Below are 222,422 nucleotides of genomic sequence, written 5' to 3' on the forward strand. Positions count from 1 at the left end.
CTGTGCGCTGTTCAACGGATTCGATAGCGAAACTTGACCGATAAGCCGACCCCGATGCGCTTGTTTGTCACCCCAGCGCACCTTGCATCGAACCTCACGGAGGTCCGCTGCGGGGCAATGTCGAAGGCGGCATCCGCGACAAGGGTGAGGCCCTACTGCGGGACGCGAAGACCTTGCAGGCGGGGGCAACCGGGATGGCCGGCTCCGGGAGCGTCTGCTTCTAGCCGCAGGTCGAAGGTCTGTTCCTGGTGCCACGCGAACGGAACCGCGATCTACCGCCGTGATTGGCAAGCTCAGCGAGCTGCAAGCCAGTCGGCGAGCTCCTTCCGCTGAAGCGCGGCGTACTCGAGGTCGCGCTGTCGGACGTCTTCGTCTGAGATCCAATGCATCAATTGGTGCAAGGCGATTTGATCATCGGGTGGCGCGACGTCCATTTGGGCCGCGATCTCCGCGCTGGTTAGGATCTCGCCGTCCAACGCGCGCCGAACCAGTGCAGCTGTAACTTCATCCATAAGCAGGCTCACGAGAGGACCAGGACTTCACTCCGAAGCGACTGGCTCGGAACGACCGGAGGATGTCTGCTATGCGGATCGAGGCCAACGTCAGTTGGTGGCGCGAAAGCGACCTCCGTGGGCTACGGTGCTTCCGGTGGCCCTCCGTCCATCGCCGAATGAGCCGCACGTATAGCTATGAGGTGTGTCGCAAGCGGTGCTGCCAGATCTCGGGTCAATCTGATGCGCCGCTGACGATCCTTGATCTGTCGAATGTCCGCGCTTCCTCTTCGAAGGATGTCAGCCGCGATGCGGAGCCTGTTCTCGACGATAGTTGCTGCACGAGCGTTGTACGCCGGAAGCAAGAGCTCAATGGGGATCCGTGCGAGAGCGTCAGCGGCTGATTGAAGAGCGATCACTTCGATCTCTCTCAGGACGTCCTGATTGTCGGCACTTCCCATCGCGCAGTTGACGAGCTCGGTTAGGCGCTTATCGCCACTCGCCACCAACTCGCGAGCGAGAATCACCGCCTCGGCGTGATGTTGAGAGCGCCGCCGGTCCGCCTCGCGGGACTGTCCTCTCGCAATCCATATGGCTGCGACGATGGCGACTACAGATCCGACGGCCTGAAGCCATGCCGCACTTACTGTCGCCGCGGTCGGCCAATCGATGTTCTGCCATGTCATCCCCAGAGCTTAGCAGTAGCTTCTTCGTGTCGCGAAGAGGGCGAGCCGGGTTCAACCGTTGAACATCCGCATCTTGCGCGAAACTCAGCTTCCCTCTTGGCGCCCAACCGGACACGGACGCCCCGAGCCAGACGTTTCACCAAAGAAAAACGCCCGGCTTTCGGCCGGGCGTCTTTGTCTCGCAGGGCTGGCGCCAGCCTTACTTGATCTTGCCTTCGCGGAACTCGACGTGCTTGCGCGCGACGGGGTCGTACTTCTTCATCACCAGCTTCTCGGTCTTGGTGCGCGCGTTCTTCTTGGTCACGTAGAAGTAGCCGGTGTCCGCGGTGGAGTTCAGGCGGATCTTGATGGAGGCGGGCTTCGCCATGGTCGGTCCTCGCGGGGCCGGTCTCACCGGCAGGTGTTCGAAAGAGCCGCGGACAATACGAATCCGCGCCCCAAAGTCAATGCCGGGCGCGTTCCGCAAATGTGGGGCCCGGTTTTGCGATCAGAACGCGCCCCACGCCCTGCTCTAGAGGTGGGAGAGGCGGGCGCCCTTCGCGCGGAAACGCATGAAGGGCTGGGGCCGGTCGGGCTCCTCCAGGCGGCGGACCGCCTCGGCGATCACCGTGCGGGTGACCGAGGGCAGGGGGAGGGCGGCGGCCTCGTCGAAGTCGACCCAGGCGATCTCCTCCAGCTCGCCGCAGTCGGGCTGGCGCTCCAGGCTGACCAGGTGCTCGGCCTCGGCCATCAGGAACCAGGTGTCGAACCGCTTGGCGAGCTCCGGCGGGGTCACGGCGCGGGCGACGATGCGCAGGGCGGCGAGGTCGGGGGCTGCGCCCTGGGCCAGGAACTCGCGCCAGGGGCCGACGGCCGGCCGGGCCGGGGCGGGCTTCGCCAGCAGCAGGCCGGCTTCCTCGAAGGTCTCGCGGATGGCGGCCAGGCCCAGCGCCCGGCCGCGGGCGAGCGGGATGTGGGCCTCGAACTTGCCGGCCACCTCGGGCGCAAGGTCGGTGGCGTAGGGCGCGCGGAAGTCGCTGCGGTCGATGCGGCCGCCGGGAAAGACCCACAGATTGGGCATGAAGTCGTGGCCGCCGTGGCGGCGGCCCATCAGCACCTGCGGCTTCGTGCGGTCCCGGCGCACCAGGATCAGGGTCGCGGCGTTGCGCGGCTTCACCGCACGGACGCCTGGAGCGCGCATGCGGCCGCCTTCGGGCGCGCGCGGAGCTTGGATACTCGTCATTAAAAGAGTGTAGAGGCCGAGCTTGGGCGAGGGGAAGGGGCGCCCTTGCGTCAACTGGGCGTCAACCGGGCGTCAACCGCGTGCGGCGAACCGAAGCGGGGCTTTGGCGTTCCTCCGCCATGCCTGGGCGCTTCGCCACCCGTCCGCTGATCGCCCGTGCGCGCGTGCTCGCCGCCCGCCAGGAAAGCCGCGCCCTGGCGGTGCTGCTGGCGGGGGCGGGGTCCCTCTGGGCCTTCCTGACCCTGGCCGACGAGGTGACGGAGGGCGAGACCGACGCCGCCGACCGCTGGCTGCTGCTCGCCCTGCGCAATCCCGCCGACCCGGCCGACCCGCTGGGCCCCCGCTGGTTCGAGGAGGCGATGCGCGACGTCACCGCCCTGGGCGGTTTCACCCTGCTCACCTTCACCGTGGTGGTGGCGACCCTGCTCTTGATCTTCCACGACCGGCGGCGCGAGGCCCTGGTCTTCGCGGCCACCGTGATCCTGGCCCAGGTTTCCAGCGAACTCACCAAGGCCCTGTTCGACCGCGACCGGCCGGCCCTCGTCGCCCACGGCGGCTACGTCTATTCCCAGAGCTTCCCCAGCGGCCATTCGACCATGGCGGCGGTCACCTTCTTCACCCTGGCGACGGTGGTGGCGAGCGTCGAGGCGCGCAAGCGGACCAAGGCCCTGATCTACGGCCTGGCGGTGGTGTTCGTGGTGCTGGTGGGCGTCAGCCGCGTCTATCTGGGCGTCCACTGGCCGACGGACGTGGCGGGGGGCTGGGCGCTCGGCGCGGCCTGGGCGATGGCGGCCTGGCTGGTCCTCGGCTTCATCCGCGTGCGACCGCGCCGCTGACGCAAAGTTCAAGGGCGCCGAGCGTCGCAGTTGTTGATTTCCCCGGAGACGACCCGCAATTGCAGGGGACGATCTCTCGAACCTCCGGAGGACCATGCCCCATCACACGCCGCTGATCGCCACCATCGTCGCGGGCCTCGTCGGCGCCTTCCTGCTCGGCGCGCTGGCCCAGCGGTTCCGGATCTCGCCGCTGGTCGGATATCTGCTGGCGGGCGTCGTGGTCGGGCCGTTCACGCCGGGCTATGTGGCCGACCAGGGGCTCGCCAACCAGCTGGCCGAGATCGGCGTGATCCTGCTGATGTTCGGGGTGGGCCTGCATTTCTCCTTGAAGGACCTGCTGGCGGTGCGGCTGATCGCCGTGCCGGGCGCCTTGGGTCAGATGGCGGCGGCGACCCTGCTCGGCATGGGCATGGGCTATCTGATGGGCTGGCCGCCGATCTCAGGCTTCGTCTTCGGCCTGGCGCTCTCGGTCGCCTCCACCGTCGTGCTGCTGCGCGCGCTCCAGCAGCACCGGCTCGTCCAGTCCGACCGCGGCAAGATCGCCGTGGGCTGGCTGATCGTCGAAGACCTGGCCATGGTGCTGGCCCTGGTGCTGCTGCCGGCGCTGGCCGACGCCCTGCGGGTGGACCCGGCGACGGTCGACTGGGTCGGTCCCTTGAGCGCGACGGCCCTGAAGGTCGGCGGCTTCGTCGCCTTCATGCTGATCGTCGGGCGCAGGATCATTCCCTGGGCCCTGCACTGGGTGGCCCACACCGGCTCGCGCGAGCTGTTCCGCCTGGCGGTGCTGGCCATCGCGCTCGGCGTCGCCTTCGGGGCGGCGAGCCTGTTCGGGGTGTCCTTCGCGCTCGGGGCCTTCTTCGCCGGCATGATCCTGGCCGAGTCCGAGCTCAGCCAGCGCGCGGCCGAGGAGACCCTGCCGCTGCGCGACGCCTTCGCCGTGCTGTTCTTCGTCTCGGTGGGGATGCTGTTCAATCCGGCTGTCCTGCTGGAGCAGCCGCTGGCGGTCGCCGGCGTCCTGGGGATCATCGTGGTCGGCAAGTCGCTGGCCGCCTGGGCGATCATCCGGGCGTTCCGACGCACGAACGCCACGGCCGTGACCGTGGCCGCCAGCCTCGCCCAGATCGGCGAGTTCTCGTTCATCCTCGCCGGCCTGAGCGTGGAGCTCGCCCTGCTGCCCGCGGAGGGGCGCGACCTGATCCTGGCCGGCGCGATCCTTTCGATCATGCTCAACCCGCTGATCTTCGGCCTTGCGGTGCGGACGCCGCGTCCCACGCCGGCCCCAGCCGCGCCGACGCCCGATCTGGAACCGGAGGCCGCCGTTCCGCCCTCCGGGCAGACGGCCTTCGCCGGACACACGGTGCTGGTGGGTTATGGCCGCGTCGGCCAGGCCCTGGCCGCCGGCATGGCCGTCGATCGGGTCCCGTTCGTGCTGGTGGAGGCCGAGGCCGAGCCGGCCGCCGCCGCCCAGCGGCTGGGCTACGAAGTCGTCGTGGGCAACGCCGCCGACCCGGAGGTGATGCGGGCGGCCGGCCTCGGCCAGGCTCGACGGCTGTTCGTGGCGGTGTCCGACGGCTTCGAGGCCGGCGGCATCGTCGAGAAGGTCCGCAAGGCCAATCCGGCCGTGGAGATCGTCGCCCGCGCCCATATGGACGCCGAGGCCACGCATCTTCTGACCCATGGCGCGAACCGTGTCGTGATGGGGGAATCGGAAATCGCCCGGGGGATGCTGGAAGGGGAGTCGAAGCCGCTGGAATCGCGCGCCGAGTTGCGCCCTCTGGCGCCGCACCTGATGATCCTCGACGCCGCCGAGCGGGCCCTGCTGAAGGCCTTGCGCGGCTACGACATATGGCCGGGCGAGGCGTTTTCGGCCGAGTCGGCCCTGGCGGCGGCGGTTGAGAGCGGCGCTGCGCCGGACACGCTGGAGCGCGCTTTGGCGAGCCTGAAGGACAAGGCCTGCGTCCAGGACCTGGGCGACGGCCGAATAACCTTCACGAAGCAGGGTTTCCTCGCCGCCCTGCAACCCGGCTGAGCGACTTGGCGGGATCGAGCGCCAGGGTCACGATCACCGGATAGTGGTCGGAGCCCAGGCGCGGGCCGCGCTCCACGCTCACCGTCTTCCAATCCGGGCCGGCATAGACGTGATCGATGGGCAGGAACGGGAAGGGGGCGGGAATCCGCCGCCGGGTGAACTCCGCCGCCGGCCAGGAGAAGAAGGCGCGGGTGCGTCGCTCCAGGCCGAAGCGGGCGTCTTCGGCGCGCCGGCTGAACGACCAGGGCGTGGAGTTGAAGTCGCCGCTCAGGATCAGGCGCGACTTCGGCAGCCGGTCCAGGATGCGCGCCAGGCGCTCGCCCTGTCTCTGCTGGGCGTCGCCATAGGTCGGCCAGATATAATGCGTGGCCACCACCGTATGGCCGCCGTCGGCCTCGGCGAAGGTGGCCCGCGCCGTCGGCGCGCGGGGACCCGGCGCGCGGTCGACCGGGGTGTCGGTGACCACCGGCTTCGCGCGGCTCAGGATCACCACCGAACAGTCGCCGCAGGCGGTATGGAAGCCGGCCTTGCGCAGCCGCGCCACGATGGGGCCGGTGGATTCCTGCAGCACCACCAGGTCGGGATCCTGCTCGAGTATCCAGCGGGCGGCGCCCTGCGGATCGACGTTGCGGCCCCAGGTGTTGAACTGGATCAGCTTCAGCTGGCGCGGCGCGTCGGCGGGCGCCCGCGGGCTCTCCGGCCGGGTGACTTCCGGCAGGATCAGGGCGCCGGCGGCCACGACGGCGAGGAGGCCGGCGAAGCCGCCCAGGGTCCGGCCGAACCCGTGAGGGCTGGCCAAGGCGAAGGCCAGGGCCAGCGCCCCGCCGGCGAACCAGATGGGGGCGAAGTGGGTCAGGACGTCCAGGCGCACGCTCCACCGGCCGCCGTGCGCGGCGAGCGACGCCGCCGCGCAGAGCGCGCCGAAGGCGTAGACGAAGCTTCCCGCCAGGGCCTGGAGGAACCCCATGGTCAGGGCTGCTCCGCCGGCGCCAGGACGGCGACGATGGGATAGTGGTCCGAGCCCAGCCGCGGACCACGTCGCACTTCCACCGTCCGCCAGCCGGGGCCGGCATAGACGTGGTCGATAGGCAGGAACGGGAAGCCCGGCAGGCCGCGCGCGGGCCACGAGAAGAGCGCCCGCGTCCGGCGGGTCAGGCCCAGCTCCGCATCCTCCCGCCGCCGTTCGAAGGACCAGGGGGTGGAGTTGAAGTCGCCGGCCAGGATCAGCCGCTCCCGGTCGTAGTCCTTCAGGATCTGCATCAGCCGGCGGCTGTTCTCGGCATGGGTGCGGGTCTGGGTCGGCCAGACATAGTGGACCCCCGCCACGACGACCGGCTGTTCGGCGGGCCCGTAACGGCCGATGGTGATGGCCGGCCCCAGGCCGTAGCGGCCGCGCCGGGGCGCGTCGACGGCGCTCGGCGGCTCGCGGCTGAGGATGGCGACGAAGCAGGTCTGGCCGCAGGCGACATGGCGGTTCAGCCGGCTGGCGAGACCGTTCCGCACCTGCGGCGTCGATTCCTCGATCACCAGGAAGTCCGGCTCCTCGGCGGCGAGCCATCGCACCGCCTCGTCCAGGCGAAGGCCATGGTCGGAAACGTTGAACTGGACGACCTTGACCTCGCCGGCGCCTCCGGCCGCGGCGGCGGGGGGGACCGGCCGCGTCAGCTCCGGCAGGATCAGAACCAGGCTGGCGATGACCGCAACGCCGCCAAGCACGGCCATGGCGATGACCGCGCCGCTGCGGCGGAGGACGGCGGCAAGGATCAGCGCCGCCACGCCGGCGGCCAGCCAGGCTGGAGCCAGGTGGCTCAGGACGTCCAGGGTCGTGTTCCAGCGCCCCGCCTGCGCCGCCAGAGCGCCCGCCGCCGCGGGGCAAGCCAGGGCGAGACCCAGGACCATGAGGACGATTCGCGCGCGCGGCATGGGGCGACCTAACACGGCCCGTGGCTTGACGGGCAGCCCCGCCCATGCGCTTCAAGCCCGCCCATGCAGCTTTCCGACTTCGACTTCCATCTGCCCGAGGATCGCATCGCCCTGCGACCGGCCCAACCGCGGGACGCCGCCCGGCTGCTGGTGGTGCATCCCGGGGCGCCTTTCGCCGATCGCACCGTGCGGGACCTGCCGGACGAGCTGCGCGCCGGCGACGTGCTGGTCTTCAACGACACCCGGGTGATCCCGGCGCGCCTGAAGGGGCGGAGAGTGCGCGAGGGCTCGAACGTCGCGGTCGAGGCGACCCTGCACCGCCGGCTCTCGCCTTCCCGGTGGACGGCCTTCATGAAGCCGGGAAAGAAGTTGGCGCCCGGCGATCGCGTGATCTTCGGCGCCATGGAGGACCGCGCCTGCCTGCTGGGCGCCCTCGACGCCACCGTCGCCGAAAAAGGTGAGGGTGGCGAGGTGACGCTGGCCTTCGATCTCGCGGGGCCTGACCTGGACGCCGCCATCGCCGAGCGAGGGGCCATGCCCCTGCCGCCCTACATCGCCGCCAAGCGGCCGGAAGACGCCCAGGACCGCGCCGACTACCAGACGGTCTATGCGCAGGAAGAGGGCTCGGTCGCGGCCCCGACGGCCGGCCTTCATTTCACGCCGCAACTGATGGAACAGCTTCGCGAAAAAGGGGTGATCCTGAAGTTCGTCACCCTGCACGTGGGCGCCGGCACCTTCCTGCCGGTGAAGACCGAGAACCTTTCCGAACACCGCATGCATGCGGAGTATGGCGAGGTGGACGCCGAGACCGCCGAGGCGGTCAACCGGGCCAAGGCGGCTGGCGGGCGGATCGTCTGTGTCGGCACCACCTCCCTGCGCCTTCTGGAAAGCGCCACGGACGAGGACGGCGTGGTCCGCCCCTTCGCCGCCGAGACCGCCATCTTCATCACGCCGGGCTACCGTTTCCGGGCCGCCGACGGCCTGATGACCAACTTCCACCTGCCGAAGTCGACCCTGTTCATGCTGGTCTCCGCCTTTGCGGGGCTCGAAGCCATGCAGAAGGCCTATGCCCACGCCATCGCAGCAGGCTACCGCTTCTATTCCTACGGCGACGCCAGTCTCCTCTGGAGAACGGAGCGATGACGGCCTTTCCGTTCGAGATCGCGGCGACGGACGGCGCCGCCCGCACGGGCGTGCTCAAGACCTCGCGCGGGGACATCCGCACGCCGGCCTTCATGCCGGTGGGCACGGCCGCGACCGTGAAGGCCCTGACGGTGGATCAGGTGGCGCAGACCGGCGCCGACATCATCCTGGGCAACACCTATCACCTGATGCTGCGGCCCACGGCCGAGCGGGTGGCGCGCCTTGGCGGCCTGCACCGTTTCATGCGTTGGGACCAGCCGATCCTCACCGATTCCGGCGGCTTCCAGGTGATGAGCCTGTCGAAGATCGCCAAGGTCACCGAGGAGGCGGTCGCCTTCCAGAGCCACATCGATGGGTCCAAGCACGTCTTGAGCCCCGAACGCTCCATCGAGATCCAGGCCGACCTCCTGGGCTCCGACATCGTCATGCAGCTGGACGAATGCGTCGCCTGGCCGGCGGAGGAGGCGCGCGCCGCCGAGGCCATGCGCCTGTCGGCCCGCTGGGGCGCGCGCTCGAAGGCGGCGTTCGGATCGCGCGAGAGCCAGGCCCTGTTCGGCATCCAGCAGGGCTCGACCTTCGAACATCTGCGCCGGGAATCGGCCGAGCGGCTGATCGAAACCGGCTATGACGGCTACGCCATCGGCGGCCTGGCGGTGGGCGAGGGGCATGCGGCCATGTGCGAGGTGCTGGACTATGCGCCGGCCATGCTGCCGGCCGACCGCCCTCGCTACCTGATGGGCGTGGGCAAGCCGGTCGACCTGGTGGAGGCGGTGGCGCGCGGAGTGGACATGTTCGACTGCGTCCTACCCACCCGCTCGGGCCGGCACGGCCAGGCCTGGACGCGGGAAGGGCCGATCAACCTCAAGAATGCGCGCTTCGCCGAGGACGACACGCCGCTGGACGCCTCGATCCCCGTTCCGGCCTCCAGCCTCTATTCCAAGGCCTATCTGCACCACCTGGTGAAGGCCGAGGAGATCCTGGGCCAGGTGCTGCTCTCCTGGCACAACATCGCCTATTTCCAGAGCCTGATGGCGGAGATGCGGGCGGCCATCGCCGAGGGGCGGTTCGAGGCCTTCCGGCGCGAGTTCCACGCCGCTCAGCGGATCGGGTAACGGGGCCGAAGCTCCTGCTGGATCGGTTCGCGGCCGGCTTTCACGTGACTGGGCGTGGCCGGCGGATTGCAGCCGCGCGCCTCGCCCAGGCCCTTCAGATAGGCGCGCCGGACGCCGCCGGCGGTGATGGCCTCGGCCACCAGCCGGTCGTGCTGCTCCGCGCCGGTCAGCTTCCGGACCCAGCCGCGGAACGGGATGATGTCGGAGGCGAGCCCTGCCATGGCCCCGAGCGCGGTGTCCCGGCTGCGCATCATCAGGCTTTCCTCGTTGTCGTCCGGCTCGTCGAGATCGGGGCCGAGCGCGGCGTTCAGCGTCATGACCAGGTAGCGGATGTTCTCGCAACTGGCCGGGGCTGGGCGTTCATAGGGATGGGGGATCGCGTCCAGCAGCACCGGCGGGATCTTGTTGCGCAGGAGGTTGACGTCGCGCAGCGGCGAGGTGAGCGCGCCTTCGACGCTCTCACGCTTGGCCTCGCTGGTGGTCTGCACCTGGGGCGAGCCGTCCGCCCGCGTGGTGGTGCAGGCGCCGGCCAGCGCCAGGACCGGCAATACGAGCAGAACCTTCCGCATGGGGCGTTCCCTAAAAGCTCATCGCGGTCGCCGAACGGCGCCGCTCCAGGACAATGAAACGAGTCGCGGAAACTACGGCTCCACGCCAGGTGCATGCGCGAAGGCGAGGGAGTTTGGTAGGCCGGCTGGGACTCGAACCCAGGACCATTCGATTAAAAGTCGAATGCTCTACCACTGAGCTACCGGCCCTTGGCGCGGCGCGCGGGCGCGCCGGGCGAAGCGGCGCGGACCATAGGCGGGCGGTTCGGCGGGGGCAAGTCATGTCGGAACAGGCGGCGCTGTGAACATCCCGGCACGCGCGGCGTTTGCCCCTCGAGGAAACGCCGGAAAGACCCTCCATGGGAGACGTGATCTATCTGGAGCAACGCCGACGCAGGCCGCCGCCGCCGCGGCCGCGCCGCCGCGGGCCGGCGCCCGCTTGGATGGTGGGCGTTCTGGTGGGGCTGATCTCTCTGCCCCTGATCGCCACCGGGGTGGCCGCCGTCGCCGGCTATGGCTGATCGATGCGCCCTGCGCCTATAGTCTCCCCATGACCTGGCGCGTTCCGGCCCTTTCGGCCGCTGTTCTGCTCACCCTCACGTTTCCGGCCCAGGCGCAGGTTCCGCCGCCGGCCGAGCCGCTGAACGAAGAAAACGTCGCCGCCTGGATCGAGGCCCATATCGACACTGACGGCTGGGGCCTCTTGGCCGCCGACACGGTCGCCGCCTCTTTCGGATCGGCCGATGGCGTGGTGCTCGGCCCCGACGGCTACCGGATGGCCGAAATCCGGCGGGAATATTACGGCGGCATGCGGCTGGGGCCGAACGGCACGCGCTCGGGCCGCCAGACCTGGATCGTCGATTGCCCGATGCGCCGGGTCTGGGTGCGCCGGATCACCATCTACGCCGAAAACAACCTCAAGGGCGAAAGTCGGACCCGCCAGGCCGAACAGCCGAACTGGACGGAAGTCTCGGCGGGCTCGGCCAACGAGAAGCTGATGAGCGCGATCTGCGCGGCGGACATCCGGGGCGTGGGCCTCTAGAGCGCGTTCCGCAAAAGTGGAACCCGGTTTTGCGATAAGAACGCGCTCAACTTTTTGAATCTCGAGCACGATGCGGTCAGTCGATTCTGTCTGACCGCATCGTGCTCTGGCCCGGGCCGGACGGCTGTGCTCCCTTAAGCCCGATAGGAGAGGGAGCCGCGATGGAGTTCGCCGAATACCGCAAGCACGACGCCGTGGGGCTGGCGGCCCTGGTCGCCCGCGGCGAGGTCTCGCCGGCCGAACTGCTGGAGACCGCCATCGCCCGGATGCAGACGGTGAACCCGCAGGTGAACGCCGTCACCATGGACCTGAGCGAATGGGGCCGGGCGGCGGTGGCCCAGGGCCTGCCGGTCGGGCCGCTGACCGGCGTGCCGTTCCTGCTGAAGGACCTGGGCGCGCAGCTGGCGGGATCGCCCACCACCGCCGGATCGGCCCTGTTCCGCGATCTGCACGCGACCGCCGACAGCGCGCTGGTCAGCCTCTACCGCCAGGCGGGCCTGGTCTTCTTCGGCAAGACCAACACGCCCGAGTTCGGCCTGATGCCGGTGACGGAGCCGGCCCTGTTCGGCCCCAGCCGCAATCCGTGGGACCTGTCGCGCACGCCGGGCGGCTCCTCCGGCGGGGCCTCGGCGGCGGTTGCGGCGGGCATCGTGCCTGCCGCCCACGCCAGCGACGGCGGCGGCTCGATCCGCACGCCGGCCTCGGCCTGCGGCCTCTTCGGCATGAAGCCGTCGCGCGGCCGTGTCTCCTTCGCCCCGCTGGGCGAAGGCTGGGGCGGCGCTTCGATCCAGCACGCCGTCACCCGCTCGGTGCGCGACTCCGCCGTGCTGCTGGATGTCGCCTGCGAACCGCAGCCGGGCGACCCCTATTACCTGCCGCGCCCGGAGACCCCCTTCGCCGAGGAGGCGCGGCGCGAGCCCGGGAAGCTCGCCATCGGCTTCACCACCGCGGCCCTGGTCTCCGAAGCCCTGGATCCCGAATGCGCCGCGGCGGTGCGCGACGCCGCCCGGCTCTGCGAATCCCTCGGCCACATCGTCGACGAGGTGACTTTGCCCGGCGACCTCGCCGCCATGCAGCAGGCGGCGGGCGACATCATCGGAGCCAGCCTCGTGGCCACCTTCGAGGCCGAGGGCGAGCGCCGCGGCCGACCGGTGGAGGCCGGCGAGGTCGAGCCGCTCACCTGGGCCATGCATCAGCGCGGCAAGTCGGTCGGGGGCGGCGCCTACATCCGGGCGCTGGCGACCATCCACGCCTATGGCCGGGCGGTGGCGGGGCTCTTCCAGCGCTACGACGTGCTGTTGCTTTCCACCCTGGGAAGCCCGGCCATTCCGGTCGGCCATCTGACGGAGGACTTCGGCCAGTACGCCCAGCGGCTCTTCGCCTTCATGCCCAACACCCAGGCCTTCAACAACACCGGTCAGCCGGCGATGACCGTACCGCTGGCCTGGAGCGCGTCGGGGCTGCCGATCGGCCTGCAGTTCGTGGGGCGGATGAGCGAGGAGGCGCTGCTGTTCCGCCTGGCTGGCCAGCTGGAGCAGGCCAGGCCCTGGTTCGACCGCACCGCGCCCCTATGACCGGACCGGCGCCCGACGCCGAGCGGTGATCAGGTAGGCCGCGACCACTCCGGTCGCTACGAGACCGATCAGCAGGGTGGAGATCGCGTTGATCTCCGGGCTGACCCCTAGCCGAACCTGGCTGTAGATCCGCATGGGCAGGGTGGTGGCGCCGGGCCCCGAGGTGAAGCTGGCGATCACCAGGTCGTCCAGCGACAGGGTGAAGGCCAGCATCCAGGCCGCCGCCACGGCGGGTGCTATATTGGGGAGGGTGACGGCGAAGAAGGCGCGCCAGGGCGAGCAGCCGAGATCCTGGGCGGCCTCCTCCAGACTGCGATCGAAGCTGGCCAGCCGGGCCTGCACCACCACCGTGGCGTAGCACATGGTGACCGTCGCGTGGCTGAGCGTCACCGTCCAGAAGCCGCGGGGCAGGGCGAGAGAGACGAACAGCAGGAGCAGGGAGAGGCCGAGGATCACCTCCGGCATGACCAGGGGCGCATAGACCATGCCGGAGAAGAGGGTGCGGCCGCGGAACCGCCCGCCGCGGGTGAGCGCCACCGCCGCCAGCACGCCGAGAGCCGTGGCGAGGGTCGCCGAGATCAGCCCGACCCGGAACGTCACCCAGACCGCGTCCAGCAGCTGCTCGTTTCGGAAGAGCGCCCCGTACCACCGGGTGGAGAAGCCGCCCCAGACCGTCACCAACCGGCTGGCGTTGAAGGAATAGACGACCAGCAGGGCGATCGGCAGGTAGAGGAAGCCGAAGCCGAGAGCCAGGGCGGCGATGTTGAAGGCGGTCAGCCGGCGCTTCATCGCCCGCCCTCCACCAGCCGCGCCTGCTGGCGCTGGTAGAGCCAGATCGGCAGGACCAGCGTGGCCAGTAGGGCGACGGCCACGGCGCTGGCCGCCGGCCAGTCGCGGTTGGCGAAGAACTCGTTCCAGATGGTCTTGCCCAGCATCAGCACGCCCGAGCCGCCCAGGAGGTCGGGGATCACGAACTCGCCGACCATGGGGATGAAGCAGAGCAGGGTTCCGGCCGCCACGCCCGGCAGGGAAAGCGGGAAGGTCACCCGCCAGAAGGCCTCGACCGGCGTGCAGCCGAGATCAGCGGCGGCCTCCAGCAGGTCGTGGCGCTGGCGCTCCAGCACCGCGTAGAGCGGCAGGACCATGAAGGGCAGGTAGGCGTAGACGAGGCCGATATAGACCGCCGTCTCGGTGTTCATGATCGCCACCGGCGGCAGGCCGACGCCACGCAGCGCCACGTTCAGCAGGCCCTCGGGCTTCAGTATGCCGATCAGCGCGTAGACGCGGATCAGGAAGCTCGTCCAGAAGGGCAGGATCACCGCCATCAGCAGTGCGGGTCGCACCGTATCCGGCGCGCGCGCCATGGCGTAGGCCATGGGATAGCCGATCAGCAGCAGGATCGCCGTGGCGACGGCGGCGAACTTCAAGCTCGAGAGATAGGCCGCTAGGTAGAGCCGATCCTCCACCACACGGCTGTAGGTCTCGAAATCAAGCCCGGCGAGGAAGGCGCGGAGCCCCTCGATCCCCTGCGACCAGTCCAGGCGCGGCGTATAGGGCGGAATGGCGAGCGCCACGTCCGACAGCGAGAGCTTCGCCACCAGCAGGAAGGGCGCGAGGAAGAACAGGCAAAGCCAAAGGAACGGCGCCGCCGCCGCCAAGGCGGACCGATCGCGACGCGGCTTCACCGCGTCAGCACCACGGCGGCGTCGGGCGCGAAGCTCAGCCACACCGGATCGTCCCAGTCGACCGGCCGCTCGACGATGCGGGCGGCGTTCGCCCGGGCGGCGCGAACCGTCCGCCCGCCGGGCAGCTCCACCAGATAGGTGGTCCAGTCGCCCAGATAGCCGATGTCGGCGACCTTTCCGGCCAGGACGTTGCGGCCCGCGGGCGGCGCGGTCTGGTGGACGGCGATCTTCTCAGGCCGCACGGCCAGCCAGGCCGAGGCGCCGGGCGCGATGTCCTCGTCTTCCAGGGCCTCGAAGCCGCGGGGCGCGTCGGCGCTGGCCAGGCGGACGACCGCGCCGTCGGCGCTCTCCACTCGGCCTTCGAACAGGTTCACGTCGCCGATGAAGTCGGCCACGTAGCGGGAGTTGGGGGCCTCATAGACCTCGGCCGGGCGGCCGATCTGGACGATCTCGCCGGCGCGCATGACGGCGATCCGGTCGGCGGTGACCATGGCCTCCTCCTGGTCGTGGGTGACGATCAGGAAGGTCATGCCGAGGCGCTGCTGCAGCGCCATCAGTTCGAACTGGGTTTCTTCGCGGAGCTTCTTGTCCAGCGCAGCCAGGGGTTCGTCCAGCAGCAGCATCCGCGGCCGCGGCGCGATGGCGCGGGCGAGGGCCACGCGCTGGCGCTGGCCTCCCGAGAGCTCATGCGGCTTGCGGCGGGCCAACCCCTCCAGTCGGACGAGCGCCAGCATCTCGGTCACGCGGTCGGCGACTTCGGCCTTGGACAGGCCTTTCCGGCGCAGGCCGAAGGCGATGTTCCGCTCGACCGACAGGTGCGGGAAGAGGGCGTAGGACTGGAACATCATGTTCACCGGCCGGCGGTGCGGCGGCTGGCTGGTCAGATCCTGGCCGCCCAGGGTGATGCGTCCGGCGTCCGGCGTCTCGAAGCCGGCCAGGAGGCGCATGAGCGTGGTCTTGCCGCAGCCGGAGGGGCCCAGCAGGGCGAAGAACTCGCGCTCGTAGATGTCCAGCGAGACGCCATTGACGGCGGTCTCTTCCCCGAAGCGCTTCACGACGTTCTCGAAGCGCACGAGCGGCTGGGCCGCCGGGTCCGCCCAGGGCGCGAAGGTCGAGCGGACGGCTCCGATATTGAGCCGCGGGCGCCGCTCGTTCATCGGCCCGTCTGGACGCGGGTCCACTGGCGGGTGACGTCGCGCAGCAGGGCCTGGTCCTTGTCGGTGGTGACGAACAGGCGCTGGAACACCTCGGCGGTCGGATAGATGTTCGGATTGTCGCGGACCTCGGCGTCCAGCAGCGGCGTCGCGCCCTGATTGGCGTTGGCGTACTGAGTGTAGTTGGAGGCCCTGGCGATCACCTCCGGCCGCAGCATGAAGTCGAGGAAGCGATAGGCCGCAGCCCTGTTCGGCGCGTCCACGGGAATGGTGAAGACGTCGAACCAGACCTGGCTGCCTTCCTTGGGGATGACGTACTCGACCTTGACGCCGTTGCCGGCTTCCTCAGCCCGGGCCTGGGCCTGCAGCACGTCGCCGGAATAGCCGATGGCCACGCAGATATCGCCGTTGGCCAAAGCCTCCACATATTCGGAGGAGTGGAACTTGCGCACGTGCGGCCGCGCCACGGATCATCATGTCCGTGGCCGCCTGATAGTCGGCGAGGTTGGTCGAATTGGGGTTCTTCCCCTGGTAGTTCAGGGCCACGGCGTACATGTCCTCGGCCGCGTCCAGCCAATAGACGCCGCAGTCGGCGAGCTTGGCGAGATTGGCCGGATCAAACACCACCGCCCAGGAGTCGACGGCGACTCCAGGCAGGCGCTTCGCCACCTCCTCGGCGTTATAGCCGATGCCGATGGTGCCCCACATGTAGGGGACCGAATAGCGCGCGCCCGGATCGAACGGCTCCATATGCGCCATGATCTGCGGCCACAGGTGGCGGGCGTTGGGCAGGCGCGACCTGTCCAGTTCGGCGATCGCCCCGGCCTTGATGTAGCGCGGCACGTTGTGGTTCGACGGCGTGACGATGTCGTAGCCCGTATTGCCCTGCAGGACCTTGGTCTCGAGGATTTCGTTGGAATCAAAGGTGTCGTAGACCACCTTGATCCCGGTCTCCTGGGTGAACTCGGTCAGGAGCTCCGGGTCGATATAGTCCGACCAATTGTAGATCTTCAGAGTCTGGCCGCCGCCTTGGCCGCACGCCGCCAGAGCCAGCGCCGCCGTCAGGCCGAGCGCCTTCATCCACCCCTTCATGTCCGGCTCTCCCCTCGATGACCCCGGGCAGTTATAGGGCGCACGGCGCGCAGGTTAAGCGCAGATTTGCGCCGCGCCCCCGGGGGACTTTGGACCATGCCGAACATGACGGCCTTCCTGGCGCCGATCCTGATGCTTCTTGCGTCGAACGTGTTCATGACCTTCGCCTGGTACGGGCATTTCAAGGTCGAGCACCGGCCGCTCTGGCTGATCGTGATCGCCAGTTGGGGAATCGCCTTTTTCGAATATTGCCTGGCCGTGCCGGCCAACCGCATGGGACGGGCGGTCTATTCCGCGGCGGAGCTGAAGACCATGCAGGAGGTGATCACCCTGGTGGTGTTCGCCGTTTTCTCCGTGACCTATCTGGGCGAGCGGTTCACGCTGAACCATGCGGTCGGCTTCGCGCTGATCGCCGCCGGCGCGCTCTTCGTCTTCAAGGGGCCGCTTTAGGAGCGAAGCTGCAGGACCGCCTCGTCGCCATCCATGTGCACGATGACGACGCCGAAGGTCGGACCCTCGGCGATATCCAGCACCAGAGGGCGGCCGTAGAGATGGCCGAATCCGCCACCGGCCGGAGCGCGGACGACGCAGGAGAAGTCGTGCACCCCATCGTCGTCGTGCTCCAGCACGACCTGGAAATAGACCGGTTCCCCGGCTGCGGCGTCTTCCGCGCCCAGCATGGCAAGGCCGCTGCGGGTCAGTTTCGGCATGGGGGCGGGGGCTCGTGTCGCAGCATGGCGCTGCATGACACGAGCCCGCGCCCGCGTCGAGCCGTCAGGCGGTAGCCGTGGCCGCCGCAGCCCCCCTCGGCTTCATCATGCCGATCACCGCGCCGGAGAGCAGATAGGCGACCAGCTGGTAGCCCATATTGATCCCGACGAAGGCGGCGTTCTGGCCGACATAGAGATAGTCCACCGCCATGGTGGTGAAGTTGAAGAAGAACCAGGCGGCGAAGGCGGTGGTGAGGCCGCCGATGAGCGTCGCCGCGCCAAGGCGGCCGATTAGCCAGGCGAGGCCCACGGCGATGATGACCGAAACCACCACCCCGAGGCTCATATTCACCGCCACGTTCGACATGTCGGGCTCGTGCCCGAGCAGCGCCGTCCACTGAGCCCCGAACAGCGGGCCGTACCAGAGATAGCCCAGCGCCTGCTGCAGCACGACGGCGACCAGCACGGCGATCCAGTTGATGCCTTTGAACATTGACGTCTTCTCCCTCGATGCCGGAGGCGGCGTCTGAAGGCCGCCTTCCGCTAGGGAAGTGTTACGCCCAAGCTTGGAAAAGGCGAGGCTTTTCCGCAGGGGTGGCGCGGGCGGCCTTGGCGGGCCATATGGGCGCCCTATAAGCCGCCTCCGGCTTTTCCATTCTCTTCGAGCGCACGATGTCCCGCATCCTCATCACCTCGGCCTTGCCCTACATCAACGGGATCAAGCACCTGGGGACCCTGGCGGGCTCCATGCTGCCGGCGGACGTCTATGCCCGCTTCCAGCGTTCGCGCGGCCGCGAGACGCTCTACATATGCGCCACGGACGAGCACGGCACGCCGACGGAGCTCGCCGCCGCCGAGGCCGGACAGGATCCGGCCAGCTTCTGCGCCGAACAGCACGCGGTGCAGCACGATCTGGGCCGCCGCTTCGGCCTCTCCTGGGACCACTTCGGCCGCTCGTCCTCGCCGCAGAACCACAGGCTGACCCAGCGCTTTGCCCGAGAGCTGTGGGAGGCCGGCTTCATCGAGGAGCGGATCACCCAGCAGGTCTATTCCAACGCCGACAACCGGTTCCTGCCGGACCGCTACGTCATCGGCACCTGCCCGCACTGCGGCTACACGGCCGCGCGCGGCGACCAGTGCGAGAACTGCACGCGGGTGCTGGACCCCGCCGACCTGATCAATCCGCGCTCGGCGGTCTCGGGCTCGGAGGACATCGAGATCCGCGGCTCCAAGCACCTGTTCCTGCGCCAGAGCCTGTTCTCCGACAAGCTGCGCGCCTGGATCGACGGGAAGAAGGGCCAGTGGCCGCTGCTGGTCACGTCCATCGCCCTCAAGTGGCTGGACGAGGGCCTGCAGGACCGCGGCATCACCCGCGACCTCGAATGGGGCGTGCCGGTCAACGCCTGGGAGTGGGGGCCCAATCCGGACGGCGCGACGCCGGACGTCGAAGGCCTGGCCGGCAAGGTGTTCTACGTCTGGTTCGACGCGCCCATCGAATATATCGGCGCCACCTGGGAATGGGCGGACGCGCGGGCCGCGGAGGCTGGGCGCGGCCCGGCGGACGAGGCCGAGTGGGAGCGCTGGTGGCGCCTGCCGGACGCCGCGGACGTCACCTATGTGGAGTTCATGGGCAAGGACAACGTGCCCTTCCACACCGTGGGCTTTCCCTGCACCCTGATCGGGGTGAACGAGCGCCTGGAGAACGGCGCCTGGCGGGCGCAGGGCAATGCGCCGTGGAAGCTGGTGGACCAGCTCAAAGGCTTCAACTGGCTGGACTACTACGGGGGCAAGTTCTCCACCTCGCTCAAGCGCGGGGTGTTCATGGACCACGCCCTGGAGCTGCTGGCGCCCGACTACTGGCGCTGGTGGATCACCGCCAATACGCCCGAGACCTCGGACGCGACCTTCACCTGGGAGCAATTCCAGGCGCAGGTGAACGCCGACCTCGCCGACGTGCTGGGCAACTTCGTCAACCGCATCCTGAAGTTCACCGAGAGCCGGTTCGACGGTGTCGTTCCTGAGGGCGGGTCCGACGGCGAACTGGAAACCAGGCTGCGTGCCGACGTCGCCGCCAAGCTCGCCGAGCTGACCGGTCATCTGGAGGACCGGGAGTTCCGCAAGTCGGCCACGGCCCTGCGCCAGCTCTGGGTGCTGGGCAACCAGTACCTGACCGAGGCCGCGCCCTGGACGGCGATCAAGACCGACCGCGACCGCGCGGCCGTGGCGGTGCGCACCGGCCTCAACCTCGTCGCCCTCTTCGCCAAGGTCTCCGAACCGTTCATCCCGTTCACGGCGGAGAAGATCGCCCTGGCGGTCGGCGAGGACTTCCCGGGTCGCTGGCCGGAGCCGGCGGGCGCGCTCGACCTCCTGCCGACCGGCCGTCAGGTCGCGGCGCCGGACGTACTCTTCCGCAAGATCGAGGACGCCCAGGTCGCGGAGTGGCTGGAGCGGTTCGGCGGGCCGGAGGCGGCCTAAGAGGCGGGCCGCAGCCGCGGAGGCTGCGGCCCATCCCCTCAGACGGGATTGCCGTCGGCGTCGATCACCCGGATCTCGCCGAGGTTGAGCTCGCGCAGGCCCTTTTCGATCTTCGCCCGGTCGCCGACCACGATCCAGACCGGGTTCGGGTCGGCGAGCAGGGGCGCGCCGGCCTCCGTCGCCGCCTCGGGATCCAACGCCCGGATCTTCTCCGCATAGGTCGAGAAGTAGTCGTCCGGCAGCTCGAAGGTCACCAGCTCCGACAGCGACTCCGTCACCGCCGCGGCGGCTTCCCAACGGCCGGAGAGGCCGAGCGTCAGGTCGCTCTGGGCGGCGGCCAGTTCGGCCGGCGTGATCCGGCGGTCCTTCAGGATCTCGCGCATCTCCTTGGCCAGCTCGACCATGGATTCCTTGGTCTTGTCGGTCTGGACCGGCGCCTGGGCGCGGAAGGTGCGCGGGCCGCGCTGGGCCGACAGCATCGATCGCGCGCCATAGGACCAGTGCTTGTCCTCGCGCAGGTTCATGTTGATGCGGCTGGTGAAGGAGCCGCCGAACACGTTGTTGAAGGCGTCCAACCCGATCTGGCTTTCGGCCGTGCGCGGCGGGGCCGTCGTCGCCGCGACGATCACCGACTGCACCGAATCCGGCCGGTCGACCAGATAGATCACCGGCCGCGACCGCGTGGTCGGATCCGGGATCGCAATGCGGCCGGTTTCGCCCGGCGCCCAGCCGGCGAGCGCCGTCTCAAGCTTCGGCGTCAGCTCGGCCAGCGTCACGTCGCCGACGACGATCAGGGTCGCATTGTTCGGCCGGAACCAGCGCCGATGGAATTCCGCCACCGCGTTGCGGTCGACGGCGGCCAGGGATTCTTCGGTGGCCAGTCGGCCGTAGGGATGGTCCGGCCCATACAGCAGCGGTCCGACCACGCGGTTGGCGATCTGCTGCGGATCGCGCTTGGCCCGCTGGATGGCGGCGATCTGCAGGGCCTTCTGGCGCTCGAAGTCCGCCGGGCGGAAGGCGGGATTGCGGATCACGTCGCCGAAGATGTCGAGGCCGGCGTCGAGCGTCGGCTTCAGCAGGCTCATCTGCACGCCGGACGTCTCGCCCCCGCCGAAGGCGTTGAGGGTGGCGCCCAGGCGCGAGAGCTCGTCCGACAGCGCCAAGGCGTCGCGCTTCGTCGTGCCTTCGTCGAGCAGGCTGACCGCAAGGCTCCCGACGCCCGCCGGCTCGCCGGCGAAATCCGGCCCATAGCCGGTGTCCACCATGAGGCGCAGGTTGACCATCGGTAAATCGCGGCGCTCCACCAGCATCACCCGCAGGCCGTTGGACAGCGTCGCCCGCTGCACCGCCGGGAACACCGCCGGCGCCACCTCGCCCGCCGCCGGCACGGCGGAGCGGTCGGCCTTTGCGGAGGAGGCCGCATAGGCCGGGAAGGGCAGGGTTGTGAGGGTGTAGGATCCGTCGCTCAGCCAGCGCTGGCCGGCGGCCCGCACCTCGGCGGAGGTCGCGGCGCGAACCTGGGCCAGCACCGTCTTCCAGGCGTCGGGGTCTCCGAGGAAGGTCTGGTGGCGGGCCAGGATGTCGGACTTGCCGCCGAAGCCGCCGACCCGCTCCAGGCCCCGCACCGTGGCGGCGATCCGGCGGGTGCGGGCCTTTTCGACCTCCGAGGCGGTGGGACCCTGCGCCAGCATCTTGCCCAGTTCCTCTTCGACGATCGCTTCGATCCGGGCGATGTCGGCGTCGGGCTTGCCGGTCACCTGGATCCAGAATCGCCCGGCGATCTCGTTCAACTCCGGCCCGGCGCTGACGTCGGTGGCGATCTGTTCGTCGAAGACCAGCCGCTTGTAGAGCCTTGACGTCTTGTCGCCGGCCAGGGCGTCGCCCAGCACCTCCAGCATCGTGCCGTCACGATCGCCGTACTGTGGGATATTCCACACCTTCACGAGGCGCGGAGCGGCCACGCGGTCGTAGGCGACCTCCCGCTGGGCCCCCGAGCGCTTGGCGATCCAGACCTTCGGGTGCGCCACGGGCGGCCCCGGGGGGATCTCGCCGAAGTACTTCTCGACCTTCGCCTTGGCTTCCTCCGGCGAGATATCGCCGGCCAGGACGATCACCGCGTTGGAGGCGCCGTAATAGGTGCGGAACCATTCCCGCGCGTCTTCCAGGGTGGCGGCGTCGAGGTCCTCCATCGAGCCGATCACCGTATGGCCGTAGGGGTGCTCCTCGGGATAGGTCGCCTTGGTGACCAGGTTGAAGGTCTGGCCGTAGGGCTGGTTCTCGCCCTGACGCTTCTCGTTCTGCACCACGCCGCGCTGCTCTGTGAGCTTGGCCTCGTCCACCGCGCCCAGCAAATGACCCATCCGATCGCTCTCCAGCCACAGGATGGTGTCCAGCGCCTCCTTCGGCACGTTCTGGAAATAGTTGGTGCGGTCGAGGTTGGTGGTGCCGTTGAGGTTGGTGGCGCCGATCTTCTGGGTCGCCTTGAAGTAGTCGTCGTTGAAGTTCTCCGAGCCGTTGAACATCAGGTGCTCGAAGAGGTGCGCGAAGCCCGAGCGTCCGCGCGGCTCGTTCTTGGAGCCCACGTGATACCAGATGTTTACCGCCACGATCGGGGCCTTGCGGTCCTCGTGGACGATCAGGGTCAAGCCGTTGTTCAGCACGTAGCGGGTGTAGGAAATGTCGAGCGGCAGCTCGGCCACCGCCTTGCTGGCGGCCTTCACCTGGGCGGGCTGGGCCTGGGCGTAGGCGGGCGCTGCGAGCGCCACGGCCGCCGCGGCGGAGGCGGCAAGCAGGGTCTTGAACATCATCGGGCGTATTCCCCCTGGATAGCGGACGGCGAGGGCGCGAAGCCCTAGCGCATTGGTTGGATTGTCGGCGGCGCGCATCCGCGCCCCTCCCATGGGGAATGTGTCGCACACCCGCGCAGGTGGTGGAAGCGCAGGCCGGTTCAGCCGGTCAGGCCGAGCATGATGATCGCGGTGACGAAGAACGAAAGCGCGATGGAGGAGAAGATCAGGAGCAGCACCGTTCGCCAAAGGGTGGAGAAGACCGAGAGGCTGTAGGCGCCCTTCACCTGGGCGAACATGTGGACGGGCACGATGAAGGGGATCGCGGTGAGCAATAGGCCGAAGGTCAGGTCGCTGACCCGGCTGGCGATCGCGCTGGCCATCATCAGCAAGGCCACGAAGGTCAGCGAATAGAGGACGAAGACCCCGTGGTCGTAGAGGGTGAAGCCTCGCTTCCACAGGAACAGGATCGCCACGAAGGGGATCGAGATCGGGATCAGCAGGAAGGAGAATTTGTAGAAGGTCTGCTGGATCTTGTAGAGCGCCAGTTCGGGGTTCTCGAGCTTCTTCTTGAGCTTCTTGTCGAGATCGGGATTGCCCGTGTTCACCTTGAGTTGGCCGGAGATCGCCGCCTCTCGTAGTTCCTGCGCCCAGCCCGAGGTCACCAGGCGCATGTCCGGCGCCGTGGGGTTGGCCTGCATGGCGGCGTTCGCTTGTTCCAGCTCCTTGCGCGCGGCCCTGACTTCCGCCTCCAGCTCACGCCGCCGGGCGGCCGATTCTGTGTCGTCGCCCTTTGGGGCGTTCCCCAGCGCCACTTCCGCCTGGGTCACGGCGTTGGCGGCGCGGAACAGCATCGTGCCGGACGCCGCCTGGCGTTCGGCGGGGGTCGCCTGCGTCTCCGGCGCCACCGGCATGAAGCTCAGCAGCATGAACATGACGAAGACGGTGAACAGGAACATCGCCAGCGGCGAGACGTAGCGGGTCCGCTTGCCCAGCACCCACTCCCGCGTCAGCTTGCCGGGATTGAGGAACAGCAGGGGCAGGGTGCGCCACATCCGGCTGTCGAAGTGCATCACCCCGTGCAGGATCTCCTCGAACAGGTGCAGCAGGGTGCGGTGCACGTGGGTGGGCTGGCCGCACTCGTGGCAGAACCGGCCGTGGGTCTGCGCCCCGCAGTCGCTGCAGGCATGATGCGCTTCGCCTGCCTGACCGGCCGGCTTCTCGATCGCCGCCCCTACCAGCCCGCCCGTGACGGCCACGCCCGCCGCGTCGATGTCCATGCCGCCTCGCGCCCCTGAGGTGTGTGTGACGCGAGTGTTACCCCCGTTCGGGGCGCGGGCAAATGGCGGCTAGAGCCACCTGGAGCGCTTGAACCGCATGTAGAGATAGCCGCACAGCACGCCGATGGCGGTCAGCACCGCGAAATAGCCGTAGCGCCAGCGCAGCTCCGGCATGACGTCGAAGTTCATGCCGTAGATCCCGGCGACGGCGGTCGGCACCGCCAGGATGGCGGCCCAGGCCGCGAGCTTGCGGGTGATGGCGCTCTGGCGCTGCTGCTCCAGAAGGTTGCTGACTTCGAAGACCGAAGCCAAGGTCTCGCGAAGGCCGTCGACCCGACTGATCACCCGGCGGACGTGATCTGAGACATTGCGGAAATAGGGCCGGGTCTCGGCGTCGATGCAGGGCAGCTCCAGGCGTTCGAGCCGGCTCGCGACCTCCTCCATCGGGCCAAGGATGCGCCGGAACCGGATGAGCTGGCGGCGCAGGTTGAAGATGCGCGCCACTTCCGCGCGGGAGAGGAATGTGTCGAGCGCGCGCTGCTCCATCTCCAGCACCGCTTCCTCGATGGACTCCACGATGGGCTGATAGCCGTCCACCACGAAGTCGAGGATGGCGTGCAGCACATAGTCGGCGCCGTGTCGCAGCAGGGCCGGCGAGGCTTCGAGCTGAGCGCGAAGCTGGGTGTGGGCCCGAGCCGAGCCGTGCCGGACCGTGACGACGTACTTGCGGCCGACGAAGACGTGGGTCTCGCCATAGACGATCCGCTCCTCGGCCAGGTCGGCTGTGCGCGCCACGGCGAACAGTTCCGAGCCATAGATCTCGACCTTCGGCATCTGATGGGCGGAAAGGGCGTCCTCAACCGCCAGCGGATGCAGGCCGAACCGCTCCTCAAGCGTCCGAAGCTCCGCCTCGTCCGGCTCGAACAGCCCGATCCAGACGAACTCGTCAGGTCCCAGCTCGAGACCTCCGGGATCGAGGGAGGCTTCGCGCACCCGAACGCCGTCTCTGTACACGTAGGCGGCAACGACGCTCATGCCATCTCCGACTGGTCTGCGATCCGAGTGGGACTGTTAACGGGGTCCAGGATGAAGGCAACGACGCGGACGGAGCGGGCGACGCATCTGCGCGTTGGGAGCGCCGGAGGCTAGTTTGCCAAGTCTGCTGTTCCGATTGCTGCAACTCTCCCGGCGCCTTTGGGTCACGGCGGCGCTGTACAGCGCCCTGGGCCTGGCCGCGGCCTTGGCGGCAGCCCAGTTCGGTCACTTGGTTCCAAGCGACTTCCCGCTCAAGCTCGGCTCCGACGCCGTCGACGACATCCTGACGATCCTGGCGAGCAGCATGCTCGCCGTCGCCACCTTCTCCTTGACCACGCTCGTCACCGCCTACACGGCGGTGGTGAGCAACATCTCGCCCAGGGCGGGGCCGTTGATCGTGGCTGATGGACCGGTGCGCAGTTCGCTCGCCACGTTCGTGGGAGCCTTCATCTACAGCATCGTCGGGATCATCGCTCTCCACACGGAATATTACGGCTCCGAGGGCCGTGTGATTCTATTCTTCGTCACGCTGCTGGTCCTCTGCCTGGTCATCGCCGCCATGTTGAGGTGGATCGGCCAACTCTCCAGCCTCGGCCAGGCCAGAGACATCATATCCCGGGTCGCCGCCGCGGCTTCGCATGCGCTGGCCAGCCGACCGATCATGCTGGCCCATTGCGCAAAGGACGAGTCGCCGCCCAAGGACGCAAGGGTGCTCGTGGCCGAGCGGGTGGGCTACGTTCAGAACATCGATCTGAAAGGCTTGGATGGGATCGCTCAGAAGGAAGGGTTCACGGTGCGCCTGGCCGTGCTCCCTGGCTCCTTCGTCAACGCGGCGACGCCGCTCCTATGGCTTGAGGGTCCGGAGCTCAGCACGCGATGCGCGGCGGCCCTCCGCGGCAAGATCACCGTCGGGTCGCACCGGACTTTCGAGCAGGATCCTCGTTATGGCCTCACCGTCCTTGGCGAGATCGCCGCGCGCGGTTTGTCCAGCGGCGTAAACGACGCCGGCCTCGCGCGGGAGGTCGCGTCGCAAGCCGCCGCCCTGTTCGCCGAATACGGCGAGGCGGCGACTGCAAAAGCGCAGCCCTGTCAGAACGTGGTTCTCCCGCAGCTCGATCCATACGGCCTGCTGTGCGACGTCTTCGAGCCGATTGCCCGCTTTGGAGCGGGCGACCCGACGCTGCACGGACAATTGCAGGAAGCGCTGCTTGCGCTTTCAGTCTCGCGGGATCCCCGACTGTCTACGGCCGCAGGGCGGCTCTCGGACCTCGCGCTAAGCTATGCGAAGGATCGGCTCGCCCGCCGCGAGGACATCCGAGCCGCCGTCGAGGCCGCGCAGCCGGTGCGTCGGCGCGCGTCTCAAGTCCGGCGCAGATCCTTCCGCAGCGCCTCGACTTCCTGACGCAGCGCTTCTACGTCGTCGCGGGTGGCGTGCCGGCTTTCCTGGTCCCGGCCGACGAAGAAACTGGCCAAGGCTGCGGCGACGTAGCCGAAAACGGCGAAGGCGTAGATCGAGAGGATCAGGGCCAAGAGGCGCCCCTCCGGCGTCGCAGGCCAGGATTGGGATCCCATGGTGGTGAGGATCATGGCGGTCCACCACAGGGCGTCGCCAAAGGTCGAGAAGGCTTCGCCGTTGGGGCCTCCCGCCTCGAACGTGCGCATGCCCAAGGCGCCGAGCACGCAGACGACCATGGTAAGCGCCGCCACGTATCCGAACCCGCGCTGTTCCATAGACCGTCGCAGGGCGTTCATACTGCGGTTCGCGCCGGCGACGACCCGCAGCAGAGTGGCTCCACGGGCGAACCGGAGCACGCGCGCGATCCGGAACAGGCGCATGGCCGGCAGAACGAGAGCGGCCATGGTGAGCAGGTTCTGCGCTATGAAGCTCAGCTTGTGCGGCGCCAAGGCCAGGCGCAGCCCGAATTCGAGAATGAAGACGCCCCAGATGACCAGGCTAAGGGTCTGAAGGATCCGGGGCAGACCCCAGGCGAGTTCCACCACAAGCAGCGCCAGCCAAAGGGCGCTCAGCGCCAACATCGGCTTCTCGATCCAGGCTTCCAGATCGCGGAGCAGCTTCAGGCGGAGCACGTCGCGACGCATTTCCAAGTAACCGCCACGGCCGCCTTGCGTTCAGTCCTGAGGGTGGATGAGCGGGTGAGAGGCCATGGATCCGCAGATGTTCTTCGACGGCTGGAGCGGTCCGCTCCGGATCCTCATTGTGGGCGTCGCGGCCTATGTCGCCTTGATTCTCATGCTGCGGATTTCCGGCAAGAGGACGCTCTCGAAGCTGAACGCCTTCGACTTCGTGGTCACCGTCGCCCTCGGTTCGACCCTCGCTAGCGTCATCACCTCCGACGACCTGCCGCTGACCCAGGGCGTCACGGCGTTGGGCCTGCTGGTGGCCCTCCAGTTCGTGGTCACCTGGAGTTCCGTGCGGTGGAAGGCTCTCAATCGGCTGGTCAAATCGGAGCCGCGCCTGTTGCTTCGGGCAGGAGAGCCGCTCTCGCAGGCGCTGCGGCATGAGCGCGTCACGGAAGACGAACTGCTGGCGGCCGTCCGCGACCGCGGCGGCCGGGATCTCTCCGACGCGGAGGCGATCGTACTGGAGTCGGACGGAAGCCTGACCGCCCTACTCAAGCGGTAGACAGCTCCTCCTCCACCTGACCCAGGCGCTCCTTGCCGAAGAACATCTCCTCGCCGACGAAGAAGGTCGGGATGCCGAAGGCGCCCCTGGCGGCGGCGGCTTCCGTGTTGGCCATCAGTTCGGCCTTCACTTCGGGGTCCTGAGTCTTCTCGAGGATCGCTTTGGCATCGAGGCCGGCCTGGGTCAGCACCTCGGCGACGATCTCCGGATCGTCCATCTTGCGCCCGTCTTCCCACATGGCGGCGAGCACCGCCTGCAGGTAGGGCGTTTCCACCCCTAGCCGGCGCGCGGCGACGAGGCCGCGCATGATCAGCAGGGTGTTGACCGGGAAGTGCGGGTTGAACTGGAATTTCGACAGGCCGTGGCGCGCGATGAAGCGCTGGGTCTCCTTGGCCTCATAGGCCATTTTGCCCTGGATTCCGCCGAAGGCCACCATCGGGGCCTGGTTGCCGGTGATCTTGAAGAGACCGCCCAGCAGGCAGGGGACCAGCTCCACCTCGGCGCCCGTGCGCCGGGCGATCTCCGGCAGGACCTGCCAGGCCAGATAGGCGTTCGGGCTGCCGAAATCGAAGATGAACTCGACGGTCTTGGTCATGGGCTCTCCTCCCTCACCAGGCTTCGGACCAGGGGCGCAGGTCCAGTTCGTGCGTCCAGGCCGAGCGATGCTGGCGATGCAGCCAGACATAGTTCTGGGCGATCTCCTCCGGCTTCAGGATGGCGTCGCGGGCCAGGCGCTCTTCCCGGTCGGGGATGTTCTCGCGGGCGAAGACGCCATCGATGGCGCCGTCCACCACCACGTGGGCGACGTGGATCCCTTGCGGGCCCACTTCCTTGGCCAGAGCCTGGGCCACCGCGCGCAGGCCTTGCTTGGCGGCGGAAAAGGCCGAGAACCCCTGGCGTCCGCGTAAGGACGCCGAGGCGCCAGTGAACAGGATGGCGCCGCGGCCGCGCGGCAGCATGGCTTTGGCCGCCTCCCGTCCGGTGAGGAAGCCGGCGAAGCAGGCCATTTCCCAGACCTTGGTGAAGACGCGGCTGGTGGTCTCGACCGTCTCGAAGCGCACGTTCGCCCCGATGTTGAAGACGACGACCTCCAGCGGCCCCACCTCACGCTCGATCTTTCCGAAGAGGGCGGTCATCTCCTCCTCCGAGCGGGCGTCGACGCCGAAGGCCCGGGCCTTGCCGTCGGCCTCCCGGATCGAGGCGGCGAGGGCCTCCAGCTGTTCCAGGTGACGCGCGCGCCGGGTGACGCAGACCTCCAGGCCCTCGGCTGCGAACGCTCTCGCAATGGCGCCGCCGACGCCGTCTCCCGCCCCGATCACCAGACAGACGCCCGACATGGCCCGCTCCTGTAAGTTTATTTTCTAAACGGACTATGGTATAGAATCTGGACGCACGTCAATCTGCCTTCCGACACCCAGGAGACGGCGCATGAAGTGGGAAGATCTGGCCGCCCAGCCCTGTTCGATGGCGCGATCCACCGCCGTGATCGGGGATCGCTGGACCCTGATGATCCTGCGCGACTGCTTCCTGGGGGTGCGCCGGTTCGAAGCCTTCCAGCAGCGGCTCGGCATCTCGCGCACCATCATCGCCGACCGGCTGAAGCTCCTGGTCGAGGAGGGGGTGCTGAGGCGCGTCCCCTATCAGGAGAGCCCGACGCGTCACGAATACCGGCTGACCGAGAAGGGGCTGGAGCTGCATCCGGCGATGATGGCCCTCGTCGCCTGGGGCGACCGCCACTACGCCGACGAGCGAGGTCCGCCCATGCTCCACCGCCACAAGGCCTGCGGCTGCGACTTCCGTCCCATGCAGGTGTGCTCCGAATGCGGCGAGCCGGTCACCGCGCGGGAGGTGGAGACGCGGCCGGGGTTTTGAATCCTAGGATGTCGCCTCCTCCGGCAGCGCTATTGTATCCGCCATCTTCCTCTCCCGCCTGCGGGAGAGGACAGGCCGAAGGCCAGGTGAGGCCTCGCGGCCGAAGGCCGCGAGGGCGGCGGAGCCGCTGGCGCCGACAGGCGCCAACATCAGGCGCTGCAGCTTTTCGCGCCGCCTCGCGCCGCCCGCCTGACGGCGGCCCCGGCTGCGCCTCGCCCTCACCCGTCCTTCGGACACCCTCTCCCGCCTAGCGGGAGAGGGAATAGGCGCGGCTGGCGCCACGTGCGACAGTTGTCTCCCGGTGGCGGGATCGGCGCTTGAATCAATCCATCAGCCGCTGGGTCAGGTAGGTGAATTCCAGGGCTTGGCGCTTTGCGGTTTCGTTGAGGTTGGCCGCCGCCGCGTGGCCGCCGTCGATGTTCTCATAGTAGAGGTAGTCGTAGCCGAGTTCCTTCAGGCGCGCGGCGGCCTTGCGGGCGTGGGCGGGATGCACCCGGTCGTCCTTGGTCGAGGTTTCCAGGAACACCAGCGGATAGTCCTTGCCCGCCGCCAGCTTCTGGTAGGGCGAGTAGGTGTCGATCACCTTGCGCTCTTCCGGATTGGCCGGATCGCCATATTCGCCGACCCAGGAGGCGCCCGCGCCGATGTGGGTGTAGCCGATCATGTCGAACAGCGGCACCTGAATGACCACGGCGTTGTAGAGCTCCGGGCGCTGGGTGAGGGCCACGCCCATCAGCAGGCCGCCGTTGGAGCCCCCCATGATCCCCAGCTTCTTGGGGCTGGTGATCTTTCGCGAGATCAGGTCCTCGGAGACGGCGAAGAAGTCGTCATAGACCCGCTGCCGGTTCAGCTTCAGGCCTTGCTCGTGCCAGCGCGGGCCGAACTCCCCGCCGCCGCGGATGTTGGCCACCACATAGACCCCGCCGCGCTCCAGCCAGAGCTTGCCCACCGCGCCGGAATAGGCCGGCGTCATCGACACCTGGAAGCCGCCATAGGCGTAGAGCAGGGTGGGGGCGGTTCCGTCGAACTTCAGGTCCTTCGGCCGCACGACGAAATAGGGCACCCCGGTTCCGTCCTTCGAGGTGGCCCAGAACTGCTCCACCACATGCCGGGAAGCGTCGAACCGCTCAGGCATGGTGCGCAGCACCTCGCTCGCGCCCGTGCCGGCGTCCGCCAGCACCTGGGTCGAAGGCGTCAGATAGCCGGTTACGGTCAGCATCAGCCGGTCGTCGCGGTCCGACGCCGAGGCCACGCCCACCGAAACCTCGCCGGGCAGGTCGAGCTTCTTCGAGCGCCAGCCTTGCGGGCCGTGCTCGAAGGCCAGAACCTGGCCCTTCACGTCCTCGTAGAGCGCCACGACCAGCCGGTTGCGGGTGGTGGCCACCTGTTCGATCGACTGCCGTTCGGTGGGCCGCAGGACCAGCGTCGCTGTCGCCTTGGCCGCATCGGCCTTCACCGCGGCGAGATCGAAGGCGACGAGGTCGCCGGACTTCAGGCCGCGCTCGGCCCAGTCCTGTTCCAGGCTCAGCAGCATCTGGCCGTCGATCAGGCCCTGCACCGAAGACTTCAGCGGGAAGGGCAGCTTCACCGGCCCGGCGTCGGTCAGCAGGTAGGTCTCGGCGTTGAAGGTGTCGAGCGGGCGATGGATCAGCACCGCCTGCAGCCGCCCGTCGGCGTCGCGCAAGGTGTAGGGCGACACGCCATAGCCGCCGTCGTCGCGCCGCCCGCGGAAGACTTCCTGCGCATCGGCCAGGGCCTGGCCGCGCTTGAGCAGCTTCACCACGAACGGATAGCCCGACGTGGTCATCTCCCCCGGCGCCCACTCGGTGGCGACGGCCAGCGTGTCGGCGTCGATCCATGTCACGCGGTGCTTGCCCTCGGGCAGCTTGAACCCGCCGACGAACTTGCCCGCCTGGGTGTCGAACTCGCGGACCTCGACGGCGTCCTTGCCGCCATTGGAGAGGGAGACGAGGCAGAGCCGGTCGTCAGGCGCCAGGCAGTCGACGCCCTTCCAGACCCAGTTGGCGTTCTCGGCCTTGGCGAGCGCGTCGAGATCCAGGATCGTGCGCCATTCCGGCGCGCCCGCCCGATAGCTCTCCAGGCTCGTGGCGCGCCAGATCCCCCGCACGTGGTCGGCGTCCTGCCAGTAGTTGCGCAAGGTACCGTCGCCGGCGAAGCCCACCATCGGGATGCGGTCCTTGGCCGTGGCGATGGCCAGGGCCTGGGCGTGCAGCTCCGCATAGCGCGGATCGTTCTGCAGGCGCGGAAGGGAGCGCTCGTTCTCCGCCCGGGCGAAGGCCAGGGCGCGCTCCCCTTCGATCTCCTCGAGATGGACGTAGGGATCGGTCGGGTCGGGCAGGGCGGCGGCGGGGAGGGCGGTGGAGGCGGTGATGGCGATACTCGCAAGCAGACTGGCGCTGAAACGCATGGACTAGGGATCTCGATGTGGTGTGTGCTTGGCGGCAAGTCACCATGGGCCGCAGCGTGAGGGCAAGATGGCCGATCGCCATTTGATCGAATGGACCCTGGAGCGGGTCGCCGAACGCTGGGGCGATCCCACCGGCAAGGTCTATGAGCGCCTGTTCGCCCAGAGCCCGGACATGGAGCGCCTGTTCGTGATGGACGACCAGGGCTCGGCGCGAGGCAACATGCTGGCCAACGTCTTCGAAGTGCTGCTCGACCTGGCCGGCCCCAGGGCCTACGGCGCCAACATGGTGCGGGCGGAGGTGGTCAATCACGAGGGCCTGGGCGTGCCGCCGCGGGTCTTCGCCTCTTTCTTCGGCACGGTGCGCGACGTGCTGCGCGACCTGCTCGCCGAGGAGTGGTCTGCGGAGGTCGACGGCGCCTGGCGCGAGGTGCTGGCGGAGCTGGAAGGGCTGGTCGGCGAGAACGCCGCGGCCTGAAGCCCAGTCCCAAAGGCCAAGCTCCTCGCCTGGCGGGCGGGAATCCGGCATGGTCCGCGCCGCCATGACAAACGAACCTTTTTTCAGACGCGACGGGGATCATTACATCCCCAACCCATCCAGCCGCGGCCCGTGGAATCCGCAGTCCCTGCACGGGCGGGTGATCATCGGCCTGCTGGGCTACGAGCTGGAGCGCAAGCACGGCGATCCGGACTTCATCCCGGCCCGGCTGACCGTCGACATGTACCGGCTTCCAGGCTTCGACCCGATCGAGGTGAGGACGCAGGTGGTCCGCGAGGGCGGCCGCATCCGCGTCGTGGACGCCGAGTTCATCTCAGGCGGGGTCAGCATGGGCCGGGCGACGAGCCAGTTCCTGCGCCGCACCGAAACCCCGCCAGGCGACGTGTGGAAGCCGCCTCTCTGGACCGCGCCCAAGCCCGCCGACATCCCCGAGCCGCAGGACCCGCGGGCCGGCATGGGGGGCATGTGGAAGACCAAGCCGATCACCGGCGGCTTCGGAACCCCCGGCCAGCGCCGAATCTGGATGGCCGAGGTGCGCGAGCTGGTCGAAGGCTCGCCGCTGACGCCCTTCACGCGCGTCGCCGTGGCCTGCGACTTCGCCAGCCCCTTCGCCAACGCCTCCAGCGAAGGCCTCGCCTACATCAATTCCGATGTGACGCTTTACCTGCACCGCCTGCCTGAGACGGAGTGGATCGGGTTCGAGACCATCAACCACCAGGCCACCGACGGCGTCGCCATCGGCGAATGCTTCCTCTACGACGAGCAGGGTTCCATCGGTTCGGCGGCGGTGGCGGCCCTCGCCCAGCGGCGGCCCAATCGCTGACACACTCGACATCGGCGGGCGGCGGAGCGTTATAAGCCCTATGTCGCCGCCCGCCCTGGTCCTCCGTTCGCTCGCCAAGACCGTGCCGGGCGGGCGGGTGCTCTTCGACGGACTGGATTTCGAGCTGCGGCCTGGCGAGTTCGTGGCGGTGATGGGCGAGTCCGGGGTCGGCAAGTCGACCCTGCTCAACCTCATCGCCGGCCTCGACGAACCGGACGCCGGCGAGGTGATCGTCGGCGGCTCGACGCTGGGCGGGCTGGACGACGACGCCCGCACCCGGCTGCGGCGCGATCGCATCGGCTTCGTCTTCCAGGCTTTCCACATCCTGCCGCACCTGACGCTCGTCCAGAACGTCGCCCTCCCGCTCGTGCTGCAGGGCCGGGGCGGGGCGGCGGCCCTGGCCCGCGCGCGGGACATGCTGGCGGCCGTCGGGCTGGAGGGCCGCGACGCCGACTTCCCCCAAGCGCTTTCGGGCGGCGAGATGCAGCGCGTGGCGATCGCGCGCGCGCTCGTGCATGGGCCCAGCCTGATCCTGGCCGACGAACCGACGGGCAATCTCGACCCGGAAACCGCCGACCGCGTGCTCTCGCTCTTTTCCGAACAGGTGCGCGGGTCCGGCGCCGCCGCGCTCCTGGTCACGCACTCGGAGGTCGCGGCGGCCGCGGCCGACCGGACGCTGGCCCTGTCGCGCAGTGGGCTGGCGCCGCGTCATGGCGGTTGAGGCGCCCGCCCTGCCGGGCCAGGCTGCCCGGTGGATGATCCTCGGTGAATGGCGCGCCCATCCGGCGCGCGTGGCGCTCGCCGCCGTCGCCATCGCCGTGGGCGTGGCCCTGGGCTTGGCCGTCCATCTGGTCAACGCCTCGGCCCTGGCTGAATTCTCCCGCGCCGTGGCCGCGGTGAACGGCGAGGCGGAGCTGCAGGTCCGCTCCGCCACGCCCGCCGGGTTCGACGAGAGCCTCTATCCGGTCCTGGCGCGCACACCGGGCGTAGCGGCGGCGAGCCCGGTCGTGGAGCTGGAGGCGCGCGCGGGCGCCGAGCGGCTGACCCTGCTCGGCCTCGACATCTTCCGTGCGGCCGCGGTGACGCCCAGCCTGATCGGCCGCCCCGCGGCGGAGGGCGCGCGCGGGCCGACGGACGAAGCCTTTATCGACGAGGACGCCCTCTTCCTGTCGAACGCGGCCCTCGACCGCTTGGGCGTGCGGCCTGGCGAACGGGTGACGTTGAGAGCCGCCGGTCATGAGGCCGATTTCCGCGTCGCCGGGAGCCTTCCGGGGGCGGAGGAGGGGCGGCTGCTCGCCGTGGCCGACATCGCGACGGTCCAGTGGCGGTTCGGCCAACTGGGCCGGCTGCAGCGGCTCGACCTGAAACCCCGCCAGGGCGTGGCCGAAACCCGTCTGCGCGCCGCCGTCGCCGAGCGGCTGCCGGCCGAGGCCCAGCTGGTCGACGCCGAGAGCGAGGGCCGGCGCAGCGACGCCATGAGCCGCGCCTATCGTGTGAACCTGAACATGCTGGCCCTGATGGCCCTGCTGACCGGCGGCTTCCTGGTCTATTCGGCCCAGCAGCTCTCCGTCGCCCGGCGACGCGCACAGTTCGCGCTGCTGCGCGTGCTGGGCGCGCGCCGGCGCGACCTGATCGCCCAGGTGCTGGGGGAGGGGATCGTGGTGGGGATCGTCGGAGGACTGGCGGGGCTGTCCCTCGGCGTCGGTCTGGCCTCGGCGGCCTTGCGGATCCTGGGCGGCGATCTGGGCGGCGGCTATTTCGAGGGCGCGCGGCCGGAACTCGCCTTCGCGCCCCGCGCGGCCATCGTCTTCTTCGGCCTTGGGCTCGCCGCCGCCGCATTCGGCAGCATGCTTCCGGCGCGAGAGGCGGCCCGGGCGCGCCCGGCCGTAGCGCTGAAGAACGCCGGGGAAGCGCTCGATCCGCGCCGCCGTCCCTCGCCTGGGCCGGCCGTCGGGCTCCTGCTCGCGGGCGCCGTCGCGGCCCTGGCGCCCGCGATCGGCGGCGTCCCCGTGCTCGGCTACGCCGCCATGGCCCTGCTGCTGGCCGGCGGCGTCGCCGGCATGCCGTGGCTGGCGCGGGTGCTGCTGGCGCCGGTTCGAAGCCGGACCTTCCGCGCCCCACCCGTCGACCTCGCCTTCAAGCGGCTGTGGGGCGCGCCCTCCCAGGCGGCGGTGGCGCTCTGCGGCATGGTCGCCTCCGCCAGCCTGGTGGTGGCGATGGCGGTGATGGTGACGAGCTTCCGCGCCTCGGTGGAGGACTGGCTGGTCCAGGTGCTGCCGGCCGATCTCTATATGCGCGTGGAGACGGCGGCGTCGGGCGGCGGCTTCGATCCCCAGACCCAGGCGGCGCTGGCCGCCGCGCCGGGCATCGCCGGGGCGCACTTCGCCAAGGCCGTGCCGCTGCGGATCGCACCTGACCGGCCTCCGGTGGCCCTCGTCGTGCGGCCGATGGGCCCTGGGACCCCGCCGATGATCCCCGTAGGACGGATGCATGAGCCCCGAGCCGGGCTCACGCCCGTTTGGATTTCCGAGCCGGCCGCCCGGCTCTATGGTTGGCGGGCAGGCCAGGAGATCGACCTGCCGGTCGGCCGCCAGGGGGCGCGGGTTCTTGTCGCCGGCGTTTGGCGCGACTACGCCCGCCAGCACGGGGCGATCGCCATCGCGAGCGAGGACTACACCCGTCTGACCGGCGATCCACGGCGGGACGAAGCCTCGTTCGACCTGGAGCCGGGAACCACCGCCCGCGAAGGCGAGGCGGCGTTGCGGGCGGCCCTGCCGCCAGCCCTCGCCGACCGGATCGACGTGGCCGAACCGCGGACCTTGCGCGCCTTCGCGCTACGCCTCTTCGACCGCAGCTTCGCGGTGACCTATGGGCTCGAAGCCATCGCCATGTTCGTGGGGCTGGCAGGCGTCGCCGCCACCATCTCAGCCCAGACCCTCGCACGGGCCAAGGAGTTCGGGATGCTGCGGCACCTGGGCGTCTCCCGTCGCCAGATCGTCGCCATGCTGGCGACGGAAGGCGCGCTGCTGGGGGCGGTGGGTGTGGTGGCCGGGATCGGCCTGGGGCTCGCCATGAGCCAGGTGCTGATCCACGTGGTGAACCCGCAGTCCTTTCACTGGACCATGCAGACCCATCTGCCCTGGCGGCTGCTCGCCGGCGTCGCGGCGGGGCTGGTGACGGCCGCCGCGGTCACGGCCCTGCTCGCCGGGCGCCGGGCGCTCTCGGCCGATGCGGTGCGCGCCGTGCGGGAGGACTGGTGATGCGGAGCCTTGCTGCCTTCCTCCTCGCCTTCCTGCTGGCGGCCGCGCCTGCAGCCACCCAGCCGGGGCCGGAGCGGCCGACCTATCCGGAGGTGCGCCCCGGTGTCCCGCTGCGCTTCCCGGCCGACCACGGCGCCCATCCGCAGTTCCGCACCGAGTGGTGGTACGTCACCGGCTGGCTGAAGACGCGGGATGGGGAGACCCTGGGGTTCCAGGTGACCTTCTTCCGCTCGCGCCCGCCGGTCGACCAGCGCAATCCCAGCGCGTTTGCGCCCAAGCAGATCCTCTTCGCCCACGCCGCCCTGTCCGATCCGAAGGTCGGGCGGCTGTCGCACGACCAGCGCGCCGCGCGGGCGGGCTTCGGCCTGGCCGAGGCCTCGACCAGCGACATGGACATCGTCATCGACGACTGGCGGATGCGGCGCGCGCCCGACGACGAGATCGCCGTCCGCATACCAGGCGCCGAGTTCGCCTTCGACTTCGTCTTCCGCCCGACCCAGCCGATCCTGGTGCAGGGGGAGGGGGGCTACAGCCGCAAGGGGCCGCTGGCCTCACAGGCGAGCCATTACTACAGCCTGCCGCACCTTGCGGTCGCCGGAACCCTGACCCGCAACGGGCGGCCCGAACCGGTCACCGGGACAGCCTGGCTCGACCGCGAATGGTCCTCGACCCTGCTCGATCCCCAAGCGGTGGGATGGGATTGGGTGGGGCTCAATCTCGACGATGGGGCCGCGCTCATGGCCTTCCAGGTCCGCGATTCAGAGGGTCAGGCGCTCTGGGCCGGCGGATCGCTGCGCCGGCCGAACGGCGAGGTTACGGTCTTTGCGCCTGGCGACGTCGCCTTCTCCACCCTGCGGACCTGGCGCTCGCCGCGAACCGACGCCGTCTATCCTGTGGAGCGCGGCCTGACCCTCCGGTTGCCGGAGGGCGAGCGGCGCTGGACCCTCCGCCCGCTATTCGACGACCAGGAACTGGACAGCCGGGCCGCCGGCGGCCCGATCTATTGGGAAGGCGCGGTCGCCGCCGAAGGCGGCCGCGGCTATCTGGAGCTCACCGGCTATGCGGCTCCGATGAGCCTCTAGAGCGCGTTCCGCAAAAGTGGACCCCGGTTTTGCGATCAGAACGCGCTCAAGCTCTTGAATCTAGAGCACGATTCAACGATCAGACCATTCCGTCTGATCACATCGTGCTCTAGGCCAACCCGGGCTCGACCAGGATCTTCACGTGCGCCTCGGGATCGCCCAGGGCTTCGAACGCGCCGGCCACGCCCGCCAGGCCGACCTTGCCGGTGACCAGCCCCGACACGTCGATCACCCCCTCGGCGATGTGGTGCAGGGTCTCGGCGAACTCCTCGGGCGTGTAGCCGAACACGAAGGTGAGCTCGATCTCCTTGGTGATGGCGATGGCCGGCTCGATCCGGTCGGTCTCCATACAGACCCCGGCCACCACGATCTGGGCGCCGGCCGGCGCCGCTTCGACCAGGCTCTGCAGCACGCCGGGCGAACCGACGCATTCGAAGACCACTGGCCGGCCGAAGCTTCCGCCCATCATCCGGATCATGTTCTGCGCCGCCCGGGTGGTGGGCACTCCGAAGCCTTCCCAGCGGCCGTGCGGGCTCTCCTGGGCCGGATCGATCACCACGTCGGCGCCCAGCATCTCGGCGGCCGCGCGGCGCCGGGGCGAGAAATCGGCCGCGATCACCGGCCCATGCCCCTTCGCCTTCAGCCCGGCGATCACCGCCAGCCCCACGGGCCCGCAGCCCACCACCAGGGCCACGGAGTTCGGGTCCAGCCTGGCTTTCGCCACCGCGTGCGCGCCCACGGCGAAAGGCTCCGTCATCGCCGCCTGGTCGGTGGGCAGGCCATTGGGGACCGGCAGCAGCAGCGCCTCCGACAGGATCATCCGCTCGGCGAAGCCGCCGGGCAGGGCGTTGGAGAAGCCCAACATCTCCGCCCCGCCGGCGGGCGTCAGGGTCACCGGCATGGAGACGACGCGCGTCCCCGCCTTCAGCGCGCCGCTGGTGTCCGGCCCGTGGTCCAGGATCTCCGCGCAGAACTCGTGGCCGAAGACCGTGTCCTTGGTCGGATCGAAGCCGTTGGTCATGCCGCCGTTGGCGCGGCTCGTCAGTTCGATCATGTGCTCCATGTGATGCAGGGCGTGCAGGTCCGAGCCGCAGATCCCGCAGGCCAGCGTCTTCACCAGCACCTGGCCGGCCTGGGGCGCCAGATCTTCGATCTCGTCGCAGACCAGCGCCTTGTTGCGGCGGATGACGGCGCGCATGGAGCCCTCCCTGGCTTCTTCTCGATGTCAGCTTGCGGCCGGTTGCGGCGGATATCCAGGCTGTCCTTGCGGAAGGCGCAGCCTTGCCGGGCCCGGCCTGATCGCCTAACCCTCCCGGCTCGGAATCGTCGAAGCGCGCACGGACGCGCCGGCCAATCGGGAGACGCCGCATGAGCCTCGCCTTCATCTTCCCCGGCCAGGGCAGCCAGGCGGTCGGCATGGGCGCCGACCTCGCCGAGGCCTTCGCGCCCGCCCGCGAGGTCTTCCAGGAGGTGGACGACGCGCTCGGCCAGAACCTCTCCAAGCTGATGCGGGAAGGCCCGGAAGGCGACCTGACCCTCACCGAGAACGCCCAGCCCGCCTTGATGGCGGTCAGCCTGGCCGTGATGCGGACGCTGGAGCGCGAGTTCGGCGTGCCGGTGGAGAAGGCGGGCTTCGTGGCGGGCCACAGCCTGGGCGAATACTCCGCGCTCGCCGCCGCCGGCGCGATCTCCCTGGCCGACACCGCGCGGCTCCTGAAGCTGCGCGGCCAGGCGATGCAGCGCGCCGTTCCGGTGGGGGCTGGGGCCATGGCCTCGCTGATCGGCCCCAAGACCGACGTGGCCCTCGCCGAGCAGGCGGCCGAGGCGGGCGCCGCGGCCGGCGTCTGCGTCGTCGCCAACGACAACAATCAGGGCAATGTGGTGATCTCCGGCGCCAAGGCGGCGGTCGACCTGGCCATCGAGAAGGCCAAGGAACTGGGCGCGCGCGCCATCCCGCTGAACGTCTCGGCGCCCTTCCATTGCCCGCTGATGCAGCCCGCCGCCGACGAAATGGCCCAGGCGCTGGCCGGCGCGGCGATTTCCGCGCCGCGCGCGCCGCTGGTGGCCAACGTCACCGCCCGGCCGACGCTCGATCCCGAGGAGATCCGCCGCCTGCTGGTGGAGCAGGTGACCGGCCGCGTGCGTTGGCGCGAAAGCATGATCTGGCTGGCCGGCGAGGGCGGGGTCACCCGGTTCGCCGAGGCCGGCGCCGGCAAGGTGCTGTCGGGCATGGCCAAGCGCATTGCCCCCGACGCCGAGGCCACGCCGCTGAACGCCCCGGCCGATCTCGAAGCCTTCGCCAAGAGCCTCTAGGGAGCACGCGATGTTCGACCTGACCGGCAAGACCGCCCTCGTCACCGGCGCCACGGGCGGTATCGGCGGCGCCATCGCCCGCGCTCTGCACGGCGCCGGCGCCCACGTCGTGCTCTCCGGCACCCGCGAGGCGGTGCTGGCGGACCTCGCCAAGGACCTGGGCGAGCGCGCCTCGGTGGCTGCGGCCAACCTTTCGGATCCGGAGTCCGTCGACGGCCTGGTCGGCCGGGCCGAAGAGGCCGCCGGCGCGCCGCTCGACGTCCTGGTGGCCAACGCCGGCATCACCCGCGACGGCCTGCTGATGCGGATGAAGGACGAGGACTGGAACGAGGTCCTGAAGGTCAATCTGGAGAGCTATTTCCGCCTCTCCCGCGCCGTGCTGCGCGGGATGATGAAGCGCCGCGCCGGCCGAATCGTCGGAATCACCTCGGTGGTCGGCGTCATGGGCAACCCCGGCCAGACCAACTACGCCGCCTCCAAGGCCGGAATGATCGGCTTTTCCAAGGCCTTGGCCCAGGAGGTCGCCAGCCGCGGAATCACCGTCAACTGCATCGCGCCGGGCTTCATCGAGAGCCCGATGACCGATGCCCTGAACGAAAGCCAGAAGACGCAGATTCTCTCGACCATTCCGGCCGGCCGGCTGGGTTCGGGCGACGAGGTCGCCGCCGCCTGCGTCTATCTGGCCAGCGACGAGGCGGCCTATATGACGGGCCAGACCCTGCACGTGAACGGCGGCATGGCCATGATCTGACCCGCTGGCGCGGCCGTGGCGAACATGCTACGGCCAGCGCCGAACGGGCGAGGCGAGCGTCCTCAAACCGAAGTTCTGCAACGGTTGACAAGCTGTCGGCCATTGCGGATGGATTTTAGAAACAGAGGGACTACAGCATGTCCGACATTCTCGAGCGCGTGCGGAAGATCGTTATCGAGCATCTCGACGCCGACCCGGAGAAGGTCACCGAAAAGGCCAGCTTCATCGACGATCTGGGCGCCGACAGCCTCGACAACGTTGAGCTGGTCATGGCCTTCGAAGAAGAGTTCGACATCGAGATCCCCGACGACGCGGCGGAGCACATCCAGACCGTCGGCGACGCGGTGAAGTTCATCGGTGAGCGCCTGGGCGGCTAAAGCCCCGGAATTCATTGAGGTTTTGACCGCCGCGTCGGCTTGCGCCCCGCGGCGGTCTGCGTATCGGAGGCCTGAATGCGTCGCGTCGTCGTCACCGGCATCGGACTTCTCACCCCCCTCGGCCAGGGCGCCGAGATCAGCTGGAAGGCGATCCTGGCCGGGCGCTCGGGCGCGGGCCGGATCACCACCTTCGATCCCAGCGACTATGCCTGCCAGGTCGCCTGCGAGGTGCCGCGGGTCGACGGCCGCGGCGGCGGCGGGCCGGACACGCCTGGCGCCTTCGATCCCGACCAGACCATGGCGCCCAAGGACCAGCGCCGGGTCGACGACTTCATCCTCTACGCCATGGCGGCCGCCGACGAGGCGGTGAAGGATTCCGGCTGGGAGCCGCAGACCGACGAGGATCGCGAGCGCACCGGCGTCATCATCGGTTCCGGCATCGGTGGTCTCGCCACCATCGAGAAGACCTCGGTCGAGTTGCACGAGAAGGGCCCGCGCCGCGTCAGCCCGTTCTTCATCCCGTCCTCGCTGATCAATCTCGCCTCGGGCCAAGTCTCGATCCGTTACGGCTTCAAGGGGCCGAACCACTCGGTGGTGACGGCCTGCGCCACCGGCGCCCACGCCGTCGGCGACGCGGCGCGGCTGATCAAGTACGGCGACGCCGACGTGATGATCGCCGGCGGGGCGGAGGCGGCCATCTGCCCGGTGGGCATCGCCGGTTTCATCGCCTGCCGCGCCATGTCGACCAATTTCAACGACGATCCGACCCGCGCCAGCCGCCCCTACGACAAGGATCGCGACGGCTTCGTCATGGGCGAGGGCGCCGGCGTCCTGGTGCTGGAGGAGTACGAGCACGCCAAGGCCCGCGGAGCCAAGATCTACGCCGAGGTGGCCGGTTACGGGCTTGCGGGCGACGCCTATCACATCACCGCCCCGGCCGAGGACGGCGATGGCGGCTTCCGCGCCATGAAGGCGGCGATCAAGGACGCCGGGATCGAGCCGGCCGACATCGACTACATCAACGCCCATGGCACCTCGACGCCGCTCGGCGACGAGATCGAATTGGGCGCCGTCGAGCGCCTGCTGGGCAACGCCGCCAGCAAGGTGGCGATGAGCTCCACCAAGTCGGCGACGGGCCACCTGCTGGGCGCGGCCGGGGCCATCGAGGCGGCCTTCACCGTCCTGGCGATCCGCGACCAGATCGCGCCGCCGACGATCAATCTCGAGAACCCGTCGGTCGAGACGGCCCTCGACCTCGTGCCCAACCAGGCCAAGCCGATGCCCATCGAGGTCGCCCTCTCCAACAGCTTCGGCTTCGGGGGCACCAACGCCTCGGTGGTGTTCAAGAAGGTCTCGTGAGCCGCAGGAACCGCGCCCGAGGGGGCGGGGGCTTGAGCCCCGCCCGCCGCCTGGCCATCGCCCTGGGCTCGGCCGCCGCCACCCTGGCGGCGGTGGCGGCCCTGATCCTAGGTTGGGCGCTCTGGAGCTACTACGGGCCGGGGCCGGCCGCCCGGTCCGGTGAAGCCACCGTTGTGATCCTACGCCGAGGCGCCGGCGTGACCGAGATCGCCTCGACCCTGGAGCGCGCCGGCGCCATCGGCTCATCCGCCATCTTCGTGGCCGCCGCCCAGCTGACCGGGGCGGGCAAGAGCCTGAAGGCCGGCGAATACGAGGTGCCAAGCCGAGCCTCCATGGCCCGGGTGCTGGACGACATCCGCGCCGGCCGAGTGGTGCGCCACCAGATCACGGTGCCGGAGGGCATGACCTCGCGGGCGGTGGTGGAGGCCCTGGCCGCCATTCCGATCCTGACCGGCGTCGCGCCGGAGCCGCCGGAAGGCACGCTGCTGCCGGAAACCTATCAGTATCAGCGGGGCGAGGACCGGGCCGCCGTGCTCAAGCGGATGATGGACGCCCAGGACGAGCTGATGGCCACGCTCTGGCCGGCGCGCCAGCCGGGCCTGCCGTTCTCCACGCCGGAGGAGGCGCTGATCCTGGCCTCCATCGTCGAGAAGGAGACGGGTGTGGCCGAGGAGCGGCCGCGGGTGGCTGCGGTCTTCGTCAACCGGTTGCGGCGGAGCATGCGCCTCGACAGCGACCCGACGGTGATCTACGGCCTGACGCAAGGCCGGCCGCTGGGGCGGGGCCTACGCGCGTCCGAACTCGTCGCGCCGAGCCCCTACAATACCTATCAGATCGCAGGCTTGCCGCCGGGGCCGATCGCCAATCCCGGACGGGCCGCCATCGCCGCCGTGCTGGATCCGCCCGAGACGGAGGACCTCTTCTTCGTCGCCGACGGGACCGGCGGGCATGTCTTCGCCCCCACCTACGAAGAGCATCAGAAGAACGTCGCCCGCTGGCGCCAGATCGAGCGCGAGCGCCTGGAGGCGGCCGGCGCGGCGCCCAAGACGGCTGCGGCGAAGGGCGGCCGATGAACGGAGGCCGGTCGCCATGCCGCTGAGCGGAATGACGGGTTTCGGCCGGGCTGAGGGCGCGGCGGCGGGCTGGACCTGGTCGGTCGAGGCCCGCTCGGTGAACGGCCGCAACCTGGAGGTCCGGTTCCGCGGGCCGCCGGGTTTCGAGACGCTGGAACGCGCCGCCCGCGACGGCGCCCAGAGCCGCTTCGCCCGCGGCCAGCTCACCGTCGGCCTGCAGGCCAAGCGCGCCGAGGCCGGCGGCCAGGTGCGGATCAATCTCGACCAGATGGAGCGTTATCTGGCCGCCGGCGCGCCTTATGTGGCCGACGGCAGGGCCGCCCCACCAAGACTGGATGGGCTACTGGCCCTGCGCGGCGTGGCCGAGACCGCCGAGACCCTGGACGATCCGGAAACCCAGGCCGCCGTCGAGGCCGCCATGGCCGCCTCCATCGCCGTGGCGCTGGACGCGCTCGCCGCCGCACGACGGGAGGAGGGCGGCCAGCTCCTGGAGGTCCTGATCGGCCTGGTCGATCGGATCGAGGCGCTGACGGGCGACGCCTTCGACATCGCCGCCGAACAGCCTGCGACCATCAAGGCCCGCTTCGCCCGCCGCATGGCCGAACTCCTGGGCGAGGGCGTCGGCGAGGAGAAGATCGTGGTCGAGGCCGCCACCATGGCGGTGAAGGCCGACGTGCGCGAGGAGCTCGACCGCCTGAAGGGCCATGTGGCGGCCGCCCGCGGCCTCGTCGCCGGCGAGGGACCAAGCGGCCGGCGCCTGGACTTCCTGACCCAGGAATTCATGCGCGAGGCCAACACCCTCTGTTCGAAGTCCGCCCTTCCGGCCCTGACGGCGACGGGTCTGGAGCTGAAGGCGACCATCGAGCAGTTCCGCGAGCAGGTGCAGAATGTGGAGTAGGGGCTTCCATCTGACCCAGGCGCAGTCCCTCTCCCGCCATGCGGGACAGGGGGAGATCAAATACGATAGCCCTGCGGGCTGAATTGTAACCGGAAAGCAGCGAACCATCATGACCGACGGCGATCATCCGCGTCCCTGGGAGACCCAGCGCCGGGGCCTGCTGCTGCTGGTCTCAAGCCCTGCCGGAGCCGGCAAGACCTCGCTGTCGCGGCGCCTGGTGGCCGACCACTCGGACCTGACGCTCTCGATCTCCTGCACCACGCGCAGCCCGCGCCCGGGCGAGGAGGAGGGGCGGGAGTATTTCTTCCTCGACCGCGCCCTGTTCGAAGAGCGGATCGACGCCGGCCACTTCCTGGAATGGGCCGAGGTGAACGGCAACCTTTACGGCACCCCGGCGGAGCCGGTGGAAGCCGCGCTGTCGGCGGGCAAGGACGTGCTGTTCGACATCGACTGGCAGGGCGCCAAGCAGATTGCGGAAGCCATGCCCGACGACAGCGTGCGGGTGTTCATCCTGCCGCCCGCCTGGGACGACCTCTCCCGCCGGCTGCACGCCCGCGCCCAGGATTCCGAGGAGGTGATCCGCCAGCGGCTGGCGCTGGGCAAGGAGGAGATCGCCCATTGGGGGCTCTACGACTACGTCATCGTCAACAAGAACTTCGACCGCGCCTACGCCGACCTCGCCCACATCTACCGCGCCGAGCGCCTGAAGCCGGGCCGCAATGTGTGGCTTCCGGAATTCGTCGAGGGGCTGCTTGCAGAGTAGGGGCGGTAACGCCGCAACGAGCTCCGCAATATTGTTTATTTTCAATAGTATAGGTGGAACGTCCCGAGATCCGCGGAGTTGATCCCGCACATCGGAAAGGACGTGCATCCATGGCGGGCGAGACGAGGCGCGACGACGTAGGGAACCAGGCGCCGGGCGAGCGCAATTCCCACGACGCCAAGCCGCGGCCGGGCGGGCCGCCGACGGCCGACGAGGCCGGCGTCGGGCCCGGCGGCCGGCTGAAAGGTCCAGATCCCGCCTCGGAGCGCGGCGCCGACCGGCGCGGAGCCTTCCACTGACCCGAAGGCGGCCCCTATCTCCTCCCGGCGGGGCCGCCGAGGACCGGCGAGCCTTGTTCCCTCCTGGGCTCGCCGGAGCATCCGGGAAAAGGGGCGTCGAGGAGGCGCCGGGCGGTCCCGGCGCCTCCTCGGCCACGATCGGGCGGCTGCGGCGTATAAGCGCCCTTTCGGGTGGCTTCGACCCAATGTCCGTAAGGAGCCGGGATTGGCGCGCCAATGGGCCGTCGTAGACACGCCGCAGCCGATCCAAGGGTGGGGTGTCGCAGGCAGGTTCGCAACCTGGCGCCCGCCCGATCTGGGCCGCTGAGGGTCCGGCCCCGCCCTGAAACGCGAGCGAGGCCGGAGAATGCGCAGCGCTGTCTACGGGACGCCGCGCGGCGGCATTGACCCTCAGGCTGGTAAATCTTTCGCGTCAAATCGCAGTGGGAGCGGGAATTTTTCCGGCAAGGCGCCTGGTTTCTCGGCGACGGAAATCAGGCAGGCCCCGTCCGGCGAGCGGGCGGGGCCTGACGAAGGCGGCGGTGTCTACGGGAACGCCGCCTTCTGTGGCGAGAATGCGGCAGCTGAGCCATGGTTCCGCCCCGGCCGAAATTGTTGCGGCCGCCCGCCCGTGCCAGGATCGGCTCATGCACCTGATCCGCACCGAAAGCTTCATCGACGCCCCGCCCGATCGGGTGTGGGAGGTGCTGGCGGACTTTTCACGCTATCACGAATGGAATCCGTTGAACGTGAAGGCGAAAGGTGAGGCGCGGCCGGGGGCGCGGCTCGACCTGACCTTTCTGAACCTCGCCGGCAAGCCCGGCGCCACGATCCGGCAGCCGGCGCGGCTGGTCGCCTGCGAACCCGGGCGCGAGATCGCTTGGCAGGGCGTGGTCCCGCTGATCTTCCATGGCCGCCACGGCTTCCACCTCACGCCGGAAGGGCAGGGAACGCGCGTGATCCAGACCGAATCCCTGCGCGGCCTGCTGCCGGCCGTGTGGAGCGCCGAACGGATCGCCCGCGATTTCACCCCGCATTACGAGGCCGTGGACCGGGCGCTCGCTGCGCGCGTGGCCGCGCTGGGCTGATGGCGATCCTGCGCGAGATCGTCTTCGATTGCGACCATCCGGCCGCGCTCGCCAGGTTCTGGGCGGCCGTTCTCACCGGATACGCCGTGCGCGCCTACGATGCGGCCGAGATCGCCCGGCTCGCCGCTCTGGGGTTCACGCCGGAGACCGACCCCGTCGTGATGGTCGACGGTCCCGGCGCTTGCCTCTGCTTCCAGAAACGTCCGGCGGCGGCGCGCAAGGGGCCGATCCATCTCGATCTGGTCGGCGGGCCGCTGGCGAACGAGGTGGCGCGCATCCAGGCGCTCGGGGGAAGGCTGGCGGAGCAGCGCGGCGGCTATGCGGTCATGACGGATCCGGAAGGCAATCGATTCTGCGTTCAGGCCCCGCGGTGAGCGGCCGACATCGGAATCGGCCTAGGCGGGCGGCATGATCGGCGATCCAGCCTTTTACGCCTTTGCGATCCCGGCGGTGATCCTGCTGGGTCTGGCCAAGGGCGGCTTCTCCGGCGTCGGCGTGATCGCCGTGCCGCTGATGGCGCTATCCGTTTCACCTGTCCTCGCGGCCTCCATCACCCTGCCGATCCTGATCGTCCAGGACGTGGTCAGCGTCTGGGCCTTCCGGCGCACCTGGGACCGCGGCGTGCTCGCCCTGATGCTGCCCACGGCGGCCGCGGGCATAGCCTTGGGCTGGAGCCTCGCCGCCTTCGTCACCGCCGAAGCCGTGGAGCTGGCGGTGGGCGCCATCGCCGTGGTTTTCGGCCTGCAGCGACTATGGGCGGGCCGGGGCGGGATCCAGCCCGCGCCGCCCGTGGAGCGCGGCCTTCCCTGGCGCGGCGTCCTGGCGGGCGTGGCGGCGGGCTTCACCAGCCAGATCGCCCATGCCGGCGGGCCGCCCTTCCAGATGTACGTCATGCCCAAGAACCTGCCGCGCGACGTCTTCGTGGGCACCAGCGCCATCTTCTTCGCCGTGGTGAACTGGATGAAGGTTCCGGCCTATTGGGCGCTTGGCCAGTTCACCGCCGAGAGCCTTTCCACCGCCGCGGTCCTGCTACCGCTCGCCATCGCCTCGACGGCCGCTGGGGTCTGGCTGGTGCGGCGCGTGCCGGCGGCCAGCTTCTACCGCATCGTCTACGCCCTGATGGTGGCGGTCGGCGGCAAGCTCTGCTGGGACGGGGTGGCGGGGCTCTTGGCCTAGAGACGACCCTCCCGCGCCCGCCAGGCGTCGGCCAGCGCCAGGAAGCCTGAGAGCGGGACGGTCTCCGCCCGCGCCTCGGGCGCGACGCCTGCAGCCTCGCACAGGACTTCGCCGCCGAGCGCTTTGAGGCTCGATCTCAGCATCTTGCGCCGCTGGCCGAAGGCGGCCGCCGTCACCGCTTGCAAGGCCTGCAGCCGGGCAGGTTCCGGCCGGTCGGAGCGGGGAACCAGCCGCACCACGGCGGAGTCCACCTTCGGCGGCGGCGTGAACGCCCGGGCGGGCGCATCCATCACCAGCCGCGCGTCGGCCGTCGCCTGGGCGATCACCGCCAGCCGGCCATAGGCCGCAGCGCCGGCCTGGGCGGTCACCCGCTCGGCCACTTCCTTCTGGAACATCAAGGTCATGGAGGCAGGCCTGAAAGCGCCGGTCAGCCACTTGATCAAGAGGGGCGTGCCGACGTTGTAGGGCAGGTTGGAGACGATATGCGCCGGCCGGCCGCCGGCGATCGCCGCCTCGTCGGCGGTCAGCGCATCCTCCACCCGCACCGTCAGCGCGCCGGCCGAGGCCGCCGCAAGTTCCTCCAACAAGGGCTCGAACCGGCTGTCCTTTTCGATGGCGACGACCTGCGCGCCGGTTTCCAGAAGGGCGCGGGTCAGGCCGCCGGGGCCGGGCCCGACCTCGATCACCATGTCGCCTTCGCCGACCTGCGCCAGGCGGGCGATCTTGCGGGTGATGTTGAGGTCGAGCAGGAAGTGCTGCCCGAAGCTCTTCTTGGCCATCAGGCCATGGGCGGCGAGGGTCTCGCGAAGCGGTGGAAGCTGGTCGAGGGCGGTCACGGTCCCAGCACTAGCCCGGGTCGCCGCCGGCGTCACCGGTCCTCGAGAACCTGGCGAGAGCCGCTGAAACCCTTAACAACCCCTTCACTTCCGAAGTCCAGGATAAGCCTCGGACAAGAGGACGAATCCTCGTGGCGACGGTCACGCCTATCACGGGCGTTGCGCAGCCCATGATCACCGTGCCGGTGGAAGCCATCCGGCCCGCGGGCGCGATCGTGCGGCCCGTCGAGCCCACCCCGACGTCCGCCGCCTCCCAGAACAACGTCCAGCCCGAGGCCCGCCGTCTGGCCCAGCAGGCGCAGACCGCCGCCGCCCGGCAGGGAGCGCTGGCGCCGCTGATCGCTGATCTCGCCAAGGCTCTGGACATCCCCGGCCTGCCGGCCGGCGTGCGCGCGGCGGCCACACGGCTGCTGGCCCAGGCCGGCCCGCTGTCGGCCAATGTGACGGGCGCGGACATCGCCAAGGCCTTCGCCCAGTCGGGCCTGTTCCTGGAGGCGCGGCTCGCCGCCGAACCGCGCCGCTCGCCGGTGGGGCGCGACCTGAAGGCCGGCCTTCTCACCCTGAAGGGCGCCCTCGACGGTTTTCTCGCCACCCAGCCGCAGGCCCAGACCTCTCGCGCCCCGGGGCCGCCGCCGCCGCCGCCGCATCGGGACGGCGCGACCAGCGCCCAACCGTCGGCCCGCGCCAGCTTGCCGGCCGACGCCACGCCGGTGCAGGTGGTTCAGCGCCTGGCCGGCGAAGCTGAGGGGGCGCTGGCCCGCGCCCAGCTGCATCAGCTGGCCTCCCTGCCGCAGGCCGGGGCCGAGGAGGGCGGCGCGCGCTGGATGTTCGAGGTTCCGTTCACCACCCCGGGCGGGGCCGCGGTCGCCCAGTTCGAGATTCAGCGCGACGGCGGAGGCGAAGCCGCATCCGGCGACCGGCCGCCGGTCTGGCGCGCAGGGTTCTCCATCGACCTCGACAGCCTGGGGCCGGTGCATGCGAAAGCCACGCTGTTGGGCGACGAGGTGGGCGTGCATCTCTGGGGCGAGCGGCCGGAAGCCGCCGAACGCCTGAAGGCGCTGCAGCCCGAGCTCGCCATGGCGCTCGCCCGCGCCCGGCTGCGGCCCGAGGTCGCCGTGCATCTGGGCGCGCCGCCGCGGCGGTCCCCCGGCGCCGGCCAGTTCGTGGACCAGGTGTCGTGAGCAATCCCTACCGCGACCGGCTGGCCGTGGCCCTGCGCTACGACGCGCCCAATGCCCCTCGTGTGGTGGCAAGCGGCCGAGGGGTGATCGGCGAGCGGATCATTCAGGCCGCCCAGGCCCACGGCGTGCCGCTGGAGGTCAATCCGGCGCTCGCCCAGGCGCTCTCCACGATCGAACTCGACGAGCAGATCCCCGAGCGGCTCTACACCGCCGTGGCCGAGATCCTCGCCTTCGTGCTCCGCGCCGACGGGCCGCAAGAGAGGGGCTGAGCAAGGGAGCTTTCCACCTTGCCGACCTCCCGCGCCGCCAGGGGCTGCTGAGGCTGAAGCGCAGCCGTTGAGGTCAAGCTTGTTGGGTGTGAACAACGGCCTGAAATGACTGGATTTCGAGCTTCGCCGGACCGTTCGGCCGAGGAGACGCAGATTTTGGCCTTTCCCTAATATACTTTAATTGTCGATATCTTGCTCTCATGCACTCATGGTTGAAGAACCGTCTGAGGAGGCGCGTCTTTCGCCCGTCGATCAGAGTAATTTTGCCGGCCGGATAAAGTAGAGCTTCCTCGCCAAACCAAACCTAAACTGAGTCCGCCAGACACGTTGGCGGCGCGCGGCGGCTTCCGATCCTCCGCGCCCGCTGGCCTGCGCCCGGTCGCTGCGGCGGGACGAAGGGAGATGAGGCATGTCGAAGCCCGACGCCAATGTCTATGCGCTGAAGCTGGAAACCGGCTTCCGGCAGGAATCCGAACTTAACGCCAACGCCTCGGCCGATCCGGACGCCGGCGGCGTGGCCCGCGACCTGCCGATCCAGACGGTCGAGTGGATCGCCGAACACCTCAATCGCAGCGGCTTCACCTGGAGCGCCAAGGATCTCGCCGACGGCGTCCTCACCTATGGCTTCTATTCGGGTCCGGTGACCACGGGCCTCTACAATCATCCCGGGTTCCCGGAAAGCTACGGCTACGCGCCGATGACCGCGGAGCAGCAGGCGGCCACCCGCCTGGCCCTGGCCTATTGGGACGACGTCATCGCCATCAGCTTCAAGGAAGCGTCGAACGGCCAGGGGAACTGGGACCTGGCCTTCGCCACCACCGTCACAGGCCCCGGCCAGGCCTGGGCCTACCTGCCGCACGGCAAGGCCTACGGCGCGCAGTACCAGCACATCCAGGGGGACGTGTGGATCAATCCGGCGCCGGTCAGCGGCGTTCAGCTGCTGAACGGCTTCTACGGTCTGCAGACCCTGACGCACGAGATCGGCCATGCGCTGGGCCTCTCGCACCCCGGCGACTACGACGCCGGCGACGACGTCGAACTGAGCTACGCCCTGGCCGACTACTACCAGGACTCGCTGCAGTACACGGTGATGTCCTATTGGGACGCCTACGAGACCGGGGCCCAGCACATCGACTGGAGCCTGATGCGGTTCGTCTATTCGGCGACGCCCGGCGTGCACGACATCGCCGCCGTCCAGCGCCTCTTCGGCGCCGACACCACCACCCGGACGGGCGACACCACCTACGGCTTCAACTGGAGCGCCGACCTCGACGATCGGCCGGCTTTCCAGCTCGGTCCCAACCAGCTGGCGCCGGTCTTCACCATCTGGGACGCGGGCGGCAACGACACCCTTGACCTCTCGGGCTATTCGACCCCGTCCTATATCGACCTGAACCCGGGGGCCTTCTCCAGCGCGGGCGGTACGGAGACCTTCCTCTCCCTCGAGGAGATCAACGCCAACAACCTGGCCGCCGGGCTGCCGGCGCGGTCGCAACTGCTCTACGAGGTCTACAACAACGGCGTGGAGGGCATAAACGGCGGGGTGAGCTGGGTCTCCCTGTCCGGCGGGCCGCTGATGAAGGACAATATCAGCATCGCCTACGGAACCTGGATCGAGAACGCCGTCGGCGGCTCCGGGAACGACACCATCGTCGGCAATGCGCGCGACAACGTGCTGACCGGCGGCGCGGGCGAGGACCGCTTCGTGTTCCAGGAAAACGCCGGGGCCGACCGGGTCACCGACTTCTCGTCCGGCGACCTCATCGACCTGACGGCCGTCGCCGGGCTGGAGACCTGGGCCGACGTCCAGGCCCGGCTCACCGCCAACGACGACGGCGACGCGGTCATTCTCCTGGGAACCGGCCAGGTGGTGCTGGAAGGCGTCTCGGTCGCCAGTCTGACGGCGTCCGACTTCGTGTTCTGACCGGCAGGGTCCCACGAAGCTCCCCCTCTGGGGTAGGGCGATCGCACGTGGCGCGAGCGCGCTGTTCACTCCTCTCCCGCTTGGCGGGAGAGGAGGTTTTCATGTGCGATTGCCCGGCCCTCGGGGGGCGGGCGCTGAGCAGGCGCTGAGCCCACTCCTTCTGCGTCGGAAGCGGACGTGGTGCGTTTGCGTCCTGCGGGACTCCCGCTGCAGCTTGAGATACAACCATCGGTGCGCAGCGTGGTTGGGCGCGGGTGCGGGTTGCGTTTCATTCAGCAGGGAGGGGCGACCATGCCCATCGTGTTCGTTCACGGCGTGCGCGTGCGTTCCGACGGCGCGTTCCGGGAGGTGGAGCCGCAACTCCGCCGCTATGTCGCGCCCCGGCTCAATCCCGCCGATCCCAAGGCGGTGAAGATCGTCCACTGCTTCTGGGGCGACGTCGGCGTGGAGTGGGCCTGGGACAAGGCCTCCCGGCCAAAGAGTTCGATCCTCTCGCAGGGTGCAGGGGTGCAGGCCGTCTCGCCGCTGGACCTCGCGGCGGGCGCCGCAGCGCCGACGGCCCTTGCGACTCCGATGGGGGGCGGCGGCAACCTCCTCGGCATGGGGCCCGGCGGGGCCGGGGTGGCGACAGTCGAGCTGAAGGATCTGTCGTCCGAAGAACTGGCCGATACCGTCATCGCCTTCCTGGAGGCCGCGGCCGTCCGCCCCGACGAGGCGGCCGAGCCAGGGTCGGCCGAAGCGGTGGACGGCTATGTCACCCTGGCGGCGCTGGAGGTCTGTAGCGACGGGGCCGGGGTCGCGGCGCTCGCCGCCCAACCGCCCGCCGACCAGATGAAGGTCCTCGCCGACCGGACGCTCGTCCGCGCCGGCCAGCTTCGCGCCGCCGACCAGGTCGGGCTGGTGGCCGCCGGCCCTAGCGACTGGGCCGAACGGGCGGGCGAGTTCTTCAAACGCGCCGTTTCCGCACCGGGCTTCCTGGCCTCCCGCCTGCTGGGCGAGCTTCGGCCCCTGATCCACGAGTTCGTCGCCGACTTCCTGGGCGACGTGCTGATCTACCAGACCCGCCGCGGGACGCCCGGCGCGCCCGGGCCCATCGTCCAGCGTCTGCTGGATGCGCTCGCCGCCGCCAGGACGCCGGAACGGCCCAACGAGAAGCTGGTCGTCCTCACCCACTCGATGGGCGGACAGGTCGCCTACGACGTCTTCACCGCCTTCGCGCCGGCGGCGGCGCGTCCCGACGTCGCCTTCTGGGCCAGCGCCGGCGCCCAGGTCGCCTTCTTCGAAGAGGCCAAGCTGTTCCACGCCAGCGACCCCTCGGTGCGCAAGAACGCCGCCCCGCCCAAGGACCGCCAGCCGGTCCCCGACTGCGTCCAGGCCTGGTGGAACGTCTGGGACGTCAACGACTTCGTGGCCTTCACCGCCAAGGACATCTTCGTCAGCAGCGCCCGCTTCCAGCCGGGGAAGAACGCCGCCATGGTCGACGAGTCCTATGTGAATGGGGCGGGGCTCGCCCTGGCCCACGTTTCCTATTTCAAGCGCCCGAGCTTCTGGCGGCGCTTCGAGGACCGGCTTTCGGAAGCCGGGATTTGAGGTCATGAGCCTGGTGCGCGGCCGAGAGCCGGGCCTGTGGGTGAACGACGCCTGGTCGCCCGGGCTTCCCGGCCTGTTCGCCGTGGTGATCGGCGTCTCGTTCTACGACCACCTGCCGGGAGGCGTTCCCGGCAAGGCTGCCCGCAACGGCACCACCGTCGGTGGCCAACTGGTCTGCTCGGCCCTGACCGGAGCGGCCCTGTTCCACTGGCTGAAGGAGCGATGCGACATCGATGGCTGCCCGATCGCCGAGGTGCGTCTGCTGCTGTCGCCTACGGCTGAAGAACAGGCCGATCCGCGCTGGAAGCTGGCCCCCGGGGACTACGAAGCGCCCGTCTTCACCGCCTGCGAGCGGGCGATCCGCCGCTGGGCCAAGGTGATGGGCGACCAGCCGGCCGAGGCGCGCCGGGCCTCCCGCGGCCTGTTCCTGTTCTCCGGTCACGGCCTGAACAACCTCGAAAAGCCGATCCTGCTGCCGTCCGACTATCTCGACCCAGACGTGGGCGAACCGGCCGACGATGCGATCTCGGTGGAAGGGCTGCGCGCCATCGCCCGCCAGACCGGAACGGGCGAGGTCTATCTGATGCTCGACGCCTGCCAGAATCCGGCGACCCTGCTGGGCGGGGTTGCGCCGGAAGGGCGTGCGCCCTTGCCGACGCGCAACGCCACCGCCGCCGGCCAGCCCAACTTCGCCGCCAAGTTCATGGCCAGCCTGGCCGGCCGCCAGGCCTTCCAATGGAACCAGTTGCGGTACGACCCCGCCGCGCCGCGAGTGGGACTGAGCTTCTTCGGGCAGGCGCTGATGGAGGCCCTGGACGAAGACCTCGTCGATCTCTTTCCGCCGGGCGACACCCATGTGGTGGTCAAGCCGCGCCCCCTGGACTCCTATCTGACCCGGCGGGTCGAGGAGCTCGTGCATGCGGCCGGCGGCTCGCCGGGGCTGTTTGCGCGCATGGAGCCCCTGGGCGGCAACCTCGACGCCGCCGAGGTCGCCATCGTGGCTGCGCGCCGCGTGGCGCCCGCTCCGCCCGGGCTGAACGTCCAGGCGGAGCCCGCCGCATTCTCCGTGGCGGCCGCGCCCATGGCCGGTGCCGACCAGGCGCGCGAGGCCGGCCTGCCGAAGACGGAGCTGGACGCCGCCATCGTCGAGGCGGCGAAGATGCGGGAGGACCAGTTCACCGATCTGGGCCCGCCGCCGCCTCCGGTCGGTCTGGCGACGCCCGCCGACCTGCACGGCTTCTTCCGGCACGAATACGCCACCGAGCTGTGGTCGAAGGGGCGGGTGATGCTGCGCGGCGCCAATTCGGCGCGGCCGGTGGCGCCTTCGGACATCGAGTTCCTCGGCGGCGCCGTCAGCGACAACGGCCGAGTCTACCGCATCGACGTTCGGCTGCACGCGCGCCTGGCGCGGGGCGCCTGGTTGGAGATCGGCTATCCCGGTGCGGGCGGCGCCGGGCTTGACGCCTTCGGCATGATCCTGCCCAACGACATGGGTACACCGGCGCCCGTCCGGCTCGCCGTGCGGTTTTCCGAGGATCTGGCCCAGGTCGAGCACCTGGCCGGACGCCTGGCCCCCTACAGCGACGCGGGCGACGAGGCGGCCCGGCTCTACCGGCTGGCCGAGATCGATCGCGAGCGCCTGGCCGGTCAGGTGGCGGCGGAGGCCGGGGCGCTGGAGCGGATGCTGGCGGCCAAGGCCGAGCGCCCGATCGCGGCGATGACCGCGGCGGCCCTGCTGCTGGAGGCCGACCGGCTGGCGCCCCTGGACGACTACGCCCTGCGGCTGGCCGAACAGTTCGACGACCTTTCCGACGGCGCGGTGCTGTGGGCCGACCAGCTGCGGCGGCTCTACGAGCCGCAGGACGAGGCCGGCCTCGACAAGGCCGAACGCGCCGCGCGCCGGGCCTTGCGCGGTCGGATCGGCCCGGCGGCGGCGGCGCGCCGCCTGCAGGCCCGCGCCCTGGCGGAGATCCCCCTGCGGGGAACGCCCGTTCTGCAGCCGCTCGTCCTCGTCGCCCAGCGCCTGCTGGCGGGCGCGGAGGATCTGGCCGCCGAAGTCGGTCAGGCCGAGCCCGAAATCGCGGTCGCCCTGCTGCACGCCAGGCGCCTGATCGACGGGGCGACGGCCAGCCTGTGGTTCAAGCAGCCGTGGGTCGGCGGATTGATGGCGGTCTATTACGGCCTGCCGTTCGGCGGAGACTTCCGGCAGGTGATCGGCCGCGGACAGTCGCGCCAGGGCCGGGGCGGGCTTGGCCCTTAGGCCGTGTCCCGGGCGCGCAGCACCGCGGCGCGGATCAGCTCCAGCCGGTCGTTGCCGAAATACATGTCCTCGCCGCCGACGAAGAGGGTGGGGGAGCCGAAGCCGCCCCGGGCGATCAGTTCGTCGGTATTGGCCTTCAGCGCCGCCTTAACCTCCGGCGCGGCGATGGCCTCCATCAGAGGCGCAGGCTCCGCGCCCGCGCGGCGGGCGACCTCGGCCACCACCTCGTCCTGCGAGATGTCGAGGTCGTCGCGCCAATAGGCCTCGAACGCCGCCGTCGCGAAGGGGACGAGCCTCCCTTGCGGCTCCAGCATCAGGCAAGCGCGCATCACCTTGACGCTGTTCACCGGAAAGACGCTGGGCGGCATCTTGATCGACAGGCCGGCGTGGCGCGCCCAGTCGTGCAGGTCCTTCAGCATGTAGCGGGCCTTGGCCGGCACCGGCTGCTCGCGCTGGGCGTAGACGCTGGGATTGATGGTGTTGAAGATGCCGCCGACCATGAACGGCCGCCACTTGATCGGGACATCCAGCTCGCGCGCCAGGGGCTGGACGTTGTGGAAGGCCAGATAGGTCCAGGGGCTGGAGCAGTCGAAGAAGAACTCGATCACCGGAACGCTCCTCCCTTCGGGCCTGCGAGCCTCGCCCGGCGGCGCGGCCGCGGCAAGGCCTGCTATTCCGCGGGCTCTTCCACCGCCACGAAGCCCTTCCAGGTCTGCATGTAGTCGATGAAGGCCGGGCCCAGCCCCTCATCGCGCAGGTGCTGGCGGGTGACGGGCAGGGCGGTCGCTCGGAAATCCGGGTCGGCCGCCACCCGCTTGGGGAAGTCGTGGTGCAGGATGGCGCCGCGGCCGATCAGCACGAAGTCGGCGCCGGCCTCCAGGCAGGCGCGCGCCTGCTCGGCCGTGGTGATCTTGCCAGCCACGCCCAGCCGCGTGTCGCCGCGCGGAAGCTCGGTGAAGTAGGAGATCAGCGGCCGGCCCTGGAAGGCCTCCTCCACCGGCTCCTTCGCCACGTCCCACAGCGACATGTCGAGATAGTCGATGAGGCCGCAGGTCATGGCCTGCTCGGCCACCTGGCGGATCTCCGCCAGCTTGAGCCCGAAGCGCTCGGGCGACAGCCGCAGGCCGAGGTTGAAGCTCTCGCCGCAGCGGTCGCGGATCCCCTGCAGGATCTCGAACAGCACCCGAGAGCGGTTCGCCAGCGACCCGCCGTAGCGCCCGGAGCGGCGGTTGATCTCCGGCGACAGGAACTGGGCGAGGATGTAGCCGTGGGCGCCGTGCACCTCCACGCCGTCGAACCCCGCGCGCCTGGCGCGGTCGGCGGCGTCGACGAAGGCCTGGACCAGCCATTCGACCTCGACGTCGGTCATGGCGCGGGCGCCGGTCTCGGCGTCCTCCGACGGGCACATAGGGGCCTGGCCGATCAGGTCCTTGGGCGAGCGCATCCCCGCATGGTGGAGTTGCACCACCGCGAGGCTGCCCTCGGCCTTGATCGCGGCCGCCAGCCGGGTCAGGCCCTCAAGGTGATCGTCGGAGAAGATGCCGAGCTGGCCCGGGAAGCCTTGACCCTCGCGCTGGACGTGAGCCGCGCAGCTCATGGTCAGGCCGAACCCGCCCTTGGCCCGCAGGGTCAGCCAGCGGAACTCGTCCTCCGACAGCCGCCCGTCGGGGTGGCTCTGCAGGTTGGTCAGGGGCGCCAGCATGAAGCGGTTCTTCATGGCCGGCCCATGGGCGAAGGTGAGCGGCGCGAACAGGTTGGGCGCTGGCACGGTGCGGATCCCCGACGAACGAATGTTTGAAAATGAACTAGGGGCCAATATGCTCCAGGGCAAGGGCGCGCCTCGAACGCGCCGCAATCGCAGCTCAGGCTTCGGGCCTGTCAGGAGACTCGCCATGCGGTCGACATGGGCCATTTGCGCGGTTGCGGCCTTCTGGGCGAATTCGGCCGCGGCCGAGGAGGCGATCGCCACGGCTTCTCGCGCGGACGCGCCGCCCGCCGTCTCGGAGACCGCCGCCCAGATCGACCGCTGGATCGCCGACTCGCCGGCCGTGGCGCGCGACGACGAACGGCTCGAGGCGCCGCGCCGCGTTCATGGCGAGGTGGCGGTGGGCGTCGGGACCGGCGGCTATCGCCACGCCCACGTGGTGACGCACATGCCCCTGGGCGAGAAGGGGCAGGTCACCATCGCGCTCAGCAAGACCGACTATGGCCGCGTGCGCTTCGCCCCGCCGCCGCCCCTGGCCGAGTTCCGCTGACCTGACGCCCCACATCCGCTCCTCCCGGCGAGGGCGGGACCCAGGTCGCCTCCTCCTCTCCCGCTTGCGGCAGAGGACAGGCCGTAAGGCCAGGTGAGGGCTCGCGGGGGAAGCCTGCGAGGGCGGCGAAGCCGCTGGCGCCGCAGGCGCCAACACCTGCCACGCTGCAATTTCTAGCGCCGCTTCGCGCCGCCCCCCGGGCGGCGGCCTTGGCTGCGCCTCGCCCTCACCCATCCTTCGGACACCCTCTTCCGCACAGCGGGAGAGGGGGGTGTAGTGCACGCCAAATGCGATAGCCGGCTCTAACCCTCGCCGTTTCGGCGGGCGGCGATCTCTTCGGCCATCCGCAGGGCCGCCAGCAGGCTGTCGGGCCGCGCCTGGCCGCGGCCGGCGATGTCGAAGGCCACGCCGTGGTCGGGAGAGGTGCGGACGATCGGCAGGCCCAGCGTCACGTTCACCCCGCCCCAGAAATCCAGCATCTTCACCGGGATCAGGGCCTGGTCGTGATACATGCAGAGCGCTGCGTCGTAGCGGGCGCGGGCGGCTTCGTGAAACAGGGTGTCGGCGGGGGCCGGGCCGGTCGCATCCACACCCAGCGCCTGCAGGGCGCGTACGGCGGGGACCACGATCTCCTGCTCCTCCCGGCCGATGGTCCCGGCCTCGCCGGCGTGCGGATTGACGCCGGCCACGGCCAGCCGAGGCGCCGACAGGCCGAAGTCGCGGCGCAGGGCTTGGGCGGTGACCAGGCCGGCGTTGACGATCTTCTCCACCGAAAGCTCGGTCCCCACCTTCGCCAGCGGGGTATGTACGGTCACCAGCGTGGCGCGCAGTCCGGGCGCGGCCAGCATCATCACCGGGCCCCGTGCGCCGTCGTATCGCGCCGCGGCCGTCAGTTCGCCCAGGAATTCGGTATGGCCTGGGAAGGGGAAGCCCGCCTCATAGAGCGGCGCCTTGGCGATGGGGGCTGTGACCAGGGCGGAAATCGCCTTCGACAGCGCCAGTCCGACCCCGGTCTCGATCCATTGGACCACCGACCGCGCCGCCGTCGCCGAGGAATGACCCGCCACCACCGGCGCCCGCAGGGGCAGGTCGATCACCGGCAGGGCGTCTGCAAAGGCCTTGGCGCCCTCTTCGGGCGTGGTCACCCGCCGGACGATGGAGGCGCCCGAGCCGGACGCCGAGGCCAGGGACTGGTAGTCGCCCACGACGACGAACGCCGGGCCTTCGGCGCGTAGCCGGTTCCAGGCCTTGACCACGATTTCCGGCCCGATTCCGGCCGGATCGCCCAATGTCAGTCCGATGGGGCCTTGTTTCACCGCGTCTCGATAGTCGCCGAGGTCCTCAGATCCCGCATGTAACGCCTGGCGATCATGCTTAGCTGCTGACCATACAGCCGATTCTCGATCTGATCGGCGGTGAGATTTTCCGCGCCCGCCGCCCGTTTGCCGCAGACGGCCAGGACGTGCAGGCCGGCCTGGGTGCGGATCGGCTGCGAGAGCTGGCCGGTTTGCAGGGTCTGGGCCGCGTCGCGGAAGGCCGGAGCCAGGTCGGCGATCTCGGCCTCGCCCAGATCGCCGGCGACCACGCCCGGCATGCCGGCGGCGGCGGCCTCCAGATCGCCGCAGCCGGTGGCGCGGCTGCGCAGTTCGGTCAGTCGCTGGGTGGCGGCGGCCACCTGGTCGGCGCTGGCGGTCTGGGGCAGGGCGACGGCGGCCTGCTTCAGGTTCACCACCGTCGCGCCGGCGCCCGAGCGCTTGTCGCGCAGATAGATGATGTAGACGCCGTCGCGCACCGGGATCGGCTGGGACAGCTGGCCCGGCCGCATCTGTTCGAGCGCGGCGTCCACCTCGGCCGGCATTTCCCCGGCGGTCACCCAGCCGGCGTCGCCGCCGTTGGCCGCGGTGGCCGAGGCGGAGAACTGGCGAGCGACCGCGGCGAACGGCGCGCCCTGCTGCATCTGGGCGACCAGCTGCTGGGCGCCTTGCAGGGCCACCTGGGGGCCGCCCACGCGGTTGGAGTCGATGAACACCTCGGCGATCTGGTACTGCGGCTTGGAGGCGGCGGCGGCCATGCGCTGCTGCACCGCGCGCACCTGGTCCTCGCCCACCCGCAGGCGCGAGCCGTAGCGCCCGCGGATCCACCGCTGCCAGCTGATCTGGGCGCGGATCTGTTCCTTCAGGGTGTCGATCCCGATGCCCTGGGCCGCCAGGCTGGCTTCGAACTGCTGGCGGTTCATGCCGTTGCCCTGGGCCATTTCGGCCAGTTCTTCCTCCAGCTCCTCGTCGCTGGCGATGATGTCGATCTTCTGCTCGCGTTCCTGGTGACGCAGTTCCTGGATCTGCAGCCGCTCGTCGACCAGGGAGATCAGCGCCTCGCGCTGGAATTGGGCGATGTTCTGCTGGGTCGGCTGGATGCCCGAGGTGGCGATCAGCAGGCGCATGCGCTGCGCCAGGTCGTAGGTCGAGATGATGTCGTCGTTGACGACGGCGGCGACGGCCTCGCTGAAGCCGGGCGCGGCCGCCGGCGCCTGGGGTTCGGGCGCGACGGCCTGGGCCCAGGCGGGCGCGGCGCCCGTGGCGAGGGCGGCGGCCAAGGCCAGGCCGCGGGCCGAGCGGCCCGTGACTTTACGCGCGCGGTTCATGGAGTGACGTCTTCCTCAAGTATCTGAGCATGCGCTCGGCCCGGGCGGGGCCGCGGTTTTCATCTGCCATATAACGGTTCACCCAATGTGGCGAGCGTTAGGCGGACCGTGACGGAGTCGGAGGGGCCGAGGCGGCCGATCACCGTGTCTTCCCGGCGATAGATGATGTCCACCCGCGTGCATTCGTCGCGGTAGACCACGCCGATGTCGCGGATCACCCACGCTTCCTGCACGAGGTCGCGGTTGCCGTAGACGGTGACGCCCCAGTTCTTGGTCAGATAGAGCTCGCCGCCGACGTCGAAATTCTCGGTCTTGTCGCCGTTGATGTCGGTGTTGCTGCGCAGGTAGCGGAAATAGCCGCTGGCCCGGCGGGTATAGACATTGGCCCCGGCTTCGGCCCGCTCCACGTCCAGGCTGTCGCCGTCGAGGCGGGCGCGGGTGAAGACCCGCACGCCGGGCAGCGGCTGGGCGTCGGCCGCCACGATCCAATCCGAAGCGCGGTCGCGCAGGCCGGTGCGTTCGGCGAAGATCTCGTTGGGCGCGTCGCGGAACGACCGACCGACCAGCAGGCTGGCGCGCCGACCGTCGTCCCAGAACACCGAGGCGCGGCCGCCGACGTTCACGCGCACGCCGTCCTCATAGAGGTCGTAGCCGGGGAATTTGTTGGCGCGGAACAGGTTCGTCTCGTCGAACTCGAAGGCGATGGCGTCTTCGTTGAGATAGACCGTCTGGCCGAGCGCATTGCGGCCCAGTTCGATCTGCTTCAGGTCCGGCGAGGCGGCGAGCTGCACGATCGGTTCAAGAATCGCCGTGAAGTCACTGAATCTGCGGAAGAACGGATAGGTCACATCCACGCCCGCCACGCCCAGGCCGCGGGAGACCGAGCGCGAGGTGGGGCCGACGCCCACCACGCCGACCATGTTGTCGTCGAACGAATAGGCGTCGAAGCGCGCGTGCAGGAACGGGGCGACCCGCAAGCCCGCGGCCGAGGTGTAGGTGGCGCGCCAGTCGGCCTCGGCCGTGGCGCGGCGGCTGTCCAGTCCCGGCAGGCGGACGGTCGGGAAGTCGGGCGATTGTTCGCGGGTCAGGACCACGGCGCTCGCCCGCGTCCGCAGCCGCCCGCCGGCGACGGCCCCCGTGGGCTCGTAGCGCGCTTCCACCAGCGGCGCGGCGACGGGGAAGGTGCGTTCGTTGTCGCCCGGCCGCAGGCCCTGGACCGTAAAGGCGGCCGCGGAGAACCAGGACTGCTGGTCCTGGCGGGTGGCGTAGGCCTGCGAGATGAGCCGCCGATCGTCGGCGATGTAGGGACCGCGGGATTCGTAGACGTCGCCGATCTCGTACTTGTCGAACAGCAGGTCGTCGGACGACCGTTCCGCGGTGAAGCCCCAGCGCCAGTTCTCGTCGATGGCGAAGGCGCCCGAGGCCAGGATGTAGCTGCGCGAGGTGGCGTCGCCGAAGCTCTGCCCCTGGCCGTCGAAGTCGGTGTCGTAGGTGTAGCCCATCCGCGCGTCGATGGCGCCGGAATAGAACCGCTTCCTCGCATGCACATTGAGGAACGGGTTAACTTTGACGTTAAGTTGAGGACTTAGCGTGATGTCTGAATGTGGCGAGACGACCCAGACATAGGGTTGTTCGTAGGAGAAGCCGCGCCGGTCCGAGGCGGAGAACTTCGGCGGCAGCAGCCCCGACTTGCGCTCGGCCGTCGGGTCCGGGTGCCAGAAGATCGGCAGATAGGCGATCGGCTGCCCGAACACCCGGATCCAGGCGTTGCGGTAATAGACGAGCTGCCGCTCCCGGTCCTGGACGACGCGCTCGGCCTGGATCGACCAGGTCGGCGTCTTGGGCGTGGTTCCGTCCGGGGCGCAGATGTCGCAAGGGGTGTAGATGGCGCGGTTGAGCTCGTGCACCTGCTCGGAGCGGCGCACCGCGGTCCCGGCGGCCAGCTTCACGTTCTCGGGCAGGCGCGCGGCGAAACCGGTGGCGACGCCGGCCTTCATCTCCTCGTCCAGCACGATCTCGTCGGCGTACTCCACTGTGCCGTCAGGATTGAGGATCGCGGTATTGCCGCGAGCGCGGATCACGCCGGCGGCCTCGTCATAGACCAGCTCGTCGGCGCGCAGGGTGCGGCCGCGATAGCGCACCTCGACCTCGCCCCGTGCGGTGGCGGTCTGGCTCGCGTCGTCGCGGACCACCTGGTCGGCCTCCATGAAGAGGCGGTCCTCGCCCAGGCCGTCGGCCGGGGGCGGGGTCTGGGCGTGCGCCGAGGCGGCGAGCGCCAGCCATGCGGCGCCCGCGAGCAGGCCGAACTTGGCAGGGGCCGAACGCCCGCCGTTCCGGGTGAAAGCCAAGGGTCCCCTCATTGCGCCCCGAACCGCGCCTTCGCAGTCCGACGATTCATCCGTCTTCCGTGTAGCAGAGCAGGGCGACGCCCGACAGGAGGGCCACCATGGGCGGCGCCCAGGCCGCCGCGAACAGCGGCACGATGTCGGCGCCGGCCAGCGCGCCCGAGAACTCGTTGAAGAAGAAGACGACGAAACCAAGGCCGACGCCGGCCCCGGCCAGCCCCGCCAGCCCGCCAAGCCGCACCAGCCGCAGGGAGAAGGCCGCCGCCAGGATGGTCATGCCGGCGAACAGCACCGGCGTCGCCAGAAGCTGATGGAACTGCAGCCGGTAGCCTCGGGCGGAGAATCCCGCCTGCTCGGTCAGGCGGATCGCCGTCGGCAGGCGCCAGAAGGCCACCGATTCCGGCGCGGCGAACCGCTCCATGGCTGATTCGGCGTCCAGGGTGGAGCGGATCGACAGGCTGTCGGACTGCACCGAGCTTTCGCCGGCGCCGGCCTCACGCACGTCGGTCAGCCGCCAGAAGCCCGGCAGCAGCCGCGCCTCGGCCGCTTCCAGCCGCCGGCGGAATTCGGGGATTCCGTCCTGGTTCTTCTGGTACATGAACAGCGAGACGCCCTGCAGGCGCACGGTCCCGTCGACGATGTCGCGGTCGCGGGCGTGGATCACCATCTGGGTCCGCTCGTCGCCCTGGCGCAGCCAGACGTCCTCCGGCGCGTCGGTCAGGTAGTTCTCCATTAGGGCGGCCTGGGCGCGCTCGAACTCGGCGCTGGCCGCCGCCGCCAGCGGATTGAGCGCGGTCACCGCCAGCACCCCGGTCAGGAACGCGGCGCCCGCCGAGGGCAGGATGAACCGCCAGGCCGAGACGCCGGCCGCCCGCATGGCCACCAGTTCCGAACGCCGGTTCAGGCCCACATAGGCCCCCATCGCCCCGAACAGGAAGACGAAGGGCAGCAGCAGCAGGATCGTCGCCGGCGCCTGCAGGAGCGTCAGCCACAGGAGCTGCAGCAGGCTCACGTCCGCGCGGACGGCGATCTCCCGAGACAGGTTGACGAAGCTGACCAGCAGGATCACGGCGGAGATCACCGCCAGGGCGGCGCCCACGGCGGCGGCCATCCGTCCCATCACATAGCGCTCGAGCCGGCCCAGTCCCGTCACGCCGGCGCTCCGGAAACGTCGTGGGGACGGGCGATCCGCACCGGCTTCTTCCGCATGTCGATGAAGCGGTGGACCTTCTGCCGGAACACCCCGCGCAGGGCGAGGTAGGCCGCCGCCGTCGGCACGACGTACTGCAACACGTTCAGCCAGGCGCCGGACTCCGCCGCCGCCTGAACGATGAAGCCCGCGATCCGCACCATCACCGCCGCGGCGGCCAGGGCTGCGATCCGGCGGCCGTAGCCCAGGCGCGAGAACCCGCCGCCGATGATCGCCGACAGCGCCATGGCCATGAAGGCGATGTTGTAGAGCGGGGTGGCGAGCCGTGCGTGCCCCTCGGCCAGCAGCTTCAGGCGGTTGCGGCGCTCCCAGTCCTGTTGGAGGTCGGGGAAGAACAGCTCGTGCAGGTAGCGGTCCGAGGGCTTGTAGTGGATCAGCTCGCTGCTGGCCATGAAGGGGCCGAGGTCGAAGATGTACTCGTCGAAGGACAGGAAGTTCAGCACCCCGTCGCGGCTGAACTCCTGGTTGGAACCCTTCAGCATGACCAGCACAGGCCGGTCGCCCCGCTTGGCCAGGCGGCCCTGATCGGCCGTGTAGGTGGTGGCGCCTCCGCCTTCCTTCTCCTGATGGATGAAGAGGTTGCGGATCAGCCCGGTGGTGTCGACCGACTGGGCGTAGACCGTCAAACCCGGCGCCGGCTGGGTGAACTCGCCCTCCCGGATCAAGGTGGAGGCGAGGTCGGTGCGCACGTTGAACAGGGTCTGGCGCATCTCGCGCGCTGCGGCCGGCTGGATCCAGAGGTTCATGAAGAGCGCCAGCACCGTGACCATGGCTGCCAGGCGAAGGGCCGGCGCGATCACCCGCCAGCGGCTCATGCCGCCGGCGAAACAGACCACGATCTCCTGCTCGGTGTGCAGGCGGTTCAGCGCCACCAGCGCGGCCACGAACACCGCCACCGGCAGCACCATGTTGATCAGCTGCGGCATGGCCAGCAGGGTGACCTTGGCGAAGACCAGGGCGCTCTGGCGCTGGCTGACGATGATGTCGAGGGCCGAGAGGCTCTGGCTCAGCAGGGCCACCGCCGCCAGGGCGAGCGTCGCCAGCACGGTCGGGCCGAGAAGCTGGCGGAGCAGATAGCGGTCGATCAGCGGCATTCGAAGAAAATCGGCGGCGCCGGGGGATTTTTCGCGCCCCGGCCGAGAACCTGCTCTAAATCATGCGTCGTCGCGCCGCACAACCGTCGCAAGATCGCCGACGGATGTGGCCTTCCCCGGCGCAAGCCTCAAGATTGGTGCAGTTCGAGGGTCTTATGGAGATCGAATTCGTCGCGGCCGGCGCCGCTGTTCCGGAAAAGACGGCGCTCGCCGTGATCGCCTTCGAGGGCCAGCCGCTGGGCGGCGCCGCGGGCGAGCTGGACAAGGCCGCGGGCGGGGCCCTGGCCCGGGCGGCTGCGGCCTCGCGCTTCACCGGCGGCAAGGGACAGACCCTGGACGTGCTCGGCGCCGGCGCGGACGCCGCCCGCCTGGTGCTGGTGGGCGCCGGCAAGGCCGAGGCCTTCGACGACCTCGCCGCCGAGCATGCGGCGGCTGCGGCCTACAACGCGGTGAAGACTTCGGGCCTGACCACCCTGCGGGTAGTGCTGCCGACCGGTAAGGACTCCGCGGCCCCGCGGGCGGCGCTGGGCGTGCGCCTGGCCGCCTACCGTTTCGACCGCTACCGCACCAAGGAGCCGGCCGAGAAGAAGCCCTCCGTCGCCAAGGCCCAGATCGTGGCGGCCGACGCCGATGCGGCGCTTTCGGCGTTCGCGCCCTTCGCCGCTCTGGCGGACGCCGTGGCCTTCTCGCGCGATCTCGTCTCGGAGCCGCCGAACGTGCTCTATCCGGCCGAGTTCGCCCGAAGGGTGAAGGAGCTGGAGCGCCTCGGCCTCGAAGTCGAGGTGCTGGGCGAGCCGGAGATGAAGGAACTCGGCATGGGCGCCCTGCTGGGCGTCGGCCAGGGCAGCATCCGGGAAAGCCAGCTCGCGGTCATCAAGTGGTATGGTGCGGCCGACAAGTCGGCCCAGCCGGTGGCCTTCGTCGGCAAGGGCGTCTGCTTCGACACGGGCGGCATCTCCATCAAGCCCGCCGAGGGCATGGAGGACATGAAGTGGGACATGGGCGGCGCGGCCGCCGTAGCCGGCGTGATGCATGTGCTGGCGGGCCGCAAGGCCAAGGTGAACGCCATCGGCATCCTGGGCCTGGTCGAGAACATGCCCGACGGCAACGCCCAGCGCCCCGGCGACGTGGTCACCTCCATGTCCGGCCAGACCATCGAGATCATCAACACCGACGCCGAGGGCCGCCTCGTCCTGGCGGACGCCGTCTGGTACTGCCAGGATCGCTTCAAGCCGAAGTTCATCGTCGACCTCGCCACCCTGACCGGCGCGATCATCATCTCGCTGGGCAACGACTATGCCGGCCTGTTCTCCAACAACGACGAACTGTCGGGCAACCTGCTGGCGGCTTCCGAGAAGGAGGGCGAGCCCCTGTGGCGCATGCCGTTGCCGCCCCAGTACGACAAGAACATCGACTCGGTGATCGCCGACATGAAGAACACCGGCGGCCGCCCCGGAGGCTCGATCACCGCGGCGCTCTTCATCCAGCGGTTCGTGAACAACGTCCCCTGGGCGCACCTCGACATCGCCTCCACCGCCTGGAAGAAGCCTTCCTCCGTGCCGACGCTGCCCGAAGGCGCCACCGGCTACGGCGTGCGCCTGCTGAACCGCATGGTGCAGGAGAAGTACGAGGGCTAGGCTGACCTTTTCCTTCCCCTTCATGGGGCCGCTATCGTCGATGCTCAGAATGCTCAACCATTCCCTCTCCCGCCGTGCGGGAGAGGGTGTCCGGAGGACGGGTGAGGGCGAGGCGCAGCCGAGGCCGCCGCAGGCGGGCGGCGCGGAGCGTCGCGAGATTCTACGGGGATCGAAAGTTTGGCGCCGTCGGCGCCAGCGGCGGACGCCGCCCTCGCGGCTCGCGCCGCTCGCCCTCACCTGGCCTGGCGGCCTGTCCTCTCCCGCAGGCGGGAGAGGAGCACGGAGTTAATGAGGCCATGCGCTTCGTCCTGGTTCACAGCCCGCTGACCGGTCCGCAGGCCTGGGGGCCGACCGCCGCGGTGCTGGCCTCGCGGGGGTTCGAGGTCACTCGGCCGGCCCTGCCGCCATGGGCCGCCCTGGCCCCGCCCTTCTATCGCAGCCTCGCGGCGGTGACGGCGGCCCAGTATCTCGGCCAGGACGGCCCCTATGTGCTGGTGGTCCATTCCGGCGCGGGCGGGCTTGCGCCGGCGCTCGCCGCGACGGGCGGGGAGGTCGCCGCGGTGCTCTATGTGGATGCGATCCCGCCGCATCCCGGGCGAAGCTGGTTCGACACCGCCGCCGACGCCCTGGCCCAGTCCCTGCGCGACAAGGCCGAGGAAGGTTGCGTTCCGGCCTGGGATCAATGGTTTCCCCCCGATGCGCTGGGCAGCCTCCTTCCCGACGAGGCGCAGCGTAAGGCGTTTCTCGCCGGCCTCTCGCCAACCCCGCTCGCCTGGCTGGAGGAGCCGGCGCCGGAGGTCGAGTTGCCGGAGCACGTCGGCTGGGGCTTCCTGCGGCTTTCCAAGGCCTATGAGCGCGAGGCGGGCGAGGCGCGCCGGCTCGGCTGGCCGACCCTGCGCCGCGATCTCCACCACCTGGCTATGGCCACCCATCCGCAGGAGACGGTGGACGGCATCCTGGCGCTCACCCGGCTATTGGGCCTGAAGCCGTGAGCGAAACCGCTCCCTGCGAGGTCTGGTTCTACCACCTGGAGCGCACCGGGCTCGATCAGGCCCTGCCGGAGCTCCTGGAGAAGACCTTGGCCCGCGGCTGGAAGGCGGTGGTTCGGGCGCGGGAGCCGGAGCGGATCGAGCACTTGGACGGCTGGCTCTGGAGCTATCGCGACGACAGTTTCCTGCCGCATGGGCCGCTCGATGAGCCGGCCGCCGCGCGCCAGCCCATTCTGCTGACGACGGGATTCGAGAACCCGAACGGCGCCGACGCGCTTTTCCTGGTGGACGGGGCCGAGCCGGGCGAGCTTGCCGGCTACGCCCGTTGCGTGGTGCTGTTCGACGGTCGCGACGAGGCTCAGCTCGCCGTGGCGCGCAGCCAGTGGCGGGCGCTGAAGGACAGAGGGCATCCGGCCTCATATTGGCGCCAGCAGGCGCGCGGATGGGAGAAACAGGCATGAGACGGGCTTGGATCGTCGCAGCAGCTTTCCTGGGCGTGAGCGCCTGCGCCAGCGAGCTTCCGCCCGCCCCGGCCCCTGAGCCGCCAGCGCCTGCGCCGGCTCCGCCGCCGCCGGCCCCGCCGCCGCCCGAGCCCGATCAGTGCGGGGCCGCCGACGCCCAGAAATATGTCGGCCGCCCGCGCACCGAGATTCCGGTGCCGGTCAATCCCAGCCTGCAGCGGGTGGCCTGCACGACCTGCCCGGTGACGATGGACTATCACCCCCGCCGCCTGAACTTCTTCTTCGACGCGCAGACGGGGATCGTTAGAGAGGTGCGCTGCGGCTAGGAGCTATTGCTTTGCGGCCCAGGGCGAGATGAACGAACCCGCCGGCCCGGGGAACACCACCGGGCTCTCGTGACCGTCGGCGGAGACGGCCGAGACTCCGAAGAACCAGTCGTCGATCACCACCCCCTTCAGGGTCTCGGAGGTGGCGGACGTCTCGCGCATGTGCCGCCATTGCGGATCGACCGTATCGCGCCAGCGGATCCGATACTTCGCGGCGCCGGGAACGGCCTCCCAGCTCACCGTGGTGTCGGGGCTGACCGCGCCCTCGATCTTCACGCCCTCCGGCGGGGCCGGGGCGCGGGCCAGCGCGGCCATGGCCATCACGTTCAGGCGGGTCACGCGAGCGAGATAGGGAAAGTCCACCCCCTCGATCGTGTCGCCGTACTTGCGGCCGCCCTCGGTCCGCAGGTCCTGATGCTGGCGGTCGTAGTTCTCGGCGGCCTCGGTGATGCGCACGGCGGGAAAGCCGGCGGCCAGCATCTCCACTTGGTCGCCGCCGCGGCCGAAGCGGTCGGTGCGATAGACCATCATCACGTCCAGCCCGCCGAGATCCGCGCCCTGACGCTCGGCGAGGGCGTCGATGAAGCGGGCGAGATTGCGCGAAGGCGAGTCGACCTCCCCGCCGTTATATCGGCGCTGGTTGGCCTGTTCGGGCGTCTCGACGCTCTTGGTCCCCTCCGAGAAGACCCGCACCCGGTCGCGGACCACCTGGCCGCCCTGGCCCTGGGTGTTGCCGACGATGTCGTTGTTGAGGTTGGCCTCCACCCGCCAGCCGCGATCCTTGGCGAACTGGGCCAGCACCTTGCCGCCGTAGAGCCCCTGTTCCTCGCCCTCCAGGGCGGCATAGACCAGGGTGGCCGGGAACTTGTGCTTCGAAAGGATTCGGGCCGCTTCGATCACGGCCGCGACGCCGGAGGCGTCGTCGTTGGCGCCCGGCGCGTCGCTGACCGCATCCATCACGTCGGAGACGCGGCTGTCGATGTGTCCGGAGATGACGATCACCCGGTCTGGATCGGTGGTTCCCCTCTGGATCGCCAGGATCGCGCCGATCTCGGTCGGCTGGGGCAGGCGGCGTCCGGTGAAGGTCTGCTTGGGAACGGTGACCTCCAGGCAGCCGCCGCAGGCGCTGGAGATCGACTGGAATTCGGAGACCGCCCAGCGCTCCGCCGCGCCGATCCCCCGTGTCGGCGAGCTGCGGTCCGACAGCGTATGGCGGGTGCCGAAGCCGACCATGGTCTCGATGTCGGTCCGCAGCCGACTTTCCTGGACCTGACCGGCCAGCGCCGAAAGCTGCGGGTCGGGCGCGGCGGCGGCCGGGGTGGCGACGAGGATGGCGGCGAGCAGCAGGCGGCGCATAGGGGTCCCCCGAAACAGCCAGACGCCCTGTTTGCCCGTTCCGCGGCTCAGGCTCAACGCCGGTTGCGCCACCAGCGGCGGAGGATCGCGATTCCGGCCGGCGCCAGCAGCGCCAGCAACAGCAGCAGATAGACGATGCGGGCTTCGTCGGGCATGGCGGCCTATCGCAGATCCTCGTTGGGAATGTTGAGCTGTTCCCCGCAGGCCTTGCAATGCACGGCGTCCGGATCGTGTCGGTTCAGGCCGCAGGTGGGGCAGGGGAAGCGGACCTTGAAGGGTCGAAACAGCGCCTGGGCCAGACGTACCCCAAGCGAGATCCCCGACAGCATGATGAGGATCGACACCAGCTTGCCGCCGGGGCCGGGCAGGGTGATGTCTCCGAACCCGGTGGTGGTGAGGGTGGTTACGGTGAAGTAGAGGGCGTCGATATAGCCGGTGATGCCCGGGTGCACGTGAGCGTAGGCGGTGTAGACGAAGCCGGTGGCGATGAAGATGAAGGTGATCAGGTTCACCGCCGAGCGGGTCACGTCCTCCCAGCGCGTCTCGTCGTAGCGGCGGCCGATCGTCTCCCAGAAGAAGTCGGAATGGATCAGCGTCCAGAGCCGCAGGACCCGCAGGAAGGCCAGATTGAAGAGCCAGTGCGGGAAGAGCAGGGTCGTCAGGACGAACAGATCGAGCCAGGTCGAAGGCCGCCTCAGCCACTGGGCGACGCTCACGGTCGCGAGCGCCCGGGCGGTGATGTCGATCGCCAGGACGGCGGCCACGAAATAGTCCACGACCAGGAAGACCGGCGTCTCGCGGATGAAGGGCGAGGCGATGAAGAAGGCGATGAGGGTGATGTCGATGCCCAGCACGCCCAGTCGGAACCGCACCGCCCGCGGGCTGTGGCCGTGGTAGAGCTCCCGCAGCCGGACCCGGAGGCGGGGCAGCCAGCGGCGGCGGTCGGAGGGTGCGGCGTCGGTGGGCATGGGTCTCCGGCGAACTCTAACGCCCGATGTGCGATTCAGCCTCAGCCTTTCATAGCCTCATAGGCCTCGACCGCCTCCAGCCACTCCAACTCGGCGGCTTCGAGGGCCGCCTGAGCGGCCTCCCGGCGGCGGCCGAGGTCGGCAGCCTTGGCGGGGTTCTCGGCGAAGACGCCCGGGTCGGTCAGCGCCCTGTCGATGTCCGCCAGCGCCTGGCTTGCGCGCGCGAGCGCGGCTTCGGCGGCCTCCGCACGGCGGCGGGCGGGGCCAGTGGGGACCTTGGCGCGGGCCGGCGCCGGCTTCGGCGGCGGATCCGGTTCGGCGGCGCGGATCTGGGTGGGCGCCTTGCCGGCCTGCTTCGCGCGCTCCACGACGAAACGGGCATAGTCGTCCATGTCGCCCTCGAAGGGCTTGATCGTCCCGTCGGCGGCGAGCCACAGGCGGTCGGCCACCAGTTCCATCAGCGACCGGTCGTGGGTGATCAGGATGACTGCGCCCTGATAGTCGTTCAGCGCGTCCAGCAGGGCGCGTCGCGAGTCGATGTCGAGGTGATTGGTCGGCTCGTCGAGGATCAGGAGGTGCGGGGCCTCGGCGGCCACCAGGTTCAGGAGCAGGCGGGCCCGTTCGCCGCCGGACAGGTTCTCGACCCGCGTCTCCACCTTGGCCGCGCCCAGCCCATATTGCGCCAGGCGGGAGCGCCGTGCGGCCTCCGAGGCCTCGGGCATCTCGCGGCGGATGATGTCGAGCGGCGTGTCGTCGGGGTCCAGCGCCTCGATCTGGTGCTGGTGGAACCAGCCCACCTTCAGCCGCGCCGAACGGGCGAGGTGGCCGGTCATGGCCGGCAAGGCGCCGGCCACCAGCTTGGCGAAGGTGGACTTGCCCGCCCCATTCACCCCCAGCAGGCCGATCCGGTCGTCGAGGTCGAGCCGAAGGTTCATGCCCTTCAGGATCGGAACCCCGTCATAGCCGGTGGTCACGCCCTCCAGCCGCACCAGCGGCGGCGCGAGCGGGCGGTCGGGAGAGGGCAGGACGAAGGGGGTCGTGTGCTCGATGGCCACCGCGGAGACCGGCGGCAGCCGGGCCAGCATCTTGAGGCGCGACTGGGCCTGGGTCGCCTTCGAGGCCTTGGCCCGGAAACGATCGACGAAGGATTGCAGGTGGGCGCGCTGGGCCTCCACCTTGGCGCGCGTGGCCTCCTGCACCTTGGCCTTCTCCTCGCGCTGGCGCTCGAAAGCGTCGTAGCCGCCGGGATAGAGGGTCAGCTTGCCGTCGATCAGGTGCAGGATGTGGTCGCAGGAATTGTTCAGGATCTCCCGGTCGTGGCTGATCACGACGGCGGTGTGCGGGTACTTCTTGAGCCGGCTCTCCAGCCAGAGCGCGCCTTCGAGGTCGAGATAGTTGGTCGGCTCGTCCAGCAGCAGGATGTCGGGCTCTGCGAAGAGGGCGGCGGCCAGCGCCACCCGCATCCGCCAGCCGCCCGAGAACTCCGCCATGGGCCGCGCCAGGTCGTCCTGGCGGAAGCCGAGGCCCGACAGGATTTCCGCCGCGCGCGAGGGCGCGCGATCGGCGCCGATCTCCGATAGGCGGGCGTAGATCTCGCCCATCTGCTCGGGCTCGGCGGTTTCGAGCGCGGCGAGCAGGCGGTCGCGCTCCACGTCGGCGGCCAGCACGGTGTCGAGCAGCGGGACGGGCGTGGCCGGGTGCTCCTGGTCGACGGACGCCAGGCGGGCCTGCTTGGGATAGCCGATCTCGCCGTCGCCGGCGGGGAGTTCGCCCAGGATCAGCTTGAACAGGGTGGACTTGCCCACGCCGTTGCGACCCACCAGCCCCACCTTCGCGCCAGGCGGGACCGATACGCTCGCATGATCGAAGAAGCGGCGGCCCCAGGCGTCGAAGGTCAGGTCGTTGATCTGCAGCATGGCGAGCGCGGGGCCTTAGCAGAGGCCGGCCGCTTCGTCAGGCCCCCACGCTTGGCGGGGCTGCTTCTCGCCGCTATAAGCCCGCCACCCGCGCGGACGCGCGCCTCCCCAAGAATAAAGACGAAGCTCAGAGACATGACCGAACGCACCTTCTCGATCATCAAGCCGGACGCCACCGAGCGGAACCTGACCGGCAAGGTCAACGCGGTGATCGAGGACGCGGGCCTGCGCATCGTCGCCCAGCGCCGCATCCGCATGACCCGCGCCCAGGCCGAGAAGTTCTACGAAGTCCACAAGGAGCGCCCGTTCTACGGCGAGCTGGTCGACTTCATGACCTCTGGCCCCGTCGTCGTGCAGGTGCTGGAAGGCGACAACGCCGTGGCCAAGTATCGCGAGGTGATGGGCGCGACCAATCCGGAACAGGCCGCCGAAGGCACCATCCGCAAGCTCTACGCCAAGAGCGTCGGCGAGAACTCGGTCCACGGCTCCGACAGCCTGGAGAACGCCAAGATCGAGATCGCCCAGTTCTTCACCGACCAGGACATCGTCGGCTGATCTTCCGGAACGCTCTCGCCGCACGCGCGTTGAAGGCTGTGCGGCGACGAGCCCCCGACCGTCCTCTCGCAGGACGCGCCGCGCATACAGGCCCCGCTCGGGTTTCCGGCGGGGCCTGATCGTATCGGGGCCAAGTAGAAGGAGCGTTCCCATCCGCAAGAATCCGCCCCCCGTCACCGCCGGCGCCGGCGAGTTGAAGTTCTCCGGCTATACCGGCGAAGTCGACTACCAGATCACCGGCGTCCTTAAGTCGCTCGCCTCCGGGCGCAGCCCTCTGCGCGGCCTTCTGAGGACCGTTCCGGAGACGGCCGCCGCTCTTTTCAAGGCCGGCGAGGGCGCTCTGCGCCTGGACGATGGGCGCAGCTATCGCATCACCCTGCTGGGCTATTCGAGCGGCAGCGACACGGCCTATTTCGAGATCAGGCCTTAAGGGAGCCTCAGCGCGGCCGGGTCAGCTGGCTCGGCCGCAGGTGAGGCGAGTGGAACCGGTCGTAGTCGGGCGAGGCGACCCGGGCGACGGCGATCTGCAGGAGGATTTCCCCGTCCAACCCCTCGGGCGGGGATTCGCCGAACAGGGCCAGCCAGAGGCTTTCGGCCTCCGCGTGCACACGGCCTGCGCGATCTCTGGCTGCAAGGTTCATGCCCCCGGAACAGCAGCGACCCGGATGTGGTTCCCGGCGATTATGGTTAAAATTCGGTAGCTTGGGCTTCCGACTTAAGGCGCCGAAGGGGAATCTGCGGGATTCCAAACGCCTAACGGCAAACCTTCGCGCCGGCGTCCCAGGCTAGAAACCCCGCCTGCGCCGCTGTTCGCGGTAGAGCGTGTAGGCGCCCGAGGCCAGGATCACGCCAATCCCCAGCAAGGTCGCCCCATCGGGAACGGCGGCGAAGACAATGAGGCCGAGGAGGGTGGTGATCGGCAGTTGGGCGTAGGTGAAGGGGGCCAGCAATGAGGCTTCTGCCTGCCGGTAGGCGAGGATCATAAGCAACTGCCCGCCGGCATAGGCCAGGCCCATGGCGGCGGCGACCGCCACTTCGCGCGGCGAGAGCGGCGTGAACCAGAGCGGGGCGGCGAGGCTGAGGAGGATCAGACCGGTGAGGGCCGACCAGAGCAGGGTGGTCCGGGCGCGCGTCTGGGGCCCCAGCTTCCGCGTCAGGATCATGGCCGCGGCGCCGAAGGCGGCCGACGCCAGCGAGAACAGCGCGGCCGGCTGAAAGGCTTCTCCGCCCGGCCGCACGATGATCAGCACGCCCGCCAGGCCCAGCAGCAGCGACGCCCAGCGCCGGACGCCCACCTTCTCTCCAAGGAGCGGAATGGACAGGGCGGTGATGAAGGCGGGCGTGACGAAGGCGATGGCCGTCGCCTCGGCCATGCCCAGGCGACTGAGGCCAAGCAGGAAGAACGCCGCCGAACCCAGAAGGGCGAGGCCCCGCAGGATCTGCAATCCCGGCTGGTCGGCGTGGAACAGCCGCCGACCGCCCTGGGCCGCCAGGAGGATCGCCACCGCGGAAAGCGTGACGTAGCGCAGCCAGGTGATCTGCAGGGACGGCAGGGTCTGGCTCAGGTGCTTGGCGGCCACGTCCGAGAGGGAGAAGAGCGCGACCCCCACGACGATGAACGCGATGGCGCGGCCGGGGGACCCCGCGCCGCGCAGGCCCAGCAGCGGTCCTGAAGGCGGCGCGTCTCGCATTTCCGAGGCGCCTAGGGCCATCAATCGCCCTCCTCAAGAGGTTCCAGGACCGCGGTTTCGCCCGGGCGGGCGAGCAAGCGCGTCGGCCGGTCGCGGATCCACAGCCGGTCGACTTCGATCGCCTTCCACCCGGCAGGCAACACCCGCGTGGCGGCCGAGGCCCTGGACCGCGCGCTCGATCAGGCCGCGGGCGTCGCCGAGGACGAGATCGCGCCCCTCGCGCGCCAGACAGACGGCGATGCGGCCCTTGAAGCGGGGCGGGGCGGACGGCAGAGGCGGAAGCGGCGGATCGGGGCTGTGTTCGGCCATGGCGCACTCCTTGGGCGCAACAGCGTGTACTGCGCAGGCCGGTTCCCACCGCCGAGGCGCCGCGGCGTGAACTGGCGCCCAGGTCCGCCTTGGGTTAAGGCCGCGGCGGAGGAAACGCATGTATGATCTGCTGAAGGGGCTCCGGGTGGTCGAGGGATCGGCCTTCGTGGCCGGGCCGACCTGCGGGCTCTATCTCGCCCAGCTTGGCGCCGAGGTGATCCGCTTCGACAACATCGGCGGCGGACCGGACTTCCGCCGCTGGCCGCTCTCCGAGAACGGCGCCAGCCTCTACTGGGAGGGCCTGAACAAGGCCAAGAAGTCGGTGGCGCTGGACCTGTCGCGGCCCGAGGGGCGAGAGCTCGCCGCCCGCCTGGCCGCAGCGCCGGGCGAGGCCGGCGGCGCCTTCGTCACCAACTTCCCGGTGGAGGGTTTCCTCGCCTACGAAAAGCTGGCGGCGCGGCGGCCGGACCTGGTCTGCGTGCGGGTCATGGGCTGGGCCGACGGGCGCCCGGCGGTGGACTACACAGTCAATTCCGCGGTCGGTCTGCCGCTGATCACCGGCCACCCCGACGACCCCCGGCCGGTGAACCACGTGCTCGCGGCCTGGGACCTGCTGACCGGCGCCTACGCCGCCTTCGCCCTGGTCTCGGCGCTCAGCGCCCGCCAGCGGGACGGCCAGGGGCGGGAAGTGCGCATACCGCTCTCGGACATGGCGGCCTCCACCATGGCCAATCTCGGCTTCCTCGCCGAAAGCCTGGCCGGCGCCGACCGGCCCCGGATGGGCAACGACCTCTACGGCGCCTTCGGGCGCGACTTCCGGCTCGCCGACGGCCGCCGGATCATGCTGGTGGCGATCACGCCGCGCCAGTGGAAGGGCCTGCAGCAGGTGCTGGGCGTGGAGAGCGAGGTCGCCGCCCTGGAAGCCGAACTCGGCGTCTCCTTCGCCGCCGACGAGGGCCTGCGCTTCGAACACCGCGGGCGGCTGTTCCCGATCTTCGAAGCCGCCTTCGCACGCAAGTCGCTCGACGAACTGGCGCCGGTCTTCGAGGCCGAGGGGGTCTGCTGGGGACCCTATCAGCCGATGAGCCAGGCGGCCTCCGACCCGCGCCTATTTGCCGGCAACCCGGTGTTTGCCGAAATCGCCCATCCGAGCGGGCGCACCTATCCCGCGCCGGGCTTCGCCGCCACCATTCCGCAGGATGCCCGGGGCGCGCCGCGCGCGGCCCCACGGCTGGGCGAACATACCGACGAGGTCCTGGCCGAGGTGCTGGGCCTGCCCGGAACCGAGATCGCGCGACTGCATGACGCCGGCCTGGTGGCCGGCCCGGAGGGACGATGACGCAGACCATAGAGATCGCACAGCCGGCCGAGGGCGTCCGTATCGTGACGCTTTCGCGGCCGCAGGCGGCCAATGCGCTCAACACCCAGATGGGGCGCGAGCTGCTGGATCTGTGGACCCAGCTTTCGCAGGAGGCCTCGGTGCGGGTGGCGGTGATGACCGGCGCCGGCCGCTTCTTCTGCGCCGGCGCCGACCTGAAGGAACGCGACGGCATGACCGACGAGGCCTGGTCCGAGCAGCACGTGCTGTTCGAGACCATGATCCGCGCCCAGCTTTCCTGTCCGTTCCCGATCCTGGCGGCCGTCAACGGCGCGGCCATGGGCGGCGGCTGCGAAATGGCGCTCGCCTGCGACTTCGCCTGGGCGGCGGACGGCGCGCGGATGGGCCTGCCGGAAGCCGGGCTCGGCATCATCCCGGGCCTGGGCGGCACCCAGTTCGTCACTCGCGCGGCCGGCGAGCGGCGCGCCGCGGAACTGCTGATGAGCGGCCTGCCGATCGATGCGGCGACGGCCCTGGACTATGGCCTCGTCAACCGCGTGACGCCGGCCGACGAGCTGATGCCCCAGATCCTCGAGCTGGCCCGTGTCGTCGCCGCCAAGGCGCCGCTCTCGGTGCGGGCGCTGAAGAAGGTGGTGCGGGGCGGCGCGGCCTTGCCCCTCGATCAGGCCATGGATCTGGAGCTTTCGGAATACAACCGCCTCTTCACCACCGCCGACCGGCGGGAGGGCGTGGCGGCCTTCAACCAGAAGCGCACGCCGGTTTTCCGCGGGGCGTGAGGGTCAGGCCGGCGAGAGCCGCCGTTCCAGCCGCGGCCAGAAGATGTTGAGCGCGAGACCGCTCATCACCAGCGCCGCGGCCGCCAGCTTCCAGCCGGGCAGGGACTCGGCCAGGAAGATCGCCGAGGCGCCCATGCCGAACACCGGCACCAGCATGGCCATGGGGGTGATGGTGGCGGCCGGGTGACGGGCCAGCAGCCAGCCCCAGGCCGCATAGCCGAACAGGCTGTTGCCCACCGACTGCCAGAGCACGGCCGCCCAGGTGGCGGCGTCGGCCGCGCGTACGCCTTCCACTATGGCGGTGGGGCCTTCGAACAGCAGCGACAGGACGATCAGCGGCGGAACGGCGAACAGGCTCGACCAGACCACATAGGCCAGCATGTTGACCGTGCCGGCGGCCTTGGAGGCCATGTTGCCGCCGGCCCAGCTGGCCGCGGCGAACAGCACAAGCGCCAGGCCGAGCGGCGTCACCGTCGCATCGGTGTGGGCGACGATCACCACCAGGCCGATGGCGGCGAGGCCCAGGGCTGCGATCTGGAAGGTCCGCACCCGCTCGCGCGCCAGCCACATGGAGAGCCCGATGGTGAAGAACACTTGGGTCTGGACGACCAGCGAGGCGAGGCCCGGCGAGATGTGGCCGTTCATGGCGATATAGAGCACGCCGAACTGGCCCGCGCCGATCAGCACGCCATAGGCCGCCAGGTTGCGCCAGGGAACCGGCGGGCGCTTCAGGAAGAACACCGCCGGCAACAGGGCGAAGGTGAAGCGCAGCGCGGCGAAGGCCAGGGGCGGCAGGTGGTCCAGGCCGATGCGGATGACCACGAAGTTGGTCCCCCACACCGCCACCACGGCGAGCGCCAGGAGAAAGTGGGGCCAGGGCAGGGCGGCGCGGGTCATAACGCCTGCATAAGCCGCCGCGGCTTCGTCGCCAATAGGGAATTAGCCTATTGGCTAAACGCCTAAGCCTGCGGCGGATCGGCGCCCGGCGGCGAGGTTCGCAGGCCTGAGCTTGCTTGGCGTGTTTCGAGCGTCTAGCTAAGCGCGCTGGCCCGCCGTTTCGCGGGCGCATGCAGGACCCGTCCATGACCGCCACTGCCAAGACCTCGGACGCTTCGGAGAAGTCCGGCCCGGTCAACGAGTTCGTCGAGATCGTGAAGACGGTCGTCTACGCCCTGCTGATCGCGCTGGTGCTGCGGGTGCTGTTCTTCCAGCCCTTCACCATCCCCTCGGCCTCGATGGAGCCGAACCTGCTGGAAGGCGACTACATCATCGTCTCGAAGTGGTCGTACGGCTATTCGCGCCACTCCATTCCGTTCAGCCCGCCGGTGTTCGACGGACGGATCCTCGGCCAGGAGCCGCAGCGCGGCGATGTCGTCGTCTTCAAGCTGCCGCGGGACGGGCGGACCGACTATATCAAGCGCCTCATCGGCCTGCCGGGCGACCGGGTGCAGATGCGCCGGGGCCAGCTCTATGTGAACGGGGAGATGATCCCCCGCAAAGCCCTGCCGCCGGTGATGATTGATTCCGGGTACGGCTTCACCCGCAGCGTGGAACGCTATCAGGAGACCCTGCCGAACGGCCGGACCTACGTCACCTACGACTTCGGTCCCGGCGGCGAGCTGGACGATACGCCCGCCTTCGTGGTGCCGGAGGGGCACTACTTCTTCATGGGCGACAATCGCGACAACTCCCTCGACAGCCGGGCGCCCGACGGCGGCGTGGGCTTCGTGCCGGCCGATCACCTCGTCGGCAAGGCGCAGATCATCCTGCTCTCGTGGGAGCGCGGCGCCTCGATCTTCAAGCCCTGGACCTGGGTGATGGACGCCCGGCCTAGCCGGTTCGCCAAGATCCTCGAATGAACAGGCGGCACGCCGCCGTCGCGGAGCTGGAGCGCCGCATCGGCCATGTGTTCGAAGACCGCGCCCTGCTGGAGCGGGCGCTCACCCACGCCAGCGTCGGCGACGGGGCGACCAAGGTCCGCCACTACGAGCGCCTGGAATTTCTGGGCGACCGGGTGCTGAACCTGGTCGCCGCCGAACGGCTGATGGGCCTGCGGCCGGAGGCGCGCGAGGGCGAGCTGTCCAAGCTCATGGCCCAGATCGTCAACTACAAGGCCTGCGCCCGGGCCGCCCGCCGGGCCGGCCTGCCGGAGGCGCTGCGCCTGGCCCCCAGCGCTTCGAAGATCGGCGCACGGGACAACGACACCGTGCTGGGCGACGCCTGCGAGGCCCTGATCGGCGCGCTCTACGCCGAAGGGGGGGTGGATCTCGCCCGCGGCTTCTTCCTGGAATTCTGGGAAGAGGAGTTCGACCGTCTCGACCAACCGCTCGAGAAGGACCCCAAGACGCGGCTGCAGGAGTGGGCGCAGGGCCGCGGCCTGCCCCTGCCCACCTACCGGGTGGAAGGCCGCGAAGGGCCGGATCACGCGCCGTCCTTCACCGTTTCGGTGCATGTGGGCGATTATGAGCCGGAACGCGCCGCGGGCCGCTCACGCCAGGACGCCGAAAAGGCCGCCGCCGCGGCCATGCTGACCAAACGGGAAGGAAACCCATGACCACCCGCGCCGGATTCGCCGCCGTGATCGGCGCGCCCAATGCGGGCAAGTCCACTCTGACCAACCGCCTGGTGGGCGCGAAGGTCTCGATCGTCACCCAGAAGGTCCAGACCACGCGCTTTCCGGTCCGCGGGGTGGCGATGGAGGGCGAGGCCCAGATCGTGCTGGTGGACACGCCTGGCATCTTCAACCCGCGCCGCCGGCTCGATCGCGCCATGGTCCGCTCGGCCTGGGGCGGGGCGGAGGAGGCCGATGTGGTGGTTCACCTGGTGGACGCCCAGGCCGAGCTCGCCGCCGCCGAGCCGGGCGCCAAGGCCGCCGACAAGCGTTCGGCCGCCGATGTCGAGAAGATCCTCGAGGGACTGAAGGCCTCCGGGCGCCAGGCGATCCTGGCGCTCAACAAGATCGACGGCATGAAGCGCGAGCGGCTGCTCGCCCTGGCCCAGCGGCTCTTCGACACCGGCGCCTATTCCGAGGTCTTCATGATCTCCGCCGCCGACGGCTCCGGCGTGGACGACCTGAAGCGCCGCCTGGCCGAACTGATGCCGGAGGGGCCGTGGCTCTATCCGGAGGAGCAGACCGCCGACCTGCCGGCCCGGCTGCTGGCCGCCGAGATCACCCGCGAGAAGCTGTTCTTGCGCGTGCACGAGGAGCTGCCCTACGCCGCAGCGGTGGAGACCACCGCCTTCGAGGAGCGCAAGGATGGTTCGGTGCGGATCGAGCAGTCGATCTATGTCGAGCGCGAGAGCCAGCGGCCCATCGTGCTCGGCAAGAACGGGCAGACGCTGAAATGGATCGGCCAGAAGAGCCGGGAAGAGCTGACGCACCTGCTGGACCGCCCGGTGCACCTCTTCCTGCATGTGAAGGTCGACGAGCGCTGGGCCGACAAGCGTGAGTTTTACGGGGCCATGGGTCTGGATTTCGACGCCTGAGCCCATAGGTTCGGGCGATGATCGACCTCGACGCCTATTTCGCCCGTATCGGCTATGACGGCCCACGTGAGCCGAGCCTCGCGGTGCTGCGCCGGCTGACCGAGCTTCATCCCGCGAGGATCGTCTTCGAGGCGATCGACGTTCTGCTGGATCGGGGCGTCGACATCGCGCCCGAGGCCGTGGACGCCAAGCTGATCGCGGCTGGGCGCGGCGGTTACTGCTACGAGCAGAACAGCCTGTTCAAGCGTGTGCTGGCCGCCTTGGGCTTCCAGGTGGAGGGCCTGCTCGCGCGCGTGCTCTGGATGGCGCCGCCCGACATCCCGACCCGGCCGAGGACCCACATGGCCCTGCGGGTCTTCATCGACGGCGCGCCGTGGCTGGCCGATGTCGGGTTCGGCAGCTGCGTACCCACCGCGCCGCTGCGGATGGACGTCTTCGAGCCTCAGGCCACCGGGCACGAGGCCTTCCGGTTCCGCCGCGTCGGGCCCGAACTGCTGCTCGAGGCGCAGTTGGGCGAGGTCTGGCAGCCGGTCTATCAGCTCGGCCCGGAGCCGCAGCTCGAGGTCGACTACGAGCTGCCCAACTGGTTCACCTCGACCCATCCAAGCTCGCATTTCCGGCACAACCTGCTGGTCGCGAAGACCACGCCGGAGGCTCGCTTCGGCCTGCTGCACAACCGCCTGACTATCCGTCGCCCTGACGGGACCATGGAGCGCCGCGAACTGGCGCCCGCCGAGATCGAGACGACGCTGGTGGAGACCTTCGGCCTGCCCGTGGAGCCCGCCTGGCGGCCGCTGTTCGAGAGGGCCGCCGCGGCGGGCGGCTGATGGAGTTCGAGGACGACGCCTATGTCCTGGCTGCGCGGGCCCACGGCGAGACCGGAGCCATCGTCGAGCTCCTGACGGCGGGGCACGGCAAATACGCCGCTCACGTGGCCGGCGGGGCGTCGCGGCGCATGCGGCCCTTTCTGCAGCCGGGAGCGCGGGCGATCCTGCGCTATCGCGCGCGCGTCTCCGATCAGCTGGGTTCGGCTGCGCTTGAGCCGGTGGGCGAGGGGCCCTCGGCGCTGTTCGACGATCCGCTGGCGCTCGCCGGACTTTCGGCCGCCGCGGCGGTGGCCGCCGCCGCCTTGCCCGAGCGGGAGCCGCATCCCGGCGCCTTCCTGGCCTTCGAGGCCCTGACGGCGGCGCTGGCCCATCCCGATGTCTGGCCGGCGGTGTTCGTACGGTTCGAGGCGGGGCTGTTGCAGGATCTGGGCTTCGGGCTCGACCTGTCGAAATGCGCCGCCACCGGCGCTGTCGACGACCTCATCTATGTCAGCCCGCGGACCGGCCGCGCCGTCAGCCGCGAGGCCGGCGAGCCCTACCGGGACCGCCTCCTGCCGCTGCCGCCCTTCATGCTGTCGTCCCAGGGGGGGCTTCGATCCGGGGACGTGAAGGCGGGGCTCGACATCACCGCCCACTTCCTGGAGCTCTTTGTCTTCGGGCCGATGAACCGGCCGCTGCCGCCGGCGCGGGTGTGGCTGACCGATCGCCTGGCCGAAGCCCAGCGGCTTTAAGCGGCCGCGAGCTCGCCGCAGACGAAGGCGTCCTCGCCCGCCGCCAGCAGGCCGTCCAGCACCTCCGGCAGGTCCTGCGGCGCCACGATCAGCACCAGCCCGACGCCGCAGTTGAAGGTGCGCCGCATCTCGCTCTCGGCGACGCCGCCCGCCTCCTGCAGCCAGGCGAAGACCGGGGGCAGGGACCAGGCGTCCCAGTCGAACCGGGCGACCAGGCCTTTGGCGATCGCGCGCGGCGGATTCTCGACGAGGCCGCCGCCGGTAATGTGGGCCAGGCCCTTGATCCGACCGGCCTTGATCTGCGGCAACACGCTTCTGACGTAGATCTTGGTGGGGGCCATCAAGGCTTCGGCCAGGCTCCGGCCTTCGGCGAACGGCGCCGGGGCGTCCCAGGACAGGCCGGAGCGCTCGACGATGCGGCGGACCAGGGAATAGCCGTTGGAGTGCGGTCCGCTGGAGCCCAGCGCCACCAGCACGTCCCCGGCCTGCTGGTCGTCCAGCCGCGGCAGCACCGCCCCGCGCTCCACGGCGCCGATGGAGAATCCGGCTAGGTCGTAGTCGCCCTCGCCGTAGAGGCCGGGCATTTCCGCGGTCTCGCCGCCGACCAGGGCTGCGCCCGCCTGCTTGCAGCCCTCGGCGATGCCGGCGATGACGCGAGCCGCCTCGTCGACGTTCAGCTTGCCGGTGGCGAAGTAGTCGAGGAACAGCAGGGGCTCGGCGCCTTGGGCGAGCAGGTCGTTGACGCACATGGCCACCAGGTCGATCCCGACGGTGTCGTGCCGGCCGGTCTCGATGGCGATCTTCAGCTTGGTGCCCACGCCGTCCGTGGTGGTGACCAGCAGGGGATCGGAATAGCCGGCCGCCTTCAGGTCGAAGAGGGCGCCGAAGCCGCCGAGCGCCGCCTCCGCGCCCGGCCGGCGGGTGGCCTTGGCGAAGGGCTTGATCCGCTCGATCAGCTCGTTTCCGGCGTCGATGTCGACGCCGGCCTGGGCGTAGGTGAGGCCGTTCGGTCGATCGGTCATGAGACGCCCTTGCGATCCGGGTGAGTTAGAAAAATCGCCGAATGCGGCCATCCGGCGCTTGCAGACTCGGCGTCGGGCGAGCGTATAGCTACTTGATGACGCCGATTACAACCACCGCCGAACTCCAGGCGTTCTGCGACCAGCTGAATGGCAAGCCTTTCGTCGCCGTGGACACCGAGTTCATGCGCGAAACCACCTATTGGCCAAAGCTTTGCCTGATCCAGGCCGCGGCGCCCGGCGCCCATGCGGTGATCGATCCGCTGGCCGACGGCCTCGATCTCGAACCCTTCCTCCAGGTGCTGCGCGACGAGCGCATCGAAAAGGTGTTCCACGCCGCGCGCCAGGACGTGGAGATCTTCAACAACCTCGAGGCCATGCCTCGGCCGCTGTTCGACACCCAGATCGCAGGCATGGCGGCGGGTTTCGGCGAGCAGATCGCCTACGACGCCATTGTGCGCCAGATGCTGAAGGTGGAGATCGACAAGAGCTCGCGGTTCACCGACTGGGCCCGCCGACCGCTCACCGACGCCCAGCTCACCTATGCCCTGGGGGACGTGACTCACCTGGCCGAGCTGTACCCGAAGTTGCGTGCGCGGCTGGAGAAGGAGGGCCGCCTCGCCTGGGTGATGGACGAGATGCGCGACCTCTGCGATCCGGCCAATTACGACGTCGACCCGGAGAACGCCTGGAAGCGGCTGAAGCCCCGCCGGCATACGGCCAAGTATCTGGCGATCTTCAAGTCCGTGGCCGCCTGGCGCGAGCGCACCGCACAGATGCGCGATCAGCCCCGCGGGCGAATCCTGAAGGATGATGCGATCGACGAGATCGCCACCCAGGCGCCGACCGACGCCGATGCGCTGGATCGCCTGCGTTCGGTGCCCAAGGGTTTCGCCGGCTCGCGTTTCGGTCCGGATCTGCTGGCGGCCGTGCGCGAGGCTCTGAAGGATCCGGAGGCCTACGCCCCGGTGATCGAGCGCAACCGCACGCCCGCTTCGCCGGCCGCCGGCGCGGTGGTGGAACTCATGAAGGTGCTGTTGAAGGCGCGGGCCGAGGATGCGGGCGTGGCCTCGAAGCTGATCGCCACGGTCTCCGATCTGGAGCAGATCGCCAACGACGACCACGCCAAGACCCCGGCGCTCTCCGGTTGGCGCCGGGAGGCCTTCGGCGAGGACGCCCTGAAGCTCAAGCGGGGCGAACTGGCCCTCGTGCTCGACGGGACTCGCGTCAGGGTGGTGGAGGTGCGCCGGGCGCCGCGCGCAACGGCGGCGGAGTAGGCGACGCGGGCGATCGCCGCCCCGGCGCTTTCTTGCGTCGGTTGCTTGTGCGGAAGGTTGTAATGGTGGAGCCTGTTCTGCGAGGGACGTATTCGGGGCTCGCCATTGATGAGCGGTTCGAGCGAGGCTGGCCATCGGCCGCCGGCCGACAGCATCGTGACGCGTTTGCGCTACAGCGGTGAAGACGGCCCGGAAGCGGTGGTGATCGGGCCGGGCCACGCTCCCTACTACGTTTTCCCCGACGGCCGCACCGAGCCTGCGACGCCTGAACTTCAGGACGACTGAGGCTCCAGCGGTCACCTTCCGTTAGCCACGAAACTTCACCGGCCGGTAGAAACCGCCCGCCATAGTGCGCCCGCATGTCACAGGGGGGCGGCGCCGGACATATGGTCGGGCTTGGGGTCTACGGCGCCTTGGCGCGCCTGCCGGTCGGCTACCGCGCCAAGGTGGTGGGACTCGCCATCGCGGCCTGTGCGGCGGCCTTCGGCGCCGGCCTGGCGCAAGGTGCAGGCTGGAGCCTGCTCGGCCTCTCGGCGCTCCTGCTCCTGCTGCTCGTGGGGCTGCTGGCGCCCTTGGGCCTCGTCGGGCGGACGCTGCGGGCCAGCCTCGACGGCGAAGCGGCCGCGAGGCCGCCCAGCGGCTACAACGACGAACTCGGGCGCATCCTCGCCGACGCGGGCGCCCTGGCCGAGCGGCTGGAGGCCCAGCGCCACCGTCTGAACAATCGTCATCCCATCACCGGCCTGCCGACGCGCGAGCCGTTCCTCGCCGGCCTGGAGGCCGATCTCCAGGCCTGCGACCGCGCCATCGTGCTGGGCGTGGTCCGCTTCGCCGACTACGACCGCCTGGCGGCCTTCGACCAGGCCGCGGCGGACGTCGCGCTTCTGGCCTTCGCCGAGCGCCTGAAGGGTGCGGCGCGACCGGGCCATCCCATTGCTCAGGTCGACCGCGACTGTTTCGCTCTCTGGATGCGCCAGGCCGAGGCGCCGCACCTGGCCGCCGGCGAGCTTCAGGCCCTGGGCTATGTGCTCGCCCAGGAACTGGGCGAAGCCCGCATGACCCCCGACGTGGACCTGGCCGCCGCCATTTTCCCGCACGACGGCGACGATCCGCCCACCCTGCTGACCCGCGCCTTCGCCGCCCTGCCCAAGGCCGGCGAGAGCGGCGGCGGGAAACTCGCCTTCTTCTCGGCTCAGAGCCAGGCGGCCGCCCGCGAGCGGTTTTCCCTGGAGAAGGACCTGCGCCACGCCATCGCCCGCGACCAGCTGTTCCTGCATTTCCAGCCTGTGGTGGACCTCGACGCCGGCGCGGTGGTCGGCGCCGAGGCTCTGCTGCGCTGGCGTCATCCGCAGCTCGGCATGGTGTCGCCGGCCGAATTCGTCCCCCTGCTCGAGCAGTCGGGCCTGATCGACGAGGTGGGCTTGTGGGTGCTGAACGCCGCCTGCCGCGAAGCGCGCGCCTGGGAGGAGGAGGGCCTCCTGGGCCTGAAGGTGGCGGTGAACCTCTCGGCCCGTCAGTTCCGCGATCCGGCGCTCAACACCATCATCGTGCGGACTCTGGAGCGCCATCGTCTGGCGCCCGCCGCCCTGGAGGTGGAGCTCACCGAAACCGCCGCCATGGAAGACGCCGACCGTACACGCCGGCAGGTGGAGGAACTGCGCGACCTCGGCCTCTCCGTGGCCATCGACGATTTCGGCGCCGGCTATTCCAGCCTCAGCTATCTGAAGAACCTGCCGTTCTCGAAGCTCAAGATCGACCGCGAGTTCGTGACCAAGGTCGACGAGCGCCGCGACAGCCAGGCCATCTGCCGCGCCCTGGTCGAACTGGCGCGCGGCCTCGACATCAAGGTGCTGGCCGAGGGGACCGAAACCCAGGCCGAGGTCGAGGCGCTGAGGGCGCTCGGCTGCTCGATGTTCCAGGGCTACTTCTTCGCCCGGCCGATGGAGGGCGCGGATTTCATTCGGACCGTGCGTGATCCGGAATGGCTCGCAAGGCTGGCCTCGCCGGCCCGGCGCACGCGCGAGAGCCTGAAGCGGAGATTAGCGGGATGAACATCCGGATCCTGGCCGCCGTCCTGGCGACCCTGGCGCTGGCGGCCTGCGCCCAGACGGCCAAGACCCCGCCGGTCGCCGCCGGCTCCGTCGCCGGCGCCGCTCCGGAGGCGCCGACGCCGCCGGCCTTCGTCGCCACCCCGGGCCTTGGCCCCATGGAGCGCCAGAAGAAGGCCGTCGACCTGCTGGACAAGGGCGAAGCCGACCAGGCGCGCGCCGAACTCCAGGCCCTGCTCGAACAGCAGCCGTCCAACGCCGTCGCCAAGCGCCTGCTGGACCAGATCGACCGGGATCCCCGCGCCCTGTTGGGGGAGAAGAACTTCGCCTATACGGTGCGCTCCGGCGACACCATGTCGGGTCTCGCCCAGCGGTTCCTGGGTGATCCGCTGATGTTCTACGCGCTCGCTCGCTACAACGGCATCGTCGCACCCTCCCAGATGGCCGTCGGGCGCACCCTGCAGATCCCTGGAGCGCCGCGCCCGGCCGTGGCGGCCGCGCCGAAGGACGCCGCCGCGCCGGCGCCCCAGGGGGGCGATCCTGCCCGGGCCGCCGCCCTGCGTCGCAGCGGCCTGGAGGAGCTGAACCGAGGCGCCGTCGACCGCGCGGTCTCGCTGTTGCGTCAGGCGCAAGGCCTCGACCCCGCCAGCGCCGCCATCCAGAAGGACCTGGAGCGGGCCCTGCGGGTGCAGAAGACGGTGAATGCGGCCCGCTGAGGCGAAAAAGCTGCGCCTGCGAATTTTCCTTTAACCTCACACTCTTAAGCTGCGTCGGAAGGTCGCAGGGGCCGGGGCATGCTCAAACTGGTCGGACGTTACGAGGTTCAGGCCGCCATAGGCGAAGGCGCTATGGCCGACGTCTATCGCGCCTATGATCCCGGCATCGATCGGGTGCTGGCGATCAAGGTGCTGAAGGCGGAGTTCCGCCAGAACCGGCAGTATGCCGCGCGGTTCCTGCGCGAGGCGCGCGCCGCCGGCGCCCTCTCGCACCCGAACATCGTGACCATCTACGACGTCGGCGAGGTGGACGGCTATCCGTACATCGCCATGGAGCTCTTGGAGGGCCGGCCCCTCGACCAGGTGATGCAGCGCGAGCGGCTGTCGGTCGAGAGCGTGCTCGCCGTCGGGACCCAGCTGGGCGAGGCGCTGAACTACGCCCACGGGCTGGGCGTGGTCCATCGGGACATCAAGCCCTCCAACATCATGCTCGCCCCCGACGGGCGCAGCATCAAGATCCTCGATTTCGGCATCGCCCGCGTGGCGGAAGCCGAAGGCGACGCCGAGACCCTGAAGACCCAGATCGGCCAGGTCCTGGGAACGCCCCGCTATATGAGCCCCGAACAGGCCCTGGGCGGCGCGCTCGACGGCCGTTCGGACCTCTTTTCGGCGGGCGTGGTGCTCTACGAACTGGTCACCGGCCAGCGGGCCTTCGCCGGCTCCAGCGCCGCCACGCTCGCCCTGCAGATCACCCAGAACGACCCGCGCCCCATCGCCGAACTCGCTCCCGACTGCCCGCGAGGGCTGGAGTTCATCATCGGCAAGCTGCTGGCCAAGAAGCCGGAAAAGCGCTTCGCGACCGGCGAGGAGCTGGCGGCCGCCCTGCGCCGCGAGCAGGCCGCCCACGCCGCGGTCATGGCCGAAGGCGCGCAGGGGCGCCGGAACCTGCCGCTGCAGGCCCGCATGGCGCTGGTCATGGCGACCATCACCTCGGTGGTCCTCTTCGCCGCCGTGGCCCTGGTCCTCGATCGCCAGGAGAAGGCGCTTCAGGAGATGGCGCTGACCTCCGGCGTGGCTATGACCTCCTTCGTAGCCAGCAATGCGGCCCTGGCCGCCGTGGAGAACGCCGCCGCCGCGCCCGGCGAGCGGGACTGGGCGCCCGTCGAGGCCTTCGTGAAGGCCGCCGCCGCCGACCAGAACGTCCGGGCCATCACCGTGGTCGATTCCGAGGGCTTCATCCGCGCGTCCGACGACACCGCCACCCTGGGTCGGATCTACGAGACGCCGCGCGGCGAAGACCTGCTGCGCGAGGGCGAGGACGCGACCGTCACCGCCCTGAAGCTCGAAACCGGGGAGGGGGCCTTCCGCTTCGTGCGCCCGATCCGCTACGCCGGCCGCAACTTCGGCCTGGTGGACATGACGCTGTCCAAGAAGGAGCTGGAGGCGGCGCTGGCCCTTTCCTTGGGGCTCATGACGATCCTGTCGCTGGTGGTGCTGGGCGTGGTGATCGCGGTGGCCTACGCCGCGGCCCATCATGTGGCCGCGCCGGTGCGGCGACTGAAGGCCGCGCTGGCCGATGCTGCGCAGAGCCGGCTCGACTTCCGCATCTCGCACAATCGCCGCGACGAGTTCGGGGAACTGTTCGACGGCTTCAACCGACTGGCGGGCATGGTGCAGCACCGGCTGGAGAACGAGGCCACGCCCGAGGAGCCGCTCCGCGCGCCCGAAACCCTGCACGCCGCCGCCGCGGCCGCCGAGCGCGCCATGGAGGCGGTGGAACGCACGCGCATCCTCGACGCCGAAGCCGGCGCGCGGACGGTGATCGCCACCCGGAGCTGACGTCCGTGCCGACCTCGACCCAGGCGGCCCGCGCCGCGCCGCTCGCCGCCGTCACCCTGCGCCTGTTCCGGCAGGACGACCCGTTCCACCCCCTGGCCGAGCGCCGCCTCGAAGAGGGCGAGCTGGTGATCGGGCGCGATCCCGGGACCGGCTGGTCCATTCCCGACGAGACCCGCGCGGTCAGCCGCGCACACTGCACGCTGCGGCTCGCCGGCGGCCGCCTCACCCTTCGCGACACCTCCTCGAACGGCGTCCTGCGCGGGCCCGAGCGCGAGCGCCTGCCGCCCGGCGAGGCCGTGGAGGTCGTTCCGGGCGACGTGTTGCGGATCGGCGATTTCATGCTGCTGGTCGAAGGCCTCGACAGCCCTGAGGCGCCGGTTCTGCGGCCCGTGCCCGCAGCGGATGCGGGCGCGGACTGGCCGGAGCCGGAAGGGGCCGGCCGGCCCAGCGACGGCTCCCTGCTGGACGCCTTCTGCGCCGGCGCGCGGATCGATGCGACGGGGTTCGCCGGTGAGGATCCGGTCGAGGTGATGCGGCGCCTGGGCGCGGTCTATCGGGAGATGGTGCTGGGGCTCTCGGACCTGATGGACGAGCGCACCTCGGTGAAGGCCGAGTACCGCATGGACCGCACGACCGTCGGCGCCGAGGGCAACAACCCCTTCAAGTGGGCGCCGGCCCAGCGGGTGGCGGCCGACCTGCTGCGGCCGCGGGGCGAGGGCTTCCTGTCGGGGCCGGCGGCGGTGAAGGTCTCGTTCGAGGACCTCAAGAAGCACCTGCTCTGCACGATGGCCGGCCTGCGCGCCGCCGTGCTCGCCACCTTCGAGGCGCTCTCGCCGGAGGCCGCCCAGGCGCAGGTCAAGGGGCAGCAACTCCTTCGCAACCGCGAGGCCCTGGCCTTCGCGGCCTATGCGAAGCTGCACGAGGATCTGCAGTTCAAGGCGCTGGAGGATCCGGAGAGTCCGCCGAACCGCGCCTTCCGCCACGCCTATGAGCGCCAGCTGCAGGAGCTGGACGCGATGAGCACCCGCGCATGAGCCAGGCCGCGGCGCGTCGGCCGCTGAGCTTCACGACGCTCGCCCGCACCCGCGCCGGATCGGGCCGCGACCACAACGAGGACGCCTATCTGGCGCGACCGCAGGTGGGCTTGTGGGCGGTGGCCGACGGCATGGGCGGCCACCGGGCGGGCGAGGCGGCCAGCGGCGCGGTTGTGGAGGCCTTGCGCCAGGTGCGCCCGCAGCTCTCCGGCTACGCCCTCCTGCGCGAGATGCGCGAGCGGCTGGTCGGGGCCAATGCGGTCCTGCGCGCCCAGGCTGCGGCCCTGGGCGAAGGCGCGGTGGTCGGCTCCACCGTCGTCGCGCTCGCCGTGCACGAGGATCACTACGCCTGCGTCTGGGCCGGCGACAGCCGCGCCTATCTGCAGCGTGGCGAGCTCCTGATGCGGCTGACCCACGATCACAGCCTGGTCCAGGAGCTGATCGACGGCGGGGCGCTGGACGAGCGCGACGCCGGCAAGGCCCGGATCTCCAACGTCATCACCCGGGCGGTGGGCGCCTCCGACGGGCTTGAACTCGGCGAAACCCATGGCGACCTGCGCCGTGGCGACATCCTGCTGCTCTGTTCGGACGGGCTGACGGGGCTTGTGCCGGACGTGGAAATCGGCGAAACGCTCGCCGCCTTCGAGCTTCAGGCGGCCGCCGACCGGCTGCTGGAGCTGGTCGAGGCCCGCGGCGGCCGGGACGACGCCACCTTCCTGCTGGTGCGGGCCGACTGAGCGGCGGTTTCTGGGGAAAGCCCGGCGCGCCTTGGTCGCCAAGCGGTTGCGGCGGCGCTCCACAAGTTCTGCACAGCTTGTCCACCACCCGGCCAACAGCCGGGGGGGGTCGCGCGCTTGCCGTCCGCGCCATCCTGGGCGAGCCTTCCCTTGCCGAGAGCGACGCGGCGGCGGCGGACCGGGAAACCGGAACGCCCACGGCGCGGAAGGCCCCAGGCGGGGGCGGGGCGACCCGCGCCGGCCGACGGCGCCGGAGACGTAGACAGCATGCGGGGGCGACCCCGTCCGCCTGAAACGTCGAAGGTCTCAAACGGCGCAGGCCTTCGGGTCTGGATGAGAGGGCGACGCGGCGGGCGACCGGTGCGTCGCCCTCTTGCTATGCGCTTTCAGCCCAGTCCAGCACGCCGAGCTTGGCCAGCCAGGCAAGGGTGAGTTCGGCGGCGCGGCGGCGTTCGGCCGGCAGGGCCTCACAGAGCGCGCGGACCGCCAGGGGGCCTTCCGCAGCGAGGCGATCCACCATCGTCCGGGTCTCGGCGTCGGCCAGCCGCCAGCCGTCGCCGAACCGGTCGAGGGCGAGGCCCGCCGCCCGCTCCAGATCCGCCACCCCGGCGCCGTCCCGGACCGACACCACCGTCTCGGCCCGCAGCACCTGGCTGGCGAAGCCTGCAAAGTCCCGGAAGGGATCGCCCTTCACGGGGTTGAACATGTGCCGGCGCGAGGGCTCGGCCGCCGCCTTGCGGATCGCGGCCAGCTCGTCCACCAGTTCGCGCACCTGGCGGGCGACGACCGGCCAGTCGAATGTGGTGCGGATGCGCTCGCGCCCGGCCGCCCCCATGCGTCGGCGCAGATCCGGGTCGGCGGCCAGGGCGCCCAACGCCTGGGCCGCGCGGCCCACATGCACGGCGGTGTGCTGGGCGACCGCGCCCACATAGGTCTGATAGCTCTGCACCTGCAGGACGTGGGCCGCCGCGATCGCCCGTCCGGCGCCGTTCAGCGGCCCGCCCAGGGTGGGGATCAGGAAGCCTTCCCGCCCGTCCCGGACAGTGAAGCGATAGCCGTCCCAGTCGCTGACCACCACCGGCAGGCCGGAGGCCATGGCTTCCAGCGGCGTGATGCCGAAGGTCTCCTGGATATTGTCCACCAGAGAGAGGAAGACGTCCGCGGCGGCCCACAGATCGGCCAGGCGGCTCCGGTCGTTGCCGTCGATGAAATGTACGGGAACCGAGGGTGCGTAGGCCTGGGCGGCGGCCTCGTAGAGCGGGCGATGCACCTCGGGGTTCGGGAACCACCCGGCCAGGGCGAAATGCACGCGTGCGCCGCTCTCTCGGGCGGCTTCCTCGACGGCGCGGAACATGGCTTGGGGGAAGGCCTTCTCGAAGAAGGAGAGCCGTCCCACCCAGATCACCAGCACGTCGGTCTCGGCGAGCCCCAGCTCCTCGCGCAGCGCCCGCCGCGCCTGCGGTCGGTCCGCCTGGGCCGCGAAGTGCGCTCCGTCCACGCCCAGCGGCACGAGCGGCAGGTTTGGCGTCGGCAGCCGCCCGCCGCCGGCGCGCTCGGCCAGGTAATCGGCCTGTTCCTCGAACATGCGCGCCAGCGCCTCGCGCACCGAGGGCGAGGTGCAGATCAGGGCGTCCCAGGGCTGGGTGGGCGCCAGCGCCGTGGCGGCGATGGTCTGGCGGGTGATCGGCGGGGCGATGGTGTGGATCAGGCCGAGCAGGCTGTAGGCGCGGTCGCCGGCCACTCGCCGCCGCATCCAGGCCAGGTCGGAAATGTCCGGCAGGCCGCGCAGCAGGGCGCCGGCCGCCGCCGCCGCGCCCATGTCCAACAGGCCGTGCGAGGCCAACCGCGTTCCGCCGGAAGCCTCACCGAGCAGTCCCTGGGCCAACTGGCTGGGCGGGAGGGGATCGGGGACCAGCAGGTCGACCTGTTCGAACCCTCCGTGGCGCGCCAGGGCGCGGAACAGGTCGAGGTTGGCCACGTCCTTGCCGAAGACGTTGTTCCCGAGGCCCAGCTGTCCGGAGGGATGATAGAGGGCGAGACGGGAACTCATGCGGGCCGGGTCCAGGTCGTCGGGGCCGCGACCATAGGGGCGCCGCCGAGCTTGCGGAACCCTCGCGGGCCTCCGGTGTTGGCTTCTCCGGCACGCCGGAGGTTCGCATGAGGGTGTTTGTCGTGGCGCTCGTCGCCGCAGCGGTGGGGCTTGGCGGGTGTGTGAGCTCGCCCAAGCAGACGGTGCTGAATCTCGACACCACCGATCGAAAGTGGACGTCCTCCCGGTGCGTGGCGGCGCGGAAGGCGGTCGCCCGCTACGATGACCAGGAGGCGACCCGCGGGGTGGTGGGTTTCGTCGGCAACCTCATGGCGCCCTTGGCGGGTACGGCGGCTTCTCTGGCCATGAGCGCCGCGCGCGACGACGAGCGCGCCGCCCTGAACCGCCGCGTCCGCGTCGCCTGCATCTCCGATCCCCTGAACGAAAAGCAGGCGAAGAAGACCAGAAAGCGGGCCTACGCCCAGCGATAGGCCCGAACTCAGCCCAGCCGGAGCTTCAGGCGCAGGGCCTGGGCCAGGGTCTGGGCCCGCTTGGCGGTCTGCTCGCCCAGCAGCATGTCGCGCCAGCGGCCCTCGGCGTCGAGGGCCAGGGTGTCGCCCTCGATCTCCAGTCTCGCGTGGCGCAGCAGGCCGGCGTTGCGGCCGGAGAGGTCGCAGCCCAGGCGGATGGCCGCCCCGAGGGCCCGTGCGCGCTGCCGGCGCTCCGGCGTCAGCAGGCGGGCGATGGTCGCCGCCTGGGGCAGGTTGGAGGACGAATTGTGCCGGGCGAAGCCGGCGCAGGCCAGGAAGGCGCGCTCCGCATGGCTCATGCCGGCCACCGGCGCGCGCAGGATGATCTCGAAGGTGAGTTCGCCGCGATGGTCCGGATGCAGCCGCGCGCCCAGGTCGGCGATGCGGCAGGCGGCCGCCGTCAGCGCCGGCTCACGCGCGCCGAACACCGGCGGCAGCTTGCCGAGCGCGGGTCCCACCCACGCCTCTAGCGCCGCGCCCAGGTCGGGCGACAGGCCGCGGACCTGCGAAAGCGCCTCGAAACCTTCGATCAGCGGATCCTGGCCGCGCACGCCCGGCGGCATGGAATCCAGCAGCAAGCCCTCCCGCAGGCCGTAGGCGGAGATGACGATATGCTCCACGCCCAGCCGCTCGATCAGGGCGTCCAGCACCAGGGCCGAATAGGGCAGGGTGTCGAAACGCTTCTTGGACAGGCCCACCATCCGCTCCAGCGAGGCGCGCGACTGGCGGGCGACGAAGCGGGCCACGTCCAGGGCGTCCGACCGGCTCATCTCGTACTGATGGGCCACCCGCAGGGGATAGTCGGCCATCTCCATGTGCAGGAGGGCGAGGTTGCGCCAGGCGCCGCCGACGGCGTGGAACTCCCGCGTGCGGAATCGCAGGGCCGCGTCGTCGAGACGCTCAGCCACGATCCTGCGCACCCGGTCGGCCTCCAGCGGCCGCGGGGCGCCCAGGGCGAAGGGGCCGAGCGGCAGGGTGATTCCGGAGGGCATGTCGGCGTCGAGATGCACCAGCTCAAGGCTCGACCCGCCCAGGTCGCCGGCCACGCCGCGGGCGTCCGGCTGGCCGGCGCGCACGCCCAGCGCCGCATAGCGCGCCTCTTCCGCGCCCGAGAGCACCCGCAGGCGCAGGCCCGTCTCGGCCTGGATGCGGGCGATGAAGTCCGGGCCGTCCCGGGCTTCGCGCACGGCCGCCGTGCCGACCGTCATGACTTCGGCGGCGTCCCACTCGTCGAGCACCGCCCGGAACCGCCGAAGCGCGGTGATCGCCACCTCGACGCCGTCGGGCGAGAGCCGGCCGGCCGACGGCAGGTCGCGGCCAAGCCCGGCCAGGGCCTTTTCGTTGAAGACGGTCCAGATCGCCCGGCCTTCCAGCCGATAGATGACGAGGCGGACGGAGTTCGATCCGACGTCGATCACCGCCGCCTGGCGGCCCGCCGCCGCCGCCGCTGTCGGGGCCGGCTCGCTAACCGCGCGTGGCCACATGATCGATCGCGCGCGGCATGTCCTTCACCTTCTGTCCACGGCCCGAAAGGCTGGGATTGGTCATGAAGTACTCGTGCGCGGAGAACGCGGCCGGGTCGTTCCATGACGGGTCCCGCCTATAGCGCCCCTCGCCGTCGAGGGTCCAGCTCTGGGCTTCGTCCTTCAGGTTGGCGACCATGATCTGCTGCAGGACCTGCTGGTGCACGGTCGGGTTCTCCACCGGCGTGAGGCACTCGACCCGGCGGTCGAGATTGCGCGGCATCCAGTCGGCCGACGAGATGAACACACGCGCCTCGGGCGAGGGCATCGGCTTGCCGTTGGCGAAGGCGACGATCCGCGAGTGCTCCAGGAAGCGGCCGACGATGGACTTGACCCGGATATTGTCCGAGAGGCCCGGCACGCCGGGGCGCAGGCAGCAGATGCCGCGGATTACCAGGTCGATGGGCACGCCGGCCTGGGAGGCGGCGTAGAGCGCATCGATCACCACCGGGTCGACCAGGGCATTCAGCTTGGCCCAGATGGCGGCGGGCTTGCCGGCGCGGGCGTTCTCCACTTCCCGCCCGATCAGGGTCAGCAGGTCCTCCTTCATGGTGACCGGCGAGAAGGAGAGCTTCTCCAGCCGCTCGGGCCGGGCGTAGCCGGTGATGAAGTTGAACAGGCGGGCGCTGTCGCGGGCCAGCGCCGGATCGACCGTGAACAGCGACAGGTCGGTATAGATCCGCGCCGTCAGCGGGTGGTAGTTGCCGGTGCCGAAGTGGCAGTAGGTGCGCAGCGCGTCCCCCTCCTTGCGCACCACGATCGAGAGCTTGGCGTGGGTCTTGTACTCCACGAAGCCGAAGACCACGTGCACGCCGGCGCGCTCCAGGTCGCGCGCCCATTTCAGGTTCGCCTCCTCGTCGAACCGGGCCTTGATCTCCACAAGGGCGGTGACGTTCTTGCCGGTTTCGGCGGCCTCGATCAGGGCCGCGACGATGGGGGAATCCTGCGAGGTGCGATAGAGCGTCTGTTTGATCGCCAGCACGTTCGGGTCGCGCGCCGCCTGGCGCAGGAACTGCACCACCACGTCGAAGCTCTCGAACGGGTGGTGGACCAGGATGTCCTTGTCGCGGATCGCGGCGAAGCAGTCGCCGCCGTGGTCGCGGATGCGTTCGGGGAAGCGCGGCTGGAACGGCTTGAACTTCAAGTCCGGCCGGTCGGAGGGGATCAGCTGCGAGAGTTCGTCCAGGCCCAGCAACCCGTCGATCAGGATGATGTCTTCCTGCTTGGCGTGGAGGTTCTCGCAGATGAAGCCGCGCAACTCCTCGGGCATGTCGGCCTCGATCTCGACGCGGACCACCGAGCCCAGCCGGCGCTGCTTCAACCGCGCCTCGAACTCGCGCACCAGGTCTTCGGCCTCCTCCTCGATCTCCACGTCGGAATCCCGGATCAGACGGAAGACGCCGCGGATTTCCACGTCGGAGTCGGGAAACAGGTGGTCGAGGAAGAGCGCCGTCATGCTCTCCAGGCTGATGAAGCGCCGATCGGGTCGCTTGCGGCGTCCGCCGCCGGGGGAGGGCAGCTCCCAGAACCTCGCCACCTGGGCCGGGATCGGCACCAGGGCGTACATCAGCCGCCCGTCCAGGCGCCGCTTCGCCTTCAGCACGATGGAGAAGGCGAGGTTGGGAATGAAGGGGAAGGGATGGGCCGGGTCGATGGCAAGCGGCGTCAGAACCGGAAAGACGCGGCTTAGGAAGACCTCCTCCAGCGCCTGCTTTTCGGCGGGAGCGACCTGGTCGGCGCCGACCAGGGCGAGGCCCTCCTCGGCCAGCTCGCGCCGCAGTTCGCGCCAGCGGGTCTGCTGGTCCTTCATCAGTTCGGCGGCCTGGGCGTTGACGCGGACCAGCTGCTGGGCCGGCGTCAGGCCGTCCTGCGAGACCACCCGCACGCCCTCGCGGGCCTGGGCCTTCAGGCCGGCCACCCGGACCATGTAGAATTCGTCGAGGTTGTTGGCGGAGATCGAGAGGAACCGCAGGCGCTCCAGCAGCGGGTGGCGCGGATTGCGGCTTTCGTCCAGCACGCGTTCGTTGAAGGCGAGCCAGGAGATCTCGCGGTTGAAGAAGCGGTCGGGAGAGCGCGCCAGATCGGCGTCCAGCGCCAAGGGGGTATCGGCGACGTCGGTCCGCCGGGAGGCGGGGGCGGAATAGGTCATTGCAGCGTCCGGGGGCATGGGTCGTTTCTCGACCAAGCCGAGATGGGCCGCAAGTCTTCACTCGAAAAGGTCAAGATTCTCGGACTCGTCTTCAAGAATCTGCCGCGCCAGGGCGCGGGAAATCGGCCGCTGCTCGTCGTCGGCGGTCTCGTCCAGACGTTTGACGATCTCGCGGGCATAGGGGATGGACCGCTCCATGCGTCGCAGGAGATAGGAGAAAACCTCCCGGGGCGGCCGAATGCTCCGCTCGCGGAAGAATTTTCTCAACACGCCTTCCAGGACCTCGTCGTCCGGCTCCTCGATCAGGGCGACCGGCAAGGCGTTGAGTCGCGAACGCAGGTCGGGCAGGTCGGCGGGCCAGGCGGCCGGTGCGGTCCGGGCGGTCATCAAGAGGCCGCCGCCCTCGCGCCCGGCCATATTGATCAGGTGGAAGAGGGCCTCGGCCTGGATGCCCGCGTCCACGTCCTCCACCAGCACCGGCCGGCCGGCGGCGGCCTCGATGTCCGGGTTTTCGCGAGCAAGGATCGCGGCGCCCGCCTGCTCGGCCCAGTGGCGCGCCAGGTGGGTCTTGCCGACGCCGGGCGGCCCCACCAGGGTCAGCACGCCGCCATGCCAGCGGGGCCAAGCCTCCAGCAAGGCGATGGCCTGGCTGTTCGAAGGGCCGCGGACAAAATCGTCGAGCGCGTAGGAGACGGGCCGCCTGAGCTGCAGGCGAAGCTGGCGCGTCATACGTCTCGTCCGGGGCCGTTTACCACGCACCCAGTCTATCAAGCTGGAGGCCGCCGGTCGACGCGGGCCCCCGCAGTCCCTGGGGATGGCCGCGCGGGGCCTGTTGACGATCTCAGTAGGTGTGCCGGTTCGGGTCCGGCAGGCCCAGGATGCGCTTGGCGATGATGTTGTTCTGGATCTCGTAGGAGCCGCCGGCGATGGTGGACGACTTGATCCGCAGGTAGGCGCGCCCCGCCGCCAGCTCCTCTTGCGTGAACTCGTCGCCGTCCCAGCCCAGGCCGTTCAGGCCCAGAGCCTCCACCACCATCTCGCAATGGTCGGTGTTGTTGCGGGAGGCGGCGTTCTTCATGATCGAGGTCGCCGCGCTGGGGCCGTTCTGGCTCCGCGCATCCTCCGCGACGCGAGCCTGGGTGAGCGCGTAGGCGCGCACGTCCATTTCCTGCTGGATCAGGCGGGTGCGGAAGTCCTCGTCGGCCAGCGTCCCGTCCTCCTCGCGCCCGATGTAGTCGAGCGCCGCCTTGCGCAGGGCGGCCGGATTGGTCCGCGCCGGGCCGCCGGTCCCGCCCGAAAGCCCGTTGCGCTCGTGCTGCAGCAGGCGCTTTCCCACTGTCCAGCCGCCGTTCAGCGGGCCGACCAGGTTCTCCTTCGGCACCTTCACGTCGGTGAAGAAGGTCTCGCAGAAGGGCGAAGATCCGGAGATCAGCCGGATCGGCCGAACCTCCACGCCCGGCGAACGCATGTCGATCAGCAGGAACGAGATGCCCTCGTGCTTCTTGGTCGGGTCGGTGCGGGTCAGGCAGAAGCACCAGTCGGCGTATTGCGCGCCGGAGGTCCAGATCTTCTGTCCGTTGACCAGGAAGTGGTCGCCCTTGTCCTCGGCGCGCGTCTGCAGCGAGGCGAGGTCCGAGCCCGCGCCCGGCTCCGAATAGCCCTGGCACCAGCGCAGCTCGCCGCGGACGATGGGCGGGATGTGGCGCTGCTTCTGCTCTTCGGTTCCGTATTCGAGCAAGGTCGGCCCGAACATCATCACGCCCATGCCGCCGATGGGGTTCCAGGCGCCGAGGGCGGCCATCTCCTCGCGCAGGATCTTGGCCTCACGAGGGTTAAGTCCGCCGCCGCCATAGGCCTTGGGCCAGGTGGGGACGCCCCAGCCCTTCTCACCCATCCGCGCCTTCCAGAGCTTGTAGTCGCCGTCCTCGGCGACTGGCGCCTCGGCCGACATGATCGCGCCGCGGCCCTTCAGCGAGGGTGGGAAATTCTCGGCCAGCCAGGCGCGGGCCTCATCGCGGAAGACGTCGAGCGGGGCGTTCATGGCGGACCTCCCGGGCAGCTCTCCAGGCTCCCTTCGAGGTCATGAGACGGCCGCAGGCTGCGGCTGTCAACGGCGCGGTATGGTCAGGACCGGATTGGAGGCGGCCGGTCGCGCGCCGACATCAAGGCCCAGCCCTCCGGCCGGAGGATCTCGATGGGCGAGAAGCGCGCCTTGTAGTCCATCTTCTCCGAGCCGCGCACCCAGTAGCCCAGATAGACGTAGGGGATTTCGGTCAGGCAGGCCTGCACCACGTGGTCCAGGATCATGAACGACCCCAGGCTGCGGCGCCCCAGGGTCGGGTCGTAGAAGGAATAGACCAGCGATAGGCCGTCGCTCATCAGGTCGACGAGGGCGCAGGCGATCAGGTCGCCTGGGCCGCCGTCGCGCGAGGCCAGGCGGTATTCGATGATGTGGGTGCGGACCGCAGTGTCCTCGACCATGGCGACGTAATCGGGCCAGGTCATCTCGGCCATGCCGCCGTCGGCGTGGCGGCTATGGAGATAGCGGCGGAGCAGGTCGAACTGCTCCATGGTCGCCTCGGCCTCCACCAGATGGCGTTCGATGTCGGGGTTGCGGTTCAGCACCCGCCGCTCGTAGCGGGAGAAGACGTAGTCTCGCGCCGGGATCCGCGCCGAAACACAGGCCGAGCAGGCCTCGCAGGCCGGCCGGTAGGCGATGTTCTGAGAGCGCCTGAAGCCCACCTGGGTGAGGCTGTCGTTCACGCTCGCGCCGTCCGAGAGGGGCAGGTGCGCGAACACCTTCCGCTCATATCGCTCCGGCAGGTACGGGCAGGGCGCAGGCGCGGTCAGGAAGAACCTGAGCTGTCGCGTCGGAAAGTGCTGCGTCACGGACTTGCGATCGCTTTCGTACCACTGCGCCTATAGCCGATTAGGCGGCATGGCGGGCCAGTTCGCAAGCCGCGAAACGCCACAGGAGCGCTCCGGTTCTAAAGCCCATGGTCGGGAGGCAGCACGGGCGCTTCCCGCAGCAGGACGATGGTGATGCGGCGGTTGCCCGCGAGCGTCGGATCGTCCGGATAGAGAGGTTCGGAGCTGGCCTTGCCCGAAACCTGGTAGACGCGGTCGGCGTCCACGCCCGTCGATTGCAGGACCTTGCGCGAGGCGTCGGCGCGGGCCGAGGAGAGCGCCCAGTCGGTGTCGGCCCGGACCCCGTTGCGGCTGAGATTGGTGTGACCCGAGATCGAGATCCGATTCGGCAACTGATTGATGGTGCGCGCGATGGCCCGCAGCAGGAGCTTGGCGCGGTCGTTGGGTTCGGCCCGACCCTCGGCGAACATGGAGCGGCCCTCCTGGTCCACCAGCTGGATGCGCAGGCCCTCCGGCGTCTGGTCGATCAGGATGTTCTTCGACAGCTCCGCAAGCTCCGGCATGTCCTGCAGCGCCTGGCGCAGGGCCTGGGCGGCGGAGGCGAAAGAAGCCTGCTCGCGTTTCATCAGGGCTTCGCGCAAGGCCTCGGTGGAGGCCTCGGGGGCGACCTCCTTGGCCGCATCGGTCTGGTTGCCGTCGTTCTGGTTCTTCGCCTCGGGCGCCATCTCCTCGATGATCGCCATGGAGCCGGAGCCCTTGGCCCCGTCCTCGCCCAGCGCCGTGCCGCCGAGGATGCCGCCGGAGCCGGAGGTGGTCTCCGAAACGCTGGCCGGGGCGAAATAGTCGGCGATGCCGCGCTTCTGCTCGGGACTCGTCGTATTGATCAGCCACATCAGCAGGAAGAAGGCCATCATCGCGGTCACGAAGTCCGCATAGGCCACCTTCCATGCGCCGCCGTGATGCGCGTGGCCGTGGCCCTTCTTGACCTTCTTGATCAGGATGGGGGCTTCGCCCATCGCCATGGCGGCTGTCCCATTAAGGTTGATGTCCGGGGCACCGTGGCCCAGGGCCGTTAAGATGACGTTGAGTTGGAAGGAGCCGGCATGAAGGTCGCATTCGCGGGTCTGGGGGTGATGGGCTTTCCCATGGCCGGGCATCTGGCCCGCGCCGGTCACGAGGTCAGCGTCTTCAACCGCAGCCCGGAGAAGGCGCAGCGCTGGGCCGCCGCCCATGGCGGCCGCGCCGCCGCCACCGTCGCCGAGGCGGCCGACGGCGCGGAGATCGTCTTCCTCTGCGTGGGAAACGACGACGACGTCCGCCAGGTCACGGGCCTGGCCCTGCCGGCCATGGCCCCAGGCGGAATCGTGGTCGATCACACAACGACTTCCGCGAAGGTTGCGCGTGAGATGGCCGAGCTTGCGGCAAGGTCCGGCCGCTGGTTCGTGGACGCGCCGGTCTCCGGTGGTCAGGCCGGCGCCGAGAAGGGCCAGCTCACCGTCATGTGCGGCGGCGACGAGACGGCCTTCGCCCGCGCCGAGCCGGTCATCGCGGCCTTCGCCAAGGCCGTGCGCCGCATGGGTGGGCCGGGCGCGGGCCAGCTGACCAAGATGGTCAATCAGATATGCATCGCCGGCGTGGTCCAGGGCCTCGCCGAAGGCCTGCACTTCGCCAAGCGCGCGGGCCTCGACCCGCTGGAGGTCTACGAGGCGATCTCCAAGGGCGCGGCCCAGTCCTGGCAGATGGACAACCGCTGGAAGACCATGAGCGAAGGCAGGTTCGACTTTGGCTTCGCGGTCGACTGGATGCGCAAGGACCTGGGCCTGGTGCTGGACGAGGCCGCCGCCAACGGCGCCAAACTCGACATGACCGCCCTGGTGGACGGCTTCTACGCTGAGGTCCAGGCGCTGGGCGGAAGCCGCTGGGACACCTCCAGCCTGGTGGCGCGGCTGGAGCCCTGACCATGCTGAGGATCCTGGGCCGGACGCGGTCGATCAATGTCCGCAAGGCGCTCTGGGCCGCCGTGGAGGCGGACGCGCCGTTCGTTCACGAGGATCGCTGGGGCTGGCCGGACGCCAGCCTGAGCTCGCCGGACTTCCTGCGCCTGAACCCCAACGGGCTGGTTCCAGTCATCGTCGACGCGGACGTCGTTCTCTGGGAATCCAACACCATCTGCCGCTATCTGGCGGCCAAGGCAGGTCGTCAGGATCTGCTTCCAGCCGATCCGGCGGCGCGGGCGCGGGTCGAGATGTGGATGGACTGGCAGGCGACCGAACTTAACGGCGCCTGGCGTTATGCATTTCCCGCCCTGGCGCGTGGCGAGCCGAAGACGCCCGACCCCGTCCGACTCGCCGAGAGCGTCGCCGCATGGAACAGGGCGATGGCGATTCTAAACTCGAGGCTGGCGGAAACGGGGGCCTATGTGGCCGGGGATAGCTTCACGGTCGCGGATGTCGGGACCGGTCTCTCGGCGCACCGCTGGCGCATGACGCCCATGGCTCACGCCGACCTGCCGCTGGTGCACGTCTATCTGGAGCGCTTGGCCGACCGCCCGGGGTTTGCGCGCTACGCCACCGAGGAGTGGCCATGACGCAGTCGGGGCAGAACCTGAGTTTCAAGTAGCGGCGCCAGCGGCGCAGGCGCGGCGCCGTCGGGATCGAGCCACATCAACTCCTCGATCTCGGCGCGGACGGCGAGTTCGCCGGCGATGTAGGCCAGATAGATCGCCCCATAGACCCGCGCGCCCGCCTCGTTGGCCGCGGGCGCATCGAAGGTCCCGAGGTGCGTCGCGCTGGAAAGCTCGCAGCCCAGTTCCTCGCGCAGCTCCCGGGCCAAGGTCTCCAGATCGGATTCCCCCGGTTCGCGCTTGCCGCCCGGCAGCATGAAGGCCGCCGTACCGCGCTTGCGGACGGTCAGCACGCGCCCGCCGGTGTCGCGGATCACGCCGGCGACGATCTCGATGACGCGGCTCACGCGCCCAGCAGGCGCGCCGCGCGGGGGGCGAAATAGGTGATGATCCCGGCGCAGCCGGCGCGCTTGAAGGCGGCCAAGCTTTCCAGGATCGCGCGCTCCTCGTCGAGCCAGCCGTTCCGGGCCGCCGCCATCAGCATGGCGTACTCGCCCGAGACCTGGAAGGCGAAGGTCGGCATGGCGAAGGCCTGGACCACCCGCTGGACGATGTCGAGATAGGGCATGCCCGGCTTGACCATGACCATGTCGGCGCCCTCGGCGATGTCCAGCGCCACCTCCCGCAGGGCCTCGTCGGAATTGGCCGGGTCCATCTGGTAGGTCTTCTTGTCGCCCGGATTGTCCACCGACCCGGTCCCCAGCTTTCCGGAGCCGATGGCGTCGCGGTAGGGGCCGTAGAAGGCCGAGGCGTACTTGGCCGCATAGGACATGATCATGGTGTCCTGCAGGCCCGCGCCTTCGAGCGCGGCGCGCAGGGCGCCGACGCGGCCGTCCATCATGTCGGAGGGCGCCAGGATGTCGGCGCCGGCCTTGGCCTGCATCAGGCCCTGCTCGATCAGGCGCTCGATGGTGGCGTCGTTCAGGATCTTGCCCCCTTCGATCAGGCCGTCATGGCCGTGGTCGGTGAAGGGGTCCAGCGCCACGTCGCACATGATCCCCACCTCGGGCGCCGCATCCTTCATCGCTTTGACGGCGTTGGCGATCAGGCCGTTGGGATCGTGGGCCAGGCTGCCGTCGGCGTCCTTCTTGGCGCCGTCGATATGCGGAAAGACCGCGATGGCGGGGACGCCCAAGGCCTTGGCTTCTTTCGCCGCCTTGGCGGCCTCCTTCACCGAGAGGCGGGCGACGCCGGGCATGGAGGCCACTGGAACCTCGCCCTCGCCCTCGTGCACCACCATGGACCAGATCAGGTCGGCCGGCGTCAGCACGCTTTCGCGCACCAGGCGGCGGGTCCAGTCGGCCTGGCGCAGGCGGCGCAGGCGCAGGGCGGGATAGGCGGCGAGGGGGGCTTGGCTCATAGCCGGGCGCTGTGACCCATCCCCTGCGCCGACGCAAGCCTGATGAAGCCCAACAGCGGCGCGGCGGCCAGCCACAGGCAGGTCAGGAACCAGAAGGCTCCGGCGAGCACCGCCGCCAGCACCGTGAACGGGCCTAGCGACAGCCGCGAAAGCTCCACCCGCACTTCACCCCATCCATTCCAGCCGTGCAGGCGGGTCACCTCCAGGAGCTCGGCCACCACCCCGATAGCCGCCCCCAGGATCGACAGGCCCGCCGCCACGGTCAGGCCGAATGCGATCCAGAAGATCCGGATCTGGAAATCGTGGTGCGAGCGCAGCGTCGGTGGGGCGTCGTCGCGCTGCGAATAGGCGATGACCACGGCGATCAGGGCCGTCACCCCGGCGAAGAAGATCGACGAGAACAAGAGCGCATAGTTGATGAGGGCAAGGTTCCGCGCAGGCTCTTCCGCCCGCGCGCCGATCGCCGAATTCGCCATCCAATTCCCCCCGGAAAAGGCGCCGCCAGGCGGCTCCGCGTCGTTGACAGGGTGCGCCAGCGCGGCGACTTGCTCAAGTCGCGCAATTTTTTCCCGCCTCGAAAGCCCCATGGACTTCAATCTCACCGACGATCAACAGGCCATCCAGGACGCCGCTCGGGCATTCGCCGCCGCCGAGCTTGCGCCCCATTCCGCCCGCTGGGACGAGGAGAAGCACTTCCCGGTCGAGACCCTGCGCAAGGCCGCCGAGCTCGGCTTCGCAGGCGTCTACATCTCCGAGGATGTGGGCGGATCGGCCCTGACCCGGCTCGACGCCTCCATCGTCTTCGAGGCCCTGTCCTACGGCGACGTGGCCACGGCGGCCTATCTCACCATCCACAACATGGCCTCGTGGATGATCGACCGCTTCGGCTCGGAGGATCTGCGCAAGCGCTACCTGCCGCGCCTGACCAGCATGGAGCTGATCGCCTCCTACTGCCTGACCGAGCCCGGCTCCGGCTCCGATGCGGCGGCGATGCGTACGACGGCGCGGCTGGAAGGCGACCACTATGTGCTGAACGGGGGCAAGGCTTTCATCTCCGGCGCCGGAGTCTCGGACGTCTATGTTGTCATGGCGCGCACGGGGGAGGCCGGCGCCAAGGGCGTGTCGGCCTTCGTGGTCGAGAAGGGGATGGAGGGGCTCTCCTTCGGAGGCCAGGAGAAGAAGATGGGCTGGAACGCTCAGCCCACCGCCCAGGTCAATTTCGACAACGTCCGGGTGTCGGCGGAAAACCGCATCGGCGGCGAAGGGGAGGGCTTCCGCTTCGCCATGATGGGGCTGGACGGCGGTCGGCTGAACATCGCCTCCTGCTCGCTGGGCGGCGCCGCCTTCGCCCTGGACACCGCCCAGGCCTACATGCTGGAGCGCCAGCAGTTCGGGAAGCGGCTGGCCGACTTCCAGGCCCTGCAGTTCAAGCTGGCGGACATGGCCACCGAGTTGGAGGCGGCGCGTCTGATGGTGCGCCGGGCGGCGCACGCCCTCGACAACCGCGACCCTCAGGCCACCAAGCTCTGCGCCATGGCCAAGCGCTTCGCCACCGACGCCGGCTTCGAGGTGGCCAACGAGGCCCTGCAGCTGCACGGCGGATACGGCTATCTGAAGGACTATCCGCTGGAGCGGGTGGTGCGCGACCTGCGCGTCCACCAGATCCTGGAAGGAACGAACGAGATCATGCGGGTGATCGTGGCGCGGGAGATGCTGCGGCAATGACGGACGAAGTGCTGTCCCGGGTCGAAGGCGCCGTCGGGCGGATCACCCTGAACCGGCCCCAGGCGCTGCATGCGCTGACCACGGCGATGTGCCGGGCGATGACCGGGGCGCTGCTCGCGTGGCGGGAGGATCCGGCGGTCGAGCTGGTCATGCTGGACCATTCGGGCGAACGCGGCTTCTGCGCAGGCGGCGACATCCGCATGCTGGCCGACAGCGGGGCGGGCGACGGGGCGGCCGCGCGCGAATTCTTCTTCGTCGAGTACCGGCTGAACCACCTGCTGTTCGAGTACCCGAAGCCGGTGATCGCCTTCATGGATGGGATCACCATGGGCGGCGGGGTGGGGCTCTCCATGCCGGCCCGCTACCGCGTGGCGACCGAGCGGACCACCTTCGCCATGCCGGAGACGGGAATTGGCCTGTTCCCCGACGTCGGCGGCGGCTGGTACCTGCCGCGGATGCCCGACCACATCGGCCTGTGGCTGGCCCTGACCGGCGCCCGGATCAAGGCCGCCGACTGCGAACTGGTCGGCGTGGCCACCGACTATGTGGAGAGCGCTCGCATCACCGATCTGAAGAGCGCGATCCTGGACGATCCGGCCGCGGTCGAGACCCTGCTGACGCAGTTCGAGGGGGACGCCGGCCGCCCGCCGCTCGCCCAGCACCAGGACGAGATCGCCCGCCTCTTCGCGGGCGAGAGCGTGGAGGCGATCGTCGCGGCCCTGGAGACCGCCGACAGCGACTGGGCGCGCGAGCAGCTGAAGGTGCTTTCCACCAAGTCCCCCCAGACCCTGAAGGTCGCCTTCCGGCAGTTGCGCCTCGGCGCCCAGGCGCGGAGCTTCGCCGAGAACATGGCGATGGAGTACGCCATCGGCGCGCGGGTCGTGCAGCGTCCGGACTTCATCGAAGGCGTGCGGGCCGTGATCGTCGAAAAGGACAATGCGCCGCGCTGGGATCCGCCGACCCTGGAGGGCGTGACCGAGGCGATGATCGATTCGATTTTCGCGCCGCTTCCTTCCGCCGAGGCCTGGTCTCCGCTACCTTGAGGCCAAGGCGGGATCGAAATCCGCCGGGGAGGAAGACATGAAGCCCAGCATCTGGTTGGCCGCAGTTGCGGCCCTTGCGCTTTCCACCAACGCTTTCGCAGCGCCCGCGCCGCACCTGACCGCCGCCGTGGCCGACGCGAGCCGGCCGGACGCCGACAAGGCGCGCGACACCGACCGCAAGCCGGCCGAGGTGCTCGACTTCGCCGGCGTGAAGCCCGGCGACAAGGTGGTCGATTTCATTCCCGGCGGCGGATATTTCACCCGCGTGCTGGCCAAGGCGGTCGGGCCACAGGGCAAGGTCTACGCCGCCGCCCCGCCGGCCAGTTCGCCCGACGCCCAGCCGGCGGCCGCCCAGATCGCGGCGGAACCCGGCTATGGCAACGTCCAGGTGATTCCGCTGAACCCCGGCGCCTTCGCCGCGCCCGAGCCGGTGGACGTGATCTTCACCGCCCAGAACTATCACGATCTGCACCTGAAGCGGCTGAACGTGGACGTGCCGGCGGCCAACAAGTCGCTCTTCGACGCGCTGAAGCCGGGCGGCGTTCTACTGGTGGTCGACCACGCCGCAGTTGCAGGCGCGCCTCTGGAGGTCGCCGACACCCTGCACCGGATCGATCCGGCCAAGGCGAAGAGCGAAATCGAGGCCGCCGGCTTCGTCTTCGAGGGTGAAAGCGACGTGCTGCGCAACCCCGACGACCCCAAGACCGCCAGCGTTTTCGACCCGGCGATCCGCGGCAAGACCGACCAGTTCGTCTATCGGTTCCGCAGGCCGAGCTGACATCTCCTGCGCTCGGCTTGATGAAGGTCAATTCCCCGCCCGAAGCGGCGGGGGATAACCCTGTCGACCACGAAGACTCCGCGGGCGCTCACGAAAACTGATGGGCCGCGGCATGACGAATTATGGACAATGGGGCCTCGCGGCGCGATAAGCCCTGCAAAGCAAGGGGACCGTCTGGGCGCGAGATCGTCGAGCGTACCGGCGGAAGTTCAGTCGATGGATTACAAGGCCGCCTTTCACACCGCCCTCGAACGCGTTCGTTCGGAAGGCCGTTATCGTGTGTTCGCGGACCTGAAGCGCCACCGCGGCGACTTCCCGCGGGCGACCTGGACGAAGGAGGACGGCTCGACCTCGGAGGTCGTGGTCTGGTGCTCCAACGACTATCTGGGCCAGGGGCAGAACCCGGTCGTACTCGACGCCATGCACAAGGCGATCGAGGAGGCCGGCGCCGGTTCCGGCGGCACCCGCAACATCTCCGGCACCACCCACTATCACGTGGAACTGGAGCATGAGCTCGCCGACCTGCACGGTAAGGAAGCGGCCCTGCTGTTCACCTCGGGCTACGTGTCCAACGAGGCTTCGCTCTCGACCCTCTACAAGATCCTGCCCGGGCTGATCGTCTTCTCCGACGAACTGAACCACAATTCGATGATCTCCGGCATCCGGGCCGGCAAGCGCGAGCAGCGCCACGTCTTCCGCCACAACGACCTGGCCCACCTGGAGGAGCTGCTGGCCGCCGCTCCGGCCGACGCGCCCAAGCTGATCGCCTTCGAAAGCGTCTATTCCATGGACGGCGACATCGCCGACATGGCCGGGACCGTGGCGCTTGCCAAGAAGTACGGCGCCATGACCTATCTCGACGAGGTCCACGCGGTCGGCATGTACGGCCCCCGCGGGGCGGGCGTGGCCGAGCGCGACGGGGTGATGGCCGAGATCGACATCATCGAAGGCACCCTCGGCAAGGCCTTCGGGGTGATGGGCGGCTACATCGCGGCCGATGCGGTGATCGTCGACGCCATCCGCTCCTATGCCGACGGCTTCATCTTCACGACCTCGCTTCCGCCGGCGCTCGCCGCCGGGGCGGTGGCCTCGATCCGTTACCTGAAGGAGCACGGCGAAGTCCGCGATGCGCATCAGGAACGCGCCGCCACGCTCAAGGCCCGCCTGATCGCCGCCGGCCTGCCGGTCATGCCCTCGGTCAGCCACATCGTGCCGGTGCTGGTGGGCGATCCGGTCCACTGCAAGATGATCTCGGACATCCTGCTCGAAGAGCACGGCGTCTACGTCCAGCCGATCAACTACCCGACGGTGCCGCGCGGCACCGAGCGCCTGCGCTTCACGCCTTCGCCGGCCCACACCGACGAAATGATGGACCACCTGGTCAAGGCGCTCGAGAAGCTCTGGGTCCACTGCAACATCGCCCGCGTCGGCGGCGTGGCGGCCTGATCGGCGGCATTGCCTGGCCTGAGGGCGGGACGGTCGCAGACGAGGTCCTCCTCTCCTCATTGCAGAGGAAGAGCGCGGTTCGCGGTCTACCGGGAGCGAAGGCGGTCTTCGGCGATGGCGCGTAACCGCGCCTGGCCCTCGGGTCCGGTGACGTCGAACCGGTCGAAGGTCCGGCCGTCTTCGGCGCGGATGTCGGCGAACAGGCCCTTGGGATCTTCGTGGAAATGCAGGAAGGCCTTGGACTTGCTGTAGAACACGCCGCGGGATTTTTCCGCCAAGCCCGGCAGGGCGCGAAGGTGCGCGAGAAGGGGTTCCAGCGCATCCAGCGCGGCGGAGCCGGCGTGCTTCATCGGGCGCCTCAGTCCTCGAGCGGGACTTCAGGATACTGCAAGGGTCTGGCGAGGTAATAGGCGATCGCCGGCAGGTCGGGCGGACCCTCGACCGCGGCGTTGTAGACCCGGCCGTCGAAGCCGCCGCGTTCGGCGCGCTTGGCCAGGCGCAAGCGCTCCACCTGTTCGGCCGTCACGCCTGCCGCGGCCATCAGGGCGAGCATCACCTCGGAAAGGTCGGCGAGCTCTCCCGCAAGCTCTTCGGGGGAGGCCGCGGCCTGCGCCTCTGCGGCTTCCTCGACCAGCTTGGCCTGGAGCGCGGCCAGGTACTCCGCCTCGCCCAGCCGCCGCTCGAAGACCGAAAGGCCCTGCGCGCGCATGATAGCGGGCAGCTTGTCGCGAATGAGCTTCTCGACCACGAACCGCATCGCCGCCTTCCCCTCTGCGTTAGGCCTATCATAGTTGGACGCCGGTTTGCGCGCAGGAGGCGAGATGAATCGGGAAGGCGGATGCGCCTGCGGGCGGGTGCGGTTCGTGACGCGCGGCGACCCTCTGCGGGTGGGAATCTGCCATTGCCTGACCTGCCGCAAGCGCCACGGCGCGCCGTTCAACGCCTATGCGGCGTTCGAGGCCGGCCAGGTGCGGGTGAGGGGCGAACTGGCCTGCTGGCCCACCGGTGAACATGGCCGTGAATGGGGGTGCGGCGTCTGCGGCTCGCCCGTCTTCTGGAGCGACGAGCGTGAAGCCGAGCGGGAGGTCCATTTGGGGGCCTTCGACGAACCCGGTCCGTTCACGCCGCAGTACGAGATCTGGACCGTACGCCGGGAGCCGTGGCTGCCGGACTTCGGCCTGCCGGGGCACGAGCGGGATCGTCCGCCGGACGCGGTCTACGGCGTGGCGGAGAAGACGCGGTAGCCGGCCTCGTCGGCGATCTGCAGCATCTCGCGGTCGCCCGCGGTGTCGCCGTAGGCCGCCCGCAGCCGCACGTCCGGCCCGAACGCCGCCTGGAGACGCCGCACCTTCTCCTCGCCGCGGCAATTCGTCCCGAGGAAGGCGCCGGTGACCCGGTCTCGCTCGTCATAGGCGAGCTGGGTGCCCAGCAGAAGGTCGGCGCCCAAGCCCCGGGCGAACGGCGCCACCACCACATCGGGGGACGCCGTCACGATGACCAGCGTCGCGCGCTTGCGCCGCCAGCGCCGCCAGACCTCGACGGCGTCCGGCCGCAGCAGGCGAGGGGCCATGACCTTGGCGAAGGCCCGGGCCTCCTCCTCGAGGGTCTCGCGCGGCAGGCCGGCCAGGAATTCCTTGACCGCGGCCGCCTTGATCCGCCCGCGGTCCCGATGGACCAGATAGGCCGCCGCGGCGGGCGCCAGGCGCGCCATGCCGAGCATGTGGCGCGGGCCGGAGCAGCGCCATTTCAGGAAGGCGGTGAAGGAATCGCGCACCGTCAGGGTGCCGTCGAAATCGAAGGCGACGACGCCGGCGTCGTCGACGCGTTCATCCAGGCGCTCCCCCCCGTTCGAGGCGCCGATTCTATGCAGGCTCCGTCTGGCCATATCCCCCTAACGCGCCACGCGTGCGGCGCGTCCCTCCGGCGCAGGAGCCGCAGCCACTTGCGCCGTATCGGCACATTCCCATCTAGGGATTCGAAGGCGCCCGCCATCGGACGTTCGCCGCGAATTGTCGCTGCAGGCCTTACAAGGCTTGTGATCCGATCGCGGATCGGGGAATGTCAAGGATTAGACAACCCCCCGGCGCGTATCCTGCAATGACGGAGTCAGGACGCCTCCGGGGCGGACGTCGGCGGGCGTCCGCAGGCGTCGTCAGAGAGTGAGAAACGACCATGACCAAGGCCGCGAGCGGGGACTCCAAGAGCACTCTCTATTGCTCTTTCTGCGGCAAGAGCCAGCACGAGGTCCGCAAGCTGATCGCGGGCCCGACCGTGTTCATCTGCGATGAATGCGTCGAGCTGTGCATGGACATCATTCGCGAGGAGCACAAGATCTCCTTCGTGAAGTCCAAGGACGGCGTTCCCACTCCGAAGGAAATCCGCGAAGTCCTGGACGACTACGTGATCGGCCAGGACCACGCCAAGAAGGTGCTCTCGGTCGCGGTCCACAACCACTACAAGCGCCTGAACCACGCGACGAAGAACAACGACGTCGAGTTGGGCAAGGCCAACATCCTGCTGATCGGCCCGACCGGCACCGGCAAGACCCTGCTGGCCCAGACGCTCGCCCGAATCATCGACGTGCCCTTCACCGTGGCCGACGCCACGACGCTCACAGAAGCCGGCTATGTCGGCGAGGACGTCGAGAACATCATCCTGAAGCTGCTGCAGGCCGCCGACTACAATGTCGAGCGGGCGCAGCGCGGCATCGTCTATATCGACGAGGTCGACAAGATCAGCCGCAAATCGGACAACCCCTCGATCACCCGCGACGTGTCGGGCGAGGGCGTGCAGCAGGCGCTCCTGAAGATCATGGAAGGCACCGTCGCCTCCGTGCCGCCGCAAGGCGGGCGCAAGCATCCGCAGCAGGAGTTCCTGCAGGTCGACACCACCAACATCCTGTTCATCTGCGGCGGTGCCTTTGCGGGCCTCGAGAAGATCATCTCGGCCCGCGGCCAGGGCACCTCGATCGGCTTCGGCGCCAAGGTGGCCGACCCGGACGAGCGCCGCACGGGTGAAATCTTCCGTCAGGTGGAGCCGGACGACCTGCTGCGCTTCGGCCTGATCCCGGAATTCGTCGGCCGTCTGCCGGTGATCGCCACCCTGGACGACCTGGACGAAAAGGCCCTGGTGAAGATCCTCACCGAGCCGAAGAACGCCTTCGTCAAGCAGTACCAGCGCCTGTTCGACATGGAGAACGTCGGCCTGACCTTCACCGACGACGCTCTGAGCGCGGTGGCCCGCAAGGCCATCATCCGCAAGACCGGCGCGCGGGGCCTGCGCTCGATCCTGGAGGGCATTCTGCTCGACACCATGTACGAGCTGCCGACCTATGACGGCGTGGAAGAGGTGGTGGTCAACGCCGAGGTGGTGGAAGGCCGCGCCCAGCCGCTGATCATCTACGCCGAGCGCCGCGACAAGGGCGGCGCGGCCTGAGGGCCGGCCGGCGCGCGAGAGACGGAGGCCCCGCGGGCGACTGCGGGGCCTTTCCGTTTACGGCCGGGCTGCGGCGTTGCGGCCACAGGGCAGGGCGGGAGAATTAAAGCCTGCCCGGCGCTGCGGAGCACAAATTTGCTCGTTGTCATGTTCGGTAAAGGCAAAAGCGGTTAGCTGTGCCTGGAATTCGCGACGCCTTGCCGCGTGGCGGCCGGCCAAGCTTGAACCCAGCGGCAAAGCGTCCACATAAATGACCAACACGCCCGCCGGGGAAGGCGGGACGGGCCGTCCGACTCAGACGCATCGTCTGATGTAACCACGGTCCGGCGCCGAGCCCAGGAGTCCGAATGGGCCGGTCAGGAGTTCATTGCATCATGTCCGAGATCAAAACCCTTCCCATTCTGCCGCTGCGGGACATCGTGGTGTTCCCGCATCAACCGGTGCCGCTGTTCGTGGGCCGTGAGAAATCCGTACGCGCGCTCGAAGAGGCGATGCGGGGCGAAGGCAAGCAGATCCTTCTGGCCACCCAGAAGGACAAGGACGACGACGACCCGGCTCCCGAGGCCATCTACGAGGTCGGCGTGGTCGCCTCCATCCTGCAGCTCCTGAAGCTCCCCGACGGCACCGTGAAGGTGCTGGTGGAGGGCCGCGCGCGCGCCGGCATCTCCCGATTCACCGAGCAGGAGGAGTTCTACGAAGCCGAGATCGCCTTCATCTCCGAAGACGGGGTGGGGTCGGCCGAGGCCGAGGCGCTGTCGCGCGCCGTCGTCGAGCAGTTCGAAAACTATGTGAAGCTCAACAAGAAGGTCCCGCCGGAGGCGCTGGCTGCGATCCCGCAGATCGAATCCCCCGGTGAGCTCGCCGACCGCATCGCTTCGCACCTGTCGGTGAAGATCGCCGACAAGCAGGCCCTGCTCGAGATCTTCAACGTCGTGAAGCGGCTGGAGAAGGTCTACGCCCTGATGGAGGGCGAGATCTCGGTCATGCAGACCGAGAAGAAGATCCGCAATCGCGTGAAGCGTCAGATGGAGAAGACGCAGCGCGAGTATTATCTGAACGAGCAGATGAAGGCGATCCAGCGCGAGCTGGGCGAGCAGGACGACCAGCGCGACGAGCTGATCGAGCTCGAAAAGCGCATCAAGAAGACCAAGCTCTCCAAGGAGGCCCGCGCCAAGGCCGAGGGCGAGCTGAAGAAGCTGCGCAACATGAGCCCGATGTCGGCGGAATCCACCGTCGTGCGGAACTATCTCGACTGGCTGCTGTCGATCCCGTGGGGCAAGGCCAAGACCAAGCCTATCGACCTCGCCAAGGCCGAGGACATCCTCAACCGCGACCACTTCGGCCTGGAGAAGGTCAAGGAGCGGATCCTGGAGTATCTGGCCGTGCAGGCCCGCGTCGGCGCGCTGAAGGGCCCGATCCTCTGCCTGGTCGGTCCTCCGGGCGTGGGCAAGACCTCGCTGGGCAAGTCGATCGCCGAGGCCACGGCGCGCGAGTTCGTGCGCGTCTCCCTGGGCGGCGTGCGCGACGAGGCCGAGATCCGCGGCCACCGCCGGACCTATATCGGCTCCATGCCGGGCAAGATCATCCAGTCGATGAAGAAGGCCAAGTCGACCAACGCCTTCTTCCTGCTGGACGAGATCGACAAGATGGGCTCGGACTACCGGGGCGACCCGGCCTCGGCCCTGCTCGAGGTGCTGGACCCGTCGCAGAACTCCACCTTCGCCGACCACTATCTGGAGGTGGACTACGACCTGTCGCCGGTGATGTTCGTCACCACCGCCAACAGCCTCAACATGCCCCAGCCCCTGCTGGACCGCATGGAGATCATCCGCATCCCCGGCTACACCGAGGACGAGAAGGTCGAGATCGCCAAGCGGCACGTCCTGCCGAAGCTGACCAAGGACCACGGCCTGACGGCCGAGGAGTTCGTGGTTCCGGAACAGACCATCCGCGACCTGATCCGCTACTACACGCGTGAGGCCGGCGTCCGCTCGCTGGAGCGGGAGCTGGGCAACCTGGCGCGCAAGGTGGTCCGGGACCTGGGCCGGGAGAGCGTCAAGTCGATCACGGTCGACGCCGAACGCCTCGCCAAGTACGCCGGCGTGCGCAAGTACCGCTACGGCGAGACGGACGCGGAGGATCAGGTCGGCATCATCACCGGCTTGGCCTATACCGAGTTCGGCGGCGACATCCTGACCATCGAGGCGGTCAAGATGCCGGGCAAGGGCCGCATGTCCATCACCGGCAACCTGAAGGACGTGATGAAGGAGTCGATCTCGGCGGCGAACAGCTATGTGCGCTCGCGGGCGACCCGGTTCGGCATCGAGCCGCCGGTGTTCGAGAAGACCGACGTCCACATCCACGTGCCGGACGGCGCCACGCCCAAGGACGGCCCCTCGGCGGGTGCGGCCATGGCGACGGCGATCGTCTCGGTGCTGACCGGGGTCCCGATCCGCAAGGACATCGCCATGACCGGCGAGGTCACCCTGCGAGGCCGGGTCACCGCCATCGGCGGTCTGAAGGAGAAGCTGCTCGCGGCGCTCCGCTCGGGCGTGAAGACGGTGCTGATCCCGGAAGAGAACGTGAAGGACCTGGCCGACATCCCCGACAACGTGAAGTCGGCGATGGAAATCATCCCGGTTTCGACCATGGACGAGGTGCTGAGCCGCGCCCTGACCGAATCCCTGACCCCCATCGAATGGAACCCGGCTGACCAACCGGCGGTCTCGGTTCCGGCCGACGAGGGCGACGTGGAAGCGGTCATCACGCACTAAACCGGGGGAAAAGTCGAAAAATCCAGGCGGCGCGGGGGATTCCCGCGCCGCCTTCGTTTGACGCCGGGTGAGAGACCGCCATAATCGCCCGACGCGAAGCAGCCTCGCGACCGTCGCGGATTCTTCGCGGCACCTAGAGAAACGGGCTGGGAGAGACAAGAAATGACCAAGGCCGAACTCGTCACGGCGATCGCCGACAAGGCGGGCCTCAACAAGGCGCAGGCGAAAGACGCGCTGGAAGCGTTCATCGACTCCGTCACGGCGTCGCTCAAGGCGGGACAGGAAGTCCGGCTCGTCGGGTTCGGCAGCTTCGTGCCGGTCGACCGCGCCGCCGGCACGGCCCGCAACCCGCGCACCGGCGAGACCGTCAGCCGCCCCGCGTCGAAGACGGCCCGCTTCCGCGTGGGCGAAGGCCTGAAGAGCGCGCTGAACTAAGGCGCACGACCTTTCGGTTTGCAGAAGGGCGGCCCCGGCTTCCGGCGGCCGCCCTTTTCGCATCGGGCGGGCGGTGATAGAGCCCGCCGCGCGGGCGGCTAGCTCAGCTGGTCAGAGCACCTGGTTTACACCCAGGGGGTCGGGGGTTCGAACCCCTCGCCGCCCACCATTCCGCACCCTGAATCCGCCGCTCAGCGGCAGCCCAGCTTGGCCCGGGCCTCGGCGAGCTGGACGCCCGACAGGCCGGCTTCCGCCTCCGGAGTCAGGTGGTCGAGCTGTTCCCGCACCAGGCGGAACCCGTCGGCTTCGCGCCGCCACAGGACGAAGCCGCAGGCCGTCCGGACGTTTTCGAAGCTGCTCGTATAGTCCAGGGCGGCGAAGACGCCGGGGTCGGGGCTCTCGGGCGGGTTCTCGAACCAAAGGGTGCGGGTGACGGCGCGGCGGGTTTCGGTCCCGGCCAGGCGGTTGAAGGCCTCGGCTTCTGTGCGCCAGCGTTCGGCGTCGACCTCGCTCCAGTCATCTCTGAACAGCCGCCGGGCGGCGGCCGCGTCGGCGGCGTTGCGCGCGGTGAAGAACCGTTCGGTGAGGGCCGCGACGGCGGCTTCCTGATCGGGCGTCGGGTCGAACGGGGCCGGCGGCGGGGGCGGGGGCTCACACGTCAGGTCCTGCACCAGCTTCGGCGGGTCTGCGCCGGCGTCGAAGGCGAATTCGCCGAACCGGATCGCATCGGCGCCGCAGAGTTCCACTGCGGCGGGCAGGAGGAGCTGCTGGGCGCGCGCCGGATCGTCGAGCTCCGCTGCGGGGAGGCTGAGGCGGAACTCGCGCTCGCCCACGCGTTCCACGTCGACGAATTCGGGCCCCCCCGCTTCGCCCCGCCCGCAGGCGGCCGCGACCAGCGCCGCCAGCAGCGCCAGCGGGGCGCCCGGTCTCATGCCTCGCCCGCCAAGGTCATGGGTTGAGCCTAGAAGCTGCGAACGCCCATGCAAAGGGCGTAGGCTTCGCCGGTCCGATTCAACGAAAGGCCCCGATGCTCTATCGTCCCCTCGGCAGGACCGGCCTGCAGGTGTCCGAGATCGGCCTCGGCTGCGCCAGCTGGTGGGGCAAGGCCGCCTTCGACGAGCGCCAGGCTCATCGCCTGGTGCATGCGGCCCTGGAGCGCGGCGTCACCTTCTTCGACACCGGCGCCAGCTATTCCGGCGGCGAGGCGGAGCCGCGCCTGGGCCGGGCGCTGAAGGGGCGCGACCTGGACCGCGTGGTCGTGGCCACCAAGGCCGGCACCCGTCACGACGGGCGGCGGGTGGTGCGCGACATGGCGCCGGCCGCCGTCGCCGCCAGCCTCGAGCGCAGCCTGAAGACCCTGGGTTTGGAGAGGCTCGGCCTGCTCCAGCTGCATGGCCCGTCGGTCGCCGAGCTGAACGACGAGATGCTGGGTCTGCTGGAAAGCTTCAAACGCCGCGGCCTGGTGCGGGCGGTGGGGGTCAACAGCTTCGACCCGGCGGTTATCGAGGCGGTCGCCGCCCTGCCGGCCATCGACGTGGTGATGGTCGATTACAACGTCCTGCGCCCGGAGCGGGCGCCGGTGATCGCCGAGGCGGCGAGGCAAGGGAAGGGGGTTCTCGCCGGCATGGCCCTGGCCATGGGCCACACCGGCGGCCAGGTGCTGAAGCTGCGCGCGGTGCGCGACGTCTGGTACGCCCTGCGGGCCCTGAAGAACCATCGCGCCGACGTGGTCCGCGGCGCCCGGTTCGGCTTCCTGCACCGCCTGCCGGACATGACCGGCGCGCAAGCGGCCCTGGCCTACGTCCTGGCCGACCCGAACGTCTCGTGCGCGGTGTTCGGCGCCACCCGCATGGCGCATCTGGTCGAGAACCTGGAGGCGTCGGGCAAGCGCCTGGACGAAACGGTGATGGCGGCGATCCGCCAAGCCCAGGCCTGACGCGGAAATCGAACTTAGTTTGGATTCTACAAGGCGTTGCGGGCGCCGGCCGATTGGGTTTCCATGGCCCTTGGACGGCGCCGGCGACGGCCATTTCGGCCGCGGACCTGCGCCGCATTACGGGAGGATCCGATGGCCGACGGCGCCCTGAAACTGGCCGACGAGGCGCGGGCGCGCGCCTATTCCCTGCCGCTCGATGAGTTCCACCCCGGCGATCCGGAGCTCTTCCGGACCAACACCCACTGGCCCTACTTCGAGCGCCTGCGCCGCGAGGATCCGGTGCACTGGTGCCGGGACTCCGAGTTCGGCCCCTACTGGTCGGTCACCCGCTACAACGACATCATGGCGGTGGACACCAACCACCAGATCTTCTCTTCCGAGGCGGCCCTGGGCGGCATCACCATCCGCGACGCACGGCCGGACCTGCGGCGGCCTAGCTTCATCGCCATGGACCCGCCCAAGCACGACGTGCAGCGCAAGACCGTCAGCCCGGTGGTTTCGCCCGCCAACCTGCAGATCCTGGAGCCGATCATCCGCGAGCGGGCGGCGAAGATCCTGGACGAGCTGCCGGTGGGAGAGACTTTCGATTGGGTCGACCGCGTCTCCATCGAACTGACCACCCAGATGCTGGCGACCCTGTTCGACTTTCCGTTCGAAGAGCGTCGGAAGCTGACCCGCTGGTCCGACGTCGCCACCTGCCTGCCGGGGCCCGGGGCGCTTTGCGAGACCGAGGAAGACAGGCAGGCCGAGCTGATGGCCTGCCTGTCCGAATTCACCGAGCTCTGGAACCAGCGGGTGAACCAGCCGCCGGCGGGCGACCTGGTCTCGATGCTGGCGCACGGCGAGGCGACGCGGAACATGACGCCCGACGAGTATCTGGGGAACATCATCCTGCTGATCGTCGGCGGCAACGACACCACCCGCAACTCGATCTCCGGCGGGCTCTATGCGCTGAACCAGAACCCCGACCAGTACGCCAAGCTGCGGGCGAACCCGGACCTGATCGGCTCCATGGTGCCCGAGATCATCCGTTGGCAGACGCCGCTGGCCCACATGCGCCGCACCGCGGTCGCCGACATCGAGCTGGGCGGCAAAGAGATCCGCAAGGGCGACAAGGTGGTGATGTGGTACGTCTCGGGCAATCGCGACGAGGCCGTGATCGAGGAGCCCGACCGCTTCATCATCGACCGCCCACGGCCGCGCCAGCACCTCTCCTTCGGCTTCGGCATCCATCGCTGCGTGGGCAACCGGCTGGCCGAGATGCAGCTGCGGATCGTGTGGGAAGAGATCCTGAAGCGGTTTTCTCACATCGAGGTCGTGGAGGAGCCCAGACGCGTCCGCTCCAGCTTCGTGAAGGGCTACGAGAGCTTGCCGGTGCGGATCGTGAACTGACGCCATGGCGATCCACTTCCTATAGGACCGCGCGCGAGCGCGTCGGCTTTTGGAGTCGGCGCCGCGCCTGACGCGACGGCGCCCTTTTCCTCGCCGGGGAGAGGCGTAAGCTCCCGCAAAAGAAGAACGATAACCTGTGGGAGGAACAGCATGGCCGTGGACCTGGCCCCCCTCGATCAGGCGCTCGAAAGCGCCCATCTCCCGGCGCTGATCGCCGCCATGGTGCATCTGACGGGCGATCCCGGCTGGCTGCGGCCGGAGTGGCGGCCGACCTATACGCCGCTGTCGCGCGGCGACACCGGGCTTCCCCCCGAAGAGGAGGCCAAGATCCGCGCCGCCGCCAAGGTGGCGATCGAGAATTACCTGACCGGCAAGGTTCCCTTGGCGCGCGCGCCTTCCCCCGAAGTCGCCGAGAAGATGATGAGCTTCGTCGCCGGCGCCGAGATTCCCGAGGGTTATGGCGACTTCCTGCGCGATGAGCTGGCGCTCGACGGCCATTCCTCCAAGGATCCGGACTGGAAGGCGCCGGAGCTGAAGGCCGCGGCGCGGCGGCTGAACGTGCTGATCGTGGGCGCGGGCATGTCGGGCCTGCTGACCGCCATCCGGCTCAGCCAGGCGGGCGTGCCCTTCGAGATCGTCGACAAGAACGCCGATGTCGGCGGCACCTGGTACGAGAACACCTATCCCGGCTGCCGGGTGGATTCCTCGAACCACATCTATTCCTACAGTTTCGAGCCCAACCACTTCTGGCCGCAGCATTTTTCCACCCAGCCGGTGCTGCTGGACTATTTCCGCGGCGTGGCCGCCCGCTACGGGATCCGCGAGAAGGTCCGCTTCCAGACCACGGTCGAGGAGATGGCCTGGGATGAGAGGCGGGCGCTCTGGCGCGTACGCCTGCGCACGCCCTCGGGCGTGGAGCACCTCGAGGCCAATGCGGTGGTCACCGCCGTGGGCCAGCTCAACCGGCCGCGCTTCCCCGACATCAAGGGAAGGGAGCGGTTTGGAGGCGTGGCCTTCCACTCCGCGGAGTGGCGTCACGACGTCGACCTCGCCGGCAAGCGGGTGGCGGTGATCGGCACCGGCGCCAGCGCCTACCAGTTCGCGCCGGAGATCGCGCCCAAGGTCGCTTCGCTGACCGTCTTCCAGCGCACGCCGCCCTGGGGCTTCCCGGTGCCGCACTACCACGAGGACGTGCCCGCCGGGATGAACTGGCTGATGGAGCACGTGCCCTATTACGACAAGTGGTACCGGTTCTGGATGTTCTGGATGGTCACCGACGGCCTGTTGCCGATGGTGGCCGCCGATCCGGACTGGCGAGGGCCGCCCACCGCTGTGGGGGCCGCCAACATGATGTTCCGCGAAATGATCGCCGAGGCGATCCGCGCCCAGGCGCCCGACCGGCCCGACCTGGTGGAGAAGGTCATCCCGAGCTATCCGCCGGGCGGCAAGCGGGCCCTGCTGGACAACGGCGTCTGGATGGCGGCGTTGAAGCGCGACAATGTCGAGCTGGTCACCGAACCGATCGCCGAGATCACCGAGGCGGGCGTCGTCACCGCCGATGGGGCGGAGCGCACCTTCGACGTCGTCATCTACGGCACCGGCTTCCACGCCTCGAAGTTCCTGTGGCCGATGAGGATCAAGGGCCGGGGCGGGGCCGACCTGCACGAGACCTGGGACGGAGACCCGCGCGCCTATCTCGGCATGACGACGCCGGGATTTCCGAACCTCTTCATGATCTACGGGCCGAACACCAACATCGTGGTCAACGGCTCGATCATCTTCTTCTCCGAATGCAGCGTGCGCTACATCGTCGGCTGCCTGAAGCTGCTGGCCGAGACCGGGGCGGCGGCCATGGAGCCCAAGCGCGAAGTCCACGACGCCTTCAACGCCAAGGTCGACGCCGGCAACAAGCTGATGGCCTGGGGCTGCCCGCAGGTGACCAGCTGGTACAAGAGCGAGAAGGGCCGCGTGACCCAGAACTGGCCCTTCGCCCTGGTCGACTACTGGCGCGCGACCCTGGCGCCCAATCCGGACGACTTCGTGCTGGAGAAGGCCAGGGTGCTGGCGGAGTAGGGGGCTGCTATAGCGGGGGCTTTCCGGTTCGCGAGGGTCCCGATGCTCAAGCTTCACACCATCGTCTGTTCGACCCGCCCCGGCCGCGTCGGCCTGTCGGTCGGCCGCTGGTTCCATGCGGCGGCGCAAGGCCACGGCGGGTTCGAGGCCGAGCTGGTGGACCTCGCCGACTTCGCCCTGCCGGTCTATGACGAGCCGCACCATCCGCGCCTGCAGAGGTATGAGCAGGCCCATACCCGAGCCTGGGCGGCCAGCGTGGCGGCGGCCGACGCCTATGTCTTCGTGACGCCGGAATACAATTACGGCCCGCCGCCGTCCTTCGTGAACGCCCTGACCTATGTCTATCGCGAGTGGCACCACAAGGCGGCGGGTTTCGTCAGCTATGGCGGCGTTTCCGGCGGCATGCGGGCGGTGCAGGCCGAGCGCCTGATGCTGACCAGCCTGAAGGTCATGCCCATGGCCGAGCAGGTGAGCATCCCCATGGTCGGCCAGCAGATCGACGGGGAGGGCGTCTTCACCCCGACGGAAGGGCAAGGGAAGGGTGCGGCGGCGATGCTGATCGAGCTCGCCCGCTGGGCCGGCGCGCTCAAGCCGCTGCGCGCCGAGGCGTGAGCGGCGGCTGCGTCTTCTGGTTTTCCTGGAAAACGTGGCGCGAGTGACGGGGCTCGAACCCGCGACCTCCGGCGTGACAGGCCGGCGCTCTAACCAACTGAGCTACACCCGCGTGGTGCTCGCGTCGCCGCGAGGCGCGTCTGATAGGTGCGGACTAGAATCGTGTCAACGAGTCTCTTCGCGCGAAGAGCTCGATGGAGCCGATTTTTCACATGACGAAGTTCTTTGTACAGTTGAGACCGGTTCTCAATTTTCATGAGGCCTGACGGCTAGAATCCGGAATCCGCAGAAGAATTCCACATGCCGACGGTTGGGGAAGCTGCTCGGCGCCGAGCGTTCGGGCGCTTCAGGCGCCTGCGACAACCAAGTCCGCTCCGCACCGTTTGAACCCCGCGCGAGGCTGGTCTAGAAGGGCGCGCGACTCCTCCGAGGAATCCATGAACGCCTTTCTTCTCCAGTACCTGCCCATCGTGATCTTCCTGGGGATCGCGGGGGCCTTGGGGCTCGTCTTCATCATCGCCTCGGCGGTGCTGGCGCCGAGGTCGCCCGATCCGGAAAAGCTGTCGACCTACGAGTGCGGCTTCAACGCTTTCGACGACGCGCGGATGAAGTTCGACGTCCGGTTCTACCTGGTCTCGATCCTCTTCATCATCTTCGATCTCGAGGTGGCGTTCCTGTTCCCCTGGGCCGTGTCGCTCATGAACCTGCCGCCCGAGACGGCGCAGTTCGCCTTCTGGTCGATGATGACCTTCCTGGGCGTGCTGACGGTGGGCTTCATCTACGAATGGAAGAAGGGAGCCCTGGAATGGGAGTGATCGTTCCGGCGGGCTCGGCGGCGCGTTCGACCGTCGAAGGCTACGATCCCAAGCTGCACGACCCGTTCTTCGACGGCGTCTCCGGCGAACTGGCCGACAAGGGCTTCATCACGGCGGCGGCCGACGACCTGATCACCTGGGCGCGCACCGGCTCACTGATGTGGATGACCTTCGGCCTGGCCTGCTGCGCGGTCGAGATGATGCAGGCCTCGATGCCGCGCTACGACCTGGAGCGCTACGGCTTCGCGCCGCGCGCCAGCCCCCGTCAGTCCGACGTGATGATCGTCGCCGGCACGCTCTGCAACAAGATGGCCCCGGCGCTCCGCAAGGTCTACGACCAGATGCCGGAGCCGCGCTACGTCATCTCCATGGGCTCCTGCGCCAACGGCGGCGGCTACTACTATTTCAGCTATTCCGTCGTGCGCGGCTGCGACCGGATCGTGCCGGTGGACATCTATGTGCCCGGCTGCCCCCCCACCGCCGAGGCCCTGGTCTACGGCGTGCTGCAGCTGCAGAAGAAGATCCGTCGCACGGGGACGATCGAGCGATGACCTGGCCCGTTCCCGTCCAAAACCTCGAAGCGCTCGGCCAGCAGGCCGTGGCCGACGGGGCCGGCGCGGTCGCCGGCTTCCATCTGGCCTATGACGAATTGACCCTGACCGCGCCGGCCAACCGCGTGGTCGAGGCCTTGACCCTGCTGCGCGACAAGTTCGGCTTCGAGCAACTCATCGACCTGGCCGGCGTGGATTATCCCACCCGCGCCCGGCGCTTCGACGTGGTCTATCACCTGCTCTCGCTCTCCAAGAACCGGCGCGTCCGGCTGAAGATCGAGACCGACGAGGACACGCCGGTTCCGACCGTCACCGGGGTCTATCCTTGCGCCGACTGGTACGAGCGCGAGGCCTTCGACATGTACGGGGTGTTCTTCGAGGGCCACCCGGACCTGCGCCGGATCCTGACCGACTACGGCTTCCACGGGCATCCGCTGCGCAAGGACTTCCCGATGACCGGCTATGTGGAGCTCCGCTACGACGAGGAGCTCAAGCGCGTGGTCTATGAGCCGGTGAAGTCCGTCGAGTTCCGCAACTGGGACTTCCTCTCGCCCTGGGAAGGCGCTGAATACCTGCTGCCGGGCGACGAGAAGGCGGAGGCTAAGTGATGGCCGACGACATGCCCCATGCGGTGGTGAACACCTCCGGCGAATCCACCGACATCACCGCCGGCAAGACGGCCGAGGTCGCCTCGGGCGAAACCGCGGTCCGCAAGTTCAACATCAATTTCGGGCCGCAGCACCCGGCGGCGCACGGCGTGCTGCGCCTGGTGCTGGAGCTGGACGGCGAGGTGGTGGAGCGGGTCGACCCGCACATCGGCCTGCTGCACCGCGGCACCGAAAAGCTGATGGAGTACCGGACCTACCTGCAGAACGTCCCGTACTTCGACCGCCTCGACTATGTGGCGCCGATGAACCAGGAGCACGCCTTCTGCCTGGCCATCGAGAAGCTGCTGGGCGTTGAGGTCCCGATCCGCGGCCAGATCATCCGGGTGCTCTATTCCGAGATCGGCCGGATCCTGAACCACCTGCTGAACGTGACCACCCAGGCTCTCGACGTGGGCGCCCTGACGCCGCCGCTCTGGGGCTTCGAGGAGCGCGAGAAGCTGATGGTGTTCTACGAGCGCGCCTGCGGGGCGCGCCTGCACGCCAACTACTTCCGTCCCGGCGGCGTCCACCAGGACCTGCCGGAGGCCCTGGTCAACGACATCGGCGACTGGTGTCCGCACTTCCTGAGGGTCTGCGACGATATCGAGACCCTGATCACCGACAACCGCATCTTCAAGCAGCGCAATGTCGACATCGGCAAGGTGACGAGGGACGAAGCCCTGAACTGGGGCTTCTCTGGCGTGATGGTCCGCGGCTCGGGAATTCCCTGGGACCTGCGGCGCACGCAACCCTACGAGAACTACAACGACTTCGAGTTCGACATCCCGCTGGGCGTGAACGGCGACTGCTACGACCGCTACCTCTGCCGCATGCAGGAGATGCGGGAGTCGGTGAAGATCATGCGCCAGTGCGTCGACATGCTTCGCAAAACCGCCGGCCCGGTCATGACCGAGGACAACAAGGTGGTTCCGCCGCGCCGGGGCGAGATGAAGCGGTCGATGGAAGCCCTGATCCACCACTTCAAGCTCTACACCGAGGGCTTCCGCACGCCGGAAGGCGAGGTCTACGCCGCGGTCGAGGCCCCGAAGGGCGAGTTCGGCGTCTATCTGGTCTCCGACGGGACCAACAAGCCGTACCGCTGCAAGATCCGGGCGCCGGGCTATCCGCACCTGATGGCCATGGACTGGATGAACCGCGGCCACATGCTGGCCGACGTGTCCGCCATCCTCGGCTCGCTCGACATCGTCTTCGGGGAGATCGACCGGTGAGCGCGCCCGTCCTTTCCCCCGCCGATCTCGCCCAGGCCCAGCTCGACGCCTACAACGCCCAGGATCTGGACGCGCACTGCGCCTGCTTCGCCGACGACGTGGTGGTGGCCGACCTGAACGGGGCGGTGACCATCCAGGGCATCGACGCCTATCGCGCCAAGTACGAGCAGGTCTTCGCCGACTTCCCGCAGAACAAGGCCAAGCTCCTCAACCGGATCGTGGTCGGGAACACCGTGATCGACCACGAGCACGTGGAGCGCACGCCCGGCGGGGCGACCTTCCAGGTCGCCGCCATCTACACCATCGCCGGCGGCAAGATCGCCCGCGTCGACTTCGTGAAGTGAGGGACCGTTGAGCGTTCGCCGCCTCTCCCCGAACCAGCCGGATAGCTTCGCCTTCAGCGCCGAAACGCTGGAGAAGGCGAAGTGGTGGATCTCCAAGTACCCGCCGGGCCGCCAGCAGTCGGCGGTGATCCCGATCCTGTGGCTCGTCCAGAAGCAGGAAGGTTGGGTTTCCGAGCCCGCCCTGCGCGCGGTGGCCGAGCTGCTGGGCATGCCGGTGATCCGGGTGTTCGAGGTGGCGACCTTCTACACCATGTTCATGCTGGAGCCGGTCGGCACCCACGCCCTGGTGCAGGTCTGCGGCACCACGCCCTGCGCACTGCGCGGCGCGAACGAGCTGATGGCCCACTGCAAGAAGCGGATCGGGCCGAAGGACCACGTCTCGGCGGACGGCAAGTTCTACTGGCAGGAAGTGGAGTGCTTGGGGGCCTGCTCCAATGCGCCCATGGCCGCGATCAACGACTATTACTACGAGGACCTGACGGTCGAGAGCTTCGACAAGCTGCTCGACGAGTTCGCCGCCGGCCGCACGCCGCCGCCGGGCTCGGCCATCGGCCGCCAGGGCTCGGCGCCCGAGGGCGGGCCGCTGACCCTGCAGGACCCCAAGCTCTACGACGGCTCGGCCGCCAAGCCGATCAAGAATATCCCCAACGCCGAACCCAAGGCCAAGGCGAAGAAGGAGCCGGCGGCGTGATCTCGGCTCAGGTCTGTTTCATCGCGCGCGCTGGCGCCGCGGAAAAGGGAGTTTAGGGGCCGTGGTCGGCATCCTGGAAGACAAGGACCGCATCTTCACCAACCTCTACGGTCTCCACGACTGGGGCCTGGAGGGTGCGAAGCGGCGCGGGGCGTGGAACGCCACGGCGGACATCCTGAGCCAGACTCCGGAATGGATCGCCCAGCAGATCAAGGATTCCGGCCTGCGGGGCCGGGGCGGGGCGGGGTTCTCCACCGGCTTGAAGTGGACCTTCATGCCCAAGCAGGAGAGCGAGCGGCCGCACTATCTGGTCGTCAACGCCGACGAGTCGGAGCCGGGCACCTGCAAGGACCGTGAGATCCTGCGCAACGATCCGCACCTGCTGATCGAAGGGTGCCTGATCGCCAGCTACGCGATCCGGGCGCACACCTGCTACGTCTATATCCGCGGCGAGTACGTGCATGAGCGCGAGCGCCTGGAGGCGGCGATCAAGCAGGCCTACGAAGCCAAGCTGATCGGCAAGGGCAACGTCCACGGCTGGGACTTCGACCTCTTCGTCACCCACGGGGGCGGGGCCTATATCTGCGGCGACGAGACCGCCCTGATGGAGAGCCTTGAGGGCAAGAAGGGTCAGCCGCGCCTGAAGCCGCCGTTCCCCGCCGGGGCCGGCATCTATGGCTGCCCGACCACCATCAACAACGTCGAGTCGATCGCCGTCGTCGGCACGATCCTGCGCCGCGGGGCGGCCTGGTTCGCAGGCTTCGGCCGGCCGAACAACACCGGCGTCAAGCTGATGGCCATCTCCGGCCATGTGAACAAGCCTTGCGTGGTCGAAGAGGCCATGTCGATCCCGCTGAAGCAGCTGCTCGAGGACCACTGCGGCGGCGTCCGCGGCGGCTGGGGCAATCTGAAGGCGGTGATCCCCGGCGGCTCCTCGGTGCGGATGATCCCGGCGCACGAGGCCGAGACGGCCCTGATGGATTTCGACTCGCTCTCGGCGCTGAAGTCGGGCCTCGGGACGGCGGCGGTCATCGTGATGGACCAGTCGACCGACATCGTGAAGGCGGTGGCGCGGCTCTCCTACTTCTACAAGCACGAGAGCTGCGGCCAGTGCACGCCGTGCCGCGAGGGCACCGGCTGGATGTGGCGGGTGATGGAGCGGATGGTCACCGGCGAGGCCGAGATGAAGGAGATCGATCTCCTGCTCGACGTGGCCAGCCAGGTCGAAGGCCACACCATCTGCGGCCTCGGGGACGCCGCCGCCTGGCCGATCCAGGGCCTCTTCCGCCACTTCCGCCACGAGGTGGAGGAGCGGATCACCCAATACCGCGCCGGAAAGCCGCACGTGCAGGGCGCCAAGCTCGAGGCGGCGGAGTAACGAGATGCCCAAAGCCAAGGTCAACGGCGTCGAGGTCGAGTTCGAACCCGGCATGACGGTTCTGCAGGTGGCGGAGCTGGCCGGGGAGGAGATCCCGCGCTTCTGCTATCACGAACGCCTGTCCATCGCCGGCAACTGCCGCATGTGCCTGGTCGAGGTGAAGCCCGGCCCGCCGAAGCCGCAGGCCAGCTGCGCCCTGCCGGCCGCCGACAACCAGGAGATCTTCACCAACACGCCGATGGTGAAGAAGGCGCGCGAAGGGGTGATGGAGTTCCTGCTCATCAACCACCCCCTGGACTGCCCGATCTGCGACCAGGGCGGGGAGTGCGACCTGCAGGACCAGGCCATGGGCTATGGCCGCGACGATTCCCGCTACGCCGAGAACAAGCGGGCCGTCGAAGAAAAGTACATGGGTCCGCTGATCAAGACGGTGATGACCCGCTGCATCCAGTGCACCCGCTGCGTGCGCTTCATCACCGAAGTCGCCGGCGTTCCGGACATCGGCCTGATCAGCCGCGGCGAGGACGTGGAGATCACCACCTACCTGGACAAGGCGGTCGGATCCGAGCTTTCGGCGAACGTGATCGACCTCTGCCCGGTCGGCGCGCTGACCTCCAAGCCCTACGCCTTCAACGCCCGCCCCTGGGAGCTGAAGAAGACCGAGAGCGTCGACGTCATGGACGCCCTGGGTTCGGCGATCCGTGTCGACTCCCGCGGGCCGGCGGTGCTGCGCGTGCTGCCGCGCATCAATGACGACGTGAACGAGGAGTGGATCAGCGACAAGACCCGCTATGCGGTGGACGGCCTGTCGCGCCAGCGGCTGGACCGGCCCTATGTGCGTGAGGCCGGGCGGCTGCGTCCTGCGAGCTGGGCCGAGGCGCTGGACCTGGTCGCCGCAAAGCTGACGGGAACTGCGCCCGACCGCATCGGCGTCATCGCCGGCGACCTGCAGGATGCGGAGTCCATGAAGGCCGCCAAGGACCTGTTCGGCGCGCTCGGCGTGACCAGCCTCGACTGCCGCCAGGACGGCATGGCGCTCGGCGGCGGCCAGCGGGAAAGCTGGCTGATGAATTCGACCCTCGCCGGGATCGAAGAGGCCGACGTGGTGCTGCTGGTCGGGACCAATCCGCGGCTTGAGGCGCCGGTGTTCAACGCCCGTCTGCGCAAGCGCTGGCTGGCCGGCGCCATGCGCATCGGCGTGATCGGCGAGCAGGCGGACCTCACCTACGCCTACGACTATCTGGGCGCCGGACCCGACACCCTGGCCGGGCTCTCCAAGTCCCGCAGCGACTTCGTCAAGGCGCTGAAGGGCGCGCAGAGGCCGGCGATCATCGTCGGCGCCGGCGCGCTCGGCCGGGCCGACGGCGCGGCCGTCCTCGCCGCCGCGGCGGGCGTGGCCAAGACCTTCGGCATGACCTGGAACGTGCTGCACACGGCCGCTTCCCGCGTCGGCGGGCTCGATCTCGGCTTCACGCCGGGGGAGGGCGGCAAGACCGCGCGCGAGATGGTCGCCAAGGGCGCGCTCGACGTTCTGTTCCTGCTGGGCGCCGACGAGATCGACGCCTCGGGCTCGGACGCTTTCAAGATCTATCTCGGCACGCATGGCGACGCCGGCGCGCATGGGGCGGACGTGATCCTGCCGGGCGCGGCCTACACCGAAAAGGACGGCCTCTACGTCAACACCGAAGGCCGGGTGCAGCTCGGCCTGCGCGCAGTGTTCCCCAAGGGCGAGGCCCGGGAGGACTGGGCGATCCTCCGCGCGCTCTCCGAGCGGGTCGGCAAGACGCTGCCCTACGACACGCTCGCCCAACTGCGGGAGCGCCTGTTCGAGGCGCATCCGACCTTCGGCCAGATCGACTATGCGCCGGGCTCCGCGGGCCAGGCCGTGGACTTCGGTGCGCTGGACGCGGCTGGAGAGCTTTCGAACGAGCCCTTCGCCTCGCCGGTGAAGGCCTTCCACCTGACCAACCCCATCGCGCGCGCCAGCGTCACGATGGCCGAGTGCGCGGCGATCGCCTCCGGCGCCGCCAAGATCGCCGCGGAGTAGGGCATGGACGCGACGACATCCTTCTGGGCCACTCCAGGCGGCTGGACCCTGATCACGGTCGCCCAGATCATGGCCGTGATCCTGCCGCTGCTGGTGGCGCTGGCCTTCTTCATGCTGGCGGATCGCAAGATCTGGGCCGGCGTGCAGATGCGCAAGGGCCCCAACGTGGTCGGCCCCTTCGGCCTGCTGCAGTCCTTCGCCGACCTCATCAAGTTCGTGCTGAAGGAGATCGTGATCCCCGACGGCGCGGACAAGGTCGTCTTCCTGCTGGCGCCGCTGCTGACCTTCACGCTCGCCCTGGTGGGCTGGGCGGTGATCCCCTTCGCGCCGGGCTGGGTGGTCTCCGACATCAATGTCGGGGTGCTCTACCTGTTCGCCATCTCCTCCCTCGGCGTCTACGGCATCATCATGGGGGGCTGGGCGTCTAACTCGAAGTACCCGTTCCTCGGCTCGCTGCGCTCGGCGGCCCAGATGGTCTCCTACGAGGTGTCCATCGGCTTCGTGATCATCACGGTGATCCTGCTGGCCGGCAGCATGAACCTGATGACCATCGTCGAGCAGCAGGCCGGCGGGTTCTGGAACTGGAACGTCTTCGGCGGCGGCTTGCACAACCTGCCGCTGGCGCTGGTGATGATCCCGATGGCGGTGGTGTTCTTCATCTCGGCGCTCGCCGAGACCAACCGCCCGCCCTTCGACCTGCCCGAAGCCGAGTCCGAGCTCGTGGCCGGCTATCAGGTGGAATACTCCTCCTCGCCGTTCCTGCTGTTCATGATCGGCGAGCTGGTGAACATCGTCCTGATGTGCGCCATGATCTCGCTGCTGTTCTTCGGCGGCTGGCAGGCGCCCTTCGTCCTGGGCGTGGAGCACACCTGGCCGGCGACGGTGCAGAGCTTCTACGGCCTGATGTGGTTCGTCCTGAAGATCTGCTTCTTCTTCTTCATGTTCGGCATGGCCAAGGCCATCGTGCCCCGCTACCGCTACGACCAGCTGATGCGGCTGGGCTGGAAGGTGTTCCTGCCCACCTCGCTCGTGGCCGTGGCGCTGGTGGCGGCCTGGCGCGTCTTCGGAGCGCCGGCGGCATGAGGAGGCTCGCGCTCTGCCTTTCCCTGCTGGCGCTGTGCGCCGCCTGCGCGGGAGACCCCGCCGGGACCTCGCCGGTGGGCGGGGTCGCCAGCTACGACGCCCTGAAGCAGGCGCGCGATGCGTGCGTCGCCCGCGGCGGGGAGCTCGTCCAGCGTCCGCAGACGTCCGGCCAGCGCATGGCCGACTACGGCTGCAAGAGAAAGTGACCGTCCGATGATGCAGCGTATCGCCCAGGCCGTCCGAGGCGCGTCCCTGATGGACTTCGCCGGCGCCTTCGGCCTGGCCATGAAGTACATGGTCAAGCCTAAGGCCACGGTGCAGTACCCGCATGAGCGCAACCCGCAGTCGCCGCGCTTCCGCGGCGAGCACGCCCTGCGCCGCTATCCCAGCGGCGAGGAGCGCTGCATCGCCTGCAAGCTGTGCGAGGCCATCTGCCCGGCCCAGGCCATCACCATCGAGGCCGAGCCGCGGGAGGACGGCAGCCGCCGCACGACCCGCTACGACATCGACATGGTCAAGTGCATCTATTGCGGCCTGTGCCAGGAGGCCTGCCCGGTGGACGCCATCGTCGAGGGCCCGAACATCGAGTTCGCCGTGGAGACGCGCGAGGAACTCTACTACGACAAGGATCGGCTGCTCGCGAACGGGGATCGCTGGGAGCGGCAAATCGCGAAGAATCTGGAACTGGACGCACCCTATCGCTAAGAGACGGGCGCGATTCCACGGCTTTACACGACTGACGCGTCCGCCCGCGGGGCTTGGGGCGCTCGACACGAAACGAGGGGCTGAAAGAGAGCCGTCATGGCCTTGCAGGCGATCGCATTCTATCTGCTCGCGGCGGTGACCGTGGGTGCGGGGTTCGGCGTGGTGTCTTCACGCAATCCCGTCCACTCGGTGCTGTTCCTGATCCTGGCCTTCTTCTCGGCGGCGGGGCTCTTCGTCCTGCTCGGCGCGGAGTTCCTGGCGATGCTCCTGGTCATCGTCTATGTGGGCGCGGTCGCGGTGCTGTTCCTCTTCGTCGTGATGATGCTCGACGTGGACTTCGCGGCTCTCCGCCAGGGCTTTGCGCGCTACCTGCCGCTGGGCGGCCTGGTGGCGGCGGTGCTGGTGGTCGAGATGATCGTGGTCGCAACCTCGGTCGCCCGCAACGGCGCGGCCCGCCTGAACGAGGCCCCGGCCGCCGCGGGGCCGGAGATCACCAACGCCGAAACCATCGGCCGGGTGCTCTACACCGACTATGTCTACTTCTTCCAGGCTGCGGGGCTGGTGCTGCTGGTGGCCATGATCGGCGCCATCGTGCTGACCCTGCGCCACAAGCCCAGCGTGCGCCGCCAGTCGGTGATCGACCAGGTCGCCCGCACCAAGAAGAGCGGCATGCGCGTCGTGCAGATCAAGCCGGGCGAGGGGATCGGCCAATGACCATCGGGCTCGCCCACTATCTCGCCGTCGCCGCCATCCTGTTCACGATCGGGGTGTTCGGCATCTTCGTGAACCGCAAGAACGTCATCGTCATCCTGATGTCGATCGAGCTGATCCTGCTGGCGGTGAACATCAACCTGGTGGCCTTCTCGGTCTATCTGCACAACGTGGTGGGGCAGATCTTCGCCATGTTCGTCCTGACCGTGGCCGCGGCCGAGGCCGCCGTCGGCCTGGCCATCCTGGTCACCTTCTTCCGCAACCGCGGCGACATCGCCGTGGACGACGTCTCGATGATGAAGGGCTGACGGAAAGCCATGACCCCTCAGTCTCTCGCCATCGCCGTCGTCTTCGCGCCCCTGCTCGGCGCCATCGTCGCGGGCCTGTTCGGCCGGCGGATCGGCAATATCCCGTCCCAGGCGGTGACCACCGGCCTGCTGCTGCTGTCGGCCGTCTTCTCCTGGGTGATCTTCAGCCAATGGACCTGGGGCGGGCTCGAGCCCTTCACCCTGCGCCTGCTGCCCTTCATCAATATCGGCGACTTCCAGTCGGCCTGGTCGATCCGGATCGACGGCCTGTCGGCGGTCATGCTGGTTGTGGTGACCACGGTCTCGAGCCTCGTCCACGTCTATTCGTGGGGCTACATGGCCGAGGACGACTCCCGGCCGCGCTTCTTCGCCTATCTCTCGCTGTTCACCTTCGCCATGCTGGCTTTGGTGACCGCCGCCGACTTCATGCAGCTGTTCTTCGGCTGGGAAGGCGTCGGCCTGGCGAGCTACCTGCTGATCGGCTTCTGGTTCAAGAAGCCCACCGCCAACGCCGCCTCCATCAAGGCCTTCGTGGTCAACCGGGTCGGCGACTTCGGCTTCGCCCTCGGCATCATGACCGTCTTCTGGATGTTCGGGACCATCGAGTTCGCCGAGATCTTCCCGCGCGTGCCGGAATTCGCCAACACCGCCTGGTGGTTCGCCGGCTCCTACTGGCATGCGGTGGACCTGGCCTGCGCCCTGCTGTTCGTCGGCGCCATGGGCAAGTCGGCCCAGTTCTTCCTGCACACCTGGCTGCCCGACGCCATGGAGGGCCCGACTCCGGTTTCGGCCCTGATCCACGCGGCCACCATGGTGACCGCCGGCGTCTATATGGTCTGCCTGCTCTCGCCGATGTTCGAATACGCCCCGGTGGCCAAGATGATCGTCACCGTCATCGGCGCGGTGACGGCGCTCTTCGCCGCCACGGTGGGCCTGGCCCAGAACGACATCAAGCGGGTCATCGCCTACTCGACCTGTTCGCAGCTCGGCTACATGTTCTTCGCCGCCGGCGTCGGCGCCTATCAGGCGGCCATGTTCCACCTGTTCACCCACGCCTTCTTCAAGGCGCTGCTGTTCCTGGGCGCGGGCTCCGTGATCCACGGCATGCACCACGAGCAGGACATGCGGAACATGGGCGGCCTTTGGAAGTACCTGCCGGTCACCTACGCGGTGATGATCATCGGCACGCTCGCCATCACCGGGTTTGGCCTGCCGAACCTGCACCTGGGCTTCGCCGGCTTCTATTCGAAGGACACCATCATCGAGGCGGCCTTCGCGGCCGGCCAGGAATACGGCGGCGTCGCCTATTTCGCTTTCGTCGTGGGCGTCTTCGCCGCGGGCCTCACCGCCTTCTACTCCTGGCGCCTGGCCTTCATGACCTTCCACGGGACGCCGAAGTGGGCGCACGGCCACGATCACGCCCCGGCGCACGACGACCACGCCACCTCGGCGCAGATCGAGACCCACACCGAACCCTTGCCGGACGGTCACGGCGATCACGGGCATGGGCATGGTCACGACCACAAGCCGCATGAGAGCCCGCCCTCGATGCTCGTGCCGATCCTGCTTCTGTCGGTCGGCGCGCTCCTGGCCGGCTTCGTCTTCGTCGAGCAGTTCGTCGGCGAGCATTGGCCGGAGTTCTGGCGCGGCGCGATCTTCATCGGTGCGGCCAACCACGTGCTGGAGCACGCGCACCACGTGCCCACCTGGGTGAAGTGGTCGCCGCTGGTCGTTTCGATGCTCGGCCTGGCCGGCGCCTTCTACGTCTACATCCTGCGTGAAGGCCTGGGCGCGCGGATCGCCGCGCGGAAAGGGCCGCTCTGGACGTTCCTCTACAACAAGTGGTTCTTCGACGAGCTCTACGAGGCGACCTTCGTGCGCGGCGCGAAGTTCCTGGGCGACCTGTTCTGGAAGGGCGGCGACCAGAAGATCATCGACGGCCTGGGCCCTAACGGCGTGGCCGCGGCCTCGCTCGTGGTCGGCAAGGGGACCGGCAAGGTCCAGACCGGCTACGTCTACCACTATGCGTTCGTGATGCTGCTGGGCGTGGCGGGACTGCTGTCCTACGCGCTCTGGGCCTGGCAGTCGTAAGGGGAGGGGGAACCCGTGACTGGCATTCTCTCGCTTACGACCTACGCGCCGCTCGTCGGCGTGGCGGCGATCCTGATCCTGCGCGCCTTCGCCAAGGCCGAGGATGCGCGCACCATCAACGCGGCCAAGTGGATCGCCTTCGTCACCACGCTGGCGACGCTGGCGCTCTCCATCCTCTTGGTGGCGCGGTTTGATCCCGCCAACCCGGGCTTCCAGTTCGTGGAAGAGGTCGCCTGGTTCGCCGGGCTGAACTACCGCATGGGCGTGGACGGGATTTCCGTCCTGTTCGTTCTCCTGACCGCCTTCCTGATGCCGCTCTGCATCGCGGCGTCCTGGAACTCGATCGAAAATCGGGTTCTGGAGTACCTGGTCGCCTTCCTGGTCCTGGAGACCCTGGTCATCGGCGTCTTCTGCGCGCTGGACCTCGTGCTCTTCTACATCTTCTTCGAGTTCGGTCTGATCCCGATGTTCCTGATCATCGGCATCTGGGGCGGCAAGAACCGGGTCTATGCGGCCTTCAAGTTCTTCCTCTACACCCTGCTGGGCTCGGTGCTGATGCTGGCGGCGATCCTGGCCATGATCGGGATTTCGGGCACCGCCTCGATCCCCGAGCTGATGGCCTACGACTTCGCCCCGGCCCTGCAGACCTGGCTCTGGCTGGCCTTCTTCGCCTCCTTCGCGGTGAAGATGCCCATGTGGCCGGTCCACACCTGGCTTCCCGACGCCCACGTGGAGGCGCCGACCGCAGGCTCCGTGATCCTGGCCGGCATCCTCCTGAAGATGGGCGGCTACGGCTTCCTGCGCTTCTCCCTGCCAATGTTCCCGCAGGCCTCGGAGTTCTTCACGCCGCTGGTCTTCGCGCTCAGCGTCATCGCCATCGTCTACACCTCGCTGGTCGCCTTCCGTCAGACCGACATCAAGAAGCTGATCGCCTACTCCTCGGTCGCCCATATGGGCTTCGTGACCATGGGCATCTTCGCCGCCAACGGCGTGGGCGTGCAGGGCGCGATCTTCCAGATGCTGAGCCACGGGGTGATCTCCGGCGCGCTCTTCCTCTGCGTCGGCGTGGTCTATGACCGGATGCACACCCGCGAGATCGCCTTCTACGGCGGCCTGGTGAACCGGATGCCCTGGTACGCGGCGACCTTCATGCTGTTCACCATGGGCAATGTGGGGTTGCCGGGCACCTCGGGCTTCGTGGGCGAGATCACCACCATGGTGGGCGTCTACGAGGTCTCGACCTGGACGGCGGTGGTCGCCGCCACCGGGGTGATCTTCTCGGCGGTCTATGCGCTGACCCTCTATCGGCGAGTCGTCTTCGGCGAGATCACCAATCCGGCGCTCGCCGACATCACCGATCTCGACTGGCGGGAGGTGGCGATCTTCGCGCCGCTGATCGCCGCAACCCTGTATCTCGGCGTCTATCCGGCCGCCGTCTTCGATGTGACCCAGGCCTCGGTCGACAGTCTGGTCGCGACCTATCGCGCGGCCATCGGCGGGTGAGGGGATAGAGCCAGATGACCTTCTCCACCGACATCGCACTTGCTCTTCCGGAGCTGATCCTCGCCGGCGGCGCCCTGCTGCTGCTGGTGATCGGCGCCTACGCTCAGCGCGCCACCGGGCCTCTGATGATCGCTGCGATCGCCACGCTGGCGGCGGCGGCCTGGGCCGCGGCTGTGGGCCCGATCGGCCGCGGTTTCGCCGGAGGACTCGTCGCTGACCAGGCCTCCGCCTTCGCCAAGGTCGCGATCTATGCCGCATCCGCGGTCTGTATCCCGCTCGGCCAGAAGTGGTTCGAGCGCCGCGCCATGCGGACCTTCGAGTTCCCGATCCTGATCCTGCTGGCCGCGCTCGGCATGGGTATGATGGCCTCGGCCGGCGACCTGATCTCGCTCTATGTGGGCGTCGAGCTCCATTCGCTGGCGCTTTACGTCCTGGCGGCCATGCACCGCGACAACGCCAAGGCGTCGGAGGCCGGCCTGAAGTACTTCGTGCTCGGCGCCCTGTCCTCGGGCCTGCTGCTCTACGGCGCTTCGCTGATCTACGGCTTCGCCGGCTCCACCCACTTCGACCAGATCGCTCTGGCGGCGCAGGACGGCGCGGGCGTGGGCGTTCTGTTCGGGCTGGTGTTCCTGATCTGCGGCCTGGCCTTCAAGGTCTCCGCCGCGCCCTTCCACATGTGGACGCCCGACGTCTACGAGGGCGCGCCTACCCCGGTGGTGGCCTTCTTCGCCGGCGCGCCGAAGCTGGCGGCCATGGTGCTCTTCGCCCGCGTGCTGGCCGAAGGCTTCGGCGGCGCGGTCGAGCAGTGGCGTCAGGTGCTGGTGATCGTCGCCCTGCTGTCGATCTTCGTCGGCGCCTTCGCAGGCCTCGCCCAGCGCAATCTGAAGCGCCTGTGGGCCTATTCCTCCATCGCCAACGTCGGCTACGCCGTGTTGGCCCTGGCGGCCGGCACGGAGGAGGGCGTCCAGGCGATGCTGGTCTTCATGGTCCTCTACATGGTCGACGTGATCGGCTTCTTCGCCTGCCTTTCGGCGCTGTCGCGCGCCGACAGGCCGATGGAGACCATGGACGATATGGCCGGGCTGGTGCGCGAGCGCCGCGGCCTGGCCCTGGCCATGACGGTCTTCTCGCTGTCGGCGCTCGGGTTGCCGCCGCTGGCCGGCTTCTTCGCCAAGTTCTACGTCTTCAAGGCCGCCATCGGCGTGGGTGATCCGATGCTGACCGTCGCCGCGGTGCTGGGCCTCGTCGGCAGCGTGGTCGCCGCCTTCTACTACCTGCGGCTCATCAAGGTGATGTGGTTCGACGAGGCTCCGGGCCAGACCGACCCCCTGCCGGGCGAAGCCCGGGTCATCGCCTATGGCGCGGCCCTGTTCTCCTTCCCCCTGGTGATCGGCGCGCTGATCTTCCTGGATCCCCTGGCCGCAGCGGCGGCGGCGGCCTTCGGCCTGGGCTAGGTGACCGCGCACCCGCCGATCGAGGTCTATGAGACGCTCGACTCCACCAATGCCGAGGCGCGTCGCCGGGCCGAGGCGGGGGAGGCGGGGCCGGTCTGGATCGCAGCGCTCAGCCAGACCGCCGGCCGGGGCCGGCGCGGGCGCGCCTGGGACACCGGCCGTGGCAACCTGGCCGCCACCCTGCTGTTCGTCACCGACAAGCCGCCGGCCGAGGCGGCCCAGGTCTCCTTCGTCGCGGCCCTGGCGGCGGCCGATCTCGCCGAAACCTGCCTCGGCGCCGGCCACGTGACGCTGAAGTGGCCCAACGACGTGCTGCTGTACGGGCGCAAGGCGACGGGGATCCTGGTGGAATCCGGCGCGCGGGCCGACGGGACGCTGTGGCTGGCCTGCGGGATCGGGGCGAATCTCGCCCACGCGCCCAAGGACGTGGAGCGCCCAGCCGCCGCCTTCGCCGAATACATGGCCGGCCCGCCGCCGACGCCCGAGGCGGCTCTGGAGGTGCTCGCCGCAAGTTTCGAGCGCTGGCGGACGCTGTGGGCGCGCGACGGCTTTGCACCGATCGCCGAAGGCTGGACGCGGCTGGCGCACGGACTGGGCGAACCTTGCGAGGCGCGCCTGCCCAACCGCACGCTCAAGGGCGTGGCCGAGGGCCTCGACGCCGAGGGCGGGCTGAAGCTTCGGCTGGACGACGGCGCGCTCGTCCGCATAACAGCCGGCGACGTGTTCTTCGGAGGGGCCTGACGGATGCTGCTGGCGATCGAGCAAGGCAACACCAACACCCTGTTCGCCGTGCATGACGGCGAACGCTGGATCGCCCAGTGGCGAGCGGCCACCGATTCCAGCCGCACGGCCGACGAATACGCCGTCTGGCTGTCCCAGCTGCTGCACATGGCGGGGCTGCAGTTCGGGGTGATGGACGCCTGCATCATCTCCAGCGTGGTGCCGCAGTCGATCTTCAACCTGCGCAACCTTGCGCGCCGCTATCTGCACGTGGAGCCGCTGGTGATCGGCGAGAACGCCGACCTCGGCATCGAGGTGCGGATCGACAAGCCGTCCGAGGCCGGGGCCGACCGCCTGGTCAATGCCCTGGGTGCCCACATCGCCTATCCGGGGCCGTTGATCGTCATCGACTCCGGCACCGCCACCACCTTCGACGTGGTGGCCGCCGACGGCGGGTTCGAGGGCGGGGTGATCGCGCCCGGGATCAACCTGTCGATGGAGGCGTTGCACACCGCGGCGGCGAAACTGCCGCGGGTGGCGATCCAGAAGCCGCAACGGGTCGTCGGAACGGATACGGTGGGCGCCATGCAGTCGGGCGTATTCTGGGGCTATATCGCCCTGATCGAGGGGCTGATCGCCCGCATCAAGGCCGAGCGGGATGAGCCCATGACCGTGGTGGCGACCGGCGGCGTCGCCTCGCTGTTCCATGGCGCGACCACGGCCATCGACCACTTCGACCCGGACCTGACCATCCGCGGCATGCTCGAGATCCATCGCCGCAATGCGGCGGCGAAACCCTGATGACCAAAGCGAAAGACCAGGACGAACTCGTCTTCCTGCCGCTCGGCGGCTCGAATGAGATCGGCATGAACTTCAATCTATACGGCTACGGCCCGCCGCATGCGCGGAAGTGGATCGTGGTCGACCTTGGCGTCACCTTCGGGGACGTCACAACTCCGGGCGTGGAGATCATCCTGCCCGACCCGGCCTTCATCGTGGACTATGCCGACGATATCCTCGGCATCGTGCTGACCCACGCCCACGAGGACCATATCGGCGCCGTCGCCTGGCTGTGGCCGAAACTGAAGGCGCCGCTCTACGCCACGCCCTTCACCGCCTTCCTGCTGCGCGAGAAGCTGCGCGAGGCAGACCTGGAGGCGGTGGAGATCAATGAGGTTCCGTTGGGCGGCTCGGTCGAGCTCGGCCCCTTCACGGTCGACCTGATCACCCTGACCCATTCGATTCCCGAGCCGAACGGCCTGGCGATCCGCACGCCGCTCGGCACGGTGCTGCACACCGGCGACTGGAAGATCGATCCCGACCCGGTCTTGGGCGGCGTGACCGACGAGGACGCCATTCGCCGGCTGGGCGACGAGGGCGTGCTGGCCATGGTCTGCGATTCCACCAACGTCTTCGTGGACGGGACGGCTGGGTCGGAGGCCGAGGTGCGCGACGCCCTGGGCGGTCTGATCGGCGGCCTCAAGGGCACGGTGGCGGTCGCCTGTTTCGCCTCCAACGTCGCGCGGATGGACAGCGTGATCCGATCGGCCGAGGCCGCGGGCCGCAAGGTCTGTCTGGTGGGCCGTTCGATGATCCGCATGGCCGCCGCCGCCCGCTCGGTCGGCCTGCTGCACGACATCGGCGAGTTCGTCTCCGAGGGCGAGGCCAAGCACCTGCCGCCGGACAAGGTGCTCTATCTGTGCACGGGGAGCCAGGGCGAGCCTCGGGCGGCGCTCTCCCGGATCGCGGACGGAACCCATCCGCACGTCAGCCTGGGCGCTGGCGACAGCGTGGTGTTCTCCTCGCGGGTCATCCCCGGCAACGAGGTGCCGATCCGCAATCTGCAGAACAAGCTCGCCGACCGCGGCGTGCGCCTCTACACCGAACGCGATCATCCGGGGATCCACGTTTCCGGCCACCCCTGCCGGGACGAGCTGGCGGAGATGTACCGCTGGGCGCGCCCGCAGGTCGCCGTGCCGACCCACGGCGAGCGGCGCCACCTGCTGGAGCACGTGGCCTTCGCCCGCGACCTGCAAGTTCCGCAGGCCGTAGCGCCGCGCAACGGCGACATGGTGCGCCTCGCGCCCGGCCGCGCCGAGATCATCGACGAGGTTCCGGCCGGCCGCATCTATGTGGACGCCGGCGTGTTGACGCCTGAGAACGGCGACGCCCTGCGAGAGCGTCGCCACGCCGCCTATAACGGCATGCTGGCCGTCTCGGTGGTGCTGGACGGCATGGGCCGCATCGCCTCGGGCCCGCAGGTCCGGGCGCTGGGCCTGCCCGCCGACGACGACTATCCGCTGGACGACGTGCTCGACGACCTGGCCGAGGAGGCCGAACAGGCGATCGGGCGCCTCTCCGGCGACGACCGCGAGATGGACGACACCGTCGAGACCGCCATTTCCCGCGCCCTGAAGAAGGCCAGCCAGCGGATCTGGGGCAAGCGGCCGGTGGTCGAGACGACGGTTCTGCGGGTCTAGATCGGCGTGTCATCCCGGCTTCGGCGCAGCCGAAGTCCGGGACCTGTGAAGGCCAAGCGGCTTCCACGCGGCGCGGCCTCGCCAGCTCCTCGAGATCGGGCGCGCATAGGTCCCGGTCCTGCTTCGCAAACCGGATGACGCCCGCTGGAACCGGCGCCGCTGCGTGATCTCGCGCGGGGCCTCGTCGGGCGCTATACCGCATTCCATGATCGGAAGACTGAACCACGTCGGGGTCGCCACCCCCTCCATCGCCGAATCGGTGAAGCTCTATCGCGACCTCCTGGGCGCCACGAAGATCACCGAGACCAGGGTGCTCGAGGAGCAGGGGGTCTATGTCTGTTTCGTCGACCTGCCCAACAGCCAGATCGAGCTGATCGAGCCCTATGGCGACAACTCGCCGCTCAAGGGTTTCCTTGAAAAGAACCCGAAAGGGGGCCAACACCACGTCTGTTTCGAGGTGGCCGACATCCTGGCCGCCCGGGACGACATGCAGGCCAAGGGGGCGACCGTGCTGAACGGCGGCGTCCCCCGGATCGGCGCCCACGGCGTGCCGGTGATCTTCGTGCATCCGAAGGACATGGGCGGGGTGCTGGTGGAGCTGATGGAAACCCCGAAGGAAGCGCACTGATGGGATGGTTCACCGGCGTCGCGATCTACTTCACCATCTGGTGGACGGTGCTGTTCGCCGTGCTGCCTCTGGGGGTGACCAGCCATGCCGAGGCCGGCATCGACCGCGGCGACGGGGGCGATCCCGGCGCGCCGGTGGACCCGAAGCTGAAGAAGAAGTTCCTCACCACCACCTGGATCGCGGCGGTCCTGTGGGTGGCGCTCTACTTCGCCATCGAGCTGCGCCTGATCCCGCTTCCGAATCTGCCGCAACATTGGCGCTGAGCCCGGCCGGCGCCCAAGGCTTCGGCGCTTTCGCCCGGGCGTCACATGTTACGCCCAAGAATTGAGCGGATTTCGCGAGCGCCTCGCGGGCGGCGGTTTCCTGCGCGCATTCCCGGGAACTGCGGCGCTATTCCTTCCTTCGGCACGGCTTGCCGTGGCGTTTTCCCCGACGACTTGAAGGCCGCCCGCCCTCCCTGGGCGGCCTTCTTTTCGCGCTCTTCATTGCCTAGCTGGCGAGCCAACGGCTAACAGGGCCGTTAAGCGAGCTCGACCGGGGCCATTCCAGACCATGAGCACGAACGCCAGCAGCAACGGCCGCGCGCCGCCCTTCGGCCAGTGGGAGCGGGCCGTCGCCGGCCGCTATCTGCGCGCCAAGCGCAGCCAGGGCGGGGTGGCCCTGATCTCGATCATCTCCTTCGTCGGCATCATGCTGGCCGTGGCCGTGCTGATCATCGTGATGAGCGTGATGAACGGCTTCCGGACCGAGCTGCTCAGCCGGATCCTCGGCTTTTCCGGCCATCTCTATGTCTCGGGTGGAATCATGGACACGCCCGGCCGCGACGTGGTGGTCGACCGCCTGCGCGGGATTCCCGGCGTGATCCAGGTGGCGCCGGTGGTGGAGGCCCAGGCCATGGCGCTGGGCCGCGGCCAGATCTCCGGCGCCATCGTCCGCGGCGTCACCGCCCGGGACCTGGCCGAGACGAAGATCGTCGCCGACAACCTGAAGTCCGGCTCTCTCGAAGGTTACGGCGAGGGCGAATATGGCGGCGACATGATCGTGGTCGGCGACCGGCTGGCGCGCACCCTCGGCGTCCAGGCCGGCGACGAGCTGACCCTGATCTCGCCCACCGGCGGGGCGACGGCCTTCGGCGCGACGCCCCAGCGCAAGACCTATACGGTCGCCGCCACCTTCGAGATCGGCATGAGCGAGTACGACCAGGCCTTCCTCTACATGCCGCTGGAGCAGGCCCAGCTGTTCTTCGGCCGCGGCGAGACCATCGACTATGTGGAAATCAAGCTGGCCGACCCCGACCGGGCCGTGGCCTTGAAGCCCGAGGTGGGGCGCATGGTGGGCTCGGCCATCGTCACCGACTGGACCCAGAAGAACGCAGCCTACTGGGGCGCCCTGCAGGTGGAGCGCAACGTCATGCGCCTGATCCTGATGATGCTGGTGGCCATCGCCGCCATGAACATCATTTCGGGCCTGGTCATGCTGGTGAAGAACAAGGGGCGCGACATCGCCATCCTGCGGACCATGGGGGCGGGGCAGGGGTCGATCCTGCGGATCTTCTTCATGGCCGGCGCCTCGGTGGGCGTGCTCGGCACCCTTGCCGGCCTGCTGATCGGCATCGTCTTCTGCGCCAATATCGGCGAGATCCAGCGGTTCGTGGAATGGGCGACGGGGGCGGAGGTGTTCTCCTCGGACATCTACTTCCTGACCCGCATCCCGGCGCGGATCGACTGGGCGGAGGTGGGCGTCATCTCCTTCTGGGCGCTGGCCATGTCGTTCCTGGCGACCCTGCCGCCCGCTTGGCGCGCCTCGCGCCTCGATCCGGTGGAGGCGCTCCGCTATGAGTGAGTTCGTCCTCTCCATCCACGGCCTTCGGCGCACCTACAAGAGCGGCGACAAGACGCTGACGGTGCTGAACGGGGTCGACCTCGACGTGGCCCCGGGCGAGATCGTGGGCCTTGTGGGCCCCTCCGGCTCGGGCAAGTCCTCGCTGCTGCACGCCGCAGGCCTGCTGGAGCACCCCGACGCCGGCCGGATCGTGGTCGAGGGCCGCGACTGTTCCGACCTCTCGGACCGGCAGCGCACCCGGGTGCGGCTCGCCACCATCGGTTTCGTCTATCAGGCCCACCACCTGCTGGCCGAGTTCTCGGCGCTCGACAACGTCGCCCTGCCGCAGATGATCGCCGGCCGCTCGCGCAAGGCCGCGCGGGAGCGGGCGATGACGCTGCTCTCCGAGCTCGGCCTCGCCGAACGCGCCCACCATCAGCCGGCCCAGATGTCGGGCGGGGAACAGCAGCGCGTCGCCATCGCCCGGGCGCTCGCCAACGCCCCGCGCCTGCTGCTGGCCGACGAGCCCACCGGCAACCTCGACCCCGCCACCTCGGCGGCGGTGTTCGACAACCTCTACGACCTGGCCCGCCGCCAGGGCGTGGCGGCCCTGGTCGCCACCCACAACCTCGAACTGGCTCGACACATGGACCGGGTGGTGACGTTGAAGGACGGCCACTTGGAGCCCTGGCGGCCGGAAGCCCTGGACCTGCCGGCGGGAACCTAGGCCGGGCCGAACGTGGTGCGCCCGTCCGGATGGATGGTGCAGGCGGGGTTGTGGGCCACCTCCCAGACGTGGCCGTCGGGATCGGCGAAATAGCCGCAATGGCCGCCCCAGGCGGTCGCCTCGGCGGGCTTCAGGATCCTGGCGCCGGCGTCCTTCGCCTGGGCGATCGTGCGGTCCACGTCTTCCGGCGAACGTTCGTTGATGGCGATGCTGATCCCGGAGAACGTCCCGTCCACGGGCCGCCGCGCATCCTGCGCGAGTTCTTGCCGGCCCCAGAGCGCCAGGCTGAGCCCCGGCAGCTGGTAGAAGACCACCTCCTCGAGCGCCTGGACCGGCGTCCAGCCCAGGCCTTCCTCATAGAACCGCCGCGCTCGGGGCAGGTCGTCGACGCCCAGGGTCAGGAGGGAGATGCGCTGTTCCATCGGAAAGCTCCGCGGTGGGTTGACGGGGAACATGTTCTGGCGCGGCACTATAGCGGTGCAGTTGCCATTCTTCTGTGCGACTAGAGGCTTGGCTGCCAACGAAGGCCACTGGAGGTTGTTTTGGCTAGGGTGAAGATTGAAGACGTCGTCGATCATCTAAGTTCTGAGATGCGCCGGGCTTTGGAGGAGGCCGTGAATGAGTGCGTCCCCAATGCGCGATATGACTCTTACGAGCTCTTTAGGTCGTTTAGGCGGGCGATTTATCGAAAGTGTTCGATCTGGGAAAGCGTCCCAGATCACTTTGTAGAGAAGTAAGCTATTTGCCTTACAGGTCCACGAGTTGTCAGGAATATTCGTTGGATGTCTGCATCGAAGAGCTCCAGATCTAAAGCGCGCGCCGGCCTGAGGCGGCTTTATGGGTCACGCGCCGCGGCGAACGCGACGCTCGGCGAAATCTTCCAATTCGGCCTAATGACTTATGCTATAGCCGATCCGTCGAGGCAGCGAGCTGTCGCAATTATGGCCTCGACCGCCGTCGAGCAGGCGTTGGAAGTCGCTATCCTCAGCAGGTGTTCTGATAAGACATTGGAATCGGCGTTGTTTCTTGACGAATCTGCACCCATTCAAAGTTTCCACGCGAAAACAGTTGTGTCGCGGGCGCTGGGCCTTATTGGCCGTGCGGCGAACGAAGACTTGGTGATGATCCGAAATATCCGAAATCTCTTCGCCCACAGTCGAATCGAGGTCGATTTTGATGCTCCTGAAGTGGTGGCGGCCTGTGAGCTCATTACTCTGCCGGAACGTCTCGAGCTTGAGACTGAGGGTGGACCAGCGCCTCCGATAGAGCGCTATGTTCGCTCATGCGTCGAATATGTCGCGTGCCTTATGTCATATGAGACCGATCCACTCGGCAAAAAGCTCGGGCGCTTCGGCTCTATCGTGCTGGATTTGAAGGGCTCATCGCCGGGTCAGGGGGGATAGGGGCGGCAGCCCCCAAGGAGGCGTTGCCGCGGACCACCCGCCGTCCGCCTCTGTTCGTTAAGGCGTGATTTTGCTCTGCCTTAAGCTCGTTCGATCGTCGACGGTGTCGCCCTATCGCTCGTAATGCGCAATCGGCCGGGGTTGACGGGGAGAACAAAAGCGGAATAAGAACATTCGCAGAACATCCACAAGGGGGTTGAGCCTCATGGTTCGCTTGGCGCGGGAATCGCTGGCATTGGTGTCGGTGGCGGGGTTTGTCTGGATGGTGTGCGCGGTCGCCCAGCTGGCGGCCTGACGGAAGGGGAGCGGCCTTTGAGCGAAGCCGGCGGCGCGGGGTTTGTCCACCTTCGGGTGCGCTCGGCCTATTCCCTGCTGGAAGGCGCGATCAAGGCCGACAAGATCGGGGCGATGGCGGTCCAGGCCGACATGCCGGCCGTGGCTTTGGCCGACCGGGCCAATCTTTTCGGCGCGCTCGAATTTTCCGTCACCGCCAAGGATGCGGGCGTCCAGCCGATCGTCGGCTGCGCCCTGCCGGTGACCGGCATCGGCGGCGGCCGCACCGAGCGCTGGGCCAAGCCGCCGACGGTCGTCCTGCTAGCCCAGGACGAGCAGGGCTACCTCAATCTCAGCGCGCTGTCCTCGGCCGCCTATCTGGAGGCCGACGGGTCGGAGGACGTCAGCGTGCCCTGGAGCCAGGTCGCCGAGCGTTCGGACGGCCTGATCCTGCTTTCGGGCGGGACCGACGGGCCGGTCGATCCGCTGCTGGCGGCCGGCAAGACCGCCGAGGGCCGCGCCGCCCTGGCCGAGATGGCTCGGGTGTTCGGCGACCGCTTCTATGTCGAGCTGCAGCGGCACGGCCTGCCCGAACAGGCCGCCGCCGAGGGCGAGCTGGTGGCCTTCGCCTACGAGTACGACGTGCCGCTGGTCGCCACCAACGACGCCTATTTCGCCAAGGAAGCCATGTATGGCGCCCACGAGGCGCTGCTGTGCATCTCCGACGGCGCCTTCATCAGCCAGGAGGACCGCCGCCGGGTCACGCCCGAGCACTGGTTCAAGCCGGCCGCCGACATGCGGGCGCTCTTCGCCGACCTGCCAGAGGCCTGCGACCACACCCTCGACATCGCCCGACGCTGCGCCTTCATGGTCAAGAAGCGCGATCCGATCTTGCCGCGCTTCCCCACGACCGGCGGTCGCAGCGAGGCCGAGGAACTGGCCGAACAGGCCCGCGAGGGCCTGCGGGCGCGCATCGCCAAGGGGCAGGCCAACGCCGCCCCGCGCGAGGAGTACGAGGCGCGGCTGGAGCGGGAGATCGGGGTCATCGTCCAGATGGGCTTCCCCGGCTACTTCCTGATCGTTTCGGACTTCATCAAGTGGGCCAAGGCCCATGACATCCCGGTCGGCCCGGGGCGGGGCTCGGGCGCCGGCTCCCTGGTGGCCTATTCCCTGACCATCACCGATCTCGACCCCTTGCGCTACGGCCTGCTGTTCGAGCGGTTCCTGAACCCCGAACGGGTCTCCATGCCCGACTTCGACATCGACTTCTGCCAGGAGCGGCGGGAGGAGGTGATCAACTACGTCCAGCAGCGCTACGGCCGCGATCGGGTGGCCCAGATCATCACCTTCGGCACCCTGCAGGCGCGCGCGGTACTGCGCGACGTCGGCCGCGTGCTACAGCTGCCGCTCGGCCAGGTGGACCGCCTGGCCAAGATGGTGCCGGCCAATCCCGCCAATCCGGTGACGCTGGCCCGCGCCATCGAGATCGAGCCGCGCCTGCAGCAGGCCAAGCAGGAGGACGAGGCGGTCGACCAGCTCCTGGAGACGGCCCTGCAGCTGGAGGGCCTCTACCGCAACGCCTCCACCCACGCCGCCGGGGTGGTGATCGGCGACCGGCCTCTTACCGAGCTGACGCCCCTCTACCGCGATCCGCGCTCCGAGCTGCCCGCCACCCAGTTCAACATGAAGTGGGTGGAGAGCGCAGGGCTCGTGAAGTTCGACTTCCTGGGCCTGAAGACGCTCACCGTCATCGACCGGGCGCTGAAGTATCTGGAGCAGCGCGGAGCGGGCATCGACCTGGCCCAACTGCCCCTCGACGACGAAAAGGCCTACGAGGTGATGTCGGCCGGCCAGACGGTCGGCGTGTTCCAGCTGGAAGGGCAGGGGATGCGCGACACCCTGCGCCAGCTGCGCCCCGGCTCCATCGAGGACGTGACCGCCGTGGTCTCGCTCTACCGCCCGGGCCCGATGGACAACATCCCGGCCTTCATCGACTGCAAGTTCGGCCGCAGGCCCATCGACTATCTGCACCCGACGCTGGAGCCGGTGCTGAAGGAGACCTACGGCATCATCGTCTACCAGGAGCAGGTGATGCAGATCGCCCAGATCCTGGCCGGCTACAGCCTGGGCGAAGCCGACCTGCTGCGCCGGGCGATGGGCAAGAAGAAGAAGGAGGAGATGGAGCAGCAGCGCGCCCGCTTCGTCTCCGGCGCCGAGGCCAAGGGCGTGCCGGCCGAGCAGGCGGGCGGCATCTTCGACCTGGTCGACAAGTTCGCCGGCTACGGCTTCAACAAGTCGCACGCGGCCGCCTACGCCCTGGTCAGCTACCATACGGCCTGGCTGAAGGCGAACACGCCGGTGGAGTTCTTCGCGGCTTCGATGAGCCTCGACATCTCCAACACCGACAAGCTGGCGGTCTTCTACCAAGACGCCAAGCGCTTCGGCGTGGTCATCCGTCCGCCCGACGTGAACCGCTCCGGCGCCGACTTCGAGGTGGAGAACGGCGAGGTGCTCTACGCCCTGGGCGGGGTCCGCAATGTTGGTCTTCAGGCCATGGAGCACCTGGTGGCCGTGCGGAAGGAGGGCGGGCCGTTCCGCGACATCTTCGATTTCGTGGAGCGGGTCGATCCGAAGCTGGTCAACAAGCGCGCCTTCGAGACGCTCGCCCGGGCCGGCGCCTTCGACACCCTCCATCCCAATCGCGCCCAGCTGGTGGCCGCCGCCGACGTGCTGGTGGGCCACGGCCAGAGCATGGCCGCCGACCGCGCCTCGGCCCAGGCCTCGCTGTTCGGCGGCGACCAGGTGGAGGCGCAGCGCCCGCGCCTGCCGCGTGCGGAGGCCTGGACGCCGGTCCAGCGCCTGGACGAGGAGCTGGCGGCGGTCGGCTTCTACCTCTCCGGCCACCCGCTGGACGACATGGTCGAGGCCCTGCGTCGCCGCCGCACCGACCTACTCTCCGACGTGATCCCCAAGGCCGAGGCTGGGGCCGAAGCCTTCCGCATGGCCGGCGTGGTGCGCCGCAAGCAGGAGCGCGCCAGCCAGTCGAGCGGCGAGAAGTTCGCCTTCGTGACCCTCTCCGACCCGACCGGCGAGTACGAGGTGCTGTTCCCGCCGGAGTCCCTGCGCAAGTGCCGCGACCTGCTGGAGCCGGGCAAGGCTGTGGCGATCAAGGTGCGCGCCAAGGCCCGCGACGGGGAGGTGCGCTTCTTTGGCGATGACGCCGAGCCTGTGGAAAAGGCTGTGGAAAACGCCGTGGCCGGCCTGCGCGTCCACGTCGCCCCGCGCAGCGCCGAGATCGAGGCCCTGAAGCGGCGGCTGGAAGGCGTGGCCAACCCCCGGGGCGGCGAGATCGTGCTGGTGGCCAACGGCCTGAACGGCCGCGAGGTGGAGGTGAAGCTGCCCGGCCGCTTCAGCCTCGACATCTCCGTCCGCGGCGCCCTGAAGACCGCGCCAGGCGTGGTGTTCGTCGAGGACCTCTAGGGTCAAAGCCGCCCGCGGCTTGCATTTTCAGTCAGCACTGACTATTTCCCCGCCTCATTCCACACGCAGGCGTTTGGCGGCGCGCGGGGAGACATCCCGTCGTAGCCATTCCGGTCCCTCAGCCGAGGGGTTGCCTGCGGAGGTTCAACCGGAAGAAAGACGAGACAAAAGCCTATGGCGCTTCCCGAATTCTCCATGCGTCAGCTCCTGGAAGCCGGCGCGCACTTCGGTCACCAGACCCACCGCTGGAACCCGAAGATGGACCGCTACATCTTCGGTTCGCGGTCGAACATCCACATCATCGACCTGTCGCAGTCGATCCCGCTGCTGCACCAGGCCCTGGTCAAGGTGCGCGAAGTCGCCGCCGGCGGCGGTCGCGTGCTGTTCGTCGGCACCAAGCGCCAGGCCTCCGAGCCGATCGCCACGGCCGCCAAGCGCTGCGCCCAGTATTATGTGAACCACCGCTGGCTGGGCGGCACGCTGACCAACTGGCGCACCGTGTCCCAGTCGATCGCCCGCCTGCGCGAGCTGGAAGGCCTGCTGGAAGGCGAAGGCCAGGGCCGCTCCAAGAAGGAGCTGCTGCAGCTGACCCGCGAGCGCGACAAGCTGGAGCTGTCGCTCGGCGGCATCAAGGACATGGGCGGCATTCCGGACCTGATGTTCGTGATCGACACCAACAAGGAAGCGATCGCGATCCAGGAAGCCCGCAAGCTGAACATCCCGGTGATCGCCATCCTCGACACCAACTGCGATCCGGACGGCATCACCTATCCGATCCCGGGCAATGACGACGCCGCGCGCGCCATCCAGCTCTACTGCGACCTGATGGCCGACTCGGTGCTCGACGGCCTCGCCGCCGGCCAGTCGGCCGCGGGCGTGGACCTGGGCGCCTCGGTCGCGCCGGTGGAGCCTGCGCTCGCCCGCGAACTGGCCCCCGCGGCGGAGCCCGAGACCCCTGCGGCGGAACCCGAGACCACCGCGGCGCCGGAAGCCGCCGAGGCGCCGGCCGCCGCGGCCGAGGACCAGCCGTAATCGGCCAGGGCGCGCATCGCGTGCGCCCGAACTGACGCAAAACCATCGCGGCCGGGCCCTAATCGGGCTCGGTCGACCCATTCAGATGTGAAGGAGCTGACCATGGCGGAGATCACCGCTGCGCTGGTCAAGGACCTGCGCGAAAAATCCGGCGCAGGCATGATGGACTGCAAGAAGGCCTTGCAGGAGAACAATGGCGACATGGAAGCCGCCATCGACTGGCTGCGCACCAAGGGCCTGTCCAAGGCCGCCAAGAAGTCGGACCGCGCCGCGGCCGAAGGCCTGGTGGCCGGCAAGCTGAGCGATGACGGAAAGACCGGCGTGCTGGTCGAGCTGAACGCCGAGACCGACTTCGTCTCCAAGAACGAGATGTTCCAGAACGCCGCGCGCGAGTTCGCGACGGTCGGCCTTTCGATCGACGGCGACGTGGACGCCATCAATGCGGCCAAGACCGCTAAGGGCGAGGTCGTGTCGGACGTGATCACCAACCTGATCGCGACCATCGGCGAGAACATGCGCCTGCGCCGCTCGGCCCGCCTGAGCGTCGCTCAGGGCGCCGTGGCCCTCTACCTGCACAACGCGCAGGGCGAAGGCGTCGGCAAGCTGGGCGTGCTGGTGGCCCTGGAAGGCGCCGGCGACCAGGCCGTGCTGAAGGACGTGGGCCGCAAGATCGCCCTGCACGTCGCCGGCACGCCCACCCCGCCGCTGGCCCTGACCGAGGGCGACCTCGATCCCGCCGCCGTGGAGAAGGAAAAGAAGTTCCTGACCGACCAGGCGCTGGAATCGGGCAAGCCGCTGGCCGTCGTCGAGAAGATGATCGAAGGCCGGATCCGCAAGTGGCAGGAGGAAGTGGTGCTTCTGAAGCAGCCCTTCGTCATGAACCCGGATCAGACCATCGAGCAGCTGATCGCCGAGACCGCCAAGCAGACCGGTTCGCCGGTGGCCGTGAAGGGCTTCGTGCGCTTCGCGCTGGGCGAGGGCGTGGAGAAGAAGACCGACGATTTCGCCGCCGAAGTGGCGTCGATGACCGGTCAGGCCTGATCCGAGCCTGAAATTAGAACGGCCCAAGGGCGTGGCCGCGTTCGACGCGCGCCACGCCCTTGGTTTATGTAGAACCAGCCCAGATTCTCGCCGGAAGCGCCGATGCCCGATCCACAGCCCCGCTACAAGAAGATCCTCTTGAAGATGTCGGGCGAAGTCCTGATGGGGGATGCGCTTTTCGGGATCGACACCAAGACGCTCGAGACGGTGGCCGAGGATATCAAGGAAGTGGTCGACGCCGGCGTCCAGCTTTGCCTGGTGATCGGCGGCGGCAACATCTTCCGCGGCGTCTCGCTCGCCGGCCGCGGCATGGACCGCGCCAGCGCCGACTATATGGGCATGCTGGCCACGGTGATGAACGCGCTGGCCCTCCAGGGCGCGCTCGAGAAGATCGGCGTCTACACCCGCGTGCAGTCGGCTATCCCCATGGATGCGGTCTGCGAGCCCTACATCCGCCGCCGCGCCGTGCGGCACCTTGAAAAGGGCCGGGTGGTGATCTTCGCCGCCGGCCTGGGCGCGCCCTTCTTCACCACCGACACGCCCGCGGCCCTGCGCACGGCCGAGATGGGCTGCGACGCCCTTTTCAAGGGCACCAGCGTCGACGGGGTCTATACCGCCGACCCCAAGAAGGATCCGAGCGCCCAGCGCTACGAGACGCTCTCCTACCAGGAAGTGCTGGCCAAGGACCTGCGGGTGATGGACGCCTCGGCCATCGCGCTCATGCGAGACAACCAGATCCCGATCGTGGTCTTCTCGATCCGCGAACGGGGCAACTTCATGAAGGTCCTCAAAGGCCAGGGCGTGTTCACCACCATCGCCTGACGGGACCGCCAAGTCCGGGAGACAACAATCATGGCCACCGCCGAAAAACCCGTGCTTTCGAAGTACAAGGACCGCATGGACAAGGCCGTCGCGGCCCTGAAGGAGGAGTTCGGCTCGCTGCGAACCGGCCGCGCCTCGGCCAGCCTGCTCGACCAGGTGCATGTGGACGCCTACGGCTCGACCGTGCCGATCAACCAGGTGGGCGCGGTCAGCGTGCCGGAGCCGCGCTCGATCACGGTCAATGTGTGGGACCGCGGCCTGGTGGTCTCCGTCGAAAAGGCGATCCGCAATTCGGGCCTGGGGCTCAATCCGGTTGTCGACGGCCAAACCCTGCGCATCCCTATCCCGCCGCTGACCGAGGAACGCCGCCGCGACCTCGCCAAGCTGGCCGGCAAGTACGCCGAGCAGCAGCGGGTGGCCGTGCGCAACGTCCGCCGCGACGCCAACGACGACCTGAAGAAGGCCGAGAAGGACGGCGTCATCTCCCAGGACGAGCACAAGCGCATGGAGACCGAGGTCCAGAAGATCACCGACGAGGCGATCAAGCGCGTGGACGAGGCCTTGAAAACCAAAGAGCAAGAGATCATGCAGGTCTAATCGTCCGGCTTCCTCCAAGGACGAACGGGGTTCTTCCCATGACCATCGCCGACAAGGACAAGACGGGCGCGCCGGCCGCACCGCTGCACGTGGCGATCGTCATGGACGGCAACGGCCGCTGGGCCAAGCGCCGCGGCCTGCCGCGCCATCTGGGCCATCCCAAGGGCGTGGAGGCGATCCGTCGGGTGGTGGAGGCTGCGCCCGACTACGGCGTACGCTGGCTGACGCTCTACGCCTTCTCGACCGAGAACTGGCGCCGCCCGGCCGGCGAGGTGGCCGAGGTGATGCGGCTCCTGAAGCTCTATGTGAACAGCGACCTCGACAAGCTGGTGCGCGAAGGCGTGAAGGTGCGGATCCTCGGCCGGCGAGAGGGCCTGCCCCCCGACATCGCCGAGATCGTCGCCCGGGCCGAGGCCAAGACCGCCCATAACGACCGCTTCTTCCTGCAGGTGGCGTTCAATTATGGGGGGCGCGCCGACCTGGTGGACGCCGCCCGGGCCTTGGCCGCCGAGGTCAAGGCCGGGCGCCTGTCGCCCGAGGAGATCGACGATCAGGCTCTGGAGCGACGGCTCTCCACCGGCGGCCTGCCGGCCCCGGACCTCGTCATCCGCACCAGCGGGGAGCAGCGGCTCTCCAATTTCCTGCTCTGGGAGTCGGCCTATTCGGAGTTCGTCTTCCTCGACGTGCTCTGGCCGGACTTCACGCCGACGCACCTGGGCGAGGCGATTGCGGAGTTCCACAAGCGTGAGCGGCGATACGGCGGGGCCGTCGCCGACGATGTCCTTGCCGCAGGCTAGAGGATTCAACTGGTCCAACCTGGGCGTCCGCGTCGCCTCGGCGGTGGTGCTGATCCCTGCGGTCCTGGCGGCGGTCTGGGTGGAGGAGCCCAAGTGGCCCTTCCTGATGCTGATCGCCGTCGCGGTGGCCTTGCTGGCCATCGAGTGGGGGGCGATGACCGCGCCCACGGCGCCGCGGCGGGTCTCCACCGCCGTGACCGTGGCGGCGCTCGCGGCCGTGTTCCTGGCCTATCTCGACCATACCACCCTGGCCTGGGCGGCGATGGTGCTGGGCGCGGTGGCGGCTGCGTTGGTGGCCAGAGGCGTGGCCGAGCGGCCGATGAATGCCGCCTTCGGGGTGATCTACATCGCCATTCCGTGCGTCTGTCTGGTCTGGCTTAGGGAAATGCCGCGCGGGCGGGAATGGACGGTGCTCCTGTTCGCCGTCGCCTGGGCGGCCGACATCGGCGCCTACGCCATCGGCAGCCTGCTGAAGGGCCCCAAGCTCTGGCCGCGCTTTTCGCCCAACAAGACCTGGGCGGGCTTCGTCGGCGGTCTGGCTGCGGCCATGGGGGCGGGGGCGGGGCTTTCGTTCCTTCCCCGGATCGACCTCACCGTCGGCACCGCGGCCATGATCGGCCTTGTCGCGGGCCTTGCGACCATGGCCGGCGACCTTTGGGAATCGATGCTGAAACGCCGCTTCGGCGTGAAGGATTCCGGCGACCTGATCCCCGGCCATGGGGGACTTCTCGACCGGGTGGATGGTTTGATGTTCGCCGTGGTGGTGATGGCGCTCGCCCGGCTGATCACGCATTGGGGATGGGCCCATTGAGCTTGCCGCGTCGCGTTAGCGTGCTGGGATCCACCGGATCGGTGGGCGTATCCACCCTGGACCTTCTGGACAAGGCCGGGGCCGAGGTGGAGGTGACCGCCCTGACGGCGGGGCGCAACGTTGAACGCCTGGCCGAACAGGCGCTGCGCTGGCGGCCGAAACTGGCGGTGATCGAGGACGAAGCCCGGCTTCCGGAGCTGCGCGAGCGCCTGAAGGGCTCCGGCGTCGAGACCGCGGCCGGCGCCTCGGCCGTCGTCGACGCCGCCGCGGGCGAGGCCCAGTGGGTGATGTCGTCCATCGTCGGGTTCGCAGGCCTTGGCCCGACCCTGGCGGCGGCGCGGGCCGGGGCGGTGATCGCGCTCGCCAACAAGGAAAGCCTGGTCTGCGCGGGGCCTTCGCTGCTGCGCGCCTCGAAGCTGGCCGGCGGGGTGGTGATCCCGGTCGATTCCGAGCATTCGGCGATCTTCCAGGTGCTGGACCCGATGAACAGCCAGCACGTCTCGCGCTTGATCCTGACGGCGTCCGGCGGGCCGTTCCGGACCTGGACGCGCGAGCAGATGGCCCACGCCACCCCCGAGCAGGCGGTCGCCCATCCGAAGTGGGACATGGGGGTGAAGATCTCGGTCGACAGCGCCACCATGATGAACAAGGGCCTGGAGATGATCGAGGCGGCCTATCTGTTCGCCATGCCGCCAGAGCGGGTGGACGTGCTGGTGCATCCGCAGTCGATCATCCACAGCCTGGTGGAATACGCCGACGGCTCGACGCTGGCTCAGCTGGGCCCGCCCGACATGCGCACGCCGATCGCCTGCGCCTTCGCCTGGCCCGACCGGCTGCCGTGGCCGGCGCCGAAGCTCGATCTGGCGGCGATCGGCCAACTCACCTTCGAACAGCCCGACCTTGGCCGTTTTCCCGCCTTGAAGATCGCCAAAGAAGCTCTGGCGGCGGGCGGCCAGGCGCCGGCCGTGATGAACGCCGCCAACGAGGTCGCCGTGGCCGCCTTCCTTGACCGCCGGATCGGGTTTCTCGATATTGCCGCAGCCGTGGCGGAAACCCTGGAACGTGTCGATTCCCAAGGGCTTGCCGAGAGTGGAAGCGACGCCTTGGAGACCGCCCGGGCGACCGATGCGACGGCGCGCCGCGTCGCCAATGACGTCGTGGCCGGCCTAGGCCGATGAGGCCTTAGAGGAGTAGCCCGCCCGTGCTCGATTTCATCCAGACCGCGCTCGTCTTCGTCATCCCCTTCGTCCTGGTGCTGGGGCTGGTGGTGACGATCCACGAGCTCGGCCACTTCCTGGCCGCCAAGGCCTTCGGGGTCGCGGTGGACCGCTTCTCCATCGGCTTCGGCCGCGCCATCGCAGCCTGGACCGACCGCTCGGGGGTGGAATGGCGGGTCGGCTGGATCCCCTTGGGCGGCTATGTGCGCTTCGCCGGCGACGAGAACGCCGCCAGCGTGCCCGACCACGAGGATCTGGAGAGCCTGCGCCGCGAGGTGGTGCGCCGGGAAGGCGCCGCCGCCGTCTCTCGCTATTTCCACTTCAAGCCGCTGTGGCAGCGCGCCGTGGTGGTCGCCGCCGGCCCGTTCGCCAATTTCGCCCTGGCCATCGCGCTCTTCGCCGCGCTCCTGATGGCGCTCGGCCAGTACGTGCTGCCGGCCAAGATCGCCCAGGTGACGCCCGGCAGCCCCGCCGCCGAAGCCGGCTTCCAGGCCGGCGACCTGATCGTCCGCGCCGACGGCCGCCGTATCCAGAGCTTCGACGAGGTCGCCCAGATCGTCCAGGTCCGCGCCAATGTGCCCACCAGCTTCGTGGTGGAGCGGGGCGGGCGCGAGGTTCAGATCCTCGCCACGCCGGAATGGCAGGTGCGCAACGATCCCGTGGCAGGCGAGCGCCGCCAGGGCATGCTGGGCATCGTCCCGGCCCAGAGCCGCGACGACTACACTCATGTCCGCTATGGCCCGATCGAGGCGGTGGCCGGCGGTACGGTGCGCACCTGGCGTACGCTGGAGACCACGGTCTACTACCTGGGCCGGATGGTGACTGGGCAGGTCTCGCCCGACCAGCTTTCCGGCCCGCTGGGAATCGCGCGAATCTCCGGCAAGGTGGCGCAGGTCGGCGCCGAAGGCGCGCCGGATCTGGGATCGATGGTCCTCGGGATCGGCGTCAACCTCCTGCAGCTGGCCGCCTTCGTTTCGGTGAGCATCGGCTTCATGAATCTCTTGCCCGTACCCGTTCTCGACGGCGGACACCTGCTCTTCTACGCCTATGAGGCTGTGGCCAGGCGGCCGCTGACAGCCAAGGTTCAGGCCGCCGGATATCGGGTAGGCCTTGCGCTGCTGCTGGGATTGATGTTGTTCGCCACCTGGAACGACTTGCAGCAACTGCGTGTGTTCAACTTCCTCAGCGGCGCAACCTCCTGAACCGCCCCTTTCCCTCGACGGCTGAAACCATGCAAAGACACCGCGCCCGCAGCGCCGCGCTCGCCACCGGTTTGGCCCTCCTGATGGGCTCCACGGCGCTGGTCGCGCCCGACCTCGCCCTCGCCCAGCAGGAATCGGGCGTGGTCCAGCGGATCATCGTGCGCGGCAACGAGCGGATCGAACAGTCGACGGTGCTGTCCTACCTGCCGATCCAGCCCGGCGAGTTGATGGACCCGGCCAAGGCCGACCTGGCGCTGAAGACGCTGTTCCGCACCGACCTCTTCGCCGACGTGCGCATCGATTTGCAGGGCGGCGACCTGATCATCACCGTGGTCGAGAACCCGATCATCAATCGCGTGGTGTTCGAAGGCAATTCGGGCCTGAAGGAAGACAAGCTGCGCGACGAGGTGAGCGTCCGCCCGCGCGGCATCTTCACCCGCGCCAAGGTTCAGCAGGACGTGCAGCGGATCGTGGAGCTCTACCGCCGCTCGGGCCGCATCTCCGCCCAGGTGACGCCCAAGATCGTCGAGCTGCCGCAGAAGCGTGTCGACCTGATCTTCGAGATCGACGAAGGCCCCAAGAGCGGAGTGCTGCGGGTCAATTTCCTGGGGAACCGGGAGTTCTCCGACAACGACCTGCGCGATGTGGTCGTGACCGAGCAGTCGCGCTGGTACAAGTTCTTCTCCTCCAACGCCAACTACGATCCCGATCGCCTGGAGTACGACAAGGAGCAGCTGCGCAAGCACTACCGCAACCGCGGCTTCTATGACTTCCGGGTGATCTCGGCGATCGCCGAGCTGGCCCCGGACAAGAACGGCTTCGCCATCACCTACACGCTGGAGGAGGGTCGGGAGTATCGGTTCGGGACCATCAAGGTCGAGACCGAACTGCAGCGCCTGGATGCGGGCCTGCTCCAGCAGCTGGTGCCGATCCGCTCGGGCGAGACCTATCAGGACGAGCGCATCGAACGGGCGACCGACGCGCTCACCTTCGCCGCCGGCGCGGCCGGCTTCGCCTCGGTGGACGTCCGCCCGCGCTATACGCCCAACCGCGAGACCGGCCTGGTCGACGTGGTCTTCATGGTGCGCGAGGGGCCGCGGGTCTATGTCGAGCGCATCGACGTGACCGGCAACACCCGCACCCTGGACTATGTGGTCCGCCGGGAGATGAACCTGGTCGAGGGCGACGCCTACAACCGCGCCCTGGTCGACCGTTCGCGCAACAACATCCGGGCGCTGGGTTTCTTCAAGGACGTCACCATCGAGGAGACGCCGGGTTCGGCGCCCGATCGCACCAACCTGCAGGTGCGGGTGGAAGAGCAGCCGACGGGCGAGCTGTCGTTCAGCGCCGGCTATTCCTCGGTCGACCAGCTCGTGCTCGACCTCGGCATCACCGAGCGGAACTTCCGCGGCCGCGGCCAAAGCGTAAGGGCGCGCGCCTCGGTCGGCTCGCTGCGCCAGCAGATCGACCTGGGCTTCACCGAGCCGCGGTTCCGCGGCCGCAACCTGGCCGCCGGCGTCGACATCTATTCCTACCGCTACGACTATTCCGACTTCACCGCCTTCGAGACCGCCTCGGTCGGCGCCAACATCCGCTTCGGCTTCCCCCTGACGCTGAATTCGCAGATGTCGACGCGCTACACCCTGCGCAGCGACGACGTGAAGATCGGCGACGTCTATTGCGACCCGACCGCCCCGCTGGTCTCGCCGACGCTCTGCGCTCAGCGGGGCAGCTTCCTCACCTCGCTGGTGGGCTACACCTTCGTCTATGACCGCCGGAACGACCCGATCAATCCGACCCGCGGCTATCGCTTCGACGTCAGCCAGGACCTGGCGGGCGTGGGCGGCGACGTGAACTATCTGCGCACCGAGACCAGCGGCAGCTGGTTCTACGGCTTCAACAAGGACTTCATCCTCAGCCTCAGCGGCTCGGCCGGCTATGTCGCCGGATGGGGCGGCGACAGCGTCCGGATCACCGATCGCTTCTACAAGGGCGGCAACAGCTTCCGCGGCTTCGAGACCGGCGGCATCGGCCCGCGCGACCTGAACTTCGGCCGCACCGACGCCCTGGGCGGCCGAGCCTACGCGATCGGCACGGTGGAACTTTCGGTGCCGACCTTCCTGCCGGACCAGTACGGCATCAAGGCCGGCCTGTTCACCGACTTCGGCACCCTTGGCCTTCTGGACGATCGTGATAAGCTGGGGGCCAATGGCGCGATCGATCCGCTGATCGTCGACGATATGTCGCTTCGCGCCTCGGCCGGCATCTCGATACACTGGCGGTCGCCCATGGGCCCGATCCGGTTCGACTTCAGCCAGGTGCTGGCGAAGGAAGACTACGACAAGACCGAAACCTTCCGGTTCTCCACCTCAACCCGCTTCTAGAAACGATCCACATGACCTTCAAAACCCTTGCTGCGGCGACCGCCGTGGCCGCCGTTCTCGCATCCGCCCCGGCCGCGGCCTTCGCCCAGGCCGCCGCGGCTCAGCCGGCCGCGCCGCAGGTGACCCATGGAGCCGCCCTTCCGGGCGTCTGCGTGATCTCGCTCGAGGGGGCCATCGCCACCTCCACCGTGGGGCAGTACGTCCAGACCCGCCTGCAGCAGATCGCCCAGCAGGTGCAGGCCGAACTGCAGGCTGAGGAGACCGCGATCCAGAACGACGCCCGCGCCCTCGAAGGCCAGCGCGCCAGCCTGGACGCCAACACGTTCGAGACCCGCGGCGCCGCCATCCAGGTCCGCGCCAACGCCCTGAACCGCAAGGCCCAGCTGCGCGAGCGGGAAATGGGCGCCACCCAGCAGAAGGCGCTCGGCCGTGTCGGCCAGGAGCTCGACCCGATCATCCGCCAAGTCTACCAGCAGCGTCAGTGCAGCCTGCTGCTGAACCGCGACGCCGTGGTCCTGGCCAATCCCGCCATGGACATCTCCCAGGCGGTCGTGACGGCGCTGAACGGCAAGATCACTCAGTTCAACTTCGACCGCGAGCGGCTGGACCAGGCGACGACGCCGCAGCAGACTCCGGCGACGCGCCGCTGATCGGCGACTCGCTTTAGAGGCGGGTCGAGCCGAGGGAGACCGATGCCCGACCCGCGATTCTTCGAAGACCTTGGGCCCGTCGCCCTGGCCGATCTGGCCCGGCTGACGGGCGCCGAGCTGGCCGACGCCTCGGCGGGCGAGCGCCTGATCCGCGGCGTCTCTATCCTGTCCCGCGCCGGCGTCGACGAAATCAGCTTCCTCGCCGACGCCAAGCACGCCGCCGAACTGGGCGGATCGGGCGCCGGGGCGGTGTTCGTCTCGCCGCAGAACCAGGCGCTGGCGCCGCAAGGCTGCGTCGCCCTGCTGACGCCGCGGCCCCACGCCGCCTACGCCATGGCCGCCCAGGCCCTGCACCGACCGCGCCGGCACGCCGAGCCCCAGGCGGTCTCGGCCGAGGCGCTGCTGGAGGACGGCGTAGTGCTGGGCCCCGGCGCCGTCGTCGGGCCGGGGGCACGCATCGGCGCCGGCACGGAGATCGGCGCAAACGCGGTCATCGGCCCCGGCGTCGCCATCGGCCGAAACTGCGTCATCGGCGCCAACGTCACCCTGGGCTTCGCCCTGCTGGGCGACCGGGTCCGCATCCTGGCCGGCGCGGTGATCGGCGAGCCGGGCTTCGGCGCGACGGGCGCGGCCGGCGGGGTGATCGACGTGCCGCAGCTGGGTCGCGTGATCCTGCAGGATGGCGTCACTGTCGGCGCCAACACCTGCATCGACCGCGGCGCGTTCGACGACACCGTGATCGGCGAGAACACCAAGATCGACAATCTGGTGCAGATCGCCCACAACGTACGGGTGGGACGAAACTGCGTGATGGCGGCCCATACGGGTATTTCCGGCAGCGTCACGATCGGCGACGGCGCGGCTTTCGGCGGACGGGCCGGCGTGGCCGACCATGTGACCATCGGCGACGGCGCCCAGATCGCCGCAGCGGCCGGCATCTTCCGCGACGTGCCGGCCAAGGCCCGCTGGGGCGGCATGCCCGGTCAGCCAGTGCGCCAGTGGATGCGCGAGGTCGCCTGGCTTTCGAGGGCCGCGGCCCGCAAGGGAGGAGACGCATGAGCGAGGGGGCGTCCACGTCGATCGACATCGGCGAGATCCAGCGGCGGATCCCGCATCGCTATCCCTTCCTGCTGGTCGACCGGGCCGAGGACTATCGGCCCAGCCAGTCGATCGTCGGGATCAAGTGCGTCACCATCAACGAGCCGTTCTTCCAGGGCCATTTCCCGGACTATGCGGTGATGCCCGGCGTGCTGATCATCGAGGCCATGGCCCAGACCGGCGCGGTGCTGATGTCCAAGTCGCTGGACGTGGACCCGGCCGGCAAGACCATCCTCTTCACCTCGGTGGACAACTGTCGGTTCCGCCAGCCGGTGCGGCCTGGCGACGTGCTGCGGATGAACGTGCGCGTGCTGCGCGCCCGGGGCGGCCTGTTCAAATTCGAGGGGCGTGCGCTGGTGGGGGACAAGACGGCGGCGGAGGCCGAATTCGCCGCCATGCTGGTGGAGACCCCGAACTCGTGAGCATCGACGTCCATCCGTCCTCGATCATCGCCCCCAGCGCGGAGCTGGCCGACGGCGTGTCTATCGGCCCGTTCTGCACCGTGGGCCCCAACGTGCGCATCGGCGCCAACACCCGCCTCGTTTCCCACGTCGTGGTCGACGGGATGACGGAGATCGGCGCAGACAACGCCATCTACCCGTTCGCCATGCTGGGCGGGCCGCCGCAGCACACCGCCTACAAGGGCGAACCGACGCAGCTGGTCATTGGCGACCGCAATCTGATCCGCGAACACGCCACCATGAACACCGGCACGGTGGCCGGCGGGGGCGTCACCAAGGTCGGGTCCGATGGGCTCTACATGATCGAAAGCCATGTGGGCCACGACTGCGTCGTGGGCGACCAGGTGATCCTGACCAAGCAGGCGACGCTGGGCGGCCACTGTGAGATCGGCGACTATGTAATCGTCGGCGGCCTGGCCGCCGTGCACCAGCGCACCCGCGTCGGGCCCCACGCCATGATCGGGGGCCTCGCGGCCGTGGTGAAGGACGTGATCCCCTACGGCTCCGTGTGGGGCAACCACGCGCACCTCGAGGGGCTGAACCTCCTGGGGCTGAAGCGCCGTGGTTTTAGCCGCGAGACCATCAACACCATGCGAGCGGCCTATCGGATGCTGTTCGCCGACGAAGGCACCTTCCAGGAGCGCCTGGACGACACGATCGAAAACTTCTCCGATTGCGCCGAGGTGATGGAGATCGTCGACTTCATCCGCGCCGACGCCAGCCGTCCGCTCTGCCTCCCTGAGCGGGAAGTATGAGATGCAGAAGCTGGGACTGATCGCCGGCGGGGGTAACCTGCCGGTGGAGATCGCTGAACATTGCGAACAGGCCGGCCGGCCGTTCTTCATCGTCCGCCTCAAGGGCTTCGCCGGGCCGGAGATCGCCCGCTATCCCGGGGCCGACATCGGCATCGCGGAACTGGGCAAGTGCTTCAAGGCGCTCAAGCGCGCCGGCTGCCGGGCGGTGACCCTGGTCGGCAATGTGGAACGGCCGGACTTCGCCGCGCTCAAGCCCGACCTGCGCGGGCTGATGGCCCTGCCGGCGGCGCTGGCCGCGGCGCGCAAGGGCGACGACGCCCTGCTGCGGGTGCTGGTCGGCGAGTTCGAGAAGGAAGGCTTCGCCGTGGAGGGCGCCCATGAGGTGATGGGCGACCTGACGCTGCCGGGCGGGCCGCTGGGCCGGGTCTCGCCCACGCCCGAGCAGATGGCCGACATCCAGCGTGCGCTTACCGTGGCGCGCGAGATCGGGCGGCTGGACGTGGGGCAGGGGGCGGTGGTCTGCGACGGGCTGGTGCTCGCCGTGGAGGCGCAGGAAGGCACCGACGCCATGCTGGCGCGGGTGGCCCACCTCTCGGCCAGTCTGCGCGGTTCGCCCGAAGCCCCCCGCGGGGTGCTGGCCAAGGCGCCCAAGCCGATCCAGGAAACCCGCATAGACCTGCCGACCATCGGCCTCAACACCATCCAGCGCGCCGCCCAGGCGGGGCTCGCCGGCGTGGCGGGGGAGGCCGGGCGGCTGCTGGTGCTGGACCGGGAGGCGGTGATCGAGCTGGCCGACGAGCTTGGCCTCTTCGTCTATGGCGTGGAGCCGCCGGGCGCGCCGTGACCGCGCCGCTGACCGTCATGCTGGTGGCCGCCGAGGCGTCGGGCGACGACCGCGGCGCAGGGTTGGCCCGCGCGCTGAAACGTCGGCTGGGCGACGGGGTGCGCTTCGTGGGCGTCGGGGGCAGCCAGATGGCCGCCGAGGGGGTGCAGAGCCCCTTCGATATCGCCGAGCTCTCTATCCTGGGCCTGCTGGAGGGCCTGCTCGCCTATCCGCGGGTCATGCGGCGGGTGAAGGACACCGTCGCCCTTGCGGCGCGGGAGAAGCCCGACGTGGCCGTCCTGATCGACTCCTGGGGCTTCACCCTTCGCGTGGCCAAGGGCCTGAGGCGGCTCGACCCGAGGCTTACGCTGGTCAAGTACGTCGGGCCCCAGGTCTGGGCCACCCGGCCGGGGCGCGCCAAGACCCTGGCGGCCAGCGTCGATCATCTGCTCTCGATCCACGCCTTCGACGCTCCGTATTTCGAGGCCGAGGGCCTGCCTGTCACCTTTGTCGGCAATTCGGCGCTGAGCCTCGACCTCTCCGGCGCCGACGGGATGCGCCTCCGCGAGCGGCTCGGGATCGCAGCCGACGCGCCGGTGCTGCTGGTCCTGCCGGGCAGCCGTCCGGGCGAGATCGCCCGCGTCCTGCCGCCGTTCGCGGAAGCGGCCGAGCGCCTGAAGGCCGAACGCCCCGATCTCGCGGTGATCCTGCCCGCCGCGCCCACGGTGGCCGAAGCGGTGAAGGCGGCCGCCCCGGCCTGGGCGCATGTGGTGGAGGGCGACGGGGCCAAGCTCGACGCCATGAAGGCGGCCACCGTGGCGCTCGCCTGTTCGGGCACGGTGACGACGGAACTCGCCATGGCCGGCGTGCCGATGGTGATCGGCTATCGCCTGGGTCGGATGACCCACGCCATCCTCAAACGATTGATCCGCACGCGCTACATCACGCTCTTCAACATCGCCGCTCAGGACTTCGTCGCGCCGGAACTCGTGCAGGACGACTGCAATGGGGAAGCCTTGGCGGCGGAGGTCGGGCGGCGGCTGGACGACCCCGACCTGCGCCGCCGCCAGGTGGCGGCCCAGGACGCAGCCCTCGTCAAAATGGGTCGCGGCGGCCCCGATCCCTCGGAAGCCGCCGCGGAGGCCGTTCTGAAGCTGTTGGCTGAGCGGGCCTGAAAGCCCGCCCCATACCTGATCAGCGCTTGTCGATCGCCACGTAGTCGCGCGCCGGCGCGCCCGTATAGATCTGCCGCGGGCGGCCGATCTTCTGGGACGGATCCTCGATCATTTCCTTCCACTGGGAGATCCAGCCGACCGTCCGCGCCAGGGCGAACAGCACGGTGAACATCTCCGGCGGGAAGCCGAGCGCCCGCAGGGTGATGCCGGAATAGAAGTCGACGTTCGGATACAGCTTGCGCTCGATGAAGTAGGGGTCGTTCAGCGCAACCTTCTCCAGCTCCATCGCCACCTTCAGCAGCGGATCGTTGGAGTGGCCGACCTCCGCCAGCACCTCGTGACAGGTCTGCTGCATCACCTTCGCGCGCGGGTCGTAGTTCTTGTAGACCCTGTGGCCGAAGCCCATCAGGCGATAGCGGCGGTCCTTCACGCCCTGGACGTATTCGGGGATGCGCTCGACCGAACCGATCTCGGCCAGCATGTTCAGCGCCTCTTCGTTGGCGCCGCCATGGCTAGGGCCCCAGAGGCAGGCGATGCCAGCCGCGATGCAGGCGAACGGATTGGCGCCCGAGGAGCCCGCGAGGCGGACCGTCGAGGTCGAGGCGTTCTGCTCGTGGTCGGCATGGAGGATGAAGATCCGGTCCATGGCCCGGGTAAGCACCGGGTTCGGCTTCCAGTCCTCGGCCGGGACCGAGAAGCACATGCGCAGGAAGTTCTCGGAGTAGGACAGGTCGTTGCGCGGATGCACGAAGGGCTGGCCGCGGAAGTACTTGAACGCCCGCGCCGCGATCGTCGGCATCTTGGCGATCATGCGATGCGCCGAGATCATCCGCTGGTGCGGATCTTCGATATTGGTGCTGTCGTGATAGAAGGCCGACAGCGCGCCGACCGCGCCGACCATGATCGCCATCGGGTGGGCGTCGCGGCGGAAGCCCATGAAGAACCTATCGAACTGCTCGTGCAGCATGGTGTGATAGGTGATGTTGTGGTCGAATTCCTCGAACTGGGCGGCGTTCGGCAGTTCGCCGTGCAGCAGCAGATAGCAGACCTCGAGGAAGCTCGACTTCTCCGCCAGCTGATCGATGGGATAGCCCCGGTGCAGCAGCACGCCCTTGTCGCCGTCGATGAAGGTGATCTTGCTCTCGCAGCTCGCCGTCGAGGTGAAGCCGGGGTCGTAGGTGAAGACGTCGGCTTCGGCGTACAGCTTTCGGATATCGACGACGGCGGGACCGTCGGTTCCCGTCAGGATCGGCAGCTCGACGGTCTTGCCGCCCACGTCCACTTTCGCCGTATCGCCCATGCCATCCCCTTCCAGTGGTCAAGAATATAAAACGCCTGTTCGGCGAGCCTTATAGCGCCTTACGCCGGAGGCGAAAGCGCATCGTCGAGCCGGCCGAGACTTTCCTCTTTTCCGAGGCTTACCAGAGCGCCGGCCAAATCCGGCGCCGGAGAGCCGCCGGATAGCACAGCGCGCAGCGCCGGGCCGAACTTGCCCATGCCCACGCCTTCGGCTTCCGCGAAGCTGCGCAGGGCCGCCTCCAGAGCCGCCACCTCCCAGGCCGGTTGCGTCTCGAGCAGGTTCCGCAGGCGCGAAAGCCTAGCACGGGTCTCCTCGGTCAACAGGCCGAGCGCCTTCTCCGGCAGCTCCAGCGGGCGCCGCTTGAGGGCGAAGACCGTGGCGTCGGCGAGATCGAGCGTCGTCTTGGCGCCGTCCCGCACCAGCGGAATGGTGCGCTCAAGGATCGCCTCGTGCCCGTCGTGAAGCGGGAAGTCCCGGCTCTGGTGGACGCCGATCACCAGTTTCGCCAAGCGAGCGGGATCGGCCTTGCGGATATAGTGGTTGTTGAGGTGGTTGAGCTTGTCCCAGTCCAAGCGGGCGGGCGCGCTCACCACGTCCTTGATGTCGAACCAGGCGATGGCCTGGTCATCCGAGAAGATCTCATCGTCGCCGTGGCCCCAGCCAAGCTTGGCGAGATAGTTGCGCATGGCTTCGGGCAGGTAGCCCATGTCGTCGAACTCGCTCACCGCCTGGGCGCCGTGGCGCTTGGAGAGCTTGGTTCCGTCCGGCCCGTGGATCAGCGGCAGGTGCGCCCAGACCGGAACCTCCCAGCCCAGCGCCCGGTAGATCAGCGTCTGGCGGGCGGCGTTGTTCAGGTGGTCGTCGCCGCGGATCACGTGGGTGACCCCCATCTCGTGATCGTCCACCACCACGGCGAGGTTGTAGGTCGGCGTGCCGTCGGAGCGCAGCAGGATCAGGTCGTCCAGGTCCTTGTTCTGAAAGCGAACGGCGCCTTTCACCTGGTCTTCGATAATCGTCTCGCCCTCGAGCGGGCTCTTCAGCCGCACCACATAGGGCTGGGCTTCGTCGTAATTGCCGGCGCCCCGGTCGCGCCACGGTGAACGGATCACCCGGCCCTCGGCGCGGGCGGCCTCGCGCTCGATGGCCAGCTCGTCCGGGGTCATGTAGCAGCGATAGGCCTCGCCGCGGGCAAGCAGTTCGTCCACCGCCTCGCGATGGCGGTCGGCGCGGGCGGCCTGGAACACCGGCGGCTCGTCGGCTTCAAGCCCCAGCCACTTCAGCCCGTCGAAGATCACCTGCACCGCCTGGGCCGTCGAGCGCTCGCGGTCTGTGTCCTCGATGCGAAGAAGGAACTTCCCACCCGTATGGCGAGCATATAGCCAGTTGAACAGCGCCGTCCGGGCCGTGCCGATATGCATGGAGCCGGTGGGCGAGGGGGCGATCCGGGTGACGACGGGACGGTCGGGCATCGAACTTGCGGCTGTGGCGGACGAAGCGGCGTCGATTGACGGCGCGGCGCCTTCTAGCACGCGGATTCGCGCACGTCCTAGTCTTCGCCGCATTGCAGCATGGCTGGCCAGCCAAGCCGCGGCGCAGTCCGACCGCTGGCGGCTGTGGACTCCCGTGGCGTTCGGCCTGGGCGCGGCGAGCTACTTCGCCTTGCCCGGCGAGCCGGTGGCGGCGGTCGGCGGCGCGGCCTTGCTGGTTGCCGCAGCTGCGGCCTTCGCCTCCGCGCGCTGGAGCCCGCATCGGGCGGTGACCGTGGCCGTCATGCTGGCGGCGTTCCTTCTGGCCGGCTTCGGCGCCGCCAAGCTGCGGACAGAGGCGGTGCGCGCGCCGATCGCACCCGACGGAACGGGCGTGCAGACCCTCGAAACCTATGTCGTCGACATCGCCGATCCGGGGCAGGGCGGGGCGCGGCTGCTGCTGGCCCCCATCCGGGCCAGCGCGCTTGCGCCGGAGGAGACACCGATCCGCGTTCGCATGACCCTACGCGACGGTGAGGTGCTGCCGGAGCCGGGCCAGGCGATCTCCGTGCGTGGGATGATCAATGCGCCGCCCCCGCCGGCCAGCCCCGGCTCCTACGACTTTGCCCGCGACGCCTTCTTCGACGGGATCGGCGGGGTGGGCTTCGCGCTCACGCCGTTGCGCGCCATCGAGGCGCCGCCGCCGGAAGGGCGGCTCGCGCTCGCCATGAAGATCAACGCCGTGCGCTGGGCGCTCGCGCGGCGGATCGTGGACGAGATGGGCGTGGAAAGCGGCGGCTTGGCCGCAGCCATGGTGACCGGCCACCGCGCCTTCGTGCCGCCGGAGCAGACCGAGGCCCTGCGGGTCGCGGGGCTCGCCCACATCATCGCGATCTCGGGCCTGCACATGGCCATCGTCGGCGGCTTCGCCTTCGGCGCGGTGCGGATCCTGATCGCCGCCTGGCCCTGGGCGGCCCTTCGGGTTTCGTCGAAGAAGACGGCCGCCGTGGCCGGGTTGCTGGCGGTCGGCGCCTATCTGGTGATCTCCGGTCTGCCGAGCCCGGCCGTGCGGGCGGCGATAACGGCGGGGGCGGCGTTCTGCGCGATCCTGCTGGACCGTCGGGCGATCAGCCTGCACACCCTGGCCATCGCCGCCCTGGTGATCCTCGCCCTGCAGCCGGAGGCGGTGATGGCCCCCGGCTTCCAGATGTCTTTCGCCGCCACCGCCGCCCTGGTCGCCCTGGCGGAAGCCTGGCCGCGGCCGGCGCGGGAGATCAACACCCCCTGGCCAATCCGCACCGTGCAGACGATCGGCGTTTGGATCGCCGCCAGCCTGGGCGTCAGCTTCGTCGCCGGGCTGGCGACCGGCCCCTTCGCCATGCAGCACTTCAACCGCGTGGCCACCTTCGGCCTGGTCGCGAACCTGCTGGCCGCGCCGATCTCCTCGTTCCTGATGATGCCGGCGCTGGCCATCGGCGCGGTGCTGGCGCCGCTGGGCCTGGGCGGAGCGCCGCTGGCGGCCGCCGACCTCGCCATCGACACCCTGACGCGCATCGCCGCCACGGTGGCGGCCCAGCCCCACGCCCAGCTTGTCGTGCCCAGCGCCCCCGCCTGGACGCTGGCCGTCGCTTTCATCGGCATCCTGTGGCTCTGCATGTGGCGCGGACCCTTGCGCTGGGTGGGCCTGCCGCTGGCGCTCGCCGTCGCGCTCTACCCGCGGCCGGCGCCGCCCGACGCTTGGGCGGCCGCCGACGGGTCCGCCGTTGCGGTGCGGACCGGCGACGCCGCCGTGCTGTTCCGGCCTGACGCCAAGCTGTTTGCAGCCGAACTCTGGGCGCGCCGCCGCGGCCTGACGCCGGCGGATGCGGACGTCCGGAACCAAGGCTACGACTGCGACCGCTGGACCTGCTCGCCCAAGCTCGGCGCGGAGGCCCCGGCTGTGGCGGCGATCATGACCCGCCGGGCCTCCACCATTGCGGCCAAGCTGCCGGAGCTGTGCGCGCGGGCCGAGATCGTCATCGTCCGGGGTCTGGCCGGGCCGTGCGAGAGCGGGGCCTTGGTGCTCGACGCACGCGACTTCAGCCGCGGCGGATCTGTGGAGCTCTATCGCACGCCAGAGGGCTGGAAGGCGCTATGGGCGCAGGACCTGCGGGGCTCGCGCCCCTGGTCCTGGCGACCTCAGTGATAGCGGCGGATCAGGCCCACAAGCTTGCCTTGGACCTGCACCTGGTCGGGGCCGAATATGCGGGTCTCGTAGGCCGGGTTGGCGGCCTCAAGGGCGATGGACGCGCCCTTCTTGCGCAGGCGCTTCAAGGTGGCTTCCTCGCCCATCACCAGGGCCACGACGATCTCGCCGGAATTGGCCGAGTCCGTGCGCCGGATCACCACGTGATCCCCATCGAGAATGCCGGCATTGATCATTGAGTCGCCCTGCACCTCGAGAACGAAGTGCTCGCCCGCGCCCAGCATGGCCTCGGCGACCGGCAGGCGGTCGCGCTCCTGCTGGATGGCCTCGATGGGCGTGCCGGCGGCGATGCGGCCGAGGATCGGCAACTCGCGGATGTCGTTGGCCGCGGTGGGCATGACGGCCTCGCCGGGCTCCACCAGTTGCGGCTTGAAAGGTGCGCGGCCTCTCGGCGGCGCGGCGGTCGTGGCCTGCTGCGGCAGCTTCACCACCTCCAGCGCCCGGGCCCGGTGGGGCAGGCGGCGCAGGAAACCGCGCTCCTCCAGCGCCGTGATCAGGCGGTGGATGCCGGACTTGGAGGCGAGGTCCAGCGCCTCCTTCATCTCGTCGAATGAGGGAGAGACCCCGGTTTCCTTGATCCGCTCATGGATGAACATGAGCAGTTCATGCTGTTTACGCGTGAGCATGGCCGTAGAGCCCTCAGAGAACAAAGCGCCAACTTCAGGGATGTTCTCTAGGTGTTCTTCGTTAATGTCAAGTTGACCTAGTTTTCGGTTAGCAGCGCGCGGGTGGCGGCGGTGACGTCCGCCTGCCGCATCAGGCTTTCGCCCACCAGCATGGCGCGTGCCCCGGAGGCTTCCAGCCGGGCCGCGTCGGCGGGGGTGAAGATCCCGCTTTCCGTGACCAGCAAAGCGTTTGCGGGCGCGCGCGCCGCCAGCCGTTCGGTGGTGGAGAGGTCCGTCTCGAAGGTCCGGAGGTTGCGGTTGTTGACGCCCACAAGGGTCGCGCCCAGGGCCCCGGCGCGCGCCATCTCGGCCTCGTCGTGGACTTCGACCAGGGCGTCCAGGCCGAATCGCGCGGCCTCGGCCATCAGGTCGGCGGCCAGCGAGTCGTCCACCATGGCCAGAATCACCAGGATGGCGTCGGCGCCTAGCGCCCGCGATTCGGCCACCTGCCACGGGTCGACCAGGAATTCCTTGCGCAGGGCGGGCAGGGCGACGGCTTCGCGCGCGGCGGCGAGATAGGCGTCGGCGCCCTGGAAGCTGGGGCCGTCGGTCAGCACCGAGAGACAGGCCGCGCCGCCGGCCTCATAGGCGCGGGCCAGCGCCGGCGGGTCGAAATCGGCGCGGATCAGGCCCTTCGACGGCGAGGCCTTCTTGATCTCGGCGATCAGGGCCAGGCGCCCGGGCGCGTGCGCGCGTTCCAGGGCGGCGCGGAACCCGCGCGGCGGGCTGGCGGCGGTCGCAGCGGCTTCCACCTCGCCATGGCTGCGCCGCGCCTTCCGCTCGGCCACCTCTTCGCGCTTGTAGGCGGCGATCTTCTCGAGGATGTCGCTCATGACGCTTGGGTGATGGCTGCGAGCTTCTCCAGCGCCCCCAGGGCGCGGCCGTCGTCGATCACCTTGGCGGCCAGCTCCACCCCGTCGCGCAGGGTCTCGACCTTCTCGCCCACCAGGAACGCGGCGGCGGCGTTCAGGAGCACGATGTCGCGGTAGGGGCCCTTCTGGCCTTCGAGCAGGGCGCGCAGGGCCGCGGCGTTCTCCGCCGGGGTTCCGCCGGTCAGGTCGGCGAGCGCCGCACGCTGCAAGCCGACGGCCTCGGGCGTTATGGTGAAGAGACGCACGCCGCCATCGCGGTATTCGGCCACCGCCGTTTCGCCGGTGGTGGTCATCTCGTCCATGCCCCCGCCATGGACCACCCAGGCGCGTTCGCTGCCGAGCGCGCCCAGCACCTGGGCCAGCGGGGCCACCCAGCGCTCGGCGAACACGCCGACCACCTGCCGCTTGGCGCCCGCGGGATTGGTCAGCGGCCCCAGCAGGTTGAAGATGGTGCGGAAGCCGAGCTCGGCGCGGATCGGCGAGACGTGCCGCATCGCCCCGTGATGCGCCGGGGCGAACAGGAAACAGATCCCCGCTTCCTCCAGCGCCTTGAGCTGGCGGTCCGGCGGCACGTCCAGGGCCACGCCCAGCTCGCTCAGCACGTCGGCGCCGCCGGACTTCGACGAGAGCGCCCGGTTGCCGTGCTTGGCCACCTTCAAGCCCCCGCCGGCGGCCACGAATCCCACGGCGGTGGAGATGTTCAGAGTGTGCAGGCCGTCGCCGCCGGTGCCGCAGACGTCGATGGTGGGAAACGGCGGCTCGATGTGGATCGCGGCCTTGCGCATGGCCCGCGCGCAGGCGGCGATCTCGCCCATGGTCTCGCCGCGCATCCGCATGGCGGTCAGGGCCGCGCCGATCTGGGCCGGGGAGGGCTCGCCGCGCAGGCAGGCGGCGAAGAATTCGCCCGCGTCGTCTTCCGACAGGGTCGCGCCATCGGCCAGGCGCCCGAGCAACGGCTTGAAGGCTTCGCTCATGTCAGGCGGTCGCCAGGCGCGGGACGCCCGCCAGGTTCAGGAAATTGGCCAGCATGTCGTGCCCGCCCTCGGTGGCGATGGATTCCGGGTGGAATTGCACGCCGAACACCGGCCGGGTGCGGTGCTGGAAGCCCATGATCTCGCCGTCGTCGGTCCAGGCGGTGATCTCCAACTCCTCGGGCAGGGTGTCGCGCTTGACCGACAGGCTGTGATAGCGCGTGGCGGTGAAGGGATTGGGCAGGCCCTGGAAGATTCCCTTGTCGGTGTGGTGGATCGGGCTGGTCTTGCCGTGCATCAGGGTCTGGGCGCGCACCACCTCGCCGCCATAGGCCTGGCCGATCGCCTGATGGCCCAGGCAGACGCCGAGGATCGGCAGGTCCTCCGGGGCGGCCCGCAGCAGCGGCAGGCAGATCCCGGCCTCGTTGGGCGTGCAGGGGCCGGGCGACAGCAGCACGCCGGCGGGCTTCAGACCCAACGCCTCCTGCACGCTCAGTGCATCGTTCCGATGCACGAGGGTCTCGGCCCCCAACTCGTTCAGGTAATGGACGAGGTTGTAGGTGAAGCTGTCGTAGTTATCGATCACCAGGATCATGGCGCTTCCTTAAGCGCCGCTTGGCCCCGCGCCAAGGGGCGGCGTTGCGCAGGAAGCTGGTTCGCCCGAAGCTGTGGCCATGCCGCCGTCCGATTCCCTGCGTGCGCCTGCGCTCGACCCGGCCGAGATCCACCGCGCCCGGCGACTGCTGGCGAGTCCTGCGGTGAAGGAGCGGGTCTGGCCGGCGCTTGCGGCTGCGGCCTTCGCCGCCTGCGCGGCCCTGTCGCTGGCCGCGGCGATGATCGTCGCCCCGCCGACGACTCTCAGCCATCCCCTGGAAGAAGAGCCCTGACGGCCGCGGAGAAGGGCTCCGCGGCCCAAAGGGGTTCAGGCGTAGGCGGGGCGCGCATTCCGGCGTAGAGCCGCGCCCACCATGCCGACGCCGGCGATCATCAGCAGCCAGACGCCGGGTTCCGGCACCACGCCCACGGCGATGTTGTCGAACTCGAAGGAGTTGCCGCTGGAGGCGAATATGACCTGCGTCACGCGGTTGGCGCCGAAGTCGTAGGTCATCCGTCGGCCGATGCTCTGATCGCCGTTGAAGGCGCCGGCGGCGAGATCCGCGCCGGTCAGCGTCACATCGTAGCCGTTCAGCCCGATGAAGCGGATGCTGTTATAGGAATCGGGCGAGCCGATATAGACGCTGAGTTGGCGAAGCAGCGGGGTCAGCAGGGACACCGAACCGCCGGCCTGGATCGCCATGTAGTGACTGGTCGTGCCCGGGGGCGGCGCCGCGACGCCGGGGACGAGGCCTAGCGCCCCATCGAAAATAGCGGCCGGACCGTTCACCATCAGGCTGAAGCCTGGAGCGATGAATCCGTCGAAATCGACGACCACCTGCTGGCCGGTCGGCGGGGGCGTATCGGCGTCCGTGGCGATTATGGTGACGGCATGGGCCGCGCCCGCGAACGAGAGACTGGCGGCGGCGACCAGTGCTGCGATCATCGACTTCATGGAGGCTTCCCTATCCCAACAGATCCGTGGAGCCCCCTCCGATACCCGAAATGTGCGGGCGCGAGCGAAGAAGTCCATAAGGGTAGATTAGAAATTTAGTGTGTTTTTCCTAGCGGCGCGGCTGGCTCGCCTATCGCGTGAAATCCGCCGCGGCCGATTTCAAAATAGATGAACAGCTAAGCTTTTCGCACCCGTCGAATTTCATGCCGGAGACAAGCTATTGTCTTCGCCTGATATTCTTTTCTTTCCATCTCTTGGAAATTCGCGACCCTCCTGCTCCGGGCGGAGAGGCCATCGGTCATCAACGTCCCAGGAGCAGGTGAGTTCCCGACGAGCCTAGCCCTGCACGAGCAAGGCTTCCATGCCTCGGAAGAAGGGCAGGGCGCGCCAGGTTGGTTCGCCGTCGGCCAGCTTCAGGTCCGGGAAACGCTGAAAGAGGCGGACCAGCGCCTGCTTGGCCTCGATTCGCGCCAGGGGTGCGCCGATGCAGATGTGGCCGCCGCCGCCGAAAGCCACGTGCGGCGCGTGTTTGCGGGTGATGTCGAACCGATCCGGATCCTCGAACACCTCCGGGTCCCGGTTGGCCGCGTGCAGTGATACGATCACGGAATGGTGCGGATGCAGGGGGCATCCGCCGACCTCGCGGTCTTCGGAGATGACCCGGCTGGTGATGGCCACCGGCGATTCGAACCGCAGGATCTCCTCCACGGCCGCGGCGGCGAGGCCCGGATCCGCCTTCAGCGCCGCCAGTTGATCGGGATGGCGCAGGAGGAGCCAGACGCCGTTGCCGATCAGGTCTGTGGTGGTCAGGTTGCCGCCGATCAGGAGGGCCGAGAGGTTCACCCGCACCTCGTCGTCGGACAGCGGCGCGCCCTGCGCCTGAAGCGCGACCATGTCGCTGATCAGGTCGTCCATCGGCTCGGCGCGGCGGGCGGCCATCAGCTCGGTGAAATAGGTCATGAGCTGGTTTGAGCCCCACTCCATGCGCGCCGTCTCTTCCGGCGTGCGCAGGGGGTTGAGCCCCAGGATCGAGGCCTCCGACCATTGGCGGAATTCACGGAACCGTTCGCGCTCCACCCCAAGGATCGTGGCGATCACCAGGATCGGGATCGGGATGGCGATCTCGGAGATCAGGTCGAAGGTGCGGTCGTCCGGGGCCGCATCGATCACCTCGTCTACGATCGCCTCGATCTGCGGCTTCATGGCGTTGATGCGCGCATAGAAGGCCTTGGCCAGGGGCAGCCGTACGCGGCTGTGGTCCGGCTCGTCGAGGGACAGGATGCTTTCGGTCCGCGGCTCGTCGGGATCGCGATCCATCCGGCGCAGCAGGGCGCCTTCCTCGGCCTGGCTCCAGTGTCGCCAGAGACTGCGGTCGTTCACCGTCTGGCGAACATCAGCATAACGGGTGAAGAGCCAGGTCTTGATGGGCTCGTCCCGCATTACGGGGCACTGCTCGCGCAGGTCCTTCAGCCGGCCGTGCGGATCGGCCCGGGCCGCCGGGTCGAAGGCCGAGGTCTCCACGATGCTCCACGGCGGCGATCCGGACATCGGCGTCTCTCCCAAACTGCGTTTTGGCAGATTGTGCGCCGATTTCGATGGGCTTCAATGGCGCCCCTACGTCAATTTTTCGCACGGCGCGGCGTGTCCCCGGTCGGCTTCGAGGGACGGGACAGGATGCGCCGACCGGGGTTTCAGCGCCGCTTATCGAAGCGCCGGGCCGGAAATGCAGCAGATGAAGCGAGGTTCCAGGAAAACCCCGCAAGTTCCTGCATATTAAAAAGAATTATAATTTTTGCGCCTCGGCGCCGCGTCAGATGAAGCGCCAGGCCTCTTCCGCCGCCCGCCGCAGGGCCCGGGCCTTGTGCAGGGTTTCGTCGTATTCCGCATCGGGATCGGAGTCGGCCACCACCCCGCCGCCGGCCTGGACGTACATCTGCCCGTCCTTGAAACAGGCGGTGCGCAGGACGATGCAGGTGTCCACCGACCCGTCGGCGCCGAAATAGCCGACGGCTCCGGCATAGGCGATCCCGCGCTTTTCGATCTCCAGCTCGTCGATGATCTCCATGGCCCGCACCTTGGGCGCGCCGGAAAGCGTGCCGGCGGGCAGGGCGGCCATCAGCACGTCGACGGGATCGAGCCCTTCGGGGGCGTCACCCTCCACGTTGGAGACCAGGTGCATGACGTGGCTGTAGCGCTCGACGAAGAAGGAGTCGGTCACCCGCACGCGCGGTCCGCGCGGCGCCTGGCGCGGCTCGTTGGCCCCGGCGTTCTTCAGCATCGCCACCCGGCCCACATCGTTACGGCCGAGATCGAGCAGCATCAGGTGCTCGGCCCGCTCCTTGGGGTCGGCGATCAGCTCCTCCTCCAGGCGACGATCCTCCGCGGGCGTCGCGCCGCGGGGGCGGGTGCCGGCGATCGGGCGGATGGTGATCTTGCCGTCGCGCAGGCGGACCAGGATCTCGGGCGAGGAGCCGGCCAGCTGGAAGTCGCCGAAGTTCAGATAGAACAGGAACGGCGACGGGTTCATCCGCCGCAACGACCGGTAGAGCGCCAGAGGGTCGTGGGCGAAGGGCGCGCGGAATCGGTGGCTCGGCACCACCTGAAAGATGTCGCCGGCGCGGATATAGGCCTTGGCCTTCTCCACCACCTCCCGATAGGCCTCGCGGCTCACCGGAGTGGTGAAGCGGTCGGGCTCGGGGGCGGCGGCGCCGGTAAGCGGCGGAGCGGCCTTGCGCAGGTCGGCGATCACGTCGGTCAGGCGCGCCTTGGCCGCGGCGTAGGCGTCCTCCGCCGACGCAGCGGAAGGGCGCACGGTGGTGACCAGCACGATCTCCTGGGCGATGGCGTCGAAGATCGCCACCACGGAGGGGCGCGTCATCACCGCGTCGGGCAGGCCGAGCGGGTCGGGATTGACGTTCGGCAGGCGCTCCACCAGCCGGATCATGTCGTAACCCACCGCGCCGAACACCCCGGCCGACATCGGCGGCAGGCCGGGGGGCAGCTCAAGCCGCGAAGCGGCCACGAGGTCGCGCAGGGAGTCCAGCGCCCCGCCGTCCTGCGGTGTGAAGCGGCCCGCGCCGATGTCCTCGCCCTGCGCGATCTCGGCCCGGTCGCCCCGGCACCGCCAGACCAGGTCCGGCTTCATGGCGATCACCGAATAGCGACCCCTCCAGGCGCCGCCCTCGACGCTCTCGAACAGGAAGGCGTAGGGCCGCCCGTGCGCGATCTTCAGATAGGCCGAGACCGGGGTCTCCAGGTCGTCGATCAGACGGGTCCAGACCACCTGCGGCGCGCCTTGAGAATGGATCCTCTCAAAGTCCGCAAACGCAGGTTCGATCGTCACTTGGAGGTCTCCGCCTTGCCGGCGCCGCCGGACTTCTCTGCAGGGGTGAGCGGGGGCAGGCCGAGCGCAGCGCGCGCCTGGTTGGGGTAGACGCGGACCTTGACCTCCTCGCGGGCCGCGCGGCGGGTCGCCTCGCCCATCTCGCGCAGGAAGGCCATGCTCATCTGCGGCCGCGCCCCCTCCGTCATCTCGGCGAGCTGGGCCCCGTCGGGAGCGCGGATCGCCTCGACCTTGGCGATCACGAAGCCGGGCGTATTGCCCTGGGCGGTGAAGACCTCGCCGGACTTTGCGCCGAACGCCTTCACCAGGGCGTCGCGCGACAGCTCCTGGTTCTCGCCGGCATTGCGGCGATCCAGCGAGGTAGCGCGCGCCACCCGCGCGCCGGCCGCGGCGGCGACCGTCTCGAGGCTCTCGCCCTTGCGCAGGCGCTCGGCGAAGCCCTCGGCGCGCTCCTCAAGGCGGCGGACCAGCTCGCGCATCATCCAGATTTGAGTGAGCTGCGGCTTCACCTCGTCCAGCGGCGGCAGGGCGGCCGGAATGACACGCTCCACGCGCACGGCGAAATAAGCCCCTTCGCCCAGCTCCACGAGATCGCTCTCGCCCTCCGCCGGCAGCGTGAAGGCGGTCTCCAGGACCTTGGGGTTGAGCCCGGCCACGGGTTGGCCGTTGGGGCCGGCGCCCTGGGCGGTGACCGGGCCCACGGTGACCGAGGGCACGCCGGCGGCCTTGGCCGCTTCCGCCAGGCTCGCGCCGTCGGCGTGTGCGTCCTCATAGGCTTGGGTCAGGGCGTAGACACGCTCGGCCGCGGCGTCGTGGCGGAGCTCGGCCTCGATCTGCGGCCGGATCTGCTCCAGCGTCACCTCCTGTCCGGGGGTGATCTTGGTGACCTTGACCACCGCCAGGCCCAGCGCGCCCTGGACAGTGGAGACCTGATTGGCCTGGAGGCCGAACGCCGCTTCGCCCACGCGTGGGTCGGCGACCGCGGTGCGCGGCCGGTCGGTATAGACGAGGGCGTCGACGCCCAGTGACCGGGCGACCGCCTGCGGATCCTCGCCCTGGTTCAGGCGGGCTGCAATGGCTTGGGCTGCGGCCGCGTCCTTGGCCGGGATCTGCACCAGCGAACGGGTTTCCGGGCGCGACAGCGTGTCCTTGCGGAACGCGTAGCGCTTGCGGACCTCCTCCTCGTCGATGGGAAGATTCGAGGCGACCTGCTGGGGTGTGAAGGTGACGAGCGTCAGGATCCGCTGCTCCGGACGGCGCAGGCGCTCGGCGTTTTCGTTCATGAACTGGGTGAGTTGGGCGTCGGTGGGCGGCGTGGGTTGCGGCACGCTCGTCGGCGCGATGGTGAAATAGCCGATGTCGCGCGCCTCGGTCTCATAGACCGCGCCGAGGGCGGCGTAGGCGCGGGGAATACGCAGGCCGTTGGCGATGGCCGAGACCGCGTGCGATTCGGCGATCTGGTCGCGCATCACCACGTCGAACTTTTCCGGTGTCAGCCCGGCTTCCCCCAGGCGCTGCTGGAACATGGTGCGGTCGAACCGGCCGGAAATCTGGTCGAAGAAGGCCGGGATCTTGCGGATCTCCTCGGTCAAGAGCTTGTCCGAGGGACGCACGCCGGCGCGGCGCAGGAGCTCGCCGAACGCCTCGCGATAGGCCAGCTCCTCCAGGAGCCGCGCGTCCAGCCGGTTCTCGACCGCCATCTCGGTGGTGATCGGCTGGCCGGCCTGCTGTTCCAGGTTGCTGCGATAATTGTCGAACTCGCGCTTGAAGTCGGCGGTGGACACCTTGCGCGAGCCGGACACGATCACGTCGTTGGAGAAGTTGCCGCGGAAGACGTCATTGATGCCGAAGATCGCGAAACTGATGACCAGCAGGCCGATCAGGATCGCGGCGACCCAGGATTTCGCGAACTTGCGGGTGGCGGCGAGCATCGGACCAGGCCTTTCGGGCGTCGGAGGTGGAAGGGCGGGTATAGTGGAGCGTGCTTCCCCCCTGCAAGCGCGTGACAGACGAAGCCGTATCGCGTAACCGCCGTCGACCGCAGCAACCGAAGAGGCCTCGATGAGCGCGCCCACGCCCCTGATCGCCGGAAACTGGAAGATGAACGGGCTTTCGGCGTCCTTGGACGAGGCCCGCACAATCGCCGAGGGCGCCAAGGGAGTGGCCGGCCGGGTGGCGATCTGCCCGCCGGCGATCCTCACCTACCAGATGAGCCAGCTCCTGAAGGGGGCGGGCGTGCTCGTCGGAGGCCAGGATGCGCACTGGGAGGACTTCGGCGCCTTCACCGGGGACATTTCGGCCCAGATGCTGGCCGACGCTGGGGCCAGCCTGGTGATCTTGGGCCACTCGGAGCGGCGCGCCGGCTACCACGAGACTGACGAGGTGGTGGCGAAAAAGACGCTGGCCGCCCTGCGCGCCGGGCTGGAGCCTATCGTCTGCGTCGGCGAAAGCCTGGAGGAGCGTAAGGCGGGGCGTGCTCTCGAAGTGGTGACGGGGCAGGTGAGGGGCTCCTTGCCTGCTGAACTCGCCGGCAAGCCCTTCGCGGTGGCCTATGAGCCGGTCTGGGCCATCGGCACAGGCCTGACCCCCAGCACCCCGGAGATCGAGGAGGTGCACCGCGCCGTCCGCACGACCCTGCTCGACCTGTTCGGCGACCACGGCGCGGCCGTCCCGATCCTCTATGGCGGTTCGGTGAAGCCTTCCAACGCCGAGGAGATCCTGCACGCGGCCGAGGTCGGCGGAGCCCTGGTCGGCGGGGCTTCCTTGAAGGCCGCCGACTTCCTCGGAATCGTGAAGGCGCTTTAAGCCGCCGGCGGCGGCCCCTTCAGCTCCACGGTGTTGCCCTCCGGATCGCGGATATAGAGCGACAGGCCGTCGCCGTCGGCCCCGTAGCGATCGCCGGCATCGTCGATTTCGACGCCTTGGGCGGCTAGGTGCGCGCGGATCGCCTGCTCATCGAACGGGCGCACGCGCAGGCAGAAGTGATCGAGATTGCGGCCCTCGGCGCCCGGGCCGGCCCCGCCGGCGCGGCCGAGCGGCCCGTCCAGGGTGACGAGGTCGATCAGCTCCGATCCGGCCCGCAGGTGCGTCAGGCCAAGCTCGGGCCGGTCCCAGTCCACCGACAGCCCCAGCACCCGAGTGTAGAAGTCGATCATCCTCGCCTTGTCGGCGATGCGCAGGACGATGTGGTCGAAGCCGGCGACGGTGATGGAGTGGGTCATGGGCGCCTCCTGAGCTTCAGATAGGCCGGTTCGCCGGATCGGCTAGAGCAGCAGTCCGAACAGACGGCAGTCGCGGCGTTCGCCGTCGCGCTCCACGTGGCCGCGCAGCCGGCCCTCCTCGACAAATCCCAGCTTGCCCAGCAGCGCGTCGGATCGGTGATTGCCCAGATGGGTGCGGGCGGCGAGCCGCTTGAACCCCGTCGAGGCGGCATAGGCCACCACCGCTCGCATCGCCTCCAGCGCATAGCCCTGGCCCCAGGCGTCGCGCCCCAGGATGAAGCCCACCTCGGCGCGCTTGTGCCACCGGTCGATCTCGGAGAGGTCGCAGGCGCCCAGGAACTCCGCCTCTTCGAGCGTCCAGATGGTCCAGTAGAGGGCGCGGCCGTCCGCCATCGCCGCCACCTGGGCCTCAACCGTAATCCGCACGGCGTCGGGATCGTCGGTTTCCGGCACGTCCCAATGGGCCATCACCTCCGGGTCGCTGAGGATCGGGAACAGGAGCTCGGCGTCGGAAACCTCCAGGGGCCTCAGGCTCAGGCGTTCGGTTTCGAGAATCATGGGCTTGCTCGCCGCTTGCGACGCCCTAGCTATGGCCTTGCGCGCCGCAGGGTGGTAGAGCGCGCGCTTCATTTCGCGCGACCTGTCGCTCGAACGCATCGGACCACGTCATGCTTCTCGGCTTGCTGCTCACCTTCCACGTCCTCGTCTGCATCGCGCTCATCGCCGTGGTGCTGCTCCAGCGCTCGGAAGGCGGCGCGCTCGGCATGGGCGGCGGGCCGACGGGCTTCATGACGGCTCGCGGCGCAAGCGACCTTCTGACCCGCACGACCTGGATCCTGGGCACGCTGTTCTTCGTGCTCAGCCTGGCGCTCACCCTGCTGGCGAGCCGCGGCTCCGAAGCCTCCTCGGTGGTCGATCGGATGAAGGTCGAATCGATCGATCTGAACAAACTGAACCAGCCTCCGACCCCGACTGCGCCGGCCGAGCCCGCGCCGGGAACGGACGCCGCGCCCCTGACCGCGCCTACCCCGCAGGTGCGCGATCCCTTCGCCGGCGCCGGCGAGACCCAGCCCTCCAACCCCTGAGTTCCCAAGTGTTCCGGTCGTATCTTGAGCCGCGCTCGCGGCTCGAACCGCTTTGGCGCGCCGACTTCTCCACAGGCTTCGGCGAATCGCCGCAGGGCGCCGCGCGCGAATCACGGCTAATCTGAACGCCCATGGCCCGGTACATCTTCATCACCGGCGGCGTGGTCTCCTCCCTGGGAAAAGGTCTCGCGTCCGCCGCCCTTGGCGCGCTCCTGCAGGCGCGCGGCTACAAGGTCCGCCTACGCAAGCTCGACCCCTATCTGAACGTCGATCCGGGGACGATGAGCCCCTATCAGCACGGCGAGGTCTTCGTGACCGACGACGGGGCCGAGACCGACCTGGACCTCGGGCACTACGAGCGGTTCACCGGCGTGAACGCCACCAAGGCCGACAACATCACCACCGGCCAGATCTACAAGACCATCATCGAGAAGGAGCGCCGCGGCGACTATCTGGGCGCGACCGTCCAGGTGATCCCGCACGTCACCGGGGAGATCAAGGATTTCGTCCTCTCCGATCCCGGCGAGGATGTGGACTTCGTGCTGGTCGAGGTGGGCGGCACGGTGGGCGACATCGAGGGCCTGCCGTTCTTCGAGGCGATCCGTCAGCTGGGCCAGGAGCTGCCCCGCGGCCACGCCTGCTACATCCACCTGACCCTGCTGCCGTTCATCAAGACCGCCGGGGAGATGAAGACCAAGCCGACCCAGCACTCGGTGAAGGAGCTGCGGTCCATCGGCATCCAGCCCGACATCCTGCTCTGCCGCTGTGAGCAGCCCATCCCGCCGGGCGAACGGCGCAAGATCGGCCTGTTCTGCAATGTGCGGGAGAGCGCGGTCATCCAGGCGATGGATTCACCCAACATCTATCACGTGCCGCTGGACTATCACGCCCAGGGCCTGGACCGGGAAGTGCTGGACGTCTTCGGCCTGCATGACGCGCCCGAGCCCGACCTGTCGCGCTGGCAGGGGATCTCCGACACCCTGACCCATCCCGACGGAGAGGTGACCATCGCCATCGTCGGAAAATATACCGGCCTGACCGACGCCTATAAGTCGCTGGTGGAGGCGCTGGTGCACGGCGGCTTGGCCAACAATGTCCGGGTGAAGCTCGACTGGATCGAGGGCGAGGCCTTCGAGCGGGAGGGCGGGGCGTTGATCTCCGAGCGCCTGACCGGCGTCCATGGCGTGCTGGTCCCCGGCGCCTTCGGCGAGCGGGGCTCCGAGGGCATGATCCGCGCCGTGCAGTTCGCCCGCGAGCACGAGATCCCTTATTTCGGCATCTGCTTCGGCATGCAGATGGCGATGATCGAGGCGGCCAGGAACCTGGCCGGCATCGAGGCGGCCTCGTCCACCGAGTTCGGGCCGACGCCGGAGCCCATCGTCGGCCTCATGACCGAATGGACCAAGGGCAATCAGCGGGAAGTGCGACGCGCGGGCGACGATCTGGGCGGCACCATGCGCCTGGGCGCCTACGACGCGGTGCTCGCCGCCGGCTCGAAGGTGGCGGAGATCTATGGCGGTCCGGCGATCAGCGAACGCCATCGCCACCGATACGAGGTCAACATCGCCTACCGCGAAGCCATTGAGAAGACCGGCCTGGCCTTCTCGGGCCTCTCGCCCGACGGCGTGCTGCCGGAGATCTGCGAACGCGCCGACCATCCGTGGTTCGTGGGCGTCCAGTTCCACCCGGAGCTGAAGAGTCGGCCCTTCGAGCCCCATCCGCTGTTCGCCAGCTTCATCGGCGCGGCCAAGGAGCGGAGCCGGCTGGTCTAAGGCCCGCGGCTAGGGCTAGGCTGGCGGCCATGCTGACGGCCGAAGACATCCGAAAGTTCGCGCTCGCGCTTCCCGAGGCGGAGGAGGCGCCCCACTTCGAATCGACGTCGTTCCGGGTGCGCAAGAAGATCTTCGCCACCCTGAAGCCGGCGGATTGGGACGGGAGCTTCCACGTGAAGCTCGATCCCGAGGATCAGCACAACCTCGCCGCCGGACATCCAGGGACCATCGTTCCCGGCGACGGCTACTGGGGTCGCAAAGGCTGGACCCGCGTACACGCAAGGTCTCTGAGCGAGGCCGACCTTGCCGGCCTGCTGCGGACAGCCTGGCTCACGGTCGCGCCCAAGACGCTGATAAAGCAGGTTTCAGCCGGCGCTTGAAACGAAGCGGCGTTTGATGCATACACCCGCGCTCACGTCGGCGGCCGCCCGTTCGGCCGCCGTCTCCGTTTTTCATGCCTGCGAGATCCTCCCATGGCCGTTCCTAAGCGAAAAGTATCCCCCTCGCGGCGCAACATGCGGCGCTCGCACCACGCGCTGGGCCCGAACGCCTATGTCGAAGACAAGGAAACCGGCGAGCTGAAGCGCCCGCACCACGTCGATCTGAAGACCGGCATGTACAAGGGCCGCCAGGTCCTGACGCCGAAGGAAGACTAAGAAGCGCCTCCTCGCTTCTTGCGAGTTCCGCGACGCCCCGCCCGATCCGGCGGGGCGTTTTGCGTTTCGGGCCAGGGAGCCGATGAGGGGTTGTTCCCGAAATCCGCCGCCGCTAAGCCTCCGCGCGCATACTTCGGCCGCCGCAGAGGACCTTCCATGACCGAGATCGTCGACATCACCGCCCGCGAGATCCTCGACAGCCGCGGCAATCCGACGGTCGAGGTGGACGTGGTGCTGGAAGACGGCTCCATGGGCCGCGCGGCGGTCCCCTCCGGCGCCTCCACCGGCGCGCACGAGGCGGTGGAGAAGCGCGACGGCGAGAAGGGGCGCTATCTGGGCAAGGGCGTCCGCCAGGCGGTCGACGCGGTCAATGGCGAGATCTTCGACGCGCTCTCAGGCTTCGACGCCGAGGACCAGCGCCGGATCGACAAGGTGCTGATCGAACTCGACGACACCCCCAACAAGAGCCGCCTGGGCGCCAACGCCATCCTCGGCGTCAGCCTGGCGGTGGCCAAGGCCGCGGCCGGCTCGGCGGGCCTGCCGCTCTACAAGTATGTGGGCGGGGTCGGCGCGCGCGTGCTGCCGGTGCCGATGATGAACATCATCAATGGCGGCGCCCATGCGGACAATCCGATCGACATCCAGGAGTTCATGATCCTGCCGACCGGCGCGGACACCTTCGCCGAAGGCCTGCGCATGGGTGCCGAGATCTTCCACGCCCTGAAGAAGGCCCTGCAGGCCGCCGGCCACAACACCAATGTCGGCGATGAGGGCGGCTTCGCCCCGAACATCGGCTCGGCCGAGGAGGCCCTGGGCTTCATCGTCAAGGCGGGCGAGGCGGCCGGCTACAAGGTGGGCGACCACTTCCACCTGGGCCTGGACGTCGCCTCCACCGAGTTCTTCAAGAACGGCAAGTACGTGCTGGAAGGGGAGGGCAAGACCCTCGATCCCGCCGGCATGGTCGACTACCTCGAAGGCCTGGTCGCCAAGTTTCCCATCGTCTCCATCGAGGACGGGGCGGCCGAGGACGACTTGGACGGCTGGAAGCTGTTGACCGATCGCCTGGGCGGCAAGGTGCAGCTGGTCGGCGACGACCTGTTCGTGACCAATCCGGCCCGCCTGTCCTCGCTCGGCGTGGAGAAGGGCCTGGCCAATTCGATCCTGGTGAAGGTCAACCAGATCGGCACCCTGTCGGAGACCCTGGACGCCGTCGACATGGCCCACCGCGCCGCCTACACGGCGGTGATGAGCCACCGCTCGGGCGAGACCGAGGACTCCACCATCGCCGACCTGGCCGTCGCCACCAACTGCGGCCAGATCAAGACCGGCTCGCTGTCACGCTCCGACCGGACGGCCAAGTACAACCAGCTCCTGCGGATCGAGGAAGAGCTGGGCGACCAGGCCATTTATCCCGGCGCCAAGGCCCTGAAGCGGCTCTGAGCCGCTACCGCTTGAGCCAGGCGCGGGCGAGAATCACCAGCGCCAGGATCGCCGCCGGAACCGCTACATAGAGGGCGAGGCCGGCGGCCAGGCCGGCCCGGTCGGCAACCCACCCGGCCAGCACCGGGAAGGCGACCCCCGCCAGACCGATGGTGGAGACCACCGCGCCCGTCGATCCGGCCTGGCCGGGCCTGAGCGTCAGGATCAGGCTCTGCAGGGCGGTGTAGAAGAGCGCGCCGGCGATCCCGAAGGCGAGGCCGGCGGCCACCACCAGGGCCGGATGCGGCGCGAACACCATGGCGGGCAGGGTCAGGCAAAGGCCGGCGGCGGCCGCGGCCAGCACCCGGCCGGGGCTGCGAGCGTGCAGCGCCCGCTCGGCGATCAGATAACCGGCGACGGCGCCGCCCACCGCGCCGAGCGCCAGGCCGGTGGCCATGGCCGGCGCGAAGCCGCGGCCGCGCTCCAGGAAGGCGATGGTGAAGCCGAGCAGGGGCTCGTCCAGCAGGTCGAAGAGGCCGGCGATCAGCGCCAGCACCCAGACCCGCCCGTCGGCGAGCACGGCCAGGACGCCGGCCAACGGGCTTGCGAACCGCTCCGGCGGCTGCGGCGCCGGCAGGCGCAGGGTCGAGAGCCAGAGACCATAGGCCAGCATCAGGGCGCCCCCGCCCAGGAAGACGCTGCGCCAGCCGGCCCCACTGGCGATGGCCAGCGCCAGGGTGAGGGGGGCCAGCAGGTCGCCGATGGCCGACCAGGCGTTCACCCGCGCCAGCACGCGGGGCAGGTCCTCGCCCGCCAGGTCCACCAGCGCGACTTCGCAGCCGTGGATGAAGGCGTCGCTGGCCGCGCCCCAGACGAAAGCCGCAGCCGCCAGCATCCAGAAGCTGTCGCCCAGGCCGAAGGCGATCATCGCCGCGCCGTAGGCGAGCGCTCCGAGGCTCGCCAGGACGCGCCGGCTGACATAGTCGGCTGCGACTTCGAACAGGAAACCCACCAGGCCGCCGCCGGCCAGGGCCGTCAGCAGGAAGCCCGCCTGCGCATAGGTCAGGCCAAGATCGGCGCGCAGGGGTTCCAGCGCGCCGGCGGGAAAGAAGGTGAACCACTCGTCGGCGAACCCGACGAGCATGAGCGCCGCCACGAGGGCGTAGGGGACACGCGCGATCGACGGCACGGCCCAAAGGGCCGCCCGCCGCAATCGGCCGGGCTCAGGCTTGGATCAATTGGGAGGGTGCTTGTGGTCCATGAGCCGCAGCATGGACTGGCCTCAGGTCTGGTTGCAACGCAAAATTAAGCACGTTGCGGCGATATCGAAGTGGTTCTGGAGCCCTCGATTCGACGTGTTCGCGCGCCTTCGCCCCTATCTGCCGACCGCGGCGCTCGCCTTCCTGATCTTCTATTTCGGGTTCCACGCCTTCACGGGCGAACGTGGGCTACTGTCCTCCGAGCAGCGCGACGCCACCTTGACGGCCAAGAGGGCTGAACTCGAAGATCTGCGCGCCCAGCGCCAGGACCTGGAGGCTCGCGCCACTCTGCTGCGCGATACGAGCCTTTCGGCCGACCTGCTGGAAGAAAGGGCTCGTTCCCTGCTAGGTTTCGCCCATCCAAAAGACTATGTGATCCGCGTGAAGCCCTAAGGCGGATTCGTCCGTTTGATGGGGATTCGGAACACGCGGCGCAGACCGCGGCGACCCATTCCTGCGGGAGAGACATATGGCGCGTGGCCAATCGGCGTCGACTGCGCGACGAAAAGCGAAGAACGAAGGCGAGCCGTCGCTGGGCGGCCTGACGAAGGACGACCTGCTCGGCTTCTACCGGGACATGCTGCTGATCCGCCGCTTCGAGGAGCGGGCGGGCCAGCTCTACGGCATGGGGCTGATCGGCGGCTTCTGCCACCTCTATATCGGTCAGGAAGCGATCGCGGTCGGCGTCCAGTCGATCAAGGAGCCGGGCGATCAGGTCATCACCGGCTATCGCGACCACGGCCACATGCTGGCCTGCGGCATGGACCCCAACGAGGTGATGGCCGAACTGACCGGCCGCGCCACCGGCTCTTCCAAGGGCAAGGGCGGGTCGATGCACATGTTCTCGACCGAAGCCGACTTCTACGGCGGCCACGGCATCGTCGGCGCCCAGGTCTCGCTCGGCACCGGCCTGGCGCTGGCCAACCGCTACAGGCGGAACGGCAAGGTCAGCTTCACCTATTTCGGCGACGGCGCGGCCAATCAGGGCCAGGTCTATGAGAGCTTCAACATGGCGAGGCTCTGGGACCTGCCGGTCGTCTACATCATCGAGAACAACCAATACGCCATGGGCACCTCGATCGAGCGGTCCTCGTCTGAGACCCTGCTTCACCGCCGCGGCGCCTCGTTCCGCATTCCCGGCGAAGAGGTGGACGGCATGGACGTGCTGGCGGTCCGCGCGGCGGCCAAGAAGGCGGCCGACCACGCCCGTTCCGGCGAAGGTCCCTACATCCTCGAGATGAAGACCTACCGCTATCGCGGCCACTCCATGAGCGATCCGGCCAAGTACCGGACGCGTGAGGAGGTGGACGAGGTCCGCAAGACCCGCGACCCCATCGAACACCTGCGCGAGCTGCTCGAAAAGCAGGGCTGGGCCGACGAAGACAGGCTGAAGGCGCTCGACGCCGAGGTGAAGAAGATCGTCGCCGAGGCGGCGGAATTCGCCCGCACCAGCCCCGAACCGGAGCCGTCCGAGCTTTATACCGACGTCTATCAGGAGGCCGCTCAGTGACCGACATCCTGATGCCGGCCCTGTCTCCGACGATGGAGGAGGGCACGCTCGCCAAGTGGCACGTGAAGAAGGGGGACAAGGTCTCCTCGGGCGACGTGATCGCCGAGATCGAAACCGACAAGGCCACCATGGAGGTGGAGGCCGTCGACGAGGGCGTGGTCGAAGAGATCATCGTCCCGGAAGGGACCGAGGGGGTGAAGGTCAATTCCCCGATCGCCCGCCTGGCCGGCGAGGGCGGCGCCAAGCCTGCGCCGGAAGCCGAGGACCGCGAGGGGCAGGGCGAAGCCTCCGCCGGGGATCCGGAGAAGCAGCCGCCGGAAACGGCGACCCCCGAGCCCGAAGGCGAGGGGCCTGCGCCGGTGACGCCGAAGGCGGAGCTGCGCGATCCGGAGCTTCCGGCCGACGCCAAGCTCGTCAAGCTCACCGTCCGCGACGCCCTGCGTGACGCCATGGCCGAGGAGATGCGTCGCGACGAGACCGTCTTCCTGATGGGGGAGGAGGTCGCCCAGTACCAGGGCGCCTACAAGGTCAGCCGCGATCTCCTGCAGGAGTTCGGCGACCGGCGGGTGATCGACACCCCAATCACCGAGCATGGGTTCGCGGGGCTGGGCGTCGGCGCCTCCATGGCGGGCCTGCGGCCCATCGTGGAGTTCATGACCTGGAACTTCGCCATGCAGGCGATCGACCAGATCATCAATTCGGCGGCCAAGACGCTCTACATGTCCGGCGGCCAGATCCGCTGCCCGGTGGTGTTCCGCGGCCCCAACGGCGCGGCCGCCCGCGTGGCCGCCCAGCACAGCCAGGACTATTCGGCCTGGTACGCCCATGTGCCGGGCCTGAAGGTGATCGCGCCCTATGATGCGGCCGACGCCAAGGGCCTCCTGAAGGCCGCGATCCGCGACCCGAACCCTGTCGTCTTCCTGGAGCACGAGATGCTCTACGGCGTGGAGTTCGATGTGCCGGCCGATGTCGACTGGGTGCTGCCCATCGGCAAGGCCAGGATTCGGCGCGAAGGCTCCGGCGTCACCATCACCGCCCATTCCCGCATGGTCGGTCTGGCGTTGAAGGCCGCCGAGGAACTGGCGGCGCAAGGGATCGAGGCCGAGGTGATCGACCTGCGCACCCTGCGTCCCCTGGACCACGAGACGGTCGTTGCGAGCGTGAAGAAGACCAACCGCCTGGTCACGGTGGAGGAAGGCTGGGGCCCCATGGGCATCGGCGCCGAGATCGTCGCCCGGGTGCTGGAGCACGCCTTCGACTATCTCGACGCGCCCCCCGTGCGCGTGCACCAGAAGGACGTGCCGCTGCCCTATGCGGCCAATCTCGAAGCGCTGGCCCTGCCGTCCGTGGACGACATCGTGAAGGCCGCCAAGGCCGTGTCCTACAAATGATCGCCGGCCGGACGCGGCGCTGTCCGCATCCGGCCGTCGCCAAGGATCGAGAACCGAAATGCCTATCGATGTCCTGATGCCGGCCCTGTCTCCGACGATGGAGGAGGGCACGCTCGCCAAGTGGCACGTGAAGAAGGGGGACAAGGTCTCCTCGGGCGACGTGATCGCCGAGATCGAAACCGACAAGGCCACCATGGAGGTGGAGGCCGTCGACGAGGGCGTGGTCGAAGAGATCATCGTCCCGGAAGGGACCGAGGGGGTGAAGGTCAATTCCCCGATCGCCCGCCTGGCCGGCGAGGGCGAAGCGCCGGCGCCGGCCGCCAAGGCTCCCGAAGCTCCGAAGGCCGCCGCGCCCGAGCCCAAGGGCGAGCCTGAGCCTAAACGGGAATCCCGCCCCTCCACCGCGGTGGAAGACGCCCCCCGAAGCCAAGCGGCGCGCGACGGAGGCGGCGAGCGCGTCTTCGCCTCGCCGCTCGCCCGCCGCATCGCCGAGCAGAAGGGGCTCGACCTCTCCAAGGTCCAGGGCTCTGGTCCCCACGGCCGGATCATCAAGCGCGACGTCGAGGGCGCGGAAACCCAGGCCAAGTCCCCGACGGCCGCGCCCGCCGGAGCGCCGGCCGCCCCGGCGCCGCGCCAGGTCCAGTCCCTGGAGCAGATGGGCATCGCGCCCGGAAGCTACGACCTCGTGCCGCTGGACGGCATGCGCAAGACGGTGGCGCGGCGGATGACCGACTCCTTCCGCGACGTGCCGCACTTCCCGCTGACCATCGACCTGGAGATCGACGGCCTGCTGGCGGCCCGGACCAAGATCAACGCCATGCTGGAGAAGCAGGGGATCAAGGTCAGCGTCAACGACCTGGTGATCAAGGCCGCCGCGGTGGCGCTGAAGCAGGTGCCGGAGGCCAACGCCTCCTACTCGCCTGAAGGCCTCGCCATGCACCACCATGCCGACATCGCCATGGCGGTCGCGGTCGAGGGGGGGCTGATCACGCCGATCATCCGCAAGGCCGAGACCAAGGGCCTGGCCCAGATCGCCACCGAGGCCAAGGACCTGGCCGAGCGGGCGCGCAACCGCAAACTCAAGCCCGAGGAGTTCCAGGGCGGCACCTTCTCGGTCTCCAACCTCGGCATGTTCGGCATCAAGTCCTTCGCCTCGATCCTGAACGAGCCGCAGGGCTGCATCCTGTCGGTGGGGGCGGGCGAGAAGCGGCCGGTGGTGCGCGGCGACCAGCTGGCCATCGCCACCGTCATGACCGTCACGCTCACCTGCGACCACCGGGTGGTGGACGGGGCGGTCGGCGCCCGCTGGCTCGCCGCCTTCAAAGCGCTGATCGAAGACCCCATCGCGATGATCGTCTGAGGGAGCCGGGCAGATGGATTTCGACGTCATCGTCATCGGCGCCGGCCCCGGCGGCTATGTCACCGCCATCCGCGCCAGCCAGCTCGGCTTCAAGACGGCCATCGTGGAACGCGAACTCCTGGGCGGGGTCTGCCTGAACTGGGGCTGCATCCCCACCAAGGCGCTGCTGAAGTCCGGCGAGGTCTATGAGACCCTCGGCCACCTCGCCGACTACGGCTTGAAGGTCGAGAAGCCGAGCTTCGACTTCGCAGCCGTGGTCCAGCGTTCGCGGAAGGTGTCGGCCCAGCTCAATTCCGGCGTCGGCTTCCTGATGAAGAAGCACAAGATCGAGGTGATCGAGGGCCAGGCGAAGCTGGAGAAGGGGCAGGGCGCGCCGAAGGTGGTGGTGGCCCTGAAGGCCGGCGGCTCGCGCACGGTCCAGGCCAAGCATGTGATCCTGGCCACCGGCGCCCGCGCACGGACGATCCCCGCCATCGGGCTGGAGCCGGACGGCGAGCGGGTCTGGACCTATCGCGAGGCCATGGTCCCGAAAGCGGCGCCCAAGAGCCTGATCGTGATCGGCTCGGGCGCCATCGGCATTGAGTTCGCCAGTTTCTACCGCGCCCTCGGCTCCGAGGTGACGGTGGTCGAGGCCCTGCCGCGCATCCTGCCGGTCGAGGACGAGGAGGTCTCCAAGGCCGCCCACAAGGCCTTCGAGAAACGCGGTCTGCAGTTCCGCGTCGGCGCCAGCGTCAAGAAGCTCACCAAGTCGAAGTCCGGCGTCTCGATCGAGCTGGAGGCCGGGGGCAAGGCCGAAACCCTGCAGGCGGATGTCGCCATCGTCGCCGTCGGCATCGTGGGCAATGTCGAGGACCTGGGCCTGGAAGCGCTCGGCGTGAAGGTCGAGAAGACCCATGTGGTCACCGACGCCCACGGCGGGACGGGCGTGCCCGGCCTCTACGCCATCGGCGACATCGCAGGTCCGCCCTGGCTGGCGCACAAGGCCAGCCATGAAGGGGTGCACTGTATCGAGCACATTGCGGGCTTGAAGCCCTCGAACCTTTCCTCGCCGATCCCGGGCTGCACCTATTCCAACCCCCAGATCGCATCGGTGGGGCTGACCGAAGCCCAGGCCAAGGAACAGAAGATCGAGGTCAAGGTCGGCCGCTTCCCGTTCCGGGTGAACGGCAAGGCCATCGCCTCGGGCGAGACCGAAGGCTTCGTGAAGACCGTCTTCGACGCCAGGACCGGCGCTCTGATCGGCGCCCACATGATCGGCGCCGAGGTCACCGAAATGATTCAGGGCTTCACCCTGGCCATCACCCTGGAAGCCACCGAGGCCGAGCTCCACGCCACGGTCTTCCCGCACCCGACCATGAGCGAGGCCATGCACGAAGCCGCGCTCGACGCCTACGGCCAAGTGCTGCACATCTAGTTTCGGGCCTAGCGCGCCGCCTCGGCGTGTTCACTTCGCGTCAGGCGGGCGCAGACCATCGCGCCCGCGGCGGCGGCGGCGGCGGCCACCCAGACGAGGCCGCGATCATGGGGGCTGCGCGCCTGCAGGAGGGTGACCGCCGCCATATAACCCATGGCTCCGAAGGCGCCGCAGATGAAGGCGCAGAAGGCCTGGTAGATTTCCCACCGCGGGCTCGCCGTCCCGACCAAGGCGGCGAGCAGGCCGGTGAGCGCGGCCGGCGCTCCGAAGGCCAGATAGCTCAGGATCAGCACCGAGGGGACGAGCGTGGCGGGCGCCACGACCAGCAACGTCGTCGCCCGCGGCCCGGCATCCCCCAGCGCCAGGACCGCGTCGCCGACCACCGCCATCGCCAGGAAGGCCGGGCCCATCATCAACGGGCCGTAGACGGCGAATTTCAGGGCGAGCGTCAGCCGCGTCACGGCCGATCAGGCCGCGCGCCGACCGTCGGCCTCGGCCATCCGCATGATCGCCACATAGTCGGTCTTTCCGGTGCCCAGCACCGGCACCTCGGGCACCCGGATGATCTTGCGCGGCACGGCGAGCTCCGGCGCGCCGATGGTCTGGGCGTGGGCCACCAGCGGGCCGGGATCGGCGTCGCGCCGGTCGGTGACCAGCACCAGCCGCTCGCCCTTCTTCGGGTCGGGCATGGCGATCACCGCATGGCGGCTGTCGGGCCAGACGGCGGTGGCGATGTCCTCGGCGGCGGTCAGGGACACCATCTCTCCGCCCACCTTGGCGAAGCGCTTCACCCGGCCGAGTATCTTGATCCAGTTGTCCTCGGAGAGGTCGACCACGTCGCCGGTGTCGTGCCAGCCGTCGACCGGCGGCTCCAGGCCGTTGGCGGTCAGGTAGCCGGTCATCACGTTGGGGCCGCGAACATGCAGCTTGCCGCCGCCAGGGATGCCTTCCACCGGCTCCAGGCGCGTCTCGATCCCGGGCAGCAGGCCGCCGACGGTCCCGCGGCGGTTGTCGGTCGGCTTGTTCACCGCGATCACCGGCGAGGCCTCGGTGGCGCCGTAGCCTTCCAGCACCGGCACGTCGCCGAACCTGTCTCGGATCAGGTTATGGGTCTCTTCGCGCACCTTCTCCGCGCCGCAGACGATGAACTTCAGCCCGCCCAGCTCGTCGCGCTCGGAGACGCGGGCGTACTGGTTCACGAAGGTGTCGGTGGCCAGGAGGATCGAGGCCTTGGAATCCTTGATCAGCGGCGGGATCTGTTTGGTGTGCAGGGGCGAGGGGTATTCGAACGCCTTCATGCCGGTCAGGATCGGCAGCAGCACCCCGCCGGTCAGGCCGAAGCAGTGGAAGGTCGGCAGGGGATTGAACATCACCCAGTCGGGGTCGAGCGGGATGTGGGCGGCGATCTGGTCCACATTGGCGATCAGGTTTGCCTGGGACAGGATCACCCCTCGCGGCGCGCCGAAGCTGCCGGAGGTGAAGAGGATCACGCCGGGATCGTCGGGCTTCGTCTCCGCGCGGAAGCGCTTGGGGAAGGCGCCGGCCGCGGCGGCGAACAGCTTGTCGGCTAGGCCGACCTTCTCCCGCACGTCCTCAAGATAGGTGACGCTGGCGACCGTCTCGATCGCATCGACGATATCGTGCAGCTTGCCTTGCTCGATGAACCGGTGGGCCGTCAGCACCTGCTTCACCCCGGCGACGTCGCAGGCCGCCTTCAGGTTCCGAATGCCGGCGGTGAAGTTCAGCATGGTGGGCGTGCGGCCGAAGGCGTGGAGGGCGAAAAAGGTCACCACCGCCCCGGCGCTGGCCGGGAGCAAGACGCCCACGCGTTCGCCGGGCTGGGTGAAGGCGGCGATCTTGCGCCCCAGGGCGAAGGATGCGCGGATCAGGTCGGTATAGGTCAGCGGATTGCGCTCCTGGTCCTCCAGGATCGGCTTCTTGGCGCCGTACTTGGCGCTGGCCTCGACGAGGGCGTCGAACAAGGACCGCCGGCTCGCGGCCGGATCGTATGAACGCGACAAGGGCGAAAACCTCCCCGAATGTTTCGCCGTTTCTTTGGACTGCACAGCCTATCTCCCGACCCGGCGCTTGAAAAGACTTGTTACATTGCGTGACGGGAAGACGCTCTTCGTTTATGAGATATGTGATGTAAGATATTGATTTAAAAATAACTTCATTTCGCTATTCAGTCGCTAGGCGCGCCGCCGCGAGCTACCGAGGCCGCCAGGGCGACGGATCGGATTTCCGCCAGCAGGAGGTTGCGCCGGCGGTCGGTTTCCAGGTGCAGGGCCGCGCCGGCCTCCGGGATCGTGCGGGTCCCGCAGTCCGGCAGGCGCGCGCAGAGCGCGGCGGACGCCGCGTCGGGATTGAGCATCAGCAGCGGTGTCCGCAGGTTCCCGGCTTCGGCCTCGACGTTGCGGCTGGCGGCGCGATGGGCTTCGCGCCAGGCGAGATCCGGCTCCGTCGCGCGCAGGTCGGGATTGGCCGTCTGCCAGGCCATCCGCACCGCGCCGCGCCAGGGATCGGAGGTGAGGCCCAACGCCCGGTCGTCGGGCAGGTCGCGCGACCAGGCCTTGCGCGGCGTCGGCAGGCGCGCGAGCCACCCGGCCGCAGGCGTCGGCTCCCGTTCGGCGAGATCCGGGGAGACGAGGATCGCGGCGTCGGCCTTCAGACCCGCCTGCAGCGCCCGCAGGGCTGGAACCGCGCCGTCGGCATGGGCGAGGATCACCAGCGGCGTCTCCGGCGGCGGCCGGATCACACGACCGGCGAGCGCCCGCAGATTGGCGGCGTCCGGCGCGAAGCCCGCGGTCGAGCGGTCCAGCGCCCAGACGGTGAAGCCCTGATCGATCAGGTCGGCGGCGGTCTCGAACCACACCTCAGCCGGCTCGCCATGGCTGGGAACGACGACCACGGCCGCACGGGGAACCCTGGGCGGGGCGGCCACGCCGTAGCGCTGGGCCGGCGCCGAGCCGGTGCGCACCAGGCCCCAGGCCCAGCCCTCCGGCGGGTGGAACCGCTCGCTCAAGGCGGGCGGCACGCGGGTCTCGGCCGCAGGGTCGGCCTCTTCGCCGCCGCCGCCGCAGGCCGAGAGCAGAAGCAGCAGGACGGCGGGCGGGAGCGCACGGGCCATGGGCGTGTTTGACCACGCAGCGAAGCTGCGCTCAATCGCGGCTTGATCGGGAGCCCGCAAGAGCCGATTTAGGGGCCATGGCGACCGTGATCGACACCGTCGGCGGCCTTCGGCCCCGGCACCCGGAAAAGCAGGCCAATCCCGAGACCCCGGTGCTGCGCAAACCCGAGTGGCTGCGCGTGCGCGCGCCGGGCTCCACGGGCTACAACGCCACCCGCGCGGTGGTGAAGCAGCACGGCCTGACCACCGTCTGCGAAGAGGCCGCCTGCCCGAACATCGGCGAGTGCTGGAGCCAGAACCACGCCACCATGATGATCATGGGCGAGATCTGCACCCGGGCCTGCGCCTTCTGCAACGTCGCCACCGGCAAGCCCAACCTGCTGGACCCCACCGAGCCCGCCCGCGTCGCCGACGCCGTGGCCAAGATGGGGCTCGCCCACGTGGTCATCACCTCGGTGGACCGGGACGACCTGGCCGACGGCGGGGCGGCCCACTTCGCCGCCGTCGTGCGGGCCATCCGCGCCGCCGCGCCGGCGACCACCGTGGAGATCCTCACGCCCGACTTCCTGCGCAAGCCGGTCAGCGCCGCGGAGCTGGTGATCGAGGCCAAGCCCGACGTCTTCAACCACAATCTGGAGACCGTGCCGCGGCTCTATCTCTCGATCCGACCGGGCGCCCGCTACTATCACTCCCTGCGCCTCTTGGAGCGGGTGAAGGAGCGCGACCCCGACCAGTTCACCAAGTCCGGCCTGATGGTCGGCCTGGGCGAGTCGAAGGAGGAGGTGATGCAGGTCATGGACGACATGCGTTCGGCCGGCGTCGACTTCCTGACCATCGGCCAGTACCTGCAGCCGACCCGCAGGCACGCGCCCATCGACCGCTTCGTCACCCCCGACGAGTTCAAGGCCTATGAGGAGATCGCCCGCGCCAAGGGCTTCCTGATGGTCTCGGCCAGCCCGCTCACCCGCTCCTCGCACCATGCCGGCGAGGACTTCGCGCGGCTGAAGGCGGCGAGGCTCGCCAAGGACGCCGCGGCCTGACGGCCTTGCGTCATCGTCTCGAAAAGATACTGCCCTACCGGCCTGACCAGCTCTTCACCCTGGTCGGCGACGTGGAGACCTATCCGCAGTTCGTGCCCTGGATCCAGGCGCTGCGCACCTGGAACGCGCGCAGCGAAGGGGAGGGGGTGAGCTTGGTCGACGCCGAGGCGACCGTCGGCTTCTCCGTATTGAAGGAACGCTTCGCCACCCGCGTCCGGCGCGACGCCGAAGCCCGGCAGATCGACGTCAGCCTGCTGTCGGGGCCGTTCCGCCGTCTGACCAACCGCTGGCGGTTCGTGGAGGTCCCGGCCGGGACGCGGATCGAGTTCGAGATCGATTTCGAGTTCAAGTCGCGCCTGCTGGCGGGTCTGCTCTCGGCCAACTTCCACCATGCGGTGGAGAAGCTGATCGCCTGCTTCGAGGCGCGCGCCAGACTGCTCTACGGCCCCCTCGACGCACCCTGAACGCGCTCTAGGAAATCCGGTCGCGCAGGGCCTGCAGCGCCGCCTGGGTGGCCATTTCCTGGATCTCCGCGCGGGTTTCGCAGGCGAAGAACTCGGCGCGGTGCATCAGGCCGTGATTGGTCCGCGCGGTGGCGATGTGGACGGTGCCCACCGGCTTCATCGGCGTGCCGCCACCCGGCCCGGCCACCCCGGTGATCGCCACCGCGACGTGGGCGTTGGAGGCTTCCAGCGCGCCTTCCGCCATCATCCGGGCCACGGGCTCGGACACCGCGCCCAGATCGGCGATCAGGTCCCCCGGCACCCCCAGCAGTTCCTGCTTGGCGCGATTGGAATAGGTGACGAAGCCCCGCTCGAACACGTCCGAGGCCCCGGCGATGGAGCAGATGGCGGCCGCGACCAGCCCGCCTGTGCAGCTCTCGGCGGTGACGATACGCAAGGAGCGCTCCCGCGCCTCGTCGATCAGGAGCCGCGCCAGGGTCTCGATCTCCAGGGAAAACATGGCGGCGACTCCGGTAATGACTAGGCAAGACGAAAGCCAGACCACAACATCGGGAGCCCCTTAGAACAAGCCGAATCGAGCGCATGATATCCCTCGAAGGGGCCGGCAGGCCCGTCCGGGCCGCATCTTCCGCCCTGTTCGCCCTCACCGTGTTCACCAGCGCCGGCCTGGTCTTCCTGGTCCAGCCGATGGTGGCCAAGCTCGTCCTGCCCCTGCTGGGCGGCAGCCCCTCGGTGTGGAACACCTCCATCGCCTTCTTCCAGAGCGCGTTGCTGGCCGGCTACCTCTACGCCCACCTCCTGCAGAGGATCGCCTCGGTGCGGATCCAGGCGGGGGTGCATCTGACCGCCCTGCTGGCGGCGGCCCTGGTCCTGCCGCTGCATATCACCGGCGCCCTGGGCGATCCGGACCCCGCCCGACCGGCCTTGTGGCTGCTGGGTGTGCTGGCGCTCTCCATCGGCGCGCCCTTCGCCGTGCTCTCGGCCACGGCGCCGCTGGTCCAGGCCTGGCACGCACGCACGATCCACCTGCAGACGGGGGCCCAGCCCTATGTGCTCTATGCGGCCAGCAACCTAGGCAGCCTTCTGGCCCTGCTGGCCTATCCCGCTCTGGTGGAGCCGCTGATCGCCCTGAGAGGACAGACCTTCGGCTGGAGCGCCGGCTATGGCGCCTTCGTTCTGCTGATGGCGGCCCTGGCCGTTTTCGTTTCCTCCACGAGCGCCGGGGCGGCGACCCAGCCTCCCGCGGAAAGCGCGGCGCCCACTTGGCTGCGGCGCCTGACCTGGGTGGCGCTGGCCGCCCTGCCGTCCAGCCTGATGCTGGGGGTCACCACCCACCTGACCATGGACGTGGCCTCGGCGCCCTTCCTGTGGGTGATCCCGCTGGCGCTCTATCTCACCACCTTCATCATGGCCTTCGCCGACAGGCCGGTCTTCGCCGGCAAGACCATGCTGATGTTCCAGGCCGCGGCCGCGGCGGCTTCGGCCCTGCTGATTCCCCTGGAAAATCAGAACTTCGTCCTGCAGTTCTTCATCCATCTGGCCGCCTTCTTCCTGACCACCCTGATGTGCCACCACGCCCTGGTGGCCCGGCGGCCGGAGCCCGCGCGGCTGACGGAGTTCTATCTCTGCATGTCGCTGGGCGGGGTGCTGGGCGGCGCCTTCAACGCCTTCGTCGCCCCTGTAATCTTCACCAATGTCTGGGAGTTCCCGCTGGCCCTGGTGCTGGCCTGCCTGGCGCGGCCGGGACATGGCCCGATAAGGATCTGGCAATGGGCGGTGTTCGTGCTGGGCGTGGCGGGTTGCGTGGCGGCCGTCGTCCTGGCCGGGCGCTTCGGCGTCGACACCAATGTCCGGATCGCTCTCGGCGTGGCGGTGGTGTCGCTGTTCCTGGTCCGGGACCGGGTCATCGTCTTCGTCGGGCTGATGGCGCTCCTGTCGGTCTGCGCCAATCTGGCCGGCGATCGGGTGGACGTGCGTAACAGCTGGCGCAGCTTCTTCGGCGTGGTGCGCCAGTCGGAGATGCCGGTGCCGGGCCTGGGCGGCCAGGTGAAGATGCTGTCCCACGGCACCACCCTGCACGGCGCCCAGGCGACGGCCCCGGAGTTCGCCTGCCGGCCCTTGACCTACTACGCGCCGGACACGCCGATCGGCCAGGTGTTCCTGGCCAAGCTGGAGGAGGGGCGTCCGCTCGAGATTGGGGCCGTAGGCCTCGGCACCGGCGCGGTGGCCGCCTACACCCGGCCCGGCGACCACATGACCTTCTTCGAGATCGACCCGCTGGTGGTGCGGATCGCCACCGACCCACAGCACTTCAGCTACACCACCCGGTGCGCCCAAGGGCGGATCGACTATGTGCTGGGCGATGCGCGCCTGACGCTCTCGAAGCAGCCGGCCGAGGCCTTCGACATCCTGCTGATCGACGCCTTCTCGTCCGACGCCGTGCCGGCGCACCTGCTGACGGTAGAGGCCGTGCGCGGCTACCTGGAGCGGCTGAAGCCGGACGGGGTGCTGATCCTCCACCTTTCCAACCGCAACCTCGACCTGGTGAGCCCCGCCATGGCGGTGGCCTACGAAGCGGGCGGCGAAGCCCTGTTGCAGCGCTACCGCCCACCCAGCGACCGGCCGGCCCTCCGTGAGTCGGCGGAAGACGCCCTGATCATCGCCAGATCCTACGAGGCCCTGGCCCGCTTCGCCGCCGATCCCCGGTGGGACGAGACCGAACCGACCCTGGCCCGCCCCTGGCGCGACGATTACGTGAATCTCGTGGGAGCGCTCTACACCCAGATGAAGGACCGCTGGACCTGGCTGCCGTGAGGCAGGTCAGGCCGGGGTTTCCACGCTCACCACCGCCTGGGCGAACAGGCCTTCGCCGCGGCCGGTGAAGCCCATGCCTTCGGTGGTGGTGGCCTTCACGCTCACCCGATCCACCGGCAGGCGCAGCAGCTCGGCCAGGCGGGCGCGCATGGCCTCGCGATGCGGGCGGATTTTCGGCTGCTCGCAGACCAGGGTCACGTCGACGCTCAGGATCCGCGCGCCCCGCGCGGCGGCCAGTTCCACGGCGTGGATCAGGAACCGGTCGGAGGAGGCGCCCTTCCACTGCGGGTCGGAGGGCGGGAAATGCTCGCCGATGTCGCCGGCGCCGATGGCGCCCAACACCGCATCGGTCAGGGCGTGTAAGCCCGCATCGGCGTCGGAATGGCCGATCAGGGTGCGGTCGTGGGCGATCTCGACGCCGCACAGCCAGACCGCTTCGCCCGGCCCCCACCGATGGGCGTCCAGCCCCTGGCCGATGCGGACGATGCGGGCCTGCCCCGCCAGAGCTTCGGCCATGGCGAAATCCTCCGGATAGGTCAGTTTCATCAGCCGCGGGTCGCCGGCCGCCAGCGCCACGCGCCCGCCGGCGCGCTCCATCACCGCGGCGTCGTCGGTGGGTTCCTCGCTCGCGGGCCAGGCGGCGTAGGCGGCCTTCAGCGGGCCGAGCCGAAAGGCCTGGGGGGTCTGGGCGCGCCAGAGCCCCTCGCGCGAGACAGTCGCCGCAACCAGGCTCTCGCCGCGCTTCAGGGTGTCGGCGACGGGGAGGGCGGGGATCGCACCCTCGGCTCCTTCGAGCGCAGCGAGCAGAGCCTCCACATGGGCGAGAGTGACCAGCGGCCGGGCCGCGTCGTGGACCAGCACCGGCTGCGCCTCGCCGGCCTTGAGCGCCGCCAGCCCGGCCTGGACCGAGCCCGCCCGCGTGGCGCCCCCGGCCACCGCGCGCCAGCGCGGCAGGTCACCCAACGCCTCGGAAGCGGCCTCCACGCGGTCGGCGGCCACGACGACCACGATCTCGTCGGCGCCGGCCCCCAGCAGGGCCTCGACCGACCAGCGCAGCACCGGCCGCCCGGCCAGCATCCGCCAGGGTTTGGGCGGGCCCGAGCCGGCCCGGGTGCTGGCCCCGGCGGCGACGATGACGGCCGAAAACGACATGCCGCCTGTTTAGAGCGGCGCCGTCGCTTGTCCAGGCTTTACGGCGCCGCACAATTTGCCTAAAACAGAGGCGGTAGGGGTGATTGAAAAATGAGCAGTGCGCTCGCAGTCGGGGATGTGGCGGTCGGCGGCCGGGCGTGGATCGCGCCGATGACCGGCGTATCCGACCTGCCGTTCCGCAAGGTCGCCAGCCGCCTGGGCGCGACCTATGTGGCCACCGAGATGGTGGCCTGCGCCGAGTTCTCTCGTGGCCGCCCCGACGTGGTCCGCCGCGCCGCGGTGGGCGAGGGGCTGCCGCTGATGGTGGTGCAGCTGGTGGGGCGGGACCCGGCCCATGTCGCCGCGGGCGCCAGGCTCGCCGTCGCCGCCGGCGCCCAGATCGTAGATCTCAATTTCGGTTGCCCGGCCAAGGAGGTCACCGGCGTGCTCTCGGGCTCGGCCCTGATGCGCGAGCCGGACCTGGCCGAGAGCCTGGTGGCTGCGGCCGTCGATGCGGTCGAGGTTCCTGTCACCGTCAAGATGCGCCTGGGCTGGGACGACGCCAGCCGCAACGCCCCGGAGATCGCCGCGCGCGCCCAGGCTCGCGGGGCCCAAGCCGTCACGGTGCACGGCCGGACCCGCTGCCAGTTCTACAAGGGCGCGGCCGACTGGAGCGCCGTCGCAGCGGTGAAGGCCGAGGTCTCGGTTCCCGTGATCGTCAATGGCGATATCCACGATGGCGCCACCGCCAGGGCGGCCCTGGCCGCCTCCGGAGCCGATGCGGTGATGGTCGGGCGCGGGGTCTATGGCCGCCCCTGGGTCGCCGCCCAGATCGAGGCGGGGCTCGCCGGCCGGCCCTTCGCCGAGCCGGAGGCCGAGGAGAGGCTGTCCATCGCCCTCGATCACCTGGCCGAAAGCCTGAAGTTCTACGGCGACCGGCACGGCCTGCGGATCTTCCGCAAGCACCTGGCCGCCTACATCGAAAACGCGCCCTGGCCGAAAGCAGCCGAGGCCAGGCGGAGCGCGCGCGCCGCGCTCTGCCGCCTGGAGGAACCCCGTGAGGTCGAGAAAGGCCTGACCGCGCTCTGGCGCGATCCCGAAACGAGGTTGGCGGCATGAACCATCGCTCCCGCGCCGCGCCGGGCGTGGACTACGAACGATTGAAGGCTGCGGCCTTCGAACTCAGTCCCGAGCCCGCCCTGGTCATCGCCGCCGACGGCGCGCTCGCCTCGGCGAACGAGGCGGCCGAGGCGCTGTTCGGCCAGGGACTCGGACTTCTCTCGCGTGGCCGGTTCGGGGCGGCCCTGCCTGAGGGCTCGGCGCTCGTCTCCCTCTATCGCCGGGCCCTGGAGGAGGACGCCCGCGTGCGCGAGCGGGGCGTGGAGATCAGCCTCTTTGGCCTGCCGTCCTTCGAGGCCGACGGCGCGGCCACGCCGCTGGGCGACGGCTCGGTGCTGCTGACCCTGCACGTGAAGAACGGCCTGCCGGGCGGCGAGCGCAATTCGGTCGAGGCCGCAGGCCTGCGCACCATCATCGGGCTTGGCCGGATGCTGGCTCACGAGATCAAGAACCCCCTCGCCGGCATTCGCGGCGCGGCCCAGCTGCTGAAGTCCGGGGCCAAGGCCGAGGATGCGCCTCTGGCCCAGCTGATCGTCGACGAGACCGACCGGGTCCGCCGGCTGGTGGATCGCATGGAGGCTTTCTCCGACGATGCGCTTCCGGATTGCCAGCCGATCAACATCCACCAGGTGCTCGACCGGGTGAAGGCGCTGGCCGCCAACGGCGTGGCCGACGGCCTGGCCCTCGCCGACTACTACGACCCCTCGCTGCCGCCGACCTTGGGCGACGAGGACCAGCTGATCCAGATCTTCCTGAACCTCGTGAAGAACGCCGCCGAGGCGGCTCATTCGCGCGGCGACGGGCGCGGCGCGATCAGCATCCACACCGCCTATCGCCACGGCGTGCGCATGCGCGCCGCCAAGGGGCAGGCCCTGCGCGGCGCGCCGCTGGAGGTCCGCATCCAGGACAACGGGCCGGGCGTGCCGCCGCACCTGCGCGAGAGCCTCTTCCAGCCCTTCGTGACCACCAAGACCCACGGGGCGGGCCTGGGCCTGGCCCTGGTCGCCAAGCTGGTCTCGGCCCACGGCGGGCTGATCGACTTCGAATCCGAACCCGGGCGGACGGTCTTCCGGGTGCTTCTCCCCATCGCATCGGAAGAGGACGTCGCCGGATGAACGCGGCCGCCAGCAGCAAGAAGATCCTGATCGCCGACGACGATTCCTCGATCCGCCTGGTGCTCAGCCAGGCCTTCAGCCGCCTGGGCTACCAGGTGCGCGCCACCGGCAACGCCACCACCCTGCTGAAGTGGGTGTCGGACGGGGAGGGCGACCTGGTCGTCACCGACGTGGTCATGCCCGACGAGAACGTCTTCGACGTCCTGCCGCGCATCCGCAAGGAGCGGCCCAAGCTGCCCGTCATCGTGATGAGCGCCCAGAACACCCTGCTGACCGCCGTCAATGCGGCCGAGGTGGGCGCGTTCGACTATGTGGCCAAGCCCTTCGACCTGGACGACATGACCTCGGTCGCCCGTCGGGCCCTCTCGCGGCCGGTGGATTCCGAGGCCTCCAAGGCCCAGGCCAGGGCCATGCGCGACGAGCGCCTGCCGCTGATCGGGCGTTCGGGGCCGATGCAGGAGGTCTATCGCACCGTGGCGCGGCTGGTCGGCGCCGACCTCACCGTGCTGATCCTCGGCGAGAGCGGCACCGGCAAGGAGCTGGTCGCCAGGGCGCTGCACGACATGGGCCGGCGCAAGGACGGCAAGTTCGTGGTCATCAACCTGGCGGCCGTGCCCCGCGAGCGGGTGGAGGCCGAGCTGTTCGGCCGCGAGGACGGCGACTACGGCAAGCTGGTGGAGGCCGACGGCGGCACCCTGTTCCTGGACGAGATCGGCGACATGCCGCTCGACGCCCAGACCCGCCTGCTACGGGTGATCGACGGCTCCGAACAGGCGCTGAACCCCAGGACCGGCCGGCGGCCCAATGTGCGCATCATCGCCGCCACCAACCGCGACCTGCGCGCCCTGATCCAGCAGGGCCTGTTCCGCGAGGATCTCTACTTCCGCCTGAACGTCGCGCCCCTGCGCCTGCCGCCGCTGCGCGACCGGGTGGACGACATCCCCGATCTCGCCCGGACCTTCCTGCTGCGGGCCAACCGTGAGGGCCTGCCGGCCAAGACCATCGACGCCGGCGCCCTGGAGCGGCTCAAGCTGCACGCCTGGCCCGGCAATGTGCGCGAGCTGGAGAACCTGATCCGCCGTATCTGCGCCCTCTATGCGGAGGAACTGATCACCGCCCGCATCGTCGAGCGGGAACTGGCCGACCAGCAGCCTGCGGTTCCCGGCCAGGAAGGCCCGGTGACCCTGGCCACCCTCGTGGAGCGGCACCTTTCGGGCTATTTCGCCGAGCAGCCGGACGGCGTGCCGCCGCCGGGCCTCTATGACCGGGTGCTGGAGGAGGTGGAGCGTCCGCTGATCCAGCTCACCCTGGGCGCGACCCGCGGCAATCAGGTGCGGGCGGCTGAAATCCTCGGCCTCAACCGCAACACTCTGCGCAAGAAGATCCAGGACCTCGGCGTCGAGATGAGCCGCGGCCGGCGATAGGCCAGCTCAGCGCCGCACCTCGGTCCCGCGAGTGGTCATCGGCGCTTCCGGATCGGTTTCCGCCGGCGGCGTGTAGGGGACAAGGGCCGGCGGGGCGGCCACCGGCGGCGGCTCGATCGGCGTCGGGTTCAGGAGCACCGGCGCGGCTTCCGGCGTGGGGGCTTCAGGCTCCGGCGTCGTCGGGGCGATGCGCGGGCGCGCGTCGGTTCGTGGCGCAGGCGCGGGCGCTTGTTCGACCTTCGGGGCGGGCGCGACGGCAGACTCCGGTTCCGGCGCGACGGCGACCGGCGGCGCGGCTGCGGCCTCCGGAACGGCGGGAGCCGGCGCCGGCGCGGGTGCTGGCGGTTCGCGGGTCAGGAACATCGCCGCAGCGCCGAGACCGATCAGCCCGATCAGGCCGGCCCCGATCCAGGGGAAGGGATTGCGTGCTGGTCGGGCGCGGCGAAGCGGCGCGACCGGCGCCACCGTCATAGGTTCAGGTTCGGTCGGCGGAACTGGCGCGATCTGAGGCGCGGCCTTAGGTGCAGGCGCAGGCCTGGGCGCCGGCGGCGGGACGAGCGAACCGCTGAGGATCGAGGCGCCGGCGGGCCTCGGCCCGGCTGCAGGCCCCGGCGTCGGCAACGCCGAACCGGTCAGGATGCTGGAGCGCGCCGGCGCCGGCCGCGCCTGAGGCTGCGCCGCGGCCCGTGGCAGGGGGCCGATGCGGTGCGGCGCCTGCTGCGGCATCCGCCCCCAGGGGCTCGGGCGCACGAACAGGTCTGGCTTGTCGGTGTCGGAGGGATTCGCCATCGGGGTCCTGACGCGGCCGTCGGCTTCCATCAGCATCCGAGTTCGACGGTTCTGTGGCGGCGCTGCGACGTCAGGCGTCTGGAGCACGATTCAACGGTTAGACGATTCCGTCTGACCGCATCGTGCTCTGGGGTCCCGCGATCCGGCGCCGCGGGACCCCGCTCCATTCGTTCAGGGGATGATGGGCCCAGGGTCGGCCCGTCGGAAAAACCGCCAGGGCGGGCGGCGGTGTCCCAAGCTCGCGTTCACAAGTTCGGGAACAAAGCCGAGCCAGAGCGATTGGTCTGCGGTCATAACGGGAGAACCCATCCATGAGCGCACGTCTCGCCCTTTTCGCCGCCGCCGCCGCCCTCTCGCTCGCCGCCTGCGGACAGAACAACAATCCCGGCCAGAGCGAACCGGTGAACACGGTTCAGGACGCGACTTCCGCCGCGGTCGGCCAGACCTCGGCGGCAACCCTGGGAGCCAACACCCTCGGCGGCTATGTGAGCAACGCCGCCATCGGCGACATGTACGAGATCGAAGCCGGTCGTATGGCCCAGGAACGCGCCCAGAACGCCGACGTGAAGGCCTTCGGCCAGATGCTGGTCACCGACCACACCGCCACGTCCAACGAGATGAAGCCGCTGGCCGCGGCCGCCGGCGAGACCGCCCCGACGGAGATGGACGAGCGCCGCAAGGGCCTGCTCGACAATCTGCGCGCCGCCAGCGCCGCCGATTTCGACCGCGTCTTCCTCGACCAGCAGGTCGCCGCCCACCAGGAGGCGATCACCCTGCACCGCGGCTATGCCGACAAGGGCGAGGACGCCCAGCTCAAGGCCTTCGCCGGCCGCACCGTGCCGAAGCTCGAGCAGCACCTGGAGCGCGCCCGCCAGCTGCAAGGCGCCGCCGGCCGCTGATCACCTAGGGCCAAATTTCCGAGGCCGCCGTGTGTCCATGCGGCGGCCTTTTTTCTGATCGCCTGTCGGACGAAATCGCCCTCGTCCGGGCCGCCGCTGGAACCCCGGCGCCGCTCAGCGAGCCGGGTCCACTAGGGCCGAATAGACCAAAGTCCGCAGCTCCCGCCGGATCGGATAGGCTGAGGAGGGCAGGGTCTGCGTCATGAACACCACCGCCAGGTCCTCCACCGGATCGATCCAGAAGGCGGTGCTGGCGGCGCCGCCCCAGTAGAATTCGCCCTGACTGCACGGGACCAGCGTCTTGGCCGGGTCGGTGACCACGGCGAAACCCAGGCCGAAGCCGACGCCGGCGTTGGTCGCCTCGGAGAACAGCGAGCGCGAGAGCTGGGTCAAGTCCTTGCCGTCCGGCAGGTGGTTGGCGGTCATCAGGTCCAGCGTCTTCGGCGCGATCAGGCGATGGTCGCCCAGCGCGCCGCGGCCGAGCAGCATCTGGCAGAACTTCATGTAGTCGGCGGCGGTGGAGACGAGGCCGCCGCCGCCGGACACCAGTCCCGGCGGGGCGAGATAGGCGCTGGTCTCCGGATCGTCCTGCAGGTCGAGTCCGCCCTTGGGGGTCGCGTTGTAGCAGGCGCCGAACCGGTCCCGTTCGCTCTCCCGCACCTGGAAGTCGGTGTCCTCCATTCCCAGCGGTTCGAAGATGCGCCGGCGCAGAAACTCTTCGAAGGGCATTCCCGAGATCTTGCCCACCAGATAGCCGAGCACGTCCGTCGAGACGGAATAGTTCCAGGCCTCGCCCGGCGAGAATTCCAGCGGCAGCTTGCCGAGCTTCGCGATCATGTCGTCCAGGTCGATGGTCGACCCGATCTCGCCGATGCCCAGCTTGCGATAGGCGGCGTCCACATTGGTGCGGTTCTGGAAACCGTAGGTCAGGCCCGAGGTGTGGCGCAGAAGGTCGACCATCTGCATCGGCCGACCCGCCGGCTTGGTCTGGAAGGCGCCCAGGCCGCCGGCGTTGAACACGCCCAGATCCTTCCATTCGGGGATGAACCGGTGAACGGGATCGTCAAGGGCGACCTTGCCCTCCTCCACCAGCATCATGAAGGCGATGCTGGTGATCGGCTTGGTCATCGAATAGATGCGGAACAGGGTGTCGGCTTCGCAGGGCTTGTTCCGGGCCAGGTCGCGCTTGCCGCCGACGAATTCGTGCACCACGTCGCCATGCCGGGCGATCAGCACCTGGGCGCAGGGGAAGCGGCCGCTCTCCAGGTACCTTTCGGTGATGAACCGATCGAGCCGGTGGAGCCGTTCGGCGGAGAACCCGAGGGATGAGGCGGCTGTCATGGCGGTTCCTTGCTGCTGGCGGACGAGGCGCCAGCTTAGGCCGGTCGCCGCGCCTGCGGCTAGAGCGTGAGCCCGCCGTCGACGATCAGGGTCTGGCCGGTCACATAGGCTGAGAGCGGCGAGGCCAGGAAGAGCGCCGCGCCGGCCATGTCCTGCGGCGTGCCGAGCCGGTGCATGGGGATGCGCGCGAGCGCGCCGCGCAGGCGATCGGGATGTTCCGTGGTGACCCGGGTCAGCTTGGTGGCCACCAGTCCCGGCGCCACGCCGTTCACCCGCACGCCGTCGGCGGCCCAGGCCTGGGCGAGGGTGCGGGTCAACGCCACGGCTCCGGCCTTGGAGGCGGCGTAGGCCGGATTGCCGCGGGTGGCCTCGAAGGCGGCGGTCGAACTGATCGTCACGATCGCGCCCTGAGCGCCCTTCAGCAGCGGGAAGAAGGCCGTGGCGCAGGCCATCAGGCTGTCGAGGTTCACCGCGACCACCCGGCGGAAGCCGTCCATCTCGAACTCGCCTCGGCGATAGATCACCGTGCCCTGGGCCAGGACCAGCACGTCGAGCCGTTCGAACGCCTCGGCCGCCGCGGCGATGGCCTCCAAGTCGGCCACGTCCACGCGGGCGTAGGCGAGGCCGGAGAGGTCCGAGCCCTCTTCGTCCGCATAGGCCTCGGGCCCGGCGCGCGTGCCCCAGACCGTCACCTCCGCCCCGCGCCGGCGGAAGGCGTGGGCGATCCCGTTGCCGATCCCGCTCGAACCGCCCACCACCAGCACCGCCTTGCCGGTGAAATCCAGGTCGTTCATGCCGCCGCCTCCATGTGCTGGATGGAAGCAGCGCGGCCCTAGGCGCCGCCGTCAAGATGCCGCGCCGGAAGCTTCAGCCCGCGACCGCTTCGGTTCCGCGCACGCCGGCATAGGCGAGGCCGCGCCGTGCCCTCACCGCCCGCGCCAGGACATCCAGCGCCTCCACCGAGGTCTCCCAGTCGATGCAGCCGTCGGTGATGCTTTGGCCGTAGGTCAGGGGCTGGCCGGGGATCAGGTCCTGGCGACCGGCGACGAGATGGCTCTCGACCATGACTCCGCAGATCCGCCCCTCGCCGCCGGCGATCTGGCCGGCCAGGTCTCGCACCACGGCCGGCTGGTTCTCCGGCTTCTTCCCGCTATTGGCGTGGCTGGCGTCGACCACCAGCCGCGCCGGCAGGCCAGCCGAGGCCAGTTCGGCGGCGGCCATGGCGATGCTGGCGGCGTCGTAGTTCGGGGCCTTGCCGCCCCGCAGCACGACATGGGCGTCGAGATTGCCCCGCGTCGCCGCCAGGCCTGCGCGTCCGTCCTTGCCCACCGCCAGGAAATGGTGCGGCTGGGACGCGGCCTTCACGGCGTCGACCGCGATGCGCAGATTGCCGTCCGTGCCGTTCTTGAAACCCACCGGGCAGGAGAGGCCCGAGGCCATCTCCCGGTGGATCTGGCTTTCGGTGGTCCGCGCGCCGATGGCCCCCCAGGCGACCAGGTCGGCCAGGTATTGGGGCGTGATCACGTCCAGGAACTCCACAGCCGCCGGCAGGCCGAGCGCGTTGACGTCCAGCAGGATGCGGCGGGCCAGGTTCAGTCCTTCGTCGATCCGGAAGGTGCCGTCCAGGTGCGGGTCGTTGATCAGCCCCTTCCAGCCCACCGTGGTGCGCGGCTTCTCGAAATAGACGCGCATGACGATCTCCAGCTCGCCGGCATGGCGCGCGCGTTCGGCCGCCAGCCGTTGGGCGTAGTCCATGGCGGCTTGCGGATCGTGGATCGAGCAGGGGCCGATCACCACCAGCAGGCGGTCGTCCTCCCCGCGCAGGATTTGCTGCACCGCGCGGCGGGAGTCTCCCACCACGGCGGCGACGTTCGGCGTCGCCGGATGGCGCGCCATCACCTCGCTGGGCGGGGCGAGGGTGTCGATCTGGACGATCCTCAGGTCGTCGGTGATCTCGGAAGGGGCGGACATGGTTGGGCTCCGGGGTTCAGGCCCGGCGGCGGCCAACAAAAAAGCCGCCGGACGGGCGGCGGCTGGGGCTCGGATGCTATGACGTCAGGTCACAAGATCCCGTCCTCCGCCGCCGGCGTCGGGTAGCTAAAGTACCAAAACGAATATTGGGCGGCGAAGGTCATCGCCCACACCTTAGCCGAGGATGCGGCCGCCTGTCACCCATGAAGGTGACGCTTTTGGGCGACATGCCTGTTGCATATGAAGCACAGGCGCCCCTAGGATCGCGCCTCCCATGGCGTCCCTGGTGCAAGACCGCGAAGCTCGACGCACGCCCGCCGCGCAACTCTGGCGGGCGCTGCAATCGCGCTATGTGCTGGGCGGCGGCTACGCCCTGGCGGCCCTCCTGACCGCCGTCGCCATCCTGCTGGCAGCGGCCCCGCCCGAGACCGGGCCGCTGGCGCCGGCGTCGAAGAACATTCTGACGATCCTGGCCTTCAATCTGGCCCTGATCCTGGCGCTGGCCCTGCAGGTGGGGTTGCGCCTTCTCGGCCTGGCCCGGGCGCGATCGGACGCCGCGGCCCGCCTGCACCTGCGTTTCGTGACGCTGTTCGCCGCCGCGGCCGTGGCGCCCGCTGTCGTCGTGGCCCTGTTTTATGGCGTACTGGTCAACCAGGGGGTGGAGAACTGGTTCTCCGACCGCGTCCAGACCGTGGTGGAGAATTCCGCCACCGTCGCCCGATCCTATGTGGAAGAGCAGAAGCGCTACATCGGCGACCACGTCTCGCTGATGGCGGTCGACCTCAATCGGGCCGCGCCGGCCCTGCAGTCCAGCCCCGTCACCTTCAGCCATTTCCTGGCCTACCAGGCCTCGTATCACGCCTTCCCCGCCGCCTATTTGATCGACCGGGAAGGGCGGATCCTGGCGCGGGCGGAATCGGAGGAGGCGCCGCGCTTCGCCGTGCCGCCGCCCTCCAGCTTCGAAGCCGCCGACGAGGGCGACATCTTCGTCTCCACCGACCTGGCACGGGCGCTCTACCGGCTGGCCGCCTTTCCCGACGCCTATCTTTATGTGACCCGGCCGGTGGAGGCGGGGATCGTCGACCATCTGATCGGCGCCGACAGGTCGCTCGCGGCCTATCGCGACGCCGCCGAGAGCCGCGCCCGCATCCAGGCGGTGTTCGCGCTGGCCTATATGGAAACCGCCATGCTGGTGCTGGTGGGCGCGGTCTGGCTGGGCTTGGGCGCCGCCAACGCCATTTCCGGCCCCGTCGGCCGGCTGGTCCAGGCTGCGGGCCGGGTTTCGGCGGGCGACCTGAGCGCCCGGGTGGACGCCGAGCGAGACCCTGAAGAGATTGCTGTCTTATCCCGCGCTTTCAACAAGATGACACATGATCTTCATGTGCAGCAGGCGGCGCTGAAGCGCGCCGGCGACGAGGCCGAGCAGCGCCGTCAATTCATCGAAACCGTCCTCGCCGAGGTCTCCGCAGGCGTGGTCGGGCTGGACGCCGAAGGCCGGGTTTCCGCGGCCAACCGCCAGGCCGCCGTCCTGCTTGGGGCGGAAGGCGAGATGCGCGGGCGCACGCTTTCCGACATCGCTCCGGAGTTCGCCGCCATCGCCGAGGGGGCGCTGCGCGGCGGCGAGGCGGAGGAGGAGGTCGACGTGGTCCGCGGGCCGGACAGCCGCCGGCTGCGGGTGCGCGCCAGCCGGTCGGAGGGCGGGCTGGTGCTGACCTTCGACGACATCACCCGCCTGGTCTCGGCCCAGCGCAACGCCGCCTGGCGCGACGTCGCCCGCCGCATCGCCCACGAGATCAAGAACCCGCTCACGCCCATCCAGCTCTCGGCCGAGCGCATCCGGCGCAAGTTCCGCAAGGGCGTGGCCGAGGAGGACCTGGAGGTCTTCGACCGCTGCACCGACACCATCGTGCGCCAGGTGGGCGACATCGGTCGGATGGTCGACGAGTTCTCCGCCTTCGCCCGGATGCCGGCGCCGAAGTTCGCCCCGCAGGACGCCGCCGAGCTGCTGCGCGCGGCCGTCTTCGCCCAGCGCGTGGCCACGCCGGACATCGAAGTCGATCTCGCCGAACCGACGCCGGAGGTGGCGCTGACGGCCGACGGCCGGATGCTGGCCCAGGCCCTGACCAATGTGCTGAAGAACGCCTCGGAGGCGGTCGGCGCCCGCATGGCGCAATCGCCCCGTCACAAGGGGCGGATCTTGGCGCGTCTTGAATCAAACACCGACGGGGTGGCCTTCGTGGTCGAAGACAACGGCGTGGGCCTGCCCGAAAAAGACCGCGACCGCCTGACCGAGCCCTATGTCACCACGCGCGAGAAGGGCACGGGCCTGGGCCTGGCCATCGTCAAGCGGATCCTCGAGGACCATGGCGGCGAGCTGGTGCTCGGCGACGCCACGCGCGGCCAGGGTGCACGCGCGGTTCTGAAACTTCCCCCCACGGCGCGGGTCGAGCCCGCCGCCGTCCATGAGCCGGAAAGTGTTCCGGCGTCCGGCTTAGGAGCGGCGTAATGGCGGCTGACGTTCTGGTGGTCGACGACGAGGCGGACATCCGCGAACTGGTCGCGGGCATCCTGGAGGACGAGGGGCACCACGTCCGTACGGCCAACGATTCCGAGAGCGCGCTCGCGGCGATCAAGGCTCGCAAACCGGCGCTCCTCATCCTCGACATCTGGATGCAGGGCGGGGGGATGGACGGGCTGGAGCTGCTCGACCTCGTCAAGGCGCTCGACCCCGACCTGCCGGTGATCATGATCTCCGGCCACGGCAATATCGAAACCGCCGTCAGCGCCATCAAACGCGGCGCCTACGAGTTCCTGGAGAAGCCCTTCAAATCCGACCGCCTGCTGCTGGTGGTCGAACGCGCCCTGGAAGCGGCCGGCCTGCGCCGAGAGAACCGGCGCCTGCGGACTCAGGCCATCGCGCCGGACGGCTTCGTCGGCCGCTCGCCGGCGGCCCAGCAACTGCGCGGGTTGATCGCCAAGCTCGCCTCGGCCAACAGCCGGGTGCTGATCTCCGGACCTCCGGGCTCGGGCAAGGAGACCATGGCCCGGCTGATCCACTCCGCCAGCCCCAGGTCGCGGGCCGAGTTCGTGGCCATCAGCGCCGCCGGCATGACCCCCGAGCGCGTCGACGTCGAACTGTTCGGCCAGGAAGGCGAGGGCGGCCGCCCGGCCAAGATCGGGGTGTTCGAACAGGCGCATGGCGGCACCCTCTATCTCGACGAGGTCGCCGACATGCCGCGCGAGACCCAGGGGCGCATCCTGCGGGTGCTGGTCGAGCAGCGGTTCCGCCGGGTGGGCGGCGACACCGACGTGCAGGTGGACGTGCGCGTGGTCTCCTCCACCTCCCGCGACCTGCGCGATGAGATCGGCGCCGGCCGATTCCGCGAGGACCTGTTCCACCGGCTGAACGTGGTGCCGGTGGCGGTGCCGGGCCTGGCCGAACGCCGGGAGGATATCCCCGAGCTGGTCGACTACTTCATCCAGCGGATCTGCGAGGCCACGGGCATGCCCAGGCGCCGCCTGGCCGACGACGCGCTCGCCACCCTGCAGGTCAAGGCCTGGCCGGGCAACCTGCGCCAGCTGCGCAACAATGTGGAGCGGATGCTCATCCTGGTGTCGGGCGATCCCGCCGAGCCGATCACCGCCGACATGCTGCCCTCCGAAGCCGCGCCGAGCGATCAGCCCTCGAGCACCAGCGCCGAGCGGATCATCGCCCTGCCGCTGCGCGAGGCCCGCGAGGTGTTCGAGCGCGAGTACCTGAACGCCCAGATGCTGCGGTTCTCCGGCAACATCTCCCGCACGGCGGCTTTCATCGGCATGGAGCGCTCGGCCCTGCACCGCAAGCTGAAGTCGCTGGGGCTTTCGGGCGCCCGGCCTGTGGAAGAGGACGCCTGACCTTGGGCCGCATCGCCTATGTAAACGGCCGCTTCGTCCCGCAAGGGGAGGCTGCGGTCCATATCGAGGATCGGGGCTATCAGCTGGCCGACGCGGTCTATGAGGTCTGGGCCCTCTTCGACGGGAAGCTCGCCGACGCCGAGGGCCACTTCGCGCGGCTGGAGCGCAGCCTGGCCGAGCTGAAGATCCCCATGCCGATGAGCCGTGCGGCCCTGACCGTCGTGCTGAAGGAGGCGGTCCGCCGCAACCGGGTGCGGGAGGGGCTGGTCTATCTCCAGGTTGGGCGCGGCGTCGCTCCGCGCGACCACGCCTTTCCGATCGATCCGGTGGAGCCGAGCATCGTCGTCACGGTCAAGGCGGTGGACCGCGCGGCCGCCGAGGCGCGCGCCGCCAAGGGTGTGGGCGTGATCACTACGCCGGAGAACCGCTGGGGCCGCTGCGACATCAAGACTGTCGGTCTGCTGCCCAATGCGCTCGCCAAACAGGCGGCGCGCGAGCGGGGCGCGGTCGAGGCCTGGTTCGTCGACGAACTGGGCTTCGTCACCGAAGGCGCCTCCTCCAACGCCTGGATCGTGGATCGCGACGGGATCCTGCGCACGCGCGACACCAACGCCAACATCCTGCGCGGGGTGACCCGGTTGACCCTGCTGGACGTCATTCGCGAGGACGGCCTGAAAGTGGAGGAACGGCCCTTCACGCCGGAAGAGGCCAAGTCGGCCAGGGAAGCCTTCATCACCGGCGCCGGCACGCTGGTGCTGCCGGTTGTGTCGGTGGACGGCGATCCGGTGGGCGACGGCGCCGTCGGACCGGTGGCGAGCCGGCTGCGTCGCCTCTATATCGAGCGGGCGCGGGCGACGGCGATTTGATGACGAAGGCGCGATTGCGCGGAAGCGCGATCCCGTTCTAGCGTCGACTACGTGTGTGGAGGGGCTGTCTCTCCGATCAGAAAAAAGGGCGACAAGCCATGTCGAACGACAAGAAACAGAACCTTCAGGACACCTTCCTGAACAGCGTCCGGAAGGCCAAGACTCCGCTGACCATCTTCCTCGTGAACGGCGTGAAGCTGCAGGGGGTGGTGAGCTGGTTCGACAACTTCTGCGTCCTGCTCCGCCGCGACGGCCAGTCCCAGCTGGTCTACAAGCACGCGATCTCCACCATCATGCCGGCCCAGCCCGTCCAGCTGTACGAGCCGGCGGAAGACGACGGCGATTGAGTTCCAAGCTGATCGAACGCGAAGCCCCACCCCAAGGGGCGATCATCGTCCATCCCGAGCGTGAGGGCCGCGCCAGCGCGCGGGGCCCTGACGCGCGCCTGGAGGAGGCCGTGGGCCTGGCCCAGGCGCTGGACCTCCAGGTCCGCGACGCCCTCGTCGCGCCCTTGCGTCGGATGACGCCCGCCACCCTGTTCGGCAAGGGCAAGGTGGCGGAGATCGCCGACCTGCGCCACGCCCATGAGGCCGACGTGATCGTCGTGGACGACGCGCTCACGCCCGTCCAGCAGCGCAACCTGGAAAAGGCCTGGGACGCCAAGGTCATCGACCGCACCGGCCTGATCCTGGAGATCTTCGCCCGCCGCGCCCGCACCCGCGAGGGGCGGCTGCAGGTGGAGCTGGCGCGGCTCTCCTACGAGCGCTCGCGCCTGGTGCGCACCTGGACCCACCTGGAGCGCCAGCGCGGCGGCTTCGGCTTCATGGGCGGCCCGGGCGAAACCCAGATCGAGGCCGACCGCCGGCTGCTGGCCGACCGGATCGGCAAGCTCAAGCGCGAACTGGCCGAGGTTCGGCGCACGCGCAACCTGCAGCGGGGCGCCCGCCAGCGGCATCCGTTCCCGGCCGTGGCCCTGGTCGGCTACACCAACGCCGGCAAGTCGACCCTGTTCAACCGCCTGACCGAAGCCGAGGTGCTGGCCGAGGACATGCTGTTCGCCACCCTCGACCCGACCCTGCGGATGCTGAAGCTGCCCGACGGGCGGCCGGCCATCCTGTCGGACACGGTGGGCTTCATCTCCGAGCTTCCGCACGAGCTGGTGGAAGCCTTCCGCGCCACCCTGGAGGAAGTGCGCGAGGCCGATGTCATCCTGCATGTGCGCGACATCGCCAGCGAAGAGACCGACGCCCAGGCCGCCGATGTGCGCCAGGTGCTGGAACGGCTCGGGATCGACCTGGAAGACCGCAAGCTGATCGAGGTCTGGAACAAGGCCGATCTGGTGGATCCTGAGCACCGCAGCGAGCTCGCGGGCGATGCGCGCCGGGCAGGCGCCGTGCTGGTGTCCGCCGCCAGCGGCGAGGGTTGCGAGGCCCTGCTGGAGACGGTCGCCGCCCTGGTCGACGAGGCCGCTCCGGTCGAGGTCCATACACCGGCCGGCGAGGGCGCGGCCATCGCCTGGCTCTATCGCCACGGCCGCGTGCTGGAGCGGGAAAGCGAACCCGACGGCGGCGTTCATCTCACCGTGAAGCTCACCGCCCAGGCCCAGGGCCAGTTCGAACAGCTCTTCCCCCATGCGGAGGTGCGGGGGTAGGGCGTGAGCCATCCTCTCCCGTCATGCGGCAGGGGAAGTTTCATAACGCCGCCGCCTGCAGCCTCGCCCGCCACAGGCCCTGGCGCTTCTTCAGCTCGTTCATGCGGGAGATCTCCGGGAAGTCCTCTCGCAGGCGTTCGAGCTCCTCGAACCTGAACGCTTCCTCGCCGTGCTGCTTCCAGGCCGCCTGGAGGGAGGCGTGAGGGCTCGTGCCGAGCCGGAGCCCGAACCAGAGGCCGTTCTGCTGGTTGTCCACATGGCGGCTGCAGCCGACCCAAGCCTCGCCCGTCGCGTTGCAGATGACGGCGAACACCCCGTAGGCCGGCTTGCGTTCCTTATAGGCGGCGATGGCGGCCCTGCGGCTTTGCCGGTCCATGATGATCTCCATTTTCATCCGGGTGATATTGACCGATATATTTATCCGGGTAAATAGAGGCAATGCCTCGCCGCGACGAAACTCCAGAGATCGAACCGCCGCCCGCCCGCTTTGTGGTGTTCGCCGGTCCCTTGCGCATCTCGGCCGGCGGACTGGCCGAGGCGGCGGCCGCGGCCCGGCGCGCGCAGGACGAAGATCCCGCCGCCGCGATCCTGGTGTTCGATCGCGACACCGCCCGGGTCGTGGATCTGGACCTTCGGGGAACCGAACAGGAGGTCGCGGCGCGCTACACGCCCGCCGAAGCCCCCGCGGCTCGGCGCGGTCGCCCGAAACTCGGCGTGGTCGCCCGCGAGGTGACGCTCCTGCCGCGGCATTGGGACTGGCTGGCGCGGCAGCCGGGCGGCGCATCGGTCACCCTGCGAAAGCTGGTCGAAGCCGCGCGGAAGGCGGACGCCGGCGCCGCACGGGTGCGCACCGAGGCCGCCTACCGGTTCATGTCGGCCATGGCGGGGGATCTTCCCGGGTTCGAAGAGGCGGCGCGTGCGCTGTTCGCAGGCGAGCGAAGCCGGCTGGACGATCTGATGACGGCTTGGCCCAAGGACATCGCCGATGAAGTCCGCGGGTTCCTCGACGGCGCGGACGCCTAGCCGCGCTCGGCCGCCTTGGCCGCGTCCCAGAGCGCGTCCATCTCCTCAAGGTCCGACTGGTCGGGCGTCTTGCCGCGCTGCGCCAGCGTCTGCTCGATGAACTGGAAACGCCGGGCGAACTTGGCGTTGGCGGCGCGCAGGGCGTCCTCCGGCTCGATATCGAGCTTGCGGGCGAGGTTGGCGACCACGAACAGCATGTCCCCCAGCTCGTCACGCATCTTCGCGGTTTCGCGGGCGGCGATCTCGGCCTCCAGCTCGGCGGTCTCCTCGCGCAGCTTCTCGAGCACGAAGGAGACGTCGGGCCAGTCAAAGCCGACGCGCGCGGCCCGCGCCGTCAGCTTCACCGCTCGGGTGAGGGCCGGCAGGCCCACCGGCACGTCGTCCAGCAGGCTTGCCGTCCGGCCCTTCCTCGCCCGCTCGGCGGCCTTGATCTCCTCCCAGGCTTCCGTCTGCTCGGCGCTGGAGCGCTGATCGGCCTCGCCGAACACGTGCGGATGACGGCGGATCATCTTTTCGGAAATGACCTCGGCCACCTCGTCGAACGAGAAGGCGCCCTGTTCCTCCGCCATGCGGCTGTGGAACACCACCTGCAGCAGCAGGTCGCCCAGCTCTTCCTTCAGGTCCGCCAAGTTTCCCCGCTCGATGGCGTCGGCGACCTCGTAGGCCTCCTCCACCGTATAGGGGGCGATGGTGGCGAAGCTCTGCTCCAGGTCCCAGGCGCAGCCGCCGGCGGGATCGCGCAGGCGGGCCATGATGGCGATCAGGCGGTCGATGGGCTTGTCACTCGGCGGGACGGGCGGCGGCATGGATCTCTTCGGTGAAGCGGGGTTCGGCGCCGATCTCCGGCGCGGCCTCGGCCAATTCGGTTTCCGGCAGATCGCGGCGGGCGAGCTCGGCGCGAATCTCGGCGTGGCGCTCCGGCGTCAGGGGGAACTTCAGCAGGATCCAACCCGCGCCCAGCGACATGGCCGCGGGGATGGCGGCGAACATCAGGGCGAGGCTCCCCAGCCCGTCGTCCACCCCGCGCGCGGTGGGATCGAAGCCCATGGCCTGCAGCAGCGGGAAGGTGACGAACACCGCCGCGGCCGAGCCGACCTTCACCGTGCCGGCCAGGATGGCGTAGAGCAGGCCCATGCGGTCGACGCCGCTGGCCAGCCGCTCCTCGTCGCCGACGTCGGCCATCATCGCCCGCAACAGGAAGGCGCCGGCCGCATAGGGCACGCCGATGGCGAACATCAAAAGGCCGCCCAGCACCATATTGCCCTGCGGGATCGCGAGCGCGCACATGGTCATGCCCGCATAGACGACGCAGGACAGCGCCAGGGCCTTGTGCTTGCTCATCCGATAGGAGAGCCAGGTCCAGATCGGCGCGCCGACCAGTCCGCCCACGAAATAGATCAGCAGCAGGATGCTGGCCTCGGTCTTCTCGAAGCCCTTCACGCGTTCGAAAAAGAAGAAGAACAGGGCGCCGGTGATGGCGGGCCCGGTGCCGATCAGCAGGTCGGCCAGCAGCACTCGCACCACCGTCGGCCGCTTGAAGAGGGCGAGGTATTCACGAAAGCCGGACTTGCGCCGCTCGCTCGTCACCTGCGGCTCCGGAACCGTGAGAAGCGCCAGGCCCATGGTGATCGGCAGCAGGATCAGCACGAACCAGCCCATGGCCTGAACGCCCATGCCCGATCCGCCGAGGCCGAGCACCGGCAACAGGGCGGGCAGGGTGAGGACAAGGATCATCCCGACCACGTTGCCGGCCTGCCACCAGCCGTAGATGCGCGATCTCTGGTCGTAGTTGGGAGAGAGCACCGCGGCCCAGGCCAGCTGCGAAAGGCCGGAAATCGAGACGCCGGCGTAGATCACCAGCAGGCCGGCCCAGAGATAGAGGGCCGTAACCCCCGGCTTGGCCATGAACAGCATGTACGTGGCCAGCATCAGGATCGGGATGCTGATCGCGAACCACAGCTTGAAGCGCCCGAACCGCGAACGGGTGCGGTCCATGACCCCGCCGATATAGGGATCGAAGGCCATGTCGAGCAGTCGGACCGCGCCGAAGGCCGTGCCGACGGCCGTCAGGCTGAGCCCCAGTTCGCTGGTGTAATAGGCCGGCAGATAGACGACCAGGGGAAGCCCGAGCCCCGCCAGCGGAAGGCAGGGCGCCGCCAGCGCCGCCAAGGTCCAGTTGGAGCGCCGTTCGACTGGCTGGGCCGTCATGGAAGGGAACCTCTTACGCGAAAGGGCCCCACGGGGCGCCGCCGCGGCGGATAGGACCTTCGCCGCCGCCGCTTCGCAAGCGAAAATCCCGGCCGCACGGGTCAGGGGCCTGGAATACCTGTCGGCCGCAACGTAAGCCCGCATTAACCAAAGCGCTGGACCCTGCCGAGAACGGAGATCTCCGGGGGGAGGGCCGATGCGTTTCCGCATATCCGCGGCGATCAATCTCTTGGGGGTGCTGGTCTTCGCCGGCCTCCTAGCCTCGTCTGCGGCCAGCTTCTACGCCATCCAGCAGCTGCGGGTGGGCGGGCCGCTCTACGACCGCATCGTGCTGGGCAAGGACCTGGTGGCCGATATCCTGCCGCCGCCCGCCTATGTGATCGAGGCCTATCTGGTCACCCGCCTCGCGCTCGACGCGCCCGACACCGTCGCCGAGGCCAAGGCGCGGCTGGCGCAGCTTCATACGGAATACGACGAGCGTCACGCCTTCTGGGGAACCACGACCACCCTGCCGCCGGCCTTGAAGCGCGACATGGTGGAGGTCTCCCATACGCAGGTGCAGCGCTTCTGGCGCGAGATCGAGGAGGATTTCCTTCCGGCCCTGGAACGCGGCGACGTGGAGGGCGCGCGCGCTTCGATGGGGGAGGTCGCAGCCGCCTACGCCGATCACCGGGCGATCGTCGACCGCATGGTGGTGGCCGCCAACGAGATGAACGCCACGGTCGAGGCCGAGGCCGCGCAGGCGCGCATCATCCTGGGCAGTTTCGCAGGCCTGACGGCGTTCGGGGCGGCCGTGATGCTGATCGCCGGCATCTGGGCGGTGCGCACCCGCCTGGTCCGCCCGATCCTGAGGATGGCCGAGGTGATGACCCGGCTCGCCGCCGGGGAGGAGGACATCGCCACGCCCTATCGCGATCGCGCCGACGAGATGGGCGAAATGGCGCGCTCGGTCGAAGTGTTCCGCCAGGCCGCCGCCGAGCGCCAGGCCCTGCGCGCCAGCGAGGAGGCCGAGCGGTCCCGGGCCGCCGAAACCCGCGAACAGGCGATCGCCGAGCGCGAGGCCGAGGATCGCCGCCGCGGCGAGGTGATGGCGCGGCTGGGGCTGGGGCTGGAGCGGCTGTCGGCCGGCGACCTGAGCCTGCGGCTGACGGAGGCCTTTCCGCCGGAGTACGAGAAGCTGCGGCGCGACTTCAACGCGGCCATGGACGAGCTGGCGCGCACCCTGGGCGCGATATCCGAAGCCTCGGACGACGTGCGTTCGGGCGCAGGGGACATATCGGTCGCGGCCGACAACCTGGCCCAGCGGACCGAACAGCAGGCCGCGGCGCTGGAGGAGACGGCTGCAGCCCTGGACGAGATCACCGCCACCATCCGCAAGACCGCCGAGGGGGCGGAGGCCGCCCGCCGGATGGTGGCCGAGGCGCGCGACGCGGCCGTCAATTCCGATGGGGTCGTCACCCAGGCCATCGAGGCCATGTCGCGCATCGAGCGTTCGTCCGACGAGATCGGCCAGATCATCGCCGTCATCGACGAGATCGCCTTCCAGACCAACCTCCTGGCCCTGAACGCCGGCGTGGAGGCCGCCCGCGCAGGCGATGCAGGCAAGGGCTTCGCGGTGGTCGCGTCCGAAGTCCGGGCGCTGGCCCAGCGTTCGGCCGAGGCCGCCAAGGAGATCAAGAACCTGGTCTCGACCTCCGGCGCGGAGGTGCAGGGCGGCGTTCAGTTGGTGGGCGGCGCCGGCGAAGCCCTGAAGCTGATCGCCGCCAAGGTCGGCGAGATCCACGACCTGGTGGTCGAGATGGCCGCGTCGGCCCGGGAGCAGGCGGCGGGCATAGGCCAAGTCAATACGGCGGTCGCCGACATGGATCGCAGCGTCCAGCAGAACGCCGCCATGGTGGAGGAGACCACGGCGGCCAGCCATGGCCTGGCGAACCAGGCCGAGGATCTGGCCCGGCGCGTCGGGCGCTTCCATCTCGACCGCGCGGAAGCGGACGATTCCGTGCGCGGTCTGGCCGCCCGGCTGGCGGAGACCTTTCCGGCCGCTAGGTCCGCTTAACGCTGGGCGTAGACGGTTCCGCGGCTCAGGCGGCGAGCGAAACGGTCGAAGGCCCGCTCGGCGTCGGCCCAGGTGGATTGATACCAGGCCTGGCGGATGTCGGTTTCGTACCAATTGTAGCGAAGCGGCGTGACCTCGCCGTCGATCGAGACCGCGCGGCCTTCCAGCGCCGCGCCGCCGACGCCGAAGCTGCGATAGGAGAGGCCCGGCGTGTCGCCGAGCTGCTTCATGGTCGGCCGGTTGGGCCGGGCGTCGACGAGGGTCAGCTCCACCCGTCCGCCGGCCAGTACGCCGGTGCGATCGAGCTCCTGCTCCACCTCGCGGCGGAGTTCGGCGGCGAGGCGTTCCACCTCCCTGACGCCATAGGTCTTCTCGGCCTTCTTCTGCAGGTCCGGCCCGACGACCACGGACACGGTCGGGGCCTGGGCCAGCGCGCTTCCGGCGAGCCCGAAAGCGGCGCAGGCGGCGATGATCCAGGTGCGCATGGCTCCTCCATCGAGATGTTGGGTCCTCGAACACGATAGATAGGCCCAAGGACCGACCCGACCAAGGACGCGCCGCAAGCGTGGCCATAGTATGGCGCGGCGTGGAACGCCCCCGCTATTCAAAGACTTTGCTAAACGTCTTATGAGACGGTGTCGGAATGGGGCGTCTGTCGATCACCGCCGGAATGTCGGATTTCTTCCAGAGCGACCAGGGCCGGGTCGATCATCACCCGTTCCGCGGCCGGGCCTTGGGGCGCCTGCGCGATGCGGCGCTGGACCTCGGCCTCGCCCTGTCCGGCGGCTCGCGCGAGCTGGCGCGCCTGGCGGCGGCCGTCCCGCCCCGGCGGGTGCTGACGGTCGGGGTCGCTGCGCCCTCCCGTCCCGGCCAGATGGAGGCCGTGGTCTCCCACCTGTCGGACACGCGCCATGAGGTGGCGGTCTCGGTCGTCCCGATGGCGCCGATGAGCAAGTTCCAGAACGTCACGCGGGCCCTGGAGGCCGCGCCGGCGCCGGCCCACAGTTATGACTGGGTCTTCATCACCGACGACGACGTCGGCCTGCCGCCGGGTTTCACGGACAGGTTCGTGGGCCTCCTGGAGCGCGGCGGCTTCCAGATCGCCCAGCCCGCCCACCGGTTTTTCTCCTATTCCAGCTACGTGGCCACCCAGCGGCGCTGGGGCTCGCTGGCGCGCGAGACGCGGTTCGTCGAGATCGGTCCGCTGACCGCCGTCCGCGGCGACGTGATCGGCGCGCTCATGCCCTTTCCCGTCTCCCGCTGGGACTGGGGGCTGGACGTCCATTGGGCGCAGATCGCCCGCGACCGGGGCTGGCGCATCGGCGTGCTGGACGGCACGCCCATCGAGCACCGCCAGCCGGTGGCCGGCTCCTATGACTGGCGCGCGGCCGTCGCCGACGGCGAGGCCTTCCTCGCCCGCAACGGCGTGACCATGACCCGGGCCGAGTGCTTCGCCGAGGACCGCATCGTCATCCCCTGGTGAGGGCCGGTCGTTCGTACCAGTTGCGGCTGCGGTTCACGATGGCGACAACCGACAGCATGACCGGCACTTCGACCAGGACGCCCACCACCGTCGCCAAGGCCGCGCCCGAGTTCAGGCCGAAGAGCGCGATCGCCGCGGCCACCGCGAGCTCGAAGAAGTTGCTGGCGCCGATCAGGGCCGACGGCCCGGCGACGCAGTGGGCCTCTCCGGCCAAGCGGTTCAGAAGGTAGGCCAGCCCCGAGTTCAGATAGACCTGCAGCAGTATCGGAACCGCCAAGAGCGCGATGATCGCCGGATGGGCGATGATCTGCTCGCCCTGGAAGGCGAAGAGAAGCACGAGGGTCGCCAGAAGAGCCGCCAGGGCCAGGGGCGAGACCCGGTCGACGGCGCGGCGCAAGGCGGACTCGCCGCCCCGCCGCAGCAGCCATCGACGCAGCGCCTGCGCCGCCAGCACCGGGATCACGATATAGATCGCCACCGACAGGAGCAGCGTCGTCCAGGGCACGACGATAGCCGATAGCCCCAGCAGCAATCCGACGATGGGGGCGAACGCCACGACCATGATCGCGTCGTTCAGGGCGACCTGGCTTAGGGTGAAGTGCGGCTCTCCGCGAACCAGATTGCTCCAGACGAACACCATGGCCGTGCAGGGCGCCGCCGCCAGCAGGATCAGGC

General features: G+C 69.3%; 215 protein-coding genes and 3 tRNA genes (1 of these 218 running past the window's edge). 139 read left to right on the forward strand and 79 right to left on the reverse strand.

Annotated elements, in window-relative coordinates; translation table 11 throughout:
* Positions 1-1,376: 1,376 nt before the first annotated feature.
* Positions 1,377-1,544, reverse strand: coding sequence for a 50S ribosomal protein L33 (gene rpmG, locus ACK41C_RS14240; protein ID WP_409655578.1), 168 nt, complete (start codon positions 1,542-1,544; stop codon positions 1,377-1,379).
* A gap of 144 nt (positions 1,545-1,688) precedes the next feature.
* Entirely contained in the window at positions 1,689-2,357 is a 669-nt protein-coding gene (locus ACK41C_RS14245; protein ID WP_409655580.1) for an NUDIX hydrolase, read from the reverse strand.
* Between the two features lie 161 nt (positions 2,358-2,518).
* On the opposite strand from ACK41C_RS14245, the gene ACK41C_RS14250 reads away from it, so the two are divergent.
* Together ACK41C_RS14250 and ybaL are read left to right on the forward strand one after the other, a co-directional pair.
* Positions 2,519-3,235 (forward strand): phosphatase PAP2 family protein, encoded by a 717-nt coding sequence (locus ACK41C_RS14250; protein WP_409655582.1) that lies wholly within the window; start codon positions 2,519-2,521, stop codon positions 3,233-3,235.
* A 94-nt stretch (positions 3,236-3,329) separates the two neighbouring features.
* Positions 3,330-5,264, forward strand: a complete 1,935-nt coding sequence (gene ybaL / locus ACK41C_RS14255; RefSeq protein WP_409655585.1) for a YbaL family putative K(+) efflux transporter — start codon at positions 3,330-3,332, stop codon at positions 5,262-5,264.
* On the opposite strand, the gene ACK41C_RS14260 is transcribed toward ybaL, so the two are convergent.
* Together ACK41C_RS14260 and ACK41C_RS14265 are read right to left on the reverse strand one after the other, a co-directional pair.
* Complete coding sequence (locus ACK41C_RS14260) at positions 5,224-6,231, reverse strand: endonuclease/exonuclease/phosphatase family protein (RefSeq protein WP_409655588.1); 1,008 nt, start codon at positions 6,229-6,231, stop codon at positions 5,224-5,226. The two genes, ybaL and ACK41C_RS14260, sit on opposite strands and share 41 nt — an antisense overlap.
* A gap of 2 nt (positions 6,232-6,233) precedes the next feature.
* On the reverse strand, positions 6,234-7,187 hold the full coding sequence (locus tag ACK41C_RS14265; protein ID WP_409655591.1) for an endonuclease/exonuclease/phosphatase family protein: 954 nt from the start codon (positions 7,185-7,187) through the stop codon (positions 6,234-6,236).
* Positions 7,188-7,250: 63 nt separating this feature from the next.
* Between ACK41C_RS14265 and queA the strand changes: the two genes are divergently transcribed.
* Positions 7,251-8,330, forward strand: coding sequence for a tRNA preQ1(34) S-adenosylmethionine ribosyltransferase-isomerase QueA (gene queA, locus ACK41C_RS14270; RefSeq protein WP_409655594.1), 1,080 nt, complete (start codon positions 7,251-7,253; stop codon positions 8,328-8,330).
* Positions 8,327-9,442 (forward strand): tRNA guanosine(34) transglycosylase Tgt, encoded by a 1,116-nt coding sequence (tgt, locus tag ACK41C_RS14275; RefSeq protein ID WP_409655596.1) that lies wholly within the window; start codon positions 8,327-8,329, stop codon positions 9,440-9,442. The genes queA and tgt overlap by 4 nt, the downstream gene beginning before the upstream one ends.
* Here the strand turns inward: tgt and ACK41C_RS14280 are convergent.
* The gene (locus tag ACK41C_RS14280) at positions 9,427-10,011 is read right to left on the reverse strand and encodes a hypothetical protein (protein ID WP_409655598.1); all 585 of its coding nucleotides are present in this window, start codon (positions 10,009-10,011) and stop codon (positions 9,427-9,429) included. The genes tgt and ACK41C_RS14280 overlap by 16 nt on opposite strands.
* 114 nt (positions 10,012-10,125) lie before the next feature.
* Positions 10,126-10,200, reverse strand: a tRNA-Lys gene (locus tag ACK41C_RS14285).
* A 149-nt stretch (positions 10,201-10,349) separates the two neighbouring features.
* Between ACK41C_RS14285 and ACK41C_RS14290 the strand changes: the two genes are divergently transcribed.
* The 3 genes from ACK41C_RS14290 to ACK41C_RS14300 all read left to right on the forward strand — a co-directional run bounded on the left by ACK41C_RS14290 (position 10,350) and on the right by ACK41C_RS14300 (position 12,606).
* Positions 10,350-10,511 carry a hypothetical protein gene (locus ACK41C_RS14290; protein ID WP_409655600.1) on the forward strand — a complete coding sequence of 54 codons (162 nt, stop codon included), beginning with the start codon at positions 10,350-10,352 and terminating at the stop codon, positions 10,509-10,511.
* Positions 10,512-10,540: 29 nt separating this feature from the next.
* Positions 10,541-11,032 (forward strand): surface-adhesin E family protein, encoded by a 492-nt coding sequence (locus tag ACK41C_RS14295; RefSeq protein WP_409655602.1) that lies wholly within the window; start codon positions 10,541-10,543, stop codon positions 11,030-11,032.
* Positions 11,033-11,193: 161 nt separating this feature from the next.
* On the forward strand, positions 11,194-12,606 hold the full coding sequence (locus ACK41C_RS14300; RefSeq protein WP_409655604.1) for an amidase: 1,413 nt from the start codon (positions 11,194-11,196) through the stop codon (positions 12,604-12,606).
* Here the strand turns inward: ACK41C_RS14300 and ACK41C_RS14305 are convergent.
* From ACK41C_RS14305 to ACK41C_RS14325, 5 genes are read right to left on the reverse strand one after another with little or no spacing between them, the layout of a single operon-like run.
* Positions 12,601-13,395 carry an ABC transporter permease gene (locus ACK41C_RS14305; protein WP_409655607.1) on the reverse strand — a complete coding sequence of 265 codons (795 nt, stop codon included), beginning with the start codon at positions 13,393-13,395 and terminating at the stop codon, positions 12,601-12,603. The two genes, ACK41C_RS14300 and ACK41C_RS14305, sit on opposite strands and share 6 nt — an antisense overlap.
* Positions 13,392-14,291, reverse strand: coding sequence for an ABC transporter permease (locus tag ACK41C_RS14310; RefSeq protein ID WP_409655610.1), 900 nt, complete (start codon positions 14,289-14,291; stop codon positions 13,392-13,394). Before ACK41C_RS14310 ends, ACK41C_RS14305 begins: the two co-directional genes overlap by 4 nt.
* Positions 14,288-15,448, reverse strand: a complete 1,161-nt coding sequence (locus ACK41C_RS14315; protein WP_409655613.1) for an ABC transporter ATP-binding protein — start codon at positions 15,446-15,448, stop codon at positions 14,288-14,290. The genes ACK41C_RS14310 and ACK41C_RS14315 overlap by 4 nt, the downstream gene beginning before the upstream one ends.
* The gene (locus ACK41C_RS14320) at positions 15,445-15,840 is read right to left on the reverse strand and encodes an extracellular solute-binding protein (protein ID WP_409655615.1); all 396 of its coding nucleotides are present in this window, start codon (positions 15,838-15,840) and stop codon (positions 15,445-15,447) included. The genes ACK41C_RS14315 and ACK41C_RS14320 overlap by 4 nt, the downstream gene beginning before the upstream one ends.
* Complete coding sequence (locus ACK41C_RS14325) at positions 15,791-16,537, reverse strand: extracellular solute-binding protein (protein WP_409655618.1); 747 nt, start codon at positions 16,535-16,537, stop codon at positions 15,791-15,793. Before ACK41C_RS14325 ends, ACK41C_RS14320 begins: the two co-directional genes overlap by 50 nt.
* Before the next feature lie 96 nt (positions 16,538-16,633).
* Here ACK41C_RS14325 and ACK41C_RS14330 point away from each other — a divergent pair, with 96 nt between their 5' ends.
* Positions 16,634-16,987, forward strand: coding sequence for a DMT family protein (locus ACK41C_RS14330; protein ID WP_409655620.1), 354 nt, complete (start codon positions 16,634-16,636; stop codon positions 16,985-16,987).
* Here ACK41C_RS14330 and ACK41C_RS14335 read toward each other — a convergent pair.
* Positions 16,984-17,247 (reverse strand): hypothetical protein, encoded by a 264-nt coding sequence (locus ACK41C_RS14335; protein ID WP_409655622.1) that lies wholly within the window; start codon positions 17,245-17,247, stop codon positions 16,984-16,986. The two genes, ACK41C_RS14330 and ACK41C_RS14335, sit on opposite strands and share 4 nt — an antisense overlap.
* 64 nt (positions 17,248-17,311) lie before the next feature.
* On the reverse strand, positions 17,312-17,740 hold the full coding sequence (locus tag ACK41C_RS14340; RefSeq protein WP_409655624.1) for a DUF1761 domain-containing protein: 429 nt from the start codon (positions 17,738-17,740) through the stop codon (positions 17,312-17,314).
* A 179-nt stretch (positions 17,741-17,919) separates the two neighbouring features.
* Here ACK41C_RS14340 and metG point away from each other — a divergent pair, with 179 nt between their 5' ends.
* The gene (gene metG, locus ACK41C_RS14345) at positions 17,920-19,722 is read left to right on the forward strand and encodes a methionine--tRNA ligase (RefSeq protein WP_409655626.1); all 1,803 of its coding nucleotides are present in this window, start codon (positions 17,920-17,922) and stop codon (positions 19,720-19,722) included.
* Positions 19,723-19,760: 38 nt separating this feature from the next.
* Here metG and ACK41C_RS14350 read toward each other — a convergent pair whose 3' ends face one another.
* The 3 genes from ACK41C_RS14350 to ACK41C_RS14360 form a co-directional block, all read right to left on the reverse strand.
* Complete coding sequence (locus ACK41C_RS14350) at positions 19,761-22,529, reverse strand: M16 family metallopeptidase (protein ID WP_409655629.1); 2,769 nt, start codon at positions 22,527-22,529, stop codon at positions 19,761-19,763.
* A gap of 140 nt (positions 22,530-22,669) precedes the next feature.
* A complete protein-coding gene (locus ACK41C_RS14355) occupies positions 22,670-23,788 on the reverse strand; it encodes a DUF3667 domain-containing protein (protein WP_409655632.1) in 1,119 nt (372 codons plus the stop codon).
* Between the two features lie 69 nt (positions 23,789-23,857).
* The gene (locus ACK41C_RS14360; RefSeq protein WP_409655635.1) at positions 23,858-24,823 is read right to left on the reverse strand and encodes a magnesium and cobalt transport protein CorA; all 966 of its coding nucleotides are present in this window, start codon (positions 24,821-24,823) and stop codon (positions 23,858-23,860) included.
* Positions 24,824-24,938: 115 nt separating this feature from the next.
* Here ACK41C_RS14360 and ACK41C_RS14365 point away from each other — a divergent pair, with 115 nt between their 5' ends.
* Positions 24,939-26,225, forward strand: coding sequence for a DUF2254 domain-containing protein (locus ACK41C_RS14365; RefSeq protein ID WP_409655638.1), 1,287 nt, complete (start codon positions 24,939-24,941; stop codon positions 26,223-26,225).
* On the opposite strand, the gene ACK41C_RS14370 is transcribed toward ACK41C_RS14365, so the two are convergent.
* Entirely contained in the window at positions 26,183-26,911 is a 729-nt protein-coding gene (locus ACK41C_RS14370) for an ion transporter (protein WP_409655641.1), read from the reverse strand. The two genes, ACK41C_RS14365 and ACK41C_RS14370, sit on opposite strands and share 43 nt — an antisense overlap.
* A gap of 76 nt (positions 26,912-26,987) precedes the next feature.
* Between ACK41C_RS14370 and ACK41C_RS14375 the strand changes: the two genes are divergently transcribed.
* Positions 26,988-27,467: a DUF421 domain-containing protein gene (locus tag ACK41C_RS14375; RefSeq protein WP_409655644.1), complete on the forward strand. Its 480-nt coding sequence runs from the start codon at positions 26,988-26,990 to the stop codon at positions 27,465-27,467.
* Here the strand turns inward: ACK41C_RS14375 and ACK41C_RS14380 are convergent.
* Entirely contained in the window at positions 27,457-28,062 is a 606-nt protein-coding gene (locus tag ACK41C_RS14380) for a 2-hydroxychromene-2-carboxylate isomerase (protein ID WP_409655646.1), read from the reverse strand. The two genes, ACK41C_RS14375 and ACK41C_RS14380, sit on opposite strands and share 11 nt — an antisense overlap.
* Before the next feature lie 13 nt (positions 28,063-28,075).
* Positions 28,076-28,804, reverse strand: coding sequence for an SDR family NAD(P)-dependent oxidoreductase (locus tag ACK41C_RS14385; protein ID WP_409655648.1), 729 nt, complete (start codon positions 28,802-28,804; stop codon positions 28,076-28,078).
* 91 nt (positions 28,805-28,895) lie between these two features.
* Here ACK41C_RS14385 and ACK41C_RS14390 point away from each other — a divergent pair, with 91 nt between their 5' ends.
* The gene (locus tag ACK41C_RS14390; protein ID WP_409655651.1) at positions 28,896-29,339 is read left to right on the forward strand and encodes a winged helix-turn-helix transcriptional regulator; all 444 of its coding nucleotides are present in this window, start codon (positions 28,896-28,898) and stop codon (positions 29,337-29,339) included.
* A gap of 322 nt (positions 29,340-29,661) precedes the next feature.
* Here the strand turns inward: ACK41C_RS14390 and ACK41C_RS14395 are convergent, their stop codons facing one another.
* Positions 29,662-31,767, reverse strand: coding sequence for a prolyl oligopeptidase family serine peptidase (locus tag ACK41C_RS14395; RefSeq protein WP_409655653.1), 2,106 nt, complete (start codon positions 31,765-31,767; stop codon positions 29,662-29,664).
* Between the two features lie 67 nt (positions 31,768-31,834).
* On the opposite strand from ACK41C_RS14395, the gene ACK41C_RS14400 reads away from it, so the two are divergent.
* From ACK41C_RS14400 to ACK41C_RS14420, 5 genes are all read left to right on the forward strand, one after another.
* On the forward strand, positions 31,835-32,242 hold the full coding sequence (locus ACK41C_RS14400) for a globin domain-containing protein (RefSeq protein ID WP_409655654.1): 408 nt from the start codon (positions 31,835-31,837) through the stop codon (positions 32,240-32,242).
* Positions 32,243-32,306: 64 nt separating this feature from the next.
* Positions 32,307-33,086 (forward strand): thioesterase family protein, encoded by a 780-nt coding sequence (locus tag ACK41C_RS14405; RefSeq protein WP_409655656.1) that lies wholly within the window; start codon positions 32,307-32,309, stop codon positions 33,084-33,086.
* 40 nt (positions 33,087-33,126) lie between these two features.
* Positions 33,127-33,807: an ABC transporter ATP-binding protein gene (locus ACK41C_RS14410; protein WP_409655658.1), complete on the forward strand. Its 681-nt coding sequence runs from the start codon at positions 33,127-33,129 to the stop codon at positions 33,805-33,807.
* Positions 33,797-36,346: an FtsX-like permease family protein gene (locus ACK41C_RS14415; RefSeq protein WP_409655660.1), complete on the forward strand. Its 2,550-nt coding sequence runs from the start codon at positions 33,797-33,799 to the stop codon at positions 36,344-36,346. The genes ACK41C_RS14410 and ACK41C_RS14415 overlap by 11 nt, the downstream gene beginning before the upstream one ends.
* The gene (locus ACK41C_RS14420; RefSeq protein WP_409655663.1) at positions 36,346-37,428 is read left to right on the forward strand and encodes a lipocalin-like domain-containing protein; all 1,083 of its coding nucleotides are present in this window, start codon (positions 36,346-36,348) and stop codon (positions 37,426-37,428) included. The genes ACK41C_RS14415 and ACK41C_RS14420 overlap by 1 nt, the downstream gene beginning before the upstream one ends.
* A gap of 109 nt (positions 37,429-37,537) precedes the next feature.
* Here the strand turns inward: ACK41C_RS14420 and ACK41C_RS14425 are convergent, their stop codons facing one another.
* On the reverse strand, positions 37,538-38,626 hold the full coding sequence (locus tag ACK41C_RS14425; protein ID WP_409655665.1) for a zinc-binding dehydrogenase: 1,089 nt from the start codon (positions 38,624-38,626) through the stop codon (positions 37,538-37,540).
* A 170-nt stretch (positions 38,627-38,796) separates the two neighbouring features.
* Between ACK41C_RS14425 and fabD the strand changes: the two genes are divergently transcribed.
* The 11 genes from fabD to ACK41C_RS14480 all read left to right on the forward strand — a co-directional run bounded on the left by fabD (position 38,797) and on the right by ACK41C_RS14480 (position 47,504).
* Positions 38,797-39,741 (forward strand): ACP S-malonyltransferase, encoded by a 945-nt coding sequence (fabD, locus tag ACK41C_RS14430; protein WP_409655667.1) that lies wholly within the window; start codon positions 38,797-38,799, stop codon positions 39,739-39,741.
* Between the two features lie 10 nt (positions 39,742-39,751).
* A complete protein-coding gene (gene fabG / locus ACK41C_RS14435; protein ID WP_409655669.1) occupies positions 39,752-40,492 on the forward strand; it encodes a 3-oxoacyl-[acyl-carrier-protein] reductase in 741 nt (246 codons plus the stop codon).
* Between the two features lie 137 nt (positions 40,493-40,629).
* Entirely contained in the window at positions 40,630-40,869 is a 240-nt protein-coding gene (locus ACK41C_RS14440) for an acyl carrier protein (RefSeq protein WP_110449928.1), read from the forward strand.
* A 75-nt stretch (positions 40,870-40,944) separates the two neighbouring features.
* Entirely contained in the window at positions 40,945-42,228 is a 1,284-nt protein-coding gene (gene fabF, locus ACK41C_RS14445; RefSeq protein ID WP_409655671.1) for a beta-ketoacyl-ACP synthase II, read from the forward strand.
* Positions 42,229-42,260: 32 nt separating this feature from the next.
* Entirely contained in the window at positions 42,261-43,301 is a 1,041-nt protein-coding gene (mltG, locus tag ACK41C_RS14450; RefSeq protein ID WP_409655673.1) for an endolytic transglycosylase MltG, read from the forward strand.
* A gap of 16 nt (positions 43,302-43,317) precedes the next feature.
* The gene (locus ACK41C_RS14455; protein ID WP_409655675.1) at positions 43,318-44,199 is read left to right on the forward strand and encodes a YicC family protein; all 882 of its coding nucleotides are present in this window, start codon (positions 43,318-43,320) and stop codon (positions 44,197-44,199) included.
* A 109-nt stretch (positions 44,200-44,308) separates the two neighbouring features.
* The gene (gene gmk, locus ACK41C_RS14460; protein ID WP_409655677.1) at positions 44,309-44,962 is read left to right on the forward strand and encodes a guanylate kinase; all 654 of its coding nucleotides are present in this window, start codon (positions 44,309-44,311) and stop codon (positions 44,960-44,962) included.
* Between the two features lie 110 nt (positions 44,963-45,072).
* The gene (locus tag ACK41C_RS14465) at positions 45,073-45,261 is read left to right on the forward strand and encodes a hypothetical protein (protein ID WP_409655679.1); all 189 of its coding nucleotides are present in this window, start codon (positions 45,073-45,075) and stop codon (positions 45,259-45,261) included.
* 626 nt (positions 45,262-45,887) lie between these two features.
* A complete protein-coding gene (locus ACK41C_RS14470) occupies positions 45,888-46,328 on the forward strand; it encodes an SRPBCC family protein (RefSeq protein ID WP_409655680.1) in 441 nt (146 codons plus the stop codon).
* Entirely contained in the window at positions 46,328-46,702 is a 375-nt protein-coding gene (locus tag ACK41C_RS14475) for a VOC family protein (protein ID WP_409655682.1), read from the forward strand. The genes ACK41C_RS14470 and ACK41C_RS14475 overlap by 1 nt, the downstream gene beginning before the upstream one ends.
* Before the next feature lie 34 nt (positions 46,703-46,736).
* Entirely contained in the window at positions 46,737-47,504 is a 768-nt protein-coding gene (locus ACK41C_RS14480) for a sulfite exporter TauE/SafE family protein (RefSeq protein ID WP_409655684.1), read from the forward strand.
* On the opposite strand, the gene rsmA is transcribed toward ACK41C_RS14480, so the two are convergent.
* Positions 47,501-48,283 (reverse strand): 16S rRNA (adenine(1518)-N(6)/adenine(1519)-N(6))-dimethyltransferase RsmA, encoded by a 783-nt coding sequence (gene rsmA / locus ACK41C_RS14485; RefSeq protein ID WP_409656680.1) that lies wholly within the window; start codon positions 48,281-48,283, stop codon positions 47,501-47,503. The two genes, ACK41C_RS14480 and rsmA, sit on opposite strands and share 4 nt — an antisense overlap.
* Positions 48,284-48,510: 227 nt before the next feature.
* Here rsmA and ACK41C_RS14490 point away from each other — a divergent pair, with 227 nt between their 5' ends.
* From ACK41C_RS14490 to ACK41C_RS14510, 5 genes are all read left to right on the forward strand, one after another.
* Entirely contained in the window at positions 48,511-49,521 is a 1,011-nt protein-coding gene (locus ACK41C_RS14490) for a flagellar hook-length control protein FliK (protein WP_409655686.1), read from the forward strand.
* The gene (locus tag ACK41C_RS14495; RefSeq protein WP_409655688.1) at positions 49,518-49,790 is read left to right on the forward strand and encodes an EscU/YscU/HrcU family type III secretion system export apparatus switch protein; all 273 of its coding nucleotides are present in this window, start codon (positions 49,518-49,520) and stop codon (positions 49,788-49,790) included. The genes ACK41C_RS14490 and ACK41C_RS14495 overlap by 4 nt, the downstream gene beginning before the upstream one ends.
* Before the next feature lie 409 nt (positions 49,791-50,199).
* Complete coding sequence (locus tag ACK41C_RS14500; protein WP_409655690.1) at positions 50,200-51,714, forward strand: M10 family metallopeptidase C-terminal domain-containing protein; 1,515 nt, start codon at positions 50,200-50,202, stop codon at positions 51,712-51,714.
* 291 nt (positions 51,715-52,005) lie between these two features.
* The gene (locus ACK41C_RS14505) at positions 52,006-53,304 is read left to right on the forward strand and encodes a hypothetical protein (protein WP_409655692.1); all 1,299 of its coding nucleotides are present in this window, start codon (positions 52,006-52,008) and stop codon (positions 53,302-53,304) included.
* Positions 53,305-53,308: 4 nt separating this feature from the next.
* Positions 53,309-55,564: a hypothetical protein gene (locus ACK41C_RS14510; RefSeq protein WP_409655694.1), complete on the forward strand. Its 2,256-nt coding sequence runs from the start codon at positions 53,309-53,311 to the stop codon at positions 55,562-55,564.
* Here ACK41C_RS14510 and ACK41C_RS14515 read toward each other — a convergent pair.
* Positions 55,561-56,172, reverse strand: a complete 612-nt coding sequence (locus tag ACK41C_RS14515; protein WP_409655696.1) for a 2-hydroxychromene-2-carboxylate isomerase — start codon at positions 56,170-56,172, stop codon at positions 55,561-55,563. The two genes, ACK41C_RS14510 and ACK41C_RS14515, sit on opposite strands and share 4 nt — an antisense overlap.
* Positions 56,173-56,234: 62 nt before the next feature.
* Complete coding sequence (locus tag ACK41C_RS14520; protein ID WP_409655698.1) at positions 56,235-57,332, reverse strand: NADH:flavin oxidoreductase; 1,098 nt, start codon at positions 57,330-57,332, stop codon at positions 56,235-56,237.
* Between the two features lie 124 nt (positions 57,333-57,456).
* Between ACK41C_RS14520 and ACK41C_RS14525 the strand changes: the two genes are divergently transcribed.
* Positions 57,457-57,819: a hypothetical protein gene (locus ACK41C_RS14525; RefSeq protein WP_409655699.1), complete on the forward strand. Its 363-nt coding sequence runs from the start codon at positions 57,457-57,459 to the stop codon at positions 57,817-57,819.
* A 302-nt stretch (positions 57,820-58,121) separates the two neighbouring features.
* Here the strand turns inward: ACK41C_RS14525 and pdxA are convergent, their stop codons facing one another.
* Genes pdxA through lptF form a run of 5 tightly spaced genes read right to left on the reverse strand, consistent with a single transcriptional unit; the run spans position 58,122 to position 65,109 of the window.
* On the reverse strand, positions 58,122-59,135 hold the full coding sequence (pdxA, locus tag ACK41C_RS14530) for a 4-hydroxythreonine-4-phosphate dehydrogenase PdxA (protein ID WP_409655700.1): 1,014 nt from the start codon (positions 59,133-59,135) through the stop codon (positions 58,122-58,124).
* Positions 59,132-60,460: a peptidylprolyl isomerase gene (locus ACK41C_RS14535; RefSeq protein ID WP_409655702.1), complete on the reverse strand. Its 1,329-nt coding sequence runs from the start codon at positions 60,458-60,460 to the stop codon at positions 59,132-59,134. The genes pdxA and ACK41C_RS14535 overlap by 4 nt, the downstream gene beginning before the upstream one ends.
* Positions 60,461-60,519: 59 nt before the next feature.
* The gene (locus ACK41C_RS14540) at positions 60,520-62,808 is read right to left on the reverse strand and encodes an LPS-assembly protein LptD (protein ID WP_409655703.1); all 2,289 of its coding nucleotides are present in this window, start codon (positions 62,806-62,808) and stop codon (positions 60,520-60,522) included.
* Positions 62,809-62,854: 46 nt separating this feature from the next.
* Complete coding sequence (locus ACK41C_RS14545) at positions 62,855-63,958, reverse strand: LptF/LptG family permease (RefSeq protein ID WP_409655705.1); 1,104 nt, start codon at positions 63,956-63,958, stop codon at positions 62,855-62,857.
* On the reverse strand, positions 63,955-65,109 hold the full coding sequence (gene lptF, locus ACK41C_RS14550) for an LPS export ABC transporter permease LptF (protein ID WP_409655706.1): 1,155 nt from the start codon (positions 65,107-65,109) through the stop codon (positions 63,955-63,957). Before lptF ends, ACK41C_RS14545 begins: the two co-directional genes overlap by 4 nt.
* A gap of 155 nt (positions 65,110-65,264) precedes the next feature.
* Between lptF and ACK41C_RS14555 the strand changes: the two genes are divergently transcribed.
* From ACK41C_RS14555 to ACK41C_RS14570, 4 genes are all read left to right on the forward strand, one after another.
* Positions 65,265-66,746 carry a leucyl aminopeptidase gene (locus ACK41C_RS14555; RefSeq protein ID WP_409655707.1) on the forward strand — a complete coding sequence of 494 codons (1,482 nt, stop codon included), beginning with the start codon at positions 65,265-65,267 and terminating at the stop codon, positions 66,744-66,746.
* A 296-nt stretch (positions 66,747-67,042) separates the two neighbouring features.
* Positions 67,043-67,738, forward strand: a complete 696-nt coding sequence (locus tag ACK41C_RS14560; protein ID WP_409655708.1) for a hypothetical protein — start codon at positions 67,043-67,045, stop codon at positions 67,736-67,738.
* Entirely contained in the window at positions 67,735-68,196 is a 462-nt protein-coding gene (locus tag ACK41C_RS14565) for a DNA polymerase III subunit chi (RefSeq protein ID WP_409655709.1), read from the forward strand. Before ACK41C_RS14560 ends, ACK41C_RS14565 begins: the two co-directional genes overlap by 4 nt.
* A complete protein-coding gene (locus ACK41C_RS14570; RefSeq protein ID WP_409655710.1) occupies positions 68,193-68,522 on the forward strand; it encodes a peptidase inhibitor I78 in 330 nt (109 codons plus the stop codon). Before ACK41C_RS14565 ends, ACK41C_RS14570 begins: the two co-directional genes overlap by 4 nt.
* A gap of 3 nt (positions 68,523-68,525) precedes the next feature.
* On the opposite strand, the gene ACK41C_RS14575 is transcribed toward ACK41C_RS14570, so the two are convergent.
* The 3 genes from ACK41C_RS14575 to ACK41C_RS14585 all read right to left on the reverse strand — a co-directional run bounded on the left by ACK41C_RS14575 (position 68,526) and on the right by ACK41C_RS14585 (position 72,762).
* Positions 68,526-69,878, reverse strand: coding sequence for a M20/M25/M40 family metallo-hydrolase (locus ACK41C_RS14575; RefSeq protein WP_409655712.1), 1,353 nt, complete (start codon positions 69,876-69,878; stop codon positions 68,526-68,528).
* Between the two features lie 161 nt (positions 69,879-70,039).
* Entirely contained in the window at positions 70,040-70,846 is an 807-nt protein-coding gene (locus ACK41C_RS14580) for an ion channel (protein WP_409655713.1), read from the reverse strand.
* Between the two features lie 41 nt (positions 70,847-70,887).
* A complete protein-coding gene (locus ACK41C_RS14585) occupies positions 70,888-72,762 on the reverse strand; it encodes an ABC-F family ATP-binding cassette domain-containing protein (protein WP_409655715.1) in 1,875 nt (624 codons plus the stop codon).
* 135 nt (positions 72,763-72,897) lie between these two features.
* On the opposite strand from ACK41C_RS14585, the gene ndk reads away from it, so the two are divergent.
* A complete protein-coding gene (ndk, locus tag ACK41C_RS14590) occupies positions 72,898-73,317 on the forward strand; it encodes a nucleoside-diphosphate kinase (protein WP_409655716.1) in 420 nt (139 codons plus the stop codon).
* A gap of 193 nt (positions 73,318-73,510) precedes the next feature.
* Positions 73,511-73,747, forward strand: a complete 237-nt coding sequence (locus tag ACK41C_RS14595; RefSeq protein WP_409655718.1) for a hypothetical protein — start codon at positions 73,511-73,513, stop codon at positions 73,745-73,747.
* A 7-nt stretch (positions 73,748-73,754) separates the two neighbouring features.
* Here ACK41C_RS14595 and ACK41C_RS14600 read toward each other — a convergent pair whose 3' ends face one another.
* Positions 73,755-73,958, reverse strand: a complete 204-nt coding sequence (locus tag ACK41C_RS14600) for a hypothetical protein (protein ID WP_409655720.1) — start codon at positions 73,956-73,958, stop codon at positions 73,755-73,757.
* 144 nt (positions 73,959-74,102) lie between these two features.
* Positions 74,103-75,029, reverse strand: coding sequence for a DMT family transporter (locus tag ACK41C_RS14605; protein WP_409655721.1), 927 nt, complete (start codon positions 75,027-75,029; stop codon positions 74,103-74,105).
* 406 nt (positions 75,030-75,435) lie between these two features.
* On the opposite strand from ACK41C_RS14605, the gene ACK41C_RS14610 reads away from it, so the two are divergent.
* Together ACK41C_RS14610 and ACK41C_RS14615 are read left to right on the forward strand one after the other, a co-directional pair.
* Positions 75,436-76,656 carry a CoA transferase gene (locus ACK41C_RS14610; RefSeq protein WP_409655723.1) on the forward strand — a complete coding sequence of 407 codons (1,221 nt, stop codon included), beginning with the start codon at positions 75,436-75,438 and terminating at the stop codon, positions 76,654-76,656.
* Positions 76,653-77,432, forward strand: coding sequence for an enoyl-CoA hydratase/isomerase family protein (locus tag ACK41C_RS14615; RefSeq protein ID WP_409655725.1), 780 nt, complete (start codon positions 76,653-76,655; stop codon positions 77,430-77,432). Before ACK41C_RS14610 ends, ACK41C_RS14615 begins: the two co-directional genes overlap by 4 nt.
* Positions 77,433-77,435: 3 nt before the next feature.
* Here the strand turns inward: ACK41C_RS14615 and ACK41C_RS14620 are convergent, their stop codons facing one another.
* The gene (locus ACK41C_RS14620; RefSeq protein ID WP_409655728.1) at positions 77,436-78,329 is read right to left on the reverse strand and encodes an EamA family transporter; all 894 of its coding nucleotides are present in this window, start codon (positions 78,327-78,329) and stop codon (positions 77,436-77,438) included.
* A gap of 185 nt (positions 78,330-78,514) precedes the next feature.
* On the opposite strand from ACK41C_RS14620, the gene lepB reads away from it, so the two are divergent.
* From lepB to recO, 5 genes are read left to right on the forward strand one after another with little or no spacing between them, the layout of a single operon-like run.
* Positions 78,515-79,291, forward strand: a complete 777-nt coding sequence (gene lepB / locus ACK41C_RS14625) for a signal peptidase I (RefSeq protein ID WP_409655730.1) — start codon at positions 78,515-78,517, stop codon at positions 79,289-79,291.
* Positions 79,288-79,986: a ribonuclease III gene (gene rnc, locus ACK41C_RS14630; RefSeq protein ID WP_409655732.1), complete on the forward strand. Its 699-nt coding sequence runs from the start codon at positions 79,288-79,290 to the stop codon at positions 79,984-79,986. Before lepB ends, rnc begins: the two co-directional genes overlap by 4 nt.
* Positions 79,983-80,918: a GTPase Era gene (gene era / locus ACK41C_RS14635; RefSeq protein ID WP_409655734.1), complete on the forward strand. Its 936-nt coding sequence runs from the start codon at positions 79,983-79,985 to the stop codon at positions 80,916-80,918. Before rnc ends, era begins: the two co-directional genes overlap by 4 nt.
* A 17-nt stretch (positions 80,919-80,935) precedes the next feature.
* Positions 80,936-81,745, forward strand: coding sequence for an arylamine N-acetyltransferase family protein (locus ACK41C_RS14640; protein ID WP_409655736.1), 810 nt, complete (start codon positions 80,936-80,938; stop codon positions 81,743-81,745).
* A complete protein-coding gene (recO, locus tag ACK41C_RS14645; RefSeq protein ID WP_409655737.1) occupies positions 81,745-82,476 on the forward strand; it encodes a DNA repair protein RecO in 732 nt (243 codons plus the stop codon). The genes ACK41C_RS14640 and recO overlap by 1 nt, the downstream gene beginning before the upstream one ends.
* On the opposite strand, the gene purM is transcribed toward recO, so the two are convergent.
* Positions 82,473-83,498 carry a phosphoribosylformylglycinamidine cyclo-ligase gene (purM, locus tag ACK41C_RS14650; RefSeq protein WP_409655739.1) on the reverse strand — a complete coding sequence of 342 codons (1,026 nt, stop codon included), beginning with the start codon at positions 83,496-83,498 and terminating at the stop codon, positions 82,473-82,475. The genes recO and purM overlap by 4 nt on opposite strands.
* 95 nt (positions 83,499-83,593) lie before the next feature.
* Between purM and rnd the strand changes: the two genes are divergently transcribed.
* The 7 genes from rnd to ACK41C_RS14685 all read left to right on the forward strand — a co-directional run bounded on the left by rnd (position 83,594) and on the right by ACK41C_RS14685 (position 91,146).
* Positions 83,594-84,772: a ribonuclease D gene (gene rnd / locus ACK41C_RS14655; RefSeq protein WP_409655741.1), complete on the forward strand. Its 1,179-nt coding sequence runs from the start codon at positions 83,594-83,596 to the stop codon at positions 84,770-84,772.
* Positions 84,773-84,880: 108 nt separating this feature from the next.
* Positions 84,881-85,057 carry a hypothetical protein gene (locus ACK41C_RS14660; RefSeq protein ID WP_409655743.1) on the forward strand — a complete coding sequence of 59 codons (177 nt, stop codon included), beginning with the start codon at positions 84,881-84,883 and terminating at the stop codon, positions 85,055-85,057.
* A 101-nt stretch (positions 85,058-85,158) separates the two neighbouring features.
* Positions 85,159-86,823: a putative bifunctional diguanylate cyclase/phosphodiesterase gene (locus ACK41C_RS14665; RefSeq protein ID WP_409655745.1), complete on the forward strand. Its 1,665-nt coding sequence runs from the start codon at positions 85,159-85,161 to the stop codon at positions 86,821-86,823.
* Positions 86,820-87,536, forward strand: a complete 717-nt coding sequence (locus ACK41C_RS14670) for a LysM peptidoglycan-binding domain-containing protein (RefSeq protein WP_409655747.1) — start codon at positions 86,820-86,822, stop codon at positions 87,534-87,536. Before ACK41C_RS14665 ends, ACK41C_RS14670 begins: the two co-directional genes overlap by 4 nt.
* Before the next feature lie 78 nt (positions 87,537-87,614).
* Positions 87,615-89,375: a protein kinase domain-containing protein gene (locus ACK41C_RS14675; protein ID WP_409655749.1), complete on the forward strand. Its 1,761-nt coding sequence runs from the start codon at positions 87,615-87,617 to the stop codon at positions 89,373-89,375.
* Positions 89,376-89,380: 5 nt separating this feature from the next.
* Complete coding sequence (tagH, locus tag ACK41C_RS14680; RefSeq protein WP_409655751.1) at positions 89,381-90,409, forward strand: type VI secretion system-associated FHA domain protein TagH; 1,029 nt, start codon at positions 89,381-89,383, stop codon at positions 90,407-90,409.
* Complete coding sequence (locus ACK41C_RS14685) at positions 90,406-91,146, forward strand: PP2C family protein-serine/threonine phosphatase (RefSeq protein ID WP_409655753.1); 741 nt, start codon at positions 90,406-90,408, stop codon at positions 91,144-91,146. The genes tagH and ACK41C_RS14685 overlap by 4 nt, the downstream gene beginning before the upstream one ends.
* Positions 91,147-91,522: 376 nt before the next feature.
* Here the strand turns inward: ACK41C_RS14685 and ACK41C_RS14690 are convergent, their stop codons facing one another.
* Positions 91,523-93,196 (reverse strand): glycosyltransferase family 4 protein, encoded by a 1,674-nt coding sequence (locus tag ACK41C_RS14690; RefSeq protein ID WP_409655755.1) that lies wholly within the window; start codon positions 93,194-93,196, stop codon positions 91,523-91,525.
* A gap of 107 nt (positions 93,197-93,303) precedes the next feature.
* Here ACK41C_RS14690 and ACK41C_RS14695 point away from each other — a divergent pair, with 107 nt between their 5' ends.
* Positions 93,304-93,666 carry a hypothetical protein gene (locus ACK41C_RS14695; protein WP_409655757.1) on the forward strand — a complete coding sequence of 121 codons (363 nt, stop codon included), beginning with the start codon at positions 93,304-93,306 and terminating at the stop codon, positions 93,664-93,666.
* 8 nt (positions 93,667-93,674) lie between these two features.
* Here ACK41C_RS14695 and ACK41C_RS14700 read toward each other — a convergent pair whose 3' ends face one another.
* The 6 genes from ACK41C_RS14700 to ACK41C_RS14725 form a co-directional block, all read right to left on the reverse strand.
* Positions 93,675-95,189, reverse strand: a complete 1,515-nt coding sequence (locus ACK41C_RS14700) for a Ppx/GppA family phosphatase (RefSeq protein WP_409655759.1) — start codon at positions 95,187-95,189, stop codon at positions 93,675-93,677.
* Positions 95,170-97,395, reverse strand: coding sequence for an RNA degradosome polyphosphate kinase (locus tag ACK41C_RS14705; protein ID WP_409655761.1), 2,226 nt, complete (start codon positions 97,393-97,395; stop codon positions 95,170-95,172). Before ACK41C_RS14705 ends, ACK41C_RS14700 begins: the two co-directional genes overlap by 20 nt.
* Positions 97,396-97,434: 39 nt before the next feature.
* Positions 97,435-98,106, reverse strand: a complete 672-nt coding sequence (locus ACK41C_RS14710) for an AAA family ATPase (protein ID WP_409655763.1) — start codon at positions 98,104-98,106, stop codon at positions 97,435-97,437.
* Positions 98,107-98,218: 112 nt separating this feature from the next.
* Positions 98,219-99,418 (reverse strand): acyl-CoA dehydrogenase family protein, encoded by a 1,200-nt coding sequence (locus ACK41C_RS14715; protein ID WP_409655765.1) that lies wholly within the window; start codon positions 99,416-99,418, stop codon positions 98,219-98,221.
* Positions 99,419-99,501: 83 nt separating this feature from the next.
* On the reverse strand, positions 99,502-100,266 hold the full coding sequence (locus tag ACK41C_RS14720; protein WP_409655767.1) for an arginyltransferase: 765 nt from the start codon (positions 100,264-100,266) through the stop codon (positions 99,502-99,504).
* Positions 100,267-100,364: 98 nt separating this feature from the next.
* Positions 100,365-101,267 carry a flagellar motor protein MotB gene (locus ACK41C_RS14725; RefSeq protein ID WP_409655769.1) on the reverse strand — a complete coding sequence of 301 codons (903 nt, stop codon included), beginning with the start codon at positions 101,265-101,267 and terminating at the stop codon, positions 100,365-100,367.
* Positions 101,268-101,348: 81 nt separating this feature from the next.
* Between ACK41C_RS14725 and ACK41C_RS14730 the strand changes: the two genes are divergently transcribed.
* Both ACK41C_RS14730 and ACK41C_RS14735 read left to right on the forward strand, forming a co-directional pair.
* Positions 101,349-102,203 carry an NAD(P)-dependent oxidoreductase gene (locus tag ACK41C_RS14730; RefSeq protein ID WP_409655771.1) on the forward strand — a complete coding sequence of 285 codons (855 nt, stop codon included), beginning with the start codon at positions 101,349-101,351 and terminating at the stop codon, positions 102,201-102,203.
* 2 nt (positions 102,204-102,205) lie between these two features.
* Positions 102,206-102,832: a glutathione S-transferase family protein gene (locus ACK41C_RS14735; protein ID WP_409655773.1), complete on the forward strand. Its 627-nt coding sequence runs from the start codon at positions 102,206-102,208 to the stop codon at positions 102,830-102,832.
* Here ACK41C_RS14735 and ACK41C_RS14740 read toward each other — a convergent pair.
* From ACK41C_RS14740 to ACK41C_RS14750, 3 genes are read right to left on the reverse strand one after another with little or no spacing between them, the layout of a single operon-like run.
* Positions 102,808-103,215, reverse strand: a complete 408-nt coding sequence (locus ACK41C_RS14740; protein ID WP_409655775.1) for an NUDIX hydrolase — start codon at positions 103,213-103,215, stop codon at positions 102,808-102,810. The two genes, ACK41C_RS14735 and ACK41C_RS14740, sit on opposite strands and share 25 nt — an antisense overlap.
* On the reverse strand, positions 103,212-104,228 hold the full coding sequence (gene hemB / locus ACK41C_RS14745; RefSeq protein ID WP_409655777.1) for a porphobilinogen synthase: 1,017 nt from the start codon (positions 104,226-104,228) through the stop codon (positions 103,212-103,214). Before hemB ends, ACK41C_RS14740 begins: the two co-directional genes overlap by 4 nt.
* On the reverse strand, positions 104,225-104,704 hold the full coding sequence (locus ACK41C_RS14750) for a hypothetical protein (protein ID WP_409655779.1): 480 nt from the start codon (positions 104,702-104,704) through the stop codon (positions 104,225-104,227). The genes hemB and ACK41C_RS14750 overlap by 4 nt, the downstream gene beginning before the upstream one ends.
* Positions 104,705-104,813: 109 nt before the next feature.
* Here ACK41C_RS14750 and ACK41C_RS14755 point away from each other — a divergent pair, with 109 nt between their 5' ends.
* From ACK41C_RS14755 to hemA, 4 genes are all read left to right on the forward strand, one after another.
* Complete coding sequence (locus tag ACK41C_RS14755; RefSeq protein ID WP_409655781.1) at positions 104,814-105,953, forward strand: isobutyryl-CoA dehydrogenase; 1,140 nt, start codon at positions 104,814-104,816, stop codon at positions 105,951-105,953.
* Complete coding sequence (locus tag ACK41C_RS14760) at positions 105,950-106,996, forward strand: enoyl-CoA hydratase/isomerase family protein (protein ID WP_409655783.1); 1,047 nt, start codon at positions 105,950-105,952, stop codon at positions 106,994-106,996. The genes ACK41C_RS14755 and ACK41C_RS14760 overlap by 4 nt, the downstream gene beginning before the upstream one ends.
* A gap of 37 nt (positions 106,997-107,033) precedes the next feature.
* Positions 107,034-107,774: a class I SAM-dependent methyltransferase gene (locus ACK41C_RS14765; protein ID WP_409655785.1), complete on the forward strand. Its 741-nt coding sequence runs from the start codon at positions 107,034-107,036 to the stop codon at positions 107,772-107,774.
* Positions 107,775-107,990: 216 nt separating this feature from the next.
* Complete coding sequence (gene hemA / locus ACK41C_RS14770; protein WP_409655787.1) at positions 107,991-109,220, forward strand: 5-aminolevulinate synthase; 1,230 nt, start codon at positions 107,991-107,993, stop codon at positions 109,218-109,220.
* A gap of 86 nt (positions 109,221-109,306) precedes the next feature.
* On the opposite strand, the gene ACK41C_RS14775 is transcribed toward hemA, so the two are convergent.
* Both ACK41C_RS14775 and ACK41C_RS14780 read right to left on the reverse strand, forming a co-directional pair.
* Complete coding sequence (locus ACK41C_RS14775; protein ID WP_409655789.1) at positions 109,307-109,570, reverse strand: hypothetical protein; 264 nt, start codon at positions 109,568-109,570, stop codon at positions 109,307-109,309.
* A gap of 8 nt (positions 109,571-109,578) precedes the next feature.
* On the reverse strand, positions 109,579-109,977 hold the full coding sequence (locus ACK41C_RS14780) for a nucleoside triphosphate pyrophosphohydrolase (RefSeq protein ID WP_409655790.1): 399 nt from the start codon (positions 109,975-109,977) through the stop codon (positions 109,579-109,581).
* 64 nt (positions 109,978-110,041) lie between these two features.
* Here ACK41C_RS14780 and ACK41C_RS14785 point away from each other — a divergent pair, with 64 nt between their 5' ends.
* Positions 110,042-110,464 (forward strand): GFA family protein, encoded by a 423-nt coding sequence (locus ACK41C_RS14785; protein ID WP_409655792.1) that lies wholly within the window; start codon positions 110,042-110,044, stop codon positions 110,462-110,464.
* Here the strand turns inward: ACK41C_RS14785 and ACK41C_RS14790 are convergent.
* Positions 110,437-111,105: an HAD-IB family hydrolase gene (locus ACK41C_RS14790; protein ID WP_409655794.1), complete on the reverse strand. Its 669-nt coding sequence runs from the start codon at positions 111,103-111,105 to the stop codon at positions 110,437-110,439. The genes ACK41C_RS14785 and ACK41C_RS14790 overlap by 28 nt on opposite strands.
* Before the next feature lie 287 nt (positions 111,106-111,392).
* On the opposite strand from ACK41C_RS14790, the gene clpX reads away from it, so the two are divergent.
* From clpX to ACK41C_RS14810, 4 genes are all read left to right on the forward strand, one after another.
* A complete protein-coding gene (clpX, locus tag ACK41C_RS14795) occupies positions 111,393-112,655 on the forward strand; it encodes an ATP-dependent Clp protease ATP-binding subunit ClpX (protein WP_409655796.1) in 1,263 nt (420 codons plus the stop codon).
* A gap of 374 nt (positions 112,656-113,029) precedes the next feature.
* Positions 113,030-115,429: an endopeptidase La gene (gene lon, locus ACK41C_RS14800; protein ID WP_409655798.1), complete on the forward strand. Its 2,400-nt coding sequence runs from the start codon at positions 113,030-113,032 to the stop codon at positions 115,427-115,429.
* Between the two features lie 162 nt (positions 115,430-115,591).
* Positions 115,592-115,864: an HU family DNA-binding protein gene (locus tag ACK41C_RS14805; RefSeq protein WP_409655800.1), complete on the forward strand. Its 273-nt coding sequence runs from the start codon at positions 115,592-115,594 to the stop codon at positions 115,862-115,864.
* A gap of 92 nt (positions 115,865-115,956) precedes the next feature.
* Positions 115,957-116,033 (forward strand) — tRNA-Val (locus tag ACK41C_RS14810).
* A gap of 22 nt (positions 116,034-116,055) precedes the next feature.
* Here the strand turns inward: ACK41C_RS14810 and ACK41C_RS14815 are convergent.
* A complete protein-coding gene (locus ACK41C_RS14815; RefSeq protein ID WP_409655802.1) occupies positions 116,056-116,796 on the reverse strand; it encodes a DUF4019 domain-containing protein in 741 nt (246 codons plus the stop codon).
* Between the two features lie 95 nt (positions 116,797-116,891).
* On the opposite strand from ACK41C_RS14815, the gene ACK41C_RS14820 reads away from it, so the two are divergent.
* The 4 genes from ACK41C_RS14820 to ACK41C_RS14835 all read left to right on the forward strand — a co-directional run bounded on the left by ACK41C_RS14820 (position 116,892) and on the right by ACK41C_RS14835 (position 121,877).
* Complete coding sequence (locus ACK41C_RS14820) at positions 116,892-117,800, forward strand: aldo/keto reductase (RefSeq protein WP_409655804.1); 909 nt, start codon at positions 116,892-116,894, stop codon at positions 117,798-117,800.
* 132 nt (positions 117,801-117,932) lie between these two features.
* On the forward strand, positions 117,933-119,192 hold the full coding sequence (locus ACK41C_RS14825) for a cytochrome P450 (protein WP_409655806.1): 1,260 nt from the start codon (positions 117,933-117,935) through the stop codon (positions 119,190-119,192).
* Between the two features lie 150 nt (positions 119,193-119,342).
* Positions 119,343-121,265, forward strand: a complete 1,923-nt coding sequence (locus tag ACK41C_RS14830) for a flavin-containing monooxygenase (protein WP_409655808.1) — start codon at positions 119,343-119,345, stop codon at positions 121,263-121,265.
* 42 nt (positions 121,266-121,307) lie between these two features.
* On the forward strand, positions 121,308-121,877 hold the full coding sequence (locus ACK41C_RS14835) for an NADPH-dependent FMN reductase (protein ID WP_409655810.1): 570 nt from the start codon (positions 121,308-121,310) through the stop codon (positions 121,875-121,877).
* Between the two features lie 35 nt (positions 121,878-121,912).
* Here the strand turns inward: ACK41C_RS14835 and ACK41C_RS14840 are convergent.
* Positions 121,913-121,989, reverse strand: a tRNA-Asp gene (locus tag ACK41C_RS14840).
* A gap of 325 nt (positions 121,990-122,314) precedes the next feature.
* Between ACK41C_RS14840 and ACK41C_RS14845 the strand changes: the two genes are divergently transcribed.
* The 23 genes from ACK41C_RS14845 to ACK41C_RS14955 all read left to right on the forward strand — a co-directional run bounded on the left by ACK41C_RS14845 (position 122,315) and on the right by ACK41C_RS14955 (position 143,810).
* Entirely contained in the window at positions 122,315-122,692 is a 378-nt protein-coding gene (locus ACK41C_RS14845) for an NADH-quinone oxidoreductase subunit A (protein ID WP_409655812.1), read from the forward strand.
* On the forward strand, positions 122,662-123,243 hold the full coding sequence (locus ACK41C_RS14850; RefSeq protein ID WP_409655814.1) for a NuoB/complex I 20 kDa subunit family protein: 582 nt from the start codon (positions 122,662-122,664) through the stop codon (positions 123,241-123,243). Before ACK41C_RS14845 ends, ACK41C_RS14850 begins: the two co-directional genes overlap by 31 nt.
* The gene (locus ACK41C_RS14855) at positions 123,240-123,851 is read left to right on the forward strand and encodes an NADH-quinone oxidoreductase subunit C (RefSeq protein ID WP_409655816.1); all 612 of its coding nucleotides are present in this window, start codon (positions 123,240-123,242) and stop codon (positions 123,849-123,851) included. The genes ACK41C_RS14850 and ACK41C_RS14855 overlap by 4 nt, the downstream gene beginning before the upstream one ends.
* Positions 123,851-125,119, forward strand: coding sequence for an NADH-quinone oxidoreductase subunit D (locus ACK41C_RS14860; RefSeq protein ID WP_409655818.1), 1,269 nt, complete (start codon positions 123,851-123,853; stop codon positions 125,117-125,119). Before ACK41C_RS14855 ends, ACK41C_RS14860 begins: the two co-directional genes overlap by 1 nt.
* Positions 125,116-125,463: a nuclear transport factor 2 family protein gene (locus ACK41C_RS14865; RefSeq protein WP_409655820.1), complete on the forward strand. Its 348-nt coding sequence runs from the start codon at positions 125,116-125,118 to the stop codon at positions 125,461-125,463. Before ACK41C_RS14860 ends, ACK41C_RS14865 begins: the two co-directional genes overlap by 4 nt.
* A gap of 7 nt (positions 125,464-125,470) precedes the next feature.
* Positions 125,471-126,154 (forward strand): NADH-quinone oxidoreductase subunit NuoE, encoded by a 684-nt coding sequence (gene nuoE / locus ACK41C_RS14870; RefSeq protein ID WP_409655822.1) that lies wholly within the window; start codon positions 125,471-125,473, stop codon positions 126,152-126,154.
* Between the two features lie 61 nt (positions 126,155-126,215).
* Positions 126,216-127,532, forward strand: coding sequence for an NADH-quinone oxidoreductase subunit NuoF (gene nuoF, locus ACK41C_RS14875; RefSeq protein WP_409655824.1), 1,317 nt, complete (start codon positions 126,216-126,218; stop codon positions 127,530-127,532).
* 4 nt (positions 127,533-127,536) lie between these two features.
* Positions 127,537-129,579 (forward strand): NADH-quinone oxidoreductase subunit NuoG, encoded by a 2,043-nt coding sequence (gene nuoG / locus ACK41C_RS14880; RefSeq protein ID WP_409655826.1) that lies wholly within the window; start codon positions 127,537-127,539, stop codon positions 129,577-129,579.
* A 3-nt stretch (positions 129,580-129,582) separates the two neighbouring features.
* Positions 129,583-130,662 carry an NADH-quinone oxidoreductase subunit NuoH gene (gene nuoH, locus ACK41C_RS14885; protein WP_409655828.1) on the forward strand — a complete coding sequence of 360 codons (1,080 nt, stop codon included), beginning with the start codon at positions 129,583-129,585 and terminating at the stop codon, positions 130,660-130,662.
* Positions 130,659-130,868, forward strand: coding sequence for a hypothetical protein (locus ACK41C_RS14890; protein ID WP_409655830.1), 210 nt, complete (start codon positions 130,659-130,661; stop codon positions 130,866-130,868). Before nuoH ends, ACK41C_RS14890 begins: the two co-directional genes overlap by 4 nt.
* Positions 130,869-130,875: 7 nt before the next feature.
* Entirely contained in the window at positions 130,876-131,367 is a 492-nt protein-coding gene (gene nuoI, locus ACK41C_RS14895; RefSeq protein WP_409655832.1) for an NADH-quinone oxidoreductase subunit NuoI, read from the forward strand.
* 96 nt (positions 131,368-131,463) lie between these two features.
* Entirely contained in the window at positions 131,464-132,081 is a 618-nt protein-coding gene (locus ACK41C_RS14900) for an NADH-quinone oxidoreductase subunit J (RefSeq protein ID WP_409655834.1), read from the forward strand.
* Positions 132,078-132,386 (forward strand): NADH-quinone oxidoreductase subunit NuoK, encoded by a 309-nt coding sequence (nuoK, locus tag ACK41C_RS14905; RefSeq protein WP_409655835.1) that lies wholly within the window; start codon positions 132,078-132,080, stop codon positions 132,384-132,386. The genes ACK41C_RS14900 and nuoK overlap by 4 nt, the downstream gene beginning before the upstream one ends.
* Positions 132,387-132,395: 9 nt before the next feature.
* On the forward strand, positions 132,396-134,477 hold the full coding sequence (nuoL, locus tag ACK41C_RS14910; RefSeq protein ID WP_409655837.1) for an NADH-quinone oxidoreductase subunit L: 2,082 nt from the start codon (positions 132,396-132,398) through the stop codon (positions 134,475-134,477).
* 15 nt (positions 134,478-134,492) lie between these two features.
* Entirely contained in the window at positions 134,493-135,980 is a 1,488-nt protein-coding gene (locus ACK41C_RS14915) for an NADH-quinone oxidoreductase subunit M (protein WP_409655839.1), read from the forward strand.
* A 14-nt stretch (positions 135,981-135,994) separates the two neighbouring features.
* Positions 135,995-137,434 carry an NADH-quinone oxidoreductase subunit NuoN gene (gene nuoN, locus ACK41C_RS14920; RefSeq protein ID WP_409655841.1) on the forward strand — a complete coding sequence of 480 codons (1,440 nt, stop codon included), beginning with the start codon at positions 135,995-135,997 and terminating at the stop codon, positions 137,432-137,434.
* Positions 137,435-138,175, forward strand: coding sequence for a biotin--[acetyl-CoA-carboxylase] ligase (locus tag ACK41C_RS14925; RefSeq protein WP_409655843.1), 741 nt, complete (start codon positions 137,435-137,437; stop codon positions 138,173-138,175).
* Between the two features lie 3 nt (positions 138,176-138,178).
* On the forward strand, positions 138,179-138,955 hold the full coding sequence (locus ACK41C_RS14930; RefSeq protein WP_409655845.1) for a type III pantothenate kinase: 777 nt from the start codon (positions 138,179-138,181) through the stop codon (positions 138,953-138,955).
* On the forward strand, positions 138,955-140,634 hold the full coding sequence (locus ACK41C_RS14935) for a ribonuclease J (protein WP_409655847.1): 1,680 nt from the start codon (positions 138,955-138,957) through the stop codon (positions 140,632-140,634). Before ACK41C_RS14930 ends, ACK41C_RS14935 begins: the two co-directional genes overlap by 1 nt.
* A gap of 205 nt (positions 140,635-140,839) precedes the next feature.
* Complete coding sequence (mce, locus tag ACK41C_RS14940) at positions 140,840-141,262, forward strand: methylmalonyl-CoA epimerase (protein WP_409655849.1); 423 nt, start codon at positions 140,840-140,842, stop codon at positions 141,260-141,262.
* On the forward strand, positions 141,262-141,525 hold the full coding sequence (locus ACK41C_RS14945) for a DUF1467 family protein (protein ID WP_409655851.1): 264 nt from the start codon (positions 141,262-141,264) through the stop codon (positions 141,523-141,525). The genes mce and ACK41C_RS14945 overlap by 1 nt, the downstream gene beginning before the upstream one ends.
* 289 nt (positions 141,526-141,814) lie before the next feature.
* Entirely contained in the window at positions 141,815-143,104 is a 1,290-nt protein-coding gene (locus tag ACK41C_RS14950; protein WP_409655853.1) for a lipoprotein-releasing ABC transporter permease subunit, read from the forward strand.
* Entirely contained in the window at positions 143,097-143,810 is a 714-nt protein-coding gene (locus ACK41C_RS14955) for an ABC transporter ATP-binding protein (RefSeq protein ID WP_409655855.1), read from the forward strand. Before ACK41C_RS14950 ends, ACK41C_RS14955 begins: the two co-directional genes overlap by 8 nt.
* Here the strand turns inward: ACK41C_RS14955 and ACK41C_RS14960 are convergent.
* Positions 143,807-144,232, reverse strand: coding sequence for a VOC family protein (locus ACK41C_RS14960; RefSeq protein ID WP_409655857.1), 426 nt, complete (start codon positions 144,230-144,232; stop codon positions 143,807-143,809). The two genes, ACK41C_RS14955 and ACK41C_RS14960, sit on opposite strands and share 4 nt — an antisense overlap.
* A gap of 519 nt (positions 144,233-144,751) precedes the next feature.
* On the opposite strand from ACK41C_RS14960, the gene ACK41C_RS14965 reads away from it, so the two are divergent.
* The 18 genes from ACK41C_RS14965 (at position 144,752) to lpxB (ending at position 163,831) form a co-directional block, all read left to right on the forward strand.
* Positions 144,752-145,213, forward strand: coding sequence for a hypothetical protein (locus tag ACK41C_RS14965; RefSeq protein WP_409655858.1), 462 nt, complete (start codon positions 144,752-144,754; stop codon positions 145,211-145,213).
* Between the two features lie 205 nt (positions 145,214-145,418).
* Positions 145,419-145,508 carry a cell division inhibitor SidA gene (gene sidA, locus ACK41C_RS14970; RefSeq protein ID WP_409655860.1) on the forward strand — a complete coding sequence of 30 codons (90 nt, stop codon included), beginning with the start codon at positions 145,419-145,421 and terminating at the stop codon, positions 145,506-145,508.
* Between the two features lie 17 nt (positions 145,509-145,525).
* On the forward strand, positions 145,526-148,966 hold the full coding sequence (gene dnaE, locus ACK41C_RS14975; protein ID WP_409655862.1) for a DNA polymerase III subunit alpha: 3,441 nt from the start codon (positions 145,526-145,528) through the stop codon (positions 148,964-148,966).
* 174 nt (positions 148,967-149,140) lie between these two features.
* Positions 149,141-149,998, forward strand: a complete 858-nt coding sequence (gene rpsB, locus ACK41C_RS14980; RefSeq protein WP_409655864.1) for a 30S ribosomal protein S2 — start codon at positions 149,141-149,143, stop codon at positions 149,996-149,998.
* A 102-nt stretch (positions 149,999-150,100) separates the two neighbouring features.
* Positions 150,101-151,039 (forward strand): translation elongation factor Ts, encoded by a 939-nt coding sequence (gene tsf / locus ACK41C_RS14985; RefSeq protein ID WP_409655866.1) that lies wholly within the window; start codon positions 150,101-150,103, stop codon positions 151,037-151,039.
* 102 nt (positions 151,040-151,141) lie between these two features.
* Positions 151,142-151,861, forward strand: a complete 720-nt coding sequence (pyrH, locus tag ACK41C_RS14990) for a UMP kinase (RefSeq protein ID WP_409655868.1) — start codon at positions 151,142-151,144, stop codon at positions 151,859-151,861.
* Positions 151,862-151,891: 30 nt separating this feature from the next.
* Positions 151,892-152,458 (forward strand): ribosome recycling factor, encoded by a 567-nt coding sequence (gene frr, locus ACK41C_RS14995; RefSeq protein WP_409655870.1) that lies wholly within the window; start codon positions 151,892-151,894, stop codon positions 152,456-152,458.
* 38 nt (positions 152,459-152,496) lie between these two features.
* Positions 152,497-153,255, forward strand: coding sequence for an isoprenyl transferase (locus tag ACK41C_RS15000; protein ID WP_409655872.1), 759 nt, complete (start codon positions 152,497-152,499; stop codon positions 153,253-153,255).
* On the forward strand, positions 153,203-154,066 hold the full coding sequence (locus ACK41C_RS15005; RefSeq protein WP_409655874.1) for a phosphatidate cytidylyltransferase: 864 nt from the start codon (positions 153,203-153,205) through the stop codon (positions 154,064-154,066). Before ACK41C_RS15000 ends, ACK41C_RS15005 begins: the two co-directional genes overlap by 53 nt.
* On the forward strand, positions 154,054-155,244 hold the full coding sequence (locus ACK41C_RS15010; RefSeq protein ID WP_409655876.1) for a 1-deoxy-D-xylulose-5-phosphate reductoisomerase: 1,191 nt from the start codon (positions 154,054-154,056) through the stop codon (positions 155,242-155,244). Before ACK41C_RS15005 ends, ACK41C_RS15010 begins: the two co-directional genes overlap by 13 nt.
* Before the next feature lie 23 nt (positions 155,245-155,267).
* Entirely contained in the window at positions 155,268-156,485 is a 1,218-nt protein-coding gene (gene rseP, locus ACK41C_RS15015; protein WP_409655878.1) for an RIP metalloprotease RseP, read from the forward strand.
* Between the two features lie 29 nt (positions 156,486-156,514).
* A complete protein-coding gene (bamA, locus tag ACK41C_RS15020) occupies positions 156,515-158,869 on the forward strand; it encodes an outer membrane protein assembly factor BamA (RefSeq protein WP_409655880.1) in 2,355 nt (784 codons plus the stop codon).
* An 11-nt stretch (positions 158,870-158,880) separates the two neighbouring features.
* The gene (locus tag ACK41C_RS15025) at positions 158,881-159,519 is read left to right on the forward strand and encodes an OmpH family outer membrane protein (RefSeq protein WP_409655882.1); all 639 of its coding nucleotides are present in this window, start codon (positions 158,881-158,883) and stop codon (positions 159,517-159,519) included.
* A gap of 42 nt (positions 159,520-159,561) precedes the next feature.
* Positions 159,562-160,578: a UDP-3-O-(3-hydroxymyristoyl)glucosamine N-acyltransferase gene (lpxD, locus tag ACK41C_RS15030; RefSeq protein WP_409655884.1), complete on the forward strand. Its 1,017-nt coding sequence runs from the start codon at positions 159,562-159,564 to the stop codon at positions 160,576-160,578.
* A complete protein-coding gene (fabZ, locus tag ACK41C_RS15035; RefSeq protein WP_409655886.1) occupies positions 160,575-161,039 on the forward strand; it encodes a 3-hydroxyacyl-ACP dehydratase FabZ in 465 nt (154 codons plus the stop codon). The genes lpxD and fabZ overlap by 4 nt, the downstream gene beginning before the upstream one ends.
* A gap of 2 nt (positions 161,040-161,041) precedes the next feature.
* Positions 161,042-161,833 carry an acyl-ACP--UDP-N-acetylglucosamine O-acyltransferase gene (lpxA, locus tag ACK41C_RS15040; RefSeq protein WP_409656682.1) on the forward strand — a complete coding sequence of 264 codons (792 nt, stop codon included), beginning with the start codon at positions 161,042-161,044 and terminating at the stop codon, positions 161,831-161,833.
* Between the two features lies 1 nt (position 161,834).
* Positions 161,835-162,677: a UDP-2,3-diacylglucosamine diphosphatase gene (lpxI, locus tag ACK41C_RS15045; protein ID WP_409655888.1), complete on the forward strand. Its 843-nt coding sequence runs from the start codon at positions 161,835-161,837 to the stop codon at positions 162,675-162,677.
* Positions 162,674-163,831 carry a lipid-A-disaccharide synthase gene (lpxB, locus tag ACK41C_RS15050; protein ID WP_409655890.1) on the forward strand — a complete coding sequence of 386 codons (1,158 nt, stop codon included), beginning with the start codon at positions 162,674-162,676 and terminating at the stop codon, positions 163,829-163,831. The genes lpxI and lpxB overlap by 4 nt, the downstream gene beginning before the upstream one ends.
* Before the next feature lie 19 nt (positions 163,832-163,850).
* Here the strand turns inward: lpxB and gltA are convergent, their stop codons facing one another.
* A complete protein-coding gene (gene gltA / locus ACK41C_RS15055; protein WP_409655892.1) occupies positions 163,851-165,131 on the reverse strand; it encodes a citrate synthase in 1,281 nt (426 codons plus the stop codon).
* A 59-nt stretch (positions 165,132-165,190) separates the two neighbouring features.
* Positions 165,191-166,600 (reverse strand): glutamate--tRNA ligase, encoded by a 1,410-nt coding sequence (gltX, locus tag ACK41C_RS15060; RefSeq protein ID WP_409655894.1) that lies wholly within the window; start codon positions 166,598-166,600, stop codon positions 165,191-165,193.
* Positions 166,601-166,754: 154 nt separating this feature from the next.
* Here gltX and ACK41C_RS15065 point away from each other — a divergent pair, with 154 nt between their 5' ends.
* Positions 166,755-168,782, forward strand: a complete 2,028-nt coding sequence (locus ACK41C_RS15065) for a ComEC/Rec2 family competence protein (protein ID WP_409655896.1) — start codon at positions 166,755-166,757, stop codon at positions 168,780-168,782.
* Here ACK41C_RS15065 and lexA read toward each other — a convergent pair.
* The 4 genes from lexA to ACK41C_RS15085 form a co-directional block, all read right to left on the reverse strand.
* Positions 168,776-169,468, reverse strand: coding sequence for a transcriptional repressor LexA (lexA, locus tag ACK41C_RS15070; protein WP_409655898.1), 693 nt, complete (start codon positions 169,466-169,468; stop codon positions 168,776-168,778). The two genes, ACK41C_RS15065 and lexA, sit on opposite strands and share 7 nt — an antisense overlap.
* A 77-nt stretch (positions 169,469-169,545) precedes the next feature.
* The gene (gene trpC, locus ACK41C_RS15075; RefSeq protein ID WP_409655900.1) at positions 169,546-170,340 is read right to left on the reverse strand and encodes an indole-3-glycerol phosphate synthase TrpC; all 795 of its coding nucleotides are present in this window, start codon (positions 170,338-170,340) and stop codon (positions 169,546-169,548) included.
* On the reverse strand, positions 170,337-171,353 hold the full coding sequence (trpD, locus tag ACK41C_RS15080; protein ID WP_409655902.1) for an anthranilate phosphoribosyltransferase: 1,017 nt from the start codon (positions 171,351-171,353) through the stop codon (positions 170,337-170,339). The genes trpC and trpD overlap by 4 nt, the downstream gene beginning before the upstream one ends.
* Position 171,354: 1 nt before the next feature.
* Positions 171,355-171,945, reverse strand: coding sequence for an anthranilate synthase component II (locus ACK41C_RS15085; RefSeq protein WP_409655904.1), 591 nt, complete (start codon positions 171,943-171,945; stop codon positions 171,355-171,357).
* A 79-nt stretch (positions 171,946-172,024) separates the two neighbouring features.
* Between ACK41C_RS15085 and ACK41C_RS15090 the strand changes: the two genes are divergently transcribed.
* Positions 172,025-172,237 (forward strand): hypothetical protein, encoded by a 213-nt coding sequence (locus ACK41C_RS15090; protein WP_409655906.1) that lies wholly within the window; start codon positions 172,025-172,027, stop codon positions 172,235-172,237.
* 35 nt (positions 172,238-172,272) lie between these two features.
* On the opposite strand, the gene ACK41C_RS15095 is transcribed toward ACK41C_RS15090, so the two are convergent.
* The 4 genes from ACK41C_RS15095 to ACK41C_RS15110 form a co-directional block, all read right to left on the reverse strand.
* Positions 172,273-172,899 carry a PEPxxWA-CTERM sorting domain-containing protein gene (locus tag ACK41C_RS15095; RefSeq protein WP_409655908.1) on the reverse strand — a complete coding sequence of 209 codons (627 nt, stop codon included), beginning with the start codon at positions 172,897-172,899 and terminating at the stop codon, positions 172,273-172,275.
* 336 nt (positions 172,900-173,235) lie between these two features.
* Complete coding sequence (locus ACK41C_RS15100; protein WP_409655910.1) at positions 173,236-174,447, reverse strand: cytochrome P450; 1,212 nt, start codon at positions 174,445-174,447, stop codon at positions 173,236-173,238.
* A gap of 262 nt (positions 174,448-174,709) precedes the next feature.
* Positions 174,710-176,242, reverse strand: coding sequence for an anthranilate synthase component I (gene trpE, locus ACK41C_RS15105; protein ID WP_409655912.1), 1,533 nt, complete (start codon positions 176,240-176,242; stop codon positions 174,710-174,712).
* A complete protein-coding gene (locus tag ACK41C_RS15110; RefSeq protein ID WP_409655914.1) occupies positions 176,239-178,173 on the reverse strand; it encodes a peptidyl-prolyl cis-trans isomerase in 1,935 nt (644 codons plus the stop codon). Before ACK41C_RS15110 ends, trpE begins: the two co-directional genes overlap by 4 nt.
* A gap of 130 nt (positions 178,174-178,303) precedes the next feature.
* Between ACK41C_RS15110 and tpiA the strand changes: the two genes are divergently transcribed.
* Positions 178,304-179,047, forward strand: coding sequence for a triose-phosphate isomerase (gene tpiA, locus ACK41C_RS15115; protein WP_409655916.1), 744 nt, complete (start codon positions 178,304-178,306; stop codon positions 179,045-179,047).
* Here tpiA and ACK41C_RS15120 read toward each other — a convergent pair.
* Both ACK41C_RS15120 and ACK41C_RS15125 read right to left on the reverse strand, forming a co-directional pair.
* Complete coding sequence (locus tag ACK41C_RS15120; RefSeq protein WP_409655918.1) at positions 179,044-179,463, reverse strand: VOC family protein; 420 nt, start codon at positions 179,461-179,463, stop codon at positions 179,044-179,046. The two genes, tpiA and ACK41C_RS15120, sit on opposite strands and share 4 nt — an antisense overlap.
* Positions 179,464-179,505: 42 nt before the next feature.
* Positions 179,506-180,021 carry a GNAT family N-acetyltransferase gene (locus ACK41C_RS15125; protein WP_409655920.1) on the reverse strand — a complete coding sequence of 172 codons (516 nt, stop codon included), beginning with the start codon at positions 180,019-180,021 and terminating at the stop codon, positions 179,506-179,508.
* 110 nt (positions 180,022-180,131) lie between these two features.
* Between ACK41C_RS15125 and secG the strand changes: the two genes are divergently transcribed.
* From secG to eno, 5 genes are all read left to right on the forward strand, one after another.
* Positions 180,132-180,548 carry a preprotein translocase subunit SecG gene (secG, locus tag ACK41C_RS15130; RefSeq protein ID WP_409655922.1) on the forward strand — a complete coding sequence of 139 codons (417 nt, stop codon included), beginning with the start codon at positions 180,132-180,134 and terminating at the stop codon, positions 180,546-180,548.
* Between the two features lie 131 nt (positions 180,549-180,679).
* Complete coding sequence (locus ACK41C_RS15135; RefSeq protein WP_409655924.1) at positions 180,680-182,320, forward strand: CTP synthase; 1,641 nt, start codon at positions 180,680-180,682, stop codon at positions 182,318-182,320.
* A 29-nt stretch (positions 182,321-182,349) separates the two neighbouring features.
* Positions 182,350-182,700 (forward strand): MmcQ/YjbR family DNA-binding protein, encoded by a 351-nt coding sequence (locus ACK41C_RS15140; protein ID WP_409655926.1) that lies wholly within the window; start codon positions 182,350-182,352, stop codon positions 182,698-182,700.
* Between the two features lie 93 nt (positions 182,701-182,793).
* Positions 182,794-182,976: a 50S ribosomal protein L32 gene (rpmF, locus tag ACK41C_RS15145; protein ID WP_409655928.1), complete on the forward strand. Its 183-nt coding sequence runs from the start codon at positions 182,794-182,796 to the stop codon at positions 182,974-182,976.
* Positions 182,977-183,132: 156 nt separating this feature from the next.
* Positions 183,133-184,416 (forward strand): phosphopyruvate hydratase, encoded by a 1,284-nt coding sequence (gene eno, locus ACK41C_RS15150; protein ID WP_409655930.1) that lies wholly within the window; start codon positions 183,133-183,135, stop codon positions 184,414-184,416.
* 4 nt (positions 184,417-184,420) lie between these two features.
* Here the strand turns inward: eno and ACK41C_RS15155 are convergent, their stop codons facing one another.
* Complete coding sequence (locus ACK41C_RS15155) at positions 184,421-185,584, reverse strand: MFS transporter (RefSeq protein ID WP_409655932.1); 1,164 nt, start codon at positions 185,582-185,584, stop codon at positions 184,421-184,423.
* Between the two features lie 166 nt (positions 185,585-185,750).
* Between ACK41C_RS15155 and ACK41C_RS15160 the strand changes: the two genes are divergently transcribed.
* The 5 genes from ACK41C_RS15160 to lpdA all read left to right on the forward strand — a co-directional run bounded on the left by ACK41C_RS15160 (position 185,751) and on the right by lpdA (position 191,329).
* Positions 185,751-186,047: an FtsB family cell division protein gene (locus ACK41C_RS15160; RefSeq protein ID WP_409656684.1), complete on the forward strand. Its 297-nt coding sequence runs from the start codon at positions 185,751-185,753 to the stop codon at positions 186,045-186,047.
* Between the two features lie 76 nt (positions 186,048-186,123).
* Positions 186,124-187,164, forward strand: a complete 1,041-nt coding sequence (gene pdhA / locus ACK41C_RS15165) for a pyruvate dehydrogenase (acetyl-transferring) E1 component subunit alpha (protein ID WP_409655934.1) — start codon at positions 186,124-186,126, stop codon at positions 187,162-187,164.
* Positions 187,161-188,555 carry a pyruvate dehydrogenase complex E1 component subunit beta gene (locus ACK41C_RS15170; RefSeq protein WP_409655936.1) on the forward strand — a complete coding sequence of 465 codons (1,395 nt, stop codon included), beginning with the start codon at positions 187,161-187,163 and terminating at the stop codon, positions 188,553-188,555. The genes pdhA and ACK41C_RS15170 overlap by 4 nt, the downstream gene beginning before the upstream one ends.
* 58 nt (positions 188,556-188,613) lie before the next feature.
* The gene (locus ACK41C_RS15175; RefSeq protein WP_409655938.1) at positions 188,614-189,915 is read left to right on the forward strand and encodes a pyruvate dehydrogenase complex dihydrolipoamide acetyltransferase; all 1,302 of its coding nucleotides are present in this window, start codon (positions 188,614-188,616) and stop codon (positions 189,913-189,915) included.
* A gap of 13 nt (positions 189,916-189,928) precedes the next feature.
* Positions 189,929-191,329 carry a dihydrolipoyl dehydrogenase gene (lpdA, locus tag ACK41C_RS15180; RefSeq protein ID WP_409655940.1) on the forward strand — a complete coding sequence of 467 codons (1,401 nt, stop codon included), beginning with the start codon at positions 189,929-189,931 and terminating at the stop codon, positions 191,327-191,329.
* Positions 191,330-191,337: 8 nt separating this feature from the next.
* On the opposite strand, the gene ACK41C_RS15185 is transcribed toward lpdA, so the two are convergent.
* The 3 genes from ACK41C_RS15185 to ACK41C_RS15195 all read right to left on the reverse strand — a co-directional run bounded on the left by ACK41C_RS15185 (position 191,338) and on the right by ACK41C_RS15195 (position 194,459).
* Positions 191,338-191,790 carry a hypothetical protein gene (locus ACK41C_RS15185; RefSeq protein WP_409655942.1) on the reverse strand — a complete coding sequence of 151 codons (453 nt, stop codon included), beginning with the start codon at positions 191,788-191,790 and terminating at the stop codon, positions 191,338-191,340.
* Positions 191,791-191,796: 6 nt separating this feature from the next.
* A complete protein-coding gene (locus ACK41C_RS15190; RefSeq protein WP_409655944.1) occupies positions 191,797-193,350 on the reverse strand; it encodes an AMP-binding protein in 1,554 nt (517 codons plus the stop codon).
* A 164-nt stretch (positions 193,351-193,514) separates the two neighbouring features.
* Positions 193,515-194,459 carry a serine aminopeptidase domain-containing protein gene (locus ACK41C_RS15195; RefSeq protein ID WP_409655946.1) on the reverse strand — a complete coding sequence of 315 codons (945 nt, stop codon included), beginning with the start codon at positions 194,457-194,459 and terminating at the stop codon, positions 193,515-193,517.
* Between the two features lie 77 nt (positions 194,460-194,536).
* Here ACK41C_RS15195 and lipA point away from each other — a divergent pair, with 77 nt between their 5' ends.
* On the forward strand, positions 194,537-195,499 hold the full coding sequence (lipA, locus tag ACK41C_RS15200) for a lipoyl synthase (RefSeq protein WP_409655948.1): 963 nt from the start codon (positions 194,537-194,539) through the stop codon (positions 195,497-195,499).
* A gap of 5 nt (positions 195,500-195,504) precedes the next feature.
* Positions 195,505-195,963, forward strand: coding sequence for a type II toxin-antitoxin system RatA family toxin (locus ACK41C_RS15205; RefSeq protein WP_409655950.1), 459 nt, complete (start codon positions 195,505-195,507; stop codon positions 195,961-195,963).
* 7 nt (positions 195,964-195,970) lie between these two features.
* Here the strand turns inward: ACK41C_RS15205 and ACK41C_RS15210 are convergent, their stop codons facing one another.
* Complete coding sequence (locus tag ACK41C_RS15210; protein ID WP_409655952.1) at positions 195,971-196,462, reverse strand: CinA family protein; 492 nt, start codon at positions 196,460-196,462, stop codon at positions 195,971-195,973.
* Positions 196,463-196,545: 83 nt separating this feature from the next.
* Between ACK41C_RS15210 and ACK41C_RS15215 the strand changes: the two genes are divergently transcribed.
* The gene (locus ACK41C_RS15215; protein WP_409655954.1) at positions 196,546-198,777 is read left to right on the forward strand and encodes a spermidine synthase; all 2,232 of its coding nucleotides are present in this window, start codon (positions 196,546-196,548) and stop codon (positions 198,775-198,777) included.
* A gap of 6 nt (positions 198,778-198,783) precedes the next feature.
* Here ACK41C_RS15215 and ACK41C_RS15220 read toward each other — a convergent pair whose 3' ends face one another.
* The gene (locus ACK41C_RS15220) at positions 198,784-199,929 is read right to left on the reverse strand and encodes a bifunctional 2-C-methyl-D-erythritol 4-phosphate cytidylyltransferase/2-C-methyl-D-erythritol 2,4-cyclodiphosphate synthase (protein ID WP_409655956.1); all 1,146 of its coding nucleotides are present in this window, start codon (positions 199,927-199,929) and stop codon (positions 198,784-198,786) included.
* A 90-nt stretch (positions 199,930-200,019) separates the two neighbouring features.
* Between ACK41C_RS15220 and dusB the strand changes: the two genes are divergently transcribed.
* The 3 genes from dusB to ACK41C_RS15235 are packed head-to-tail and all read left to right on the forward strand — an operon-like array spanning position 200,020 to position 203,566.
* Positions 200,020-201,027: a tRNA dihydrouridine synthase DusB gene (gene dusB / locus ACK41C_RS15225; RefSeq protein WP_409655958.1), complete on the forward strand. Its 1,008-nt coding sequence runs from the start codon at positions 200,020-200,022 to the stop codon at positions 201,025-201,027.
* Complete coding sequence (locus ACK41C_RS15230; protein WP_409655960.1) at positions 201,024-202,142, forward strand: two-component system sensor histidine kinase NtrB; 1,119 nt, start codon at positions 201,024-201,026, stop codon at positions 202,140-202,142. The genes dusB and ACK41C_RS15230 overlap by 4 nt, the downstream gene beginning before the upstream one ends.
* Positions 202,139-203,566 carry a sigma 54-interacting transcriptional regulator gene (locus tag ACK41C_RS15235; RefSeq protein WP_409655962.1) on the forward strand — a complete coding sequence of 476 codons (1,428 nt, stop codon included), beginning with the start codon at positions 202,139-202,141 and terminating at the stop codon, positions 203,564-203,566. Before ACK41C_RS15230 ends, ACK41C_RS15235 begins: the two co-directional genes overlap by 4 nt.
* Before the next feature lie 6 nt (positions 203,567-203,572).
* On the opposite strand, the gene ACK41C_RS15240 is transcribed toward ACK41C_RS15235, so the two are convergent.
* Positions 203,573-204,355 (reverse strand): hypothetical protein, encoded by a 783-nt coding sequence (locus tag ACK41C_RS15240; protein WP_409655964.1) that lies wholly within the window; start codon positions 204,353-204,355, stop codon positions 203,573-203,575.
* Between the two features lie 311 nt (positions 204,356-204,666).
* Here ACK41C_RS15240 and ACK41C_RS15245 point away from each other — a divergent pair, with 311 nt between their 5' ends.
* Positions 204,667-205,254 (forward strand): DUF4142 domain-containing protein, encoded by a 588-nt coding sequence (locus ACK41C_RS15245; RefSeq protein WP_409655966.1) that lies wholly within the window; start codon positions 204,667-204,669, stop codon positions 205,252-205,254.
* A gap of 114 nt (positions 205,255-205,368) precedes the next feature.
* Here the strand turns inward: ACK41C_RS15245 and ACK41C_RS15250 are convergent, their stop codons facing one another.
* From ACK41C_RS15250 to ACK41C_RS15260, 3 genes are all read right to left on the reverse strand, one after another.
* A complete protein-coding gene (locus tag ACK41C_RS15250) occupies positions 205,369-206,595 on the reverse strand; it encodes a serine hydrolase domain-containing protein (protein WP_409655968.1) in 1,227 nt (408 codons plus the stop codon).
* A 59-nt stretch (positions 206,596-206,654) separates the two neighbouring features.
* Positions 206,655-207,389 carry an SDR family NAD(P)-dependent oxidoreductase gene (locus tag ACK41C_RS15255; protein ID WP_409655970.1) on the reverse strand — a complete coding sequence of 245 codons (735 nt, stop codon included), beginning with the start codon at positions 207,387-207,389 and terminating at the stop codon, positions 206,655-206,657.
* A gap of 73 nt (positions 207,390-207,462) precedes the next feature.
* On the reverse strand, positions 207,463-208,566 hold the full coding sequence (locus ACK41C_RS15260; protein ID WP_409655972.1) for a 3-deoxy-7-phosphoheptulonate synthase: 1,104 nt from the start codon (positions 208,564-208,566) through the stop codon (positions 207,463-207,465).
* Between the two features lie 274 nt (positions 208,567-208,840).
* Between ACK41C_RS15260 and ACK41C_RS15265 the strand changes: the two genes are divergently transcribed.
* From ACK41C_RS15265 to hflX, 5 genes are all read left to right on the forward strand, one after another.
* Complete coding sequence (locus ACK41C_RS15265) at positions 208,841-211,072, forward strand: ATP-binding protein (RefSeq protein WP_409655974.1); 2,232 nt, start codon at positions 208,841-208,843, stop codon at positions 211,070-211,072.
* On the forward strand, positions 211,072-212,460 hold the full coding sequence (locus ACK41C_RS15270; RefSeq protein WP_409655976.1) for a sigma-54-dependent transcriptional regulator: 1,389 nt from the start codon (positions 211,072-211,074) through the stop codon (positions 212,458-212,460). Before ACK41C_RS15265 ends, ACK41C_RS15270 begins: the two co-directional genes overlap by 1 nt.
* A gap of 2 nt (positions 212,461-212,462) precedes the next feature.
* On the forward strand, positions 212,463-213,326 hold the full coding sequence (locus tag ACK41C_RS15275) for a D-amino-acid transaminase (RefSeq protein WP_409655978.1): 864 nt from the start codon (positions 212,463-212,465) through the stop codon (positions 213,324-213,326).
* A 98-nt stretch (positions 213,327-213,424) separates the two neighbouring features.
* Positions 213,425-213,673 carry an RNA chaperone Hfq gene (gene hfq / locus ACK41C_RS15280; protein WP_409655980.1) on the forward strand — a complete coding sequence of 83 codons (249 nt, stop codon included), beginning with the start codon at positions 213,425-213,427 and terminating at the stop codon, positions 213,671-213,673.
* Positions 213,670-214,977, forward strand: coding sequence for a GTPase HflX (gene hflX / locus ACK41C_RS15285; RefSeq protein ID WP_409655982.1), 1,308 nt, complete (start codon positions 213,670-213,672; stop codon positions 214,975-214,977). The genes hfq and hflX overlap by 4 nt, the downstream gene beginning before the upstream one ends.
* A gap of 40 nt (positions 214,978-215,017) precedes the next feature.
* Here hflX and ACK41C_RS15290 read toward each other — a convergent pair whose 3' ends face one another.
* Positions 215,018-215,353 carry a GIY-YIG nuclease family protein gene (locus tag ACK41C_RS15290; protein WP_409655984.1) on the reverse strand — a complete coding sequence of 112 codons (336 nt, stop codon included), beginning with the start codon at positions 215,351-215,353 and terminating at the stop codon, positions 215,018-215,020.
* Positions 215,354-215,415: 62 nt separating this feature from the next.
* Between ACK41C_RS15290 and ACK41C_RS15295 the strand changes: the two genes are divergently transcribed.
* Positions 215,416-216,000 (forward strand): DUF2239 family protein, encoded by a 585-nt coding sequence (locus tag ACK41C_RS15295; protein WP_409655986.1) that lies wholly within the window; start codon positions 215,416-215,418, stop codon positions 215,998-216,000.
* On the opposite strand, the gene mazG is transcribed toward ACK41C_RS15295, so the two are convergent.
* Both mazG and ACK41C_RS15305 read right to left on the reverse strand, forming a co-directional pair.
* Positions 215,997-216,806 (reverse strand): nucleoside triphosphate pyrophosphohydrolase, encoded by an 810-nt coding sequence (gene mazG, locus ACK41C_RS15300; RefSeq protein ID WP_409655987.1) that lies wholly within the window; start codon positions 216,804-216,806, stop codon positions 215,997-215,999. The two genes, ACK41C_RS15295 and mazG, sit on opposite strands and share 4 nt — an antisense overlap.
* Positions 216,781-218,208, reverse strand: a complete 1,428-nt coding sequence (locus tag ACK41C_RS15305) for an MFS transporter (RefSeq protein ID WP_409655989.1) — start codon at positions 218,206-218,208, stop codon at positions 216,781-216,783. The genes mazG and ACK41C_RS15305 overlap by 26 nt, the downstream gene beginning before the upstream one ends.
* A gap of 196 nt (positions 218,209-218,404) precedes the next feature.
* Here ACK41C_RS15305 and ACK41C_RS15310 point away from each other — a divergent pair, with 196 nt between their 5' ends.
* Positions 218,405-220,264, forward strand: coding sequence for a methyl-accepting chemotaxis protein (locus ACK41C_RS15310; RefSeq protein WP_409655991.1), 1,860 nt, complete (start codon positions 218,405-218,407; stop codon positions 220,262-220,264).
* Here ACK41C_RS15310 and ACK41C_RS15315 read toward each other — a convergent pair.
* Positions 220,261-220,749, reverse strand: coding sequence for a hypothetical protein (locus tag ACK41C_RS15315; RefSeq protein ID WP_409655993.1), 489 nt, complete (start codon positions 220,747-220,749; stop codon positions 220,261-220,263). The two genes, ACK41C_RS15310 and ACK41C_RS15315, sit on opposite strands and share 4 nt — an antisense overlap.
* A 158-nt stretch (positions 220,750-220,907) precedes the next feature.
* On the opposite strand from ACK41C_RS15315, the gene ACK41C_RS15320 reads away from it, so the two are divergent.
* A complete protein-coding gene (locus ACK41C_RS15320) occupies positions 220,908-221,747 on the forward strand; it encodes a hypothetical protein (RefSeq protein ID WP_409655995.1) in 840 nt (279 codons plus the stop codon).
* Here the strand turns inward: ACK41C_RS15320 and arsB are convergent.
* Positions 221,734-222,422, reverse strand: the 3' portion of a protein-coding gene (gene arsB / locus ACK41C_RS15325) for an ACR3 family arsenite efflux transporter (RefSeq protein ID WP_409655997.1). It continues 349 nt past the right edge of the window; the window shows 689 of its 1,038 coding nt (coding positions 350-1,038); its start codon lies off the right edge, out of view; it ends in the stop codon at positions 221,734-221,736. The genes ACK41C_RS15320 and arsB overlap by 14 nt on opposite strands.

It is taken from the genome of Phenylobacterium sp. (genome assembly GCF_046290725.1).
Lineage (GTDB): Bacteria > Pseudomonadota > Alphaproteobacteria > Caulobacterales > Caulobacteraceae > Phenylobacterium.

Coding starts and splice junctions, on each gene's coding strand:
- rpmG (WP_409655578.1), bottom strand. CDS start 1,544: ATGGCGAAGCCCGCCTCCATCAAGATCCGCCTGAACTCCACCGCGGAC.
- ACK41C_RS14245 (WP_409655580.1), bottom strand. CDS start 2,357: ATGCGCGCTCCAGGCGTCCGTGCGGTGAAGCCGCGCAACGCCGCGACC.
- ACK41C_RS14250 (WP_409655582.1), top strand. CDS start 2,519: ATGCCTGGGCGCTTCGCCACCCGTCCGCTGATCGCCCGTGCGCGCGTG.
- ybaL (WP_409655585.1), top strand. CDS start 3,330: ATGCCCCATCACACGCCGCTGATCGCCACCATCGTCGCGGGCCTCGTC.
- ACK41C_RS14260 (WP_409655588.1), bottom strand. CDS start 6,231: ATGGGGTTCCTCCAGGCCCTGGCGGGAAGCTTCGTCTACGCCTTCGGC.
- ACK41C_RS14265 (WP_409655591.1), bottom strand. CDS start 7,187: ATGCCGCGCGCGCGAATCGTCCTCATGGTCCTGGGTCTCGCCCTGGCT.
- queA (WP_409655594.1), top strand. CDS start 7,251: ATGCAGCTTTCCGACTTCGACTTCCATCTGCCCGAGGATCGCATCGCC.
- tgt (WP_409655596.1), top strand. CDS start 8,327: ATGACGGCCTTTCCGTTCGAGATCGCGGCGACGGACGGCGCCGCCCGC.
- ACK41C_RS14280 (WP_409655598.1), bottom strand. CDS start 10,011: ATGCGGAAGGTTCTGCTCGTATTGCCGGTCCTGGCGCTGGCCGGCGCC.
- ACK41C_RS14290 (WP_409655600.1), top strand. CDS start 10,350: ATGGGAGACGTGATCTATCTGGAGCAACGCCGACGCAGGCCGCCGCCG.
- ACK41C_RS14295 (WP_409655602.1), top strand. CDS start 10,541: ATGACCTGGCGCGTTCCGGCCCTTTCGGCCGCTGTTCTGCTCACCCTC.
- ACK41C_RS14300 (WP_409655604.1), top strand. CDS start 11,194: ATGGAGTTCGCCGAATACCGCAAGCACGACGCCGTGGGGCTGGCGGCC.
- ACK41C_RS14305 (WP_409655607.1), bottom strand. CDS start 13,395: ATGAAGCGCCGGCTGACCGCCTTCAACATCGCCGCCCTGGCTCTCGGC.
- ACK41C_RS14315 (WP_409655613.1), bottom strand. CDS start 15,448: ATGAACGAGCGGCGCCCGCGGCTCAATATCGGAGCCGTCCGCTCGACC.
- ACK41C_RS14325 (WP_409655618.1), bottom strand. CDS start 16,537: ATGAAGGGGTGGATGAAGGCGCTCGGCCTGACGGCGGCGCTGGCTCTG.
- ACK41C_RS14330 (WP_409655620.1), top strand. CDS start 16,634: ATGCCGAACATGACGGCCTTCCTGGCGCCGATCCTGATGCTTCTTGCG.
- ACK41C_RS14335 (WP_409655622.1), bottom strand. CDS start 17,247: ATGCCGAAACTGACCCGCAGCGGCCTTGCCATGCTGGGCGCGGAAGAC.
- ACK41C_RS14340 (WP_409655624.1), bottom strand. CDS start 17,740: ATGTTCAAAGGCATCAACTGGATCGCCGTGCTGGTCGCCGTCGTGCTG.
- metG (WP_409655626.1), top strand. CDS start 17,920: ATGTCCCGCATCCTCATCACCTCGGCCTTGCCCTACATCAACGGGATC.
- ACK41C_RS14350 (WP_409655629.1), bottom strand. CDS start 22,529: ATGATGTTCAAGACCCTGCTTGCCGCCTCCGCCGCGGCGGCCGTGGCG.
- ACK41C_RS14355 (WP_409655632.1), bottom strand. CDS start 23,788: ATGGACATCGACGCGGCGGGCGTGGCCGTCACGGGCGGGCTGGTAGGG.
- ACK41C_RS14360 (WP_409655635.1), bottom strand. CDS start 24,823: ATGAGCGTCGTTGCCGCCTACGTGTACAGAGACGGCGTTCGGGTGCGC.
- ACK41C_RS14375 (WP_409655644.1), top strand. CDS start 26,988: ATGGATCCGCAGATGTTCTTCGACGGCTGGAGCGGTCCGCTCCGGATC.
- ACK41C_RS14380 (WP_409655646.1), bottom strand. CDS start 28,062: ATGACCAAGACCGTCGAGTTCATCTTCGATTTCGGCAGCCCGAACGCC.
- ACK41C_RS14385 (WP_409655648.1), bottom strand. CDS start 28,804: ATGTCGGGCGTCTGTCTGGTGATCGGGGCGGGAGACGGCGTCGGCGGC.
- ACK41C_RS14390 (WP_409655651.1), top strand. CDS start 28,896: ATGAAGTGGGAAGATCTGGCCGCCCAGCCCTGTTCGATGGCGCGATCC.
- ACK41C_RS14395 (WP_409655653.1), bottom strand. CDS start 31,767: ATGCGTTTCAGCGCCAGTCTGCTTGCGAGTATCGCCATCACCGCCTCC.
- ACK41C_RS14400 (WP_409655654.1), top strand. CDS start 31,835: ATGGCCGATCGCCATTTGATCGAATGGACCCTGGAGCGGGTCGCCGAA.
- ACK41C_RS14405 (WP_409655656.1), top strand. CDS start 32,307: ATGACAAACGAACCTTTTTTCAGACGCGACGGGGATCATTACATCCCC.
- ACK41C_RS14410 (WP_409655658.1), top strand. CDS start 33,127: ATGTCGCCGCCCGCCCTGGTCCTCCGTTCGCTCGCCAAGACCGTGCCG.
- ACK41C_RS14415 (WP_409655660.1), top strand. CDS start 33,797: ATGGCGGTTGAGGCGCCCGCCCTGCCGGGCCAGGCTGCCCGGTGGATG.
- ACK41C_RS14420 (WP_409655663.1), top strand. CDS start 36,346: ATGCGGAGCCTTGCTGCCTTCCTCCTCGCCTTCCTGCTGGCGGCCGCG.
- ACK41C_RS14425 (WP_409655665.1), bottom strand. CDS start 38,626: ATGCGCGCCGTCATCCGCCGCAACAAGGCGCTGGTCTGCGACGAGATC.
- fabD (WP_409655667.1), top strand. CDS start 38,797: ATGAGCCTCGCCTTCATCTTCCCCGGCCAGGGCAGCCAGGCGGTCGGC.
- fabG (WP_409655669.1), top strand. CDS start 39,752: ATGTTCGACCTGACCGGCAAGACCGCCCTCGTCACCGGCGCCACGGGC.
- ACK41C_RS14440 (WP_110449928.1), top strand. CDS start 40,630: ATGTCCGACATTCTCGAGCGCGTGCGGAAGATCGTTATCGAGCATCTC.
- fabF (WP_409655671.1), top strand. CDS start 40,945: ATGCGTCGCGTCGTCGTCACCGGCATCGGACTTCTCACCCCCCTCGGC.
- ACK41C_RS14455 (WP_409655675.1), top strand. CDS start 43,318: ATGCCGCTGAGCGGAATGACGGGTTTCGGCCGGGCTGAGGGCGCGGCG.
- gmk (WP_409655677.1), top strand. CDS start 44,309: ATGACCGACGGCGATCATCCGCGTCCCTGGGAGACCCAGCGCCGGGGC.
- ACK41C_RS14465 (WP_409655679.1), top strand. CDS start 45,073: ATGGCGGGCGAGACGAGGCGCGACGACGTAGGGAACCAGGCGCCGGGC.
- ACK41C_RS14470 (WP_409655680.1), top strand. CDS start 45,888: ATGCACCTGATCCGCACCGAAAGCTTCATCGACGCCCCGCCCGATCGG.
- ACK41C_RS14475 (WP_409655682.1), top strand. CDS start 46,328: ATGGCGATCCTGCGCGAGATCGTCTTCGATTGCGACCATCCGGCCGCG.
- ACK41C_RS14480 (WP_409655684.1), top strand. CDS start 46,737: ATGATCGGCGATCCAGCCTTTTACGCCTTTGCGATCCCGGCGGTGATC.
- rsmA (WP_409656680.1), bottom strand. CDS start 48,283: ATGGCCAAGAAGAGCTTCGGGCAGCACTTCCTGCTCGACCTCAACATC.
- ACK41C_RS14490 (WP_409655686.1), top strand. CDS start 48,511: ATGATCACCGTGCCGGTGGAAGCCATCCGGCCCGCGGGCGCGATCGTG.
- ACK41C_RS14500 (WP_409655690.1), top strand. CDS start 50,200: ATGTCGAAGCCCGACGCCAATGTCTATGCGCTGAAGCTGGAAACCGGC.
- ACK41C_RS14505 (WP_409655692.1), top strand. CDS start 52,006: ATGCCCATCGTGTTCGTTCACGGCGTGCGCGTGCGTTCCGACGGCGCG.
- ACK41C_RS14510 (WP_409655694.1), top strand. CDS start 53,309: ATGAGCCTGGTGCGCGGCCGAGAGCCGGGCCTGTGGGTGAACGACGCC.
- ACK41C_RS14525 (WP_409655699.1), top strand. CDS start 57,457: ATGCGGTCGACATGGGCCATTTGCGCGGTTGCGGCCTTCTGGGCGAAT.
- ACK41C_RS14535 (WP_409655702.1), bottom strand. CDS start 60,460: ATGAACCGCGCGCGTAAAGTCACGGGCCGCTCGGCCCGCGGCCTGGCC.
- lptF (WP_409655706.1), bottom strand. CDS start 65,109: ATGCCGCTGATCGACCGCTATCTGCTCCGCCAGCTTCTCGGCCCGACC.
- ACK41C_RS14555 (WP_409655707.1), top strand. CDS start 65,265: ATGGAGATCGAATTCGTCGCGGCCGGCGCCGCTGTTCCGGAAAAGACG.
- ACK41C_RS14560 (WP_409655708.1), top strand. CDS start 67,043: ATGCGCTTCGTCCTGGTTCACAGCCCGCTGACCGGTCCGCAGGCCTGG.
- ACK41C_RS14570 (WP_409655710.1), top strand. CDS start 68,193: ATGAGACGGGCTTGGATCGTCGCAGCAGCTTTCCTGGGCGTGAGCGCC.
- ACK41C_RS14575 (WP_409655712.1), bottom strand. CDS start 69,878: ATGCGCCGCCTGCTGCTCGCCGCCATCCTCGTCGCCACCCCGGCCGCC.
- ACK41C_RS14580 (WP_409655713.1), bottom strand. CDS start 70,846: ATGCCCACCGACGCCGCACCCTCCGACCGCCGCCGCTGGCTGCCCCGC.
- ACK41C_RS14585 (WP_409655715.1), bottom strand. CDS start 72,762: ATGCTGCAGATCAACGACCTGACCTTCGACGCCTGGGGCCGCCGCTTC.
- ndk (WP_409655716.1), top strand. CDS start 72,898: ATGACCGAACGCACCTTCTCGATCATCAAGCCGGACGCCACCGAGCGG.
- ACK41C_RS14600 (WP_409655720.1), bottom strand. CDS start 73,958: ATGAACCTTGCAGCCAGAGATCGCGCAGGCCGTGTGCACGCGGAGGCC.
- ACK41C_RS14605 (WP_409655721.1), bottom strand. CDS start 75,029: ATGGCCCTAGGCGCCTCGGAAATGCGAGACGCGCCGCCTTCAGGACCG.
- ACK41C_RS14610 (WP_409655723.1), top strand. CDS start 75,436: ATGTATGATCTGCTGAAGGGGCTCCGGGTGGTCGAGGGATCGGCCTTC.
- ACK41C_RS14615 (WP_409655725.1), top strand. CDS start 76,653: ATGACGCAGACCATAGAGATCGCACAGCCGGCCGAGGGCGTCCGTATC.
- ACK41C_RS14620 (WP_409655728.1), bottom strand. CDS start 78,329: ATGACCCGCGCCGCCCTGCCCTGGCCCCACTTTCTCCTGGCGCTCGCC.
- lepB (WP_409655730.1), top strand. CDS start 78,515: ATGACCGCCACTGCCAAGACCTCGGACGCTTCGGAGAAGTCCGGCCCG.
- rnc (WP_409655732.1), top strand. CDS start 79,288: ATGAACAGGCGGCACGCCGCCGTCGCGGAGCTGGAGCGCCGCATCGGC.
- era (WP_409655734.1), top strand. CDS start 79,983: ATGACCACCCGCGCCGGATTCGCCGCCGTGATCGGCGCGCCCAATGCG.
- ACK41C_RS14640 (WP_409655736.1), top strand. CDS start 80,936: ATGATCGACCTCGACGCCTATTTCGCCCGTATCGGCTATGACGGCCCA.
- recO (WP_409655737.1), top strand. CDS start 81,745: ATGGAGTTCGAGGACGACGCCTATGTCCTGGCTGCGCGGGCCCACGGC.
- purM (WP_409655739.1), bottom strand. CDS start 83,498: ATGACCGATCGACCGAACGGCCTCACCTACGCCCAGGCCGGCGTCGAC.
- rnd (WP_409655741.1), top strand. CDS start 83,594: ATGACGCCGATTACAACCACCGCCGAACTCCAGGCGTTCTGCGACCAG.
- ACK41C_RS14660 (WP_409655743.1), top strand. CDS start 84,881: ATGAGCGGTTCGAGCGAGGCTGGCCATCGGCCGCCGGCCGACAGCATC.
- ACK41C_RS14665 (WP_409655745.1), top strand. CDS start 85,159: ATGGTCGGGCTTGGGGTCTACGGCGCCTTGGCGCGCCTGCCGGTCGGC.
- ACK41C_RS14670 (WP_409655747.1), top strand. CDS start 86,820: ATGAACATCCGGATCCTGGCCGCCGTCCTGGCGACCCTGGCGCTGGCG.
- ACK41C_RS14675 (WP_409655749.1), top strand. CDS start 87,615: ATGCTCAAACTGGTCGGACGTTACGAGGTTCAGGCCGCCATAGGCGAA.
- ACK41C_RS14685 (WP_409655753.1), top strand. CDS start 90,406: ATGAGCCAGGCCGCGGCGCGTCGGCCGCTGAGCTTCACGACGCTCGCC.
- ACK41C_RS14690 (WP_409655755.1), bottom strand. CDS start 93,196: ATGAGTTCCCGTCTCGCCCTCTATCATCCCTCCGGACAGCTGGGCCTC.
- ACK41C_RS14695 (WP_409655757.1), top strand. CDS start 93,304: ATGAGGGTGTTTGTCGTGGCGCTCGTCGCCGCAGCGGTGGGGCTTGGC.
- ACK41C_RS14700 (WP_409655759.1), bottom strand. CDS start 95,189: ATGTGGCCACGCGCGGTTAGCGAGCCGGCCCCGACAGCGGCGGCGGCG.
- ACK41C_RS14705 (WP_409655761.1), bottom strand. CDS start 97,395: ATGCCCCCGGACGCTGCAATGACCTATTCCGCCCCCGCCTCCCGGCGG.
- ACK41C_RS14710 (WP_409655763.1), bottom strand. CDS start 98,106: ATGACGCGCCAGCTTCGCCTGCAGCTCAGGCGGCCCGTCTCCTACGCG.
- ACK41C_RS14715 (WP_409655765.1), bottom strand. CDS start 99,418: ATGAACGCCCCGCTCGACGTCTTCCGCGATGAGGCCCGCGCCTGGCTG.
- ACK41C_RS14725 (WP_409655769.1), bottom strand. CDS start 101,267: ATGGCGATGGGCGAAGCCCCCATCCTGATCAAGAAGGTCAAGAAGGGC.
- ACK41C_RS14730 (WP_409655771.1), top strand. CDS start 101,349: ATGAAGGTCGCATTCGCGGGTCTGGGGGTGATGGGCTTTCCCATGGCC.
- ACK41C_RS14735 (WP_409655773.1), top strand. CDS start 102,206: ATGCTGAGGATCCTGGGCCGGACGCGGTCGATCAATGTCCGCAAGGCG.
- hemB (WP_409655777.1), bottom strand. CDS start 104,228: ATGAGCCAAGCCCCCCTCGCCGCCTATCCCGCCCTGCGCCTGCGCCGC.
- ACK41C_RS14750 (WP_409655779.1), bottom strand. CDS start 104,704: ATGGCGAATTCGGCGATCGGCGCGCGGGCGGAAGAGCCTGCGCGGAAC.
- ACK41C_RS14755 (WP_409655781.1), top strand. CDS start 104,814: ATGGACTTCAATCTCACCGACGATCAACAGGCCATCCAGGACGCCGCT.
- ACK41C_RS14760 (WP_409655783.1), top strand. CDS start 105,950: ATGACGGACGAAGTGCTGTCCCGGGTCGAAGGCGCCGTCGGGCGGATC.
- ACK41C_RS14765 (WP_409655785.1), top strand. CDS start 107,034: ATGAAGCCCAGCATCTGGTTGGCCGCAGTTGCGGCCCTTGCGCTTTCC.
- hemA (WP_409655787.1), top strand. CDS start 107,991: ATGGATTACAAGGCCGCCTTTCACACCGCCCTCGAACGCGTTCGTTCG.
- ACK41C_RS14775 (WP_409655789.1), bottom strand. CDS start 109,570: ATGAAGCACGCCGGCTCCGCCGCGCTGGATGCGCTGGAACCCCTTCTC.
- ACK41C_RS14780 (WP_409655790.1), bottom strand. CDS start 109,977: ATGCGGTTCGTGGTCGAGAAGCTCATTCGCGACAAGCTGCCCGCTATC.
- ACK41C_RS14785 (WP_409655792.1), top strand. CDS start 110,042: ATGAATCGGGAAGGCGGATGCGCCTGCGGGCGGGTGCGGTTCGTGACG.
- ACK41C_RS14790 (WP_409655794.1), bottom strand. CDS start 111,105: ATGGCCAGACGGAGCCTGCATAGAATCGGCGCCTCGAACGGGGGGGAG.
- clpX (WP_409655796.1), top strand. CDS start 111,393: ATGACCAAGGCCGCGAGCGGGGACTCCAAGAGCACTCTCTATTGCTCT.
- lon (WP_409655798.1), top strand. CDS start 113,030: ATGTCCGAGATCAAAACCCTTCCCATTCTGCCGCTGCGGGACATCGTG.
- ACK41C_RS14805 (WP_409655800.1), top strand. CDS start 115,592: ATGACCAAGGCCGAACTCGTCACGGCGATCGCCGACAAGGCGGGCCTC.
- ACK41C_RS14815 (WP_409655802.1), bottom strand. CDS start 116,796: ATGAGACCGGGCGCCCCGCTGGCGCTGCTGGCGGCGCTGGTCGCGGCC.
- ACK41C_RS14820 (WP_409655804.1), top strand. CDS start 116,892: ATGCTCTATCGTCCCCTCGGCAGGACCGGCCTGCAGGTGTCCGAGATC.
- ACK41C_RS14825 (WP_409655806.1), top strand. CDS start 117,933: ATGGCCGACGGCGCCCTGAAACTGGCCGACGAGGCGCGGGCGCGCGCC.
- ACK41C_RS14830 (WP_409655808.1), top strand. CDS start 119,343: ATGGCCGTGGACCTGGCCCCCCTCGATCAGGCGCTCGAAAGCGCCCAT.
- ACK41C_RS14835 (WP_409655810.1), top strand. CDS start 121,308: ATGCTCAAGCTTCACACCATCGTCTGTTCGACCCGCCCCGGCCGCGTC.
- ACK41C_RS14845 (WP_409655812.1), top strand. CDS start 122,315: ATGAACGCCTTTCTTCTCCAGTACCTGCCCATCGTGATCTTCCTGGGG.
- ACK41C_RS14850 (WP_409655814.1), top strand. CDS start 122,662: ATGGAAGAAGGGAGCCCTGGAATGGGAGTGATCGTTCCGGCGGGCTCG.
- ACK41C_RS14855 (WP_409655816.1), top strand. CDS start 123,240: ATGACCTGGCCCGTTCCCGTCCAAAACCTCGAAGCGCTCGGCCAGCAG.
- ACK41C_RS14860 (WP_409655818.1), top strand. CDS start 123,851: ATGGCCGACGACATGCCCCATGCGGTGGTGAACACCTCCGGCGAATCC.
- nuoG (WP_409655826.1), top strand. CDS start 127,537: ATGCCCAAAGCCAAGGTCAACGGCGTCGAGGTCGAGTTCGAACCCGGC.
- nuoH (WP_409655828.1), top strand. CDS start 129,583: ATGGACGCGACGACATCCTTCTGGGCCACTCCAGGCGGCTGGACCCTG.
- ACK41C_RS14890 (WP_409655830.1), top strand. CDS start 130,659: ATGAGGAGGCTCGCGCTCTGCCTTTCCCTGCTGGCGCTGTGCGCCGCC.
- nuoI (WP_409655832.1), top strand. CDS start 130,876: ATGATGCAGCGTATCGCCCAGGCCGTCCGAGGCGCGTCCCTGATGGAC.
- ACK41C_RS14900 (WP_409655834.1), top strand. CDS start 131,464: ATGGCCTTGCAGGCGATCGCATTCTATCTGCTCGCGGCGGTGACCGTG.
- nuoK (WP_409655835.1), top strand. CDS start 132,078: ATGACCATCGGGCTCGCCCACTATCTCGCCGTCGCCGCCATCCTGTTC.
- nuoL (WP_409655837.1), top strand. CDS start 132,396: ATGACCCCTCAGTCTCTCGCCATCGCCGTCGTCTTCGCGCCCCTGCTC.
- nuoN (WP_409655841.1), top strand. CDS start 135,995: ATGACCTTCTCCACCGACATCGCACTTGCTCTTCCGGAGCTGATCCTC.
- ACK41C_RS14930 (WP_409655845.1), top strand. CDS start 138,179: ATGCTGCTGGCGATCGAGCAAGGCAACACCAACACCCTGTTCGCCGTG.
- ACK41C_RS14935 (WP_409655847.1), top strand. CDS start 138,955: ATGACCAAAGCGAAAGACCAGGACGAACTCGTCTTCCTGCCGCTCGGC.
- mce (WP_409655849.1), top strand. CDS start 140,840: ATGATCGGAAGACTGAACCACGTCGGGGTCGCCACCCCCTCCATCGCC.
- ACK41C_RS14945 (WP_409655851.1), top strand. CDS start 141,262: ATGGGATGGTTCACCGGCGTCGCGATCTACTTCACCATCTGGTGGACG.
- ACK41C_RS14950 (WP_409655853.1), top strand. CDS start 141,815: ATGAGCACGAACGCCAGCAGCAACGGCCGCGCGCCGCCCTTCGGCCAG.
- ACK41C_RS14955 (WP_409655855.1), top strand. CDS start 143,097: ATGAGTGAGTTCGTCCTCTCCATCCACGGCCTTCGGCGCACCTACAAG.
- ACK41C_RS14960 (WP_409655857.1), bottom strand. CDS start 144,232: ATGGAACAGCGCATCTCCCTCCTGACCCTGGGCGTCGACGACCTGCCC.
- ACK41C_RS14965 (WP_409655858.1), top strand. CDS start 144,752: ATGGCCTCGACCGCCGTCGAGCAGGCGTTGGAAGTCGCTATCCTCAGC.
- sidA (WP_409655860.1), top strand. CDS start 145,419: ATGGTTCGCTTGGCGCGGGAATCGCTGGCATTGGTGTCGGTGGCGGGG.
- rpsB (WP_409655864.1), top strand. CDS start 149,141: ATGGCGCTTCCCGAATTCTCCATGCGTCAGCTCCTGGAAGCCGGCGCG.
- tsf (WP_409655866.1), top strand. CDS start 150,101: ATGGCGGAGATCACCGCTGCGCTGGTCAAGGACCTGCGCGAAAAATCC.
- pyrH (WP_409655868.1), top strand. CDS start 151,142: ATGCCCGATCCACAGCCCCGCTACAAGAAGATCCTCTTGAAGATGTCG.
- frr (WP_409655870.1), top strand. CDS start 151,892: ATGGCCACCGCCGAAAAACCCGTGCTTTCGAAGTACAAGGACCGCATG.
- ACK41C_RS15000 (WP_409655872.1), top strand. CDS start 152,497: ATGACCATCGCCGACAAGGACAAGACGGGCGCGCCGGCCGCACCGCTG.
- ACK41C_RS15010 (WP_409655876.1), top strand. CDS start 154,054: ATGGGCCCATTGAGCTTGCCGCGTCGCGTTAGCGTGCTGGGATCCACC.
- bamA (WP_409655880.1), top strand. CDS start 156,515: ATGCAAAGACACCGCGCCCGCAGCGCCGCGCTCGCCACCGGTTTGGCC.
- ACK41C_RS15025 (WP_409655882.1), top strand. CDS start 158,881: ATGACCTTCAAAACCCTTGCTGCGGCGACCGCCGTGGCCGCCGTTCTC.
- lpxD (WP_409655884.1), top strand. CDS start 159,562: ATGCCCGACCCGCGATTCTTCGAAGACCTTGGGCCCGTCGCCCTGGCC.
- fabZ (WP_409655886.1), top strand. CDS start 160,575: ATGAGCGAGGGGGCGTCCACGTCGATCGACATCGGCGAGATCCAGCGG.
- lpxI (WP_409655888.1), top strand. CDS start 161,835: ATGCAGAAGCTGGGACTGATCGCCGGCGGGGGTAACCTGCCGGTGGAG.
- gltA (WP_409655892.1), bottom strand. CDS start 165,131: ATGGGCGATACGGCGAAAGTGGACGTGGGCGGCAAGACCGTCGAGCTG.
- gltX (WP_409655894.1), bottom strand. CDS start 166,600: ATGCCCGACCGTCCCGTCGTCACCCGGATCGCCCCCTCGCCCACCGGC.
- lexA (WP_409655898.1), bottom strand. CDS start 169,468: ATGCTCACGCGTAAACAGCATGAACTGCTCATGTTCATCCATGAGCGG.
- trpC (WP_409655900.1), bottom strand. CDS start 170,340: ATGAGCGACATCCTCGAGAAGATCGCCGCCTACAAGCGCGAAGAGGTG.
- trpD (WP_409655902.1), bottom strand. CDS start 171,353: ATGAGCGAAGCCTTCAAGCCGTTGCTCGGGCGCCTGGCCGATGGCGCG.
- ACK41C_RS15085 (WP_409655904.1), bottom strand. CDS start 171,945: ATGATCCTGGTGATCGATAACTACGACAGCTTCACCTACAACCTCGTC.
- ACK41C_RS15090 (WP_409655906.1), top strand. CDS start 172,025: ATGCCGCCGTCCGATTCCCTGCGTGCGCCTGCGCTCGACCCGGCCGAG.
- ACK41C_RS15095 (WP_409655908.1), bottom strand. CDS start 172,899: ATGAAGTCGATGATCGCAGCACTGGTCGCCGCCGCCAGTCTCTCGTTC.
- ACK41C_RS15100 (WP_409655910.1), bottom strand. CDS start 174,447: ATGTCCGGATCGCCGCCGTGGAGCATCGTGGAGACCTCGGCCTTCGAC.
- ACK41C_RS15110 (WP_409655914.1), bottom strand. CDS start 178,173: ATGCTCGCCGCCACCCGCAAGTTCGCGAAATCCTGGGTCGCCGCGATC.
- tpiA (WP_409655916.1), top strand. CDS start 178,304: ATGAGCGCGCCCACGCCCCTGATCGCCGGAAACTGGAAGATGAACGGG.
- ACK41C_RS15120 (WP_409655918.1), bottom strand. CDS start 179,463: ATGACCCACTCCATCACCGTCGCCGGCTTCGACCACATCGTCCTGCGC.
- ACK41C_RS15125 (WP_409655920.1), bottom strand. CDS start 180,021: ATGATTCTCGAAACCGAACGCCTGAGCCTGAGGCCCCTGGAGGTTTCC.
- secG (WP_409655922.1), top strand. CDS start 180,132: ATGCTTCTCGGCTTGCTGCTCACCTTCCACGTCCTCGTCTGCATCGCG.
- ACK41C_RS15135 (WP_409655924.1), top strand. CDS start 180,680: ATGGCCCGGTACATCTTCATCACCGGCGGCGTGGTCTCCTCCCTGGGA.
- ACK41C_RS15140 (WP_409655926.1), top strand. CDS start 182,350: ATGCTGACGGCCGAAGACATCCGAAAGTTCGCGCTCGCGCTTCCCGAG.
- rpmF (WP_409655928.1), top strand. CDS start 182,794: ATGGCCGTTCCTAAGCGAAAAGTATCCCCCTCGCGGCGCAACATGCGG.
- eno (WP_409655930.1), top strand. CDS start 183,133: ATGACCGAGATCGTCGACATCACCGCCCGCGAGATCCTCGACAGCCGC.
- pdhA (WP_409655934.1), top strand. CDS start 186,124: ATGGCGCGTGGCCAATCGGCGTCGACTGCGCGACGAAAAGCGAAGAAC.
- ACK41C_RS15175 (WP_409655938.1), top strand. CDS start 188,614: ATGCCTATCGATGTCCTGATGCCGGCCCTGTCTCCGACGATGGAGGAG.
- lpdA (WP_409655940.1), top strand. CDS start 189,929: ATGGATTTCGACGTCATCGTCATCGGCGCCGGCCCCGGCGGCTATGTC.
- ACK41C_RS15195 (WP_409655946.1), bottom strand. CDS start 194,459: ATGGCCCGTGCGCTCCCGCCCGCCGTCCTGCTGCTTCTGCTCTCGGCC.
- lipA (WP_409655948.1), top strand. CDS start 194,537: ATGGCGACCGTGATCGACACCGTCGGCGGCCTTCGGCCCCGGCACCCG.
- ACK41C_RS15210 (WP_409655952.1), bottom strand. CDS start 196,462: ATGTTTTCCCTGGAGATCGAGACCCTGGCGCGGCTCCTGATCGACGAG.
- ACK41C_RS15215 (WP_409655954.1), top strand. CDS start 196,546: ATGATATCCCTCGAAGGGGCCGGCAGGCCCGTCCGGGCCGCATCTTCC.
- ACK41C_RS15220 (WP_409655956.1), bottom strand. CDS start 199,929: ATGTCGTTTTCGGCCGTCATCGTCGCCGCCGGGGCCAGCACCCGGGCC.
- dusB (WP_409655958.1), top strand. CDS start 200,020: ATGAGCAGTGCGCTCGCAGTCGGGGATGTGGCGGTCGGCGGCCGGGCG.
- ACK41C_RS15230 (WP_409655960.1), top strand. CDS start 201,024: ATGAACCATCGCTCCCGCGCCGCGCCGGGCGTGGACTACGAACGATTG.
- ACK41C_RS15235 (WP_409655962.1), top strand. CDS start 202,139: ATGAACGCGGCCGCCAGCAGCAAGAAGATCCTGATCGCCGACGACGAT.
- ACK41C_RS15240 (WP_409655964.1), bottom strand. CDS start 204,355: ATGGCGAATCCCTCCGACACCGACAAGCCAGACCTGTTCGTGCGCCCG.
- ACK41C_RS15245 (WP_409655966.1), top strand. CDS start 204,667: ATGAGCGCACGTCTCGCCCTTTTCGCCGCCGCCGCCGCCCTCTCGCTC.
- ACK41C_RS15250 (WP_409655968.1), bottom strand. CDS start 206,595: ATGACAGCCGCCTCATCCCTCGGGTTCTCCGCCGAACGGCTCCACCGG.
- ACK41C_RS15255 (WP_409655970.1), bottom strand. CDS start 207,389: ATGAACGACCTGGATTTCACCGGCAAGGCGGTGCTGGTGGTGGGCGGT.
- ACK41C_RS15260 (WP_409655972.1), bottom strand. CDS start 208,566: ATGTCCGCCCCTTCCGAGATCACCGACGACCTGAGGATCGTCCAGATC.
- ACK41C_RS15265 (WP_409655974.1), top strand. CDS start 208,841: ATGGCGTCCCTGGTGCAAGACCGCGAAGCTCGACGCACGCCCGCCGCG.
- ACK41C_RS15270 (WP_409655976.1), top strand. CDS start 211,072: ATGGCGGCTGACGTTCTGGTGGTCGACGACGAGGCGGACATCCGCGAA.
- hfq (WP_409655980.1), top strand. CDS start 213,425: ATGTCGAACGACAAGAAACAGAACCTTCAGGACACCTTCCTGAACAGC.
- ACK41C_RS15290 (WP_409655984.1), bottom strand. CDS start 215,353: ATGGACCGGCAAAGCCGCAGGGCCGCCATCGCCGCCTATAAGGAACGC.
- ACK41C_RS15295 (WP_409655986.1), top strand. CDS start 215,416: ATGCCTCGCCGCGACGAAACTCCAGAGATCGAACCGCCGCCCGCCCGC.
- mazG (WP_409655987.1), bottom strand. CDS start 216,806: ATGCCGCCGCCCGTCCCGCCGAGTGACAAGCCCATCGACCGCCTGATC.
- ACK41C_RS15305 (WP_409655989.1), bottom strand. CDS start 218,208: ATGACGGCCCAGCCAGTCGAACGGCGCTCCAACTGGACCTTGGCGGCG.
- ACK41C_RS15310 (WP_409655991.1), top strand. CDS start 218,405: ATGCGTTTCCGCATATCCGCGGCGATCAATCTCTTGGGGGTGCTGGTC.
- ACK41C_RS15315 (WP_409655993.1), bottom strand. CDS start 220,749: ATGCGCACCTGGATCATCGCCGCCTGCGCCGCTTTCGGGCTCGCCGGA.
- ACK41C_RS15320 (WP_409655995.1), top strand. CDS start 220,908: ATGGGGCGTCTGTCGATCACCGCCGGAATGTCGGATTTCTTCCAGAGC.